At 68.4% G+C, this 224,953-nt stretch carries 202 protein-coding genes, 4 tRNA genes, 3 rRNA genes and 1 pseudogene (2 of these 210 only partly in view); 128 read left to right on the forward strand and 82 right to left on the reverse strand.

Going from position 1 to position 224,953, the window contains the following annotated elements; genetic code table 11:
• A protein-coding gene (locus GEMRO_RS30185) for an LTA synthase family protein (protein ID WP_051329167.1) crosses the window boundary here: on the reverse strand, positions 1-72 show its beginning. The gene continues 1,917 nt to the left of window position 1, outside the view; the window shows 72 of its 1,989 coding nt (coding positions 1-72); the start codon lies at positions 70-72; its stop codon lies off the left edge, out of view.
• 115 nt (positions 73-187) lie between these two features.
• Between GEMRO_RS30185 and GEMRO_RS0116985 the strand changes: the two genes are divergently transcribed.
• Together GEMRO_RS0116985 and GEMRO_RS30190 are read left to right on the forward strand one after the other, a co-directional pair.
• Positions 188-871, forward strand: a complete 684-nt coding sequence (locus GEMRO_RS0116985) for a response regulator (protein ID WP_027134967.1) — start codon at positions 188-190, stop codon at positions 869-871.
• Positions 868-2,214 carry a sensor histidine kinase gene (locus GEMRO_RS30190; RefSeq protein WP_051329168.1) on the forward strand — a complete coding sequence of 449 codons (1,347 nt, stop codon included), beginning with the start codon at positions 868-870 and terminating at the stop codon, positions 2,212-2,214. The genes GEMRO_RS0116985 and GEMRO_RS30190 overlap by 4 nt, the downstream gene beginning before the upstream one ends.
• A gap of 3 nt (positions 2,215-2,217) precedes the next feature.
• On the opposite strand, the gene GEMRO_RS0116995 is transcribed toward GEMRO_RS30190, so the two are convergent.
• From GEMRO_RS0116995 to GEMRO_RS0117005, 3 genes are read right to left on the reverse strand one after another with little or no spacing between them, the layout of a single operon-like run.
• Positions 2,218-3,180 (reverse strand): glutathione S-transferase family protein, encoded by a 963-nt coding sequence (locus GEMRO_RS0116995; protein ID WP_027134968.1) that lies wholly within the window; start codon positions 3,178-3,180, stop codon positions 2,218-2,220.
• Between the two features lie 18 nt (positions 3,181-3,198).
• Positions 3,199-3,531, reverse strand: coding sequence for a chaperone modulator CbpM (locus GEMRO_RS0117000; RefSeq protein WP_027134969.1), 333 nt, complete (start codon positions 3,529-3,531; stop codon positions 3,199-3,201).
• A complete protein-coding gene (locus GEMRO_RS0117005; RefSeq protein ID WP_035485493.1) occupies positions 3,528-4,430 on the reverse strand; it encodes a DnaJ C-terminal domain-containing protein in 903 nt (300 codons plus the stop codon). The genes GEMRO_RS0117000 and GEMRO_RS0117005 overlap by 4 nt, the downstream gene beginning before the upstream one ends.
• Before the next feature lie 293 nt (positions 4,431-4,723).
• Here GEMRO_RS0117005 and glgX point away from each other — a divergent pair, with 293 nt between their 5' ends.
• The 3 genes from glgX to treY are packed head-to-tail and all read left to right on the forward strand — an operon-like array spanning position 4,724 to position 11,425.
• Complete coding sequence (glgX, locus tag GEMRO_RS0117010) at positions 4,724-6,850, forward strand: glycogen debranching protein GlgX (RefSeq protein WP_027134971.1); 2,127 nt, start codon at positions 4,724-4,726, stop codon at positions 6,848-6,850.
• Between the two features lies 1 nt (position 6,851).
• Positions 6,852-8,660: a malto-oligosyltrehalose trehalohydrolase gene (gene treZ / locus GEMRO_RS30195; RefSeq protein ID WP_240476708.1), complete on the forward strand. Its 1,809-nt coding sequence runs from the start codon at positions 6,852-6,854 to the stop codon at positions 8,658-8,660.
• Positions 8,657-11,425 carry a malto-oligosyltrehalose synthase gene (gene treY, locus GEMRO_RS0117020; RefSeq protein ID WP_027134972.1) on the forward strand — a complete coding sequence of 923 codons (2,769 nt, stop codon included), beginning with the start codon at positions 8,657-8,659 and terminating at the stop codon, positions 11,423-11,425. The genes treZ and treY overlap by 4 nt, the downstream gene beginning before the upstream one ends.
• Positions 11,426-11,467: 42 nt before the next feature.
• Here the strand turns inward: treY and GEMRO_RS0117025 are convergent, their stop codons facing one another.
• Positions 11,468-12,592, reverse strand: a complete 1,125-nt coding sequence (locus GEMRO_RS0117025) for a LacI family DNA-binding transcriptional regulator (RefSeq protein ID WP_051329169.1) — start codon at positions 12,590-12,592, stop codon at positions 11,468-11,470.
• A 91-nt stretch (positions 12,593-12,683) separates the two neighbouring features.
• On the opposite strand from GEMRO_RS0117025, the gene GEMRO_RS0117030 reads away from it, so the two are divergent.
• The 14 genes from GEMRO_RS0117030 (at position 12,684) to GEMRO_RS0117100 (ending at position 30,192) form a co-directional block, all read left to right on the forward strand.
• Positions 12,684-13,916: an ABC transporter substrate-binding protein gene (locus GEMRO_RS0117030; protein ID WP_027134974.1), complete on the forward strand. Its 1,233-nt coding sequence runs from the start codon at positions 12,684-12,686 to the stop codon at positions 13,914-13,916.
• 21 nt (positions 13,917-13,937) lie between these two features.
• Positions 13,938-14,861, forward strand: coding sequence for a carbohydrate ABC transporter permease (locus tag GEMRO_RS0117035; RefSeq protein ID WP_084507075.1), 924 nt, complete (start codon positions 13,938-13,940; stop codon positions 14,859-14,861).
• A complete protein-coding gene (locus GEMRO_RS0117040; RefSeq protein ID WP_027134976.1) occupies positions 14,858-15,742 on the forward strand; it encodes a carbohydrate ABC transporter permease in 885 nt (294 codons plus the stop codon). The genes GEMRO_RS0117035 and GEMRO_RS0117040 overlap by 4 nt, the downstream gene beginning before the upstream one ends.
• 5 nt (positions 15,743-15,747) lie before the next feature.
• Complete coding sequence (locus GEMRO_RS0117045; RefSeq protein ID WP_035485496.1) at positions 15,748-16,827, forward strand: ABC transporter ATP-binding protein; 1,080 nt, start codon at positions 15,748-15,750, stop codon at positions 16,825-16,827.
• 26 nt (positions 16,828-16,853) lie between these two features.
• Positions 16,854-17,600, forward strand: a complete 747-nt coding sequence (locus GEMRO_RS0117050) for a sugar phosphate isomerase/epimerase family protein (protein ID WP_035485499.1) — start codon at positions 16,854-16,856, stop codon at positions 17,598-17,600.
• Positions 17,601-17,609: 9 nt separating this feature from the next.
• Positions 17,610-18,743 (forward strand): Gfo/Idh/MocA family protein, encoded by a 1,134-nt coding sequence (locus tag GEMRO_RS0117055; RefSeq protein ID WP_027134978.1) that lies wholly within the window; start codon positions 17,610-17,612, stop codon positions 18,741-18,743.
• A gap of 169 nt (positions 18,744-18,912) precedes the next feature.
• Positions 18,913-19,701: a porin family protein gene (locus tag GEMRO_RS30200; protein WP_051329170.1), complete on the forward strand. Its 789-nt coding sequence runs from the start codon at positions 18,913-18,915 to the stop codon at positions 19,699-19,701.
• Positions 19,702-20,044: 343 nt separating this feature from the next.
• Entirely contained in the window at positions 20,045-22,117 is a 2,073-nt protein-coding gene (locus tag GEMRO_RS34720; RefSeq protein ID WP_027134979.1) for a hypothetical protein, read from the forward strand.
• Positions 22,118-22,352: 235 nt separating this feature from the next.
• On the forward strand, positions 22,353-22,430 hold the full coding sequence (locus GEMRO_RS36000) for a potassium-transporting ATPase subunit F (RefSeq protein ID WP_407645434.1): 78 nt from the start codon (positions 22,353-22,355) through the stop codon (positions 22,428-22,430).
• Between the two features lie 26 nt (positions 22,431-22,456).
• Positions 22,457-24,166 (forward strand): potassium-transporting ATPase subunit KdpA, encoded by a 1,710-nt coding sequence (gene kdpA, locus GEMRO_RS0117080; protein ID WP_027134980.1) that lies wholly within the window; start codon positions 22,457-22,459, stop codon positions 24,164-24,166.
• Between the two features lie 23 nt (positions 24,167-24,189).
• Positions 24,190-26,232, forward strand: a complete 2,043-nt coding sequence (kdpB, locus tag GEMRO_RS0117085; RefSeq protein WP_027134981.1) for a potassium-transporting ATPase subunit KdpB — start codon at positions 24,190-24,192, stop codon at positions 26,230-26,232.
• A gap of 14 nt (positions 26,233-26,246) precedes the next feature.
• Positions 26,247-26,852, forward strand: a complete 606-nt coding sequence (kdpC, locus tag GEMRO_RS30205; protein WP_035485500.1) for a potassium-transporting ATPase subunit KdpC — start codon at positions 26,247-26,249, stop codon at positions 26,850-26,852.
• Between the two features lie 11 nt (positions 26,853-26,863).
• Positions 26,864-29,512 carry a sensor histidine kinase gene (locus GEMRO_RS0117095; protein ID WP_035485503.1) on the forward strand — a complete coding sequence of 883 codons (2,649 nt, stop codon included), beginning with the start codon at positions 26,864-26,866 and terminating at the stop codon, positions 29,510-29,512.
• Positions 29,509-30,192: a response regulator gene (locus tag GEMRO_RS0117100; RefSeq protein WP_027134983.1), complete on the forward strand. Its 684-nt coding sequence runs from the start codon at positions 29,509-29,511 to the stop codon at positions 30,190-30,192. The genes GEMRO_RS0117095 and GEMRO_RS0117100 overlap by 4 nt, the downstream gene beginning before the upstream one ends.
• A 298-nt stretch (positions 30,193-30,490) precedes the next feature.
• On the opposite strand, the gene GEMRO_RS0117105 is transcribed toward GEMRO_RS0117100, so the two are convergent.
• The 6 genes from GEMRO_RS0117105 to hemC form a co-directional block, all read right to left on the reverse strand.
• Positions 30,491-30,859, reverse strand: coding sequence for a hypothetical protein (locus tag GEMRO_RS0117105; protein ID WP_157505619.1), 369 nt, complete (start codon positions 30,857-30,859; stop codon positions 30,491-30,493).
• Between the two features lie 532 nt (positions 30,860-31,391).
• A tRNA-Thr gene (locus GEMRO_RS0117110) sits at positions 31,392-31,467 on the reverse strand.
• Between the two features lie 63 nt (positions 31,468-31,530).
• A complete protein-coding gene (locus tag GEMRO_RS0117115) occupies positions 31,531-32,898 on the reverse strand; it encodes a heme biosynthesis protein HemY (protein WP_027134985.1) in 1,368 nt (455 codons plus the stop codon).
• Positions 32,899-32,958: 60 nt separating this feature from the next.
• The gene (locus GEMRO_RS0117120; RefSeq protein ID WP_027134986.1) at positions 32,959-34,371 is read right to left on the reverse strand and encodes a COG4223 family protein; all 1,413 of its coding nucleotides are present in this window, start codon (positions 34,369-34,371) and stop codon (positions 32,959-32,961) included.
• Positions 34,372-34,468: 97 nt separating this feature from the next.
• Positions 34,469-35,167, reverse strand: coding sequence for a uroporphyrinogen-III synthase (locus tag GEMRO_RS30210; RefSeq protein WP_051329171.1), 699 nt, complete (start codon positions 35,165-35,167; stop codon positions 34,469-34,471).
• A gap of 9 nt (positions 35,168-35,176) precedes the next feature.
• A complete protein-coding gene (gene hemC / locus GEMRO_RS0117130) occupies positions 35,177-36,082 on the reverse strand; it encodes a hydroxymethylbilane synthase (protein ID WP_240476709.1) in 906 nt (301 codons plus the stop codon).
• Positions 36,083-36,138: 56 nt separating this feature from the next.
• Here hemC and tsaD point away from each other — a divergent pair, with 56 nt between their 5' ends.
• Positions 36,139-37,212, forward strand: coding sequence for a tRNA (adenosine(37)-N6)-threonylcarbamoyltransferase complex transferase subunit TsaD (gene tsaD, locus GEMRO_RS0117135; RefSeq protein ID WP_035485506.1), 1,074 nt, complete (start codon positions 36,139-36,141; stop codon positions 37,210-37,212).
• 19 nt (positions 37,213-37,231) lie between these two features.
• On the opposite strand, the gene GEMRO_RS0117140 is transcribed toward tsaD, so the two are convergent.
• Positions 37,232-38,209, reverse strand: a complete 978-nt coding sequence (locus GEMRO_RS0117140) for a GlxA family transcriptional regulator (protein ID WP_035485508.1) — start codon at positions 38,207-38,209, stop codon at positions 37,232-37,234.
• A 258-nt stretch (positions 38,210-38,467) separates the two neighbouring features.
• Here GEMRO_RS0117140 and GEMRO_RS0117145 point away from each other — a divergent pair, with 258 nt between their 5' ends.
• From GEMRO_RS0117145 to GEMRO_RS0117170, 6 genes are all read left to right on the forward strand, one after another.
• Positions 38,468-39,718 (forward strand): sarcosine oxidase subunit beta family protein, encoded by a 1,251-nt coding sequence (locus tag GEMRO_RS0117145; RefSeq protein ID WP_027134990.1) that lies wholly within the window; start codon positions 38,468-38,470, stop codon positions 39,716-39,718.
• Positions 39,719-39,779: 61 nt separating this feature from the next.
• On the forward strand, positions 39,780-40,061 hold the full coding sequence (locus GEMRO_RS0117150; RefSeq protein ID WP_027134991.1) for a sarcosine oxidase subunit delta: 282 nt from the start codon (positions 39,780-39,782) through the stop codon (positions 40,059-40,061).
• Positions 40,058-43,063 carry a sarcosine oxidase subunit alpha gene (locus GEMRO_RS0117155; protein ID WP_027134992.1) on the forward strand — a complete coding sequence of 1,002 codons (3,006 nt, stop codon included), beginning with the start codon at positions 40,058-40,060 and terminating at the stop codon, positions 43,061-43,063. Before GEMRO_RS0117150 ends, GEMRO_RS0117155 begins: the two co-directional genes overlap by 4 nt.
• Entirely contained in the window at positions 43,056-43,649 is a 594-nt protein-coding gene (locus tag GEMRO_RS30215; protein WP_051329172.1) for a sarcosine oxidase subunit gamma, read from the forward strand. Before GEMRO_RS0117155 ends, GEMRO_RS30215 begins: the two co-directional genes overlap by 8 nt.
• A gap of 29 nt (positions 43,650-43,678) precedes the next feature.
• On the forward strand, positions 43,679-46,129 hold the full coding sequence (locus GEMRO_RS0117165; RefSeq protein WP_027134993.1) for a GcvT family protein: 2,451 nt from the start codon (positions 43,679-43,681) through the stop codon (positions 46,127-46,129).
• A gap of 129 nt (positions 46,130-46,258) precedes the next feature.
• Complete coding sequence (locus GEMRO_RS0117170; RefSeq protein WP_027134994.1) at positions 46,259-46,762, forward strand: hypothetical protein; 504 nt, start codon at positions 46,259-46,261, stop codon at positions 46,760-46,762.
• Between the two features lie 15 nt (positions 46,763-46,777).
• Here GEMRO_RS0117170 and GEMRO_RS0117175 read toward each other — a convergent pair whose 3' ends face one another.
• Entirely contained in the window at positions 46,778-47,461 is a 684-nt protein-coding gene (locus GEMRO_RS0117175) for a lipid-binding SYLF domain-containing protein (RefSeq protein WP_027134995.1), read from the reverse strand.
• Positions 47,462-47,632: 171 nt separating this feature from the next.
• Between GEMRO_RS0117175 and GEMRO_RS30220 the strand changes: the two genes are divergently transcribed.
• Together GEMRO_RS30220 and GEMRO_RS0117185 are read left to right on the forward strand one after the other, a co-directional pair.
• A complete protein-coding gene (locus tag GEMRO_RS30220; protein WP_051329174.1) occupies positions 47,633-50,596 on the forward strand; it encodes a phosphoenolpyruvate carboxylase in 2,964 nt (987 codons plus the stop codon).
• Between the two features lie 28 nt (positions 50,597-50,624).
• Positions 50,625-51,221, forward strand: a complete 597-nt coding sequence (locus tag GEMRO_RS0117185) for a class I SAM-dependent methyltransferase (protein WP_027134996.1) — start codon at positions 50,625-50,627, stop codon at positions 51,219-51,221.
• Between the two features lie 52 nt (positions 51,222-51,273).
• On the opposite strand, the gene GEMRO_RS0117190 is transcribed toward GEMRO_RS0117185, so the two are convergent.
• From GEMRO_RS0117190 to GEMRO_RS0117205, 4 genes are all read right to left on the reverse strand, one after another.
• Positions 51,274-51,696 (reverse strand): hypothetical protein, encoded by a 423-nt coding sequence (locus GEMRO_RS0117190; RefSeq protein ID WP_027134997.1) that lies wholly within the window; start codon positions 51,694-51,696, stop codon positions 51,274-51,276.
• Positions 51,697-51,712: 16 nt separating this feature from the next.
• Positions 51,713-52,369: a fructose-6-phosphate aldolase gene (gene fsa / locus GEMRO_RS0117195; RefSeq protein ID WP_027134998.1), complete on the reverse strand. Its 657-nt coding sequence runs from the start codon at positions 52,367-52,369 to the stop codon at positions 51,713-51,715.
• A gap of 137 nt (positions 52,370-52,506) precedes the next feature.
• Positions 52,507-52,836 carry a heat shock protein HspQ gene (gene hspQ, locus GEMRO_RS0117200; RefSeq protein WP_027134999.1) on the reverse strand — a complete coding sequence of 110 codons (330 nt, stop codon included), beginning with the start codon at positions 52,834-52,836 and terminating at the stop codon, positions 52,507-52,509.
• Between the two features lie 146 nt (positions 52,837-52,982).
• Positions 52,983-53,855, reverse strand: coding sequence for an NAD(P)-dependent oxidoreductase (locus GEMRO_RS0117205; protein ID WP_035487437.1), 873 nt, complete (start codon positions 53,853-53,855; stop codon positions 52,983-52,985).
• Positions 53,856-54,025: 170 nt separating this feature from the next.
• Here GEMRO_RS0117205 and pepN point away from each other — a divergent pair, with 170 nt between their 5' ends.
• Positions 54,026-56,659, forward strand: a complete 2,634-nt coding sequence (pepN, locus tag GEMRO_RS0117210) for an aminopeptidase N (protein WP_027135001.1) — start codon at positions 54,026-54,028, stop codon at positions 56,657-56,659.
• A gap of 21 nt (positions 56,660-56,680) precedes the next feature.
• On the opposite strand, the gene GEMRO_RS0117215 is transcribed toward pepN, so the two are convergent.
• On the reverse strand, positions 56,681-57,298 hold the full coding sequence (locus GEMRO_RS0117215) for a trimeric intracellular cation channel family protein (RefSeq protein WP_027135002.1): 618 nt from the start codon (positions 57,296-57,298) through the stop codon (positions 56,681-56,683).
• A 171-nt stretch (positions 57,299-57,469) separates the two neighbouring features.
• Between GEMRO_RS0117215 and GEMRO_RS0117220 the strand changes: the two genes are divergently transcribed.
• Positions 57,470-58,528, forward strand: a complete 1,059-nt coding sequence (locus GEMRO_RS0117220) for an Ldh family oxidoreductase (protein WP_027135003.1) — start codon at positions 57,470-57,472, stop codon at positions 58,526-58,528.
• A gap of 14 nt (positions 58,529-58,542) precedes the next feature.
• Here the strand turns inward: GEMRO_RS0117220 and GEMRO_RS0117225 are convergent, their stop codons facing one another.
• Both GEMRO_RS0117225 and GEMRO_RS0117230 read right to left on the reverse strand, forming a co-directional pair.
• Positions 58,543-59,163 carry a LysE family translocator gene (locus tag GEMRO_RS0117225; RefSeq protein ID WP_027135004.1) on the reverse strand — a complete coding sequence of 207 codons (621 nt, stop codon included), beginning with the start codon at positions 59,161-59,163 and terminating at the stop codon, positions 58,543-58,545.
• 8 nt (positions 59,164-59,171) lie between these two features.
• Positions 59,172-60,437 carry a glycerate kinase type-2 family protein gene (locus GEMRO_RS0117230; RefSeq protein WP_027135005.1) on the reverse strand — a complete coding sequence of 422 codons (1,266 nt, stop codon included), beginning with the start codon at positions 60,435-60,437 and terminating at the stop codon, positions 59,172-59,174.
• Positions 60,438-60,622: 185 nt separating this feature from the next.
• Between GEMRO_RS0117230 and puuE the strand changes: the two genes are divergently transcribed.
• The 5 genes from puuE (at position 60,623) to GEMRO_RS0117255 (ending at position 65,104) form a co-directional block, all read left to right on the forward strand.
• Entirely contained in the window at positions 60,623-61,510 is an 888-nt protein-coding gene (puuE, locus tag GEMRO_RS0117235; RefSeq protein ID WP_322100068.1) for an allantoinase PuuE, read from the forward strand.
• On the forward strand, positions 61,507-62,751 hold the full coding sequence (locus tag GEMRO_RS0117240) for an allantoate amidohydrolase (RefSeq protein WP_027135007.1): 1,245 nt from the start codon (positions 61,507-61,509) through the stop codon (positions 62,749-62,751). Before puuE ends, GEMRO_RS0117240 begins: the two co-directional genes overlap by 4 nt.
• Entirely contained in the window at positions 62,748-63,977 is a 1,230-nt protein-coding gene (locus tag GEMRO_RS0117245; RefSeq protein WP_027135008.1) for a M20/M25/M40 family metallo-hydrolase, read from the forward strand. The genes GEMRO_RS0117240 and GEMRO_RS0117245 overlap by 4 nt, the downstream gene beginning before the upstream one ends.
• A 133-nt stretch (positions 63,978-64,110) precedes the next feature.
• Entirely contained in the window at positions 64,111-64,440 is a 330-nt protein-coding gene (locus GEMRO_RS0117250; RefSeq protein ID WP_027135009.1) for a hypothetical protein, read from the forward strand.
• 37 nt (positions 64,441-64,477) lie between these two features.
• Positions 64,478-65,104 carry a hypothetical protein gene (locus tag GEMRO_RS0117255; protein WP_027135010.1) on the forward strand — a complete coding sequence of 209 codons (627 nt, stop codon included), beginning with the start codon at positions 64,478-64,480 and terminating at the stop codon, positions 65,102-65,104.
• Here the strand turns inward: GEMRO_RS0117255 and GEMRO_RS0117260 are convergent.
• Complete coding sequence (locus GEMRO_RS0117260) at positions 65,076-66,200, reverse strand: glycosyltransferase (RefSeq protein ID WP_157505620.1); 1,125 nt, start codon at positions 66,198-66,200, stop codon at positions 65,076-65,078. The two genes, GEMRO_RS0117255 and GEMRO_RS0117260, sit on opposite strands and share 29 nt — an antisense overlap.
• Positions 66,201-66,326: 126 nt before the next feature.
• On the opposite strand from GEMRO_RS0117260, the gene GEMRO_RS35690 reads away from it, so the two are divergent.
• On the forward strand, positions 66,327-68,528 hold the full coding sequence (locus GEMRO_RS35690) for a glycosyltransferase (RefSeq protein ID WP_051329175.1): 2,202 nt from the start codon (positions 66,327-66,329) through the stop codon (positions 68,526-68,528).
• 2 nt (positions 68,529-68,530) lie between these two features.
• Here GEMRO_RS35690 and GEMRO_RS0117270 read toward each other — a convergent pair whose 3' ends face one another.
• The 3 genes from GEMRO_RS0117270 to GEMRO_RS0117280 form a co-directional block, all read right to left on the reverse strand.
• On the reverse strand, positions 68,531-69,025 hold the full coding sequence (locus tag GEMRO_RS0117270) for a hypothetical protein (RefSeq protein ID WP_027135012.1): 495 nt from the start codon (positions 69,023-69,025) through the stop codon (positions 68,531-68,533).
• On the reverse strand, positions 69,022-69,306 hold the full coding sequence (locus GEMRO_RS0117275; protein WP_027135013.1) for a hypothetical protein: 285 nt from the start codon (positions 69,304-69,306) through the stop codon (positions 69,022-69,024). Before GEMRO_RS0117275 ends, GEMRO_RS0117270 begins: the two co-directional genes overlap by 4 nt.
• A gap of 67 nt (positions 69,307-69,373) precedes the next feature.
• Positions 69,374-70,186, reverse strand: coding sequence for a TerB family tellurite resistance protein (locus GEMRO_RS0117280; RefSeq protein WP_027135014.1), 813 nt, complete (start codon positions 70,184-70,186; stop codon positions 69,374-69,376).
• Positions 70,187-70,293: 107 nt separating this feature from the next.
• Between GEMRO_RS0117280 and GEMRO_RS0117285 the strand changes: the two genes are divergently transcribed.
• The 7 genes from GEMRO_RS0117285 (at position 70,294) to GEMRO_RS0117315 (ending at position 81,560) form a co-directional block, all read left to right on the forward strand.
• Complete coding sequence (locus tag GEMRO_RS0117285; protein WP_035485513.1) at positions 70,294-73,920, forward strand: hydantoinase B/oxoprolinase family protein; 3,627 nt, start codon at positions 70,294-70,296, stop codon at positions 73,918-73,920.
• Complete coding sequence (recQ, locus tag GEMRO_RS0117290; RefSeq protein WP_027135016.1) at positions 73,917-75,722, forward strand: DNA helicase RecQ; 1,806 nt, start codon at positions 73,917-73,919, stop codon at positions 75,720-75,722. The genes GEMRO_RS0117285 and recQ overlap by 4 nt, the downstream gene beginning before the upstream one ends.
• A 63-nt stretch (positions 75,723-75,785) precedes the next feature.
• On the forward strand, positions 75,786-75,944 hold the full coding sequence (locus tag GEMRO_RS34310; RefSeq protein ID WP_157505621.1) for a hypothetical protein: 159 nt from the start codon (positions 75,786-75,788) through the stop codon (positions 75,942-75,944).
• A 163-nt stretch (positions 75,945-76,107) separates the two neighbouring features.
• The gene (locus GEMRO_RS0117300; protein WP_084507082.1) at positions 76,108-76,899 is read left to right on the forward strand and encodes an NAD(P)-binding domain-containing protein; all 792 of its coding nucleotides are present in this window, start codon (positions 76,108-76,110) and stop codon (positions 76,897-76,899) included.
• A gap of 66 nt (positions 76,900-76,965) precedes the next feature.
• Positions 76,966-78,459: an amidase gene (locus GEMRO_RS0117305; RefSeq protein WP_027135018.1), complete on the forward strand. Its 1,494-nt coding sequence runs from the start codon at positions 76,966-76,968 to the stop codon at positions 78,457-78,459.
• Positions 78,460-78,482: 23 nt separating this feature from the next.
• Positions 78,483-79,997: a malonate--CoA ligase gene (locus GEMRO_RS0117310; RefSeq protein ID WP_027135019.1), complete on the forward strand. Its 1,515-nt coding sequence runs from the start codon at positions 78,483-78,485 to the stop codon at positions 79,995-79,997.
• 426 nt (positions 79,998-80,423) lie between these two features.
• A complete protein-coding gene (locus GEMRO_RS0117315) occupies positions 80,424-81,560 on the forward strand; it encodes a glycoside hydrolase family 5 protein (RefSeq protein WP_027135020.1) in 1,137 nt (378 codons plus the stop codon).
• A gap of 24 nt (positions 81,561-81,584) precedes the next feature.
• On the opposite strand, the gene GEMRO_RS0117320 is transcribed toward GEMRO_RS0117315, so the two are convergent.
• Both GEMRO_RS0117320 and GEMRO_RS33625 read right to left on the reverse strand, forming a co-directional pair.
• A complete protein-coding gene (locus GEMRO_RS0117320; protein ID WP_027135021.1) occupies positions 81,585-82,577 on the reverse strand; it encodes a hypothetical protein in 993 nt (330 codons plus the stop codon).
• A 367-nt stretch (positions 82,578-82,944) separates the two neighbouring features.
• Entirely contained in the window at positions 82,945-85,536 is a 2,592-nt protein-coding gene (locus GEMRO_RS33625) for a DEAD/DEAH box helicase (protein ID WP_084507819.1), read from the reverse strand.
• A 156-nt stretch (positions 85,537-85,692) separates the two neighbouring features.
• On the opposite strand from GEMRO_RS33625, the gene GEMRO_RS32795 reads away from it, so the two are divergent.
• Entirely contained in the window at positions 85,693-86,193 is a 501-nt protein-coding gene (locus GEMRO_RS32795) for a cyclic nucleotide-binding domain-containing protein (RefSeq protein WP_051329176.1), read from the forward strand.
• Between the two features lie 41 nt (positions 86,194-86,234).
• Here GEMRO_RS32795 and GEMRO_RS0117340 read toward each other — a convergent pair whose 3' ends face one another.
• Entirely contained in the window at positions 86,235-87,782 is a 1,548-nt protein-coding gene (locus GEMRO_RS0117340; protein WP_035485515.1) for a phospholipase D family protein, read from the reverse strand.
• A 43-nt stretch (positions 87,783-87,825) separates the two neighbouring features.
• Entirely contained in the window at positions 87,826-88,662 is an 837-nt protein-coding gene (locus tag GEMRO_RS0117345; RefSeq protein ID WP_027135023.1) for an endonuclease/exonuclease/phosphatase family protein, read from the reverse strand.
• Between the two features lie 667 nt (positions 88,663-89,329).
• Here GEMRO_RS0117345 and GEMRO_RS32800 point away from each other — a divergent pair.
• The 6 genes from GEMRO_RS32800 (at position 89,330) to GEMRO_RS0117375 (ending at position 93,433) form a co-directional block, all read left to right on the forward strand.
• Complete coding sequence (locus tag GEMRO_RS32800; protein ID WP_157505622.1) at positions 89,330-89,881, forward strand: hypothetical protein; 552 nt, start codon at positions 89,330-89,332, stop codon at positions 89,879-89,881.
• Between the two features lie 108 nt (positions 89,882-89,989).
• Positions 89,990-90,418 carry a hypothetical protein gene (locus GEMRO_RS34945; protein WP_051329178.1) on the forward strand — a complete coding sequence of 143 codons (429 nt, stop codon included), beginning with the start codon at positions 89,990-89,992 and terminating at the stop codon, positions 90,416-90,418.
• A gap of 48 nt (positions 90,419-90,466) precedes the next feature.
• Positions 90,467-90,793 (forward strand): hypothetical protein, encoded by a 327-nt coding sequence (locus tag GEMRO_RS0117360; protein ID WP_157505623.1) that lies wholly within the window; start codon positions 90,467-90,469, stop codon positions 90,791-90,793.
• A 132-nt stretch (positions 90,794-90,925) separates the two neighbouring features.
• Positions 90,926-91,987 (forward strand): calcium-binding protein, encoded by a 1,062-nt coding sequence (locus GEMRO_RS0117365; RefSeq protein ID WP_027135025.1) that lies wholly within the window; start codon positions 90,926-90,928, stop codon positions 91,985-91,987.
• Between the two features lie 394 nt (positions 91,988-92,381).
• Complete coding sequence (locus GEMRO_RS30250; RefSeq protein WP_084507090.1) at positions 92,382-92,831, forward strand: DUF4112 domain-containing protein; 450 nt, start codon at positions 92,382-92,384, stop codon at positions 92,829-92,831.
• Positions 92,832-93,115: 284 nt separating this feature from the next.
• Entirely contained in the window at positions 93,116-93,433 is a 318-nt protein-coding gene (locus tag GEMRO_RS0117375) for a hypothetical protein (protein ID WP_157505624.1), read from the forward strand.
• A gap of 148 nt (positions 93,434-93,581) precedes the next feature.
• On the opposite strand, the gene GEMRO_RS0117380 is transcribed toward GEMRO_RS0117375, so the two are convergent.
• Positions 93,582-93,974, reverse strand: coding sequence for a GFA family protein (locus GEMRO_RS0117380; RefSeq protein WP_027135027.1), 393 nt, complete (start codon positions 93,972-93,974; stop codon positions 93,582-93,584).
• Between the two features lie 191 nt (positions 93,975-94,165).
• Between GEMRO_RS0117380 and GEMRO_RS0117385 the strand changes: the two genes are divergently transcribed.
• Entirely contained in the window at positions 94,166-94,987 is an 822-nt protein-coding gene (locus GEMRO_RS0117385) for a chromate resistance protein ChrB domain-containing protein (protein ID WP_027135028.1), read from the forward strand.
• Complete coding sequence (chrA, locus tag GEMRO_RS0117390; RefSeq protein ID WP_027135029.1) at positions 94,984-96,405, forward strand: chromate efflux transporter; 1,422 nt, start codon at positions 94,984-94,986, stop codon at positions 96,403-96,405. The genes GEMRO_RS0117385 and chrA overlap by 4 nt, the downstream gene beginning before the upstream one ends.
• Positions 96,406-96,434: 29 nt before the next feature.
• On the opposite strand, the gene GEMRO_RS0117395 is transcribed toward chrA, so the two are convergent.
• Complete coding sequence (locus GEMRO_RS0117395; protein ID WP_240476710.1) at positions 96,435-97,859, reverse strand: Nramp family divalent metal transporter; 1,425 nt, start codon at positions 97,857-97,859, stop codon at positions 96,435-96,437.
• Positions 97,860-98,096: 237 nt separating this feature from the next.
• Here GEMRO_RS0117395 and GEMRO_RS0117400 point away from each other — a divergent pair, with 237 nt between their 5' ends.
• Positions 98,097-98,765 carry a class I SAM-dependent methyltransferase gene (locus tag GEMRO_RS0117400; RefSeq protein WP_051329180.1) on the forward strand — a complete coding sequence of 223 codons (669 nt, stop codon included), beginning with the start codon at positions 98,097-98,099 and terminating at the stop codon, positions 98,763-98,765.
• A 14-nt stretch (positions 98,766-98,779) separates the two neighbouring features.
• Here the strand turns inward: GEMRO_RS0117400 and GEMRO_RS0117405 are convergent, their stop codons facing one another.
• The 9 genes from GEMRO_RS0117405 to GEMRO_RS30260 form a co-directional block, all read right to left on the reverse strand.
• A complete protein-coding gene (locus tag GEMRO_RS0117405) occupies positions 98,780-99,664 on the reverse strand; it encodes an NAD(P)-dependent oxidoreductase (protein WP_027135032.1) in 885 nt (294 codons plus the stop codon).
• A gap of 20 nt (positions 99,665-99,684) precedes the next feature.
• Entirely contained in the window at positions 99,685-100,077 is a 393-nt protein-coding gene (locus GEMRO_RS0117410) for a carboxymuconolactone decarboxylase family protein (RefSeq protein ID WP_027135033.1), read from the reverse strand.
• 102 nt (positions 100,078-100,179) lie between these two features.
• Positions 100,180-101,163, reverse strand: a complete 984-nt coding sequence (locus tag GEMRO_RS32805; protein WP_051329181.1) for a calcium-binding protein — start codon at positions 101,161-101,163, stop codon at positions 100,180-100,182.
• A 15-nt stretch (positions 101,164-101,178) separates the two neighbouring features.
• On the reverse strand, positions 101,179-102,861 hold the full coding sequence (locus tag GEMRO_RS0117420; protein WP_027135034.1) for a hypothetical protein: 1,683 nt from the start codon (positions 102,859-102,861) through the stop codon (positions 101,179-101,181).
• Between the two features lie 31 nt (positions 102,862-102,892).
• Positions 102,893-103,135, reverse strand: a complete 243-nt coding sequence (locus GEMRO_RS34320; protein ID WP_157505625.1) for a hypothetical protein — start codon at positions 103,133-103,135, stop codon at positions 102,893-102,895.
• Positions 103,136-103,561: 426 nt separating this feature from the next.
• Complete coding sequence (locus GEMRO_RS0117430) at positions 103,562-104,488, reverse strand: AEC family transporter (RefSeq protein WP_027135035.1); 927 nt, start codon at positions 104,486-104,488, stop codon at positions 103,562-103,564.
• Positions 104,489-104,534: 46 nt separating this feature from the next.
• On the reverse strand, positions 104,535-104,966 hold the full coding sequence (locus tag GEMRO_RS0117435) for a (deoxy)nucleoside triphosphate pyrophosphohydrolase (protein WP_035485518.1): 432 nt from the start codon (positions 104,964-104,966) through the stop codon (positions 104,535-104,537).
• 26 nt (positions 104,967-104,992) lie between these two features.
• A complete protein-coding gene (argJ, locus tag GEMRO_RS0117440; RefSeq protein ID WP_027135037.1) occupies positions 104,993-106,213 on the reverse strand; it encodes a bifunctional glutamate N-acetyltransferase/amino-acid acetyltransferase ArgJ in 1,221 nt (406 codons plus the stop codon).
• Between the two features lie 28 nt (positions 106,214-106,241).
• Positions 106,242-107,180 carry a peptidylprolyl isomerase gene (locus GEMRO_RS30260; RefSeq protein WP_035485521.1) on the reverse strand — a complete coding sequence of 313 codons (939 nt, stop codon included), beginning with the start codon at positions 107,178-107,180 and terminating at the stop codon, positions 106,242-106,244.
• A gap of 206 nt (positions 107,181-107,386) precedes the next feature.
• Here GEMRO_RS30260 and secA point away from each other — a divergent pair, with 206 nt between their 5' ends.
• From secA to msrA, 4 genes are all read left to right on the forward strand, one after another.
• A complete protein-coding gene (gene secA / locus GEMRO_RS0117450) occupies positions 107,387-110,104 on the forward strand; it encodes a preprotein translocase subunit SecA (protein WP_027135038.1) in 2,718 nt (905 codons plus the stop codon).
• A gap of 80 nt (positions 110,105-110,184) precedes the next feature.
• Positions 110,185-111,120 (forward strand): AEC family transporter, encoded by a 936-nt coding sequence (locus GEMRO_RS0117455; protein WP_169728407.1) that lies wholly within the window; start codon positions 110,185-110,187, stop codon positions 111,118-111,120.
• Positions 111,121-111,261: 141 nt separating this feature from the next.
• Positions 111,262-111,462: a hypothetical protein gene (locus GEMRO_RS34325; RefSeq protein WP_205625014.1), complete on the forward strand. Its 201-nt coding sequence runs from the start codon at positions 111,262-111,264 to the stop codon at positions 111,460-111,462.
• Between the two features lie 57 nt (positions 111,463-111,519).
• Positions 111,520-112,179 (forward strand): peptide-methionine (S)-S-oxide reductase MsrA, encoded by a 660-nt coding sequence (msrA, locus tag GEMRO_RS0117465; RefSeq protein ID WP_027135040.1) that lies wholly within the window; start codon positions 111,520-111,522, stop codon positions 112,177-112,179.
• Between the two features lie 15 nt (positions 112,180-112,194).
• Here msrA and GEMRO_RS35350 read toward each other — a convergent pair whose 3' ends face one another.
• Positions 112,195-112,623, reverse strand: coding sequence for a hypothetical protein (locus GEMRO_RS35350; protein ID WP_027135041.1), 429 nt, complete (start codon positions 112,621-112,623; stop codon positions 112,195-112,197).
• Between the two features lie 322 nt (positions 112,624-112,945).
• Here GEMRO_RS35350 and GEMRO_RS30265 point away from each other — a divergent pair, with 322 nt between their 5' ends.
• From GEMRO_RS30265 to GEMRO_RS32810, 3 genes are all read left to right on the forward strand, one after another.
• The gene (locus tag GEMRO_RS30265) at positions 112,946-113,368 is read left to right on the forward strand and encodes a YsnF/AvaK domain-containing protein (protein WP_051329182.1); all 423 of its coding nucleotides are present in this window, start codon (positions 112,946-112,948) and stop codon (positions 113,366-113,368) included.
• Positions 113,365-114,186: a YsnF/AvaK domain-containing protein gene (locus GEMRO_RS0117480; protein WP_035485524.1), complete on the forward strand. Its 822-nt coding sequence runs from the start codon at positions 113,365-113,367 to the stop codon at positions 114,184-114,186. The genes GEMRO_RS30265 and GEMRO_RS0117480 overlap by 4 nt, the downstream gene beginning before the upstream one ends.
• 102 nt (positions 114,187-114,288) lie before the next feature.
• Entirely contained in the window at positions 114,289-114,999 is a 711-nt protein-coding gene (locus GEMRO_RS32810; RefSeq protein ID WP_157505628.1) for a hypothetical protein, read from the forward strand.
• A gap of 7 nt (positions 115,000-115,006) precedes the next feature.
• On the opposite strand, the gene GEMRO_RS0117490 is transcribed toward GEMRO_RS32810, so the two are convergent.
• The 3 genes from GEMRO_RS0117490 to GEMRO_RS34330 are packed head-to-tail and all read right to left on the reverse strand — an operon-like array spanning position 115,007 to position 116,702.
• Positions 115,007-115,675: a DsbA family oxidoreductase gene (locus tag GEMRO_RS0117490; protein WP_027135043.1), complete on the reverse strand. Its 669-nt coding sequence runs from the start codon at positions 115,673-115,675 to the stop codon at positions 115,007-115,009.
• Between the two features lie 24 nt (positions 115,676-115,699).
• Positions 115,700-116,311, reverse strand: a complete 612-nt coding sequence (gene mobA / locus GEMRO_RS0117495; protein ID WP_027135044.1) for a molybdenum cofactor guanylyltransferase MobA — start codon at positions 116,309-116,311, stop codon at positions 115,700-115,702.
• The gene (locus tag GEMRO_RS34330; protein WP_027135045.1) at positions 116,298-116,702 is read right to left on the reverse strand and encodes a VOC family protein; all 405 of its coding nucleotides are present in this window, start codon (positions 116,700-116,702) and stop codon (positions 116,298-116,300) included. The genes mobA and GEMRO_RS34330 overlap by 14 nt, the downstream gene beginning before the upstream one ends.
• Positions 116,703-116,783: 81 nt before the next feature.
• Between GEMRO_RS34330 and hpt the strand changes: the two genes are divergently transcribed.
• The gene (gene hpt, locus GEMRO_RS34335) at positions 116,784-117,332 is read left to right on the forward strand and encodes a hypoxanthine phosphoribosyltransferase (protein ID WP_027135046.1); all 549 of its coding nucleotides are present in this window, start codon (positions 116,784-116,786) and stop codon (positions 117,330-117,332) included.
• 9 nt (positions 117,333-117,341) lie between these two features.
• On the opposite strand, the gene GEMRO_RS0117510 is transcribed toward hpt, so the two are convergent.
• The 3 genes from GEMRO_RS0117510 to GEMRO_RS0117525 form a co-directional block, all read right to left on the reverse strand.
• Positions 117,342-118,511, reverse strand: a complete 1,170-nt coding sequence (locus tag GEMRO_RS0117510; RefSeq protein ID WP_027135047.1) for a hypothetical protein — start codon at positions 118,509-118,511, stop codon at positions 117,342-117,344.
• Positions 118,512-118,709: 198 nt separating this feature from the next.
• The gene (locus GEMRO_RS0117515) at positions 118,710-119,246 is read right to left on the reverse strand and encodes a TrmH family RNA methyltransferase (protein WP_205625015.1); all 537 of its coding nucleotides are present in this window, start codon (positions 119,244-119,246) and stop codon (positions 118,710-118,712) included.
• A 311-nt stretch (positions 119,247-119,557) separates the two neighbouring features.
• The gene (locus GEMRO_RS0117525) at positions 119,558-120,277 is read right to left on the reverse strand and encodes a MauE/DoxX family redox-associated membrane protein (protein WP_084507092.1); all 720 of its coding nucleotides are present in this window, start codon (positions 120,275-120,277) and stop codon (positions 119,558-119,560) included.
• 286 nt (positions 120,278-120,563) lie between these two features.
• On the opposite strand from GEMRO_RS0117525, the gene GEMRO_RS0117530 reads away from it, so the two are divergent.
• From GEMRO_RS0117530 to GEMRO_RS0117545, 4 genes are all read left to right on the forward strand, one after another.
• A complete protein-coding gene (locus GEMRO_RS0117530) occupies positions 120,564-121,934 on the forward strand; it encodes an NAD(P)/FAD-dependent oxidoreductase (RefSeq protein WP_051329185.1) in 1,371 nt (456 codons plus the stop codon).
• A 127-nt stretch (positions 121,935-122,061) separates the two neighbouring features.
• Entirely contained in the window at positions 122,062-122,457 is a 396-nt protein-coding gene (locus GEMRO_RS32815; protein WP_051329186.1) for a HepT-like ribonuclease domain-containing protein, read from the forward strand.
• The gene (locus GEMRO_RS0117540; protein WP_027135051.1) at positions 122,457-122,765 is read left to right on the forward strand and encodes a nucleotidyltransferase family protein; all 309 of its coding nucleotides are present in this window, start codon (positions 122,457-122,459) and stop codon (positions 122,763-122,765) included. The genes GEMRO_RS32815 and GEMRO_RS0117540 overlap by 1 nt, the downstream gene beginning before the upstream one ends.
• A 37-nt stretch (positions 122,766-122,802) precedes the next feature.
• Positions 122,803-123,429 carry a DUF5666 domain-containing protein gene (locus GEMRO_RS0117545; protein WP_051329187.1) on the forward strand — a complete coding sequence of 209 codons (627 nt, stop codon included), beginning with the start codon at positions 122,803-122,805 and terminating at the stop codon, positions 123,427-123,429.
• Positions 123,430-123,449: 20 nt separating this feature from the next.
• Here the strand turns inward: GEMRO_RS0117545 and GEMRO_RS0117550 are convergent, their stop codons facing one another.
• The 6 genes from GEMRO_RS0117550 to GEMRO_RS35700 all read right to left on the reverse strand — a co-directional run bounded on the left by GEMRO_RS0117550 (position 123,450) and on the right by GEMRO_RS35700 (position 128,440).
• The gene (locus GEMRO_RS0117550; protein WP_027135053.1) at positions 123,450-124,496 is read right to left on the reverse strand and encodes an ABC transporter permease; all 1,047 of its coding nucleotides are present in this window, start codon (positions 124,494-124,496) and stop codon (positions 123,450-123,452) included.
• Positions 124,497-124,517: 21 nt separating this feature from the next.
• Positions 124,518-126,041 (reverse strand): sugar ABC transporter ATP-binding protein, encoded by a 1,524-nt coding sequence (locus GEMRO_RS0117555; RefSeq protein ID WP_205625016.1) that lies wholly within the window; start codon positions 126,039-126,041, stop codon positions 124,518-124,520.
• Positions 126,042-126,151: 110 nt separating this feature from the next.
• Complete coding sequence (locus GEMRO_RS0117560; RefSeq protein ID WP_035485528.1) at positions 126,152-127,108, reverse strand: substrate-binding domain-containing protein; 957 nt, start codon at positions 127,106-127,108, stop codon at positions 126,152-126,154.
• Positions 127,109-127,197: 89 nt separating this feature from the next.
• Positions 127,198-127,842, reverse strand: coding sequence for a nitrile hydratase subunit alpha (locus GEMRO_RS0117565; RefSeq protein WP_027135056.1), 645 nt, complete (start codon positions 127,840-127,842; stop codon positions 127,198-127,200).
• Positions 127,839-128,132 (reverse strand): SH3-like domain-containing protein, encoded by a 294-nt coding sequence (locus GEMRO_RS35695; RefSeq protein ID WP_035485530.1) that lies wholly within the window; start codon positions 128,130-128,132, stop codon positions 127,839-127,841. Before GEMRO_RS35695 ends, GEMRO_RS0117565 begins: the two co-directional genes overlap by 4 nt.
• A complete protein-coding gene (locus tag GEMRO_RS35700; RefSeq protein WP_027135058.1) occupies positions 128,123-128,440 on the reverse strand; it encodes an SH3-like domain-containing protein in 318 nt (105 codons plus the stop codon). Before GEMRO_RS35700 ends, GEMRO_RS35695 begins: the two co-directional genes overlap by 10 nt.
• Before the next feature lie 411 nt (positions 128,441-128,851).
• Between GEMRO_RS35700 and GEMRO_RS32820 the strand changes: the two genes are divergently transcribed.
• On the forward strand, positions 128,852-131,404 hold the full coding sequence (locus GEMRO_RS32820) for an ATP-binding protein (protein ID WP_051329189.1): 2,553 nt from the start codon (positions 128,852-128,854) through the stop codon (positions 131,402-131,404).
• 62 nt (positions 131,405-131,466) lie between these two features.
• Complete coding sequence (locus GEMRO_RS30285; RefSeq protein WP_051329190.1) at positions 131,467-132,237, forward strand: adenylate/guanylate cyclase domain-containing protein; 771 nt, start codon at positions 131,467-131,469, stop codon at positions 132,235-132,237.
• A gap of 10 nt (positions 132,238-132,247) precedes the next feature.
• Here the strand turns inward: GEMRO_RS30285 and GEMRO_RS0117590 are convergent, their stop codons facing one another.
• The 3 genes from GEMRO_RS0117590 to GEMRO_RS0117600 all read right to left on the reverse strand — a co-directional run bounded on the left by GEMRO_RS0117590 (position 132,248) and on the right by GEMRO_RS0117600 (position 135,590).
• Positions 132,248-132,637, reverse strand: a complete 390-nt coding sequence (locus tag GEMRO_RS0117590; RefSeq protein ID WP_205625017.1) for a DUF1850 domain-containing protein — start codon at positions 132,635-132,637, stop codon at positions 132,248-132,250.
• On the reverse strand, positions 132,595-134,571 hold the full coding sequence (locus GEMRO_RS0117595; RefSeq protein ID WP_084507821.1) for a TRAP transporter permease: 1,977 nt from the start codon (positions 134,569-134,571) through the stop codon (positions 132,595-132,597). The genes GEMRO_RS0117590 and GEMRO_RS0117595 overlap by 43 nt, the downstream gene beginning before the upstream one ends.
• A gap of 68 nt (positions 134,572-134,639) precedes the next feature.
• Positions 134,640-135,590 carry a TAXI family TRAP transporter solute-binding subunit gene (locus GEMRO_RS0117600; RefSeq protein WP_027135061.1) on the reverse strand — a complete coding sequence of 317 codons (951 nt, stop codon included), beginning with the start codon at positions 135,588-135,590 and terminating at the stop codon, positions 134,640-134,642.
• A gap of 109 nt (positions 135,591-135,699) precedes the next feature.
• On the opposite strand from GEMRO_RS0117600, the gene GEMRO_RS0117605 reads away from it, so the two are divergent.
• Both GEMRO_RS0117605 and GEMRO_RS0117610 read left to right on the forward strand, forming a co-directional pair.
• Entirely contained in the window at positions 135,700-136,161 is a 462-nt protein-coding gene (locus tag GEMRO_RS0117605) for a hypothetical protein (protein WP_027135062.1), read from the forward strand.
• Positions 136,154-136,903: an SDR family oxidoreductase gene (locus GEMRO_RS0117610; RefSeq protein WP_027135063.1), complete on the forward strand. Its 750-nt coding sequence runs from the start codon at positions 136,154-136,156 to the stop codon at positions 136,901-136,903. The genes GEMRO_RS0117605 and GEMRO_RS0117610 overlap by 8 nt, the downstream gene beginning before the upstream one ends.
• Positions 136,904-136,994: 91 nt before the next feature.
• Here the strand turns inward: GEMRO_RS0117610 and GEMRO_RS0117615 are convergent, their stop codons facing one another.
• Complete coding sequence (locus GEMRO_RS0117615) at positions 136,995-137,648, reverse strand: DUF6134 family protein (RefSeq protein ID WP_027135064.1); 654 nt, start codon at positions 137,646-137,648, stop codon at positions 136,995-136,997.
• Positions 137,649-137,842: 194 nt separating this feature from the next.
• Here GEMRO_RS0117615 and GEMRO_RS0117620 point away from each other — a divergent pair, with 194 nt between their 5' ends.
• Positions 137,843-138,904, forward strand: a complete 1,062-nt coding sequence (locus GEMRO_RS0117620; protein ID WP_035485536.1) for a Gfo/Idh/MocA family protein — start codon at positions 137,843-137,845, stop codon at positions 138,902-138,904.
• On the opposite strand, the gene GEMRO_RS30290 is transcribed toward GEMRO_RS0117620, so the two are convergent.
• Positions 138,901-139,314, reverse strand: a complete 414-nt coding sequence (locus GEMRO_RS30290) for a hypothetical protein (protein WP_035485537.1) — start codon at positions 139,312-139,314, stop codon at positions 138,901-138,903. The genes GEMRO_RS0117620 and GEMRO_RS30290 overlap by 4 nt on opposite strands.
• A gap of 147 nt (positions 139,315-139,461) precedes the next feature.
• On the opposite strand from GEMRO_RS30290, the gene GEMRO_RS0117630 reads away from it, so the two are divergent.
• A complete protein-coding gene (locus tag GEMRO_RS0117630) occupies positions 139,462-141,462 on the forward strand; it encodes a PhoX family protein (RefSeq protein ID WP_027135066.1) in 2,001 nt (666 codons plus the stop codon).
• Positions 141,463-141,551: 89 nt separating this feature from the next.
• On the opposite strand, the gene GEMRO_RS0117635 is transcribed toward GEMRO_RS0117630, so the two are convergent.
• Positions 141,552-143,177, reverse strand: a complete 1,626-nt coding sequence (locus tag GEMRO_RS0117635; protein ID WP_027135067.1) for a dipeptide ABC transporter ATP-binding protein — start codon at positions 143,175-143,177, stop codon at positions 141,552-141,554.
• A gap of 197 nt (positions 143,178-143,374) precedes the next feature.
• On the opposite strand from GEMRO_RS0117635, the gene GEMRO_RS0117640 reads away from it, so the two are divergent.
• From GEMRO_RS0117640 to GEMRO_RS0117650, 3 genes are read left to right on the forward strand one after another with little or no spacing between them, the layout of a single operon-like run.
• A complete protein-coding gene (locus tag GEMRO_RS0117640) occupies positions 143,375-144,304 on the forward strand; it encodes a 2-hydroxyacid dehydrogenase (protein WP_027135068.1) in 930 nt (309 codons plus the stop codon).
• Positions 144,305-144,323: 19 nt separating this feature from the next.
• Positions 144,324-144,980, forward strand: coding sequence for a ParA family partition ATPase (gene parA / locus GEMRO_RS0117645; protein ID WP_027135069.1), 657 nt, complete (start codon positions 144,324-144,326; stop codon positions 144,978-144,980).
• A 24-nt stretch (positions 144,981-145,004) separates the two neighbouring features.
• Positions 145,005-146,372: a glutamate--cysteine ligase gene (locus GEMRO_RS0117650; RefSeq protein WP_027135070.1), complete on the forward strand. Its 1,368-nt coding sequence runs from the start codon at positions 145,005-145,007 to the stop codon at positions 146,370-146,372.
• A 132-nt stretch (positions 146,373-146,504) separates the two neighbouring features.
• On the opposite strand, the gene rpmF is transcribed toward GEMRO_RS0117650, so the two are convergent.
• A complete protein-coding gene (rpmF, locus tag GEMRO_RS0117655) occupies positions 146,505-146,699 on the reverse strand; it encodes a 50S ribosomal protein L32 (protein ID WP_027135071.1) in 195 nt (64 codons plus the stop codon).
• 198 nt (positions 146,700-146,897) lie between these two features.
• Here rpmF and GEMRO_RS0117660 point away from each other — a divergent pair, with 198 nt between their 5' ends.
• From GEMRO_RS0117660 to GEMRO_RS0117685, 6 genes are all read left to right on the forward strand, one after another.
• Entirely contained in the window at positions 146,898-148,040 is a 1,143-nt protein-coding gene (locus GEMRO_RS0117660) for a DegT/DnrJ/EryC1/StrS family aminotransferase (RefSeq protein ID WP_035485540.1), read from the forward strand.
• Between the two features lie 454 nt (positions 148,041-148,494).
• Positions 148,495-149,979, forward strand: a 16S ribosomal RNA gene (locus GEMRO_RS0117665).
• Between the two features lie 152 nt (positions 149,980-150,131).
• A tRNA-Ile gene (locus tag GEMRO_RS0117670) sits at positions 150,132-150,208 on the forward strand.
• Between the two features lie 463 nt (positions 150,209-150,671).
• Positions 150,672-153,435, forward strand: a 23S ribosomal RNA gene (locus GEMRO_RS0117675).
• Positions 153,436-153,622: 187 nt separating this feature from the next.
• Positions 153,623-153,737: ribosomal RNA gene (gene rrf / locus GEMRO_RS0117680) — 5S ribosomal RNA — on the forward strand.
• Together the 16S, 23S and 5S rRNA genes with 2 tRNA genes alongside form the textbook arrangement of a ribosomal RNA operon.
• Before the next feature lie 46 nt (positions 153,738-153,783).
• Positions 153,784-153,860: transfer RNA gene (locus tag GEMRO_RS0117685), tRNA-Met, on the forward strand.
• 178 nt (positions 153,861-154,038) lie between these two features.
• On the opposite strand, the pseudogene GEMRO_RS35360 reads toward GEMRO_RS0117685, so the two are convergent.
• Positions 154,039-154,179, reverse strand: a pseudogene (locus GEMRO_RS35360) (transposase domain-containing protein); the annotation flags it as partial.
• Between GEMRO_RS35360 and GEMRO_RS36005 the strand changes: the two are divergent.
• The 5 genes from GEMRO_RS36005 to GEMRO_RS0117705 all read left to right on the forward strand — a co-directional run bounded on the left by GEMRO_RS36005 (position 154,180) and on the right by GEMRO_RS0117705 (position 159,066).
• Positions 154,180-154,614 (forward strand): PRC-barrel domain-containing protein, encoded by a 435-nt coding sequence (locus tag GEMRO_RS36005; protein ID WP_407645435.1) that lies wholly within the window; start codon positions 154,180-154,182, stop codon positions 154,612-154,614. It abuts the pseudogene before it with no gap.
• Positions 154,598-156,973, forward strand: a complete 2,376-nt coding sequence (locus GEMRO_RS0117690; RefSeq protein WP_205625018.1) for a phosphoketolase family protein — start codon at positions 154,598-154,600, stop codon at positions 156,971-156,973. Before GEMRO_RS36005 ends, GEMRO_RS0117690 begins: the two co-directional genes overlap by 17 nt.
• 37 nt (positions 156,974-157,010) lie before the next feature.
• Positions 157,011-157,613 (forward strand): exopolysaccharide biosynthesis protein, encoded by a 603-nt coding sequence (locus GEMRO_RS0117695; protein ID WP_027135074.1) that lies wholly within the window; start codon positions 157,011-157,013, stop codon positions 157,611-157,613.
• A gap of 82 nt (positions 157,614-157,695) precedes the next feature.
• On the forward strand, positions 157,696-157,947 hold the full coding sequence (locus GEMRO_RS0117700; RefSeq protein ID WP_027135075.1) for a hypothetical protein: 252 nt from the start codon (positions 157,696-157,698) through the stop codon (positions 157,945-157,947).
• Between the two features lie 120 nt (positions 157,948-158,067).
• Entirely contained in the window at positions 158,068-159,066 is a 999-nt protein-coding gene (locus tag GEMRO_RS0117705) for a purine-nucleoside phosphorylase (protein ID WP_407645436.1), read from the forward strand.
• Positions 159,067-159,105: 39 nt separating this feature from the next.
• Here GEMRO_RS0117705 and GEMRO_RS0117710 read toward each other — a convergent pair whose 3' ends face one another.
• Positions 159,106-159,711 carry a pyridoxamine 5'-phosphate oxidase family protein gene (locus GEMRO_RS0117710; RefSeq protein WP_027135077.1) on the reverse strand — a complete coding sequence of 202 codons (606 nt, stop codon included), beginning with the start codon at positions 159,709-159,711 and terminating at the stop codon, positions 159,106-159,108.
• 106 nt (positions 159,712-159,817) lie between these two features.
• On the opposite strand from GEMRO_RS0117710, the gene GEMRO_RS0117715 reads away from it, so the two are divergent.
• Positions 159,818-160,723 (forward strand): LysR family transcriptional regulator, encoded by a 906-nt coding sequence (locus GEMRO_RS0117715; protein ID WP_027135078.1) that lies wholly within the window; start codon positions 159,818-159,820, stop codon positions 160,721-160,723.
• 52 nt (positions 160,724-160,775) lie between these two features.
• A complete protein-coding gene (locus tag GEMRO_RS0117720) occupies positions 160,776-161,465 on the forward strand; it encodes a haloacid dehalogenase type II (RefSeq protein ID WP_027135079.1) in 690 nt (229 codons plus the stop codon).
• Here the strand turns inward: GEMRO_RS0117720 and GEMRO_RS30295 are convergent.
• The 4 genes from GEMRO_RS30295 to ybaK form a co-directional block, all read right to left on the reverse strand.
• Positions 161,456-162,088 (reverse strand): cysteine hydrolase family protein, encoded by a 633-nt coding sequence (locus tag GEMRO_RS30295; protein ID WP_035487465.1) that lies wholly within the window; start codon positions 162,086-162,088, stop codon positions 161,456-161,458. The two genes, GEMRO_RS0117720 and GEMRO_RS30295, sit on opposite strands and share 10 nt — an antisense overlap.
• A 29-nt stretch (positions 162,089-162,117) precedes the next feature.
• A complete protein-coding gene (locus tag GEMRO_RS0117730) occupies positions 162,118-164,172 on the reverse strand; it encodes an NAD(+) synthase (protein ID WP_027135080.1) in 2,055 nt (684 codons plus the stop codon).
• Between the two features lie 68 nt (positions 164,173-164,240).
• Positions 164,241-164,711, reverse strand: a complete 471-nt coding sequence (locus GEMRO_RS0117735) for an opioid growth factor receptor-related protein (protein WP_027135081.1) — start codon at positions 164,709-164,711, stop codon at positions 164,241-164,243.
• 61 nt (positions 164,712-164,772) lie between these two features.
• Positions 164,773-165,246, reverse strand: a complete 474-nt coding sequence (gene ybaK / locus GEMRO_RS0117740; protein WP_027135082.1) for a Cys-tRNA(Pro) deacylase — start codon at positions 165,244-165,246, stop codon at positions 164,773-164,775.
• Positions 165,247-165,395: 149 nt separating this feature from the next.
• On the opposite strand from ybaK, the gene GEMRO_RS0117745 reads away from it, so the two are divergent.
• Positions 165,396-166,619 (forward strand): putative DNA modification/repair radical SAM protein, encoded by a 1,224-nt coding sequence (locus GEMRO_RS0117745; protein WP_027135083.1) that lies wholly within the window; start codon positions 165,396-165,398, stop codon positions 166,617-166,619.
• Positions 166,619-168,064 (forward strand): UdgX family uracil-DNA binding protein, encoded by a 1,446-nt coding sequence (locus GEMRO_RS0117750; protein ID WP_027135084.1) that lies wholly within the window; start codon positions 166,619-166,621, stop codon positions 168,062-168,064. Before GEMRO_RS0117745 ends, GEMRO_RS0117750 begins: the two co-directional genes overlap by 1 nt.
• A 179-nt stretch (positions 168,065-168,243) precedes the next feature.
• Here the strand turns inward: GEMRO_RS0117750 and GEMRO_RS0117755 are convergent, their stop codons facing one another.
• Positions 168,244-168,558, reverse strand: coding sequence for a DUF2853 family protein (locus tag GEMRO_RS0117755; protein ID WP_027135085.1), 315 nt, complete (start codon positions 168,556-168,558; stop codon positions 168,244-168,246).
• A 185-nt stretch (positions 168,559-168,743) separates the two neighbouring features.
• On the opposite strand from GEMRO_RS0117755, the gene GEMRO_RS0117760 reads away from it, so the two are divergent.
• From GEMRO_RS0117760 to GEMRO_RS0117815, 12 genes are all read left to right on the forward strand, one after another.
• Entirely contained in the window at positions 168,744-169,061 is a 318-nt protein-coding gene (locus GEMRO_RS0117760; protein WP_027135086.1) for a hypothetical protein, read from the forward strand.
• A 39-nt stretch (positions 169,062-169,100) separates the two neighbouring features.
• Positions 169,101-169,604 carry a YciE/YciF ferroxidase family protein gene (locus tag GEMRO_RS0117765; protein ID WP_027135087.1) on the forward strand — a complete coding sequence of 168 codons (504 nt, stop codon included), beginning with the start codon at positions 169,101-169,103 and terminating at the stop codon, positions 169,602-169,604.
• Positions 169,605-169,849: 245 nt separating this feature from the next.
• The gene (gene ada / locus GEMRO_RS0117770) at positions 169,850-170,929 is read left to right on the forward strand and encodes a bifunctional DNA-binding transcriptional regulator/O6-methylguanine-DNA methyltransferase Ada (RefSeq protein ID WP_084507823.1); all 1,080 of its coding nucleotides are present in this window, start codon (positions 169,850-169,852) and stop codon (positions 170,927-170,929) included.
• Entirely contained in the window at positions 170,926-171,615 is a 690-nt protein-coding gene (locus tag GEMRO_RS0117775; RefSeq protein ID WP_205625019.1) for a 2OG-Fe(II) oxygenase, read from the forward strand. The genes ada and GEMRO_RS0117775 overlap by 4 nt, the downstream gene beginning before the upstream one ends.
• 100 nt (positions 171,616-171,715) lie before the next feature.
• Positions 171,716-172,174, forward strand: coding sequence for a carboxymuconolactone decarboxylase family protein (locus GEMRO_RS0117780; protein ID WP_027135089.1), 459 nt, complete (start codon positions 171,716-171,718; stop codon positions 172,172-172,174).
• Between the two features lie 160 nt (positions 172,175-172,334).
• Positions 172,335-173,582, forward strand: a complete 1,248-nt coding sequence (locus GEMRO_RS0117785; protein ID WP_027135090.1) for an aminopeptidase — start codon at positions 172,335-172,337, stop codon at positions 173,580-173,582.
• A gap of 2 nt (positions 173,583-173,584) precedes the next feature.
• The gene (locus GEMRO_RS0117790) at positions 173,585-174,484 is read left to right on the forward strand and encodes an NAD-dependent epimerase/dehydratase family protein (protein WP_027135091.1); all 900 of its coding nucleotides are present in this window, start codon (positions 173,585-173,587) and stop codon (positions 174,482-174,484) included.
• A 90-nt stretch (positions 174,485-174,574) separates the two neighbouring features.
• Positions 174,575-175,900 carry an ABC transporter substrate-binding protein gene (locus GEMRO_RS0117795; RefSeq protein ID WP_027135092.1) on the forward strand — a complete coding sequence of 442 codons (1,326 nt, stop codon included), beginning with the start codon at positions 174,575-174,577 and terminating at the stop codon, positions 175,898-175,900.
• A 67-nt stretch (positions 175,901-175,967) separates the two neighbouring features.
• On the forward strand, positions 175,968-176,936 hold the full coding sequence (locus tag GEMRO_RS0117800; protein WP_084507104.1) for a 2-hydroxyacid dehydrogenase: 969 nt from the start codon (positions 175,968-175,970) through the stop codon (positions 176,934-176,936).
• Positions 176,937-176,946: 10 nt separating this feature from the next.
• Entirely contained in the window at positions 176,947-177,681 is a 735-nt protein-coding gene (locus GEMRO_RS32825) for a GntR family transcriptional regulator (RefSeq protein WP_051329192.1), read from the forward strand.
• A gap of 28 nt (positions 177,682-177,709) precedes the next feature.
• Positions 177,710-178,903, forward strand: a complete 1,194-nt coding sequence (locus GEMRO_RS30305) for an enolase C-terminal domain-like protein (RefSeq protein ID WP_051329193.1) — start codon at positions 177,710-177,712, stop codon at positions 178,901-178,903.
• Positions 178,896-179,726, forward strand: coding sequence for an HpcH/HpaI aldolase family protein (locus GEMRO_RS0117815; protein ID WP_169728408.1), 831 nt, complete (start codon positions 178,896-178,898; stop codon positions 179,724-179,726). Before GEMRO_RS30305 ends, GEMRO_RS0117815 begins: the two co-directional genes overlap by 8 nt.
• Before the next feature lie 38 nt (positions 179,727-179,764).
• On the opposite strand, the gene GEMRO_RS0117820 is transcribed toward GEMRO_RS0117815, so the two are convergent.
• Both GEMRO_RS0117820 and GEMRO_RS30310 read right to left on the reverse strand, forming a co-directional pair.
• Positions 179,765-180,271: a flavin reductase family protein gene (locus GEMRO_RS0117820; RefSeq protein WP_027135095.1), complete on the reverse strand. Its 507-nt coding sequence runs from the start codon at positions 180,269-180,271 to the stop codon at positions 179,765-179,767.
• A gap of 88 nt (positions 180,272-180,359) precedes the next feature.
• Positions 180,360-180,818, reverse strand: a complete 459-nt coding sequence (locus tag GEMRO_RS30310) for a DUF4864 domain-containing protein (protein WP_205625020.1) — start codon at positions 180,816-180,818, stop codon at positions 180,360-180,362.
• A 198-nt stretch (positions 180,819-181,016) separates the two neighbouring features.
• On the opposite strand from GEMRO_RS30310, the gene GEMRO_RS0117830 reads away from it, so the two are divergent.
• A complete protein-coding gene (locus GEMRO_RS0117830; protein ID WP_027135096.1) occupies positions 181,017-181,679 on the forward strand; it encodes a protein-L-isoaspartate(D-aspartate) O-methyltransferase in 663 nt (220 codons plus the stop codon).
• A 49-nt stretch (positions 181,680-181,728) separates the two neighbouring features.
• Here the strand turns inward: GEMRO_RS0117830 and GEMRO_RS0117835 are convergent, their stop codons facing one another.
• The 5 genes from GEMRO_RS0117835 to GEMRO_RS0117855 all read right to left on the reverse strand — a co-directional run bounded on the left by GEMRO_RS0117835 (position 181,729) and on the right by GEMRO_RS0117855 (position 187,589).
• Positions 181,729-182,580, reverse strand: coding sequence for an FAS1-like dehydratase domain-containing protein (locus GEMRO_RS0117835; protein ID WP_027135097.1), 852 nt, complete (start codon positions 182,578-182,580; stop codon positions 181,729-181,731).
• Positions 182,581-182,591: 11 nt separating this feature from the next.
• On the reverse strand, positions 182,592-183,746 hold the full coding sequence (locus GEMRO_RS0117840) for an acyl-CoA dehydrogenase family protein (protein WP_027135098.1): 1,155 nt from the start codon (positions 183,744-183,746) through the stop codon (positions 182,592-182,594).
• A 107-nt stretch (positions 183,747-183,853) separates the two neighbouring features.
• Positions 183,854-185,383 (reverse strand): fumarate hydratase, encoded by a 1,530-nt coding sequence (locus GEMRO_RS0117845; protein WP_027135099.1) that lies wholly within the window; start codon positions 185,381-185,383, stop codon positions 183,854-183,856.
• Positions 185,380-186,762: an MmgE/PrpD family protein gene (locus GEMRO_RS30315; RefSeq protein WP_051329194.1), complete on the reverse strand. Its 1,383-nt coding sequence runs from the start codon at positions 186,760-186,762 to the stop codon at positions 185,380-185,382. Before GEMRO_RS30315 ends, GEMRO_RS0117845 begins: the two co-directional genes overlap by 4 nt.
• A 14-nt stretch (positions 186,763-186,776) precedes the next feature.
• Positions 186,777-187,589, reverse strand: coding sequence for an HpcH/HpaI aldolase/citrate lyase family protein (locus GEMRO_RS0117855; RefSeq protein WP_027135100.1), 813 nt, complete (start codon positions 187,587-187,589; stop codon positions 186,777-186,779).
• A 253-nt stretch (positions 187,590-187,842) separates the two neighbouring features.
• Between GEMRO_RS0117855 and GEMRO_RS0117860 the strand changes: the two genes are divergently transcribed.
• From GEMRO_RS0117860 to GEMRO_RS0117905, 10 genes are all read left to right on the forward strand, one after another.
• Positions 187,843-188,979, forward strand: coding sequence for a CaiB/BaiF CoA transferase family protein (locus GEMRO_RS0117860; RefSeq protein WP_027135101.1), 1,137 nt, complete (start codon positions 187,843-187,845; stop codon positions 188,977-188,979).
• Positions 188,979-189,659, forward strand: coding sequence for a class I SAM-dependent methyltransferase (locus GEMRO_RS0117865; RefSeq protein ID WP_035485549.1), 681 nt, complete (start codon positions 188,979-188,981; stop codon positions 189,657-189,659). Before GEMRO_RS0117860 ends, GEMRO_RS0117865 begins: the two co-directional genes overlap by 1 nt.
• 82 nt (positions 189,660-189,741) lie before the next feature.
• The gene (locus GEMRO_RS30320) at positions 189,742-190,719 is read left to right on the forward strand and encodes a LysR family transcriptional regulator (RefSeq protein WP_051329195.1); all 978 of its coding nucleotides are present in this window, start codon (positions 189,742-189,744) and stop codon (positions 190,717-190,719) included.
• 130 nt (positions 190,720-190,849) lie between these two features.
• On the forward strand, positions 190,850-192,148 hold the full coding sequence (locus GEMRO_RS0117875) for an ABC transporter substrate-binding protein (protein ID WP_027135103.1): 1,299 nt from the start codon (positions 190,850-190,852) through the stop codon (positions 192,146-192,148).
• A 67-nt stretch (positions 192,149-192,215) separates the two neighbouring features.
• Positions 192,216-193,121, forward strand: a complete 906-nt coding sequence (locus tag GEMRO_RS0117880) for a branched-chain amino acid ABC transporter permease (RefSeq protein WP_027135104.1) — start codon at positions 192,216-192,218, stop codon at positions 193,119-193,121.
• A 2-nt stretch (positions 193,122-193,123) separates the two neighbouring features.
• The gene (locus GEMRO_RS30325) at positions 193,124-194,104 is read left to right on the forward strand and encodes a branched-chain amino acid ABC transporter permease (protein WP_035485551.1); all 981 of its coding nucleotides are present in this window, start codon (positions 193,124-193,126) and stop codon (positions 194,102-194,104) included.
• 11 nt (positions 194,105-194,115) lie between these two features.
• Entirely contained in the window at positions 194,116-194,847 is a 732-nt protein-coding gene (locus GEMRO_RS0117890) for an ABC transporter ATP-binding protein (RefSeq protein ID WP_084507107.1), read from the forward strand.
• A 1-nt stretch (position 194,848) separates the two neighbouring features.
• Positions 194,849-195,526, forward strand: coding sequence for an ABC transporter ATP-binding protein (locus tag GEMRO_RS0117895; RefSeq protein WP_027135106.1), 678 nt, complete (start codon positions 194,849-194,851; stop codon positions 195,524-195,526).
• Complete coding sequence (locus tag GEMRO_RS0117900) at positions 195,523-197,001, forward strand: aldehyde dehydrogenase family protein (RefSeq protein WP_027135107.1); 1,479 nt, start codon at positions 195,523-195,525, stop codon at positions 196,999-197,001. The genes GEMRO_RS0117895 and GEMRO_RS0117900 overlap by 4 nt, the downstream gene beginning before the upstream one ends.
• Before the next feature lie 14 nt (positions 197,002-197,015).
• Complete coding sequence (locus tag GEMRO_RS0117905; RefSeq protein ID WP_027135108.1) at positions 197,016-197,777, forward strand: glucose 1-dehydrogenase; 762 nt, start codon at positions 197,016-197,018, stop codon at positions 197,775-197,777.
• 75 nt (positions 197,778-197,852) lie between these two features.
• On the opposite strand, the gene GEMRO_RS0117910 is transcribed toward GEMRO_RS0117905, so the two are convergent.
• On the reverse strand, positions 197,853-198,851 hold the full coding sequence (locus tag GEMRO_RS0117910; protein WP_027135109.1) for an MBL fold metallo-hydrolase: 999 nt from the start codon (positions 198,849-198,851) through the stop codon (positions 197,853-197,855).
• Positions 198,852-199,119: 268 nt separating this feature from the next.
• Between GEMRO_RS0117910 and GEMRO_RS0117915 the strand changes: the two genes are divergently transcribed.
• A complete protein-coding gene (locus GEMRO_RS0117915) occupies positions 199,120-200,247 on the forward strand; it encodes a zinc-dependent alcohol dehydrogenase family protein (protein ID WP_027135110.1) in 1,128 nt (375 codons plus the stop codon).
• A 38-nt stretch (positions 200,248-200,285) separates the two neighbouring features.
• Here GEMRO_RS0117915 and GEMRO_RS0117920 read toward each other — a convergent pair whose 3' ends face one another.
• Both GEMRO_RS0117920 and GEMRO_RS0117925 read right to left on the reverse strand, forming a co-directional pair.
• Positions 200,286-201,041 carry an SDR family NAD(P)-dependent oxidoreductase gene (locus tag GEMRO_RS0117920; protein WP_027135111.1) on the reverse strand — a complete coding sequence of 252 codons (756 nt, stop codon included), beginning with the start codon at positions 201,039-201,041 and terminating at the stop codon, positions 200,286-200,288.
• Positions 201,042-201,305: 264 nt separating this feature from the next.
• A tRNA-Arg gene (locus tag GEMRO_RS0117925) sits at positions 201,306-201,382 on the reverse strand.
• Between GEMRO_RS0117925 and GEMRO_RS30330 the strand changes: the two genes are divergently transcribed.
• Entirely contained in the window at positions 201,355-202,155 is an 801-nt protein-coding gene (locus GEMRO_RS30330) for a thermonuclease family protein (RefSeq protein WP_157505631.1), read from the forward strand. The genes GEMRO_RS0117925 and GEMRO_RS30330 overlap by 28 nt on opposite strands.
• Positions 202,152-203,684, forward strand: a complete 1,533-nt coding sequence (locus tag GEMRO_RS30335) for a M48 family metalloprotease (protein WP_051329196.1) — start codon at positions 202,152-202,154, stop codon at positions 203,682-203,684. Before GEMRO_RS30330 ends, GEMRO_RS30335 begins: the two co-directional genes overlap by 4 nt.
• Here GEMRO_RS30335 and GEMRO_RS0117940 read toward each other — a convergent pair.
• From GEMRO_RS0117940 to GEMRO_RS0117950, 3 genes are read right to left on the reverse strand one after another with little or no spacing between them, the layout of a single operon-like run.
• Entirely contained in the window at positions 203,640-205,040 is a 1,401-nt protein-coding gene (locus GEMRO_RS0117940; protein WP_027135113.1) for a SpoVR family protein, read from the reverse strand. The two genes, GEMRO_RS30335 and GEMRO_RS0117940, sit on opposite strands and share 45 nt — an antisense overlap.
• A gap of 13 nt (positions 205,041-205,053) precedes the next feature.
• A complete protein-coding gene (locus tag GEMRO_RS0117945) occupies positions 205,054-206,262 on the reverse strand; it encodes a YeaH/YhbH family protein (protein WP_051329197.1) in 1,209 nt (402 codons plus the stop codon).
• 49 nt (positions 206,263-206,311) lie between these two features.
• Positions 206,312-208,240 (reverse strand): serine protein kinase, encoded by a 1,929-nt coding sequence (locus GEMRO_RS0117950; protein ID WP_027135115.1) that lies wholly within the window; start codon positions 208,238-208,240, stop codon positions 206,312-206,314.
• Positions 208,241-208,648: 408 nt separating this feature from the next.
• Between GEMRO_RS0117950 and GEMRO_RS30340 the strand changes: the two genes are divergently transcribed.
• The 6 genes from GEMRO_RS30340 (at position 208,649) to GEMRO_RS0117980 (ending at position 214,678) form a co-directional block, all read left to right on the forward strand.
• Positions 208,649-209,452, forward strand: coding sequence for an HpcH/HpaI aldolase family protein (locus GEMRO_RS30340; protein WP_035485553.1), 804 nt, complete (start codon positions 208,649-208,651; stop codon positions 209,450-209,452).
• 37 nt (positions 209,453-209,489) lie between these two features.
• Positions 209,490-210,800, forward strand: a complete 1,311-nt coding sequence (locus GEMRO_RS30345) for a branched-chain amino acid ABC transporter permease (protein ID WP_051329198.1) — start codon at positions 209,490-209,492, stop codon at positions 210,798-210,800.
• Positions 210,801-210,883: 83 nt separating this feature from the next.
• Positions 210,884-211,864, forward strand: coding sequence for a Bug family tripartite tricarboxylate transporter substrate binding protein (locus tag GEMRO_RS0117965; protein WP_027135116.1), 981 nt, complete (start codon positions 210,884-210,886; stop codon positions 211,862-211,864).
• A gap of 15 nt (positions 211,865-211,879) precedes the next feature.
• Entirely contained in the window at positions 211,880-212,350 is a 471-nt protein-coding gene (locus GEMRO_RS0117970) for a tripartite tricarboxylate transporter TctB family protein (protein WP_027135117.1), read from the forward strand.
• Positions 212,351-212,353: 3 nt separating this feature from the next.
• On the forward strand, positions 212,354-213,865 hold the full coding sequence (locus GEMRO_RS0117975) for a tripartite tricarboxylate transporter permease (RefSeq protein ID WP_027135118.1): 1,512 nt from the start codon (positions 212,354-212,356) through the stop codon (positions 213,863-213,865).
• A gap of 45 nt (positions 213,866-213,910) precedes the next feature.
• The gene (locus GEMRO_RS0117980) at positions 213,911-214,678 is read left to right on the forward strand and encodes an SDR family NAD(P)-dependent oxidoreductase (protein WP_027135119.1); all 768 of its coding nucleotides are present in this window, start codon (positions 213,911-213,913) and stop codon (positions 214,676-214,678) included.
• Between the two features lie 39 nt (positions 214,679-214,717).
• Here the strand turns inward: GEMRO_RS0117980 and lysM are convergent, their stop codons facing one another.
• A complete protein-coding gene (gene lysM, locus GEMRO_RS0117985; protein WP_027135120.1) occupies positions 214,718-215,161 on the reverse strand; it encodes a peptidoglycan-binding protein LysM in 444 nt (147 codons plus the stop codon).
• Between the two features lie 94 nt (positions 215,162-215,255).
• Here lysM and GEMRO_RS0117990 point away from each other — a divergent pair, with 94 nt between their 5' ends.
• From GEMRO_RS0117990 to GEMRO_RS0118015, 5 genes are all read left to right on the forward strand, one after another.
• Positions 215,256-216,254 (forward strand): 4-hydroxyproline epimerase, encoded by a 999-nt coding sequence (locus GEMRO_RS0117990; RefSeq protein ID WP_027135121.1) that lies wholly within the window; start codon positions 215,256-215,258, stop codon positions 216,252-216,254.
• A gap of 1,007 nt (positions 216,255-217,261) precedes the next feature.
• Entirely contained in the window at positions 217,262-217,957 is a 696-nt protein-coding gene (locus GEMRO_RS0118000) for a hypothetical protein (RefSeq protein ID WP_027135122.1), read from the forward strand.
• A 33-nt stretch (positions 217,958-217,990) separates the two neighbouring features.
• Complete coding sequence (locus GEMRO_RS0118005) at positions 217,991-218,806, forward strand: class I SAM-dependent methyltransferase (RefSeq protein ID WP_027135123.1); 816 nt, start codon at positions 217,991-217,993, stop codon at positions 218,804-218,806.
• A complete protein-coding gene (locus GEMRO_RS0118010; RefSeq protein WP_027135124.1) occupies positions 218,806-219,390 on the forward strand; it encodes a carboxymuconolactone decarboxylase family protein in 585 nt (194 codons plus the stop codon). The genes GEMRO_RS0118005 and GEMRO_RS0118010 overlap by 1 nt, the downstream gene beginning before the upstream one ends.
• A gap of 77 nt (positions 219,391-219,467) precedes the next feature.
• Positions 219,468-220,727, forward strand: a complete 1,260-nt coding sequence (locus tag GEMRO_RS0118015; protein WP_027135125.1) for an MgtC/SapB family protein — start codon at positions 219,468-219,470, stop codon at positions 220,725-220,727.
• An 8-nt stretch (positions 220,728-220,735) separates the two neighbouring features.
• Here the strand turns inward: GEMRO_RS0118015 and GEMRO_RS30350 are convergent, their stop codons facing one another.
• Together GEMRO_RS30350 and denD are read right to left on the reverse strand one after the other, a co-directional pair.
• Positions 220,736-221,581, reverse strand: a complete 846-nt coding sequence (locus GEMRO_RS30350) for a DUF429 domain-containing protein (protein WP_035485557.1) — start codon at positions 221,579-221,581, stop codon at positions 220,736-220,738.
• A 111-nt stretch (positions 221,582-221,692) separates the two neighbouring features.
• Entirely contained in the window at positions 221,693-222,670 is a 978-nt protein-coding gene (gene denD / locus GEMRO_RS0118025; RefSeq protein WP_205625021.1) for a D-erythronate dehydrogenase, read from the reverse strand.
• A gap of 143 nt (positions 222,671-222,813) precedes the next feature.
• On the opposite strand from denD, the gene GEMRO_RS0118030 reads away from it, so the two are divergent.
• Together GEMRO_RS0118030 and GEMRO_RS0118035 are read left to right on the forward strand one after the other, a co-directional pair.
• Positions 222,814-224,142: an ABC transporter substrate-binding protein gene (locus tag GEMRO_RS0118030; protein ID WP_027135127.1), complete on the forward strand. Its 1,329-nt coding sequence runs from the start codon at positions 222,814-222,816 to the stop codon at positions 224,140-224,142.
• A gap of 91 nt (positions 224,143-224,233) precedes the next feature.
• Positions 224,234-224,953 carry the 5' portion of a carbohydrate ABC transporter permease gene (locus GEMRO_RS0118035; protein ID WP_027135128.1) on the forward strand. It continues 231 nt past the right edge of the window, so only the first 720 of its 951 coding nucleotides appear in the window; the start codon lies at positions 224,234-224,236; its stop codon lies off the right edge, out of view.

The following is a 224,953-nucleotide window of genomic DNA, read 5'->3' on the forward strand; positions in this document are numbered from 1 at the left end:
CCGTGCTTCCTGGGCCAGGGCGCGCGGAAGACGGCCGGAACGTCCCGGCCGGTCGAAGAAGGTGCCCATCATCGGGAGGTCACATCCTTTTGGTGCGTCTGGTGCCCCCGCTCATCGACGCGCCGGCTGACCACAACCTGACATCGTGGCATGAGGAACATCCTGATCGGAAGCCTGGCGCCCCCGCATGCGAATCCTGCTCGTCGAAGACCATCCGGCCCTGCGCGAGGTGATGGCCGAGCATCTGGCCACGCGCGGCTTCGTGGTGGACGCGTTCGGCAGGGGCGAGGATGCGCTGGCCGCGGTGGCGGTGGCGGAATACGACGCTGCGGTTCTCGACCTGGGCCTGCCGGACATGGACGGCATGGACCTCCTGGCCGAGATCCGCCGGCGCACCGGCCACGCCCTGCCGGCCCTGCTGGCGACCGCCCGGGATGCGCTGCCGGACCGGATCCGCGGCCTGGACGCCGGTGCCGACGACTATCTGGTCAAGCCCTTCGACCTCCTGGAGCTGGAGGCGCGGCTGCGCGCAGTCCTGCGCCGGCCAGGCAGCCGCAGCCACGAGGTGCTCGGCTGCGGACGGCTGGAGCTGGACACCAGCCATCGCGAGGCAAGGGCAGGCGGGCAGCCGCTCGACCTGCAGCGGCGCGAGCTGGCCCTCCTGGAACAGCTCCTGCGCGCGAACGGCCGGGTGGTGGTGCGCGATGTCCTGGAGGAGCGGATCTATGGCCTGGATGACGCGGTGACCCCCAACGCCCTGGAAGCCCTGGTCTCGCGCCTGCGCCGCAAGCTCGACCTGGCCGGCGCCGGTGCGCGGATCGAGACCCGCCGGGGCATCGGCTACCGGCTGGTGGCGGACGAGCCGGCATGAGGCACTTCAGCCTGCGCCTCCGGCTGGCGCTGGTGATGCTGTTCGCGTTCTTTCTGGGCCTGGGCGGCTCCTCCCTGTTCTACTGGGCGGAGATCCACGAGCTGCAGGACGATCTGCTGGGCAGCGCGCTGCACCGGCAGGCCGGGATCACCACCGAGGCGATACAGGGCGACGCCGTGGCGGTGGACCGGCTGCCGCCTGACTGGGCCACCGCCTATCGCGAGCCGGACTCGCTCCTCCACTTTGTCCTCTACGCCGCCGACGGCAGCGTCCTCGACCACTCCCCCAACCTGCCGGCCGGGCTGCCGAGCCCGCTCGGGGTGCCGTTCGGGCAGGTGCGCCGGGTCGATGTCGGCCAGGAAAAGGCTGGTCTGGTCGTGGTGGCCGCCGGCGACGGGCGGATCCTGCAGGTGGCCAGGGCGGACATCTCCTCGCCGGGCCTGGTCGAGGAACTGACCGAGGAAGCGGTGGAGTTCCTGTTCTACACCATGCTCCCGTTCGCGCTGATGTCGATGACGGCCATCTGGCTGGTGGCCGGCTGGAGCCTGCGCCCGGTGCTGCGCGCCTCCCGGGCGGCCGCCCTGGTGAGCCCGGAGGCGCCGGATGCCCGCATCCCCACCAGGGGCCTGCCCAGCGAGGTGCTGCCCCTGGTGGATGCCGCCAACGGCGCCCTGCAGCGGCTGACCACCGCCTATGGCGCGGTCCGGCGCCTGACCGCCGACGCCGCCCACGAGCTGCGCACGCCGCTGGCGGCGCTGACCCTGCGCCTGCAGCGGGTGCAGGCCGGCGGCGCGGCGGACTGGCCGGCGATCGAGCGGGAACTCGGCCACCTGCGCCGCCTGGTGCAGCAGATGCTGGCCCTGGCGCGCCGGGAAAGCCCGGGCCAGGCAGTGGCGGAGGGTTGGGCGCCGCTCAACCTGTCCCGGATCGCCCGGGAAGTCGCGGCGTCGCTCCTGCCGCTGGCCGAGGCCGAGGGGCGGACGATCGAGGTGGACGCGCCGGTGCCGGCGCCGGTGGACGGGGTGGCGGACGAACTGCGCGACATGCTGCGCAATCTGGTCGAGAACGCGCTCGGCCACGGCGCCGGCAGGATCGTCGTGGCCGTGGCGCTGGCGCGGGACGGACGGGTGGATCTCGTGGTGAGCGACGAGGGCAGGGGCATCCCCCCGGAGCTGGGCGAGGCCGCCTTCGAGCGGTTCCGCAAGGGCGACGCGGCATCCGCCGGCGCGGGCCTGGGTCTGGCCATCGTGCGCCGGGTGGTCGAGCGGCATCGCGGATCGATCACCGTCGAGGACGGGCCGGGCTGCCGGATCAGGGTCAGCCTGGCCGCGGCCGCCGGCTGATCTTCACACCGGCTGGTCGAAGTCGATCTCAGGACCGACCGGGACGATCCCGCTTGGGTTGATGGTCCGGTGGCTCTCGTAATAGTGCCGCTTGGCGTGCATCATGTTGGTGGTGCCGCGGATCTCGTCCACCTGGTAGAGGCGGCGGGTGTAGGCCCACAGGTTCGGGTAGTCGGCCAGGCGGCGGATGTTGCACTTGAAGTGGCCGACATAGATCGAATCGAAGCGGAACAGGGTCGGGAACAGCCGCACATCCGCCTCGGTCAGCCGGTCGCCGCACAGGTACGGCCCGGACGAGAGCCGGTCCTCCAGCCAGTCCAGCGTCTCGAACAGGGCGAGCGCCGCTTTCTCGTAGGCCTCCTGGGAGGTGGCGAAGCCGGCCCGGTACACCCCGTTGTTCACGTTCGCATAGATCCGCTCGTTCAGCCGGTCGATCTCGGCCTCCAGCTCCGCCGGCAGGTAGTCGCCGGGCCGGGCTCCCACCGCGTCGAAGGCGCGGTTGAACATCCGGATGATCTCGGACGACTCGTTGCTGACGATCGTCCTTCTCTCCTTGTCCCAGAGCACCGGCACGGTCACGCGGCCGGTGAAGCGGGGTTCCGCGGCGGTGTAGATCTGGTGCAGGTAGCTTGCGTCCATCATCGGGTCCGGGACGACCCCCGGCCCCCGCTCGAAGGTCCAGCCGTTCTCCAGCATCCGCCAGTGGACCACCGACAGCCCGATCATCTCGTCCAGGCCCTTGAGCGCCCGCATGATCAGCGTCCGGTGCGCCCATGGGCAGGCATAGGAGACATAGAGATGGTAGCGGCCAGGCTCCGCAGGAAAGCCTCCCTGGCCGCTCGGGCCCGGCGATCCGTCAGAGGTCACCCAGTTGCGGAAGGACGCGTTCTCCCGCCGGAATTCCCCGCCCGTGCTCTTGGTGTCGTACCAGACGTCCTTCCAGACACCCTCAACCAGCTGTCCCACCCGCTGCTCCCGCTGCTTTCACCGCTCCAGGATGGCGCGGCACTTCTGGAAGATGCGCTGGCGCGCATCCGCCGGTTCCTCGGCGACCGCCCGCACCAGGGCCTTCAGTTCCCTTCGGGTGCCATACAGCTGGTCGATCAGCGACAGAACCACCGGCAGGGCCTCCTCGTCGATCCCCATCTCCTCCTGGAGCTCCTGGACCAGGCGGATCCTCGCCATGTCGATCTCGTCGAAGGTGGGACCTTCCAGGTCGGGCCAGGGCGTCACCCAGCCTCGCGCCACCCACAGACGGAGCTGCACGATCGAGACCTGGCGGATTTCCCGGATGACGTCGTCCTCCGTGCGCCTCATGTCGTCCTCCTGAGGTCGCTGCGCGGGTCATAGCCATGGCTCTGCCGCCATTTCTCCAGGAAGCTGGCGAGCTCGTCGTCGACCGGCTTCGGCATCACCACCCGCAGCACGATCCGCTGGTCGCCAGCCATGCCGCCGGCCGGCTTCACCCCCTTGCCCTTGAGGCGCAGCACGTCGCCGGTGCTGGAGCCCTTGGGCACGTTCATCTTCACCCGGCCGGAGATGGTGGGCACCTCGACCTGGCCGCCCAGCACCGCCTCGTCGATGGTGATCGGCAGGTCCAGGACGATGTCGGTGCCTTCCAGCCGGAAGAAGGGATGGGTCCCGACGCTGATCTCGACTAGCGCGTCGCCGGGCGGGCCGCCGCCGATCCCGGGCATGCCCTTGCCGGAGAGCCGCAGGACGTCGCCGTCCTTGATCCCGGCGGGAATGGTCACGTCCAGCGTCTGCCCGTCGGGCAGCGTGATCCGCTGCTTCCCGCCGTTGGCGGCATCCAGGAAGGCCACCGCCAGGCTGTAATGGGCGTCCCGGCCGCGGGCGCGGAAGTTCGCATTGCCCCGCTGCCGCCCGAACAGGTCCCCGAACACCCCCGACAGGTCCTCGAAGCCGGAAGCGGACCCGTAGCGGCCGCCCTGCTCGGCGTCGGCATAGTGCCGGTAGCTCCGCTGCTGCGGTCGCTCCGCTCCGGTCGCGTCGATCTCGCCCCGGTCGAAGCGGGCGCGCTTGTCCGGGTCGTTGAGCAGGTCATAGGCCGCCGAGACCTCCTTGAACCGATCCTCGGCGGCCTTGCTGCCCGGGTTCAGGTCGGGATGGAACTCCTTGGCGAGCTTGCGGTATGCTGCCCGGATGTCCGATGGCGCGGCGTCCTTGGCCACGCCGAGAACTTGGTAGGGATCCATCAGCTGCTGCCGTGCCTCCTGCCTGCTGGTCGACCGAACACACTGGTATGTCGAGTGGTCTTTCGTCCGCGAGAGTTCAAGAACCGACTGCGGCCAAGAGGCGTCGGACGATGCTCGGGATGCGCGGGAACCAAGGCGGGCGATGGTGGTTCAGATCGCGCACCTGCACCGGGGAAATGGCCTTCTGCATGTCGCCTCGGGCGGAACCGTCCCCGGCCGGCTGCACCGTAACGCTTGCGGACGAGCAGGTCCCGGACACAATTGATGTGCGATGACATGGTGGGAGATTGGCGTTGAGCAACGGCACCAGGATCAAGGAAGGTCTTCCATATCCCAAAGGTGCCACCTGGGATGGCAGGGGCGTCAACTTCGCGTTGTTCTCGGCCCATGCGACCAAGGTCGAGCTCTGCCTGTTTGATGCAGCCGGGAAGAAAGAGCTCCAGCGGATCGAGCTCCCCGAATACACCAACCAGATCTGGCATGGCTACCTGCCCGACGTCCGGCCCGGCGACATCTACGGCTACCGGGTGCACGGCCCCTACGAGCCGGAGGCCGGCCACCGGTTCAACCCGAACAAGCTGCTGCTGGATCCCTATGCCCGTGGCCATGTCGGCACGATCGAATGGAACCCGGCCTGCTTCGGCTATCAGATGGAGACCGGTGACGACCTGACCTTCGACGAGCGAGACAGCGCGCCGTTCGTGCCCAAGTGCGTGGTGGTCGATCCGAACTTCGACTGGAAGGGCGAGCCGGAGCGCCAATACATCCCCTGGGACCGCACGGTCATCTACGAGACCCACGTGAAGGGCTTCACCAAGCTCCACCCCGGGGTGCCCAAGAAGCTGCGCGGCACCTATGCCGGGTTCGGCGACCGCAAGGTGCTGGACTATATCCGGTCGCTCGGCGTCACCTCGGTCGAGTTTCTGCCGATCCACACCTTCCTCGACGACAGCTACCTGACCGACCAGGGGCTGCGGAACTACTGGGGCTACAGCAGCATCGGCTTCTTCGCGCCGGATCCGCGCTACGCCCACGAGCCGGAGCAGAGCCTGCGCGAGTTCAAGGAGATGGTGGCCCGCTGCCACGATGCCGGCCTCGAGGTGATCCTCGACGTGGTCTACAACCACACCGCCGAGGGCAACGAGAAGGGTCCGACCCTTTCGTTCAAGGGCATCGACAATGCCAGCTACTACCGGCTCCTGCCGGACGAGCCGCGCTACTACATCAACGACACCGGTACCGGGAACACGGTCAATCTCAGCCATCCGCGCGTCCTGCAGATGGTGACCGACAGCCTGCGCTACTGGGTGCAGGAACTCCATGTCGACGGCTTCCGCTTCGACCTCGGCACGATCCTGGCCCGCGAGCCGAACGGCTTCGACAACCAGAGCGGCTTCCTCAAGGCGTGCAGCCAGGATCCGCTGCTGGCGGAGGTCAAGCTGATCGCGGAACCGTGGGACTGTGGCCCCGGCGGCTACCAGGTCGGCGGCTTCCCGCCGGGCTGGGCGGAGTGGAACGACCAATACCGGGACACGGTGCGCGACTTCTGGCGCGGCGAGGCCGCGGCCACAGCCCTGGCGCCGCGCCTGTGCGCGTCCCGGGACATGTTCGACCATCAGGGCCGGCGCCCGTGGGCCAGCGTGAACTTCATCACCGCCCATGACGGTTTCACCCTGGCGGACATGGTGTCCTACAACGAGAAGCACAACGAGGCGAACGGCGAGAACAACCAGGACGGCCACTCGCACAACCGTTCCTGGAACTGCGGCGCCGAAGGCCCGACCGACGACCCGGACATCAACGCGCTGCGCGAACGGCAGATGCGCAACTTCCTGGCGACCCTTCTCCTGTCCCAGGGCACGCCCATGCTGATGGCCGGCGACGAGTTCGCGCGGACCCAGGGCGGCAACAACAACGCTTATTGCCAGGACAACGAAATCAGCTGGGTCGACTGGAACATCGCGGAGCGGGGCGAGAAGCTGATCGCCTTCGTCAAGAAGCTCACCAAGCTGCGCCGCGACTTCCCGATCCTGCGCCGCAACCGCTTCCTGACCGGGCATTACGACGAGGACCTGGACGTCAAGGACGTCACCTGGATCAACGCCAACGGCTCGGAGATGCAGGGCGAGGACTGGGACAACGGCAACACCAAGTGTTTCGGCATGATGGTGGACGGCCGCGCCCGGGCAACCGGCCTGCGCAAGCGCGGCGAGGACGTGTCGCTGCTGATCGTGTTCAACGGCTACCACGACCTGGTGGAGTTCACGCTGCCGCCCTGCGCGGGTGGCGACAAGTGGGAGCTGCTGGTGGACACCAATCTCGAGGAGGTTCCCGAGGCGCATGTGCTGGCCACCGGCGACGTCTATGGGGTGACCGGCCGATCGCTCCTGCTGTTCGCCTTCCAGACGGATCCAGCCTGAAATGGCCCAGACGCGTCCCAGCCTGAGCCGCGTCCACAACATGCCGCACGGGGCGGAGATCCTGGCCGATGGCCGGGTCCGCTTCCGGCTGTGGGGACCCGGCCACACCCGCATCGAGCTGGCCCTCGATGACCGGGATCCCATCGCCATGCAGTCCGGCCAGGACGGCTGGCACGAACTGGTCACGCACGATGCCCGTGCCGGGACGCGCTACCATTTCGTGCTGCCGGACGGGCTGCGGGTCCCCGATCCGGCCTCGCGCTACCAGCCGGACGACGTGCACGGCCCGAGCGAGGTGATCGATCCGGCCGCCCATGCCTGGACCGACGGGGCGTGGCAGGGTCGGCCCTGGCACGAGGCGGTCATCTACGAGCTGCATGTCGGCACCTTCACCGAGGCGGGAACGTTCCTGGCCGTGGTGGATCGGCTCGACGACCTGGTCGATCTGGGGGTGACCGCCATCCAGCTGATGCCGCTCTCGGATTTCCCGGGCAAGTACAACTGGGGCTATGACGGCGTCCTGCCCTACGCCCCGGACAGCAGCTACGGGCGGCCGGAGGACCTGAAGGTCCTGGTCCAGGAGGCCCACGCGCGCGGCCTGATGGTGCTGCTCGACGTGGTCTACAATCACTTCGGGCCCGAGGGGAACTATCTCGGCACGTATGCACCGGTGTACTTCACCGACCGGCACCACACCCCGTGGGGCGCGGCCGTCAACTATGACGGGCCGAGCAGCCAGCCGGTGCGGGACTTCGTTCTCCACAACGCGATGTACTGGCTCGACGAGTTCCACCTGGATGGCCTGCGCCTGGACGCGGTGCACGCCATCATCGACGACAGCCCGCAGCATCTGCTGGATGAGCTGCGTGGGATCGTCGGCAGTCTCTCCGCCTCGCGGCACGTCCACCTGATCCTGGAAAACGAGGAGAACGAGGCGCGCCGGCTGGGCGACGACGTCGCGCAGTGGAACGACGACCTCCACCATGTGCTGCACACGGCGGCGACCGGGGAAGGCGACGCCTACTACCAGGAATATCTGGGCGACACGGAGAAGCTCGGCCGCGCCCTGGCCGAGGGCTTCGCCTTCCAGGGCGACATGATGCGCTACCGGGGGCATGCCCGGGGCGAATCAAGCGCCCATCTGCCGCCGATCGCCTTCATCGGGTTCGTCCAGAACCACGACCAGATCGGCAACCGGGCCTTTGGCGAGCGGCTGCACATGCTGGCGCCGGACAAAGCGGTTCGTGCCGTCACCGCGGCCTGCCACCTGGCGCCGCAGGTGCCGATGCTGTTCATGGGCGAGGAGTGGGCGACATCCCGCCCTTTCACCTTCTTCTGCGACTTCTCCGACGAACTCGGGCAGGCGGTCCATGCCGGGCGGCTGAAGGAGTTCTCGCGGTTCCCGCAGTTCGCCGACCCGGAGGTGCGCTCGCGCATCATGCATCCGCAGGCCGAGGCGACGTTTCGTGCCGCAAAGCTCGCCTGGGACGAACGCGCCGGTTCGCCCCACCGCGACATGCTCGACTGGTACCGCCGCCTCCTGGCGGCTCGCCGCCGCTTGGTCGTGCCGCTCCTTCCGTCCATCCGCCGGGGCGGCAGCTTCACGGTGGTTGGCGACCTGGCCGTGGAGGTGTCCTGGACCGTGGAGGGCGGCGGAAGCCTGATCCTCGCCGGCAACTTCAAAGACAGCCCGCAGGCAGGCTTCACCGGCACCGACGCATCGCCCTTCTGGACGGAAGGGCAGGTCTCCGGAGGTGAACTCGGCCCCTGGGCGATCTGCTGGACCCATACGAAAGCCAAGTCTTCATGAACGTCGGCGCCACCTATCGCCTCCAGTTCCACCAGGGTTTCGGTTTCGACGACGCTGCGGCGATCGCGCCCTATCTTGCCAGGCTCGGCGTCAGCCATGTCTACGCTTCGCCCTACCTGATGGCCCGGCGCGGCAGCACCCACGGCTACGACATCATCGACCATAACCAGCTCAACCCGGAGCTTGGCGGCGACGAGGCGTTCGCCCGGATGTGCGCGGCGTTCGACCGGCACGGGCTGCGCCAGATCCTCGACTTCGTGCCGAACCACATGGGGGTGGGCGGCTCGCGCAACCCGTTCTGGCTGGACGTGCTCGCCTGGGGCGCGGATTCCGAGTACGCTGGCTGGTTCGACATCGACTGGAACCCGAACCAGGACTACCTGAAGGGCAAGCTGCTGGTCCCGTTCCTGGGCGACCAGTACGGCGCCGAGCTGGAGGCGGGCCGGCTCGTCCTGAAGTTCGACGAGGCGAGCGGCAGCTTCGCGGTCTGGGCCTACGACACCCATGCCCTGCCGATCTGCCCGCTGCACTATGCGCGGATCATTTCCGCCGCGCACCCGGACCTCGAGCAGCTGGGCGACGCATTCACCTTTGCCACCGAATGGCGCCCGCAAATCGCGCGGCGTGCCGCCAGGCTGCAGGCCGAGCTGGCGGAACTGGTGCGCGACAATCTGGAGATCCGCGCCGCGATCCATGCCGCCGTCTCCCATCTGAACGGCCGCCCGGGCGAGCCGGAGAGCTGGGCGGAACTGGACGCGCTCATCCAGGACCAGCACTGGCGGGTCGCCCATTTCCGGGTGGCCGGGGACGACATCAACTACCGGCGCTTCTTCAACATCAACGAGCTGGCCGGGCTGCGCATCGAGCTGCCCGACCTGTTCGACCACGCCCACCGCCTGGTGTTCCGCCTGCTCCGCGACGGGGTGATCGACGGGCTGCGGATCGACCATGTCGACGGCCTGTTCGACCCCAAGCAGTACGTGGAGCGCCTGCGCCGCAAGGCCCTGGACGGCGCCTCGGAGCAGCGGCCCTTCTACCTCGTGGTCGAGAAGATCCTTTCCCACCACGAATCGCTGCGCGACGACTGGGCGATCGAGGGGACCACCGGCTACGAGTACCTGAACCTGCTCACCGGGGTGCTGGTCGATCCGGCGGCGGAGGAGGCGTTCACCCAGGTCTATGCCGAGTTCGCCGGGGCGAAGGAGCCGTTCCACGAGGTCGTCCGGAACTGCAAGATCCGGATCATGCAGACCGAGATGGCCAGCGAACTGACGGTGCTGGCCAGGGATGCGGCCAGGGTGGCCAGGCAGAACCGGCGCACCGCCGACTTCACCCAGAACATCCTGGAGCGGGCGCTGCGCGAGATCATCGCCTGCTTCCCGGTCTACCGGACCTACCTGACCCTGGAAGGCGACTTCGGCGAGGCCGACCAGCGCGACCTTTCCTGGGCGATGGCCCAGGCGCGCCGGCACCGTCCGGACCTGGACAAGAGCGTGTTCGACTTCTGCGAGGCGATGCTCTCCGGCAGCCTGGTCGCCGAGCCCAAGAGCGGCTTCAGCCGCTACGCCGTCCTGCGCTGCGCCATGAAGTTCCAGCAGCTCAGCGGCCCGGTCATGGCCAAGGGGCTGGAGGACACCGCCTTCTACCGCTTCAACCGCTTCGTGGCGCTGAACGAGGTGGGCGGGCATCCCGACCGGTTCGGCACCACGCTGGCGGCCTTCCACCGCGCCAACCAGGTCCGCGCCGAGAACTGGCCGCAAGCGATGCTGTCCAGCTCGACCCACGACACCAAGCGCGGCGAGGACACCCGGGCGCGTCTGGTGGCGCTCTCGGAACTGCCCGAGGAATGGCAGCGGCAGGTCCAGGCCTGGAGCCGGATCCTGCGCGCCCGGCGCGGCGACGTCGAGGGCCACGCGCCGCCGGATCGCAACGACGAGTACCTGTTCTACCAGCTCTTGCTGGGGGCATGGCCGGTCGAGCTCCTGTCGGGCCCGATCGACCAGGACGCCATCGACACGCTGCGCGAGCGCCTGAAGGGGGCGATGACCAAGTCGGTGCGCGAGGCGAAGCTGCACTCCTCCTGGACGGCGCCGGATGCCGCCTATGAGGAGGCGCTGCTGGGCTTCGTGGACGATGCTCTGGACACCGAACGCTCCGGCGCGTTCCTCGACCAGTTCCGCCCGTTCGCGGAGAAGGTCGCGGCTTTGGGCGCGGTCAACACGCTGGTGCAGACCGTCCTGAAGCTGACCTCCCCGGGCGTCCCCGACCTCTACCAGGGCACCGACCTCTGGGACCTGAGCCTGGTCGACCCGGACAACCGCCGGCCGGTGGACTACGGGCAGCGCCGCACGTTCCTGGAGGAAATTGCCCCGGCGCTGGATCGGGACCGCGCCGGCACGATGCGGGCACTGTTCGCCGACTGGAAGGACGCGCGTTTCAAGCTGGCGACGGTCCAGACCCTGCTGGACGACCGGCGCCGGCGTCCTGGCCTCTACGCGGAAGGCTCCTATGAGGGGCTGGCGGCCAAGGGCGCGGATGCCGAGCGGGTCTGCGCCTTCGTCCGCCGCCACGAGCAGGAGCTGCTGGTGGTGGTCGCCGCCCGCTTCCCCGGGCGGGGGACTTCGGTCGACGCGACGCTTCCGGAGATCGCCGGGCAGGGCCGGGTCCGCGACCTGCTGACCGGCCGGGAACTGTCGCTGGACAGCCTCCGCTTGGACGAGGTCCTGGCGGACCTTCCGGTGGCGGTGCTGGTCAACATCGACTGATCGGGCAGGGGGGCGGCCAGCGCCGGCCCCCGGCTTCCCGCCTCAGTTCCCGGGAGGCGCCGTGGTGCCGCCCGTCTGCAGTTCGGGCGCGAACCGGACCGCGTGCTCCTCCGGGGCAAGTTCGCGCCCCTGCATGAGCCGGAGCAGGAGTTCCGCGGCCTTGCGGCCGATTCCTTCGCGCGGCTGGCGGATGGTGGTGAGCGGCGGCTCGCAGAACTCGGCGAACGGGATGCCGTCGAACCCCATCAGGGACAGGTCGCCCGGGATCGACACGCCGCCCCGGCGGACCTCCTTCATGAACCCGATCGCCATCTCGTCGCTGGCGGCGAACACGGCGCTCGGCCGCTCGCCCTGCGCCAGGAACGTCGCTGCCGCCTGGATGCCGGAGCTGATCCGGAAGTCGCCGGGATAGCGGGTCACCGCGTCGGCCGGGATCCCGCTGCGCGCCAGGGCGGCCAGGAACCCGCGGCAGCGGACCTGTTCGATGGGGTGCCAGTCGGGCCCACCGAGATAGCCGAAGCGGCGATGGCCGAGCGCCAGCAGATGCTCGGCGGCCATCGTCACCGCCGCCTCCTCGTCGATCGTCACCACCGGCACGTTCTCGAAATCTGGTGTCGTCACCCCCACCATCGGCACCCCGGAATCCGCCAGCGAATGGCGGGTGGTCTTGGGCATCCGGCCGACCATCAGGAGGACGCCGTCGACCTGGCCGGCGGAGACCAGGTTCACGATCCGCTCCTCGCGCTCTACGCTCTCGTAGAGATTGCCGAGCAGGACGCCGTAGCCTTTGGACGACAGCGCCCGGTCGACGCCCAGCAGGAGCTCGTTGAAGAACGGGGTGACCATCGCCTCGGCGGGTTCGTCGTCGCTGGCCGGGGAGGAGAGCACCACCAGCACGTTCATCGACCGCGCCGCCCGCAGCGAGCGCGCCGCCACATTGGGCGTGTAGCCGGTGGCCCTGACCGCTTCAAGGATCCTGGCGCGGGTCTCCGGAAGGACCCGGTCCGGCCGCGCCAGGGCGCGGCTCACCGTCGAGGCCGACACGCCGACCAGGGCCGCGACGTCCTCGATCTTGGTGACCCGCGGGCGGCCATTGCGCCGCCCCGCGGCCGCCTCCGCCTGGACGCCCGCCGGTCTGCCCGATGCCGACTTGTCCTCGATACTCATGAAATCGTCTTGAGCCGAAAAAAAAGACTTGTCAAATGCAGATGCAAACGATTGCATACTGCCATCATCAAGAAACAGGGGAGGACCGTCCATGCGCGCTTATCGTCTGGCTTGTCTGGCAACCACGCTGGTGGTTGCCGTGCCGACCATGGCCCTGGCCGAGATGCGGGCCGAGGTCCTGCACTGGTGGACGTCGGGTGGCGAAAGCGCCGCCGTGGGCGTGTTCGCCAAGCAGTTCGAGCAGGCAGGAGGCACCTGGGTCGACAGCGCCATCGCCGGTGGCCAGGCGGCGCGCACCGCCGGCATCAACCGGATCGTCGGCGGCAATCCGCCGACCGCGATGCAGTTCAACACCGGCAAGCAGTTCGACGAGCTGGTGGCCAACGGGCTGCTCGCCAGCCTGGAGGAAGCCGCCACCGCCCAGAACTGGCGCGAGGTGCTGCCGCCGGCCCTGGTGACCGCCACCACCCGGGACGACAAGTTCTACGCCGTACCGGTGAACATCCACGGCATCAACTGGCTGTGGTACAACAAGAAGCTGTTCGACGAGGCCGGCATCCAGGAGCCGGCCACCTGGCCGGAGGTCGTCGCCGCCGGGCAGAAGCTGGCGGAGGCGGGGCTGGTGGGCCTGGCCCAGGGCGGCCAGCCCTGGCAGGAGCGGACCCTGTTCAACGCCGTGCTGGTCGGCCATGGCGGCACCGAGCTGTTCTACCGGATCTACCGGGAGGGCGACCAGGAGGCGGTCGAAAGCGACGGCTTCCGGGCGACCGCCGACCTGTTCCGGGAGCTCCAGCGCCTGACCGACGAAGGCAGTCCCGGCCGGAACTGGAACGACGCCACCGCCATGGTGCTGACCGGCAAGGCCGGGATGCAGGTCATGGGCGACTGGGCCAAGGGCGAGTTCGCCGCCGCCGGCCAGAAGCCCGGCGAGGATTTCGGCTGCACGATCATCGGCGAGGGCGGCTACCTGATGGGCGGCGACATGTTCGTGTTCCCCGCCGCCGGTCAGGAGGAAGCCACCCCCGCCCAGGTGGCGCTCGCCGAGGTGATGTTCGCGCCCGAGACCCAGGTCGCCTTCAACCAGATCAAGGGGTCGGTGCCGTCCCGGCTCGATGTCGACGTGTCGGGCATGGATGCCTGTGCCCAGAAGGGAGCGGCCGCGCTGAAGGATCCGGCGCGGCAGGTGCCCACCACGGAGATGCTGATCAGCCCCGACCTGTCGGGCGCCCTCGATGACGTCATCACCCAGTTCTGGAACAATCCCTCGATGACCACGGACGAGTTCGTCCAGCGGTTCGTCGGCGCCATGCAGGCTGCCGGCTGACCGCTGATCCGGAGCCGGCCCATGGCTGTTTCTACCCTTGCCACCGCGAGCCAGCCCGCCCGCCAGCACCGGCGCCGGCGGGGCCTGGCCGCGACGATCGCCCTGATCCCCCTCGCGGTGGTCGTGGTCGTGGTCTATCTCGGCTGCATGCTGTGGACGGTGCGGCTGTCCTTCAGCAGTTCCAAGCTCCTGCCGGTGCTCGACTGGGTCGGGGTGCAGCAGTACGACCGCCTGTTCGCCAACGAGCGGTTCACGGTCTCCGCGATCAACATCGGCATCTTCGGCGTCCTGTTCATCGGCGGCTGCCTCGTCCTGGGCTTTCTCCTGGCCGTGTTCATCGACCAGCGGATCCGCGCCGAGGGCGTCTTCCGCACGCTCTTCCTGTTCCCGCACGCCATGTCGTTTGTGGTGACCGGGCTGGCCTGGCAGTGGTTCCTGAACCCCACGCTCGGCCTGCAGAAGCTGGTGCGCGACGCGGGCTTCCCAAGCTTCACCTTCGACTGGCTCGTGAACCAGGAGATGGTGATCTACACCCTGGTGATCGCCGGGGTCTGGCAGGCGGCGGGCCTAGTCATGGCGATCCTCCTGGCCGGCCTGCGCGGGGTCGACGAGGATTTGTGGAAGGCCGCCCGTATCGACGGGATCCCGCCCTGGCGGGTCTATCTCTCGATCGTGCTGCCGCTGATCGGTCCGATGATCGTGACCGCGACGGTGCTGCTCGCCGTCCAGGTGGTGAAGCTCTACGACCTGGTGGTCGCCATGACCCGGGGCGGGCCCGGCATCGCCTCGGAAGTCCCCGCCAAGTTCGTGATGGACCATTTCTTCGAGCGCAACAATATCGGGCTGGCCACCGCCGCTGCGACCATGATGCTGGTCACCGTGGTCGCGGCCCTGGCGCCCTGGATCTATGCCCGGTACATCCGCGCCGCCGGGAGGCAGCCATGAGTTCCGTCGAGCCCTCCGGCCGCCGGCCGCGCCGCGTCGGCATCGCCAGGATCGGCGTCTACGCCTTTCTCCTGAGTGCGGCGGCGTTCTTCCTGCTGCCGCTCTGGATCATGGTGATGACCTCCCTGAAGCCGATGGAGGAAGTCTGGCAGGGCAACATCCTGGCCTGGCCGTCGAGCCCGACCGTCCAGCCCTGGATCCAGGCCTGGTCCGCGGCCTGCACCGGCCTGGAATGCGGCGGCATCAGCGTGGGCTTCTGGAACTCGGTGCGGATCCTGGTGCCGTCCCTGGTCCTCTCGGTCCTGGCCGGCGCGGTGAACGGCTACGCGCTGTCGTTCTGGAAGGTGAAGGGCGCCAACATCCTGTTCGGCATCCTCTTGGCCGGCGCCTTCATCCCCTACCAGGTGTTCCTCTACCCCCTGGTGCGGATGTTCTCCCAGGCCGGCATCTACAACTCGCTGGCCGGCATCGTGATCGTCCACGTGGTGTTCGGCATGCCGATCATGACGCTCCTGTTCCGCAACTACTACGCCTCCCTGCCGGTGGAGCTGTTCAACGCCGCGCGCATCGACGGCGGCGGCTTCTGGACGATCTTCACCCACGTGCTCCTGCCGATGTCGACGCCGATCCTGATCGTGGCGACCATCCTGCAGGTCACCGGCATCTGGAACGACTTCATCTTCGGCCTGACCTTTGCCGGCCGGGAGAACCTGCCCATGACCGTTCAGCTCAACAACATCGTCAACTCGACCCAGGGCGAGCGCGCCTACAATGTCGACATGGCGGCGACCATCCTGACCGCCCTGGTCCCGCTCGCCGTCTACTTCCTGTCCGGGCGCTGGTTCGTGCGCGGCATCGCCGCCGGCGCGGTGAAGGGTTAGCGATCATGGCCGATGTCTCGCTTCGCGGCATCTCGGTGGCCTTCCAGGCGATCAGCGTGTTCGACCAGCTCGACCTCGAGGTCGAGCGCGGCGAGTTCCTGGTCCTCCTGGGTCCGTCCGGCTGCGGCAAGTCCACCCTGCTCAACGCCATCGCCGGCCTGCTCGACGTCGCCACCGGCCAGATCTGGATCGGCGGGCGCAACGTCACCTGGGAGGAGCCCAAGGACCGGGGCATCGCCATGGTGTTCCAGTCCTACGCGCTCTATCCGCGCATGAGCGTGCGCAAGAACATGTCGTTCGGCCTGCGCATGGCGAAGACGCCCAAAGACGAGATCGAGCGCCGGGTCGCCAAGGCGGCCGGCATGCTGCAGATCGACCATCTGCTCGACCGCCGGCCGGACCAGCTGTCCGGCGGCCAGCGCCAGCGCGTCGCCATCGGCCGCGCCATGGTGCGCGACGCCGACGTGTTCCTGTTCGACGAGCCGCTGTCCAACCTCGACGCCCAGCTCCGCAACGAGCTGCGCGTGGAGATCAAGCGCCTCCACCAGCAGCTCGGCGCCACCATGATCTACGTCACCCACGACCAGATCGAGGCATTGACCCTGGCCGATCGGGTGGCCGTCATGAAGGACCTGAAGATCCAGCAGCTGGCGCCGCCGCACGAGATCTACCACCGGCCGGCCAACCGGTTCGTCGCCGGCTTCGTCGGCAGCCCGCGCATGAACTTCGTCGAGGGCTGGCTGGAGGCGACCGACCAGGGCGGCTGGCTGTTCAGCAACGGAACCCACCACCTGCCGCTGCCGGACTATCCGTTCGAGCGGCCGCCGAGCCAGCACCAGGAGGTCACCCTGGGCATCCGCCCCGAGCATCTGCAGCCGGCCGAGGCCGGGGTCTGGACCGGCTTCCTGGTCGAGATGACCGAGCCGATGGGCGCCGACATGCTGGTCTGGGTCCGCTCCGGCCCCGACCTGTTGTCGATCCGCACCGAGAGCGACCGGCGGATCGCCGTGGGCGAACGCCTGGCCCTGCACCTTCCGGTCGACCGGGTGTCGCTGTTCGCCCAAGACGACGGCCGCCGGCTCTGACGCGCTTCCAAGATCACAGGATCCCCATGACCATCGCACCCGGCCTGCAGCTCTATTCGCTGCGCGAGTTCCCGCCGCTCGACCTCCGCCTCCAGGAACTGGCCGATCTCGGCTATCGGAAGGTTGAGCCCTATGGCGCCCTGATGACGGATCCGGACGGCCTCGCCGCGTCGATCCGGCGGGTCGGCCTGGCGTCGCCCACCGCCCATGTCGGTCTCGACCGTCTGCGCTGCGGCATGGACGACGTGCTGCGGATCGCGGAGACCTTGGACCTAGAGGTCATCGTGGTGCCGTTCCTGCAGCCGGACGACCGGCCGGGCGACACGCCTGGCTGGATGCGCATCGGTGCGGAGATTGCCGGCTATGCCGTGAAGGCGAAGTCCGCCGGCCGGCAGCTCGCCTGGCACAACCACGACTTCGAGATGCTGCAGCTTCCCGATGGCAGCCGCCCGATGGAGCACCTGCTGGCCGCCTCCGACGATGTCCTGTGGGAGTGCGACGTCGCCTGGGTGGCGCGGGGTGGCGAGGACCCCACCGACTGGATCCGGCGCTATCCCGAGCGGATCGTCGCCGCCCACGTCAAGGACATCGATCCGAATGGCGGCAACGGCGAGGACGGCTGGGCCGATGTCGGCCACGGCATGCTCGACTGGGGCCTGATCGTGCCGGCGCTGAAGGCGGCGGGCACGCGCCACTGGATCGCGGAACACGACAAGCCCTCGGACGGTTTGCGCTTCGCCGCCCGTTCGATCGAGACCATGCGGAGCTGGTGAGGCGACAAGATGAGCAAGCTTGGCATCGGCATCGTCGGCTGCGGGGTGATCGCCGACATCTACTGCCGCAACGCCCCGCAATTCGCCGACATCGAGATCCGCGCCTGCGCCGACCTGCGGGCCGACGTCGCCATGGCGCTGGCCGACCGCTACGGGCTGCGCGCCGGCACACCCGGCGACCTGATGGGGGCGGACGACATCGACATCGTCCTGAACCTGACCGTACCCAATGCCCATGCCGCGGTCAGCTCCGCGGCCCTGGAGGCAGGCAAGCATGTCTACAGCGAGAAGCCTCTCGCGACCTCGCTGCAGGATGCCCGCGACCTGACGGACCTGGCCCAGCGGCAGGGACTTCAGCTGGCGGTGGCGCCCGACACGTTCCTGGGGCCGGGCGGGCAGCTGGCCCGGCGGCTGGTCGACGAGGGCGGGATCGGCAGAGTCACCGCCGGCACCGCCTTCGTCATGTCCCGCGGCATGGAGCACTGGCACCCGTCCCCGGAATTCTACTTCCGCCCGGGCGGCGGCCCGGTGTTCGACATGGGCCCCTACTACATCACCCAGCTCGTCCAGCTCCTGGGGCCGGTGGCCCGGGTCATGGCGCTCTCGGCGACCGGCCTGACGGAGCGTCTGGTCACCGCCGAGGGGCCGATGCAGGGCCGGACGATCCGGCCGGAGACGCCCACCACGGTGATGGCGCTGCTGGACTTCGCCGGCGGCGCGAAGGTGATGTACGGCTCCAGCTGGGACGTGGAGGCGCACGGCCACCGGCCGCTGGAACTGTACGGGACGCGGGCGTCGCTGCGGGTGCCCGATCCGAACTTCATGGGAGGCGTCGTCGAGATCGGCACCCGCGCCGAGGGCTGGCAGGAGATTCCCACCAGCAGCGCTCCGTTCGGCGCCGCCAACTATCCGCTCGACGCGCCGGTCCATGCCAACCATCGCGGCCTCGGCATCGCGGAGTTCGCGCAGGCGATCCGGCAGGGCCGGACGCCCCGCCTGGCGGGCGGCCTCGGCCTGCACGTCACCGCGGTCATGGAGGGCGTGCTGGTGGCCGGGGGGGACGGCCGGGTCGTGACGATCGAGGACAGCTGCCAGCGCCCGCCGGCCTTGAGCGAAGCGGAGGCGCTCAGTCTGCTGGCCTAGCAAGGGGCCGGGCACGTTCGGAGATTGAACGTGCCGCCCGTGGCTTTCCTTTGTACATCTTGGCCCAGCCGGCTCGATCTCGGGCCTGGGGAGGCCAGAGCGCCGGTCCGGGAATTCTTCCTGGCCCGGCTACTGCAGGGACCGCCATCGGTTGGAGGTTTGCAGCAACATGATCATCCGGGGCATGGGCTGGCGTGGCATCAAGGCATGGTCGTTAGCGGCGCTGCTGCTGGGTGCATCGGGAACTGCTCGGGCCCAGGACGAGGCGCTGACGTCCTCCGACGGCTGGCAATTCCAGCTTTCTCCCTATCTCTGGGCTGCCGGCCTTCAAGGGGATGTCGGCACGAGGTCCAACCTGCCGACGGTGAAGGTCGACGCCGACTTCGATGACATCATCTCCGACACCGATTTCGCGCTGATGCTTGCGGGCGACGCACGCCACGGCAGGTTCGGGGTGCTTGGCGATTTGGTCTACCTGTCCTTGTCGGACAGCAACGCCACCCCCGGCGGCCTGTTCGGCGGCGTGGAAGCCGACATGGACACGACGTTCTTGACCGTGGCCCCTTACTATCGGGCCATCGACGACAGATCTGTCGCGCTCGACGTCTTTGCCGGCGGCCGGCTCTGGTACGTCGACACCAAGATCAAGGCATTGGCCGGTCGCCTGCCCGAGCGAAGCGACGGCGAAAGCCAGACCTGGCTGGACCCGATCCTGGGCGTGCGAGGCCAGGCTGTGCTCGGACGGGGCTTCTCGATCACGGCCAGCGCGGATGCGGGCGGCTTTGGCGTCGGATCCGAGTTCACCTGGCAGCTGGTCGGGACCGTCGACTACGAAATACGGGACTGGATCGCGGTCCGGGCCGGATACCGGCACCTGGATGTCGACTACAAGGAGGATGGCTTCACCTGGGACGTCGCCCTGAGCGGACCGATCGTCGGAGTGACCTTCCGGTTCTGAACGCCGACGACAGCAGCGGTTGATCTTCTCGCAGCCGCAATAGGGACCCCGGGAGCCTGGCCATCGGCTGGGCGGTATCCGAGGAAGCGCCATGCTGCCCTGGCGGCCTGGAGGTTTCCTGATCCACCCAAGGATGTTCTGGACGAAGACAGGGCGGTGAACCGTGCCTTCCAGTCTCCGGCAGGTCGGCTCTCGCTCGCCTGCTTGCCGGCCGGACAGGGAAACTCATCCTCCGGTCGTACCCGAGGGCCAGCCACCTCTGGATGCCCATCATCTATTTATCTTCAGTTAACAACCAGACCCTACAAGCTGGAAGTGCCCCATCCGAGGTGAGATCATTTCGATGCTTATCTCCTCCAGCCTCTTCGCGCCTCAGCCTGCTCTCGTGAAGTCCACCGAGCCGACCCTTTCGGATGGAACGGAGAGCACTCGATTCGCCTCGGCCGGCTGGCGCAGCAACCATCTCCTGGTCGGGGCAGGGGGCCGCGAGACGGCACCGGTGGGCGGTGGACGAGCCGCCGGCAGCGGGAGCACCGGCATCTACATCCCGTTCATCCTTGTGATCCAGACCCAGGTCACGGTGCCGGCGCCCACCACGCCGCCGCCACCGCCCCCACCGGTATCGCCGCCGCCCCCGCCACCGCCGGTTTCACCGCCGCCGCCCGTATCGCCGCCCCCACCGCCCCCGCCGGCGCCGGATCCGGGCCCGCCCAAGCTTGTCGCGACCAATATCGACACCGCGTCCGGCACCGAGTTCATCGGCAACGGCGTGACCAACAAGAAGCAGCAGAACGTCAGCGTCACCGCGCTCGCCGACGGCAGCTTCCTGGCCGCCTGGGAGTCGGAGGATCAGGACGGCGACGGCTTCGGGGTCTATGCCCGCCGCTATGGTGCCGACGGCACCGCCCTTGACGGCGAGTTCCGGATCAACACCAGGACCACCAAGAACCAGCAGAACGTCAGCATCACTGCCCTGGCGAACGGTGGCTTCGTGGCCGCCTGGGAGTCGGAGAACCAGGACGCCAACCTGCTGGGCATCCCGATCACAGGATACGGTGTCTATGCCCAGCGCTTTGGCGCCGATGGGACCAAGGTCGGCGCCGAGTTCCGGGTCAACACGACCACGGCCAAGAACCAGCAGAATGTCAGCCTGACCGCGCTGGCGGACGGCGGCTTCGTGGCGGCCTGGCAGTCGGACGACCAGGACGGCGACGGCTACGGGATCTACGCCCAGCGCTACGGTGCCGACGGAGCAGCCGTCGGCGGCGAGTTCCGCGTCAACACGACGACGACCAAGAACCAGATGAATGTCAGCCTCACTGCCCTGGCGGATGGCGGCTTCGTCGCCGCCTGGCAGTCGGAGAACCAGGACGGCGACAATTACGGGATCTACGCCCAGCGCTACGGTGCCAACGGGTCGGCCGTCGGCGGCGAGTTCCGGGTCAACACGACTACGGCCAAGCACCAGCAGAATGTCAGCCTCACCGCCCTGGCGGATGGCGGCTTCGTCGCGGCCTGGCAGTCGGAGAGCCAGGACGGCGACGGCTACGGGATCTATGCCCAGCGCTACGGTGCCAACGGGTCGGCCGCCGGCGTCGAGTTCCGGATCAACACGACCACTTCCAAGAACCAGCAGAACGTCACCCTGACCGCCCTGGCGGATGGAGGCTTTGTGGCCGGATGGCAGTCGGAGAGCCAGGACGGCGACGGCTACGGGATCTATGCCCGCCAGTACCGGAGCGACGGGACTGCCGCGGGCGACGAGTTCCGGGTCAACGCCACCACCGTCAAGGACCAAGCCGCGCCATCGTTCGCGGCGTCCAAGGATGGCGGGCTGATGGCGCTCTGGCAGTCGCAGGCCCAGGACGGGAACGACTGGGGCGTGGTCGGCCGCCGCTTTGCGACGACGCATGTCTATGAGACGCCGCCTCCGCCACCGCCACCACCGCCGCCCCCACCGCTTCCGCCCCCGCCTCCACCTCCACCTCCGGTCTCGCCTCCTCCGCCTCCGGTCTCGCCGCCCCCTCCGCCTCCACCACCGGCCGGAGGCGAGGACGATCCGCCGACCACGGTGCAGATCCTGTCGGCAGCCCAGACCGTCTATCTGTTCCTCCCGAACGGTAATGTCGGCGGCAACCAGCTGGGCGGCGGGAATTTTCGGGGAACCGGCGGCTTGATCGGCCTGGCCATCAAGACCGATGCCGGGGAGGGAGCACCGGGTGAAGAGCCGGCCGAACCCGTGCCGGAGGAAGCGATCGACGAAAACGCCAAGGCTGCCGAGGCCGCCTCGTTCTATCGCGACATGACCCAGCGGCTGGCCTTCAACGACCTGCGCCGGCAGGCGCTGGCCGAGGCCGGCTTCCTGAGCGGCAGCAGCGCCAACCTTCGGAGCCTGCTGATCAACATGCTCTTCTGATCCACCGGGGTGGAGGTATCTCGGCCGAGATCGGCCGTGCTGGCCTTTACGCTCTCCTTATGTCGTCCCGCCGGCTTCCGCGTGGCCCCTTTACGCGCGCCGGACCTAGAAGGGCTCCTCCATCAAGGAGCCCGGACATGCTCGACATTCTCTACCTGGTCGCCGGTGGCGGCTTCTTTGCGCTGATGGTCGCCTATGCCCGCCTGGCAGCACGGGCCTGATCGCCATGCTGGACATGATCCTGGGCAGCGCCGCCGCGCTGGGCCTGGCGCTCTATCTCGTGGCGACGCTGCTGTCGCCCGAGAAGTTCTGACGCCGCGACCTCCAAGGTAGATCGCCATGACCATCGATGGCTGGCTGCAGATCCTGCTGCTGTTCGCCGCCGTGCTGCTGTGCGCCGCGCCGATCGGCGCCTTCATGGCACGGGTCTATGCCGGCGAACGCAGTTTCCTTTCGCCCGTCCTGCACCCGGTGGAGCGGCTGCTCTACCGCGCAGCCAGGGTCGATCCCGCCGCCGAGCAGGGCTGGCTCGGCTACACGCTCGGCATGCTCGCCTTCAATGCGGCGGGCTTCCTGCTCCTCTACGGGATGCTGCGCCTGCAGGGCGTCCTGCCGCTGAACCCGCAGGACTTCGTGGGCCTTTCCCCGGACCTCGCCTTCAACACCGCGGTCAGCTTCGTGACCAACACCAACTGGCAGGCCTATGGCGGCGAGACCACCATGAGCCAGTTCAGCCAGATGGCCGGGCTCACCGTGCAGAACTTCCTGTCCGCCGCCACCGGCCTCGCCCTCGCGGTGGCGCTGGTGCGCGGCTTCGCCCGCTCCGGTGCCGGCACGGTCGGCAACATCTTCGTCGATCTGACCCGCTCGGTTCTCTATGTGCTCCTGCCGCTGGCGGCGGTGACCGCGGTGCTGCTGGTGGCGCTGGGCGTCCCGCAGACCCTGGAGGGCTCGGCCGCCGCGACGACCCTGGAGGGCGGCCAGCAGACCCTGGCCCTGGGGCCGGTGGCGTCGCAGATAGCGATCAAGCAGCTCGGCACCAATGGCGGCGGGTTCTTCAACGCCAACGCCGCCCACCCGTTCGAGAACCCCACCGCGCTCGCGAACTTCCTGCAGACCTGGCAGATGCTGGTGGTCTCGACCGCCCTCCTGTTCGCCTTCGGCCGGCTGGTCGGCGACCGCCGCCAGGCTCGCGCCCTGCTGGCGGTGACGGGCCTGCTCCTGCTCGCCGCCACCGCGATCATCTACGCCGCGGAAGCAAGCGGCACCCCGGTCCTGGCCTCGCTCGGCCTTGATCCCGCCGGCGGCAACATGGAGGGCAAGGAAGTCCGCTTCGGCCTGGCGCTCTCGGCGCTCTGGGCCGCCGTCACCACCGGCTTGAGCTGCGGTGCGGTCAACGCGATGCACGGCTCGTTCACCCCGATCGGCGGCATGATCCCGCTGCTGCTGATGCAGCTGGGCGAGATCCTGCCGGGCGGCGTCGGCTCCGGCCTGTACGGCCTGCTGCTGATGGCGATCATCGCGGTGTTTGTGGCGGGCCTGATGGTCGGGCGCACGCCGGAATATCTCGGCAAGAAGATCGAGGTGAGGGAGGTGAAGATGGCCGTGCTGGCCGTCCTGGTCCTGCCGGCCACCATCCTCGGCTTCTCCGCGGTGGCCGCGGTGCTGCCGGCGGCCCTGGCCGGCCTCGGCAATGGCGGGCCGCACGGCCTGTCCGAGATCCTCTACGCCTATTCCTCGGCGGCCGGGAACAACGGCTCGGCCTTCGCCTCGCTCTCCGCCAACACTTCCTGGTGGAACGCGACCCTCGGCCTGTCGATGCTGCTCGGCCGCTTCGCCTACATCGTGCCGATGATGGCGATCGCCGGCTCGCTGGCCGCCAAGACCCGCGCAACAGCCTCGGCCGGCACCTTCCCGACCCATGGTCCCCTGTTCGTCGGTCTTCTGGCCGGCGTGATCCTGATCCTGGGCGGCCTGCAGTTCTTCCCGGCCCTGGCGCTCGGCCCGATAGCGGAGCAGGTCCAGATGCTGGCCGGCAAGACCTTCTGACCGCCGCTTTCGGAGCAACCGACATGACTGCCAAGACGGCAAGGCCGGTCCTGCTGGAGCAGGCCGCGCTCGATGCGCTGCGCAAGCTCGATCCGCGCGAGCTGGTGAAGAACCCGGTCATCTTCGTGACCGAGATGATGGCGATCCTGGTGACCGTGCTGACCCTGCGCGACCTGCTGGAGGGCCAGGCCTCCGGCTTCGGCGTGCAGATCATGCTGTGGCTGTGGGTCACCGTCCTGTTCGCGACCTTCGCCGAGGCCCTCGCCGAAGGTCGCGGCCGTGCCCAGGCCGATTCCCTGCGCCGGGCGCGCACCGACACCGTGGCGAGGCGGCTGGCCGATCCGCACCAGCGCCAGCGGGTCGAAACGGTCCCGGCGGTGGACCTCGCGGTCGGCGACCACGTGCTGGTCGAGGCCGGCGACCTGATCCCGGGCGACGGCGAGGTCGTGGAAGGCATCGCGTCCGTCAACGAGGCGGCGATTACCGGCGAATCTGCCCCGGTGATCCGCGAATCCGGCGGCGACCGCTCGGCGGTCACCGGCGGAACCACGGTGCTTTCCGACTGGCTGGTGGTGCGGATCACCACCGCCCCGGGCTCGTCCTTCCTCGACCGGATGATCGCCCTGGTGGAGGGAGCCAGGCGGCAGAAGACCCCGAACGAGCTTGCGCTGACCGTGCTCCTGTCCGGGATGACCCTGATCTTCATGGTGGTGGTCGTCAGCCTGTTCGGCCTGGGCCGTTATGCCGGGGCCGAGCTGTCGGTGCCGGTGCTGGTGGCGCTGCTGGTGACGCTGATCCCGACCACGATCGGCGGCCTGCTCTCCGCGATCGGCATCGCCGGGATGGACCGGCTGATCCGGCACAACGTCCTGGCGATGTCCGGGCGCGCGGTGGAGGCGGCCGGCGACGTCGACACGCTGCTGCTCGACAAGACCGGCACGATCACGTTTGGCAACCGGATGGCCACCGAGGTGATCGCGGTGCCGGGCGTGGCCGAGCGCGAGGCCGCCCGGGCCGCCATGCTGGCGAGCCTTTCCGACGAGACCGCCGAGGGCCGCTCGATCCTGGCCCTGGTGCAGGACCGCTACGGCCTGACCCTGCCCAAGGAGCCGCCCGCCGGAGCGAGCTTCGTGGCCTTCTCGGCGACCACCCGGCTGTCCGGCGTCGATCTGGGTGGGCAGCGCCTGCGCAAGGGCGCCATCGACGCGGTCCGCCGCTTCGCCGCCGGCCAGGATGGGCGCCCCGTGGCGGAGCCGGCGGAGTTCACGGCGGCGGTCGAGCGGATCTCGCGCGCGGGGGGCACGCCGCTGGCCTTGTGCGACGGCAGCCGGCTGCTTGGCGTCATCCACCTCAAGGACGTGGTCAAGCCGGACATCAAGGAGCGCTTCGCCGAGCTGCGGCGCATGGGCATCCGCACGGTGATGGTGACCGGCGACAACCCGGTCACCGCCGCGGCGATCGCCTCGGAAGCCGGAGTCGACGACTTCATCGCCGAGGCGACCCCGCAGGACAAGCTGGCCTATATCCGCGCCGAGCAGCGGCAGGGCCGCCTGGTCGCGATGTGCGGCGACGGCACCAACGACGCGCCGGCACTCGCCCAGTCCGACGTCGGCGTCGCGATGCAGTCCGGCACCCAGGCGGCGCGCGAGGCCGCCAACATGGTGGACCTGGACAGCGACCCGACCAAGCTCATCGAGATCGTGGGCATCGGCAAGCAGCTCCTGATGACCAGGGGCGCGCTCACCACCTTCTCGATCGCCAACGACGTCGCCAAATATTTCGCGATCATCCCGGCCCTGTTCGTCGCCTCGATCCCGGAGCTTGGTGCCCTGAACGTGATGGGCCTCTCCAGCCCGCAGAGCGCCATCCTGTCGGCGGTGATCTTCAACGCGCTGATCATCGTGGCGCTGATCCCGCTGGCGCTGCGCGGGGTCCCCTATCGGCCGGCCCCGGCCGAGACGGTGCTGCTGCGCAATCTCGGCATCTACGGCCTGGGCGGCATCGTGGCGCCGTTCCTGGCGATCAAGCTGATCGATCTCGCGATCAGCGCCGTCGGCCTCGCCTGAAAGGAGATCGTGCGATGATGGATCATGTTCGTCCGGCGCTCGTGCTGCTGCTGGCCTTCACGGCGCTGACCGGGGTGGCCTACCCGCTCGTGATCACCGGGATCGCGCAGGGCCTGTTCCCCGCGGAGGCCAACGGCAGCCTGGTCGTGAAGGACGGCCGGGTCGTCGGCTCCGGCCTGATCGGCCAGGCCTTCACCGATCCCGGCTATTTCCACGGCCGCCCCTCCGCCGCCGGGACCGGCTACGACGCGGCCGCCTCCTCGGGCAGCAACTTGGCTCCCACCAGCGCCCGGCTGGCCGAACGCCTGCAGGCCGATGTCCAGGCGCTGCGTGGGGACGGCGTGGCTGCTACCATTCCGGCCGACCTGGTGACGAGTTCCGCCAGCGGCCTCGATCCGCACCTCTCGCCGGCTGCGGCCCTGCTCCAGGCCCCCCGCGTCGCGAGCGCCCGGGGTGTGGCGACAACGGCGGTCGAGGCGCTGGTGCGCGGGCAGGTGGAACAACGCGAGGTCGGGATCCTCGGCGAGGAGCGGGTCAACGTGCTGATGCTCAACCTGGCGCTCGATCAGACATACCCAAGGCGTCCCGCGGCCCCGGATGCCGGGCTCGGCACGTCCTGACGCCCGCCACCATGCAGCAGCGCGCCCATCCCGAGGCCCTGCTCAGCCAGGCGGCTGAGGAGGGGCGCGGCCGCCTGCGGGTGTTCATGGGCGCCGCTCCGGGCGTGGGGAAGACCTATGCCATGCTGCAGGCGGCGCGGGCAGCCAGGGCCGAGGGCGCCGACGTGGTGGTGGGCGTGGTCGAGACCCATGGGCGTCCGGAGACGCAGCAACTCTTGGACGGGATCGAGGTCCTGCCCCGCCGGCCGATCTTCCACCGCGGCCGGCTGGTGCCGGAGTTCGACCTGGAGGCGGCCCTGGCGCGCCGTCCGGGCCTCCTGCTGGTCGACGAGTACGCCCACTCCAACGTGCCGGGCAGCCGGCATCCCAAGCGCTGGCAGGACGTCGAGGAACTGCTCGACGCTGGCATCGACGTCTGGACCACCCTGAACGTCCAGCATGTCGAGAGCCTGAACGACGTGGTGCAGCGGATCACCTCGGTGCGGGTGCGCGAAACCGTGCCCGATGCCGCCTTCCAGCATGCCCACGAGATCGTGCTGGTCGACCTGCCGCCGGCCGAACTGCTCAAGCGGCTGGCCGACGGCAAGGTCTATGTCCAGGACACCGCGACCCGCGCGGTGCAGAGCTTCTTCAAGCCCAGCAACCTGCTGGCCCTGCGCGAGTTGGCACTGCGACGGGTGGCGGCCAGGGTCGACAGCGACCTGGTCGAGCGGATGCAGGGCGGCGCCATCGAGGGGCCCTGGGCGGCGGGCGAGCGAATCATGGTCTGCGTCGGGCCGGACGGCTCGGCGTTGCGGGTGGTGCGCGAGGCGAAGCGGCTGGCGGACCTCCTGGGCGGCCCCTGGTTCGCGGTGACGGTGGAGCGGCCGGGGCGCTCGCTCGACGCCAAGAGCCGCGCCAGGATCGCCGAGGCGCTGCGCCTGGCCGAGAGCCTGGGCGGCGAGATCCGGCAGATGGTGGCCGCCGATCTGGCCGGCGAACTGCTGCGCTTCGCCCGCTTCCAGAACATCACCCAGATCGTGATCGGCCAGGCGCGCCCCGGCCGGATCCGGTCCCTGTTCCAGCGCACCCTGGCCGACGCGCTGGTCCGCAGCGGCAGCGGCATCGCCGTCCACGTGCTGACCTCCACCAGCGCCCCGGGCGAATCTGCCCGCTGGATGCTGCCGCCGCCCGGCACCTGGCGCGGCTATCTGGTCGGGGCGCTGGGCGTGGCCGCGGTGGTGCTGGTCGGCCTGTGGGTCGAGCAGCTCGTGCCGCTGCCCAACATCTCCATGCTGTTCCTGATGGCGGTGCTGGTCCCGGCGATCCGCTTCGGGGTCTGGCCGGCGGTGTTCGCCTCGTTCCTCTCGTTCTTCGCCTACAACTTCTTCTTCATCAGCCCGGTGCGCACCTTCTCGGTGGCGCGGCCGCATGAGCTGCTGGCGCTGGGGATCTTCCTGCTCATTGCCGTGCTGACCTCGGCCCTGGCCGGCCGCGCCCGCGAGCAGGCCGACGCCGCGATCCTGCGGATGCGCGCCACCCGCCGCCTGTTCGAGTTCACCCGCAAGCTCTCGGCCCTGGCCGAGGAGCGGGCGGTGGCCGAGGCGGCGGCGGCGGAGATCAGCACCATGCTCGACCGGGCGGTGGTGATCCTGCGCGCCGGCCCGGACGGGCTGGCGCCGGTTGCAGCGGCCCCGGCCGAAGACCGGCTGGACACCGCTTCGCTCACCGCGGCGCGCTGGGCCTTCGACCATGACGAGCCCGCCGGCGCCGACACCGGCACCCTGCCGAACGCGCCCTGGCTGTTCCTGCCGCTGCGCCAGCATCAGCGGCGGCTGGGGGTGATCGGGATTGAGGTGGAGCCCCGCCACGGGCCGCTGGACAGCGAGCTGCGCGGGCTGCTCGACACGCTGGCCGGGCAGACCGCGATCGCCCTGGAGCGCGCGGGCCTGGCCCGGGAGACTACCGATGCCCGGATGGCCGCGGAAACCGAGCGGGTGCGCAACCTCCTGCTGGCCTCGATCTCCCACGACTTCCGCACGCCTTTGTCCTCGGTGCTGGGCGCTGCCAGCAGCCTGCTCGACTATGGCCAGGCGATGAGCGAGGCCGAGCGGCAGGACCTTTTGGCCCAGGTGCGCGAGGAGGCCGAGCATCTGGACGGCATGGTCCGCAACCTCCTGTCGATGACCCGGCTGGAGGCCGGAAGCCTCGACCTGCGCCGCGACTGGGTGGATCTGGAGGAAGTGCTCAATCGCGCGGTGGCGGTCGCCCGCCGGCGCGGCGCCACCCAGCGGTTCCGGCTGGAGATCGAGGCGGGCCTGCCGCTGGTGTTCGCCGACCAGAGCCTGCTCCACCAGGCGATCGGCAACGTGGTCGGCAATGCCGTCCGCCATGCCGGGCCGGACGCGAACGTGCTGGTCGCCGCCGGCCGGTCCGGTCCGGCCGTGCAGGTCACGGTGAGCGACGACGGTCCCGGCGTCGATCCGGCCCTCCTGCCGCAGGTATTCGACAAGTTCGTCCGCGCCGGCCGGGATGGCGGGGAGGAAGGCTTCGGGCTGGGCCTCGCCATCACCCGCGGCATCCTGGAGGCGCATGGCGGCAGCGTCGAGGCGCGACCCGCGCTAGAAGGCGGCCGCGGCCTGCGCATGGTGATGACGCTGCCGATCGGAGGACCGGATTGACCAGGCAGCGGGTGCTGGTGGTGGACGACGAGGCGGCGATCCACCGCTTCCTGGGACCTGCCCTGGCCGCCAACGGCTACGAGGTGCTGCGTGCCGACACGGGCGAGGCGGGATTGCAGGCGATCCGCACCAGGGCGCCGGACATCGTGGTCCTGGATCTCGGCCTGCCGGACATGGACGGCAAGGACCTGCTGCGGCGCCTGCGCAGCTGGTCGCAGCTGCCGGTGGTGGTGCTCTCCGCCCGGGACCGGGAGGTGGAGAAGATCGAGGCGCTGGACCTTGGCGCCGACGACTTCGTCAACAAGCCGTTCGGCGCTGGCGAGCTGATGGCCAGGCTGCGCGCCGCGCTGCGCCACCGGATGCAGGCGGAAGGCGACGTGCCGGTGCTGCGGGTCGACGACCTCGAGATCGACCTGCCGCGCCACCGCGTCGTCCGCGCCGGACAGGAGGTGAAGCTCACCCCCAAGGAGTTCGACCTGCTGGCTTTCCTCGCCCGCCATGCCGGCAAGGTGGTGACCCATCGCCAGCTGCTGGCGAAGGTCTGGGGCCCGGCCCACGAGTACGATACGCAATATCTCAGGGTCTATATCGGCCAGCTCCGCCACAAGCTGGAGCGGGACCCGGCGGCGCCGGCCCTGATCCTGACCGAGCCCGGCATCGGCTACCGCCTGGGCGTGTAGCCGCTGAAGGACCGGCGGCAGCGAGTGCTGGGGCCGCCGGATTCGCGCTGGTCCGAACCGACCCCTGCGCGCGCCGAAGCCGAGTTCACCCGCCTGCGGGCCGAAATGGGGAGGCCGAGGCCGAGCGCCAGTTCGTCAAGCATGACCGGCTGAATGTGGCCGTTGGGCGGCGGATCTACCAGGCCGCCAAGGGAGGTGCCGTGGTGAAGCCGGTGCAGGCCAAGACGCTCGCCCGCCGGTTTAAGGGGTGAGCAACCCGGCTCATGAAACAGACCGCCAAGACGGGAGCCGCATTCTGCTAATCGCGGGCTCGCGGCGAAATGCTTTGGCAGTGGCGCAAGCCGGTCGCCCGCCAACCGGCCGGCATCGTACGCCATATCTGCCATGCCCGGTCGATCTGGTGGTGCCAGCGCGGTGCCAGGAACGCCGGCGCATACTCGCTGAGCCGCTGGCAGACCCAGTGATCGCCCCAGCCTGCAACGGGCCGGCCCAGCCAGTGCATGGGGTGGTTGCTCACCATGTCCTCGTTCCACAGCCCGAGGTCGATCCAGACCACGCCGCCTTCGCCGTCATCATAGGCGGGGCCAGCCCATCGCTGGGCTGAGCCGTTCATGTAGAGCGGCCCCTTCTTGGACGCTTCAACGATTTCCTGCACCAAATCGCGCACCGCACCCTCCCGACCATGCGAGTGTTGTGCATCGGTGGGCCCGTTCATGAAAGGTCGCTGCACCATTGGAGCGGACGGGAGGCAGGGTAAGCCAAAGTCGGGTTCCCACCCATGCTCGTCCGTCCACTTGCAGATCCAGATTTCGGCTGAGACAGGGACAGGCTCGGCCACCGTGGACAGAAGCCGTCCAGGTAGCGCAGCCCCCGCCCTCATGACCCGCCAATGTCCCGTTCCAGTTACCGCACCGCTGGTCCTCTTCGTCTCTCCTGGGCAACGAGCATGTCACAGCAAGCAGCGCGGGTGGGATGCGGCGCGAAGAATCTTCCAGAGGGCGAGGGGACGGTCACAGCGCAAACCTCCTCGTTCAGGCAACGGCATCCCGCTTGCTGGTCGCCTCCCGGCTGGAGGACATTCTGTCCAATCCGCTAAGTCGGCGGGCACTAAGTTCGGCGCGGGAGACAGTGGGGGAGCGCGCCGACTGGCCACCGCCAGACGGGCGGCCTATTGGGCCAGGAAGATCAGAGGATTGGGCTGGTGCCGCCTGGGTGACTCGAACACCCGACCTACGCATTACGAATGCGCCGCTCTACCAACTGAGCTAAGGCGGCCCGCTTGAGCGGTTGGTAGACGGCGCCGGGATGGGCGTCAACATCCGTTGCGTGACAGCAGGGTCACGCAGGCGTGTGGACCCGGTCGGTCTCGCTCAGCACCAGCATGGCGCCCGGCGGCTCCGACAGGCCGGCCAGGGCCGAGACCTTGGGCGGGGTGGTCCAGCGCAGCGTGTCGAACTGGCCGCCCGGGCCGAACGGCTGCCACTGCGCCAGCACCGCCCCGGTTTCCTCGCAGACCCAGGCCGGGTCCGGCGGCGCGTCCACCGCGCGGGTGAGCCATTCCTGGACCCGCTCGCCCGACAGGCCGGCGGCGCGCTCGACCTCGGCCATCAGGCGGAACACCCGGGCAGTCGGCTCCAGCTGCAGGGCGCGCTCCAGGAGCTCGCGGGCCCGGTCCCAGTCATGGGCATTCATCGCCAGCTCGGCCAGCGACAGATGCGCTTCCACATGGTTCGGCTGCAGGTCGAGCAGGCGCTGGCAGCGCGACAGCTTCTCGGCCGGCGTCTCGGTCGGCACCAGCGCCGCATAGGCCTGCGCCACCAGCGGATGCGGGCTCGCGCCCCAGGCGCGCTCCAGGATCTTGCGGGCCTCGCTGGTCTTGCCCAGGCGGCGCGCCACCTCGGAGGTGACCAGCGCCGCCGGGGCGAAGCCCGGCTGCAGGTCGGTGGCCTTGCGTCCCTCGCGGATGCCCTCGCGCAGCCGGTCGCGCTCCACCGCGTCCACCGTCAGCATGTGCAGCAGCACGGCGCGCCGGCGGGTGATCAGGGCCGGCTCCAGCATCCGCAGGCGCTGCATGTCCTCCAGCATGGTGATGGCGTCGCGCCAGCGGCTGGTCCGGGTGAACAGGTCGAACGAGGTCTGGATCACCCAGGGGGCGGCGGCGTGCTTGCGCCGGGCGAGGCCCAGATAGTCCAGGGCCTCGTCATAGTTCTGCCGGCGCATCGCGCTGGTGAGCAGGCCGCGGATCGCCAGGAGCTCCGTGGTCGGATCGTCCAGCATCTCCTTGTACTGCGCCTCGGCGACGTCCTCGCGCCCCTCGAGCAGGGCGGTCTGCGCGGTCAGCACCCGCACCGCCGGATTGCTCGGGATCAGCTTCATGGCCTGGCGGGCATGGCCGCGCAGCCCGGCGGGATCGCCGGCCGCGGCCGCCACCAGGCCCATCGACAATTCCTGCCAGCCCTTGAGCTCGCGCGAGCGGCGCCGCCAGCCCCGGTAGCGGCGCGGCGCCTGGGTGATCCAGCGATAGATCTCGAACAGGATTGCCAGGACGACTGCGACCGCGGCGATGCCCAGCACGAGCATGCCGAGGCGCATCTCGATCACGGCATTGCCGATGTCGATCGACACGCTGCCGGGATGATCGGCAAGCCATGCCGCCCCGGAAGCGATCAGAAGGGCAGCGACCAGGAAAAGGAGCAGGCGGACCATGGGACGCGGTTCTTCTTAGGATCGTCGGACGGGAGGCGTGGAGCGCAGGACCGGCATGGCTCAGCTCGGCCGGACCAGAAGCTCTCCCAGGTGCTGGCGCAGCAGCTGTGCGGCAGCCTCGGCGTCGGCCCGGGCCTTTGCGCTGGCGATCCATGTGGCGACCGCTTCCTCGTCGGCATCCGGACGCGCCGAGACCGCGGCGATGGCGCCGGCCAGGTCGCCCTCCGCCAGCCTCTGCTCCGCATCGGCACTGGCCGCCTCGGGCTCCTCGGTGCTTGCGGTGCTGGCGGTGCTGCCGTTCTGCCGCTTCACGGTCACCAGGCCCAGGATGTTCGCCCGGGTCTGCTCGACCCAGTCGTCGGAGCTGGCGGTCACGCCGACCCGGTCCAGCTGGTCGAGTTCCGTCGCCAGCTCCTCCCGGGTGGGCACGCCCCTGGGCGCGACGTCGCGCAGCATCTCCGCGGCGCGCTGGATGGTCTCGTCCTGCTTGCCCGAAGTCTCCAGCACCGCCTGCGCGGTCGGGAACGGGCTGCCGTCCTCCAGGGCCCGGTTCAGCTCGGTCAGCGCCACCGCGGTCGCCACGCCCCGCGCGTCCTGCTCCAGCCGCTGGGTGACCCGCTGCTCGACCGAGGCGACCCGGTCCTGGACGGCGCCCAGCGCCTGGCTGGTCTCATCGCTGCTGGAGGCGATCCTGCTCTGGACCTCGCCCAGCTCGTTGGACTGCTTGGCCAGGGTCGACTGGAGCGCAGCCAGCATGGTCTCGGCCTGCGCCAGCGCGGCGAACTTGGAGCTGATCGCCGCGTCGTTGGCGGACGCCCGGTCGGCGAGCTGCTGGGCGCGCTCGTTGAAGCGCCGCTCCGCCTCGGCCTGGGCTGCGGTCAGGGTGTCGACCCGGTTGACGGTAGCCTCGTTGGTGCTGGTCACGTCGTCGACCCGGCTGGCCAGCTGCTGGCCGAACGAGCGCAGGTCCTCGACGTTCTTGCTCGCCGCCTCGATCTTCGCTTCGAGCGGACCCAGGTCCGGCTGCTCTGGGATCGGGCGCTGCTCGAGTTCCTGGATGCGCTGGCCGAGCTGCTCCTGGGTGCTCTTCACGTCGGACAGGCCGCCGGTCTGCTGCTCCGCCGTCTGCGCGGCCTGGTCGACCTTGCCGCTCAGGTCGGACAGGTTCGCCTGCACCTGGTTGAGCTGGTCGGACAGGTCGGAGGTGGTGCCCGTCAGGCTCGCCAGGCTTTCCGCCCGCTGCTCGACCGCGGCGATCCGCTGCTCCAGCTCCGGCGGCGGCGCCATCGCCGCCGTCGCGGCGTCGATCCGCCCCTGCACGTAGTCCGGCAGGAACAGGATGCCGCCCACCAGGACCAGGGCACCGCCGATCACCCCGCCGATCAGCGCCGCGGTGAGCCGCCGATAGCTCGGCGGGTTCGACCCCGAACCAGGCTTCGTCTCCTCGGCGGTGCTGTCGATCACGTCGGCCATGTCTCTTCCCGGAGCGTCGGTATTGCGGTGAAGGTAAACTGATGAGGTCAAGTTACCAGGGCTCGGCCTGGGCGCCGCTCTAGCCAGGATGGGGCTATCATCCGGGCGCGGGGGCATCAAGCAGGTCGAGCAGGGCCCGTTCGTCCGGCCGCGTGGCGATCCGGACACAAGCGAAGCGGCCGGGATCGAGCGCCTCGGCCACGTTTCGCGACAGGCAAAGCGCCTGGATGCCCCGCAGGTCGTGGCCCTGCGTCAGGGCGGCGAACACGCCTGCGGTGCGCGGGGAGAACAGCAGGACGGCGTCCAGCCGCCCGGCCTGGACCGCGGCCGCGGTCGCCGGCTTCAGTTGGGCGGCGGCGCGCGCCCGGTACACCGACAGCCGGCGGTAGGTGAAGACATGCGCCTCCAGGACCGCGCGCAGTTCCGGGCGGATGTCGGTTCCCGCCAGATGAAGGACGGCGCCGTCCGCCGGGCTGAGCCGGTCCCGCACCGTCGCCGCCAGCCCGACAGCATCGCCCGGCCCGGCCACCACCGTGCCGGCCCCGGCCGCTTTCACCCGCTGAGCCGTGGCCTCGCCCACGCAGAAGACCGGAACCAAAGGGCCGAGGCTTGCCAGCGCCGGCACGGCATGGCGGCTGGTCACCAGTACCGCCTGCACGTCGGACAGGTCCGGCCGCGCAAAGGCGAGCGGCTCGATCTCGAGCATCGGATCGACCAGCACCTCGTGGCCCTGGGCGGCGAGGGCGTCGGCGAGCCGGCGGGAATCCTCGCCCGGCCGGGTCAGCAGCACCCGCATCGCGTGGGCTCAGCGCAGGGCGGCGAGGGCATGGCCGACCCGCTCGCCCAGCTCGGCGGGGTCGTCGCCTTCCGCCGCGTGGCGGTGCACCGAGCGGCCGTCGGGCGACGCCACCAGCCCGTCCAGGCGCAGGCGCCCGTCGGGCATGCGCTGGGCCAGCCCGGCGATCGGCGTGCGGCAGGAGCCGTCCAGCACCCGCAGCATCGCCCGCTCGCAGGCGACGCAGGCATGGGTCTGCGGATCGTCGAGCCTGGCCAGGAAGTCCGCCACCCGCTGGTCGCCCAGCCGCGCCTCGATCCCGATGGCGCCCTGGGCGACGGCGGGCAGCATTGCCGACGGATCCAGCGGCACGGCCGGCACGTCCTCCATGCCGAGCCGGTCCAGCCCCGCCTTCGCCAGGAAGGTGGCCGCGACATCGCCCCGTGCAAGCTTGGCCAGACGGGTCTGCACGTTGCCGCGGAACGGCACGACCTCCAGGTCCGGCCGCAGCGCCAGGAGCTGGGCCTGTCGGCGCAGCGACGCGGTTCCCACCACGGCCTGGCGCGGGATCGCCTCCATGTCGGCGAACGGCCCGATCAGCAGGTCGCGGACGTCGGCGCGGGGCAGCATCGCCAGGATGTCCAGCCCGTCCGGCAGGACGGTCGGCATGTCCTTCATGGAGTGGACGGCGAGGTCGATCTCCTTGGCATAGAGCGCCTCCTCGATCTCCTTGGTGAACAGGCCCTTGCCGCCGATCTCGGCGAGCGGCCGGTCCAGCACCCGGTCGCCGGTGGTCTTGATCACCCGGATGGTGATCGCGTCCTCGATCGCCAGGTCCGGCCAGGCCTCGAACAGGGCGGCCCGGACGATCTCGGCCTGGGCCAGGGCCAGGGGCGAACCACGCGTACCTATGATGAGCCGGATCGGGCTGGTCATGATCTCTTCGACAACGTAGGGCCAAGCGCCGATACGCGTGGCTGGAGTGCATCCGCTTGGCAAGGGTCGTTCTCGGAATTGAGACATCGTGCGACGAGACTGGCGTGGCGCTGGTCGACGAGGATCGGCGGGTCCTGGCGGAGACCGTGCGCACCCAGCTGGACGAGCACGCGCTTTATGGCGGGGTGGTGCCCGAGATCGCCGCCCGCGCCCATGTCGAGAGCCTGGATCGGCTGGTCGCCCGGGTCATGGCGGAGGCCGGGCTCGGCTTTGCCGACCTGTCGGCGGTGGCCGCCACGGCCGGGCCCGGCCTGATCGGCGGCCTGCTGGTCGGGCTGACCACCGCCAAGGCGATCTGCCTGGTCCACGGCCTGCCGTTGATCGCCGTCAACCATCTGGAGGCGCATGCGCTGACCGCGCGCCTCACCGACGACGTCGCCTTTCCTTATCTTCTGCTGCTGGTGTCCGGCGGGCACTGCCAGCTGGTCGAGGTGAACGGCGTGGGCAGCTTCCGGCGCCTGGGCTCCACCGTCGACGACGCGCTGGGCGAAGCGTTCGACAAGGTCGCCAAGATGCTGGGGCTGGGCTTCCCGGGCGGCCCCGCGGTCGAGCGCGCCGCGGCATCGGGCGATCCGGCGCGCTTCGACTTCCCGCGGCCGATGCTCGGCCGTCCGGGCTGCTCCTTTTCCTTCAGCGGCCTGAAGACCGCCGTGCGCCAGGCCATCCTCTCGATGACCCCGGAGGAGGCGCGGGCGGCGGTGCCGGACATCTGCGCGAGCTTCCAGGCCGCGGTGGCCGCCAGCGTCGCCGACCGGACCGTGCGCGGCCTGCGCCTGTTCCAGGAACGTCATCCGGGCGTGCCGGCGTCCCTGGTGGTCGCCGGCGGCGTTGCCGCCAACGCGGCGCTGCGCGAGGCCCTGCGCCAGCTCACCGCAAAGCGCGGCGTCCGGCTGGTCGTGCCGCCGCCCAGGCTCTGCACCGACAACGGCACCATGATCGCCTGGGCCGGGATGGAACGCCTGGTCCTGGGCCAGGCCGATCCCCTGGACACCCCGGCCCGCGCCCGCTGGCCGCTCGACCCGGCGGCGGAGCCGGCCCTGGGCGGCGGCGGCAAGGGGCCGAAGGCCTGAGCGGCAGGTCCGGCCCCGGTCAGGCCGCCGCCAACCGCTCCTGCCTGGGGGTCTTGCCGTACATCTGCCGGTAGCAGGTCGAGAAATGCGAGGCCGACACGAACCCGCACGCGCAGGCGACGTTCATGATCGGCAGGTCGGTCTGGTAGAGCAGGTGGCGGGCCCGCTCCAGGCGCAGCTCCAGATAATATTGCGCTGGCGTCCGCCCCAGATGCTTCTTGAACAGCCGCTCCAGCTGCCGGCGCGACATGCCGACATATTTGGCGAGCTGGTCCTGGCCGAGCGGCTCCTCGACATTGGCCTCCATCAGCTCGATCGCCAGGATCAGCTTGGGATGGTGGACGCCCAGCCGCACCCGGATCGGCATGCGCTGGCGGTCCTCGGCGCTGCGCACCCGGTCCAGGATGCACTGCTCGGACACCCTGGCCGCCAACTCGTCGCCATGGGCGCTGCTGATCTTCTGCAGCATCAGGTCCAGCGCGGCGGTGCCGCCGGCGCAGGTGAACCGGTTGCGGTCGATCTCGAACAGGTCGGCGGTGACGTTCACGTCCGGAAAAGCTTCGACGAAGCCCGGGATATTTTCCCAGTGGATCGTGCAGCGGTAGCCGTCCAGCAGGCCGGCCCGCCCCAGGATGTGGGCGCCGGCGCAGATCGAGCCGATCTGGGCGCCGCGCCGGTCGGCCCAGCGCAGCCAGGCCAGCACCTCCTTGTCCAGGTAGCGCTCCGAATGCAGGCCGCCGCACACCACGATCGTCGGCGGGCGGCTGGTCGAGATCTCGAACCTTCCCATCGGCAGGCCGGCGGACACGTCGATGCCGAGCGAGGAGGTCACCGGCTCGCCGTCCTTGCTCAGGATCACCCAGCGGTAGAGCTCCTTGCCGGCCATCCTGTTGGCGATGCGCAGGGGCTCCAGGGCCGCCGAGAAGGCGATCATCGTGAAGCTTGGCACCAGCAGGAAGGCCACGATTTCCGGCTGCGGCTGGTTCTGCTCGGTCATGCTGGCTCTTCGTCCGACAGACGGTCCCTACATGACATGACGCTGGCAGTTTCGTGATTGCGACACAAGTGAATCGCGAGATGGAAACGTCGCGGAAACTTGCCGGAGGCGCCGATGCGACGTCGCGTCGCAGGTGCGGGGACGTCGCTGCGGGACAAGTGGGGGGCAGTTGCGCCGCTAGACGGACCAGGGCGGGCAACGCTACTCCTCACCCCCGATCGGCCAGCTTCTTGGCCGGGCCACCAGCACGACCAGAGCATGACCCGCTTCTCGATCTTCTCGCTCGCGAAGAACGCCATGACCGGCCATTCCAAGTGGCCGGAATACTGGCGCAGCCCCGAGCCGAAGCCGGCCTACGACGTCGTGATCATCGGCGGCGGCGGCCATGGCCTCGCCACCGCCTACTATCTCGCCAAGGTCCACAAGATCACCAACGTCGCGGTGATCGAGCGGGGCTGGCTGGGCGGCGGCAACACCGGCCGCAACACCACGATCTGCCGCTCCAACTATCTCTACGACGAGAGCGCCGCCCTCTACGACCACGCCATGAAGCTGTGGGAAGGGCTGTCCACCGAGCTGAACTACAACGTGATGTTCAGCCAGCGCGGCGTGATGATGCTGGCGCACAACATCCACGACATGCAGGTCACCCGCCGCACGATCCACGCTAACCGGCTGAACGGGGTCGACAACGAGCTGCTGACGCCTGAGCAGGCCAAGGAATTCTGCCCGCCGCTCAACATCTCCAAGGACATCCGCTACCCGGTCATGGGCGCAGCGCTGCAGCGTCGCGGCGGCACCGCCCGGCATGACGCGGTGGCCTGGGGCTATGCCCGCGGCGCCGATTCCATGGGCGTCGACATCATCCAGAACTGCGAGGTGACCGGGATCCGGGTCGAGCAGGGCAGGGCGGTCGGCGTCGAGACCAGCCGCGGCTTCATCAAGGCCGGCAGGATCGGCTGCGTCGCCGCCGGCCACTCCTCGGTGGTGGCGTCCATGGCCGGGATCCAGCTGCCGCTGGAAAGCTTTCCGCTCCAGGCGCTGGTGTCCGAGCCGGTCAAGCCGGCCTTTCCCTGCGTGGTGATGAGCAACACGATCCACGCCTATATCAGCCAGTCGGACAAGGGCGAGCTGGTGATCGGTGCGGGCACCGACCAGTTCATCTCCTATTCCCAGCGCGGCGGGATGCAGATCATCGAGCACACCCTGGAAGCGATCCTGGAGCTGTTCCCGATGTTCTCGCGGATGCGGATGCTGCGCTCCTGGGGCGGCATCGTCGACGTCACCCCCGACCGCTCGCCGATCATCGGCAAGACGCCGGTAGAGAACTTCTTCATCAATTGCGGCTGGGGTACTGGCGGCTTCAAGGCCACGCCCGGCTCGGGCCACGTCTTCGCCCACACGCTGGCGACCGGCGAGCCGCACCCGATCAACGCGCCGTTCGGGCTGGAGCGGTTCGTCAACGGCCGCCTGATCGACGAGGCGGCGGCGGCGGCGGTGGCGCATTGATGGCGCATCGCCTCCGGGCTTCCTCGTTCCGGCCTTCCCGTCCTTTCACAGGCTCCCGCCCATGCTCCTGATTTCCTGTCCCTATTGCGGGCCCCGTGCGGAGACCGAGTTCCGCAACGGCGGCGAAGCCGGCATCGTGCGGCCGACCCGCAGCGCGGAGATGTCCGACGGCGAGTGGGCGAACTACGTGTTTACACGAACGAACCCGAAGGGCCGCTTCCACGAGCGCTGGTGCCATGTCCAGGGCTGCGGCCGCTGGTTCACCGCCGTGCGCGACACGGTGAGCGACGACTTTGAGGGCTTCCACAAGGTGGGCGAGCCGGTGCCGGAGAACGGCCGATGAGCCAGAAGGCCCGCATCGCGCAGGGCGGCCGGATCGATCGCAGCCGGACGATCCGCTTCACCTTCGACGGCAAGAGCTACGCCGGCCATCCGGGCGACACCCTGGCCTCGGCGCTGCTCGCCAACGACGTCCACCTGGTCGGCCGCTCGTTCAAGTACCACCGCCCGCGCGGCTTCCTGTCCGCCGGCGCGGAGGAGCCGAACGCGCTGGTCCAGATCGAGATGGGCAACGGCCGCTCCGACCCGAACTTCAAGGCCACCCAGGTCGAGCTGTTCGACGGCCTGGTCGCCCTGAGCCAGAACCGCAAGGGCTCGCTGCGCTACGACCGCACCGCGGTCAACGACCGGCTCGCCGCGTTCCTGCCGGCCGGCTTCTACTACAAGACCTTCAAGTGGCCCGCCTCGTTCTGGACCAAGGTCTACGAGCCGCGCATCCGCGAGGCCGCCGGCCTGGGCAAGGCGCCGACCGAGCCCGACCCGGACCATTACCTGCACCGCCATGTCTGGACCGACGTGCTGGTGGTGGGCGGCGGCCCCGCCGGGATCGCCGCGGCGCTGGCCGCCGCGCGCACCGGTGCCAGGGTCATCCTGTGCGACGAGCAGCCCGAGCTGGGCGGCTCGCTCCTGTCGGAGAGCGGCCGGGGCGTCACCGTCGACGAGGTCGCGCCGCAGGAATGGCTGGCGCGCGCGCGGGCCGAGCTGTCCCAGCATCCCGAGCTGACCGTGCTCACCCGCACGACCTGCTTTGGCTACTACGACCACAATTATCTGGGCCTCCTGGAGAAGGTCACCGACCATCTGAAGGATGCGCCGGCGGAGCTGCCGCGCCAGCGCCTGTGGCGGGTGCGCGCGAAGCAGGTGGTGATCGCGGCTGGCGCCATCGAGCGGCCCCTGGTGTTCCCGGACAACGACCGGCCCGGCATCATGCTGGCCTCGGCGGCGCGCACCTACCTGAACCGCTACGGCGTCCTGGTCGGCCGCGAGGTGGTGGTCTGCACCAGCGACGACAGCGCCTACGACGCGGCGCTCGACCTGCACGCGGCCGGCGCCAAGGTCACGGTGGTCGACCAGCGCCAGACGCCTATCGGCGAGCGGGTCGTCCAGGCGCAGACCGCGGGGATCACCATCCTGCGCGGTCGGGGCCCCGTCGGCAGCCATGGCCGCTTCCGGGTCTCGCAGGTCCATGTCCAGGCCCTGGACGAGGCGGGCCGGCCGATCCTGGGCCAGGTCCAGCCGCTGAACTGCGATGCGCTTCTGATGTGCGGCGGCTGGAACCCCACCGTGCACCTGTTCAGCCAGAGCCGCGGCAAGGTCCGCTACGACGACGGGCTGGCCTCGTTCGTGCCGGGCCGGGGCCATCAGCCCGAGCGGTCGGCCGGCGCCTGTGGCGGCTCGTTCGGCCTGGGAGCCGCGCTGGCCGAGGGGCTGGTTGCCGGCACCGAGGCGGCCCGGGCGGCCGGCTTCGAGGCCTTCGACACGCCGCCGCCGGCCGTCGCCGAACCGGTTGCCGGCCCGCACCAGCCGGTCTGGCTGCTGCAGGGCGACCGTCCGGGCGCGCGCGCCTGGGTCGACTTTCAGAACGACGTGACCGCCAAGGACCTGAAGCTCGCCAACCGCGAGGGCTTCCGCTCGATCGAGCACGTCAAGCGCTACACCACCAACGGCATGGCCACCGACCAGGGCAAGACCAGCAACGTCACCGGCCTGGCGATCGTCGCCGAGAATCTGGCGGTGCCGATCCCCTCCGTCGGCACCACGACCTTCCGCCCGCCCTACACCCCCACGACGTTCGGGGCTTTCGCCGGCATCAACAAGGGCGACCTGTTCGACCCGATCCGCCGCACGCCCATGCATGGCTGGGCCGAGCGCAAGGGCGCGGTGTTCGAGGACGTGGGCCTGTGGAAGCGGGCCTGGTACTTCCCGAAGAACGGCGAGGACATGCACGCCGCGGTCGACCGCGAGTGCAAGGCGGTGCGGGATGGCGTCGGCATCTTCGACGCGACCACGCTCGGCAAGATCGACATCCAGGGCGCGGACGCCGCGGAGTTCCTCAACCGCATCTACACCAACGCCTGGTCGAAGCTCGGCCTCGGCAAGTGCCGCTACGGGCTGATGCTGCGCGAGGACGGCATGGTGTTCGATGACGGCGTGACCAGCCGGATCGGCGAGCACCACTACCACATGACCACCACCACCGGCGGCGCGCCCACCGTGCTGGCCTGGATGGAGAGCTGGCTGCAGACCGAGTGGCCGGAACTCAAGGTCTACCTGACCTCGGTGACGGAGCAGTGGGCAGTGATCGCGCTGCAGGGGCCGAAGGCGCGCGAGGTCCTGCAGTCGGTGGTCACCCGCGGCGACGTCTCTCGGGACGCCTTCCCGCATCTGTCGGTGATCGAGGCCGAGATCGCCGGGGTGCCCGGCCGGATCTTCCGGATCAGCTTCACCGGCGAACTCGGCTACGAGGTGAACGTGCCGGCCTCCTATGGCGAGATCGTCATGGACGCCCTGTTCCGGGCTGGGCAGCCGCACGGCATCACCCCCTACGGCACCGAGGCCATGCACGTGCTGCGCGCGGAGAAGGGCTACATCATCGTCGGCCAGGAAACCGATGGCACGGTCACCCCGGCCGATCTCGGCATGGGCTGGGCGGTCAGCAAGCAGAAGGACTTCCTGGGCAAGCGCTCGCTGTCGCGCCCCGACATGCTCCGCCCGGACCGCAAGCAGCTGGTGGGCCTCCTGCCGGTGGACCCGAAGATCGTGCTCGACGAGGGCGCCCAGCTCCTGGAAACTGCCAAGGTCGAGATCCCGGCCAAAATGATCGGCCATGTGACGTCCAGCTACCATTCGGCCAATCTCGGCCGGAGCTTCGCCCTGGCCCTCCTGGCCGGAGGCCAGGCGCGCCATGGCCAGCGCCTGTGGGCCAGCCACGGGCAGGGCACCGTCGAGGTCGAGGTGACCGCGCCTTTGTTCATCGATCCGGAAGGGACCCGGCTCAATGGTTGAGCGGATCGCGGGCACCACGCATCTGAACCTCAAGGCCCGCCCTTCCACCAAGGGGGCGCAGCTGCGGATGCTGGAGCGGCCGTTCAAGGCCAAGGTCGGCCTGCGCGGCGGTTCCGACGTGGCGCGCGCCGTGGAACCGGTGCTGGGCTTCGCCCTGCCGCAGGGCGTGGGCCAGACCGGCTCCGGCTCCGGGGCCCATGCCTTCTGGATCGGCCCGGACGACTGGATCATCGTCTACGAGCCCGGCCGCGAGGCCCAGATCGCCCAGGCGCTGCGCGAGGCCTGCCAGGGCCTGCATCACGCGGTGATCGACATCACCGAGCGGATGACCACGATCTGCCTGGAGGGCCAGCCGCTCCGCCAGGTGCTCGCCGCCGGCTGCCCGCTGGACCTGCACCCCAGGGTGTTCAAGCCCGGCATGGTCCTGCAGAGCCATCTCGGCAAGGCCAACGTCATCCTGCACTATGTCGCCGGCAACGCGGACCGTCCGTTCGTGGACCTTTATACGAACCGTTCGTTCGCCGACTATGTGTGGAAGTATCTGGAAACCGCCGCGCGCGAGTTCGGCTACGAGATCGTGGCCTGACCGGTCGGGGTAGAGGGAGCGAAGAACGGATGAAGACCCAGGCGAGGCTCGTCATCGTCGGCGCCGGCATCGTCGGCTCCGCCACCGCCTACCATCTGGCGGAGATGGGCTACACCGATGTCTTGGTCGTCGATCAGGGCGACCTGCCGCATACCGGCGGTTCGACCAGCCATGCGCCGGGCGGGGTGTTCCAGACCAATCCCTCGCGGATGATGTCGACGCTCGCCAAGTACACGGTCAAGCTCCTCAACAGTCTCGAGCTGGACGGGCAGCCCTGCTTCCTGAAGGTCGGCGGCCTGGAAGTCTCCACCAGCGCCGAGCGCGACACCTACATCAAGTGGCGCCACGGCATCGCCCGCTCCTGGGGGATCCCCGCCGAGATCGTCAGCCCGGAAAAGTGCCGCGAGCTGTCGCCGCTCATGGACACGAGCCAGGTCCGCCTGGGCTTTTGGACGCCCACCGACGGCATCGCCAAGCCGGTCCGGGCGACCGAGGCGATGATGCGCTATGCCAAGAGCCGCGGCATCGCGTTCGAGCCGCGGGTCGAGGTGCTGGACGTCCTGACCGAGAACGGCCGCGTGATCGGCCTGGAGACCAGTAAGGGCCGGATCACCTGCGAGCAGGTGCTGGTCTGCGCCGGGATCTGGGGGCCGCGCCTGGGGCGGATGGCCGGCGTGCCGATCCCGCTGATGCCCTGCGAGCACCAGTACGCCTGGACCCACGACCTGCCGGAACTGGCGGACGCGACCGAGGAGGCGACCCACGTCCTGCTGCGCCACCAGGACAAGTCGATGTACTACCGGCAGCACCAGAACCATTACGGCATCGGCAACTACCGTCACACCCCGCGCCTGGTCGAGGCGGACGACATCCGCAAGTTCGGCGAGACCCAGGTCATGCCGTCGATGAACCCGTTCACGCCCGAGGACTTCGCCGAGGCCGAGCAGGCAACCCGCGACCTGCTTCCGGCGGTGATGAAGGCCGGCGTGCGCGATGCCTTCAACGGCATGTTCAGCTTCACCCCCGATGGCGGCCCGGTCCTGGGCGAGAGCCTGGCGGTGAAGGGCTTCTGGGTGGCCGAGGCGGTCTGGATCACCCATGGCGGCGGCGTCGGCAAGGTGATGGCCGAGTGGATCGCCGCCGGCGAGCCGGAATGGGACGTCCACGAGGGCGACATCAACCGGTTCGCCCGCCACCAGCAGACGCCGAAGTTCGTGCGCCGGCGCGGCTGGCAGCAGTACAAGGAAGTCTACGACGTCGTGCACCCGATGCAGCAGATGGAGGAGCCCCGCGGCCTGCGCCGCTCGCCCTTCTTCGGCCAGCAGAAGGACGCGGAGGCCGTGTTCTTCGACGCGGCGGGCTTCGAGCGCCCGCAATGGTACGAGAGCAATGTGAGGCTGCTGGCCGGCCGCAACGCGCCCAGCCGCGACGAGTGGGGCAGCCGCTACTGGTCGCCGATCCAGGGGGCTGAGCACGAGCAGGTGCGCAAGGCCGCTGGCCTGTTCGACCTGACCGCCTTCACCAAGATCAGGGTGACCGGCAGCGGTGCGCGCGCCTTCCTGCAGCGCCTGGCCGCCAACGACGTCGACAAGCCGGTCGGCAAGATCGTCTACACCGCCATGCTGAACGGCCATGGCGGCATCATGTGCGACCTGACCATCGCCCGCATGGCGCCGGAGGAGTTCTTGGTGCTGACCGGCGGCGGGGTCGGCATGCACGACCTGGGCTGGATCCGGGCGAACGCGCCGGTTGATGGCTCGGTGACGATCGAGGATGTCACCTCGCAATACTGCGCGGTGGGGCTTTGGGGGCCCAAGGCGCGCGAGATCCTGCAGTCGCTCACCGACGACGACGTGTCCCATGCCGGCCTGCCCTATTACGGCTGGAAGGACGTGCTGGTCGGCTATGTCCCGGCCATGGCCCTGCGCCTGTCCTATGTCGGCGAGCTCGGCTTCGAGATCTACACCCGCACCGAGTTCGGCGGGCAGCTCTGGGAGCTGCTGATGAAGGCCGGCGAGCCGCATGGCCTGATCCCGGCCGGGGCGGGCGCCATGGACTCCCTGCGCATCGAGAAGGGCTACCGCCTCTGGGGCGCGGATATCGAGCAGGAAACCAACCCGCTGGAGGCGGGGCTTGCCTGGGCGGTCCGCTTCAAGAAGGGCGACTTCATCGGCCGGGCGAAGCTGCTCGACCTGAAAATGCAGCCGATGGCGCGCAAGCTGTGCTGCATGACCATCGACGACCCGGAGGCGACCCTGCTGGGCAAGGAGCCGATCTACGCCGATGGCCAGGTGGTCGGCTACGTCACCTCCGGCAATTACGGCTACTCGGTCGGCAAGTGGATCGCCTACGGGTACTTGCCGAGCGGCAAGACGGAGCCTGGCACGTCACTGCAGATCGACTATCTCGGCCGCCGCTTCGCCGCCGTGGTGGCGAGTGAGCCGCTGTTCGATCCGGAAGGCGCCCGCCTGAAGGCGTGAAGAAGCGGTGATCCCGCTGGCGCGGACTGGCGATGGCCGGCCCGCGCCGGTGCACGGGCGCTCTGGCCAGGCGCTCTTGCTCTTAACTGAGGGTTGACGCCGCCGGCCGCCCCTCTATCGGTGCCGCGCATGATGGAAACGACGGATCGACCGGGCCAGGCGACGGACGACGCGGTGCAGGCGGCGTTTCGTGCCGGCGTGCGGGGTGCCCCGGTCGGCCTGGCGGCGTACGGGCTGGCGGAGGACCATGCGCCCTTTGCGAGCGGGCCGAGCGAGGCCCTGATGGCGGAGACCCGGCGCCTGCCCGGGCTCACTGACGCCGAGGGCGCCTATGGGACCGGCCGGGTGCTGCGTCGTCTGGCGCTGCTGCTCGACCGGGTCGGCGCGCCGCCCTCGATCGCCCGGCAGTTCCGCGACAACCTCGCCGGCGCGGTGGTCACCCACCGCATGCGCCGGCAGCGGCAGGGGTGGAGCGAGGACGACACGGTCCAGATGGTGCTGGAAATGTGGGACCGGGTGTTCGGCGAGGCGGACGCCACCAGGACGCGCTTGGCTGAGATGCTGACCGCCGACGACATGCGCCCGGGCGCGCCCAAGAAGCGGTCGCTGTTCAGCCTGGCCTGGAGGCGCTGAGCGACCGGTATCGGTTCAGAACTGGTTCAGCGCCTGCTTGAGCGGATCGCTGGTCATGTTGACGACCGAGCCCTGCATGATCTCCTGGACCGTGACGTCCCGGCCGTACAGCGCCTTGTTCCAGGACGGCATCGGCGTGATCACCGTCCCGTCGACCGCCAGGCCGCCGAACAGTCCCTTGGTCTTGGCGAACAGGTAGATGTCCTCGCCGAAGTTCGGCGTGGTGCCGGCGCCGACCCCGGCCCCGGCGGTGCCGATCGCCGCGCTGGCATCCGCGCCCATCTTGAACGAGGTGGATGCCAGCAGCTTGTCGAGGGCTTCCTTGTTCATGATCGTGTAGATCGCGCTGGAGGACTGGCCGCCGATCTGCAGTCCGACGCTGCCGCCATAGAGGTCGTAGACCGCCGGCTCCGACCAGGCGCCCGTGGCGACGTCGCGGGTCAGCAGCACGCCGCGCCCGTACGATCCGCCCACGATGAAGCCGAGCTTGAACTGGGACGGCACGATCAGCACGCCATAGGCGTTCTGCACGTAGAGGCTGACCGTGGGCATGATCTGCTCGTCGGCCTGCAGCTCCAGCAGGGTGACCCGTGCCTGCTCCAGCAGCACCTCGGCATCATCTTCGGCGGCATGTGCCGGCGACCATGCGGCCAGCGCAGCCAGGGCCAGGACCGATGCCAAGAACCCTCTGCGACGCATGCCGTGCTCCAACGAAGAAATCGGTTTTGGCTCCGGGGTTTGGGTAGGCCATCGACGAGGGGGTGGCAAGCGGCCAGGAAATCGCGCCGCGCATCGATGCACGGAACGTGTTGCATCGCACAAATTCCGCGTCACACTATGTTCCATTCACGCAGCGGGGAACGGGTGAGCATGCTCGACATCGACGGCGACAGGAAACTCAGTGCGGCTCTGGAACAGGAGCCGGACGCGCTGGACAAGCCTGCCGCCGCGTTGCGCACTGCCCATGACAGCCTGGCCGGCCACCGTACCCGGGTCGACACCGATCCCTTCACCAGCCCGATCCGGCTGATGGCGCTCGACCTCAAGCGGGCCATGGACCGCGGCGAGATCGACATGCCGACCCTGGACGCAATGATCGGCCGGCTGTCGAGCGAGGCGTTCGTCGGCCGCGCCGAGCGCCTGTCCGCCTATCTGGGCGAGGTCGGGCTGGAGGCCAACAGCGCCACGGTCGAGCGGCTGATCCGCGACATGGCGGAAGGTCCCGCTGGCGTGCTGCCCGCCGCCGAATTCGGCACCAAGGTGGGCAGGGTGCTCTATGGCTTCGTGTTCACCGCCCATCCGACCTTCAGCCTGTCCAACAAGCTCCAGCAGGCGATCGTCGGCCTGGCCCTGACCCGGGACGAGGCGGAGCGCCGCGCGATCATGGCCGAGGTCGAGCGGCTGCCGCATGCGCCGGAGCCCCAGCTGGACCTGGCTGAGGAGTTCCGCCAGTCGGTGGCGGCGATCGCCCAGGTCCGCGCCGCCCTGATGCGGGTCTACGCGATCGTCCTGAAGGTGGCGGAGGAGCTCTATCCGGACCAGTGGCGCGGCATCACGCCGAAGCTGGCCTCGGTGGCGAGCTGGGTCGGCTACGACATGGACGGCCGCTCCGACATTCCCTGGACCGCCACGCTCGCCCACCGGCTGATGATCCAGGAAAAGCAGCTCGCCGCCTGGCACGAGGAGATCCGCACGATCGCCCAGTCGGTCGACGGCGACGACACCCTGGCGGCCTCCCTGGAGCTGGTCGAGGCGCGCATCGTGCTGAGCGCCGAGGCATCGCGCTCGCTGATCGACCTCCTGCAGGCGGCCAGGCCCGACCAGGACGAGTGGTGGGAGCGGCTGGCGCGGGTCAGCCGCCGCTCACTGGGCAAGGGGGCTGGGCGGATCACCGGCGGCAAGGAGCTGGCGTCGCTGGTCCAGCGGGTCCTGGACCGGGTCGAGGACGGCGAGCTCGCCCGACGCCTCTGGCTGCTCCATGCCGACATGGCGGCGCACGGGCTGGGCCTCGCCCGCACCCACATGCGGATCAACGCGATCCAGCTCCACAACGCGATCCGCAAGACGATCGGGATGGAGCACGCCCCGGACGATCCATCCTACCGCCAGTCCTATGTCGAGGCGGCCGCCAAGCTGATCGAGGAGGTGAAGCCGGTCTCGGTCCATCTCGGAACGATCAACGGCGAGAAGGCGACGGCCAAGCGCATCTTCATGCTGGTCGAGCAGATGCTGGAGCTGGTCGACCGCGACGAGCCGATCCGCTTCCTGATTGCCGAGTGCGAGACCTCCTTCACCCTCCTGGCCGCGCTCTACTTCGCCAAGCTGTTCGGGGTCGAGGACCGCATCGACATCTCGCCGCTGTTCGAGACCCGCACCGCCCTGGTCCGCGGCGTCGAGATCGTGGCGGGCGCGCTCGAGGTGCCGGTCTACCGCGACTACATCAAGAAGCGTGGCCGCCTGTGCGTGCAGACCGGTTTCTCCGATGCCGGCCGCTTCCTCGGCCAGACCGCCGCCTGCTACCTGATCGAGAAGATCCGCCTGTCGCTGGCGCCGCTTCTGGAAAAGCACGGACTGACCGGCGTCGAGCTGGTGATCTTCGACACCCATGGCGAGAGCATCGGCCGGGGCGCCCATCCGGGCAGCTTCCGCGACCGCTTCGCCTATTACGACACGGCGGAGAGCCGCCGCCGGTTCCGGGATGCCGGCCTCGTGGTCCGCGAGGAGACCAGCTACCAGGGCAGCGACGGCTACCAGTACTTCCTGACCGAGACCACCGCCTTCGCGGTCGTCACCCGGGTCCTGGAGCACTGCCTGGCGCCGATCGACGACACGCCGGACCCGTTCTATGCCGAGCGGGTCTATGTCGGCGAGTTCTTCACCTCGATCGAGCAGTTCAACGAGGAGGTGATCCAGAACCGCGACTATGCGGCGCTGCTGGGTGCCTGGGGCACCAACATGCTCTGGCAGACCGGCTCGCGCCCGGCCAAGCGCCAGTATGACGGCGCCACCGGCCGGATGAGCCTGGACCATCCCTCGCAGCTGCGCGCGATCCCGCACAACGCGATCCTGCAGCAGCTGGGCATGCTGGCGAACACGATCGGCGGGGTCGGCCGGGCGATCGACAAGGATCCGGAGACCTTCCACCGCCTCTATGCCGAGAGCCCGCGCTTCCGCCGGATGCTTGGCATGGTCGAGCACGCCTTCAAATGGACCGACCTGGAGGTCGTGAAGGCCTATATCGACCTGTACGACCCGGGGACATGGCTGGCCCGCGCCCAGTCCCATGACGACGACGCCCGGATCGAGGAACTGCGCGAGGTCGCCGGGGTGTTCGAGCGGATGCGCCTGCACGAGCGGCTGGTGCGCATCCACCGGGTGTTCCTGCGCGACTACATGGACCTGGCCCGGGCCCTGAAGGAGCACCGCCGCCGCACCCGCGACGCCGGGGCCACCCCGATCGTCGTGGACCGCGAGGCGCGCGACAACATCCACCTGCTGCACGCCCTGCGCCTGGCGCTGATGCAGAAGCTGGACGTGCTGGCCATCCACGTCCCGGACTTCTCCGACCGGCACAGCACCAGCCGTTCCGGCATCGTCGCCAGGCTCACCCAGCTCGACGTGGAGCCGGCGATCGACATCCTGCGCGAGGTGTTCCCGATGACCGAGCCGCAGATGCGGGCTCATGACTTCGGCGTCGAAGCGACCTATCGCAGCGAGGAAAGCCAGAGCTATGGCCAGGAACACGCGCTGATCTTCGAGCCGATCCTGCGCCTGTACGGCCAGATCCGCCGGATCGGCAGCGCGGTCGTGCATCATCTGAGCGCGGTCGGCTGACGGCCGCGCATCCTTAGGGCAGGGGGCGATGAACGGCCTGTACCCGGCGACCTCGATGCCCGACCGGGACTGGTGGGCGGCGCTTTGGCCGGATCCAGCCGGCACGCTCCGGTCCCTGGGGGTCCGCCCGGGCATGACGGCGGTCGACCTTTGCTGCGGCGATGGCTACTTCACCGCGGCCCTGGCCGGGCTCCTCGACGGCCGGGTCTACGCTTTGGATCTCGATCCCGCCATGATCGCCAGGGCCAGGGCCGAACTCGCCGCGCAGGACCGCGCGGTGCTGGGCTGGCTCAACGCCGACGCCGGCGAGGTCGCCAGCCTGCTGCCGGACCCGGTGGACTTCGTCCTGCTCGCCAACACCTTCCATGGCGTGCCGGACCAGCCGGCCCTGTTGCGGGCGATCGCGCGCGTGGTGAAGCCCGCCGGCCTGCTCGCCGTCGTGAACTGGCGCCCGCTTCCGCGCGAGGCGACCCCGGTCCTGGGACAGCCGCGCGGGCCCCGGACGGAGATGAGGATGTCGCCGGAAGCGGTCGAGGCCCTGGCGGGGCCAGCCGGGTTCCGGCCGCAGGCCCGAATGGACCTCAGGCCCTACCATTACGGCGTGGTGCTGGAGCGTCAGGCGTGACGCAGCTCTGGAAGGAACGGCTGGCTGGCGCCGGGGCGGCAGGCGGGCCTTGTCAGGAGTTCGGCTGGTCCGGCGGCACCGCCACCACCACGTCGCCGAACAGGCATTGCTTGGCGACCACGCAATAGGCGTATTCCACCCGGAGCGCCTGGGCGCCGCCGGGCTCCACCAGCAGGACCGGGGGCGCCTGAAAATATTCCTGCGCGCTGTCCCGCAGGGTCACCGGCGCGCCGAGCGGCAGGCCAAGCCGGTCGACCGGCACCACGGTGACGCCGGGATCGGCCACCAGCTTGGCGCCCGCCGCCGGCACCAGCCGCACCGAGACCTGTCCGCCGGCGGAGCGTGCCGCGTCGACGGACACGATCTCCCCGGACGGTTTCAGCCCGAGCCCGCGCAGGAGCGCATCGGCGTCCTCGCCGGCCCTTGCTGCCAGGGGCAGGCAGAGGATCGAGGCCAGGGCGAGGACGCGCCGCATCGGGGGATACCCCTTCTCAGAGGATCGACTGGCCGGTCTTTTTCCAGTCCGCGACGAAGGCCGCCAGGCCCTTGTCGGTCAGCGGGTGGTTCAGCAGGCTCTTGATCACGTTGGCCGGCATGGTCGCCACATGGGCGCCGAGCTTGGCCGCCGTGACGATGTGCGCCGGCCCGCGCACCGAGGCAACCAGCACCTCGGTCTGGAAGTACGGATAGTTGTCGTAGATCTGCACGATGTCGGCGATCAGCTGCATCCCGTCGGTGCCGATGTCGTCCAGGCGGCCGACGAACGGCGAGACGAAGGTGGCGCCCGCCTTGGCGGCCAGCAGAGCCTGGGCCGGCGAGAAGCACAGGGTGACGTTGGTCTGAATGCCCTGCTGGGTGAGCTGCTTGCAGACGAACAGGCCATCCTTGGTCAGCGGGAGCTTGACGCAGACGTTGGGCGCGATCTTGGAGAGCTTGAGGCCCTCCTTCAGCATCGTCTCGGCGTCGGTGGCGGTGACTTCCGCGCTGACCGGCCCGTCGACCACCTCGCAGATCTCCGCGATCAGGTCGAGGAACTGCTTGCCGGATTTCGCGACCAGTGATGGATTGGTGGTGACGCCGTCAAGCAGGCCGGTCTCGGCCAGCTCCTTGATTTCGTTGATCTCGGCCGTATCGACGAAGAACTTCATGAATCCCGCTCCGTAAGACGGCATGGCAGCCGTGACCCTATTCTAGTCCGGATCCCCAAGGCTGCGAACCCCGGCAAGCGGGCCCATGGCAAAGGCCGGGCGGGCGCATCCACCCGGCGGCTAGGTCTTGATCCAGGTTAGTGCGTGACCCGGTCCCGGTGCAGATAAAGTCCGTCGCGGAGTTCGCCGAACATCTGCTCCACCTGGGGATGCTCGATCGGCTCGTCCGTTGCATCGGGAAGGAGATTCTGCTCCGACACGTAGGCGATGTAATAGCTGTCCGAGTTCTCGGCGAAGAGGTGGTAGAAGGGCTGGTCCTTGCGCGGGCGAAGTTCTTCGGGGATGGCCTGGTACCATTCCTCGGTATTCGCGAACTCTGGGTCGACGTCGAAGATGACGCCCCGGAAGGGGAAGATCTTGTGCTTCACCACTTGGCCAATGCGGTACTTGGCAAGTCGGTCAGGCATGGGGGTTTCCTTGTGCTCGTCGCAATGCCGCGCGGCAGGAGTGGATCCCAACTCCTCGCAGATGTCAGGTGGCAGGCAATTTAGGGATCGCGAAGACATTCTACCAGAGGTACCTGCTTCACGATCCCCGCTGCTGCAGCTCCGACTCAGTCCGGATCGCGGAGATTGACGATCAGGGACGAGGTGTCGAACCGCTGCCCGCCCTTCATCTGGACCATGCGGTAGAACTGGTCGACCATCGCGGTGACGGGCAGGGGCGCGCCGTTGCGCTTCGCCTCCTCCAGGCAGATGCCGAGGTCCTTGCGCATCCAGTCGACCGCGAAGCCGAAGTCGAACTTGTTCTCGGTCATGGTCTTCCAGCGGTTCTCCATCTGCCAGGACTGCGCGGCGCCCTTGCTGATCGTCGCCAGCACCTTGTCGGTGTCCAGCCCCGCCTTCTGCGCGAAGTTGACCGCTTCGCCCAGGGCCTGGACTAGGCCCGCGATGCAGATCTGGTTCACCATCTTGGTGAGCTGGCCGGCGCCGGCCGGGCCCATATGGGTGACGGTCCGGCCATAGGCCTTCATGCCGGCTTCCGCCTTCGCGAAGACCTCGGCCTCGCCGCCGACCATGATGGTCAGGACGCCGTTCACGGCACCCGCCTGGCCGCCGGACACGGGCGCGTCCAGGAAGTTCTTCTTGGCGTCGCGGCAGGCCGCATCCAGCTCGCGCGCCAGGTCGGCTGAGGCGGTGGTGTGGTCCACCAGGATCGCACCGTCGGCGAGCCCAACCAGGGCGCCATCGTCGCCATACACGACCGAGCGCACGTCGTCGTCATTGCCCAGGCACATGAAGACGACTTCGGCGCCGGCAGCCGCTTCCCGGGCGGTCCCGGCTGCCTTGCCGCCATGCTCCTTGGCCCAGGCCTCCGCCTTGGCGCCGGTGCGGTTCCACACGGTGACGTCATGGCCGTTCTTGGCGAGGTGCCCGGCCATCGGGCCACCCATGACGCCCAGACCGAGAAATGCATAGGTGGCCATGTTCATCTTCTCCCATTCGGACATGCCTCGACCGGACCGATCTTCCGCTCCTCTTCGAAGCACGGCCCGCGTGGCGCGATCCATGCCACGATCCGCGCGCGTGCGCACCCGGTTGCGGCATCGAGGCGGGGTTGCCATCTTCCGGACTTCCGAGCAGCGAAGAGTGACCCATGGCCGACGGCAGCACGCGTAGCATCATCCGGCGCGAGGATTATCGGGAGCCGGACTGGTGGACGCGCCAGATTGAGCTCGACGTCGACCTGAAGCCCCTGGAGACCACGGTCGTCTCGCGCCTGACCCTGGAAAGGAACGTGAAGTCGCCCGCGGGTGCCGACCTCCTGCTCGACGGCGAGGCGATGACCTTCGTGTCGGCCAGCCTGGACGGCGTGCCGCTGGATCCCCAGCAGGTCGAGCGCACCGCCACCGGGATCGCGGTGAAGGGCATGCGCGACGGCGGCGTCCTCGAGATCACCCAGCGCTGCGACCCCAGGAACAACACCGCGCTCTCGGGCCTCTATCTCAGCAACGGCATCTTCTGCACCCAGTGCGAGGCGGAGGGATTCCGGCGGATCGCCTTTTCCCAGGACCGTCCGGACGTCATGAGCACCTATCGGGTGCGGATCACCGGCGACCGCAAGTCCTGTCCGGTGATGCTCTCGAACGGCAATCCGGTGGAGCAGGGCGACCTGCCGGACGGCCGCCACTACGCGGTCTGGGAGGATCCGTTCCCCAAGCCCTCCTATCTGTTCGCCCTGGTCGCCGGGGATCTCGGCCTGCTGCAGGACAGCTTCACCACGCGCTCCGGGCGGGTGGTCGACCTGCGCATCTATTCCGAGCACGCGGTGATCGATCAGTGCCGCCACGCCATGGAATCGCTGAAGAAGTCGATGAAGTGGGACGAGGAGGCGTATGGGCTGGAGTACGATCTCGACCTGTTCATGATCGTCGCCGTCTCGCACTTCAACATGGGGGCGATGGAGAACAAGGGGCTCAACATCTTCAACACCTCGGCGACGCTCGCCCGCGCCGACACCGCCACCGATGCCGACTTCATGCAGGTCGAGCGGATCGTGGCGCATGAATATTTCCACAACTGGACCGGCAACCGGGTGACCTGCCGCGACTGGTTCCAGCTCACGCTGAAGGAAGGCCTGACCGTCTTCCGCGACCAGCAGTTCACCGCCGACATGCATTCCGCGGCGGTGAAGCGGATCGGCGACGTCCAGCTGCTCCGGGAAGGACAGTTTCCCGAGGATGCCGGGCCGATGTCGCATCCGATCCGCCCGGATTCCTACGTGGAGATCAATAATTTCTACACGCGCACGGTCTACGAGAAGGGGGCGGAGGTCATCCGGATGATCCACACCCTGATCGGGCCGAAGGCGTATCGCGCCGGCATCGATCTGTACTTTGAGCGCCATGATGGGCAGGCGGTGACCTGCGAGGACTTCGTGCGTGCCATGGAGGACGCGTCCGGCCGCGACCTCGGCCAGTTCCGCCGCTGGTACAGCCAGGCCGGCACCCCGGAACTGTCGGTGGAGCGCAGTTTCGACCCGCGCAGCGGCAGCTATGCCCTGGAGATCACCCAAGGCACTCCGCCCACCGCCGGGCAGCCCGACAAGCTGCCCCTGCACGTGCCGCTGCGCCTGGGCCTCCTGTCCCGGGACGGTCGCCCGCTGCCCCTGATGCTGGAGGGTGAGAACGAGCCGCAGGGCACCGAGCGGGTCCTGGAGCTGACCGGCGAGCGCCAGCGCTTCGTGTTCAAGGGGCTGAATTCCGAGCCGGTCCCCTCGCTCTTGCGCAACTTCTCAGCGCCGGTCCGCCTGAAGCTGGACTATGCCGACGACGAGCTGGCCCTGCTGCTCGGCCAGGACGAGGACGCCTTCAACCGCTGGGAGGCCGGCCAGCAGCTGGCGATGCGCCTGATCCTGCGCGGGGTCGATGCCGGTGGTCATGCGGAGGCGTCGGACGCGCTGCTCGCCGCCTTCCGCAAGGTCCTGGCCGATGCGCCCGCCGACCCGGCCTTCGCCGCCCGCGCGGTGCAGCTGCCGTCCTTCACCTATGTGGGCCAGCAGCGCCCGGTGATCGACGTCGAGGGCATCACCGGCGCCCTGCGCTCCCTGCAGCGCGGCCTGAGCACCGCCCTTCGGGAGGACTGGGCCGCGACCTACGAGCACTTCCACGACATCGGCCCGTTCGCCGCCGACAACGGGGCCGCCGGCCGCCGCGCCATCAAGAACCAGGCGCTGTTCTGGTCCGTCCAGGCGCCCGACGCCGCGGCGATCGCCCGCGCCCAGCGTCAGTTCGAACGCGCCGACAACATGACCGACAGCTTCGCTGCCCTGCGTGCCCTGGTGGAGAGCCGCGACCCGTCCGCGGCAAGCGCGCTCGGCACGTTCTACGCCCGCTGGCAGAACGAGCCGCTGGTGGTCAACAAGTGGTTCGCCCTGCAGGCGTCCGCCGACGACGAGGGTGTGCTCGCCACCGTGGAGCGCCTCCTGCACCACCCGGCCTTCACGCTCGGCAACCCGAACCGGGTTTATTCGCTGGTCGGCGTGTTCGCCAACAACCCGGCCGGCTTCCACCGGGCCGACGGGGCGGGCTACCGCTTCGTGATGGACCGGATCCTGGAGGTCGATCCCAAGAACCCGCAGGTGGCCTCGCGCCTGATGCGGCCGCTCGGCCGCTTCAAGCCCTATGACGAGCGGCGCCGCGCCCTGATGCGCGCCGAGTTGGAACGGGCCCTGGCGCGGCCGGACCTGTCCCGCGACTGCTACGAGGTCGCCAGCAAGAGCCTGGAGTGATCCGGGCCGGGGCGGGACGGCTCAGTGCAGGTCCCGCTCGTAGATGAATTTCGGCATGTTCCATTTGCGCCAGATCGCCAGGATCCGGAGGGTCATCCCGAAGGTCATGGCGATCGCCATCACCAGGTCGTGGGCCAGCCCGAGATGCAGGCCGCCCAGATAAAGGGCGCCGGTCAGCACCGAGACGCTGGCGTAGAGCTCGGCGCGGAACAGCAGCGGCACGTCGTTGCACAGCACGTCCCGCAGCACCCCGCCGACGCAGCCGGTGATCATCCCGGCCACGATCGCGATCGGGACCGGCACGCCCATGCGCAGCCCGACATCGCAGCCGATAATGGTGAAGGCGACCAGGCCCACCGCGTCCAGCACCAGGAACGCCCAGCGCAGGTGGTGCATCACCCGGGCGATCAGGATGGTCAGCAGGGCGGCACCGGCGGTGAACGCCAGGTATTCCGGATGCTTCACCCAGGCGAGCGGGTAGTTGCCGAGCAGGACGTCGCGGGCGGAGCCGCCGCCCAGTGCCGTGACGCAGCCCAGCAGCGCCACGCCCACCCAGTCCATGCTGCGCCGTCCCGCCGCCAGGGCGGCCGTCATCGCCTCGGCGACGATCCCGACCAGGTAGAGCGTGTGCAGAAGCATCGGGTCCCTCCGGCGTGCTGGCGCCCCTGGCCCTGCTATCGGCCGAGGCCCTGGCTGTACATCCAAAGGGGCGAATTGCACGAACGAACCCGAGCCACGTCCTCCAGGCTGGATCACGAATGGCGCAGCCCCTAGGTTTCGCGCGCACATGAGAGGGAGAGGACGAGGGTGATGGCGGATCGGTACGAGGTCGGGGCGCTGGTGGCGTTTGCTACGCAGCTGTTCGAGAAGGTCGGGTTCTCCCGGGAAAAGGCCGAGGTGACCGCGCGCCTCCTGGTGGACGCCGACCTGATGGGGCACACCACCCATGGGCTGGGGCTGGCCGGTCCTTATCTGGCGGAGGCGCAGAAGGGCTCGATGAACGTCTCAGGCGAGCCCGAGGAGATCGCCCGCAAGGCCTCGGCCCTGACCCTGGACGGCAAGCGCCTGCCCGGCCTCTGGCTGACCGCCAAGGCGGTGGACGAGGCGATCGCCATGGCGAAGAACACCGGCATCGGCGCTGTCTCGATCCGGCGCTCGCACCACATCGCCTGCCTCGCCACCTTCCTGCCCAAGGCCACCGAGCAGGGCCTGTTCATCCACCTGGCCTGCTCCGATCCGAACGTGGCGTCGGTGGCGCCGTATGGCGGAACCCGGGCGGTCTTCACGCCCGATCCCTACGCCATCGGCATCCCCACTTCGGGCGACCCGATCCTGATCGACACCTCGGCCTCGATCACCACCAACGGCATGTCGAACCGCTATCTTGCGGAGGGACGCAGCTTCGATCATCCCTGGCTGCTGACCGCGGAAGGCGAGCCCACCGGCGACCCGAAGGTGTTCAACACCAACCCGCCCGGCACGATCCTGCCCACGGGCGGCCTCGACCATGGCCACAAGGGCTATGGCCTGGCCCTGATGATCGAGGCGCTGACTCAGGGCCTGTCCGCCTTCGGCCGGGCCGATCCGGGCGAGGGCTGGGGAGCGTCCACCTGGGTGCAGGTCGTCGATCCCGAGGCGTTTGCGGGCCTGGGCGGCTTCAAGCGCCAGATCGACCATATCGTCGAGGCCTGCCGCTCCAACCCGCCGCGCCCCGGCGTGGAGAGCGTCCGGCTGCCCGGTCAGGCGGCCATGTCCAAGAAGCGCCAGGCACTGGAGCAGGGCGCCGTCCTGCACCCGTCGATCATGCCGGCCCTGCTGCCCTGGGCGGACCGGCTGGGCGTCGAGGCGCCGGCTCCCCGCCTGGGCTGAGCCGGAGAAGCGGATCAGGCGGCGCGCTTCCACGCCGCCGCCGCGATGCCCGCCCCGATCAGCACCGAGCCGCCGGTCCGGTTCACCCAGCGCTGGACCGCCGGCCGGCGGATCGTGGTCTTCAGCGACGAGGCGAGCAGCGCGTAGCCCCCGGCATTGGCGGCCGCCAGGCCGACAAAGGTCGCGATCAGGATCAGGGCCTGCGGCAGGTAGGCGCCGCGCGGGTCGATGAACTGCGGCACGAAGGCCACGAAGAACACGATGCCCTTCGGGTTCAGGGCCGTCACCAGCCAGGCATGGCCGAACATGACCCGGGCAGCCACCACCTGCTCAGTCAGTTCCGGCGCCCCCACCGGCGCGCGCCACAGCTTCACGCCCAGATAGACCAGATAGGCGGCGCCCACCCATTTCAGCAGGGTGAACAGGGTGGCGGAAGCCGCCAGCACCGCGCCCAGGCCCAGGAGCGACAGGCTCATCGCGGTCAGGTCGCCCAGCGCCACCCCCGCCACCACGGCAGCGGCCGAACGGTGACCCTGGCTTAAGGCATAGGACATCACCAGGGAGATCGTCGGGCCTGGAATGATCAGGAGGGTGGTGGCGGCGGCCGCGAACGCCAGCCAGGTCGAGATCTCCATGGACTACCTCACAAGATCAGCACCGCCCGCACGTCGTTGACGTTGGTGAGCGTGGGCCCGGTCACCACCTGGTCGCCGAGCCTGGCGAAGAAGGGATGGGCGTCATTCTCCTCCAGCATCGCCCGCGGATCCAGGCCAAGCTTTTGGGCGCGCTCCAGGGTATCCGGGGCCACGATCGCGCCCGCGACCTCCTCCGCCCCGTCGATCCCGTCCGTGTCCCCGGCGATCGCATGGATGCCGGGCTCCCCCTGCAGCGCCACCGCCAGCCCCAGCAGGAACTCGACGTTGCGGCCGCCACGGCCGCCGCCGCGCACGGTGACGGTGGTCTCGCCCCCCGACAGCAGCACGCAGGGTGCCGGGGCCGGATGGCCGTGCCGGCGCACGGAACGGGCGATCCCGGCCATCACGGTCGCCACTTGGCGCGATTCGCCCTCCAGGGCGTCGCCCAGCAGGACGGGATGGATGCCGTGCGACCGGACGAATGCGGCGGCGCGTTCCAGCGATCGCTGCGGTGCTGCGATCAGCCGGTTCTCGACCCGATCGAACAGGGGATCGCCGGGCTTGGGCGTCTCGTCCCGGCCGGCTTCCAGATGACGCCGCACCGCGTCGGGCAGTTCCAGCCGGTAGCGCCGGACCAAAGCCAGCGCGTCGGCATAGCTGGTGGGGTCGGGCACGGTCGGCCCGGAAGCGATCACCGCCGGATCGTCGCCGGGCACGTCCGAGATCATCAGCGAGACGACCTTGGCCGGAGCCGCGGCCTGGGCCAGCCGGCCGCCCTTGAACCCGGACAGATGCTTGCGCACGCAGTTCATCTCGTCGATCGAGGCGCCCGAGCGCAGCAGCGCCTTGTTCACCGCGATCTTGTCGGCCAGCGTCAGCCCCGGTGCTGGCAGGGCGCATAAGGCGGAGCCACCGCCCGACACCAGGCAGATCACCAGGTCGTCGGGCCCGAGGCCCGCCACCGCCTGCATCAGCCGCCGCGCACCCGCCTCCGAGCGCTCGTCCGGCACCGGATGGGAGGAGGAGAGGACCTCGATGCGCTCGGTCGGCGCCTCGTGGCCGTCCCTGGTCACCACCACGCCCTCGATCGGGCCCGGCCAGTTGCGCTCGACCGCCTGCGCCATCACCGCGGCCGCCTTGCCCAGGCCCACCACTACGGTGCGGCCCTTGGGCGGCTCCGGCAGGAAGGGCGGCACCGCGAACAGGGGATCGGCTGCGCAGACCGCCTGGTCGAACAGGGCGCGCAGAAAGGCCTTGGGCTCCAGATCGGTCACGACGTCTGCACTCCGGGCTTCACCTGTTGCTCCCCTGGCTGCGCTGGCGCCGAAGATTGGCCCGGGCGGCGCCGGACGGCAACGCCGCTCCTCGCCCCCTGTGACGGTCGCGTGGTTTTGGCTAAGAGAGCAGCGCTGCGGCGATGCTTGTGGGGGAGCCGGCCTTGAACCTCTATCCGCGCGACATGGTGGGCTATGGCCGCTCGGTGCCGTTCGCCGACTGGCCGGGCGGGGCCCATGTCGCCGTCCAGTTCGTGGTGAACTACGAGGAGGGCGGCGAGAACTGCGTCCTCCACGGCGACGCCGCTTCCGAGGCCTTCCTGTCCGAGATCGTCGGCGCCCAGCCCATCCAGGGCGCGCGGCACATGAACATGGAATCGATCTACGAGTACGGCTCGCGGGCCGGCTTCTGGCGCCTGTTCCGGATGTTCACCGAGCGGGAGCTGCCGGTCACCGTCTATGGGGTTGCCATGGCGCTCTCCCGCCACCCGGAGGCGGTGGCGGCGATGAAGGAAGCCGAGTGGGAGATCGCCACGCACGGCTATCGCTGGATCGATTATCAGAACATCCCGATCGAGATCGAGCGGGAGCATCTGCGCCTCGCGATCGACGTCCATGCCGCGGCGACCGGCAGCCGTCCGCGCGGCTGGTATCTCGGCCGCTGCGGGCCGAACACGCTGGGGCTGGTCTGCGCCGAGGGCGGCTTCGACTATTTCTCGGATTCCTATGCCGACGATCTGCCCTACTATGTGCGGGTCGGCCATCACGACCAGCTGGTGATCCCCTACACGCTGGACGCCAACGACATGCGGTTCGCGACGAACCAGGGCTTCAACTCCGGCGATCAGTTCTTCACCTACCTGAAGGACAGCTTCGACGTGCTCTACGAGGAAGGCCGCCGGGGTTCGCCCAAGATGATGTCGGTGGGCCTGCATTGCCGTCTGGTCGGCCGTCCCGGCCGGGCCGCGGCGCTGGCGCGCTTCCTCGACTATGTCCAGGGACATGACCGGGTCTGGGTCCCGCGGCGGATCGACATCGCCGAGCACTGGCTCGACCGGCACCCCCCCGCATGAGCACCGCTGCTCTCGGACAGGTCCTGATGGCCAGGCTGGACCAGCTCGGCCGGATCTCGGCCGACGACGGCCGGCTCAACCGGCAGCCGTTCACCCCGGCGCATCGGGCGGCGATCGATCTGGTTCGGACCTGGATGCACGAGGCGGGCATGACGACCCGCGTCGATCCGATCGGCAACCTGATCGGCCGCTATGAAGGTGCCGATCCGTCGGCGCCGGTCATGATGCTGGGCTCCCATATCGACACGGTCGTGGATGCCGGCCGCTATGACGGGCCGCTCGGCATCCTGGTCGGCGTGGCCGCGGTCGGGGCCCTGAACGAGGCCGGCGAGCGCCTGCCGTTCCCGGTCGAGGTGGCGGCGTTCTGCGACGAGGAAGGCGTCCGGTTCTCCACGACCTTCCTGGGGTCGAAGGCGATCTGCGGCACCCTGGATCCGGCCGTGCTGGAGATCCGCGACCGGGACGGGATCTCGATCGCCCAGGCCCTGGTCGCATTCGGCGGCGACCCTACCCGGCTGGCCGAGGCGGCCTATGCCCCGGGCTCGATCCGCGCCTTCCTGGAAGTGCATATCGAGCAGGGTCCGGTGCTGGAAGCGGAAGACCGTGCCGTCGGCATCGTGACCGCCATCCAGGGCCAGTCGCGGCTGGCGGTGGTCCTGGACGGCATGGCCGGCCATGCCGGGACGGTGCCCATGGCCCATCGCCGCGACGCGCTGGCGGGCGCGGCCGAGGTGATCCTGTTCGTCGAGCGCCGCTGCGCTGCCACCCCGGACCTGGTCGGTACGGTCGGACGGATCGACGCGCAGCCCGGTGCGGTCAACGTGATCCCCGGCCGGGCCTTGCTGACCCTGGACATCCGGGCGCCCAATGACGGCCTGCGCAGCAGTGCCGTGGAGGAGATCGTCCAGGCGATCCGGCGGATCGCCGCTGCGCGCGGCCTCGGCTGCACGATCGGCCGCGAGCACGACCAGCCGGCTGCGACCTGCGCCCCCAGGCTGCAGCGCTGGCTGGCCCAGGCGCTGCGCGCCGAGGGCCTGCCGGTGAAGTACCTGTCCAGCGGGGCCGGCCACGACACCATGGCCATGGCCGGGTTCTGCCCGGCGGGCATGCTGTTCGTGCGCTGCAAGGGCGGCATCAGCCACAATCCGCTGGAAAGCATCACCATCGACGACGCCGGTACCGCCGCGCGGGTCGTCCTGCGCGTCCTGCGCGACCTAGCCGATCCGAAAGCAAGAACATGAGCCAGATCGCCGACCTCATCGACGGCTTCCTGCAGGAGCGTCAGGCCGATGCCGAGCGCTTCCTGGCCGAACTGGTCAAGGTCCCCTCCGACAACCCCAAGGGGGATTGCGCTCCCCACGCGGCACGCGTGCGCGAACTGCTCGAGGAACTGGGGTTCCAGGTCGAGGCCGACGTGGTGCCGGCCTCGACGGTCCAGGCGAACGGGATGATCTCGGTCACTAACCTGATCGTCCGGCGGCGCTTTGGGGAGGGGCCGACCATCGCGCTGAACACCCATGGCGACGTCGTCCCGCCTGGCGAGGGCTGGAGCCGCGATCCCTATGGCGCCGAGATCGTGGACGGGGTGATGTACGGGCGCGGTGTCGCCGTGTCCAAGTCCGACTTCGCGACCTACAGCTTCGCGCTCCTGGCGCTGGAACAGGTTGCCGACCGTCTGTCGGGAACGGTCGAGCTGCACTTCACCTTCGACGAGGAAGCGGGCGGCGGCATCGGACCTAAGCGGTTGCTGGAGACCGGCCTCAGCCGGCCGGACCTGGCGATCGGCGCCGGGTTCGCCTATTCGGTGGTCACCGCCCATAATGGCTGCCTGCATCTCGAGGTCGAGCTTCTCGGCCGCTCGGCCCATGCCGCCCGGCCCGACACCGGCTTCGATGCCATGGAGGCGGCGAACTGGGTCCTGACCGCGCTGTATGCATCGCGCAAGAACCTGCAGACCCGCCGCTCCAAGGTGAAGGGCATCACCAGCCCGACGCTGGTGGTCGGACTGATCTCAGGCGGGATCAACACCAACGTGGTCCCCGACCGGGTCCAGCTGCGCCTGGATCGCCGGATGATCCCCGAGGAGCGTCCGGAGGACGTGGAAGCCGAGCTGCGCAAGCTGATCGAGAGTGCCGCCCAGAAGTTCCCCGGGGTCAGCGTCCGGATCCGGCGGATCCTGCTGGCACGGCCGCTCACCGAGCTTCCGGGTGCTGCACGGCTGGTGGAGCGGCTGACCACCCATGCCAGCGCCGTCCTGGGCGTGCCTGTCGGCGCGCAGGGCATCCCGCTCTACACGGACGGACGTCACTATACCGAGGCAGGTGTGCCCTGCGTCCTGTACGGTGCCGGGCCGCGGGACCTGCTGGAAGCGAACGCGCACCGGGCGGACGAGAAGTTGGTGCTGGCCGACCTGCATGCGGCGACCCGGGTAATTGCCAGAAGTCTGGCGGATCTTCTGGAGGCGTGAGTGCTCCTGGAGTATGTCTCGGATAGATCTGGTCGCCTCGTTGCCCAGCCTGTAGCTTGACGCTCGGACAGGCTGTGCGAAGACTGTCGCTTATCCAATCCAGGCTCAGCCACTTCGGCGGAATGCATCGCTCGTGAAGCGCCTATGGCTCTACTATTCGGCGGTCCGCGCCTTGCTGATCGGCGTGATCGCCACCGGCAGTGCCGGGCAGGCGCATGCGCAGGAGGCGAGCATTGAACTGTCCCCTGAGGACACGTTCTGGCTTGATGTGAAGGCTGCGGACACGCTGGAGGGATACCAGAACTATCTGCAGGCCTATCCGGTCGGCCGGTTTGCCAGCGAAGCGTTTCGGCGGCTGGTGGAACAGAGTAGGCTTGGCCGGCTGCCGTCGGGAGATGCTCCGCCCGAGCCGGCGGCAGGTCCCGGACTGGCCGGCATGTTGGCTACCGCGGACCTTTACTGAAGCCGTGATGCCTGGAACTGCAAGGGGGAGGGCATCGGTGGGCAAACGCAAGCTCTGGTCGCTGGCGGCACTGGCGGCACTGGTCTGTCTGCCGGTCGTGGCGCAGGAGCGTAAGGCACTGACCTACGTCGAGCCGGCAGGGCGCCCGTCCCAGCCGATCGACCTGACGGTGGCGCTGCCGGCCGACAAGGTGCGCGACCGGGTGAGGATGAATCTCGAGCGGGCCGGCCTGCAACTCGTCGCCACCGACCGGAACGACGTGGTGGCGGCCACCTATGCGGGCCGGGCCATGCCCTGGATCGATTGCGGCTGGATCTTCAGCTTCGAGCAGGGGCAGCGTGCCTCCCCCAAGCGGGTGGGCGGTGCGGCGGAAAAGGCCACCATCGTCGTGCGGCGCGGCGACCAGAGCCTCCAGATGGAACGGCGCGTCGTGCTGGATGCCCTGCTGGGCGTGACCGTGGAAGCCGAGGGCAACCGGGCCCGGGTGACCGGCAAGGTAACCTATGTGGTCACCCGCATGATCAGCGCCCCCAACGGCGAGAGCGAGATCTCGATGATCGACTTCCGTTCCGGCGAGACGGGCTCCTTCGACAAGGGCACCACTTGCCTCCCGACCGGACAGTTGGAGCGCCTGATCATCCAGGGGCTTCCACGGGCACGCTGAGGGACGGCGTGCGCCGGTTGGCCCGGCCATGACCGGTGGCATCGACCAGGGCAGCGCCCATTTGCCTGCCAATCCAGGCCCAGTCGTAGAGCTCGCCGGTGGCCTGCGCCTGCCCGGCCATTTCGTTCCGCACGCTCTCGTCGAGAGCGACCAGCCGCTCCATGGCCTTGCGCAGGCCGCCCGGTCGGTCGCAGGGATAGAGCAGCGCTTCACGCCCATCGGCGACGATCTCGGTGATTGCCGGAAGGTCCGGGGCAATGACGGGTCGGCCGAGCGACAGCGCCAGCATCAGGCTGCCCGACGTCAGGATCGCCCGGTAGGGCAGGGCGATGAAGTCGGCTGCGGCGACCAGGGACCCGAGATCGGCTTCCGGGAGGAAGCGGGCTGCCGACCAGATCCGCGACCGCACGTCCGGCGGCATCTGACCGATCTGCTCGTCGAGCGCGACGATCTGCTTTCCGGCGATCGCCAGTCGCAGGTTCGCCGGCGCCGCCGCGAACGCCTCCAGCAGGTCGTGGCCGCCCTTGTAGGCTTCGAGGCGGCCGAACAGGAGGACGACGATCTCCTGGTCGGACCACCCCCTCGCCGCGCGGATCTTCGCCCGGTCGATGCCGCGCGGATCGTGGAGCGGCCGGTAGTTCCCGTGAGGAAGCACGATAAGCTTCTGGAACGGGACTCTCAGTTCGCTGCGCACGGCCCGTGCCGCGGCCAGGGAATGGACATGGATCCGGTCGGCGAGGTCGGCCAGGGTCCGGCGCAGGGCCCGGTCGAGATCCGGATGAGTGCCGGCATGCGAGCTGCGGTTGTGCACCGTCCAGACCAGGCTTCCGCCGCGCGCGACGAAATCGCCGAGCTTGGCCAGGAACATGCGGACCGTCTGGCGGGCGGCGTCAGCGTCGGCGGCATGACGGTGGAGCACGTCCTCCCAGTGCAGGTGGAAGATCACCCGCTGCGTGGTCGAGGCGTGGTCGAGCAGCCGCAGCGCATCGTCGATGGTTCCCGGACGTGGATGCAGGTCCGCCAGGCGCCCGTAGAGAAGATGCTGATAGGGATTGGAGGCGGTATAGTCTGGGAAAAAGATCAGGTCATAAGTCATGGCAATGTCCGGCAATCGTCGTCGACATTAGGCCGTGCCTTCATGATCGGGAATGGCCTGCGCTCGACAAGCCCGCCGGAACCCGAGTAATGCGTCCCCGGCTATCGTCCCTCGGGATCCGACCACGTGGCTGACCTCGATCTTGTGCTGGTTGCCGATCCACGCATGCCCGGGGCCGAGGCGCGGGCGCTGGCGATGCTGGTGGACCGGCTGGCGGGGCGGGGCTGGAGCATCGGGTTGCTGCCCGTACGCTCGCCGTTGCCGCTGGCCTCCCGGCTGTTCGCCCGTCCCCTGCTGACCAGGATCGAGGCCGGCCAGCTGATCCTGGTCGACAGCGATCGCGAGGTCGGGACGAGGCTGTTGCTGGCATGGCATGTGGGGCCTTTGTGCGGCCCGCTGGATCGGCCGCCCAGGCTCCGAGCCGGCCACGCCATCCTCCGCTTCGAGCAGGTGCCTTGGCGGGATGGCGAGGTGGACCAGGCCTGCCTTGCCCGGATCCGCCGGCATTTCGGGGAACTGGCCGGCGGCGCCACGGTCGAGGAGGTCGCCGCCGATCCGGGAACCGCCGCCCTGCTCGGGCTGCCGGGCGAGTCATGGTTGCCGCCGGTCGTCGTGGGCGAGCCGTCCTGGCGTGGCAGCGGGTCCGGCCCGACCTTGATCGGGCGCCATGGCGGGGTGGGCAACGCTGCGTGGCCCATGAACCCGCTGGGCTTCACCCGGGCCTATCCGGCCCGTGCCGGCCTGCAGGTCGACCTGCTCGGGGCACCCTTGAGCGTTCTTCGCCGCCGGATCATCGCGCCCACGCTCTGGCTGCGCCTGCTGCCCCAGGACCACGAGCCGCTTGCCGCCTTCCTGGCCCGGCTGGACGTCTGGCATCTGTCGACCTGGCCGGGGCGGCCGCAGCCGGTCTCGGCGGAACTGGTCGAGGCGGCCGCCGCCGGCCTGCCCCTGTCGTTGCCGCGTGAGGTGGGGGGGTGGCCCGAGGACGCGGCATTCTTCCATCCAGGGGAGTTCCGGGAACTGCCGGCGGAGCCGGCGGTTCGAACCCGGCGCGCGATCGACTTCCTGCGCGCAGGGGCCGATCCGGCCGGGCTCGCCGACCGGCTGGCAGCACGGCGGACGGCGCCGGTCCGACCTGTTTCGCCGCCGGATGCGGTGCCGGGATCGCCTGCCGTGCCGCGGAGCACCCGGACCGTCCTGATGGTGTCGCCCAATGGGGTCGGCATGGGTCATCTGACCCGGCTTCTCGCCGTGGCCCGCCGGCTGCCCGCGAAGGTCGAGCCGATCTTCCTCACCATGTCGCAGGCGGTGGGCGTGATCGGCGACTACGGCTTCCATGGCGAGTACGTCCCCTACCACAGCTATTACGGCGGCGACGCCGACGACTGGAACCGGGGGCTCCTGGCCCGCCTGCGGGCCATGGTCGGCTTCTATGATCCAAGGGTGATCCTGTTCGACGGCAACATGCCTTACGCGGCCCTGGCCGATCTGCGCGGCCTGTGCCCGGAGCGGCGATTCGTCTGGCTTCGGCGCGGCCTGTGGCGGCCGGATGCGGGCAAGGTCGCCCTGGAGCGCAGCTCCATCTTCGACATGATCATCGAGCCCGGGGAGTTCGCGGCGGAGGCCGACCGCGGCCTCACCCGCACCCGGGGCGGCGGGGCGATCCGGGTGCCGCCGGTGACGCTGCTGGACCAGGACGAGATCCTGGACCGGGCGGCGGCCCGGGCGGAACTCGACCTCCCGCCGGACGTGCTGGCCGTGGCGGTCATGCTCGGGTCGCAGAACAATTTCGATTACGGGCCGATCCGGCGGACCATCGCCTCCCGGCTGGGCGGGCGGCCGCATGTCGTGATGGTCGAGGCGGAGTGGCTGATCAGCGAGAACAGGAACACGACCGCGCTGGAGGGTGCCCGCAGGCTGTCCGGCTATCCGCTCGCGCGGCTGTTCCGGGCGTTCGATTTTGCGATCAGTGCCGCGGGCTACAACTCCTTCCATGAGCTGCTCGCGATCGGCGTCCCGACGATCTTCGTGCCGAACGAGAACCCTTCCATGGACGAGCAGGAGGCCAGGGCGGCCTGGGCGGAGCGTTCCGGCCTGGGCGTGATGGTGCGGGCCCATCAGCTGGATCGGCTCTCCTGGGCGCTGGATGCGCTGCAGGACCCGGGGGTGGGCCCGCGCATGGCGGCCAATGCGGCGAAGCTGCCGGCCACCGATGGAGGGAGCGCCATCGCGCGGCTGATCGGCGAGCAGCTGGTGGCCCGGGACGTGGTGCCCCGTCCGCGTAACCACGCCCATCTGGCGCCGCACGCGGCCCCGCTTCTGGCCTGAGTTCAGAACTTCTCGCGGCTGCCCGCCTGGATCGCCTCGAGGAAGGCCGGGTCTGCCGCCCGGCCGAAGGCGATGGTCGTCACCGGCTTCCATTTCTGGCCGATCAGCCGGTACTGCGTCAGGGCATAGCCATGCCAGTCGCGGCGGTCATCCCGTTTCGCGCACACCGCCGGGTCGATCACCTGCTCGAACAGCGCCTTGGCCTGGCGGAACTGGGCGAAGTCCTGGCTGTCGGTGATGAACAGCGGCCGGGTCCTGGTCTGCCGGCATTCCGCCGTCACTGTTGCGATCACGTTGCCCAGCGCCTCGCCCTCCAGGCCCAGCACGGTCACCAGCACCGTGCTTGTTCCGGCCTGCTTGCCCGCAGGAAGCTTCGGCGGCACCGCGCTGTCCGGGGCCGGCGGAAGCTTGGCCGGTGCGGGCGCGGCCGGTGCCGCGGCGGGAACGTCCTCGGTCCGGCCTGGCCTGAGCAGGCCGAGCCAGCGGTCGACCTTCATGACGTCCGCAGGATGTCGTTGATCTGGCGCCCGGTGCGGCGGGCCAGGTCGGTGGCGTCGGAGGCGCACAGGTCCGAGGCCACCACCCGCCGTGTTCCGTCGTCCAGGTCGACCACCACCCGAAAGCGCGTCTCCTCCTGACCGATCAGCCCGCAGATCTCCTCGATGGTCACCGAGCGGACCAGGAGCGCCCGGACGGCCTCGCCATTGGGAAGAACCGCCAGCATGCCGGAAGCTGCCGGCTGGACGGGCGAGGCGAGAGGAGGAAATTCCGCCGACATCTCTGTCCGTGATCCTGCGAGAATGGCCATCGCACCCAATTCCAGTAGCACCTCGACCACCGCCCACTCAACGCATCCCGCGCTCGCTGGCAATCCGATCGTACGCTGCGTTGATGGCGGCTAGACGCTGGTTGGCCTTCTCGACGAACTCCTGCGGCAGGCCCTGCGCGACCAGGCGGTCGGGATGGTGCTCGCGCACCAGCGCCCGCCAGGTGCGCTTCACCTCCTCGTCGGTCGCCGCCCGTTCCAGCCCCAGCACCGTGTAGTGGTCGATGGTGGCGCCCGGTGGGGGAGCCCGGCGATGGGCGTCCCAGGAGAACATGTAGCGTGCCCGGATCGCCTCGAACTGGAACGGGCCGAAGCCGAAGATCGAGGCAACCTCACGCAGGAACCTGAGCTCGTTCTCATCGATGGCGCCGTCGGCGACCGCCACCTCGAACAGCCCGCACAGGAGTTCCTCCAGCACCGCCCGCTCGGTGCCGAACACGGCGGCCACCTGGCGCGCGAACGGCTCGAACCCGTCCGGGCTCTGCTTGGCCTCGTTGTAGACGGCGGCCACGTCGCCCACATCGGCATCGGAGATGTCGAAGATCCGCCGGAACGCGATGATCTCGTTCCGGTTTACCTGCCCGTCCACCTTGGCGAGCTTGGCGGCCAGGGTGACGATGGCGGTGGCGAAGGCGACCCGCCTGGTCTCCAGGATCAGGTCGAGATCGATGAACTCGGCGTCGCCGGCCATGGCCCGCTGCCGCCGGCGCTCCTTGATCTCGGCCAGCCACTGGTCGAGCGCGTGGCCGGCGATGCCGCCCAGGAGCGCCCCGATCCATTGCCCGACCAGGAAGCCAATGACGACGCCGATCACCTTGCCCCAGATAGCCATCGCATCCCGTGTGATCGTCGCCCAAGTTCGGTGTCCAGATAGGCAACGTGTCCCCGTTCGTCTATCCAGCCCGGGGTATCAGCACCGCATGGGACCGGAGACAGGCATTGGGTGAGCGTCGCTGGCAGTTCTGGATCGATCGGGGCGGCACGTTCACGGACGTGGTCGGGCGCGACCCGGCGGGGCGCCTGCATATCCACAAGGTGCTGAGCGAGAATCCCGAGCGCTACAAGGACGCGGCCCTCCAGGGGATCCGGGACCTCTTGGAGGTGGCGGGCGACCAGCCGCTGCCGTCCGAGCAGATCGACGCGATCAAGATGGGCACCACGGTGGCCACCAACGCGCTGCTCGAGCGCAAGGGCGTTCCGGTCGTCCTGGCGGTGACCCGGGGTCTGGGCGACGTGCTCCGGATCGGCTACCAGGCCCGGCCCGACATCTTCGCGCGGCACATCGTGCTGCCGGAGCAGCTCTACTGCCGCGTCGTGGAGATCGAGGAGCGGCTGCGTACAGACGGCACGGTCGAGCAGGAACTCGACGAAGGCCATGCGCGGGCGGGGCTGCAGGCTGCCTATGATGCCGGCCTGCGCGCGATCGCGATCGTGCTGATGCACGCCTACCGCTTCCCCGACCATGAGCAGGCGCTGGCGCGGATCGCCGCCGAGATCGGCTTCACCCAGATCTCGGTGAGCCACGAGGTCAGCCCGCTGATGAAGATCGTCGGTCGTGGCGACACGACGGTGGTCGACGCCTACCTCTCCCCGATCCTGGGCGACTACGTGCAGCGGGTGGCGTCGCAGACCGGCGATACCCGACTGATGTTCATGCAGTCCAACGGTGGGCTGGTCGACGCCCATCGCTTCCAGGGCAAGGACGCCATCCTCTCGGGCCCGGCCGGCGGCATCGTCGGCGCGGTGGTGACCGGCAGGCTGGCCGGGTTCGGCAAGCTCCTGGGCTTCGACATGGGCGGCACGTCGACCGACGTCACCCACTATGCCGGTCAGTACGAACGGGTGTTCGACACCGAGGTGGCGGGGGTGCGGATCCGCGCGCCGATGATGCACATCCACACCGTGGCGGCAGGCGGCGGCTCGATCGTGGTGTTCGACGGCGCGAAGTTCCGGGTCGGCCCGGAAAGCGCCGGCGCGAATCCCGGCCCGGCCTGCTACCGGCGTGGTGGTCCGCTGACGGTGACCGATGCCAACCTGATGGTCGGCAAGATCCATCCCGAGTTCTTCCCGAACGTGTTCGGGCCGAACGGCGACCAGTCCCTGGACAGCGACACGGTCCGCCAGAAGTTCGCGGCCCTGGTCGACGAGGTGCGCGAGGCGACCGGGGTCGAGCGCACCGCGGAGGAACTGGCCCATGGCGCGCTGGCGATCGCCGACGACAACATGGCCAACGCGATCAAGAAGATCTCGATCCAGCGCGGCTACGATATCGGCGGCTACACGCTGAACTGCTTCGGCGGCGCCGGCGCGCAGCATGCCTGCCGGGTGGCGGACCTCCTGGGCGTGTCCTCGGTGCTGATCCACCCGTTCGCCTCGGTGCTCTCGGCCTATGGGATCGGGCTGGCCGATGTTCGGGTCATCAAGCAGCGCTCGATCGAGCAGGAGCTGGATGACGCCGTGGTGACCCTGCTGGAGGGGGCGCGGGACGAGCTGGCGGCCGAGGCGCTGGCGGAGCTGGCGGCCCAGGACGTCGATACCGCGACCGCCACGGTCGAGAGCCGGGTGCACCTGCGCTATGCCGGGACCGATGCCGCGCTGGACGTGGCGCTGGCTGGCCGTGCCGCCATGGTCGCGGCCTTCGAGCAGGAGCACCGAGCCCGCTACGGCTTCGTGGTCGAGGGCCGCGGGCTGGTGGTCGAGCAGGTGGTGGTCGAAGGCATCGGCCACATGGAGCAGATCGACGAGCCGGAGCAGGAACTGGTCGCGCGGCGTCCGGACGAGCCGCTGGAGCCGGTCCGTACCGTCCGCCTGTTCACGACCGAAGCGCCCCACGCGCCCGCCCAGGGCTTCGATGCGGCGCTCTACGACCGGGGGGCCATGCGGGTAGGGGACAAGGTCGCCGGGCCGGCCCTGGTGGTCACGCCCACCACGACCGTGGTGGTCGAGCCGGGCTGGGAGCTGGTTATCACCGCCCGGGAACACCTGGTGCTGCACCGGGTGGTGAAGCTGGCGCGCCAGGCCGCGGTCGGCACCGATTCCGACCCGATCATGCTGGAGATCTTCAACAACCTTTTCATGACCATCGCCGAGCAGATGGGCTTCACCCTGCAGAACACTGCCTATTCGGTGAACGTGAAGGAGCGGCTCGACTTCTCCTGCGCCCTGTTCGATGCCAGGGGCGGGCTGATTGCCAATGCACCGCACATGCCGGTGCATCTAGGCTCGATGGGCGAATCGGTGCAGACCATCCTCCGTCTGCGCCGGGACGAGATGGGGCCGGGCGACGTCTACGCCCTGAACAACCCCTATAACGGCGGCACGCACCTGCCGGACGTGACGGTGGTGATGCCGATCTTCGATTCCGCCGGCGAGCTCCTGTTCTTCACCGCGGCGCGCGCCCATCACGCCGATGTGGGCGGGATCACCCCGGGCTCGATGCCACCGGACAGCACCCATATCGACCAGGAGGGGGTCCTGTTCGACAATGTCCAGATCGTGGCGAAAGGGCGGTTCCTGGACGAAACGGTGCGCTCGGTGTTCGCCAGCGGGCCATATCCGGTGCGCAACATGACCCAGTCGGTCGCCGACCTGCTGGCGCAGGTGGCGTCCTGCCAGCGCGGCGCCAACGAGCTGCAGGCGATGGTGGAGCAGTTCGGCCTGGAGGTGGTGCGCGCCTATATGGGCCACGTGCAGGACAATGCCGAGGAGAGCGTGCGCCGCGTGCTGGACGTGCTGACCGATGGCGAGTTCCGCTACGAGCACGACAACGGCACGGCGGTCATGGTGCGGATCACCATCGACAAGCAGGCCCGTACCGCCCATGTCGACTTCACCGGGACCAGCCCGCAGCAGCCGAACAATTTCAATGCGCCGGCAGCGGTGACCCGTGCGGCGGTCCTCTACGTGTTCCGGACGCTGGTCGAAGAGAACATCCCGATGAACGAGGGATGCCTGAAGCCGATCCGGATCACGATCCCAGAAGGCACGATCGTCAACGCCCGCTATCCCGCCGCTGTCTGCGCCGGCAATGTCGAGACCAGCCAGTGGGTCACCGACACCCTTTACGGCGCGCTGGGGGTGATGGCGGCAGCCCAGGGGACGATGAACAACTTCACCTATGGGAACGCCAAGTACCAGTACTACGAGACCATCTGCGGCGGCTCGGGTGCGGGTCCGGGCTTCGACGGCACCGCCGCGGTCCACACCCATATGACCAACTCGCGGCTGACTGATCCCGAAGTGCTGGAGCACCGCTACCCGGTCCTCCTGGAAAGCCATCGGATCAACCGGGGCTCGGGCGGCAAGGGCAGGTGGAAGGGTGGCGACGGCACCATCCGGCGCACCCGCTTCCTGGAGCCGATGACGGCCGCCATCCTCTCCAACCACCGGCGCATCCCGCCGTTCGGCGCGGATGGCGGCGAACCCGGTTCCGTGGGCGACCAGTGGATCGAGCATCCGGACAGCCGGGTCGAGAAGCTCAAGGCGGCCGACAAGCGCGAGATCGAGGCGGGCGACATCTTCGTGATCCAGACGCCTGCCGGAGGCGGGTTCGGAAAGGCTTCGTGATCTCCAAGGCCGACCCGCTCCGGGTCCTGCACGAAGTCTTCGGCTACGATCGCTTCCGCGGCGCGCAGGAAGCGATCGTCCGCCACGTCGTCGAGGGCGGCGATGCGCTGGTCCTGATGCCGACCGGTGGCGGCAAGTCGCTCTGCTACCAGGTGCCGGCCCTGTGCCTGGACGGGCTGACCCTGGTGGTGTCGCCGCTGGTAGCGCTGATGCGCGATCAGGTCGAGGCGCTGCGCCAGCTTGGCGTCGAGGCGGCGGCGCTGCATTCGGGCGTGCCCCTGGCCGAGCGGCGGCTCCTGGAGCGGCGGCTCGACCAGGGCGATCTGCGCCTGCTCTATGTGGCGCCGGAGCGCTTCCAGGCGGACGGCTTTCTCGACCGGCTGGAGCGCTGGCGGCCGGTCCTGTTCGCCATCGACGAGGCGCACTGCGTCAGCCAGTGGGGGCATGACTTCCGGCCGGACTATCTGGCGCTTTCGGTGCTGCACCAGCGGTTTCCGGAGGTGCCCCGGATCGCGCTGACCGCCACCGCCGACCGGCGGACCGAGCGGGAGATCGTGCAGCGGCTGGATCTGGGGCAGGGACGGGTGTTCCGCGCCAGCTTCGACCGGCCGAACATCCATCTGAGCGTGACGATCAAGGACAACCCCAAGCGTCAGCTGCTCGAGATGATCCGCACCCGGCACCAGGGGCAGAGCGGAATCGTCTACTGCCAGTCCCGCGCCAAGGTCGATGACCTGGCGGCCTGGCTGTCCGCCCAGGGCGTGGCCGCGACCGCCTATCATGCCGGTCTGGACGCGGACGAGCGCTCGCGTCGGCAGGACCGCTTCCTTGCCGAGGACGGCCTCGTCATGGTGGCCACCATCGCGTTCGGCATGGGCATCGACAAGCCCGATGTCCGCTTCGTGGCCCATGTCGACCTGCCCAAGAGCTTCGAGGCCTATTACCAGGAGATCGGCCGGGCCGGACGCGACGGCGATCCCGCCCATGCCTGGATGGCCTATGGCATGGACGACGTGGCCCGGACCTTCGCGCAGATCCGCAACGGCGAGGGCGACGACGACAAGAAGCGCAGCGACCGGCACAAGCTGGCCAGCCTGCTGGGCTATGCGGAGACGGCGCGATGCCGCCGCCAGGTGCTGCTGTCCTATTTCGGCGAGGAACTGGCGCAGCCTTGCGGGAACTGCGACGTCTGCATGGTTCCCGTGGAGGACTACGACGGGACCGAGCATGCCCAGATGGCGCTTTCCACGATCTTTCGCACCGGGCAGAGGTTCGGCGCCGGCCACGTGATCGACGTGCTGGTCGGCAACCGGACCGAGCGCGTCGCCCAACTCCATCACGACGAACTGTCGGTGTTCGGGGTCGGCCGGGCGCTCACCGCTGCCCGCTGGCGGTCGATCCTGCGTCAGCTGGCGGCGCTGCAGCTGGTCGTGGTCGACGTCGATGGTCATGGCGGCCTGCAGCTGTCCGAGACGGTGCGGCCGGTTCTCAAGGGCGAGCGGCGCATCGCCCTGCGGGTCGACCCGACCCGCGCCAAGGCGCGGAGCGACCGGCCACGGGACGACCATCCCTTGTCGGGTGGCGAGCAGGAGACGTTCGCGGCGCTGCGCCGCTGGCGGATGAGCGAGGCGCGGGCGCAGGGCGTGCCGCCCTACGTGATCTTCCATGACGCGACCCTAGCGGCGATCGCACGCACCCGGCCGCGCAGCCTTCGCCAGCTCGCGGAGATTCCGGGGGTCGGTGCGACCAAGCTGGAGCGATATGGCGACGGTGTCCTCGCCGCTCTTGAGGAAAGCGCCTGACCGCTGGTCAATCCTGCCCATCGATGCCATTTTGATGGGTATCGGTGAAGGAGGAGTACGATCATGCGTCTCGTCGTTCTGATGCTCGCCACGCTCGCCATCTCTGCGGCCGCGCTGCCCGCCATGGCGGCCTGCCCCTACAAGGAACAGGTGGCGCAGTCCGATCCGCATGCCGGGCAGGATGCGAAGACCAAGCTGCCGGTCCAGCAGAGCCGCGGCTGAAACCTGGGCATGATTTAGGTCGGCCCCCCGGTGGCTGCAGGCACCGGGCCGGGCCGATCATCCCCATGACTTGATCGTTCCTATTGTCGCAGCGGCGGCGCTGCGCCTTTCGTCTCGCTTTCGTCTTGCCTAGCTCGACGGAACGCGACGAAGGGGAATACCGGTGAGGCTGGCAGTTGGACTGGTGGGCAATGCCCACGGCGTTGGTGCCGGACTGGTCAAGGCGGAACTCGATGTCGTTTCCCGGTCCGACCTTCCGGGCGAGCCCGCGGCACCGGCCGGGACGCGTGCCGTCACGGGCGAGCGGGCCTTCTTCGAAGCGCTGGAGTTCCCGCGCTGCATCGTCCTCGATCTGGCACCCGGTCCGCTCGTCGACGAGGTGATCGAGGCGATCTATCCCTGGCTGGAGCCGGGGGACGTCGTGCTGGACTTCACCGGCAGCTACTGGGTCGACACGCTGCGCCGCTTCCGGCGGATGCGTCACCGCTCCATCTACCATGTCGACGTGGCGAGCGTCGGGCGCCGCAAGGAAGAGCACCTGCTGGTGGCGGGTGATCCGGAAGGCGTCGACATCGCGATGCCGATCCTGGGCAGCCTGACCCCGCCCGAGCGGCTGATCCGCAGCGGCCATGCCGGGACGGCCCATTTTGGCCGGGCGCTGGGCGATGCCGTGGCTGCCGCGGTGACCCAGGTTCGGGGCGAACTCCGCCAGATGCTGGAAGCGCTGCCGCTCGAGCAGGATGTCGCGGCCATCCTAAACGCCCTGGTGCCGGAGCGCGCGCCGCCGGACGGACGGGCGCCCTGGGTGCTGGACGATGCGGTCCGGCTGGAGGCCGCGACGCCGCTTCTGGCGCAGGCGATCATGCTGGAGCGGGCCGAGCAGCTGGAGCAGCATGTCCTACCGCTGACCTTGCCGCGGGTGGGTCCCTATCAGGATCCCGAAGAGATCCTCTGATTTTCCGGTTGCCTGGACGGCTCCCGAGGTGACACTCGTCGGGAAAAGGCCATCGAGGGGGGCGCCATGAGCAGGCTGTCGGACGAACTTGCGTACCAGGGCGTGACGGAGATCGCCCGCCGGATCCGTCAACGCGAACTGTCGCCCGTCGAGGTGGTCGACGCGTTCCTGGAACGGATCGAGCGGCGCAACCCCTCGATCAACGCCCTGACCTTCGTGGATCCGGAAGGAGCCCGGAAGGAGGCGAAGGCGGCCGAGCAGACCCTGATGTCCGGCGGCGAGATCGGGCCGCTGTTCGGGGTCCCGGGCGTGCTCAAGGACCTGTTCGACTTCAAGCCGGGCTGGCCGGCGACCGTGGGCGGCATCCGGGCGCTGGAGAAGTTCCGCCCGGACATGACCTGCATGTTCGCTGACCGGGTGCAGAAGGCCGGCGCCATCCTGCTGGGCAAGGGCAACAGCCCGACGCTGGGCTTCCGGGGGACCTGCGACAACTACCTGTTCGGCCCTTCCCGCAATCCCTTCGATCCCAGCCGCAACACCGGCGGCTCGTCGGGCGGCAGTGCCGGGGCGGTGGCCGATGGCCTGGTGCCGTTCGCGGAAGGAACCGATGGCGGCGGCTCGATCCGGATCCCAGCCGCCTGGTGCGGCATCTACGGGTTGAAGCAGTCCTGGGGCCGCGTGCCGGTGGTGACCCGCCCGAACGCGTTCGCCGGCACCGACCCGTTCATCTTCGAGGGGCCGCTCACCCGCAGCGTCGAGGATGCCGCGCTCTTGCTGACCGTCCTGAACGGGCCGGACGACCGCGACCCGTTCAGCCTGCCGGAGAAGCTCGACTTCACCGGGGCGCCCGCGCGCTCGATCAAGGGGATGCGGATCGCCTGGAGCGCCGACCTCGACGTCTTCCCGGTCGACCCGGCGGTGGCGGACGTGGTGGCCAGGGCAGTGCGGGTGTTCGAGGAGGCGGGGGCGATCGTCGAGCCGGTCAAGCTCGGCATCCGGCGCGGCCATTACGAGCTGGCGGAACTGTGGTGCCGGCTGATCGCGCCGCTCAACGTCGGCGCCATGGAGATGTTCAAGGCGAACGGCCTGGACCTGATGCGCGACCATGCGGGCGACTTCCCGCCGCAGCTGCTGGACTGGATCCGCAAGGGCTACGATCTCACCGGGCTGGACATCGCCCGCGACCAGGCGATGCGCACCGAGATCTTCGACGCAATGCACGGGGTGATGGAGACCTACGACTTCCTGGTCAGCCCGACGCTCGCCTGCACCGCCGTGCCCAATGCCGAGGACGGCGACACCAAGGGGCCGGCGGAGATCAACGGCGAGAAGGTCGAGCGGCTGATCGGCTGGTGCATGACCTATTTCTGCAACTTCACCGGCCATCCGGCCGCCTCGGTGCCGGCGGGGCTGACGGCGGAGGGCTTGCCGGTGGGCATGCAGATCATGGGCCGGCGCCATGCCGACGCGGACGTCCTGGCCGCGAGCGCCGCGTTCGAGCGGCTGCAGCCCTGGAAGGACAGCTACCGTATCCCGGCAGGGCGAACGATCCCGGCCTGAAGCGCCGGGCGGAGGACAGCGCGTTGACCAACCATCTGTTCGGCCAGTTCCGGGCCGCCATGGCGGGCACCGAACGGGTGCTGCTGCAGACCGCCGACGGACCGGCGCTCACCTGGGGCGGCATGCTGGAGGTGAGCGGCCGGATCGCCAACCTGCTGGTGGCCGAAGGGATCCAGCCGGGCGACCGGGTGGCCGCGCAGGTGGAGAAGTCGATCGAGGGGCTGCTGCTCTACCTGGCCTGCGTGCGGGCGGGTGCTGTGTTCCTGCCGCTCAACCCCGCCTACACCGATGTGGAGCTGGACTACTTCATCAAGGACTCCGAGCCGCGGCTGGTGGTGGTCGACCCGTCGCGGGTGGCGGGGGTGGTGGGGATCGCCTACGGGGTCGAGGCGACGCTGCTGACGCTCGGCGCCGATGGGCAGGGCAGCCTGATGGCAGGGGCGGCCGAGCAGGACCCGGCGTTCGAGGACGTGGCGTGCGGGCCGGACGACCTGGCGGCGATCCTCTACACCTCCGGCACCACCGGCCGCTCCAAGGGCGCCATGCTCAGCCACGAGAACCTGGCGTCGAACGCCCGCGTCCTGGTGGATGTCTGGCGCTTCACCGACCAGGACGTGCTGATCCACGCCCTGCCGATCTTCCACACCCATGGCCTGTTCGTCGCCACCAACACCGTGCTCAGCGCCGGCGCCTCGATGATCTTCCTGCCGCGCTTCGAGCCGAAGCTGGTGCTGGCGATGATGGAGCGGGCCAGCGTGCTGATGGGGGTGCCGACCTTCTATGTGCGGCTCCTGAACGAGGCCGGGCTCATCCAGGAGACCGTGCGGCACATGCGGCTGTTCGTGTCCGGCTCGGCGCCGCTCCTGGCGGAGACCCACCGGGCCTTCCAGGAGCGTACCGGCCACGCCATCCTGGAACGCTACGGGATGACCGAGACCAATATGAACACGTCCAACCCCTATGACGGCCCGAGGCTGGCCGGGACGGTGGGCCTGCCGCTGCCGGGGACGGAGCTTCGGGTGGTCGACCCGGAAAGCGGCCAGGAACTGCCGGCCGGCTCGATCGGGATGATCGAGGTGCGCGGGCCGAACGTGTTCCAGGGCTACTGGCGGATGCCGGAGAAGACCCAGGCCGAGTTCCGCGACGACGGGTTCTTCGTGACCGGCGACCTCGGCCTGTTCGATGAACAGGGCTATGTCCAGATCGTCGGGCGGGGCAAGGACCTGGTGATCACCGGCGGCTACAACGTCTATCCCAAGGAGGTCGAGGAGGAACTCGACCGGCTGGACGGCGTGGTGGAGAGCGCGGTAATCGGGGTGCCGCATCCCGACATGGGCGAGGGGGTGGTGGCGGTGCTGGCGGTCCGGCCGGACCACCGCCTGAACGAGCCGGAGGTCCAGGCGGCCCTGGCCGCGCGGCTGGCCCGCTACAAGCTGCCCAGGCGGGTCCTGTTCGTGGACGAGCTGCCGCGCAACGCCATGAGCAAGGTCCAGAAGAACATCCTGCGCGAGCGCTACGCCGCGACCTTCGCGACCTGACCGCAGCCCGCCCGGCGGCAGCATCGAGGCCGGAGCCGGGCACTTCTTCCCCATGACGGGCGACCAGTTCCCGGCTCCGCGATGTTCGGAGCCGGGCGCGCCCGGCTGCGCCCCGCCCACCGGCCGGCGCCAGCCTTGCAAGCTCGCCTTGAAGATGATCGGCGGCCATGCCGGACACTGTCCGATGGTGGTCTGCTATAACTCCCGATCTGGCAACTCGTTCCATTCGTTTGGGAAATTCCGGAACGAGATGATTATTGGCCACTGCGACAACAGTGACCAATGACTCTTCCGGAGACACAGGGAATCAATATTGCGTGATTTCCGATCACAAAAATGAATAGAACGGCAGCAATACTTTTTTTCCTATCACCAACCCCAAACCGCCTGAATTCCAAGGCCGTATATCGATCGGGCAGAGCCAGAATGTCGCGAGTTCAAGGACTACTGTTCGCAATCCTGCTGTCGATCGTGGTCGGCTGTTCCGGCACCCCGACGGTTGCCGCGACGTCCAATCCGATACCGCCAGGCTACCTCAAGACCTACGGCAACAAGATCAGGGACATGCAGAACCACAACATCCGGATCCTGGGTGTGAACTGGTTCGGTTTCGAAACGGAGACCATGACGCCGCACGGGCTGTGGGCGCGCAACTACAAGTCGATGATCAGCCAGATCGCCTCGATGGGCTTCAACACCATCCGGCTGCCGTTCTCCCTGGCCATGCTGTCCGGAACCGTCGCCGATGTCGGCGGCGTGCACATGACGCTGAACCAGGAGTTCCAGAACAAGACGCCCTTGCAGATCATGGACGCGGTGATCGCCTATGCCGGCCAGGAAGGCCTGCGGGTGCTGCTCGACATGCACAGCATCGAGCCCGACGAAAACCAAGGCAAATGGTACAGCGCCACCCGCACCGAGGCGGACTGGATCAACGGCTGGAAGTTCCTGGCGGCGCGCTACGCCAACAACCCGACCGTGATCGGCGCCGATCTGTTCAACGAGCCGTCCGGGGCCTGGGGCACGGGTGCTGCCGACGACTGGGCGCGGGCCGCGACCGCGGCCGGCAACGCGATCCACACGGTCAACAACAAGTGGCTGATCGTGGTGGAAGGCGTGCGCTACTGGAACAACACCTGGTACTGGTGGGGTGGCGGCCTGCAGGCGGTGGCGACCATGCCGATCGTGCTGAACACGCCCAACAAGGTGGTGTACTCGCCGCACGACTACCCGCCGTCGCTGCACGAGCAGCCCTGGTACCAGGACCCGAACTACCCGAACAACCTGCCGGCGGTGTGGGAATCGCACTGGGGCTTCATCGAGACCCAGAACATCGCGCCGATCCTGCTGGGCGAATTCGGCTCCGGCCTCGCCACCACCCGTGACAACCAGTGGGCCGACACGCTGGCCGCCTACATCAAGTCCGAGAAGCTGGACTGGGCCTACTTCGCCTTCAACGCCAACGGCCAGCCGACCATGGGCGTGCTCAACCCGGACTGGACCACGCTGAACCCCAGCCGGCAGACCTACCTGCTGAACCTGATCAGCAACACCAAGATCTAGCACGACGCTGCACCGGGCAGGGCCTCAGGCCCGCCCGGATCGCCGCGACCTTTCTTCCTGGCCGACGCCCCGGGTCCCGCCCGGGGCGTCGTTTGCCGGCCAGGATCCATCCTCCGGCCAGTCACTCCCTCCGCCGTTCAGGAGATGGGCCTCGACCAGGGCGCGCATCGGGCTTGGCCAGCGCCCGGCGATCCCGACGCGCAGCCGCTCCAGTTCCGCCGGCCCGGCCTGATCCGGCGAGGCCATCCCGGGCGGCGGGAGCAGGGCCCGGGTTCGTTCGTGCAAAACCGGGCCGGCGATCATCGCCTGCCCGTCCCCGCCATCCGGCCCGGGCTCGGGTTCGTTCGTGCGGATCGCCACCTGGTCCGGTTCGCCCGTTTGATCCGGTACCGGCTCGCCCGCGCCCCCGGGCATCGGCTCGGGTTCGTTCGTGCAATCCGTGCCGGAGGGGCGGGCCAGCTTGTCCGGGAGGCCGTCCGGGTCCGCGGGCGGGCGCGGGATCGCCTCGCTCGGCACGTAGAGGGCATCATCCGGGGCGTCGGCCTTGCCGGCGCGCAGCTGGACCAGCTGGCGATGGGCGCGGCCATAGGCGTTCTGCGCCTGGGTCAGGTAGCGGATCGCGGTGGCGAGCGTGCCGCGCTTCTTGTCCTGATCGAGACGCAGGGTGCGCATCATCAGGTCGTCGTCGCCGACCACGCTGCCCCGCGGCAGGACGCACCAGAACTCCCGCTCCATCCGCTCGGCCCGCTCCACCCGCCACAAGGCGTTGACCATGCGTGCGCAGATCGCCGCCTCCAGCACCGAGGCCGGCCGGAACTCGTCATGGATCGCGTCGCGCAGCATCTCGAAATGATCCTGGTCCTCGTCCTCGATCAAACAGTTGCCGGCCGAGCGCAGGCCGTACAGCCGGGCGTTGATCGCGGCGCGGGCCTTGCCGGCCTCGCTGGTCGGGCCGTGGCTGCGGCGGCCGTTGGCGCGGGAGGCTTCCTGCTGGGCGGGGGAGGGGTTGCGGGGCATTGTTTCGTCCGCGGTAAGGTAATGATCCTTCGATAGGAATATAGACACAAAACCGCCGACGCAACAAAAACGCAGAGCCCCAATGATCTGGCTGCGAACGCCAACCCAAACGCAGGAGGATGCTTGGGCCGTAGCAGCGGCGTCAAAAAGATTGACGCTATCAAAAGCCACAGTTTCCCACATGCAGCCGAACCCAACGGGGATCTGCCGTTAGAGTCCAGGAGTCTTCACCTGCTTGAGTCGATGAGGCAAAGGGATCTAAAAGGCGCCTACATTATCAGAAGCTGCCTCTCAAATAAAATTGGATCGTAGTGATCGAATAGATCCCGCGACAAACCCAGTTTGCAGAGAAGACCCCGCAAGGCATTCATGCACTACTCAAATGAGTTGAAGCGATCCGGCAACTCAGATTTGCGAATAGGGAGGGCGCATCTGCTCCGCAAGCAACTAGCGCAGCTGCCGCCTGAGCTCGCCAATCGAGGTCTCCTGGCTCGACAAACTTTCTCCGTAGCTCTCGTACAGTCTGCAGCACGGCTTCAGCCCAAACCCGAAATTCATCAAGATCCCAGTACGAGACCCGACTAAGGGAAGGTAAAGCGCCTACAAGCGCGGTCTTGGCAGGAGTGACCAGCACAGAGATGATACTGGCGGACTTAGCTTCAGGTAAATTAGAACGAATCCAGTCAGGATGGGATGCCGCTTGGCGAGCTTTTGTAGCATCAACCTGGGCGCCAACAGGCTTCGCATCAGCGTGATCCTCGAAAACTATGCAAATATTCTCGACTATCCACCAAGGATCAGGTGAGGCATCAGATTCGCGCTTCCCCACAGAAAATCCTAAATGCCTTCCTAATAAAACTTGAGCCTGCTCAAAGTCATTTGATGAATTTATGCCAGTTCGGATAGCATTTTCTCGCTCAGTAAAAGATCTGTTTGTAATTGTACCAAGTCTCACAAGGTTACTCTCAAGTTGCTCAATTTGGAGCATTGTTATTGAATTCTGCATCTCCTCCCTCGACTCGACTGCATCCGTGCCATGAGATAGCTTAACCATCCAAGGAATGCCTTTGGCGGCCTCCTTAGCACTTCTAAACTGCGCTCTAGCTGGCTGCTCGAGGTTTGTATGGCCCTCTCTAACAGCAATTTCCGCCGCGCTACCGGCTAAGTAATGCCAAAGCGCCCGGTAACCGCGGAGTAAGGGATCGTTCAATTTTCCTAGAACTTCGCGAGCGTGGTCAAGTGCCTGGACATGGTCGCCTTGCCACATTCGTTGTTGATATTTCACCTCGTACGCTACTGCACTATCAAGTTGATCCATTGCCGGAAAGCTAATTTGTGTTGCTACGGCTCGGGCATCAATAATCTGCTGGTTAGCTTGTTCCCAATCAACGCCATGTTCTATAAAAATCCGGAAGTTCTCAACAATATCTGAGTTATCGACTTGTGTTGACTGATTGATGCCGAACTCAAGCTCAGCCTGTAGCTCGGGATGAAAATAGGATCTACGCTTCGGATTAGTTAGATAGTCAGGAAGTTCCTCGCCCGTTACGACAACAGCAGAGTAATCATTTAGACCCCGGGTACAGCGGCCTACAGCTTGCAGTACCCTTGTCTGAACACGCTCGTTGAAGAGCAATTGAGCACCCATGCGATTCATAAGAAAGCGTTCTTGCAAATTTGTAGCGCGAGGCAGGCCCTCAACAAATAATAGACGGCAATCGTCTCCGGGAAAATCTATACCATCATATCGATTTGCAACTACAGCGACAGCCTTTGGTAGTGAAGTAAAGGGGGTTTTTGTAGCCTCAATATCATTAGCTCCCATAGTTGGAAAACCGAGTGAGCTATTAACATCCGCGCGTACAGCATCTGCAGTAGCGTTACTGGGAGAGAGAACAAGACTACGACCTGCTGCATTCATCAACGAATGTCGGAGTCGGAGTATGGCATCATCCTTCAATGATCTTTCAGGAAATATAAAGAAACGCCTCCCAATTCCTTGTTTGTCCCAGCCGTCAGGAATGGGAAGCCGCTTGATTTTAGTGCGGCCAGTCAATCGTTCCAGGTCGCCTCCCGCTCCAAGCGTTGCCGACATATATACACGCTGCGTTGCGTTCTCGAATGGAGCGTGACTCCATGTCGGAGGGATCAAAGGTCGCAGTAATACTTGAGAAGATCCTACATAAATATGGCATGAAGTAAGATGATCAGATATCATCCGCCACGAATATTTTTGTTCATTGCCGTTAATATTAGCATTTATAACTGATCGGAGTTCTTCTTGGATCGTCAGAAGTTGGTTGGTTGGCAATTTGTCGACCCAGAATTTGTCATCAACGTTGTCCCAGTGTCCAGTTAGGCGAGTATATGATACATCGTCGAGAACAGATTTTAGGACTGAACTTACTGCTGCGAACAGGTTCGCATCGTCAGTATTGAATCGATCTATTGTGACAGTCCAGTGACTAGCAATATACTGTTCTGATGCATGGGCGTCGTCAATTATGATGACATCGGGATTTCTAAAAAACGGATTAGAGTTAAACAAGCCGTTGAAAGTAGTAACAGCGATACGCTCCGCATTTGAATATGCTCCCTTTGCCTCCTGGGACAGTTCTCGTACTGGACCTGCCATATTCTCTACAGCAATTCCGTATTTCTTTGTGGCCTCTTCAACTACCTGATTGACCAACTGACGGGTCGGGCAAAGATAGACTACTTTTTCATTGTACTTTCTTCTACGCCACTCCGCGAGCAATAAGCCAACTAGGGTCTTCCCGCTGCCAGTTGGAAGTTGGAGCGCAACATCAGGTTCGTTTTGTGCGTCAGCATGATATGCACGCAGCATTTGCCCTTGATGATCAAACAAGCTCGGGTGCGTTCGACGAGGAAGATCGCGAAATAATTTGTCTGGACTATCTGGAACTGAGCTGGAAATGGGTGGTGCTTTGAATGCCATCTGTCCGGTTCCTCTATCTACTATAGAATTGCTATATTCTGGCTGCGTTGAGTTTTAGTGGCGCAAGAGTGGGAGTTCAACCATTTGCCATTTGTTCTTGGTGTTTTTCTCCGATATGGGCTTCGCTAACGACATTAATGTGGGAGGTAAATAACCTTGGCACTACTCCTAGACATCGCATCCCTGCGGGAGCAGATCGAGGCGCTTCCCATCGAGACGTTCGCTCCTGGTACGACCATTCTCTCCGCCGGGACCAGCACCGGCAAGCTGTTCATCCTGGCTTCCGGACATGCAAGGGTCGAGAAGGACGGGGTGCCGATCGGGGAGCTGACTGAGCCTGGCGCGGTGGTCGGGGAGATCTCGGCGCTGCTCGGGCAGACGCATACCGCCGACGTGCGCGCGGTGGAGGAATGCAGCTTCCGGGTGGCGGAGGCGGAAGCATTCCTGCGTGGCGATCCGGTGGCGGCGCTGTTCGTGGCGACGATCATGGCCAGGCGGCTGGCCAGCGCCAACGACGCGCTGGTGGAGGTGCGCCGGGAGATCGCGGCGGGCAAGCCCAAGGGGGTGATCGGGCGGGCGCTCGACAGGCTGGCGGACAGCCTGCGGATGGATACCGACCCGGAGCTGGCGAAGTACATGTATGGGGGGTGGATCTAGGGCGAAGGTCACCGGCCGTCCGGGACGGCCGGGGCTGGGCGTCAAAGCTGCGACTGGACCGGCAGGATGCTGATCAGGCGGGCCAGCAGGCGGCGGGACAGGCTGGCCTCGGGCTCGGCGCGCAGGGTTTGCGGCAGCGCGGCGGCGCGGTCCTGCCAGACGAGGACGCCGGAATCGGCCTGGACCTGGTAGCTCTTTTCCGGCGAGGTCTCGTCGGCGAAGTTGGCGCGGACCTGGGCCACCAGCTCGGGCTCGGTGAACAGGACGCCCATCTCGCAGTTCAGCGAGCGGGAGCGCGGGTCGAAGTTCATCGAGCCGATGAAGCCGGTATGCTCGTCGACCGTGAACGCCTTGGTGTGCAGGCTGGCGCGGCTGGAGCCGAACAGGGAGATGTTCGGTCGGTGCTGGTAGGGCTTGAGCTCGTAGAGGCGCACCCCGGCGGCGGCCAGCGGATAGCGGCAGCGCATGTAGGCGCCGTGCACCGCGGCGACGTCGGTGGCGGCCAGGGAATTGGTCAGCACGCCGATGTCGACGCCGCCCTTGGCCATGCGCGCCAGCTCGCGCATGAACGCCTCGCCGGGAATGAAGTAGGGCGAGATGATCTCCAGGCAGCGGCGCGCGGCCAGGATCTCCGGGCGGATCGCGTGCATCAGCCAGTTCTGCTGACCGGAGCCGGCGGCCTTTTCCGGCGGGTCCCAGAGGATGCGGGCATGCTCCGTCCAGCGCAGCTGCCGGGCGCCGTCCATGAGGTCGCCCAGTGCCAGGGCGGCGCGCTCCTGGTAGGGCCGGCAGCGCTGGTCGGCGCTGGTCCGGGCCAGGCGGGAGCGGGCATAGTCCAGGCCGACCTTGCGCGGGTAGGCGAAGGCGGTGAGCGGGATGGAGACGTCGCTGTTCCAGAACGCGTCGAACACATGCTCGGCCTGGGCCACGGCGTCGCCGACCATGACGACGTCGAGGTCGCGGAAATTGGCCTCCTCGTCGGCGTCGAAATAGGCGTCGCCGATGTTGCGGCCGCCGACCACGGCCAGCCGCCCGTCGACGATCCACGCCTTGTTGTGCATCCGCCTGGTGATCCGGAACGCGCGCAGGATCATCTCGATGCCGCGGCGGACCTGGTCGGAGCGGTTGCGCGCCGGGTTGAACAGGCGGACGGAGATGTTGGGGTGGTGGTCCAGGGCGCGATAGGTCTTGTCGCGGCCGCGGGTGTTGATGTCGTCGATCAGCAGGCGCACGCGCACGCCCCGATCGGCGGCGTCCAGCAGCTCCTGGGACAGAAGCCGTCCGGTCAGGCCGTGCTCCCAGAAATAATACTGCAGGTCGAGGCTGCGCCCGGCCATGCGGGCGGAGCGGGCGCGCACCGCGAAGGCGTCCAGGTTGTCCTCAACCAGCAGGAGGCCGCTCTGGCCCGGATGGTCGGCCAGCAGCGGCGCCAGCAGCCGGTCGAGCGGGGTGGCGTCGTCCTGGACCGGCAGGGCAGTGGTGGGGGTGCCGCGGGCCCGGCGGGCGAACCGGCCATAGGACCACACCGCCAGGAACGAGGCGGCGACGAAGCAGGCCACCACGATGAGGAGGACGAGGAGCGGCTGCATGCGTCGGGCTCAGGATGGTCGGCCTAGCACCTCCGGGTGCGGGTCAGGCGGCGATTGCGGCGTCGTCGGCGGGCAGGTGCGGGGCGCTCGCCTCCAGGTCGATGCGCGCCTTGACCGGCAGGTGGTCCGAGGCCATCCGGGCCAGCCTCGTGTCGTGCACCTCGATGCTGGAGATCAGCCGGGCGGGGTTGGCCAGGATCCGGTCCAGGGCGAAGATCGGGAAGCGCGAGGGAAAGCTCGGCAGGGCCGGGGCCAGCGGGCCGAAGGACGGGTCCAGGCGCAACAGCGACGAGCGCTGGCCCAGCCGCCACTCGTTCAGGTCGCCCATGAGCAGGGTCGGCCGCTCGGCGCGGCTCTCCATGGCCGCCAGGATCGCCTCGGCCTGGCGGGCGCGCGAGCGGCGCAGCAGGCCCAGATGGGCGGCGATGATCCGCAGGGGCCCGGCGGCCAGGTCCAGGTCGACCACCAGGGCGCCGCGCGGCTCCACGCCCGGCAGGCTGATCTGGTGGACGTCGCGCACGGTGCCCTGGCGGACCAGCAGGACGTTGCCGTGCCAGCCATGGCCCTTGGCGCTGCCGCGCACCGGCACGGGCAGGAGGCCGCAGCTGCGCTCCAGCTGGGCCAGGTCCAGCAGGCCGGAGCGTTCGCCGAAGCGCTGGTCGGCTTCCTGCAGGGCGATCACGTCGGCATGGATCTCGCCGATCACCGCGGCGGTGCGCCCGGGATCGAAGCGGTTGTCCATGCCCACGCATTTGTGGACGTTGTAGGAGGCGATCAGGGTGCCGGTTCCGGCGGCATGCTCGGCGCGGTAGGTGATCCGCTCCTGCTGCAGGATCGACAGGATGTGCGAGGGAAGCCGGCCGGCATGGCGCTCTCTCATTCTCTTCAGCACAGCGTTCGTCACCCTCGTCCGGGAGAAGTGTTCGGTCGCGTCCGGGCCGCGCAGCGTCCCTGCCTTCCTCTTCGCTACATAGGGGCGGCCGCGCGGATTGTCATGGGATGCCGCCGGAGGTGCGGGGCCAGGACGGATATTGCGCAGGATCAGGGGTGTGAATGTGGCGCCTCGCATACCCGGGTAGAGACAGCCCGCCCGGTTGGCGCTGGCGGCTTGCTTAAGAATCCGTGAATCTCCCGCTCACGGAAACCCGGAGGCACCCGCCTTGAGATCGACGTACCATGACTGAGGTCCTGCGCGCACGGAAGCTGCCGCGACCAGCGGCGCCGCCCTAGGATCCGACGGCGCCGGCGACCCGGCGCCTTTCCGCTCATCTTCCGATCCCCGGCCATCCGACGCACGCGCTTGCCAAAGCGCGCGAGGCGGAGCCGCGTCCTGTGGTGGGCCGGGCAGGCCAGATCCTGCACATGCCGGTTTCTTCTTCACAAGAAGAAGAAAGAGTCGGCGCTTGGCCAACTGAATACTGAAAAATACTTGCAAATTACTTAAAAATTTTTCTTGCGTCTTGGTAACAAATTGGCAATCTAACGGTCATCTCCTCGGCGGCGCCGGAATTTCCCGGGTCTCGCCCCGACCGAGAAGGGAGTGTGTGATGAAGTCCTTGAAAGTGATGTTCTGCTCGGCCGCAGTTCTCGGCCTGCTGGCGACCGCCGCCATGGCTTCCGGCGGCAGCGGCAACGGCAATGGCAACGGCAACGGGAATATCGGCAACTACAACGGCAGCTATAACGGCAGCTACAACCGCGGTTCCGACAACGGCAACGACAACGGCAACTACAACCGTGGCTCCAACAACGGCACCTACAACGGCAACCACAACAAGGGTTCCGTGAACGGTAACGGCAACGGCAACGGCAATGTCGGCTACCACAACGGCAAGTCGAACGGCAACGGGAACTACGGCTACCAGAACGGCAACGGCAACGGCAACGAGAACCACGGCTCGTTCAACGGCAAGATGAACGGCAACTACAATGCCGGCTCCAAGAACGGCAACCTGAACGGCAACGGCAACTGGGGCCGCTACAACGGGATCATGAACGGCAACCGGAACTGGGGCAGCGACAACGGCAACCAGAACGGCAACGCCAACAAGGGCAACTCCAACGGGAACTTCAACGGCCAGGGCAACCGCGGCCGCTGAGCCTGGCCGACCGGCGCGCCGGCGATCCGGCCGGCGCCCGGCCTGCTCCTGGGCAGTGTCCCCCGAGGCTCCCGCCCCGGGGGACACCCAGCCAGCAACCGAAAGGACATGAACGTGCGCTACCTGCTACTCGCCGGCGCCCTTGCCGCCCTGGCGACCGCCGGCCCCGCAGCCGAGGCCGCCCCGGCCAAGACGAGCTCCAGCTCGTTCTCCTCCTTCGCGGGCGGGATGTTCGCCAACGGCAATGTCGGCCGCAACAACACCGGCTACGGCAATGTCGGCAACAACAATTCCGGGAACGGCAACATCGGCAACAAGAACGGCGGCCACGGCAACGTCGGCAACCTGAATGGCGTCGGCAATACCGGAAAGAACAACGGCAACGGCAATATCGGGATCGGCAACGGGAGCTACAACTCCGGCGATCGCAACGGCAATGGCAATATCGGCAACTTTAACGGCATCCATAACGGCGGCAGCCGCAACGGCAACGGCAATATCGGTCATTTCAACGGCAACCATAACGGCCGGAACTGACCGGCCGCGGATACCGCCAGGCCAGGTATCCGCAGGGGAGAAGGATCGATGCGACGCCCGTCCGTCCGATGCGCCATCGCCATGGCGGCCTTCTGCGCCCTCGGGGTGCAAGGCTGGCCGGCGGTGACCGGCATGGCGCCGCTTCCGTCCAGCGCCGACGCCAGGGACGCCTTCCCGGCGGCCGACGCGTGGCGCTGGCTGGAACGGCTGCCGGACGGATCGAGCGGGGGCGAGGGGACCGCCTGGCAGGGCGGCCGGGGCAACAACAACGGCAACGGCAATGCCGGAAACAACAATGGCAACCGCAATGACGGCAACAATCAGGGCAATGCCGGCAGCGGCAACGGCCACGGGAACGGCTGGCGGGCGCGGTGAACTCCGACTCCGGCCGGAGATCGGCGCCAGCTGATCAGCCCGATGGCCGCCGAACATCTCGGCGAGGATCGAGCATCCTCACGATGATCTGCTGTCGGTTCACATCATGATTTTCGAACAGAGGATGATACGATGGCAGTCATCATTGGTGGCATCGGCAACAGCGCCGACAAGGATGATTTCATCTTTGCCGACCACGAGCACAACTATATTTTCGGCGACGCGTTCTCGACCGGCAACCCGGACGGGGTCCGCGAGGTCGGCGGCTTCCTGAACCGGCAGGGCGGCCATGACGTGATCATGGGCGGGGCCGCGCAGGACAACGTGCTGGGCGACGCCTGGGTGATCACCGCCCAGGGGCGCGGCGGCAGCGACTGGATCCATGGCGCGCGCGGCGACGACAACCTGTTCGGCGACAGCTTCAAGCTGATCGGCTGCGGCGCTGGCGGCGGCGACCTGCTGTTCGGCGGCTGGGGCCACGACAACCTGTTCGGCGACAGCTTCGAGATGTCCCACCGGACCCAGGGCGGCTCCGACAATCTCTATGGCGACCTCGGCGCGGACAACCTGTTCGGCGAGGCGTTCGAGATGTGGGACAATGCCTGGGGCACCGCCGACCATCTCTATGGCGGCCAGGGCGACGACCGGCTGTTCGGCGAAGCCTTCTCCATGAAGCACATGACCCGCGGCGGCCGCGACCATCTCAACGGCGGCGACGGCCACGACAACCTGTTCGGCGACGCCTACGAGATGTCCGGCCGCGCCTGGGGGCAGAACGACAAGCTCGAGGGCGGGGCCGGCTTCGACAACCTGTTCGGCGACGCCTTCGAGGCGGGCCTTTCCGAGGCGGCGCTCGACGTGCGCGGCGGCGACGACGTGCTGATCGGGGGCTCCGGCAACGACGCGATGTGGGGCGACTTCGCCAACGTCGCCGGCAAGGTGACCGGCGGCCGCGACGTGTTCGTGTTCGGGCCGGACAGCGGCTCCGACCTGATCGGCGACTTCGAGTGCGGCAAGGACAAGATCGACATCCGCAGCTACGGCTTCAGCGACTTTGCTGACCTCACCCTGATCGACAACGGCTCCTCGGCCGTGACGGTGGTGCTGGATGGCACCGGGCGGAACCAGATCCTGGTCCAGACCCTTTCCCAGGAAGCGCTGGAACTGACCGCGCGCGACTTCCTGGTCGCCTGAACGGGCGCCCGCCGACCGAAAGGCGGGGCCCGGCAGCAGTCCCGGCACGCCCCCCGGACCAGGCCCGGTCCGGGGGGCGTCCTGCTGCTTGCCCGCAAGGGCCCGGGCCAGCGGACCGGCGGCGCCCCAGGGAAGGCAGGGTCATTCCGTCAGGATAGTCCGGAAGCGTGTATGTAGAAATTCATGAAAACCGGGGTGATGGACCGGAAGAACGGGTGATGCCGAAGCATCGCAAGAGAAATCGGATGGTGGTCTTCTTGAAACGTGTGGCAGGAGAGACCACCTCGTCATTCATCGGGGTCCGGGCCCCTCTGGCGGTTCCTGTCGGGACTGCGATGTCGGACTCTTCCACATGAAGAGCTTCTAACGGAAGCTCCGAACCTGGGAGTTCTTGATGCACACCGCATCCATGGACATGAACACGGCGCGCCACGGCCATCGATCCGCTGCCGGCGACCGCCAGCGCTCGATCGGCGACGCCCGCAAGCGCCTGGACCGCCTGGCGACGGTGCTGGACAGCGCGTTCCGCGTGCCGGGCACGCAGATCCGGTTCGGCGCGGATTCGGCCCTGAACCTGATCCCCGGCGCCGGCACGATCGTCGCCCAGGGCATGTCCGCCTACCTGATCTGGGAAGCCCGCCGGCTCGGTGTGCCGAACAGGCTGATGGCGCGGATGATCGGCAACCTCGTGGTCGACAGCGCCATCAGCGCGGTGCCGGTGATCGGCTGGGTGGGCGACGTGTTCTTCAAGGCCAACCTGAAGAACGTGGCGCTGCTGCGCGAGCATCTCGACCGGGAGGACCAGGTCCTCGATTTGCGCGCCGACCGTGCCTCGGCTGGCTGAGCCTCCAAGACGACAAGTCCGTCGCCCAGGACACTGTCGCCCCGATCCCGTCGCCATGGCCGGCAGGACCCGGCCGGGGCGTCCAGCCTTTGTCGACGAACCCGGCGAGGCGTCCATCGGACCGCCGACGGTGCCGGGGAATGTCCCGCCCGGCGGGCAGGCAGGGCGCTCGACCGCGCTTCAGCCTTTGGCGCCCGGGTACAGGTCCGAACCGGCGGACTCCGATCCACCATCGACGTTTCATGGCGGCCGGGTACCGGGCCTGGCGCCGGTTTCCGTGCACGATGAAGGGCGGTCTCCAGGAAGGCCGGCATCCGGAGCGGGGTTTCCGGTACACGATCGAGGATGAGCTCGCGACGTCGCCCCGGGTGTTCAAGGGCAGCGAGCTGATCGGCAACTACGCCTTCCTCACCGGCGACGAGCGCTACGGCTATGTCAACGACCTGATCTTCAGCGACGACGGGACGACCGGCTATCGCGCCTGTCCCCATCATGGCTGGCCGCCCAACCAGATCGGCTACCACCTGCCTTGCTCGCGCGACGAGATCACCGTCATCGATACGTTCGACTACGACCAGATGAGGGGGGCGGGCTCACCCTAGGGCTCCGGCAATGCCGCCAGCGCAAACGACAGCACGACCACGGGCGACATGGAGGACCTGTCGTCTTCATGAGCGTGGTGGACCGCCCCACCCGTACCGGCAGGCCCACGGGTGGGTCGCCGTCCATCCGCCGGAAGCAGGGGGCCTGCTACCCCTCGAAGCGGCTGGCGGACTCCCGGTCATGCTCGTAGTGCCTGGCGAGCGGAAACGGCGGCAGCCAGGATTCGCGCCGGACGATCCAGCTCTCATAGGTCGGCATCAACTGGTCCGGTGCGTCCAGGGCCCCCAGGGCCACCTCGGTCTCGTCACCGGTGCGCGCGAACACGGACGAGCCGCAGCGGGGACAGAAATGCCGGCCGGCATAGTCCCGGGTCTCGCCTTCAATGGCTACCGCCTCCTGCGGAAAGATCGCGGTGGCCTGGAACAGGGCGCCATGATGCTTGCGGCAGTCCAGGCAGTGACACAGGCCGACCCGCCATGGGCGGCCCGTGGCCACGATACGGACATCGCCGCACAGGCAACCGCCGGTGAACCGCTCCATGCAGCATCTCCTCGTCGGATCAAGCGGGCGCTCCCGAGGCAGGCCTTGCGGCCTGAGCGAGCCCTCCGGGCCGGCTGCATCTTGATCGGATCCCTGCCTGTCGCCTAGCATCCCGTTCATGGGGAATGCGATCTCCCCACGAGGCGACAGCCGAAGAATCGCGTCCCGCACCGACCACGGAAGGACGCGCCATGTCGTCGACCACCACCATCGCCATCGCCAAGCTGCAGCGCCTGATCGGCACCCCGAAATGCCCGGTGCTGGTCGATGTGCGCACCGAGGAGGATTTCGCGGCCGACCCGAGGCTGATCCCGGGTTCGGCCCGGCGGCCGCATGCCGGCGTGGAGGCGTGGAGCGGCGCCCTGAGCGGGCGTCAGGCGGTGGTCATCTGCCAGCAGGGTCGCAAGCTGAGCCAGGGGGTCGCCGCCTGGCTGCGCCACCTGGGGATCCCCGCCGATGTGCTGGAAGGCGGCTTCGCCGCCTGGGCGCAGGCGGGGCTGCCCGCGGTGCCGGCCGCCCGGCTGCCCGCGCCGGACGCCCGGGGGCGCAGCGTCTGGGTCACCCGCGCGCGCCCGAAGATCGACCGGATCGCCTGTCCCTGGCTGATCCGCCGCTTCATCGATCCTGGTGCCGTGTTCCTGTTCGTCGCGCCTGCCGAGGTGGAGGCCGTGGCCGAGCGGTTCGGGGCTGCGCCGTTCGACACGGAAGGGGTGTTCTGGAGCCATCGCGGCGAGCTTTGCACCTTCGACGTCATGCTGGACGAGTTCGCGCTCGGCACCGAGCCCCTGCGCCGGCTGGCGCGGATCGTGCGGGGCGCCGACACCGCCCGGCTGGACCTGGCCCCGGAAGCGGCCGGCCTGCTGGCGGCCTCGCTCGGCCTGTCGCGGATGCATGCCGACGACCTGGAGCAGCTCGACGCCGGGCTCGGCCTGTACGACGCCTTCTACCGCTGGTGCCGGGACGCTACCGACGAGACCCACAACTGGCCGGGTCGGAAGGGAGCGGCCCCATGAGCGCCGCCCTGGAGGGCGCAGCCGCCGCCGAACGGGCCGCCCAGGCGGACCTCGCCATTCCGGAGGAGGCGCCGCCGTCGCTGGCGGACGCGTTCCGGGTCTGGCTCCGGATCGGGCTGCTTTCCTTTGGCGGGCCGGCCGGGCAGATCGCGCTCCTGCACCGCGAGGTGGTGGACCAGCGGCGCTGGATCGGGGAGCGGCGCTTCCTGCAGGTCCTGAACTTCTGCACGCTCCTGCCGGGCCCGGAGGCGCAGCAGCTCGCCACCTATCTGGGATGGCTGATGCATGGCGTGCGCGGCGGGCTGCTGGCCGGCATTCTGTTCGTGCTGCCGGGGGCCATCGTCATGCTGGCGCTATCGGCGGCCTATGTGCTGCTGGGCGACGTGCCGCTGGTGTCCGCGCTGTTCTTCGGCCTGAAATGCGCGGTCCTGGTGATCGTGGTCGAAGCCCTGCTGCGGGTGGGGCGCCGGGCGCTCCATGGGCGCGCGGCATGGGCGCTGGCAATCGCTGCCTTTGTCGCCCTGTTCGTCCTGAACCTGCCCTTTCCCCTGGTGGTGCTGACCGCGGGCCTCATCGGATTTCTGGCGCCCGGCGCCTTCGATGGGAACGGCCATGGCGAGGCCAGCGGCGACCAGCCGGCCTTGATCGACCGGATGCTGGTCGCCGATCCGGGCCGCCCGGCGCGGCTGGCCGCGCGTGCGCGGCTTGCCGGCGGCGTCGGGCTGGGGCTGTGGCTCCTGCCGGTGGGCCTGCTGCTAGGCACAGGCGCCGGCACCTATGCCGACATCGCCTGGTTCTTTTCCAAGATGGCGGTGGTCACGGTAGGCGGGGCCTATGCCGTCCTGGCCTATGTCTCCCAGGACGCGGTGGCGGCCTATGGCTGGCTGTCGGCCGAGGAAATGCTGGCCGGCCTGGGCCTGGCCGAGACCACACCGGGGCCGCTGATCCTGGTGCTGCAGTTCGTGGGCTTTCTGGCCGGGTTCCGTGCGGCCGCGCCGCCCACCGGGCTTTTAGGCGGCGTCGCCGCCTCGGGCCTGGTGCTGTGGGTCACCTTCGCGCCCTGCTTCGTGTTCGTGTTCCTGGGCGCGCCGGCGATCGAGCGGCTGCAGAACAATCGGGCGCTCGCCGGGGCGCTGGCGGCGATCACCGCTGCGGTGGTGGGCGTGATCGCCAACCTGGCCGCCTGGTTCGGCCTGCGCGTGCTGTTCGGCGAGCTGCAGCCGGTCGGGTTCGCGGGTCTGAGCGTCGAGCTGCCGGTGCCGGCCTCCCTGGACCTTGCCGCCTGCTCGCTGGCGGCGCTGGCGGCACTGGCCCTGTTCCGCCTCCGCCTGGGGGTGGTCAGGACCCTGGCGCTGGCGGCCCTCGCCAGCCTGCTGCTCGGCCTGGTGCTTGGAGAACTTTCCCTGCCAGCGCCCTGACCGCCCGTGCGGGCGGCCAGGGAACGGGGTCAGTCGAACAGGCCGAACACCTTCAGCGCGGTGTAGAGGCCCAGCAGGATGATCGCCAGGCTGCTGATCACCAGGGCGGCGTTGAACAGGCCGCCGCCATGGATGCGCGGGTCGGTCTCAGTCTGGCGCAGGTACCAGACGGCCACGACGGTGCCGAGCAGGAACACCCCGGTCATCACCCCGCCGATCTGGACCATCAGCACCGGCGACTGGATGAACAGGTAGGCGCAGCCCCACACGATCGGCAGCGCCACGGTGAAGATCCGGATCCAGCGGGTGCGGGACCGGGTGTCCTGCCAGTCGACCAGGCCCACCACCGACAAAAAGTTCACGTACATGCGCGACCAGCTGGGCACGGCGGCCCACAGGGTCGAGCCCAGCACCGCGAACGAGCCCAGCAGGAACAGGATCGCGGCCCATTCGCCCAGCGTGTCGGTGTACATCCGCGACAGGGTGGTGATCATCTCGTTGCCGACCGGCACCAGACCCTGCGGGCGCAGCACGGCGGCGCCCATGATGAAGAAGGCCAGCGTGCCGAAGGTGTAGATCGCCCAGGACACGAACGCGTCCTTGTACATCACGGCGATCCAGCCCTTGGCGCGGCGCGCCCAGGCCTCGCTGCCGTCGTTCGGGCCGACATTGCGGGCATAGCCCTTCTCAATACACCAGTAGGTGTAGAAGGTCAGCTCGTCGGCGCCGACGCCGGTGATGCCGAACATGGCGATGGCGGCGCCGATCGTTCCGGCCGGGATGGCGAAGGCCAGGCCGCCCATCAGCTCGTCCATGCCGTAGGCATAGGGAGTGAACGGCAGGCCCAGCGCGATCACGATGGTGACCACGCTGAAGATCACCACCAGGAACACGGCACCCCGCTCGATCAGGCTGTAGCGGTTGGAATAGAGCAGGGCGATGCTGGAGGCGGCGGTGACCACGGTCCAGAAGGTCAGCGAGGTGGTGCCGAGCGGGTCGCCGCCGACCGGCAGGAGGATGCTGAGCGAGGCCGCGGCACCGCCCAGCACGCCGCCGATCTGCAGCACCTTGGAGAGCGCCATCAGCACCCAGAGCACGTTGATCCAGCCGACCGGGCCGAGCTTGGGCGGGACCTTGTTGTAGCCGGTCAGCGCCGGCTGGCCGGTGGAGATCGTCCAGCGGGCCAGTTCCACCTGGACCGCGACCTTCACCAGCGTGCTGAAGATCACCATCCACAACAGCGCGAACCCGGCATGGGCGCCGAGCGTGGTGGTGGCGATCAGCTCGCCGGAGCCGACGATCGAGGCGCTGAGGATCAGGCCCGGGCCCAGATGCTTCAGGCTGTGCTTCCAGCCGACCGGCGGTTCCTGGATGCCCTCGGGGGTGAGATGGTAGGGGTCGTCGTCATGGGCGCGGTAGGCGGTGGCCGCCACCGCGTCAGCTTTGCTTGCCAAGTGCAGCTTCCCTGAAGGAGCGAGGATCGGCGGGCGGCAAGGGAGTTGTCGACGATCCCGGGTCGGCGCCGCCGGTGGAACGGCTTGAACCAAACCTGTCAACTTCCTGCCATCACTAAAGAATGTCCGGCCGATGACGAGAGGGTCATCCGGACCGGCAGGGCCTTCTGCTTGCTGGGCGCCGGGCGGTATGCAGGGGGATTGCCTGGGTCACCGGAGGCCGGGGAAAGGAGCTGGATGACGATGGGCGGCGGCGAGATGGTCAAGGCCTGCCCGGTCTGCCGCGCCGGGGCGGCGCTGCCGTTCTTGAGCGTCGGCGGGCGGGACTATCGGCGCTGCGCGCAGTGCGAGGCGCGCTTCCTCGATCCGGCGCAGCTTCCGGCCCCGGACGAGGAGCGGGCCGAGTACCTGCGCCACCAGAACGATCCGGACGACCCGCATTACCGGCGCTTCCTGGCCAGGCTGGCGGAGCCGCTCCTGGCGGCGCTGGGACCGGAGCTGGAGGGGCTGGATTTCGGCTGCGGGCCGGGACCGGCGCTGGCGGCGATGCTGCGCGAGGCGGGCCACCGGGTGGCGCTGTACGACCCGTTCTTCCACCCGGACACGGGCGCGCTTTCCCGGCGCTACGACTTCGTCGCCTGCGCCGAGGTGGTGGAGCATTTCCACGATCCGGCCGGCATGTTCGACCGGCTGGACGGCCTGCTCCGCCCGGGCGGGGTGCTGGGGGTGATGACCTGCTTCCAGACCGACGACGCCCGCTTCGCCGACTGGCACTACCGGCGCGACCCCACCCACGTCGTGTTCTACCGGGCCCGGACCTTCGCGGTGCTGGCGGCGCAGCGAAGCTGGAGCTGCGCCATTCCCCGCAAGGACGTGGCGCTGCTGCGCAAGCCCGGCACGGGCTGAGCGGCCGGCAGGGCTCAGCCGATGCTCTCGCCCGCGTCCTTGGCGGCAAGGGCGCCGATCGCCGACCAGTCCAGGTTCTCGCCGCCCTGGGCCAGCAGGGCCAGGAAGCGGTCGCGCAACAGGCTGGCCAGCGGCAGCGGCACCTGCAGTTCCTCCGCGGCGGCCAGCACCAGGCGGATGTCCTTCTGGCCGAGCGGGGCAGCGAAGCCGGCCGGCTCGAACTGCCGCTCGGCGATCAGCCGGCCATAGGTGCGATACACCGGCGCGCCGAACAGGGTGTTGGTCAGCACGTCCAGATAGGCGGCGCGGTCGACCCCGGCCTTGCCGACCAGGGCCATGGCCTCGCCCAGCGATTCGATCACGGCGGCGATCAGGAAATTGCCGCTGAGCTTCACCAGGTTGGCGGCATCCGGGGCCTCGCCCACCACGAAGGTCTGCCGGCCAATCGCCTCGAACAGCGGCGTCATTGCCTGCACGGCGTCGGGATCGCCGGCCGCCACCACCGACAGCTCGCCGGCGGCCGCCACCTCGGGCCGGCCGAACACCGGGGCGGCGACGAAGCGCTGGCCGGCCGCTGCATGGTCGGCGGCCAGCCGGCGGGACAGGGCCACGCTGATGGTGCTGCAGGAGACATGGGTCGCGCCCGGCGCAAGGCTGGCCAGCACGCCGTTCTCGCCATAGGCCGCGGCCTCGACCGCCTCGTCATTGGACAGCATGCTCACCACCGCCTGGCCCCGGCAGGCCCCGGCGATGTCGGCGGCGGCGACAGCGCCGGCCTCCACCAGCGGCGCCGCCTTTGCGGGCGTGCGGTTGAACACGCTCACCTCGTGGCCGGCGCGGACCAGGTTGGCGGCCATGCCCGCGCCCATCCGGCCAAGGCCGATGAATCCCAGCTTCATCCTTGCTCGTCCTTCGGTTTTCAGCGGAACTGCTCGTCGACCGGGACCCGGTACGCGGCCACCAGGCGGTTGGTCTCGTTGGCCATGCCGATCACCGCGGCGAGCTCGGCGAACATCTCCGGGGTCATCCCGGCCTTGGCGGCGGCGGCCGAGTGGGAGGCGATGCAGTACTCGCAGTCGTTGGTGACGCTCACCGCGACATAGATCAGTTCCTTGACCAGCGGCGAGAGCGCGCCGTCGGCCATGATCTCCTTGATGCTCGCCCAGGTGCGGCGGAGCGTCTTCGGGTCGTTGGCGAGGTACTTCCAGAAATTGTTGACGTCCTGGACGTTGCGGCTGGCCTTGATGTCGTCGAACACCGCGCGGACTTCCGGGCTGGCGTCGGCATACTCGATGGGGGCGGGGCGGGGCATGGCGCGGCTCCTGGTGGCGGCCCGGCACGGGCCGGGGCGTGCCCCCTGGTTTACGGAGATCCGGGCGCGCCGGCCACCGGTCGGCACGCCCCTGGGCGCGGGTCAGGCCGCGAAGTCGGCGGGCTTGAGCTCGGTCACGCCGTCGAGCTGCAGGACGATGGGCGTGGCGACATGGAAACCCGGGCGGCCGACCGAGGCCAGGCTGGTCAGCGCCACGCCCAGGTCGATCGTGAGCGTCTGATCGGCCAGGGCCACGCCGGCGTCGCCGGCGCCGACCACGCCGTCGGCGTTGCTGTCCAGGGCGGCAAAGCCCACGGTCTCCAGGCCGCCATCGTCGATGATGGCGAATCGCAGAGGACCGATCAGGTCGCTGCCGGTGGTGAAGTCGGTGATCCGGGTCTGCCCGCCGCCGGCGAACTCCTGGTTTCCGCTGCTATAGTCCATGGTGAGGGCATCCGCGCCCGCCCCGAAGGTGACGGTCGCGTCCAGGCCGGCCAGACCCAGCAGGCTCACCCGGTCGTCGCCGCTGCCGGTGTCGATGCTGTCCTTGGCATAGGCGGTCACGACGTCGTCGCCATCCTCGCCCGCCACGACATTGGTGCCGCCGCCGGCGTCCAGGAAGTCGTCGCCCAGGCCGCCATGCAGCAGGTCGTCGCCCAGGCCGCCGCGCAGGTCGTCCCATCCGTCCCCGCCCCAGAGCTGGTCGTTGCCCTCGCCGCCATCCAGGAAATCGTCGCCGTCGTTGCCGAACAGCTGGTCGTCGCCCGGTCCGCCGGACAGCCGGTCCTGGCCGATCCGCCCGCGCAGGACGTCCTGGCCATCCCCGCCATGCAGGGTGTCGTCGCCTTCATTGCCAAACAGCAGGTCGTCGCCGATGCCGCCGTCCAGGATGTCGTTGCCGGCAGCGCCGAACAGGCGGTCGTCGCCCTCCTGGCCGTGCAGCATGTCATGGCCGGCCTCGCCATAGAGGGCGTCGTCGTTCATGCCCCCCGCCAGACGGTCGTTGCCGTCCCGGCCATACATCGTGTCCTTCGAGCTCGTGCCGACCAGGTCGTCGTTCCCTGGCGTGCCAGTGATCGTGGGCATGGTTCGTCTCCTGTGTCAGACGGGAGGATCCAGGCAGACCGGCAGCATGTGATCGTTGAACTCCGTCCAGCTGGTCCCGGAATAGAGCTTGCCGGCGGCATTGTAGAAGCGGCCGGAATTGTTGGCGTTGTCTTCGCTGAAGGTCGGCACCGCGCGCGGGCTGCACGGCCAGACCTGCGGGATCGGGATCTCCGGCCGCTGCGCGGCGCCGCCCGGCATGAAGGCGCGGCCCTGGCTGGTGTCGACGGTGCCGTCCGACTTGGTGCGGTGCAGGTTGAGGTAGCGGTGCGGGTTCTTCTGCAGCTGCATGGCGAAGGCGGCGCCGCTCTCGGCGACCAGCTCGATGACGTAGCGGTAGGACGAGGACAGGGTCAGCCTGGGCGAGATCGCGAGCCGGCCGTAGCGGATGATGGGGATCGCCTGCTCGAACTGGGTCAGGGTCGGCGAGGTCCGGCTCGACAGGTTGGAGGGGGTGATGGTCAGGGTGGTCCCGGCCACCACGTTCTGGCCGAACGCCACGAAGGTATCGACCGGGAACGCCTTGAACGGGCCGCTGTCGCTGCCCCGGCCGAGCCGGAACACGTCGCTGCCCGAGGCGTAGGGAGGCGGCCAGACCTGGGTATAGGGCGTGACGGTGCGGCCGGACGTGCTGGACACCCGCAGGATCCGCACGCCCAGGCGCCGGTTCAGCGCGTAGCCGGCCAGGCTGGTCCAGCGCCAGGCATGGACGGAGATCACGTCGACGGTCTCGCCGGAAAAGCTCGAGGGCGGGGTCAGGACCTGGCGCAGGCGGCGGGTGCCGAACAGGAGCAGGGCAGGGCCCCGGTCCGCCGCGGCGGGCGGCGAGGTGGGCGCCGTCCCATTCGGGTTGGTGGGGTTCTCGTCGAACAGGCCGTTGCTCGGGCTGCCGCTGGTGTAGCGGCCGCGATAATACCAGGGCTGCCCGTACCAGGTGCCGTCGCTGTAGCCCAGCATGTAGAACGGAACCATGCCCCGGGCACCGCCGGAACTCGCATCGCTGCTCGGCTGCTGGGTGTCGGGAAGATATTGCCGGACGGCCAGGAGCCGATCCATCGGCGCGTTGGACGCGCTCAGGCCCGGATGGGCGGCCGCGGCCGAGAAGGCGTTGTTGTCGAAGGAGAAGTTCCGGGTCGGATCCGCCGCTATGTTGACGAATTCCGCCAGGATCCACTCGCCTTCGGAGACCCGCCACGGGCCGCCGTCGGCGGTGACGTCGATGTAGACGAACGCGGTGCCGCAATACATCGAGACGCCGTTGAGCGGCTGCACCCGGTTCATCCAGGCCTGGACATGCAGGCCGCCCTGCAGCTCCGGGCTGTCGGGCACGCCGGAGGGCGAGGAGGCCGGGTCCAGGATATCGAAGCCGTTGACCTGGCGGCCGGGCTGGTAGCCCTGGGCTCCGGGCGTCACCACGCCGGCGGCGAGCTGCGCGCCCTTGGGCGCCCCCCAGTCGGTGCAGCGGAAGAACCGGACCAGATAGGTGCCGAAATTGCCGCCGCTATGCCCGTCGGTGGGATCGGAATGCTGGCGGGCACCCTGGGTCTGCCACAGGAAGCGCTCCACCGTGCCGCTCTTGGGCGCCTGGAAGGAGAAGTAGTGTCCCGCCTGCCAGCGGATGTTGGCCTGGGTCGAGGCGTAGATCGGGCAGCCGATCAGCCGGTACTCGGGAAGCGTCATGGCGCGGTCACCCCCTTGCCGCCCGGCCGGATCACTGCCGGCGCCCCCGGCCCTTCGACCAGGGCGGCCGCTTCTTGGTCCAGGTCGGCGGCAGCGGGGGGAGATCGCCGTCGTAGGCGGGCACTTCGTAGCGCGGGATGAAGTCGGAAGCCGCGTCGGCCCGGATCGCCGGCGCCAGCACGACGGCGGCGGCGGCGCCCACCCCGACCTGCAGCGCCGTGCGCCTCGTGACGGTCGGCGCTGCGTGCGGGGAAGGTTCGAGAGAGGTAGCCATCGATGGTTCCCCAATATGAACGAATCGATGCTCATGTGCTCTTCAGCACACAGATCGTCATCGTGAATAATGGTGACGGGATGTGATGAAGATATTGATGTGCTTCATGCGGCTTGTTGGTCAAGACGAATAATGTGGCGCGATTTATACTTCTATGTTGGAATCTATATTCCGATAAATCACAAGTATGTACGTAGGCGCCTCAAAGAACGCATGATAATGCCGTCATAGTCGTTCCGCATTCCCGGCCGGGGTCTTGCGCGCGGTGGCCGCGCCGATCCCTTCCCCGATCCATGCAACCAGAAGACGTGGATCATCCTGTCGGGCTGCAACTGATGGTGCGGCCGGATGCCGGCAGGTTGCCCGCTGCGGATGCCGCGAAACCATGCGGAAGATGACGGGTCCGGCAGTGCAACTTCTAGTTTGTCAGAACTGCAGGATGACCAGCAGGCCGGTCAGGGTGGCGATGCCCAGCAGGTGGCTGGCGAACACAACCAGGGCGACCGGTCGCTCCAGCACGTTGTAGCGCTGCGCCAGGACGAACACGCTGGCGGCGGTGGGCAGGGCCGCGGTGATCAGGGTCGGCTCCACCAGGCGCGGCGGCAGCGGGATGAACTGCAGGATCACGAACACCAGGAGAGGGAGGACCAGCAGCTTCGCACCGATCATCCCGGCCGCCATGCCGTAGTCGCGGCGCAGGCCGAGTCCGCCGGTGAGCGTGGCGCCCAGGGCGAACAAGGCGCCCGGGCCGGCGGCGGGGCCCAGGATCGAGAGAAAGCCCACCAGGGTCGCGGGCAGCTCCAGGTCCAGGGCCGCCACGACGAAGCCGGCCAAGACCGCCAGGATCAGCGGGTTGCTGGCTAGGCCCCGGGCGACCCCCAGGATCCCGGTCCGGCGGTCGCCGCCGCCGGATTCGATCAGGATCACGGTCAGGGTCTGCATCACGATCGAATCGAGGGCGGTCGCGATCACCGCGGGCAGGGCCTGGTCCGTGCCATAGGCCGCCAGCAGGAGCGGCACGCCCATGTAGCCGACATTGCCCCAGGAGGCGCCGATCGCCACGATGGCGCTCTCCGCCCGGGTGCGGCGCAGGCCCCAACGCATGGCGAGGAACACGGCGGCGTAGAGGAACAGGGTCCCGCCCTCGTAGACCAGGTAGAAGGACGGGTCGGACAGGCGCTCGAACGGGCTCTCCGAGACCTTCCAGAACAGGAGCGCCGGCAGCGCGAACCAGAACACGAACGCGTTCAGGCCGCGCACGCCGCTTTCGTCCAGGATCTTCAGGTGGCGGGCGAGGTAGCCGCACAGCAGCACCGCGAAGAACGGGATGGCGACCCCGGCGATCATCTCCATGGCGAAGGCTCCGTCGCCGGCGGTGGGTGATCAGGGGCGGGCTGGGTCAAAGAAGGTCGCAGAGCGGGGCGATCAGCGGCAGGTCGGCCTCGGGCATCGCCAGCTCGCGCAGGCGCTGCGGGCGGACCCAGCGCAAAGCCTGGGCCTCCTTGCCGACCGGGTCTCCCTGCCAGCGCCGGCAGACGAACAGCGGCATCAGCAGGTGGAAGCGCTCATAGGCATGCGAGGCGAAGGTGAGGGGGGCCAGGCAGCTCGCATGGGTGGAGATGCCGAGCTCCTCCTCCAGCTCGCGGATCAGCGCCGCCTCGGGCGTCTCGCCCGGGTGCAGCTTGCCGCCCGGGAACTCCCACAGGCCCGCCATCGGCTTGCCCTCCGGCCGCTGGGCGACCAGGACGCGTCCATCGGGATCGACCAGGGCGCAGGCGACCACCAGGACGATCGGGCGCTCGGAGGGGGGAGAAGTCGGGTTCTGGGTCAACGGCCGCACAAACGAAAGGGAAACGGTCAGGAACGGTAGCTGCCGTTGATGTCGATGTAGCCGTGGGTCAGGTCACAGGTCCAGACGCTGGCATGGCCGGGCCCTGCGCCGACGGTGACGTCGATCCGCACGTCGCGGCCCTGCAGGTGCGCGGTGACCGGCGCCTCGTCCAGATCGGCCACGGCACCGCCATCCTTGGCGACCGCGATGCCGCCGAACGCGATGGTGAGGGCCCCGACATCGACCGGCTGGCCGGCCTTGCCGACCGCCATGGCGACCCGGCCCCAGTTGGCGTCCTCGCCGGCGACCGCGGTCTTCACCAGGGGCGAGTTGGCGATCGACATGGCGATGGCGCGGGCGGCGCGGTCGTCGGCAGCACCGGCGACGCTGACGGTGATCAGCTTCTGGGCGCCCTCGCCGTCCTTGGCCACCTGGATCGCGAGATCGGTGCAAAGCTCGGTCAGGGCTTCGGCGAACGGGCCGGCCGGCTCGGCGACCGCCGGGTTGCCGGCCTTGCCGGTGGCGAAGCAGAGCAGGGTGTCGGAGGTGGAGGTGTCGCTGTCCACCGTCACGCAGTTGAACGAGCGGTCGGCGGCGGCTGCCAGCATCGCCTGCAGCGCCTTGGCGTCGACTGCGGCGTCGGTGAACAGAAAGGCCAGCATGGTCGCCATGTTCGGCGCGATCATGCCTGAGCCCTTGGCGATGCCGGCGATGGTCACGGTGCGGCCGTCCAGGGTCAGGGTGCGGACGGCGGCCTTGGGGAACGTGTCGGTGGTGACGATGGTATGCGCGGCGGCGGCCATCCCGGCGGGATCCAGCCGGCCGGCCAGCTCCGGCAGGTGCCGGGCGATCAGCTCCACGTTCAGGCGCTGGCCGATCACCCCGGTCGAGGCGACATAGACGTCCTCGGCGGCGCAGCCGATCGCCTCTGCCGCCGCTTGAGCCTCGCGGCGCACGGCGGCGTCGCCCTCCGCACCACGGAAGACGTTGGCGTTGCCGGCGTTGACCACCAGGGCGCGGGCGCTGCCGCGGGGCAGGACCTGGCGGCACCAGGTGACCGGGTGGCCGCAGACCGCGTTCTGGGTGAACACGCCCGCGACCGTGGTGCCGGGGTCGAACACCGCCAGCAGCAGGTCCGGGCGGTTCTTGTAGCGCATCCCGGTCTCGGCGGTGGCGAAGCGGACGCCGGCCAGCTCGGGAAGATCGGGCAGGCGTTCGGGCGCCAGCGGCGAGACGGGATGGCTCATCGATCTCTTCTCGATGTCGGGAGGAAGACTACTCGGCGGGGGCGGCGTCGCCGTCGGCCGGAGCCGCGTCGCCGTCGGCCGCATCGGTGGCCGGCGCCGGGGTCGAGCCGTCCGGATTGAACTTCTCGATGGTCACGCCGTCCCGGGCATCGGCCACGGTCTGCTCGATCGCCTCGCGCGCGTTCTCCTGGAAGATCTGCTCGCGCATCTCGTCCATGGTCGGCTCGCGGGTGCGCTTATCCTCGACCTTGATCACGTGGTAGCCGAACTGCGACTTGATCGGCTCCTGCGAGTAGCTGCCGGGCTCCATGGTGAAGGCGGCGGCGCTGAACTCCGGGACCATCTTGTCGCGGGTGAACCAGCCGAGATCGCCGCCCTGCTGGGCGCTGCCCGGATCCTTGGAGGCTTCCTTGGCGATCTCGTCGAAGGATTCGCCTTTCTCCAGGCGATCGATGATCGCTTCGGCGGCCTCGGGCGTCTCGACCAGGATGTGGGCGGCCTTGACCTCCTCCAGGGCGAAGCCTTCCTGCACCTTGGCCTCGTCATAGGCCTCCTGCAGCGCTTCCGGCGTGGTCGCCTCGTCGACCGCGCGGCGCAGCAGCTCGTCGCGCAGGATGCCCTGCTGGGCCTCCTCGACCCGGGCCTGCACCGCCGGCTCCTCGGCGACGCCGTCCTCGGTGGCCTTGGCCGCCAGCAGGCGGGTGTCGATCACCCGGTTGAGCAGCGGCTCGAAGACCATCTCGAGCGGCATGTTGCGGTACTGCTCGGGCAGGCTTTCCTGGAAGCGGACCACGTCGGACCGGTGGATCTCCGCGCCGTCGACCGTCGCGACAACGGGATCGCCTTCCGGCGTGGCGGCCTGGTTCTCGACAGGGGCCGTTTCGGCCGGGGCTGGCACCGTTTCCTGGGCCTGGACCAGGGAGGTCGTGGCCAGAAGGATGGAGACGCCGAATACCGCTAGACGCACCGATGGTGCTCCTCTCTTGTCTGATCGCCGCCAGGGTCCGCTCGTTGCCGATGGACCCCGGGGCTTGGCGCGAAGGACAGGTGCCATCACTGGCGTACTTGCACAAGCGCGGTCGCGTTGACACCTTTGGTGGGAGGGCGTAGCTCACCGACCCTGGTCGGGCGAGCCTGTGCCCGGTCCACTCTTTGGCGGGATTTCCCAGCGGCATGTTCGGCGCCATCGCAAGGCGGCTCTTCGGGTCGCACAACGACCGCATGGTCAAGAGCCTCAAGAAAAACGTCGACGCTATCAATGCGCTGGAACCGCAGATGGTGGCGCTGTCCGACGATCAACTGAAGGCCAGGACGGCCGAATTCAAGGGGCGGCTGGCCCAGGGCGAGACCCTCGACGACCTGCTGATCGAGGCGTTCGCCACCGTGCGGGAGGCGGCCAAGCGCACGCTCGGGCAGCGGCATTACGACGTGCAGCTGATCGGCGGCATGGTGCTGCACCAGGGCCGGATCGCCGAGATGCGCACCGGCGAGGGCAAGACCCTGGTCTCCACCCTGGCGGCCTATCTGAACGCCTTGACCGGCGAGGGCGTCCACGTCGTCACCGTCAACGACTACCTGGCAAGGCGCGATGCGAACTGGATGGGCCAGGTCCACCGCTTCCTCGGGCTGACCGTGGGCGTGGTGGTGCCGCAGACGCCGGAACAGGCCAGGCGCGAGGCCTATGCCTGCGACATCACCTACGCCACCAACAACGAGCTCGGCTTCGACTACCTGCGCGATAACATGAAGCACAGCTTCGAATCGCTGGTGCAGCGCGGGCACGGCTTCGCGATCGTCGACGAGGTGGATTCGATCCTGGTGGATGAGGCGCGCACGCCGCTGATCATCAGCGGCCCGTCCGACGACAGTTCCGAGTTGTACCGCGCGGTCGACGCGCTGATGCCGCAGCTGGTCGAGGGCGACTGGGAGAAGGACGAGAAGCAGCGCTCGGTCTCGCTGACCGAGCAGGGCCAGGAGCACATCCAGCAGCTGTTCGACCAGGCCGGCCTGCTCAAGGCGCCCGACCTGTACGACATCGAGAACGTCTCGCTGGTGCACCACACCAACCAGGCGCTGCGGGCCCATCACCTGTTCACCCGCGACAACGAATATGTCGTCAAGGACGGCAAGATCGTGATCGTCGACGAGTTCACCGGCCGGATGATGGAAGGGCGGCGCTACTCCGAGGGCCTGCACCAGGCGATCGAGGCGAAGGAGAAGGTCGCGATCCAGCCGGAGAACCAGACCCTCGCCTCGATCACCTTCCAGAACTATTTCCGCCTCTACTCCAAGCTGTCGGGCATGACCGGCACGGCCGCCACCGAGGCCTCCGAGTTCGCCGAGATCTACAAGCTCGAGGTCGTGGAGATCCCGACCCACCGCAAGATGATCCGCAAGGACGAGGACGACGAGGTCTACCGTTCGGCGCGGGAGAAGTACGAGGCGATCGTCCAGGAGATCGAGGCTTCCTACGCGAAGAAGCAGCCGATCCTGGTCGGCACGGTCTCGATCGAGAAGTCGGAGATGCTGTCCGACGAGTTGAAGAAGAAGGGCGTCCCGCACCAGGTGCTGAACGCCCGCTACCACGAGCAGGAAGCCAACATCGTCGCCCAGGCCGGGCGGCTGGGCGCCGTCACCATCGCCACCAACATGGCCGGCCGCGGCACCGACATCCAGCTGGGCGGCAATGCCGACATGCGGATCCTCCACGAGCTGGGAGCCGATCCGGACCCGGCGGCGGTGGCGAAGATCCGCCAGGAGGTCGAGAGCGAGCAGGTCCAGGTCAAGGAGGTCGGCGGCCTCTACGTGCTTGGCACCGAGCGCCACGAGAGCCGGCGGATCGACAACCAGCTGCGCGGCCGCTCCGGCCGCCAGGGCGACCCCGGCCGCTCCAAGTTCTACCTGTCGCTGGACGACGACCTGATGCGGATCTTCGGGTCCGAGCGGATCGACGGCATGCTGCAGAAGCTGGGGCTCCAGGAGGGCGAGGCGATCGTCCATCCCTGGATCAACAAGGCCCTGGAGAAGGCGCAGCAGAAGGTCGAGGCGCGCAACTTCGAGATCCGCAAGCAGCTCCTCAAGTTCGACGATGTCATGAATGACCAGCGCAAGGTCATCTATGAGCAGCGCCTGGAGCTGATGCAGTCCGAGGACGTCGCCGACACCATCGCCGACATGCGCGAGCAGACCGTCCAGGAGATCGTGCGCAAGCACATCCCGGAGAAGGCCTACCCGGAGCAGTGGGACACCGAGGGGCTGCAGGCCGACGTCCAGCGCTACCTGGCCCTCGACCTGCCGGTGCAGGACTGGGCCAAGGAAGAGGGCATCGCCGACGAGGAGATCATCAAGCGCCTGAACGAGGCGGCCGACGCGCACTATGCGGCCAAGGTCGAGCAGTACGGGCCGGAGATGATGCGCCAGGCCGAGAAGAGCCTGCTGCTGCAGGTCCTGGACCATGTCTGGAAGGAGCACCTGCTTCATCTGGATCATCTGCGCCAGGGCATCTACCTGCGCGGCTACGGCCAGAAGGATCCCCTGAACGAGTACAAGCGGGAAGCCTTCAACCTGTTCGACGGGCTGCTCTCCGAGCTGCGCCAGATGGTGACGCAGGTGATGATGCAGCTCCAGGTGCGCATGCCGGAGCCGGTCCAGGGCTTCGGCCCGGAGGAGCCGCCGCGTCCGGGGCCGCGCATGGCCGGCGGTGCCGGCGGCGCGGCGCTGGCGGCGACCCCGGCCATGGCGATGGCCATGGCGGCGGACGGGCAGGGCGCCCAGGCGGCCAGCCCGGTCGATCCGGCCGATCCCTCGACCTGGGGACGGGTCGGGCGCAATGCGCCTTGCCCGTGCGGTTCCGGCAAGAAGTACAAGGCCTGCCACGGCGTGCTGGTCTGATCCTCCCGCGGGGCTGACGGCCTGCCGCCCGGCTTGAGCCGGCCGGCAGGGTCCGCCCGGCCGACGCCTGGGCGGTGGACGTGTCGCAGATCCTTTTCGATCATCTCGTGCCGGTCTATGCGCTCGTGCTGCTCGGGCGCGTGCTGGCCGGCTTCCGGGTGGTGGTGGACCAGCAGGTCCAGGGCATCTCCCGCTTCGTGTTCGACGTGGCGATCCCGGTCATGCTCGCCCGGGAGATGCTGACCGTCGACCTGCCCGCCCAGATCGAGTGGCGGCTGATCTTCGTTTATTTCGGCTGCGCCTTCGTGATCTTCGGGCTGGCCGCCTTCTCGGCCCGGCGCCTGTTCGATGCCCGCGAGGCCAAGCCCGCGATCTTCGGGATCACCTCGTCGTTCGGCAACGTCCTGGTGCTGTCGGTGCCGATCACGCTCGGCATCTACGGCGAGGCCGCGGCGGTGCCGCTGTTCCTGCTGATCGCCTTCCACAGCGCCACGCTGTTCACCCTGACCACCGTGGTCGCCGAGCTCGGCATCGGCGCCAGCGGCGAACTGCGCAAGCTGCCCAAGGTGGTGGTCATGAACCTGATCACCAACCCGATCCTGGTCGGTTTGGCGGTGGGGGTGCTGCTGCGCTACTCGCCGATCCCGATCCCCGCCGCGGTGGACCGCACCGCGGTCCTGCTGGGCCAGTCGGCCATGCCGATGGCGCTGTTCGCGCTCGGCGCCAATCTCGCGCGGTTCAAGCTGGGCTCGCTCTGGCGCGAAGCCTTTGTCTTGTGCCTGTTCAAGAACGTGGCGTTTCCGCTCCTGGTGTTCGTGGTGACGACCTGGGTCGTGCCGCTGGATCCAATCGGGCGCGCGGTCGCCATCGTGACGTCGGCGATGCCGGCGGGGATCAACGCTTATCTTTTCTCGGTGCGCTACAACAGCGCCGTCGGCGAGACCAGCGCCACGATTGTTGCTTCCACCATTGTGACTTTTCCGATCCTGGCGTGGCTCCTGCCTTTGCTACGGTAACATGACCCATTTGCAATGAGGCGACCTCTTCTCGACCACAGCGGTGTTGCCGTACGATGAGAACTAGGCAATGCATCTGGAGGCCTCGGCAAGAAGCCCTCAGGTGAAACGCTGCCAAGCGTCGACGTGAGGGGAAGCGCGATGACGCATCGTCAAGCAGCACGGCCGTGCGTGGAAGCCGAAGCCCCGCGCATGGCCTACGGCACTATCTACACCCCCTGGGATGCCCGGGCGGAAAGGGTCGAGCGGCGCGCCGCCTTCTGGACTGATGGCCCGAGCCAGCGCCGTCGACCAGGGCTGCTGGGACGGCTGGAATACATGACCGTCTTCGGCAGCGCTTGAACCATCTTTTCCGGTGGCCATTTCCTGTCGGCATCGCGCTGCCTGGAAGGAAACCGGATGTTCCGCCTCTCCTCGCTCTGGAAGAAGTCCGCGAGCAGGGCAGACTGGGTGCCGGGTCGCCCGCATCCGATCACCGAACCCGGCCGGCACGCGGTATCGGATCGGCCGCTGGCGGTGCCCTGGCCCGACGGGTTCCGGAGCTTGCTGGTGGGGATGGGCTGCTTCTGGGGTGCCGAGCGCCTGTTCTGGCAGATCCCGGGCGTCTGGGTCACCGCGGCCGGCTTTGCCGGGGGCTCCACGCCGAACCCGACCTATTACGAGGTCTGCAGCGAGGGCACCGGCCATGCCGAGGTCGTGCTGGTGGTCTACGATCCGTCGGTCGTGACGCTGCGGCGCCTCCTGAAGACCTTCTTCGAGGAGCACGACCCGACCCAGGGCATGCGCCAGGGCAACGACGTTGGGACCCAGTACCGCTCCTGCCTCTTCCTGGCCGAGCAAGAGGACCGAAGGATCGCCGAGGAGGTGCGCGCCGCCTACCAGGCCAGGCTCGCCGGGCGCGGCCTTGGCCCGGTCACCACGACCATCGGCGGCGAAGTGCCGTTCTTCCATGCCGAGGACGAGCACCAGCAATACCTGGCCAAGAAGCCCTGGGGCTATTGCGGCCTGGCAGGCACCGGCGTCGCCTGCCCGGTGGGCACCGGCGAAGCCTCCGCCTGAGGCGTCCGGGGCCGCTCAGACCAGGGGGTTCGGCCCGGTGAACAGGTCGCCCAGGGCCAGCCGGGCGCGATGGCGCTGCCGACGGCGCAGGATGTTGGCCGGCCGGTCGTGGCGCAGGTGGCAGCGCTGGCACAAGGCCTTGAGGTTGGCGCCCACCGAGTTGCCGGGGTCCTGGTCCAGATGGGCGGTGCCCAGCCAGATCCGCCGCTGCCGCTGGCTGGACCAGGCGACGATGTCCGGCCAGTCCACCGGCTCGCCCCGGTCGTCCCGCCACTGTCCGGACAACTCGTCGAACCAGCGGCCGTCCGCCAGCTGGCAGATCAGCCGGCCGTGCGGGCGGCCGCAGGTCTCGCAGCGGCCCTTGGCCCGGCCGAAGCGGATCTGCCGGCTGATGATCGGCCAGTCGATCGGGTAGAAATAGCGGCGCTCGGGGCGGATCGGCACGGGCGGTGTCTCCAGGTCGGATCCGGCCTAGACGATTTTCCAGGCGGCCGGAACGGGTTCCCTTGCCGGGACAGGCGGCGGCCGTGCCGGCCCTGCTGCCCGCCCCACCGGCGCAAGAGCGTGTCCGTGCGCCAGGATCCTCAAGAGGAAGTTGCTGCTGCGGCCGTGGCAGCGAGAGCAACAAGATCCACGCCCCCATAAATCAACTGTTTCTGAAGCTGTATAATATCTGTTATCTAATACATGCGAATATTCGTCGAAATATTTTTCCTTCTCGCTTCAATGTGATGGAACGAGCGGCATCCGATGAAGTTGATGCTGCATGTCCAAGACGACGACCACTCCCCAAGAGCTCAAAGTCGAGCTGTTCGAAGAACATGCCCAGGTCACCAAGCGCATGGTGGAACTTGGGCGTGTTCTTGTCGAAACGACCGTCGAGACGCGGCAGCAGGTCGTCGAGGCCCTGCTGCGACACGATGAAGTCGGCGTGCAGCGCGTGCTGATCGATCAGCCTGTCGAGACCATGCCCCAGATCCGCGAAGAGGACGGGGTGCTGATCGTCCCGGTCGTGGAAGAGCGGCTCGTCGTCCACACCCAGCTCGTTCTCAAAGAAGAGCTTCGGATCACCAAGACAACAGGCGAGCAGCTCGTTCGCCAGACGGTACCGCTCCGTTCCGAGCACGCGACCGTCACCCGGCTGGAGGCATCCTCTCCGGCCGATCCCTCTGAAAGCGAAGCATCATGAACACGATCACTGCTCTCTATGACACACGCGGAGCGGCCGAGGCCGCGCAGGACGGGCTGATCAGCATCGGGGTGCAGGCCCGCGACATCTCGGTTCGCGGCGCGGACTCCACGGCTGCCGGTGCCGGTCCGGAGGTCGAGGACAAGGGCTTCTGGGCCAGCCTGGGCGACCTCTTCATGCCCGACGAGGACCGCTCCACCTATTCCGAGGGCCTACGGCGTGGCGGCTATCTTCTGACCGCCACTGTCCAGGAGGATCTGGGGGCGGAAGTCGAGGAGGTCCTCGAGAGGTCGGATCCCGTCGACCTGGACGAGCGCAGCGAGAGCTGGCGCCAGGAAGGCTGGACCGGCAGCACCGGCCCAGCCTCTGCCGCTCCTGTTGGCAGCGCCGCCGCCGGCTTCGGCACCGGCGCCAGCACCTCCGGCGACCATCATGACGACCAGACCATCCAGGTGGTCGACGAGGAGGTCCGGGTCGGCAAGCGCCAGGTCGGCGGCGGCAATGTCCGGGTCCGCACCTATGTCACCGAGCGTCCGGTCGAGGCGCAGGTCGACCTTCATTCCGAGCGCGTGACCATCGAGCGCCGGCCGGTCGACCGGGAGGTGGCGCCGGGCGTGGCGGCCTTCCAGGAACGCACGATCGAGGCGGTCGAGCGGGGCGAGGAAGCGGTGGTCGAGAAGGTCGCCCGGGTGAAGGAGGAAATCGGCCTGCACAAGCAGACCGATACCCGCACCGAAACCGTGCGCGATACCGTCCGGGAAACCGAGATCGAGATCGAGGACGACCGGGCACCCTCCGGCGCCCGTCCTGGCCACTGAGGGTTGAGGGGAGGCCGCGTCTGCGCGGCCGACCTCCTTCCGGATGCTCGTCTTCGCCCATAGGGTGGCGTCTCCTGGCTACCCCGATGGACGGAGACCGACATGCAGGCGACATGGGCAAGGGCGGCGATGCTGGCCGGCACGATCGGCGCCGGCATCCTGTCGGCGCCCCTGGCGCTGGCCGAAGGCCGGATGAGGGAGATCGGCAACCTTCGCGACCGGAGGTTCTGCGAGATCCGGGTGGCGATCGCGGTGCCAGCCGCGGAGCGCCTGTACAGCACGGTCGGGCTGGGCGACTGTTCCCCGGCGGCGGCCGAAGCGATCAGGCCCGAGCAGGCGGCGTCCCGCTTAGGCGGCGAAGCCGCCACGGTCGACGGACCTCGCCACTACCTGATTGACTGGCTGCAGTCGCGGGGGCTGGACCAGCCTGCGGTTGACGTGCAGGGTGTCCCGATGCGGCCGGTGGCGGAGCGTGCGGGCGCCGGACCGGCCGAGGCGGCCGCCTATGTCCCGCACCGGATTCCGGTTCCCGGCACCTACATCTATGCCGCCGGCGAGACCGTCTACGAGCTGATGGGCGATTCCCGCGTCTACGTGATGGCGAGCTACAGCCAGGCGGTCGATCCCGACCTGTCGGCCGAGGACCTGGCCGGGCTCGGGGAGCGGCTGAAGCTGCCGGAGGGGTGGAGGTTCCGGGTCCGCACGCTCGACCAGGACCTGAGCCTGGTCAGCGGCGACAAGGGGGCCAGCGTCGTGGTCGACGAACTGGGCAACCGGTATCGCCGCTTCGAGCTCAGCTTCCAGCCGACCTGAGCGGCGGTCAGGCCGCGGCCGCGACCTGACGCAGGGCCCGCTCGAACAGTTCCGGCGGCTGGCCGCCCTGGATCAGGTGGCGGTCGTTCAGGATCACCGAGGGGACCCCGCTGATGCCGAGCCCGGTGTAGAACTGCTCCTGGGCGCGCACGTCCTGGGCATAGGCGTCGCTGTCCAGGATCTCGCGCGCGCGCTCAACGGATAGGCCGGCCGCTCCGGCGATCTCGACCAGGGTCGCCTTGTCGCTGACGTTGCGGCCCTCGGTGAAATAGGCGCGCAGCAAAGCGTGCTTGAGGGTCAGGTCCTTGCCCTCGATTTCCGCCCAGTGCAGCAGGCGATGGGCGTCGAAGCTGTTGTAGGTGCGCTCGCGGCCTTCCAGGCGGAACTCGAAGCCGACCGCGGCTCCCCGCTCGCGCAGCACCTCGCTGTTGGCGGCGACCTGTTCCGGGGTGATCCCGTATTTCTGGGTCAGGTGCTCGACGATCTCCTGGCCCTCGGGCGGCATGGCCGGGTTCAGCTCGAACGGCTGGAAATGCAGGTCGACGCGGACCGTCCCGTCCAGCCGGGCGATCGCCTCCTCCAGGGAGCGCAGCCCGACGGCGCACCACGGGCACACGATGTCGGACACGAAATCGATCTTCACGACAGGCGTCTCGGCGGGCGTTTCGGCGGACATGGCGCTGCTCCAGGGTTGCAGGTGTCAGGTGGGGTCGAGGCGGCCGACGGCAAGCGCGAGGTCGTCCGGCGTGTTCACGTTGAAGAACGGATCCAGCGGCGCTGCCGGCCAGACGACAAGGCGCCGCCCGGCAAGCCGGGCGAACGCGCCCACCCGCCGCTTGCCGGCCAGCAGCTGCTCCTCAAGCATCGGCGCCAGCGCCACCGACCAGACCGCGATCACCGGATGCTCCCGGTCGCCCGAGGCGGCACAGGCGACCGGATGGTCGGGGGAGATGGCGGCGGCGAGCTGGCCGGCGAGGTCTGGCGGGAAGAACGGGGTGTCGGCCGGCAGGCTCAGCACGTGGCCGGCGCCCCGTTCCGCTGCCCAGCGCATCCCGGCCAGCACGCCCGCCAGCGGGCCCGGAAAGCCCGGCAGCGGATCGGCGCGCACCGGCAGGCCGAAGGCCGCGAAGCGGGCCGGATCACCGTTCGCGTTCAGGAGCAGGTCGTCCACCTGCGGCCGGATCGCCTGGATCACGTGCGCCAGCAGCGGCCGGCCGGCCAGGGGCACCAGGCACTTGTCGCCGCCGCCCATCCGGCGGGCCAGGCCGCCGGCCAGGAGGACGGCGGGCAGGCGGGGCTCAGGGGGCGAGATGGCAGACCGCTTCCAGATGGTAGCCGTCCGGGTCGATCACGTAGGCGGCGTAATAGTTGGGATGATACTGGTGGCGGATCCCGGGCGGGCCGTTGTCCTTGCCGCCATGGGCCAGGGCCGCCCGGTACCAGGCGTCGACCGAAGGGCGGTTCTGGGCGGCGAACGCCACGTGCATCCCGTCGATCGGGACGGGAGCCGGATCGTCCGGATTGGTGGAGGCGCCGATCCAGAAGGCCGGCTCGTGGCTGTTGCCGCCATAGCCCAGCCCCTTGAAGTCGGGCGCGTCGTCGATGGTCATCACGAGGCGATAGCCCAGCTCCGGCAGGCTGGCATCATACATCGCGCGGGAGCGGGCCAGGTCCGCCACGCGGATGGAGAGGTGGTCGATCATCGTCTGCCCCAGGCTGTTCGGCGACTGACGTCCCTTTCGCAATCGGGTACCACGTCGGGGCCCGGCCTGTGGAGAGCAAGCTTGTCCGAGATCCCCGCCCACCGAGTCCTGCCCCTGTTCCAGGCCGACGCCATCGCCGCGCGGGTCGACGAGATGGCGGCGGACCTCGCCCGCGCGGTGCCCAAGGACGTGACCGTGGTGGCGCTGCTGAAAGGCGCGTTCGTGTTCACCGCCGACCTGGTCCGGGCGCTCGACCGGCACGGGCTGACCCCGGAGGTGGAGTTCCTCCAGGTCAGCTCCTATGGCCTGGGCACCGCCAGCTCCGGCAAGGTCAAGGTGATCGGGGCGATGCCGGACAGCGTCGGCGGCCGCGACGTGCTGCTGGTCGACGACATCCAGGACACCGCCCGCACCCTGGCCTGGACCCGCGACCTGCTGGTGTCGCACGGGGCCAACTCGGTGCGCACCTGCGCGCTGCTGGACAAGCCGTCGCGCCGCCAGGTGCCGTTCGAGGCCGACCATATCGGCTTCACCATCGAGGACTGGTTCGTGGTCGGCTACGGGATCGACTGGGCCGAGCGCTACCGGCACCTGTCCTGGATCGGCCGGGTCGAGTTCGACCAGGCCTAGCCCGGCCGGTTACTTCAGGAAGATCTCGAAGTCGCGCACGGCGATGGCGAAGTCGCGGTCGGCGAGCACCGGGCTGGTCTGCTGCATCGACACGAACATGCCCTCGATCCGGCCGCTGGGATCGTTGCGCGGCATCAGGGGGTAGTTGACGCCCTCGAAGGTGAACGTGTTCGCCATGCCGAAATTGGTGACGCGCTCGCCGGTGCGCTCGTCGAAGACCCAGATCCGCATCAAGGCGCCGGAGCGCTGGCCAGGGCTGGGGTCGAAGCGGTCGTTCAGCACCAGCTCGTGCTCGATCCGGTACCAGACCCCGCGGCGCAGGCCGTTGGTCACCGGGTCCTGGGCATGCATCTCGGTCATGATCCGCGAGCGGGTGCAGGTGACGTCCAGCATGTCGTCCTTGAAATGGCCGAGCAGCTTGGCCGAGGCGCTGGCGATCGAGCCGTTGCGCCCGCCAACCACCACCCGGGTGGAGAAGGCGTTGCCCTTGTTGACGGTCCGGCGGTTGCCCTCGCACAGATGGTCGTTGGGCGGGTAGGCGCCGTCGGGCGCGCTGGCCAGGCCCGGGATCTTGGTCTCGAATCCCAGGTCGAAGTCGAAATTGCTGGAGTACATCGCCCGGTAGCTCAGGCAGGCGCGCTCGCCCACGCCCAGGCTCGCCAGCGAGTTGGGGTCCTGCGAATCCTTGTCGAAGATCATCCAGCCGGTGTGGTGGCCCAGGCTCATGGGCGGGGTGGGGCCGCCCGGGATGCCCAGGCAGATCGCGCTGACCGAGCCGTCCACGACGCATTCAGACAGGTTCTTCTTGTTGATGACCGTGCTGTTGCCCCAGCTGGATTCCGCGCCCGGGTTCCAGTTGCCGCGGATCCTGCGGCCATAGCCGCTGGTGGTGCCGGTCCCGAAGATGTGGCGCCACTGCTTCCTGAACTCGTCCTTCAGGCGGGGCTGGCCGTCCGGCCCGACGTCATAGTTCAGGGAGACCATGTTGCCGGAGGTGTGGCGCTTGCCGGGCGGCAGGCGCGCCAGGACCTGGGCCACCGAGGGATGGCGGGTGCGCCAGAACAGGTCGTTGATGTCGTACAGCCCGCCACAGCGCCGCAACGGCGCCGCCTCGGCGAACTCGGCCAGCAGGAGCAGGGGAAGGGCGATCAGGGGAAACAGCCAGCGGCGAATCTTCATCTTCCAGCATCGGTCCAGGCTACGGGCAAGGGCCGTCCGTAGTCGGGAAGGAAAAGCAGAAGATCAAGGCTGAATATTGTCTCAGTGGATTGCCTGGATATTTCCGGACGCTATCGATTCAAATCTGCATTACACCAGAAAATTTGTAGAAAATCCCAAGGCATTCTCAAGATCATCTGGAAGTTTGACCGGAAACAATCAGTCGCGATCGATCCGCCAGCGATAGAGGACTGCGGCGACCGAGGTCGCCAGGTTGAGGCTGGAGACGCCCGGGCGCATCGGCAGGCAGAAGGTCCGCTCGGCGCGGCGGCGCCAGCGCTCGTCCAGCCCGCGCCGCTCCGAGCCGAACAGGAGGATGGCGTCGCCGGGCACCGAGCCCGGCTTCAAGGGCGCCCCGTCCGGGTCCAGCGCCACCAGCGGCCGGTCGGTCATGTGCGGCAGGTCGTCGATCCGCATCACCGGCAGGGCATAGTGCAGGCCGGCCGAGCCGCGCAGGCTGGAGCGGTGCCAGGGATTGTGCGGCCCGGTGGTCAGCACCGCCGCAGCGTCCGCGGCGGCGGCGGCGCGCACCACCGCCCCGACATTGCCGTGATGGGTCGGCCGGTCGAGCAGCACGATCGGGCTCCTGGATGGCGCCAGCACGTCGGCCAGCGCATGGGTGCGCGGCTCCGCCAGCGAGATCACCCCGGTCGGCACCGCCCCGCCGGCCAGGGCGGCGAAGCGCGCGGTCGGCACCTCGACCAGCAGCCGCGCCAGGTCCGGCAGCAGGTCCGGGCAGAGTTGCTCCGCCAGCGCCAGGACCCGCTTGGCATCGGGCGCCAGGACCTCGTGGACCCGCCCGCCAAAGCGCAGGGCATGCTTGAGGGCGTGCAGCCCCTCCAGGATGATGTCGTCGGATCGCTCGCTCAGCGTGTTGCCCTCCCCGGCCGCTGGTGCGGGCTATAGCGTGCCGCCGGCGCACCGGTCGACGCTTCAACCGATAATGTCATGGTGAGAGATTGTCGATAAACTTAAGGTTGAAATAACGCTGGTCTGCGCCAGGAGGCCTAGCGCCCGGCCAGGATGCCGAACGTCATCCACAGCGCCATGGCGATCATCATCAGGTTCTCGGTCAGCGACACGAACCCGAGCGGGACCTTGCTCGACCCGCCGACGCAGGCGCATTTCAGCTCCCGCCGGTCGATGTAGACGGCCTTGAACACCGAAACGGCGCCGATCGTGCCGATGAACAGGGCGGTCGGGATGGACAGCCAGTTCAGGGCGTGCGCGATCATCAGCACCCCGGCCAGTCCCTCGGCAAAAGGGTAGATGTAGGAATAGGGCACCCATCGCCTGGCCAACAGGTCGTAATTCAGGAACATGGTGGCGAAGCTCTCGACATCCTGCAGCTTGAGCAGCGCCAGCACGGTCATGCTGAAGGCGATGAACCATTCCGCCGCCCGCAGGGTGAAGAGAGTGCCAAAGGCGGCATGGCTGGCGGCCAGGGCCATCAGCAGGGTGGTGACGAACAGCATCACGACCGGCCGGTAAGTCGTCTGGTCGGGGCTGGCCACCGGCTTGCCGAAATAGCGGCGAAGGTCATCATAGCCGCCGATCCGCTGCCCATCGATGAAGGCCTGCGGCGTCGTCTTGACGCCATGCTCGGCCTTGAAGGCGTCGGTCGAGGCGCGCGAGGTCAGCCACTTGTCGTCGACCGAGAAGCCCTGGCGGCGAAGCAGGTCCTTGGCCTTCAGCCCGAACGGGCAGACATGCTGCTCCATCACCATGCGGTAGAGCGTGGCCCGGCGAGTCTGCCTCGGATCACTAGCCACGAAGACGGCTCCCCTGGTGGATCGCCCGTTCCTGTCCAGCCATGCCGGGCTTGGCCCGCGCGCCCTGGCAGATGGGTCCCTGGAGGGCCTGGATGGCGGAAAAGGACGTCACCAAGCAAACAGCCGGGTCTCCATCCGAGTTCCGCCCGGAGGAAATGGGCGCTTCGAAAGGGTTTGGTTTGCGTGCCGCCGAGGCGCGCCTATCGTCGCGCCGACGGTGAACCGGCAAGGTGGCGGAGCGATGGCGGCGCGGATCGGCAGCAGGATCTATGACGAAGCGATCTATGCGACCGACCGGCCGGTGCCGAGCCTGTGGGAGGCCACCGCCGGCCCGGCGCCCGCGGACGACGGTGCCCTGGAAGGAGAGGCCAGCACCGAGGTCGCGGTGATCGGCGGCGGCATCGCCGGCCTGTCGCTGGTCTGGCACCTGACCCGGCGCCACGGGATCGAGGCGGTGGCGCTGGACGCCGGCAAGATCGGCTGGGGTGCGTCCGGCCGCAATGGCGGCTTCGTCAGCATGGGCTACACCAAGCGCTCGCTGGAGGAACTGTCCCGCTCCTATGGCGGCGACGACGCCCGCACCGTGTTCGAGGCGCAAAAGGCTGCCTGCGCCTATGTCCTGGACCTGGTGCAGGCCGAGGACCTCCAGGTCGACCTGGCCGGGCGGGGCGAATACATCGTCGCGCACAAGCCCGACCGCATGAAGGGACTTGAGGCCAAGAGCGCCGCCATGAAGGCGATGTTCGGCGAGGACTGGCCGGTCCTGAGCCGCGCCGAGCTGGAGAGGGCGGGCTATGCCAGCCCGGAGGCGCATGGCGGCATCTACGTGCCGCACGGCACCGGGCTGCACCCGCTGAAATACACCTATGGGCTCCTGAGCCTGGCGCGCCGCCATGGCGGCCGGGTGCATCCGAACTCGACGGTGGTCCGCTGGGAGCGGGACGGCGGCGGCCATCTGCTGCACACCGCGAGCGGCGGGCGGCTGCGGGCGAAGACCGTGGTGGTCGCCAGCAACGGCTTCACCACCGAGGGCCTGGACCAGCGCTTCGACGGCGTCACCCTGCCGGCCCTGTCCACCATCCTGGTGACCCGGCCGCTCAGCCTGGAGGAGCGCCAGGCGCAGGGCTTCACCACCGACGTGCCGGTCGCGGACAGCCGCAACCTCCTGTTCTACATCCGCCTGCTCAAGGACGGGCGGCTGCTGTTCGGCGGGCGGGGCGGCACCAACTCCACCGAGGCCGCCGGCCAGCGCTACGCCGACTACATGCGCCGGCGCCTGGGCGAGGTGTTCCCGGCCTGGAAGCAGGTCGAGATCAGCCATCGCTGGCGGGGATTCGTCTGCCTGACCGCCGACCTGGTCGGCCGGGTCGGGCTGTTCCCGGAGGACCGTTCCACCGGCTACCTGTTCGGCTGCCACGGCAGCGGCGTGGCGATGTCGGGCTATGCCGCGAAGTTCCTGGCGGCGCAGATCGCCGACGCCAGGTTCAACGAGCCGTTCCCGAACTGCTTCCGCCAGCCGCCCAAGCGCTTCCCGATGCCGTCCTTGAGGGTCCCGGCCCTGCAGGCCGCCTATGCCTGGTACCGCCTCAAGGACGAGGTGCTGCCGGCCTGAGCCTGCCGCCGCCGGAGCCGGAAAACGGCGCGAGGGTGGAGCAGGACGGGGCGGATCGGTTAGGATCACCGGAGGACGAGCCGAACGGAGGCGCCGTGTATCTTCGCGCCAGCATGGAGACAGCAACATGACCGCGCCCCGCGACATCGCCATCTGGCTCCACGACCTGCAGGACGCCACCCAGGAAGCCCTGCATTTCATCCAGGGCGTGCCGCTGGAGAGCTATCTGGGCGACCGTATGCGCTGCCTGGCGGTGGAGCGGCTGCTGATGCTGATCGGCGATGTCGGCATCCGCCTGGAGCGGGAGGACCCCGCCGACGCCACGGCCCTGCGTGACCTGCCGAAGATCGTGGCGCTGCGCAACCGGATCGCCAACGGCTACTGGCTGACCGACCATCATTTGGTGCACGGGCTGGGCGAGGAGGTGCTGCCGCGCCTCCTGCAGGACCTGGAGCGGCTGGTGGCGGAGGCCGACCGGCGCCGGCAGGAGGATCATGGCGGGATGGACTGGGACCAGGAGTGATGCACCCCTCGATCGCCCAGCGGCTGCCGGAGATCGTCGCGCTTTGCCGCCGCTGTGGCGTCAAGCGGCTGGAACTGTTCGGCTCCGGCGCCCGCGGCGATTTCGATCCGGCGCGCAGCGACGCCGACTTCCTGCTGGAATGGGACCCCGACGCGCCGGGCGGCCTGCCGGACCGCTGGTGGGAGCTGGACCAGGGGCTGCGCGACCTGCTGGGCCGCCAGGTCGACCTGGTGGCGCTGGGCTCGATCCGCAACAAGAGGCTCCTGGACACGATCCGGCGCCGTCCCCGGGAGGTCCTGGTGGCCTGAGCGGCGGCCTTCCTTCGCCATCTCGAGGAGACGGACGATGACGTTCAAGGCGATGACGTTCAAGGCGATGACGCTGGGCCTGGCAGCCCTGGTGCTGGCGTCGAGCGCGCTTCCGGCGCTGGCGCAGGCCGAGACCACCCGGATCCGGGGGACGCTGGAGGAGGTCGACGCGGACAAGATCACCGTCGCCAAGCGTGACGGCGGGGTCGAGCCGGTGGGGCTGAGCAGCGACACCCGCTTCCTGGAGGTCCGTCCGGTCGGGATCGAGGCGATCCAGGAGGGCAGCTATATCGGGGTCGCCGGGCTGCCGCAGGCAGACGGGAAGATCCGGGCGCTGGGGGTGATGCTGTTCCCCGAAACGGCGCGCGGGACCAACGAGGGCCATTTCCCCTGGGACCTGCAGCCCGAGAGCACCATGACCAACGCCACGGTGGCGACGGTCGAGGAGGCCGGCGACGGCCGCGAGGTCGTGGTGAGCTACAAGGGCGGCTCCCAGACCATCGACATCACCGATGCCGGCACCATCGCCTCGTTCGCCCCGGCCGACGCGTCGATCCTGTCGGTGGGGGCGAAGGTCACGGTGGTGGTGCGGCAAGCCGCGGACGGCCTGCCGGGCGCCGTGGCGGTGCTGGTCGGCAAGGACGGGTTCACCCCGCCCAACTGACCGCCCGCCGCGCCAAAAACTCAGGCCCGTCGCCGGCGCGACTTGGCGAAGGTGTCGAACGCCACCGCCAGCACGATGATCAGGCCGATGATGATCTGCTGGACGTAGGGGCTGACATTGTTGAGCACCAGGCCGTTCTGCAGCACGCCGATCAGGATGGTGCCGATCACCGTGCCGAAGATCGTGCCGACCCCGCCGAACAGGCTGGTGCCGCCGATCACCACCGAGGCGATCACGATCAGCTCGTAGCCCTGGCCGGCCACCGCCTCCGCCGAGTTCAGGCGGGCGGACAGGATGAAGCCGGATAACCCCGCCATGAAGCCCATGATCACGTAGACCGACATGGTGATGCCGCGCACGTTCAGGCCGGACAGGCGCGCCGCCTCGGGATTGCCGCCCACCCCATAGACGTGCCGGCCGTAGCGCGTGTAGCGCAGGATGACGTGGGCGAGGACGGCGAACGCCAGGAACACCATCACCGGCACGGGGATCCGGCCGATCAGGGGCAGGGTGAACAGATAGCCCTGGCCCCACCAGGTGTAGCCGGCGTCGAACCCGGAGATCGGGCCGCCGCCGGCCATCAGCAGCGCCGCCCCGCGAAAGGCCGACATGCCGCCCAGCGTCACCACGAAGGGCGGCACCTTCAGCCTGGTGGTGGCGAAGCCCTGCAGCGCGCCGGCCGCGGTGCCGAACAGAACCGCCACCAGCATGGCGAGCGGCCAGCCATAGCCGATATCGGCGCCCTCGGTGGCGACCGTGAAGCGGTTCTCCAGCCCGCCCTTGGCGACCGCGGCGGCGGCCAGCCCGGCAAAGGCGACCAATGCTCCCACCGACAGGTCGATGCCGGCGGTCAGGATCACGAAGGTCATGCCCAGTGCCAGCAGCCCGTAGATCGAGACCTGGCGCATCACGTTGACCAGGTTGAGGGGCAGGAGGAAGCGCGGCTCCAGCCAGGCGAAGATGCCCATCAGGACCAGAAGGAAGATCAGGGGCGCATAGGCTGCCAGGAGGCCGAACAGATCGATGCCGTTGCCCCTGGTGTCGCCGCTGCTCGTCGCCGTCGCCATGTGATTGTTCGCTCCAGGCTCTCAAGCGGCCGTCTGGGTGTGCGTGAAGAGATGCATCAGCCGTTCCTCGGTGGCGTCGTCGCGCATGATCTCGCCGGTGATCCGGCCTTCGCGCATGGTGACGATCCGGTCGGCCAGCCGCATCAGCTCGGGAAGCTCGGACGAGATCACGATCACGGCGATGCCCGCCTCGGCCAGCTCAAACAGGAGGTGATGGACCTCGTTCTTGGCGGCGATGTCGATGCCGCGGGTGGGCTCGTCGACGATCAGGACCTTGGGGTTGAGCGCCAGCCAGCGCGCCAGCACCACCTTCTGCTGGTTGCCTCCGGACAGGTTGACCACCGGCTGCTCGTGGCTGGCCATGCGGATCGAGAGCTTCCGCCGGTAGGTCTCGACCAGCTCGTGCTCCAGCCGGCTGGATACGAAGCCCAGCCGGCTGGTCATCCCGTCCAGCGCGGTGACCGACAGGTTCGGGCGGATCGCCAGCGACAGGAACAGGGCCTGCTGCTTGCGGTCCTCCGGGACCAGGCCGATCCCCTGGCGGATCGCGTCGCGGGGCGAGGCGATCGCCACCTCCTGGCCCTCGATCAGGATCCGGCCGGCATCGATCGGGTCGGCGCCGAAGATGGCGCGGGCGAGCTCGGTGCGACCGGCGCCGATCAGCCCGCCAATGCCCAGGATCTCGCCGGCATGGGCGGTGAGCGACACGTCGCGGACCCGCACCGCGTGGGGATCGTTGGTGTCGCCCATCCGGGTGAGGTCCTGGACCTCCAGGATGGTGGCGCCGCGATGGGCGACGCGGCCGCCGCGGCCATGCAGGGCGACCTCGCGGCCGACCATCATCCGGACCACGTCGTCGACCCGGACATCCTTCACCTCTGCCGAGCCGACCAGCTTGCCGTCGCGCAGCACGGTCAGGCGGTCGCAGACCTGCATGACCTCGTCCAGGCGGTGGGTGACGAACACCACCGCGATGCCGGAAGCCTTCAGGTCGGCGATGATCCGGAACAGGCGCTCCACCTCGGTTTCCGACAAGGCGGAGGTCGGCTCGTCCATGATGACGAGCTTGGCCTCCATCGACAGCGCCTTGGCGATCTCGACCATCTGCTGCTCGGCGACCGAGAGGTCCCTGACCAGGCGGCGCGGGTCCATGTCCAGGCCGACCCGCGCGGTGACGGCGCGCGCCTGCTCGTGCAGGGTCTTCCAGTCGACAAAGGGGCCGCGGGTGGGCTCGCGGCCGACATAGACGTTCTCGGCGATCGAGAGGTTCGGCAGGAGGTTGAACTCCTGGTAGATCGTCACGATCCCCAGCGCCTGGGCCTCGGCCGGCCGGGTGATGGTGACCGGCCGCCCGTCGATCGCGATGCTGCCCTCGTCGGGCAGGTGCGCGCCGGACAGGATCTTCAAAAGCGTCGACTTGCCGGCGCCGTTCTCGCCCAGCAGGGCATGGGCCTCGCCGGCGCGGACGTCGAGGCCCACCTCGGTGAGGGCCTGGACGCCGGGAAAGCGCTTGCTGATGCCCTGGACATGGAGAAGCGGGTTCACGATCGGGCATCCCTTGTCAGGACAGGTTGGGCGCCGGCGGACAAAGCAGGAAATGAATCAGACATGGCCGGCAGGGCGGCCGGCCATGTCCTCGGGCGGAACCGTCCGGCTTACTGGACTTCGCCCAGCCGCTCCGCCTTGTCGAGATTGTCCTTGGTCAGGACGATCGGGGTGAGCAGCACCAGCGATTCCTCGGGCTCGGTGCCGTTCTGGATGTAGTCGACCAGGATCTGCACGGCCTTGCGGCTCTGGCCGCCCGGGAACTGCTCGACCGTGCCGGCCAGCCCGCCGTCGCGGATCGAGGCCAGCGCCTCGGGCAGGGCGTCGAAGCCGACGATCCGGATCTGGTCGTCCATGCCGCGCGCCCGGACCGCCTCCAGCGCGCCCAGCGCCATGTCGTCGTTGGCGGCGATGATCACGTCCGGCGGGGTGCTCATCCCGGCCAGGAGCGATTCGGTCACCGACAGGCCCTGGTCGCGGGCGAAGTTGGCGGTCTGCTCGGCCACCACCTCGTACTTGTCCTGGTGCTGGTCGATGACGTTGTGCAGGCCCTTGTTGCGGTCGATCGCCGGCGAGGCGCCGGGCTGGCCCTGCAGGTTGATGATCTTTGCGCCATCCGGGTAGTTGTCCAGCAGCCACTGGCCCTGGGCCTCGCCGCCCTTGACGTTGTCGGCGCCGACATGGGCCAGGATGCCTTCCACGCCATCGACGCGGCGGTCGACGGTGACCACCGGCACGCTGTTCTCCACCGCGGTGGAAAGCGCCGGCGCCATGGCGTTGACGTCGGAGGGGCTGATCACGATGCCCTGGACGCCCTGGACGATCGCGGCCTCGACATCGGCGGTCTGCTTGGGCGCGCTGTTCTGGCCGTCGCTGTCGATGGTCTGGACGCCCAGCTTGCCGGCCTCGTCCTTAATTTCCTTGAGCATGTGCACGAAGAACGGGAATGAGAGCGACGGCACCGAGGCCAGGATGGTCGCATCCTGGGCCCGGGCGGTGACGCCTGCCATCGACACGCCCGCAAGAAGGACCGCAGCCGCCAGTGCGCTGCGCCGAACCAGCTTCATGATCTCGACCTCCCTCGTCCCCGCGGCTCCACAGGCCGCGTTGACCAAGAGACTAACCGCCCGAGCCCCTGGATGAAAAGTCGGATTTTTCAGGGCAGCCGGGGGCGGTCCGTGCCGATCAGGCAGTCGCGCGAGACGAGGGCCGCCAGGCGCTCCTCGCTCCATGCCCCGGTGCCTTCCGGCCGGTCCGGGAGCACCAGGTAGCGAAGCTCGGCGGTGCTGTCGTGCACCTCGATCCGGGTGTTCTCCGGCAGCTCGACCCCGAACTCCTTCAGCACCGCGCGCGGCTCGCGCACCATCCGCGCCCGGTAGGCCTTGGACTTGTACCAGTCGGGCGAGCCGCCCAGCAGGAAGCGGGGGTAGCAGGAGCACAGGGTGCAGACGATGACGTTGTGCAGGCCCGGCTGGTTCGCCACCGTGCGGATCGGGATGCCGCCGGCGTCGATGCTGAGCTCGGCGGCGGCGACGTTGACGTCGGCCAGGAGGCGCTCGCGGAACGACGGGTCGACCCAGGCACGCGCGACCAGGCGGGCGCCGGCGGCGGGGCTGGCCGCGTCGATCTTCTCCAGGGTGCGGTGGATGTCGGCGGTGGTGCACAGGCCCTTGGCGACGATCAGCTCCGCCAGCGCCTCGGTCAATGCCATGTGCCAGGTCAGCGGCGCGTCCTCGACGTCCGGCTGCCGGGGATGCGGATGATGGTGATCGTGATCATGGTCGTGGTGGGGATGGGTCATCGCAGGGGCTCCAGCCAGTGCTCGTACAGATCCAGGACGACGGTGTCGGCGGGGTCGCCGGCATAGTCCGGCCAAAGCGCCGTCTGCTGGAAGCGGACCCGCCAGACCGGCTGGTCGGGGCCGCGTCGACCATAGGCCATCAGCTCGGCGTCGGGCATGCGGCCGGCCAGGGTGGTCACCACCCCCTCCTTGCCGCGCACGAAGGCGGGGGTGCGGTGGTGGCCGGGCGGATCCATGGCAAGCACCCGGACCCGGTCGCCCTGGCGCAGCCCTCCCGGGTTCACGGACATGGCGCGCTCTCCCGGTGGCGGGCGCGGGCCGCCTCCATCGCCTGGCCGAGCTCGGTGGGCGTCACCAGGCCCTTTTCCAGCGCCAGGTTGGCGGCGGCCTGGATCCAGCGCTCGTAATAGGTCAGCTCCTCATAGGCGCCCGGGCCCAGCTCCTCGATGGTCCGCCGCATCTCGTCGAGCGTGAACAGGTTGGCGCCGATCATGAGGCGCATGATGGCGTCGACCTTCTTCTCCCACGGGGCGTAGTCGTGGGGTGCTCGGTCCACCGGCCCCTCCGGCAATCCGCCGACATCGTGAACGCGCTGCATGCCTGGCCTCCTTGTCCATGGACGGTCTGCGCCGGAGGGAAGGGTGGCGCTGCTGCAGCGGCTGCGCAACGGCAGAAGGCGAGGGAAGGCCCGAGATGGCGCTCCGGCGCCTGTCGTGGGCGGCTGGCGCCAGCGAGCGGCGAAGCGATCATTTTCTCGCAAGAATCCGGATGCGATGCAATATCGATCAGTCATATTCATGCAATCCTCCGGGAATCCCATGTTCCTTATGGATTGTGCCCAGGCAGCCTCAAGCGGGGCGGGCTTCCGGCTCGCCAGGGCAGCCCGTGCCAGCTAATCCCACCGGGTCGGACGAGTGCTCGGGCCATCTGCCCGGCACGACGCGGCGCACCGGCCGGACACCGGGGCAGCACGCTCTCTGCTACCACGACGCAAGGGATCGACGAGGGCATGACGGATTTCCCAGCGGTCGCCACGACCGGATCGATCCGCGCGCGCTTCGCGGCCATGCGTTCATGGATGGTCGGCCTGCTGGCCGGGCTGCTCACCCTGGCGATCGTCGGCGCCGGAGGGCTGTGGCTCGTCGCCCGCGACCGAGCCGAGGTCCTGCAAAGCACCCGCACCGAGCTCGGCGCCATTTCCCTGGCCGGCGCCGGGTTCGTCGAGCGGGCGCTGGGCACGCTCGACATCGTCGTCTCGATGGGCCTGGAGGAATATGCCGATGGCCAGATGAGCCTGGGAGAGCTGAGCGCCTGGCTCAGGCGCCAGAGCGGTCATGCCGACCAGCTCGATTCGATCGGCGTCCACGTGATCATCGACGCCAGCGGAAAGGTGCTCCATGCAAGCGATCCGTCCCTGGTCGGGATGGATTTGTCCGACCGGCGCTATTTCGACGCCCACCTGAGCGACAAGCCGCCCAGGATGTTCATCGACGAGCCGCTGATCTCGCGCGGCCAGCCTCCCCGCCGGATCGTGCCGATCAGCTGGGCGATCCGGAACCAGCAGAACGAGCTGGTCGGCGTGGTCGCGATCGTCGCGAGCTGGCAGCTCTATGCCGATGTCTTCGCCGAACTGCGCACCCGCCCCGACCAGATCGTCGGCCTGATCGGCAGCAATGACCGCGTCTACGCGCTGGACGCCGTGCATTGGACGGACACCCGGGTCGACCCGCCCCGCCCGGCCTTCCTGGACGTCATGGAGGCCGGGGCGGGCGGCCGCTCCGCCCGACAGATCGTCGGGGACGACGTGGTCGTCTGGGCCGACGTGCCGGACCTGGCGCTCCGTGTGGTGACCGCGACCCCGCTCGCGACCGCGCTGCGCAGCTGGTGGTGGCGCTGCTACATCGTCGCGGGCGTCGTGCTGGCGGTGAGCCTCAGCGCCGGGATCCTGATCCGGCTGCTGCACCGCAACGTCCAGGCGCTGTGGGCCGCCGCGGCCGACGCGCGCGCCGCCCAGGCCAGGGCCGAGGCCGGCGACCGCGCCAAGGCCCAGTTCCTGGCGGCGATGAGCCACGAAATCCGCACCCCGATGACCGGTGTCCTGGGCATGGCGGACCTGCTGGCCTCCGAGGACCTCCAGCCGCGCCACAAGGCCTATGTCAACTCGATCCGGACGTCGGGCCGGCACCTGCTCAGCGTGATCAACGACGTGCTCGACTTTTCCAGGGGCGGCGCCGGGGGACTGGTGGTCGAGAACATCCCGTTCTCGATGGAGCAGATGCTGGAGCAGACCCAGTCAATCATGGCGCCCCAGGCGCGCGAGCGCGGCCTCACCCTCCGGTTCCCGGAAGAACCCGGCGAGGCCGACCTGCTGCAGGGCGATCCAACCCGGCTGCGCCAGATCCTGGTGAACCTGATCGGCAACGGGCTGAAATTCACCAGCGAGGGCGGCGTGACGGTGCGCCACCAAGGCTCGCTCGACGAGGATGGCCGCTTCTGGTGCCGCTTCGAGGTCCAGGATTCCGGGATCGGCATCCCGCCGGACCGTCAGCGCGAACTGTTCCAGGCGTTCACTCAGGCCGACCTTTCCACCACCCGCAAATATGGCGGAAGCGGCCTGGGGCTGGCGATCTGCCGCCAGCTGGTCGAGGCGATGGGCGGACGGATCGGGGTGGAGAGCGCCGCCGGCCAGGGCAGCACCTTCTGGTTCGAGGTGCCGCTGGAGAAGGCGACGGCGCCGCTCGCCCCCACCGCCCAGGCGGCCCATGTCCGCTCGCGCCCGCTGCGGATCCTGGTGGCCGAGGATGTCGAGATCAATCGCGACCTGCTGAGGGCCACGCTCGGGCGGGAGGGCCACGAGATCGTCACGGTGGAGAACGGCGAGGAGGCGGTCGCCCGGGCGGCCGAGCAGCCGTTCGACGTGGTGCTGATGGACGTGCAGATGCCGGTGATGGACGGGATCGAGGCCACCCGGCGCATCCGCGCCCTGCCGCCGCCCAGCGGCCAAGTCCCGATCCTGGCGCTCACCGCCAACGTGATGGACACCGAGCGCCAGCGCTGCCTGCAAGCGGGGATGAACCAGGTGCTGACCAAGCCGGTGGTCTGGCCCGACCTGTTCCATGCCCTGTCCGCGTTCGGTGCGGCCGCGCCGGCGGAGGTCGCGACGCCCGAGCCGCCGGAGGCTGCCGGCTCGGCGCCCTTGGCGCCGCCCAGCGCTGCCGGCCTGCTCGACCAGGCCCGCATCGCCGGGCTGGGCAAGATGGCGGGGCCGGCCAAGCTCGCCCAGTTCCTCGGATCCGCCATGAAGTCGGCCGAGGACCTCCTGCTCGAGCTGGAAGGCGTGCGCGAGCAGCCAGCCGAGGTCGCCCGGGTCGCCCATCGGATGGCGGGGACGGCGCCCAGCTTCGGGCTGGAGCGGATCGGCACGATCGCCCGCGAGGTCGAGCTGCTGGCCCTGGCGGGCGAGGAGTTCGGACCGATGATCACCGGCCTGCGCGACGCGGTGACCGCGACCCGCGCCGAACTGGAGGCGTCGGGTCTCCTGGCGCCGAGCTTGACGGGCTAGCGGCATCGGGTCAGCCAGTGACGTCGTCAGCCAGGCCGGGCGCCAGGAGCAGGGGATCCCCGATGCCGTCCCAGATCGAACGTAAGCTCACCACCATCCTGTGCGCCGACGTGGCCGGCTACAGTGGCCTGATGGAGCGGGACGAGATCGGCACGCTCGACGCGCTGCGCCGGCACCGCGGCGTGTTCAAGGGCCTGATCGAGCGCCATCGCGGCCGGGTGGTGAACACCTGGGGAGACGGGCTGATCGCCGAGTTCCCGAGCGTGGTGGAGGCGGTGCGCACCGCCATCGAGGCGCAGAAGGAGCTGAGGCTCGTCAATGGCAAGGTGCCGGACCATGCCCGCCTGGAATTCCGGGTCGGCATCAACCTGGGCGACGTGATTGTCGAGGGCGACGACCTCTATGGCGAGGGCGTGAACGTCGCTGCCCGTCTGCAGGCGCTGGCGGAGCCGGGCGGGATCGTGATCTCGGGGACGGTCCACGACCAGGTGCGCGGCAAGCTGAGCGTCGGCTTCGACTATGCCGGCGAGCAGACGCTGAAGAACATCACGGATGCGGTCCCAGCCTACCGGGTTACCGACGGCCGGGTCACCGGCTCGGCCACCAGGCCCCCGGTCCGGCCGGGCCAGCCGGAACGGGAGGATCCGCCGGCGCGGACGGCGCTGGGCCGGCTCCGGGCGCACCGGATCTGGCCGAGCCTGCGCACCTACCTGCTGGTGGTGGGCTTTTTGTTCCTGCTCAACCTGTTCTCCGGGCTTGGCAACATCTGGTTCCAGTGGCCGGCGCTGATCATGGGATTCGTGCTGGCGCTGCGCTGGTCGCGCCTGTCCTGAAAGAACGCCGTCAGCGCCCGGCGCACGGAGCCAGCCGGGCAGGCTCGCCGTCGGCGGGCTTGCCAGTGATCTCGGTGATGCTGGCGCAGGATCCCGCCCGGCAGATCTGCCAGTCGGCGGTGGCACCGCTGCGCGCCAGGACCAGCTCCGGCAGGGGCGGCAGGTCCGGCCGCCAGCGCCAGCCATCAGCCGTGCGGACCGCGTCATCCGGCGGGTCCATGCCGGCGCCGCTGCCCTGGATGGAGGCTTCCAGCGGCACCAGGCCCGCCGGAGTCGCCTGCCAGCGCTCGGTCCACAGCGTCTTCTGGACGCTGTGGGACCAGCGCAGCTCGGCCTGGGTCACGCCCAGGTCGACAATCAGGCTGCCGAGCGCGAGGCAGATCGTGAGCGGGTCCGCCACCAGTGCCATCCGATGAAGAGGGCGCTCAGGCCCAGGCCCAGCTCGTCGGTGATCGGCAGCGCCACCACCAGGAGCGTGGCCGCGACCGCAGCGACGATCCGCTCCGGCCAGTTCAGCGGCCCGAGCAGCCAGCCGACGGTGACGCCGCCCCAGAGCCCGATCGCGATCAGGGCCTTGAACGCGACGTAGACGGTGGCGGCGTAGCTGTCGCCCTGCAGCATCAGCGCCGGGGAGTACACGGCCATGAACGGCACCACGTAGCCGGCGATCGCGATGCGGGTGGCGGTGAAGCCGATCCGCATGTGCGGCGCGCCGGCGATCGGCGAGGCCGCCAGGGCCGCCAGGGCCACCGGCGGGGTGAGGTCGGCCATGATCCCGAAATAGAACACGAACATGTGGCTGACCAGCAGCGGCACGCCGAGTTCCGCCAGGGCCGGCCCGGCGATCGAGGAGGTGATGATGTAGTTCGGGATGGTCGGGATGCCGGTGCCCAGCACCAGGCAGGCCAGCATGGTGAGCAGGAGGGAGAGCAGCAGCGAGTTCTGCCCGATGTCGACGATCCAGCCGGCGAAGTTGGAGGCGAGGCCGGTCAGGGTCAGCGTGCCGACGATGGTGCCGACCAGGGCGCAGGCGATCCCGACCGGCAGGGCATGGCGGGCGCCGTCGGCCAGCGCGTCGCGGCAGATCACCAGGGTGGCGCGCCCCCCGGCGAACAGCAGGCAGCCCAGCACCAGCAGCAGGATGAGCAGGGCGATCACCGCGATGCCGTAGCGGCCGAAGCTGGCGGCGCCCACGCCCAAGGCCACCCAGAACAGGATGCGCAGCGCCGAGACCGGGATGCTGCCCGCCAGCGGGCGGCCCAGCACCACCAGGGCGGTCAGCGCCAGGCTGACGGTGCCGGCGAACATCGGCGTGTAGCCGGAGAACAGGAGCCAGACCAGGACCGCCAGCGGCAGGATCAGGTACCAGTCGCGGCGCAGGGCGCCGAGCGCGCTCGGGCACTCCTCCTTGGGCAGCCCGACCAGCCCGTGCCGCCCGGCCTCCAGATGGACGACCCAGAACACGGTGGCGAAATAGAGCAGGGCCGGGATCGCGGCGGCGACCGCGATGTCGACGTAGGGAACGTCGATGGTCTCGGCCATGATGAAGGCCACCGCGCCCATCACCGGCGGCATGATCTGCCCGCCCATGGAGGAGGTCGCCTCCACCGCCCCGGCGAAGGCCGGCTTGTAGCCGAACCGCTTCATCAGCGGGATGGTGAACTGGCCGGTGGTCACCACGTTGGCGACGCCGCTGCCGTTGATGGTGCCCATCAGGCCGGACGAGATCACCGAGACTTTGCCGGGTCCGCCCTGGGTGTGCCCGACCGTGCCGAGCGCCAGGTCGTTGAACAGGCGGATCATCCCGGCCCGCTCCAGAAAGGCGCCGAACAGGATGAACAGGAAGATGAACGAGGAGCTGACATAGATGGCGGTGCCGTAGATGCCCTCGGTGCCGAGGAACATCTGGTCGACCACCTGGGCGAAGTCGTAGGGCCGGTGGTCCAGGGGATAGGGCGCGTACTCGCCGAAGAAGGCATAGAGCAGGAACAGGCCGCAGATGATCGGCAGGGCCAGGCCCAGGAGGCGGCGCGAGGCCTCGAACACCAGCACCGTCACGATCACCCCGACCACCAGGTCCGCGGTGCTGGGGTCGCCGGCGCGCAGGATCAGGTCCTCGTAGAAGATCCAGTGATAGAGGCCCAGCAGGAAGCCGGCTCCGCCCAGGAGCCAGCCGGACAGGCGGGCGGTGCGGCTGCCGCTGCGCTCGGCCAGCAACGTGAAGCAGAGCAGGAGCAGGAAGCCGACATGGACGCTGCGCACGACCATGGAGGGAAGGGGCGAGAGGGCCGCGGTCCAGAGCTGGAAGGTGGAGAAGGCGAGGGCGATCGCCATGATCGCCCTCCCGAAATGCCCCCTGCCGAACGCCAGTGCGCCGGGATCGTCGCCCGCCGCCAGGCCGTTCACGGCTTGATGCCCTTCTCGTCGTAGAACTTCTGCGCGCCCGGATGGAGCGGCACCGGCATGCCGTTCAGCGCGTCCTCGAGCTTGATCGCCTTGGCGGCGGCATGGGCCGCGGCCAGCTCGTCCAGGTGGCCGAACAGCTGGGCGGTCATCTGGTAGGCCAGCTCGTCCGACACGTCGGCATGCGAGACCAGGTAGTTCGGCACCGCCGCGGTGGCGACGTCGGCGTCCTGGCCGTCATAGGTCGCGGCCGGGATGGTGACCGCGTAGAACGGCTGGCCGATCTTCTCCACCAGCGCCGCCTCGATCGGCACCACCGTGATCGGTACCGAGGTGGCGAGGTCGCGGATCGAGGCGACGCCCAGGCCGGCGGACTGCAGGGTCGCGTCGAGCTGGCGGTTCTTCATCAGCTCCACCGATTCGGCGAACGGCAGGTACTCGACCTTCTCCAGGTCGTCATAGGACATCCCGGCGGCCGCCAGCACGGCGCGGGCGTTCAGCTCGGTGCCGGACTTGGGCGCGCCCACCGACAGGCGCTTGCCCTTCAGGTCGGCGATCGAGCTGATCCCGCTCTCCTTGGAGGCGACGACCTGAATGTAGTTGGAATAGATCGCGGCGATGCCGCGCAGCTGGTCGAGCTTCTGCTTGAAGCCGGCCTCCTCGCGGCCGTTCCAGGCGTCGATCAGGCTGTCGCCCAGGGTGAAGGCGATCTCGCCCTTGCCCTGCTGGAGCAGGTTCAGGTTCTCCACCGAGGCCTTGGTGGACTGGGCGGACGTGCGGGCACCTTCGATGTTGTCGCCGTAGGTCTTTGCGAGCGCCACGCCCAGCGGGTAGTAGACCCCGGAGGTCCCGCCGGTGAGCACGGTGACATAGTCGGCGGCCCGGGCGCCCCGGGCGAGCAGGACGGATCCGGCTGCCGCGGTGCCGAGCAGAATGCGCCTTGAAATCATGGGCTTTAGCTCCCGATCCTGGTGACAGGTCGTGTCTGTTCGCCGGTGATGCTTGACCGAACTGGCCCGGCACGTCCATCCGTCGGTGCGAAGATCGGGGGAATCGGGCTTGGAGCCGAAGGAAGCGATGCACACGCTGCCGACCGCGTTGGGCCGTACGGTCTACGCGGAGATCGACGAGGAGGCCGGGCCGGACCCGCTGGGCCAGGCGGCGCGGTGGCTGGCCAGGCTGGAGCCGTGGTTCGGGGGATGCCGCTCGGTGGGTGTCGTCGCCCGGGCCGTCGACGGGACCACGGTCACCGTGGTCTCGGCCGGCCACGAGGCCGACCGGTCGGTGGTCGTGCACCTGGCCTCGCCCCGTCCGGCCGGGGTGGGCCCGCGCTGGAAGATCGAGGGCTCGGCGGCGACGCTGGAAGCCGAAAGCGGCGCGGTTCGCCTGACTGCTCCGGGCGGGGCGCTCGATGCCGCCGGCCTGACGCTGCCGGAAGCGGATGCCGGCCGGGCGATGAAGTTGAACGATGCGCTGGCACGTGCGCTGGCGAGCAAGGAAGTGGAGACGGTCAATGGCTGACAAAGTGCTGCTGGTCACCGGGGGCGGACGCGGGATCGGGGCGGCGATCAGCCGGCTTGCCGCGAAGGATGGCTGGGATGTCGCGATCAACTACGCCGCGCGGCCGGAGCCGGCCGAGGAGGTCGCCGCCGCGGTGCGCGCCGCCGGCCGCAAGGCGGTCACCATCAAGGGCGACGTGTCCGACCATGCCACGGTGGTGCGGATGTTCGACGAGGCGGAACAGGCCCTGAGCAAGCTGACCGGCGTGGTGGTCAATGCCGGCATCATCAACAAGTCGGCGCCGCTGGCGGAGATCCCGGTCGAGGACATCCAGCGGGTGATCGAGGTGGACCTGATGGGCGCCATCTGGACCGCGCGCGAGGCGGTGCGCCGGATGGGCCGCTCCTATGGCGGCCAGGGCGGGGTGATCGTCAACATCTCCTCGATGGCGGCGATCTTCTGCGGCGCCGGCGGCTTTGCGCCCTACGGCATCGCCAAGCTCGGCGTCGACGCCATCACCGAAGGGCTGGGCAAGGACGTGGCCGGCGACGGGATCCGGGTGTGCGGCCTGCGGCCGGGCCTGATCGACACCGACATCCAGAACGACACCGGCATCGAGAACCGGCTGGAGCGGTTCGGCCCGACCGTGCCGATGGGCCGGACCGGCACCGCCGACGAGGTCGCCGAGGCGGCGGTCTGGCTCCTGTCCGAGAAGGCCAGCTACGTCACCGCCACCAGCTTCAACGTGTCCGGCGGCCGCTGAGCGGCCGGCGTCCTTCGGGCGGCCGGGCGGGCCGGCGCATCCTCCGGGATGCCGCCGGTCCGGCCAGGCGGCGGGCGACCGGCGCGCGCGCTCAGCCGAGCGGGTAGTACTCGAACTTCTCGCCCCGGGTCGTGAAGCTGGTGCGCAGGAACCGGCCGTCCTTGTTGTACCAGATCTGGCCGGAGCGGCCGAGCGAGCCGGTCATCTCGTAGCGGATGCCCGGCACCTCGCGCCCGTCGCCCAGATCGACCATCTCCTCGACCCCGCCGGTGGTGGTGGTGTCGATCAGGTCGGTGGTCTGGGTGTCCAGCAGGATGCTCTGGTGGACGATGTTCTGGTTCCAGAACGAGATGTCGGTCATCGTGCCGAGCGGCACCCTCACCCGGCCCTTGGGGCCCTGCACGACCAGCTGGTCGCCATCCGCCTCCATGGTCACGTCGGAGATGTCGCCGCTGTCGACGATCCGCGACTTGCACCGGATCAGGTTGTCGCCCTGCCAGACATCCACCGCGTCCTGCTTGAACGATCCCACGGTGATGAACGCCAGCTTGACCCGGATGTCGATCGCGTTGGTCACCGTGACCCGGTCGCCATCGGGCTTGAAGCTGATGGCATGCCGGCCGACGTCGGTGCCCTTGCGCACCACCTTGAAGGTGATGTCCTCGAAGACTTCGCTGGCCAAGCCGCTGCGCAGCGCGATCAGCGATCCGGCGGCGGCGAGGATGAAGGTTCGGCGTTGCAACATCGACAAGTCTCCGTGGCATCCTTGGGGGACGCCTTAGGATCGGCTGGGAAAGCCCTGGCCGGGCACGCGTCCGCTGGCGCCGCCGTTTCCGACCCGGTATGGCAGCATTTAGCAAGCCGGCCGGCAGGATGACAGGGTCGGACGGACCGGCAGGCCGCCGCCGAAGCGGACCGGTGCAGGGCGGGGGGAGCGATATGGCGCAGGCAGGCGCGGACCGGAAGCTGCGGGTGGTCATGGTCGGGTGCGGCTTCTTCGCCCGCAACCACCTGATGGCATGGCACCATCTCGAGGGCGCCGAACTGGTGGGGGTATGCGACCTGGACAAGTCGCGCGCCGCCGCCTTCGCCGGCCTGATCGCCCAGGCCGGCAACACGCCCCCTGCCGTGTTCGACGATCTCGCCGGGATGCTGGACGCGCTCCGCCCCGACCTGGTCGACGTGGTGACCACCATGGAGAGCCACGAGGCGCTGGTCGGGATCTGCGCGCGCAAGGGGGTCGCGACCATCTGCCAGAAGCCGTTCGCGCCGGACCTGGCCGCGGTCCGCCGCATCGTGGCGCTGGCGGAGCAGGCCGGCATTCCCCTGATGATCCACGAGAACTTCCGCTTCCAGGGACCGATGGTCCAGCTGCGGCAGGCTCTGGACCAGGGGGTGATCGGCACCCCGGTCGCCGCCCGGCTGTCCTGGCGCTGCGGCTTCGACGTGTTCAAGGGTCAGCCCTACCTGGCCAAGGTCGAGCGGCTGGTGCTGCTCGACCTGGTGATCCACCTGTTCGACCTGGCCCGCTTCCTGTTCGGCGACGTGGACCGGATCCTGGCGCGGACCCAGAAGGTCCGGCCGGGCATCGCCGGCGAGGATGGCGCCGTCTGCCTGCTCGAGCATGGCGGAGGGGTGGTCTCGGAGGTGCTGGGCTCCTATCACACCCGGATCGATCCCGATCCGTTTCCCGAGACCCTGATCCGGGTGGACGGCACGAAGGGCCACCTGGAGGTCCGCCAGGGCTACCAGCTGGTGATCCACGGCCCGGACGGCGTCACCCACCGCTCGATCGCGCCGGTGGCCCCCGACTGGGGCGATCCGGTCTGGGCGATGGTCCAGGAAAGCGTCCTGAACACCCAGGCGCATTTCCTCGAGGCAATCCGCACCGGGCAGGAAGCCGCGACCTCGGCGCAGGACAACGAGAAGACCTTCGCGCTGGTGGAGGCGGCCTACCGCTCCTCGGCGGAAGGCCGCTGGGTCGACCTGGCCACCGTCTAGGCGCCTTCCTCCGGCGCGGCTTGCGCCGGGTCGGCCCCCGCCGGATCGTCCGGGCGGAGGCTGCGCCAGTCGGCGCCGGCCGCGACGACGCAGGCCTGGCCGTCGGGCGCCAGGCTCACCATGGTCCAGCTGTCCCGTTCGGCCGAGGCGAACAGCTGGAGCAGATGGCCGTTGGACTGCAGGCCGGCCGAGACCGGCTCCTCCGCATAGGTCTGGCCGAGCTCCGCGCGGATCCGGCGATAGTCGGTGCACGGCAGTTCCGGCAGCGCCGCCGCCGGCGGGGGAGGGGATGACGCCGGGACGGCCGGCGTCCCGCCCGGCAGGACTGAGAGCAGGCCGAGAACGAGCCACTGGAACATGCAAGCCTCCAGGACGCGCAGGCGCGACGGCCCGCCAACGGAAGCGAGCATGCACCCATCCGGTTAAGACGAGGTTAAGGCCGGCGGAGGTCGCGCGGGGCGGGGAAGGGCCCCTGGTCACGGAACGGTAATGGTAGGCGGCTACCCAGCCCTGGAGCGGTTCCAAAGAGCCGGGCACCCATCCAACGCGAGACGATCATGGCCGACAGCACCGACGGCGCACGCAAGTTCCGTACTTCGCTCCTGGAAGACGCGACCGGGGATGGCCACAACCCTACCGCGAACCCGACCATGGGCGAGATCATCGCGCGCCGGTTCGCCCGGCGGGCGATGCTGAAGGGGTCGCTGGCGGTCTCGGCGATCGCCGCCACGGTCGGGCCGGCGGCGCTGCTGGCGGCCGAGGAGGCCAAGGCCGCCGGCACCTCCGCGTTCGTCTTCCCCGAGGTCGAGGCCGGCGTCGATGCCGAACACCACGTGGCCGAGGGCTATGACGCGCAGGTGCTGCTGCGCTGGGGCGACCCGCTGTTCGCCGACGCGCCCGAGTTCGACCCGGCCAACCAGTCGGCCGAGGCGCAGCGCCGGCAGTTCGGCTACAACAACGACTATGTCGGCTTCATCCCGATGCCGGACGCCGAGGATCCGAGCGCGCACGGGCTGCTGGTGGTCAATCACGAGTACACCAACGAGCACCTGATGTTCCCGGGCATCGTCACGATCTCCGGCGGCGAGATCGAGGTGGCGCCCGCCGACCAGAAGCGGGTCGACATCGAGATGGCCGCCCATGGCGGCACCATCGCCGAGATCCGCAAGGTCGACGGCAAGTGGCAGCTGGTCCGCGACGGCCAGTACAACCGCCGGATCACCGCCGACACGCCGATGCTGATCAGCGGCCCGGCCGCCGGCCACGACCGGATGAAGACCAGCGCCGACCCGGAAGGGCGCAACGTGCTGGGCACCCTCAACAACTGCGCCGGCGGGGTGACCCCCTGGGGCACCTACGTGATGGCCGAGGAGAACTTCCACGGCTATTTCGGCGGCGAGCTGCCGGCGGGCCATCCGGAGGCGGCGAACTACGAGCGCATGGGCGTGCCCGAGGGCACCTATGAGTGGTTCAAGTTCTACGACCGCTTCGACGTGTCCAAGGAGCCGAACGAGCCGAACCGGTTCGGCTGGGTGATCGAGGTCGATCCGTTCGACCCGGCCTCCACCCCCAAGAAGCGCACCGCGCTCGGCCGGGTGAAGCATGAGGGCGCCGAATCGATCGTCGCCAAGGGCGGTCAGGTGGTGTTCTACCTCGGCGACGACGAGCGGTTCGATTATATCTACAAGTTCGTCACCAGCGGGACGTACGACCCGGCCGACCGGGCCGCCAACATGGACCTGCTCGACGAGGGCACGCTGTACGTGGCGCGGTTCGATGCCGACGGCAGCATGAACTGGATGCCGCTGGTCCATGGAGAGGGTCCGCTCACGGCCGAGAACGGCTTCGCCAGCCAGGCGGACGTGCTGATCGAGACCCGGCGCGCCGCCGACCTCCTGGGCGCCACCAAGATGGACCGGCCGGAGGACGTCCAGCCGGACGGGCGCACCGGCAAGGTCTATGCGATGCTCACCAACAACACCAAGCGGACTGACGAGCAGGTCGACGCCGCCAACCCGCGCGCCGACAACGCGTTCGGCCACATCATCGAGATCGCCGAAGCCGATGGCGACTTCGCCGCGACGACGGGGAGCTGGGAAGTCCTCCTGAAGTGCGGCGATCCCTCCGTGGCCGAGGTCGGCGCCTCCTTCTCGACCGCCACCACGGAGAACGGCTGGTTCGGGATGCCCGACAACTGCGCGGTCGACTCGGCCGGGCGGCTGTGGGTCACCACCGACGGCAACTCCCCGGACAAGACCGGCCGGACCGACGGCGTCTGGGCGGTCGACACCGAGGGCGACGCCCGGGCGACCTCCAAGCTGTTCTACCGCGTCCCGGTGGGCGCGGAGATGTGCGGCCCGCATTTCACCCCGGACGACCAGACCATGTTCGTGGCGGTCCAGCACCCGGCGGACGGCGGCGACGACTGGGAGGAGTTCGGCCGCCCGTCCTACTACGAAGACCTGTCGACCCGCTGGCCGGACTTCGACCCGGCCATGCCGGTCCGCCCGTCGGTGGTGGTGATCACCAAGCAGGGCGGCGGCAAGATCGCGGTCTGAGCGAGCTGGCCGGGCTGCCGTCCCGACAGGGGACGGCGGCCCGGCCCGGATGAGCCGGGCGGCCACGGCCCGGCCGCCCGGCTCCTTGGTCAGGCGGCGACCGGGACCTGGGGCACCGAGGCGAGCAGCTCGGCCGTGTAGGGATGGTGCGGCGGGGTGAACACCTTCGAGACCGGGCCGTAGTCGACCACCTTGCCCTGGTAGATCACCGCCACGTCGTCGGCGAAGCTGCGCACCAGCGCCAGGTCGTGGCTGATGAACACGAGCGTCAGTTCCCGGTCCCGCTGGATGTCGCGCAGCAACTCCACCACGCTGGCCTGGACCGAGACGTCCAGGGACGCGGTCGGCTCGTCGGCGATGACGATGTCCGGCTCGCTGGCGATGGCCCGCGCGATCGCGATGCGCTGCTTCTGGCCGCCCGAGAGCTGGTAGGGATAGCGGCTGGCGAAGTCGGGCGTCAGCCGGACCGCCGCCAGCAGGCGGTTGACCTCGGCCTTGATGTCGCCCTTGGCCTTGCGCAGCAGCTTGAGCGGCCGGCCGATCGCGTAGCCCACCGTATGGCTGGGATTGAGGGTGGCGTCCGGGTTCTGGAACACCATCTGCAGGCGCGCCAGCACGTCCTTGGGCCTGGCGGTGACGCTGGCGGTGCTCAGCACGTAGCCGTCGGCCAGGGCGACGGTGCCGTCGGGCGTGGTCTCGATGCCCAGCATGATCTTGGCGAAGGTCGACTTGCCGGAGCCGCTCTCGCCGACGATCGCCAGGGTGCGGCCGCGGCTGGCGGCGAAGCTGATCTCGGACAGGGCCTGCACCTTGGTGCCGCCCCCCGATGCCAAGGAGAGGCCGCCGCCCTGGATGTAGGTCTTGGACAGGTCGTGCACGTCCACCGCCGGCGGACCCTCGGGCGCTTCCCGCTCCACGATCGGGTCGCTGAGCTTGGGAATGCTGCCGACCAGGCGCCGCGTGTACTCGTGGCCGGGTGCGGTGAACACCTGGCGGCAGGGGCCCTTCTCGACCAGCTTGCCGCGCAGCATGACGCCCACCTGGTCGCACACGGTGGCGACGGTGCCGAGGTCGTGGCTGATGAACAGCATCGCCAGGCCCAGATTGCGGCGGAGCTCGCCCAGGAGCTCCAGGATGCCGGCCTGGACCCGCACGTCCAGCGCGGTGGTCGGCTCGTCCAGGATCAGCAGCGAGGGGTTGCCCATCAGCGCCATCGCGATCACCACGCGCTGCTGCTGCCCGCCCGAGATCTGGTGCGGATAGCGCCGGCCGATCGTTTCCGGCTCGGGCAGGCGCACGGTGCGGAACGCGTCGATCGCCTTGGCCCGGGCGGCGCGCTCGTCCATGTCCAGGTGGAGCTGCGCCACCTCCATGAGCTGGCGCTCGATCGGGATCACCGGGTTCAGGCTGCTCATCGGCTCCTGGTAGACCATCGCCATCTTGCCGCCGCGCAGCGCCCGGATCTCGCGGTCGGACATGGCGTAGAGATCGTTGCCCTCGAACAGGATCCGCCCCTGCGCGATCCGGCCGTTGCCCGGCAGGTAGCGCATCGCCGCGAACGCCACCGTGGACTTGCCCGAGCCGCTCTCGCCGACCAGCCCGACGCTCTGGCCTGCGTCGATCGACAGGCTGAGATCCTCCACCGCCAGGCTCTCGCCGTTGCGGGTGCGGTACGCGATCGAGACATTCTCGAGCTTCAGGACCGGCTGGGTCATGTCGTTCGGTTTCCTTCTGTTCGTGAAGCCGAGCTTAAGCCTGCTGTTGATGGATGTGAAAGTCGCAGCTTCGATCGGGCAAATCCGAGGGGGCGGGCGGTGCCGCCCCTTGCGTGGAACCGGTTTCCAGCGTCAAGAACAGCCGCGGATGGTCGGCAGTCCCGCCCGGCCGGGAAACGGAAGCACGGAGACCGGCATTGGCGTTGTTGTTCGCGAGCACCGCGGATGATCCGGAACTCTGGCGGAGGGAACTCGGCCGCCGGCTGCCCGGGCTGGAGATCAGGGTCCATCCCGAGATCGGCGATCCGGCGGACATCGACCTGGCGCTGGTCTGGCTGCCGCCGCCGGGCCTGCTCGCATCCCTGCCGAACCTGAAGGCGATCCTGTCGCTGGGTGCCGGCGTCGACGCGATGCTGGACGACCCGACCCTGCCGGCCGACCTGCCGCTCTGCCGCCTGGTCGACCCCTCGCTCACCGCCACGATGAGCGAGTACGTGCTGCTGCACGTGCTGAAGTACCACCGGATGCAGGACCTGTTCGCCCGCGACCAGCGCGAGCGCCGCTGGCAGCTGCGCCTGCCGGCGCCGGCCTCCAGCACCCGGGTCGGCATCCTAGGGCTGGGGGTTCTCGGCACCGATGCCGCCCGGGTCCTGGCCGGCCACGGCTTCAGCCTGCGCGGCTGGTCGCGCAGCCAGAAGCAGCTGGACGGGGTCGCCTGCTTTGCCGGGCCGGCGCAGCTGCCGGCGTTCCTGGCGCAGACCGACATCCTGGTCTGCCTGCTGCCGCTCACCGCCGAGACAACGGGCATCCTCGACCGGGACCTGTTCGCCCGGCTGCCCAAGGGCGCCCGGCTGGTCCATGTCGGCCGTGGCGCCCAGCTGGTCGAGGAGGATCTCCTGGACGCGCTGGACCGGGGCCAGCTCGGCGGGGCCACGGTCGACGTGTTCGTGCAGGAGCCGCTGCCGCCGGAGCATCCCTTCTGGGCGCATCCGGCGATCGACATCACCCCCCATGCCGCCAGCTACAGCGATCCCGCGGTCGGCGCGGACGTTATTGCCGAAAACATCCGGCGCTTTTTCGATGGCCGGCCGTTGCAGCACGTGGTGGATCGTGCACGCGGCTACTGATGCCGCCGGAGAAGGGCAGATGACGTCCAGGATCGTGACGATCGCGCAGAGCAAGGGCGGGGCGGGCAAGACCACGCTCGCGGTCCAGCTCGCCACGGCGATGCTCGCCGCCGGCGAGGAGGTCTGCGTCATCGACGTCGACCCCCAGGGCAGCCTCAGCCGCTGGTTCGAGGAACGGCAGCGCCGGCGCGACCCGGCCGACCGGCTGGCCCTGGTCAAGACCGGCGGCTGGCGGCTGGGCGTGGAGCTCGGCCGGGTGGTGCGCGACTTCTCCACCGTGGTGGTCGATACCCCGCCCCATGCCGGCACCGAACTGAAGGCCACGATCCGCGAGGCGTCGCTGGTCCTGGTACCCTGCCAGCCCAGCCCGTTGGACGTGTGGGCCAGCCGGCCGACCCTGGAGATCGCCGCCAAGGAAGGGCGGCCGATCCGCTTTTTGATGAACCGGGTGCCGCCGCGCGGCCGCTCGATCGAGGAGGCGCAGGGGGCCTTGGCGCAGCTGGGCGCCGTGCCACTTGAGGCGGTACTCGGCAACCGCCAGAGCTATGTCGCCGCCATGGCGCGGGGCCTGGGCGTGCTCGAGCATGAACCGCGCGGCACGGCGGCCCAGGAGGTCGCCCAGCTGTGCCGGGAAGTCACCAGCATCACACGATCGGGCGGCGCCCGAACGGCTTGAACGATCGACGGAAGGAAACCTCGCATGTCGGCACCACCTAGCGGCAAGGGTGAGCCCGTCGATCGCAAGCAGCAGCTGGTCGACTGGATCGCCTCGGGCGAGAAGCCGGCCGAAGCCTGGCGGATCGGCACCGAGCACGAGAAGTTCGTGTTCCGGCGCGCCGACCTGTCGCCGGTGCCGTTCGACGGCCCGGACGGGATCGCCGCGGTCCTGGAGGGGCTGGCCGGCCGGTTCGGCTGGGAGCGCCTGGTCGAGGACGGCAAGGTGGTCGCCCTGACCCGCAACGGCTGCAACATCACCCTGGAGCCTGGCGGGCAGCTCGAGCTGTCCGGGGCGCCGCTGCGCACCATCCACGAGACCTGCGCCGAGGTGGCCGGGCATCTGGAGGAGTGCCGCTCGGTGGCCGAGCCGCTCGGGCTGGGCATGCTGGGGGTGGGCTTCCAGCCGCTCTGGCCGCGCGCGGCGATCCCCTGGATGCCCAAGGGCCGCTACGCGATCATGCGCCGCTACATGCAGCGCCAGGGCACGCTCGGCCTGGACATGATGCTGCGCACCTGCACCGTCCAGGTGAACCTGGACTATGCCGACGAAGCCGACATGGTGAAGAAGCTGCGGGTGTCGCTGGCCCTGCAGCCGCTGGCCACCGCCCTGTTCGCCAACTCGCCCTTCTCCGAGGGCACGCCCAACGGCTTCAAGAGCTACCGGGCCCATGTCTGGACCGACACCGACGCGGACCGCACCGGCATCCCGGCCTTCGTGTTCGAGGACGGGATGAGCTACGAGCGCTGGGTCGACTATGCGCTCGATACGCCCATGTACTTCGTCTACCGGGACGGCGCCTATCTGGACGTGGCGGGCCGCTCGTTCCGCGACTTCCTGAAGGGCGAGCTGCCGGAACTGCCGGGCGAGAAGCCGACCTTGAGCGACTGGTCGGACCATGTCACCACGCTGTTCCCCGAGGTGCGGCTGAAGAAGTACCTGGAGATGCGCGGCGCCGATTGCGGGGCGTCCGACCAGCTCTGCGGCCTGCCGGCGCTGTGGGTCGGGCTGCTCTACGACCAGACCTCGCTGGATGCCGCCTGGGACCTGGTGCGCGACTGGAGCGTCGCGGAGATGGAGGAATTGCGCGGCGCGGTGCCGAAGCTGGGCCTGCAGGCGCCGTTCCGGGACGGCACCGTCCAGGACCTGGCGCGGCGGGTGCTGGCCATCGCCGAGCATGGCCTGAAGGCGCGCGGCCGGCTGGACTGGATCGGCACCAGCGAGGAGAGCTATCTTTCGGACCTGCACGAGACCGCGGCCAGCGGCGTCACCCCGGCCGACCGCAAGCTGCGGCTCTATCACGGCCGCTGGAACGGCTCGGTCCGGCCGATGTTCGGCGAATACGCCTTCTGAAACCGCAAGGGGCCGGGCATCCTGATCGATGCCCGGCCCCTTCTGGATCTCACGAAGCTCCGCCCATGACGAACAAGGGCGGCCCGCCCGGGACCGCCCTTGTTCGAATCAGGCTCTCGTCGCGAACGAGGCTCAGCCCTCGGCGTTGCTGCCCTTGGGCGTGATCACCTGGCGGCCGCGATACATGCCGGTCTTCAGGTCGACATGATGCGGACGACGATATTCGCCGGTGACCTTGTCCTCGATGATGGTCGGCACGGACAAGGCGTCATGCGCCCGGCGCATGTCGCGGCGCGACTTGGAAACTTTCTTTTTCGGAACGGCCATACTCGTCACCCTAGCACGACGGCGCCTTCGTCAGGCGCGCAAAACTGCGACCGGGACGGCGGCCGACCCGGGGAAGGCCGCTTGATAGGAGCGGGCCTGGGGGAAAGTCAAGGGAAACGGCCCGGCGCCTTTCCGGCCGGTGGGTCCGAGCCTATGATCCCGGTTGTCCGTTCCGTCAACGCCGCGAGTGTTCCGCCCATGGCTGTTTCCCCGATCCCGTTTGTCGACCTGGCCGCGCAGCGCCGGCGCCTGGAGGGGCGCATCGAGGCGGCGGTGCAGCGGGTGGTGGCAGGCGGCGCCTACATCATGGGGCCGGAGGTGGCGGAGCTGGAGCGCCGGATGGGCGAGCACAGCGGGGTGAAGCACGTGGTGAGCTGCGCCAACGGCACCCAGGCTTTGGAACTGGTGCTGCGCGCCTGGGGGATCGGGCCGGGCGACGCCGTGTTCGTGCCGGCCTTCACCTTCGCCGCCACCGGCGAGGCGCCGGCCTGGCTGGGCGCCACCCCGGTCTTCTGCGACGTCGAGGAGCAGACCTTCAACCTGGACCCGGCCAGCCTGGAGGTCGCGATCGGCCATGCGGAGCGGCAGGGGCTGCGGCCGCGGGCGGTGATCCCGGTCGACCTGTTCGGGGTGCCGGCCGACTACCAGGCTATCCATGCCATCGCCCGGCGCCATGGCCTGTTGGTGCTGCAGGACGCGGCGCAAAGCTATGGTGCCATGCGCGATGGCCGGCGCGCCGGGGGGCATGCCCTGGCCGGCGCCACCAGCTTCTACCCGGCCAAGCCGCTGGGATGCTACGGCGATGGCGGGGCGATGCTCACCGACGACGACGAGCTGGCGGCAAAGCTGCGCTCCCTGCGCTTCCACGGCATGGGCGGCGGCGGCCAGTACGACAATGTCCAGGTCGGCACCACCGGCCGGCTCGACACCATCCAGGCTGCCATCCTGCTGGAGAAGCTGGCGATCCTGGACGAGGAGCAGGCGGCCCGGCAGCGTGTGGCCGACCGCTACGAGCAGGGCCTCTCCAATCTGGCGGCGACGCCGCGCGTCCCGGAAGGGGTGGCCTCGGCCTGGGCGCAGTACACGCTGCGCATCTCCGACCGGGACGCGGTCAAGGCGGAACTGGCGGAGGCCGGCATCCCGACCATGGTCTATTATCCCAAGGCGCTGGCGGACCAGGCGGCCTTCGCGGGCGCGCTGACCAGCCCCGGCGGGCTGGAGGTCAGCCGCCGTCTGACCGGCGAGGTACTGTCCCTGCCGATCCATCCCTATCTGGACGAGGCGGCGCAGGACCGGGTGGTGGACGCGGTGCGCACCGCGCTGCTGAAGCGCGCCGGCTGAGGCCGCATCTGGCTGTCACGTATCTGCGTCGGGTTGGTCTTGGATTTTTCGCAAAAGGTTGTTGACGGTTTCACTGGTTGGTCCTAGAACCCGGCTCACGAAGCGCGGCGGGGTGCTGGGCGGCGGGGATGGCCTGCTGCCTGGTGGTTTAGCCGGGTTTTGGTGAAGATTTCGGCCTGGTCTGTTGGGATTGGGTGGCGGCCTGGAAGGGCTGCCCGATGGTCGTCTGGTTGAGGCTGGGCGGTGGTCGGCGGGTTGTTGTTTGACATCGTTGGTTGGTGGAGCGCTTTTTAGAAAAAGCGTTTTGGAGGGATGTGCGGGCGGCGTCCTCTGGTCTGGCTGACTTTGGTTGGCTGGCTGGGTGGGGATGATCGTCTGGTACATCTTGGTGTTCATTGGAAACTTCTTCGGAGGTTCTGATGGGTACCTTGCGTATGCCTAGATGGTCAGCGATCAAGCTGAGAGTTTGATCCTGGCTCAGAACGAACGCTGGCGGCGCGCCTAACACATGCAAGTCGGACGCACTCGCAAGAGTGAGTGGCGGACGGGTGAGTAACACGTGGGAACCTGCCCTGGGGTCTGGGATAGCTGCGGGAAACTGCAGGTAACACCGGATACGCACGGGAGTGGAAAGTTCACGCCCTGGGATGGGCCCGCGTCGGATTAGGTAGTTGGTGGGGTAACGGCCTACCAAGCCTGCGATCCGTAACCGGTCTGAGAGGATGATCGGTCACACTGGGACTGAGACACGGCCCAGACTCCTACGGGAGGCAGCAGTGGGGAATCTTGGACAATGGGGGCAACCCTGATCCAGCGACGCCGCGTGGGTGATGAAGGCCTTCGGGTCGTAAAGCCCTTTTGCCGGGGAAGATGATGACGGTACCCGGAGAAGAAGCACCGGCTAACTCTGTGCCAGCAGCCGCGGTAAGACAGAGGGTGCTAGCGTTGTTCGGAATTACTGGGCGTAAAGGGCGCGTAGGCGGCTCGTTTAGTCGGGTGTGAAATCCCGGGGCTCAACCCCGGAACTGCATTCGATACTGGCGGGCTTGAGACCGAGAGAGGTGGGNGGAATACCCAGTGTAGAGGTGAAATTCGTAGATATTGGGTGGAACACCGGTGGCGAAGGCGGCTCACTGGCTCGGATCTGACGCTGAGGCGCGAAAGCGTGGGGAGCAAACAGGATTAGATACCCTGGTAGTCCACGCCCTAAACGATGTGTGCTAGATGTCGGGGGACTTGTCTCTCGGTGTCGGAGTTAACGTTTTAAGCACACCGCCTGGGGAGTACGGCCGCAAGGTTAAAACTCAAAGGAATTGACGGGGGCCCGCACAAGCGGTGGAGCATGTGGTTTAATTCGACGCAACGCGCAGAACCTTACCAACTCTTGACATGGCCGTTAAAGCTGCTGAGAGGCAGTGTCCCGCAAGGGGGCGGTTACAGGTGCTGCATGGCTGTCGTCAGCTCGTGTCGTGAGATGTTGGGTTAAGTCCCGCAACGAGCGCAACCCTTGTCCGTAGTTGCCATCAGGTTGGGCTGGGCACTCTACGGGGACTGCCGGTGACAAGCCGGAGGAAGGTGGGGATGACGTCAAGTCCTCATGGCCCTTACGAGTTGGGCTACACACGTGCTACAATGGTGGTGACAGAGGGCAGCCAGGTCGCGAGGCCGAGCAAATCCCTAAAAGCCATCTCAGTTCGGATTGCACTCTGCAACTCGAGTGCATGAAGGTGGAATCGCTAGTAATCGCGGATCAGCACGCCGCGGTGAATACGTTCCCGGGCCTTGTACACACCGCCCGTCACACCATGGGAGTTGGTTCGACCTTAAGCCGGTGAGCTAACCTCGCAAGAGGGGGCAGCCGACCACGGTCGGGTCAGCGACTGGGGTGAAGTCGTAACAAGGTAGCCGTAGGGGAACCTGCGGCTGGATCACCTCCTTTCTGGACCCTCGATGTCGGGCATCTCACGGACTGCCCGGGGTCGCTGAGGTCGATACAGCCGGCGCAAGTCGGCAAAGCAAAGTCCCATGCGGAAGTTCGCTTCTGCGGGGCGCCGTCCGCACATCCCTCCAGATGAAGACAATCCTGAGTTCGGGCCCGTAGCTCAGTCGGTTAGAGCGCACCCCTGATAAGGGTGAGGTCGGCCGTTCGAATCGGCCCGGGCCCACCATTCCCCGCCAGGCGACTGGCGGTGGATGGACAGGATGTCTTCATGCGCGACGGATGAAGTGCTCCATGACCGGATCATGGCCCCTTGGGGCCTGGTCCTGATGGTCGTTCCCGGGCGTTGGCCCGGCGGACGTTCTGTTTATCATCGTATGGTGTTGTGTTTGATGACTGTGTGACCGCTCGGACGGTCGGTGCAGGTGGAATAGCCTGTTCCGGTGGTTCGAGTTTGGGACGCACGGGATGCTCAATCAAACTCCCGATCGCAAGCGATCGGGGGGTGTGGAAGAACTTGCCGGTCGTCTCTCACGACCGGTGGGGCTCTGCCGCAGCGAAGGGCACGTGATCTTGTCAGGCTCGAGGATCTGAAGCTGTTGGTTGGATCCGGTGCAAACCGGGCTCAAGCAGGCCGAAGGCCGATAGCCCAGCAAGAAGACAACACGGGTCGGTCGCTGTTGTGGGGTGGAGAAGAGGTAATCAAGGGCATCTGGTGGATGCCTTGGCGTCGAGAGGCGATGAAGGACGTGGCACGCTGCGATAAGTCTGGGGAAGGTGCGAGCAACCGTTGATCCCAGAATCTCCGAATGGGGAAACCCACCGCACGTGTGCGGTATCCGTCACTGAATCCATAGGTGGCGGAAGCGAACCCGGGGAACTGAAACATCTAAGTACCCGGAGGAAAGGACATCAACCGAGACTCCGTTAGTAGTGGCGAGCGAACGCGGATCAGGCCAGTGGCCTGTTGGAACGAACCGGAAGCGCATGGAATGGCGCGCCATAGCGGGTGACAGCCCCGTACGGGTAGAGCTTCCAACAGGTCCTCGAGTAGGGCGGGGCACGTGAAACCCTGTCCGAACATGGGGGGACCACCCTCCAAGCCTAAGTACTCCTCGACGACCGATAGTGAACCAGTACCGTGAGGGAAAGGTGAAAAGCACCCCGACAAGGGGGGTGAAACAGAACCTGAAACCGGATGCCTACAAGCAGTCGGAGCCTGACCATGTTCTTCGGGACATGGGGTGGGTGACGGCGTACCTTTTGTATAATGGGTCAGCGAGTTATCGTCGCCAGCAAGCTTAAGCCGATAGGCGAAGGCGCAGCGAAAGCGAGTCTGAACAGGGCGCTTTAGTTGGCGGCGGTAGACCCGAAACCGGGGTGATCTAGCCATGGGCAGGTTGAAGACAGGGTGACACCTGTTGGAGGACCGAACTCACGTCTGTTGAAAAAGACGGAGATGACCTGTGGTTAGGGGTGAAAGGCCAATCAAACCCGGAGATAGCTGGTTCTCCGCGAAAGCTATTGAGGTAGCGCGTCACGTGATTGCCTTCGGGGGTAGAGCACTGGATGGGCTAGGGGGGAGCAATCCTTACCAAACCTAACCAAACTCCGAATACCGAAGTGTCCAGCGTGGCAGACAGGCGGCGGGTGCTAAGGTCCGTCGCCAAGAGGGAAACAGCCCAGATCGCCGGCTAAGGTCCCCAAGTCGTGGCTAAGTGGAAAAGGATGTGGGAAGGCCACAACAACCAGGAGGTTGGCTTAGAAGCAGCCATCCTTTAAAGAAAGCGTAACAGCTCACTGGTCTAATAGCCGTCCTGCGCCGAAAATGTAACGGGGCTCAAGCCACGCACCGAAGCCGCGGGCTCGTACTTGTACGAGCGGTAGCGGAGCGTTCCCTAGGCCTGTGAAGGTCGATCGTGAGGTCGGCTGGAGGTATGGGAAGTGCGAATGCTGACATGAGTAGCGACAAGGAGTGTGAGAGACACTCCCGCCGAAAGTCCAAGGGTTCCTGCGCAAGGCTAATCCGCGCAGGGTGAGCCGGCCCCTAAGGCGAGGCCGAAAGGCGTAGTCGATGGGAACGGGGTGAACATTCCCCGGCCTGTGGGTAGTGACGGCGGCCGTAAGTTGTACCTCCTTAACGGATTGGAGGTGCCGCGAAGGACGTCCAGGAAACAGCTCCCACGTATAGACCGTACCCGAAACCGACACAGGTGGACTGGTTGAGCATACCGAGGCGTTTGAGAGAACGGTATCGAAGGAACTCGGCAAATTGCCCTCGTAACTTCGGGAGAAGAGGGCCCCGTTGGCAGGCAACTGTTGGCGGGGGGCACAAGCCAGGGGGTGGCGACTGTTTACTAAAAACACAGGGCTCTGCGAACTCGAAAGAGGACGTATAGGGTCTGACGCCTGCCCGGTGCCGGAAGGTTAAGAGGAGGGGTGAGAGCTCCGAATCGAAGCCCCGGTAAACGGCGGCCGTAACTATAACGGTCCTAAGGTAGCGAAATTCCTTGTCGGGTAAGTTCCGACCTGCACGAATGGCGTAACGACTTCCCCACTGTCTCCGATACCGGCTCAGCGAAATTGAATTCCCCGTGAAGATGCGGGGTACCCGCGGTCAGACGGAAAGACCCCGTGCACCTTTACTGCAGCTTTGCGCTGGCATTAGGCGAAACATGTGTAGGATAGGTGGGAGCCTTTGAAGTTCCGGCGCCAGCCGGGATGGAGGCGTCCTTGAAATACCACCCTTGGTTCGCTTGATGTCTAACCCAGGTCCGTGATCCGGATCGGGGACACCGCATGGTGGGCAGTTTGACTGGGGCGGTCGCCTCCCAAAGTGTAACGGAGGCGCGCGAAGGTAGGCTCAGGCTGGTCGGAAACCAGCCGTTGCGTGCAAGGGCACAAGCCTGCTTGACTGCGAGAGCGACGGCTCGAGCAGAGACGAAAGTCGGCCCTAGTGATCCGGTGGTCCCGCGTGGAAGGGCCATCGCTCAACGGATAAAAGGTACGCCGGGGATAACAGGCTAATCACTCCCAAGAGTCCCCATCGACGGAGTGGTTTGGCACCTCGATGTCGGCTCATCACATCCTGGGGCTGAAGCAGGTCCCAAGGGTTCGGCTGTTCGCCGATTAAAGTGGTACGTGAGCTGGGTTTAGAACGTCGTGAGACAGTTCGGTCCCTATCTGCCGTGGGTGTTGGAGACGTGAAAGGATCCGTCCTTAGTACGAGAGGACCGGGATGGACAGACCTCTGGTGGGCCGGTCGTGGCGCCAGCCGCGCAGCCGGGTAGCTAAGTCTGGACGGGATAACCGCTGAAAGCATCTAAGCGGGAAACCCACCTTGAAACAACGTCTCCCTATCAGGGCCGTGGCAGACCACCACGTCGATAGGTCGGAAGTGGAAGTGCAGCAATGCATGCAGCTTACCGATACTAATCGCCCGATCGGCCTCATCTCCCCCCACACCAGCGATCGACCCGTGCAAGACACCGGACGATCCAGCATCCCAAAACGTCCCAATCACACAGTCACCGTACTTGCCGCAAGAAAAGCTTCCCTGGCTCAAGTAGGCCGAACGGCCGATAGACAGGGAAGCCGGCGCGCCAACGGCGCGCCACCAGGCAAGATCGCGACGTCACGCCGACCCGGTGGTCACAGCGAGGGTGCCACACCCGATCCCATCCCGAACTCGGCCGTGAAACCCCTCAGCGCCCATGATACTGTGTCTTAAGGCACGGGAAAGTCGGTCGCCGCCGGGTCAGCGTGACGCCGCCAACAACACAACACCAGCGAGACTTCCCTCGACGCGGGGTGGAGCAGCCCGGTAGCTCGTCAGGCTCATAACCTGAAGGTCAGAGGTTCAAATCCTCTCCCCGCATCCAAATCCACAAACCACATATCACCAGCGCTGACAGATGCCCCCAGCCAGCACAGGCTCCGGGGGCCGCATTGCGTTGCACAGAAACCAACACACCACTCACCCCGGCAAACGTCGCAACGCACCCATCCAGTGATGGCCGCCGTCGGACGGACCGGTGGGCTGGATCCGGCCGCCTGAACGGCCTTGGCTGATGGCGTCCAGTTCCACGGCATCAGCTTGTCGAACCCGTGGGCGGGGTGGGCAGCGAGACGATCGAGGACATCCGCCAACCAGGCCTGCGGATCGACGCCGTTGAGCCTGGCGGTGCTGATCAGGCTGTGATGACCGCGGCACACTCGCCAACCAATGGCGATGAAATCGGCGGTGCCGAAGACATCGTCGTCAGCTGCCAGGAAGGTATCGGGGCGATCGTGATCGGCGTTCGCGGGTTCCTGGGGATCGGCGACCGCCCGGTGGCCATCCCCTTCGATCAGGTTATCCTGGATCAGGCCGCGCGCCGGCTGGCGGGCGATCCCTATCGGTTTCGGGGCGTCGCCAGCGTGTCGAGGCGATCGAGGGAGACCGTTGCGCGGAATGGAACCCGAGGGCGTGACACATCCTCTCCAAGGAGTTCGATCCACGTCGTCCGGGGCTGGGCGGCCGGGCCCTGGCTCATGCGGACGGGGCAGTTACCTGGAGATCACCATGACTCATGCGCCGGAGCATCAAGCTGCGTCGAACCCATCCACAGGCGGCCCCATGTCCGACAGCCATGATCTGCACCTGCTCGATGCCTACTGGCGTGCGGCCAACTATCTCTCGGTCGGGCAGATCTACCTGCTGGACAACCCGCTCCTGCGCGAGCCCCTGGCAGCGGAGCACGTCAAGCCCAGGCTGCTTGGCCATTGGGGAACCACGCCTGGGCTGAACTTCATCTATGCCCATCTGAACCGGCTGATCCGCAGCCGCGACCTCGACATGCTCTATATCTGCGGGCCCGGCCATGGCGGTCCGGGCATGGTGGCGAACACCTACCTGGAAGGCAGCTACAGCGAGATCTACCCGGACATCACGCGGGACGCGGAGGGAATGCGAAAGCTGTTCCGGCAGTTCTCCTTTCCGGGCGGGATCCCCAGCCATGCCGCACCGGAAACGCCGGGCTCGATCCATGAAGGCGGCGAGCTTGGATATGCCCTGGCGCATGCCTGCGGTGCCGCCCTGGACAACCCGGACCTGACGGTCGCCTGCGTGATCGGGGACGGCGAGGCGGAAACCGGAGCGTTGGCAGCGTCATGGCATTCCAACAAGTTCCTGCACCCGGTCCATGACGGCACGGTGCTGCCGATCCTGCATCTGAACGGCTACAAGATCGCCAATCCCACCGTGTTGTCGCGGCTGGACGACGAGGAACTCCGGCATCTGTTCATGGGCTATGGCTACCAGCCCTTCTTCGTCGAGGGCGAGGACCCGATGACGATGCATCGGGCCATGGCCGACACGTTGGACAGGGTGGCCGACCGGATTGCCGCGATCCGGGCCGAGGCGCGAGGGCAGGAGCGGCCCGCACGCCCGCGCTGGCCGATGATCGTGCTGCGAAGCCCGAAGGGCTGGACGGGGCCCAAGGAGGTCGAGGGCAAGAAGGTCGAAGGGTTCTGGCGCGCCCATCAGGTACCGCTCTCGAAGGTGCGCGAGGACGAGGGCCATCTGCGCCTTCTGGAAGAGTGGATGAAGAGCTACCGGCCGGACGAACTGTTCGACCCGGAGGGCAGGCTGCGTCCGGAACTGGCGGCGCTGGCGCCACGAGGCAGCAAGCGGATGGGGACCATCCCCCATGCCAATGGCGGCCTGTTGCGCCACGAACTGCGCCAGCCGGCGCTTGAGGATCATGCGCTGGACGTGGCCAGCCCCGGGGAGCCTACGGGCGAAGCCACTCGGGTGCTGGGGGCATATCTGCGCGACGTGATCCGGCTGAACGAGGATCGTCGCAACTTCCGGCTGATGGGGCCGGACGAGACCAGCTCGAACCGCCTGGACGCGGTGTTCGAGGCCACCGAGCGGCAATGGATGGAACCGATCCTGCCCGAGGACGTCCACCTGGCGCCGCAGGGGCGGGTGATGGAGATCCTGAGCGAACATCTCTGCCAGGGCTGGCTGGAGGGCTACCTGCTCACCGGCCGGCACGGGATGTTCTCCTGCTACGAGGCGTTCATCCACATCGTCGATTCGATGTTCAACCAGCATGCCAAGTGGCTGAAGGTTTCCCGCGAGTTGGACTGGCGACGGCCGATCTCGTCGCTGAACTATCTGCTGACATCCCATGTCTGGCGGCAGGACCATAACGGGTTCAGCCATCAGGATCCGGGGTTCGTGGACCTCGTGGCCAACAAGAAGGCCGACGTCGTGCGGATCTATTTCCCGCCCGATGCCAACTCGCTGCTGGTGGTGGCCGACCATTGCCTGGGCACCTACGACCGGATCAACGTGATCGTCGCCGGCAAGCAGCCGGCGCCGCAATGGCTGTCGCTCGAGGAGGCGCGCAGGCACTGCAAGGCCGGGGCGGGGATCTGGCACTGGGCCAGCAACGATCAGGATGGCGCCTCACCGGATGTGGTGATGGCCTGTGCCGGCGACGTGCCGACGATCGAGACGATCGCCGCGGTCGACCTGCTGCGCCGGCACCTGCCCGAGCTGCGGATCCGGGTGGTCAACGTGGTGGATCTCATGACCCTCCAGTCCGACGACATGCATCCCCACGGCTTTCCCGACCGGGCCTTCGACGCGCTGTTCACACCCGACAGGCCGGTAATCTTCGCCTATCATGGCTATCCCTACCTGATCCACCGGCTCACCTATCGCCGCGCGAACCACGCCAACATCCATGTCCATGGCTATCAGGAGGAGGGCACCACGACGACGCCGTTCGACATGGTGGTCCTGAACAAGCTGGACCGCTTCCATCTGGCGATCGCGGCGATCGACCGGATCCCGCACCTGCGCGAGCGCGCCGCGCATGTCCGGCAGGCGCTGCGTGACCGCCTGATCGAGCACCACGACTATATCCGCCGCCACGGGGAGGACATGCCGGAGATCAAGGAATGGCGGTGGTCCAGCCACCATGAATCCGCTCCTTCCTGAGGCGCCCGGAATGGTTCCGGCAGGCTCGGCCACCGCCATGCTCCCCGTCGATCCTCCGGCGGAGGAACTGCGCAGCCTGGGGGCGGTGCTGGAGCGGCTGGAGCGCGCTGCGCGACGGCAGGACGAGGTCTCGGTCGCGGACCTGCAGGCCGCGATCGGCAAGCGGTCGTTTGGCCCCCTCCTGCTCGTGCCGGGCTTGGTGGTGCTGTCGCCACTTTCGGGGATCCCGACCCTGCCGACCTTTGCCGCCGGCATCCTGCTGCTGATCGCGGTGCAGATCCTGGGAGGGCGCACGTCGATCTGGCTGCCTGGCCGCCTGGCGAGGCGCACCCTCCCGCGCCACGGCCTCCTGAAGGCGCTGGCCATCCTGGAACCGGGCGCGCGGGTGGCGGACAGGTTCGTCAAGCCGCGCCTGCGGATCCTCACCGGCTTCTGGGGCATCAAGGCAGTGGCGCTGGTCTGCCTGCTGATCGCCGTCACCATGCCGCCCCTGGAGATCCTGCCGTTCATCAATTCCGGGGCAGGGCTGGTGATCGTGATCTTCGCGCTGGGGATCACCGCCCATGACGGGATCCTGGTGCTCGCGGGCCTCGTGATCACGCTGGCGGTGCTGGTCGCCGGCGGGACGATCCTGGGGTGATCGGACACCGCCCGTGGTGAAGGCACCGGGGCCGGCCTGGGCGGTTGCTTCTCCGCCAAGCAACCACAGGGGAGAGCATCCCATGTCGTCCGCGCACCCGGTCACCAGCCACGACGAGATCCGCCAATGGGCCGACCAGCATGGCGGACGCCCTGCCATGGTCGATACAGAAGGCGAGGGGGGCATCCTGCGCCTGGATTTCCAGGAGAAGGACGAGAACCTCAAGGAGATCTCCTGGGAGGAGTTCTTCAAGATCTTCGAGGAACGCAAGCTCGCCCTGCTCTTGCCCGAAGGCCAGAAGAGCCGGTTCAACAAGTTCGTTTCGCGCTCCTGAGGCCGGCCAAGCACCATCCTCGCGCTGGAATGGCCAGACCTTCGGACCTAGGCTCGCGGACGCCCCGGGGCTCCGTTGGCCGGGGCTGCAGGAGGGAAACGCGTGATGGTTCGTATCTTGATGGCGACGGCCGCCATCGCTTCGATGGCGCCGGTCGCAGTCTCGGCGGCCGAGCCGAAGCTGGCGCCCAAGGCCCTGGTCATCACGATGTTCGGCGCGGAGGCGCAGCCCTGGCTGGATGGAGCCGGCTTCACCCAGGAAGTGAAGGTTCCCGGCCTGTTTGCCGAGTACCCGGTTGTCGCCTGCAACGAGGCGGGCTTATGCCAGATGACCACCGGGATGGGCTTCGCCAATGCGGCGAGCTCCGTCTCGGCGGTGGTCTATAGCGAACGGTTCGACCTCACCGAAACCTATGTCCTGGTTGCCGGGATCGCCGGGGTAGATCCCGGCCAGGGCACGCTCGGTTCGGCCCATTGGGCGCGGTTCGCCGTCGATGGCGGGCTGCGCCACGAAATCGACCCTCGGCAGATCCCGGAAGGATGGGCATCGGGGGTCGTTGCCCTTGGCGCGGCCGGTCCGGGAGAGGCGGCGAAGTGGCAGGCGGGAACCGAGGTCTACCGCCTCGACGAGAAGCTGCTGCAAAAGGCCCTGGCGCTGAGCCAGGACACCGAGCTTCTGGACAGCGATGAGGCGGCAGCCTACCGCCAGGCCTATCAGGGCGCCGGCTCGAAGCCGCCGGCGGTGAGCATCTGCGACACGCTCTCCAGCGATACCTACTGGCACGGCAGCAGGATTGCCGAGGCGATGGACGTCTTCGTCAATGTCGCGACCAAGGGCGAGGGCGACTACTGCACGACGCAGATGGAGGACAACGCGACCCTGACGGCGCTCAAGCGCGGCTCCGATGCAGGGCTGCTGGACTTTGGCCGCGTGGCCGTCCTGCGCACCGCCTCCAATTTCGACCGGGAAGCGCCGGATCAGACCGCCAGCGCATCGCTCGGCGCCACCTCCGGCGGCTTCCCGCTGGCCACCGCCAATGCCTATCGGGTCGGCAGCAAGCTCACCGATGCTATCCTGGCGGACTGGGAGAACTGGAAGGACGGCGTGCCGCAGGACTGAGGGGGCGGCCTGCCCGGGATTTGATTTCGGTACAGCAGCTCAGCCCGGCTGGAGGCGGCGCAGTTCCGCTTCCAGCGCTGCAATCCTTGCATCCCGCCTCGCCAGAACCGCTTCGACATCGGCTGCCTCGAAGCGCTGCGGGATATGCTGAGGGCAGTTGCGGTCCCAGGCTTCGACCTCGAACAGCACGACCTGCTCCGGTCTGGCAGGATAGTCTTCGGGCAGGAGGCGCCTGATCAGGTCGGCATCATCCTCCACCACCCGGGCGTTGCCCCAGATCTTGACCCGGCGGCGATGGGTATAGTCGATCAGGAACAGGTAGGCCTTCGGGTTCTCCTCGAGGTTGCCCTGGGTGATGTACTGGCGGTTGCCGACCAGGTCGGTGAAGGCCAGGGTGCGCTCGTCCAGCACCCGCAGGAAGCCGGGCGGACCGCCGCGGTGCTGGATGTAGGGCTGCCCTGCGGCATTCGCCGTGGCCAGAAACACGCTGCGCTGGGCCTGGATGAACCCGGCAAGCTCCGGGGTGATCCGGGTGGCCCAGGAGCCGCCCGCCTCCATGCGGGCATAGGAGGTGCGCGAGCCCTTGCGGGCCTGGATCGCCTTGACGGTGGGGGTGAAGGCAATGTCGCTGGATGGAGAGTTCATTGGCCGGCTCCCTCAGGCTTGGGCATGAAGAGAAGCTAGGGGCTTCCACTCCAAGGAGGCAGGGGGCAGGATCGGGAGCCATCCTCCCATCTGGTGAGAGGTTGAAGTGGATCGGCTGGCGGCCATGGCGATCCTGCTGGCGGTCGAGGAAGCCGGCAGCCTGTCCGCGGGCGCTCGCCGCCTGGGCATGCCGCTTGCCACGGTGAGCCGGCGGATCGCCGAATTGGAGGGCCATCTTGGTGTCCGGTTGTTCCTGCGCTCCAGCCGGCGGATCGTCCTCACCGAGCCGGGGCGGGCCTACGTGCTTGCCTGCCGGCGGATCCTGGAGGACGTGGCCGAGGCGGAGCGGGCGGCTTCCGGCGAGTATGTCGCTCCCAAGGGCGAACTGGTCATCACCGCGCCGGCGGTGTTCGGTCGCCTGCACGTGCTGCCGGTGGTGACAGCGTTCCTGCGTTCTTTCCCCGACGTCGACATCCGCCTCGTGCTGGCCGATCAGCTGGTCGACCTGGTTCAGGATCCGATCGATCTGGCGGTGCGGATCGCCGCCCTGCCGGACAGCAGCCTGGTGGCGGTCCGGCTCGGCGCCATACGGCGGATCGTCTGCGCCAGTCCCCTCTACCTGCGCGATCGGGGCCGGCCGGGAAGGCCCCAGGAGCTGGCAGCGCATGACTGCATCACCTTCGAGGGCCTGGGGACCAGCCATGCCTGGAGCTTCCCGGGCCTGCCGCCGGTGCCGCTGCGGGTCCGGCTCGCGGTCAATTCGGCCGAGGCGGCCATCGAGGCGGCGCAGGCGGGCCTGGGCCTGACCCGTGTCCTCGCCTACCAGGCCCGGCAGGCTGTCCAGGCGGGAGACCTGGAGGTGCTGCTGGAGCAGTTCGAGCCCGAGGCGGTACCGGTGCAGCTGGTTCATCGGGGCGGGAGGGTCCTGCCGCTCAAGCTGCGGGCCTTTCTGGACTTCGCCACGCCGCGTCTCCGGGCCGGCCTGGGTGCGGCTCGGGGAGGAACGGGTTGAGCAAGGTGCCGCCCTGGCCGATCATCCCAACAGATGGAAGAAGAGAGCGGACATGAGCAGGCACAGGATCGAGGCGATCGTGTTCGACGCCTATGGGACCCTGTTCGACGTCTACTCGATCGGAGCGCTGGCCGAGGAGATCTTCCCGGGCAAGGGGGATGCCCTGGCCCAGATGTGGCGGGACAAGCAGATCGAGTACACCCGCCTGCGCAGCATGTGCGACCGCTACGCCGACTTCTGGACGGTCACCGGCGATGCGCTGGCCTATGCCTGCGAGCGGCTGGACCTGCCGACCGACGAAGTGGCCCAGGCCCGGCTGATGCGCCAGTACCGGCAGCTGACGGCGTTCCCGGACGTGCCCGCGGCGCTGGAGCGCCTGAAGCGACACGGGCTGCCGCTGGCGATCCTCTCCAACGGCACCGAGGACATGCTCGCCAGCGCCATGGCGGCGGCAGGCGTGGATGGCCTGTTCGACCATGTGCTGAGCGTCGACCGGGTCCAAAGGTTCAAGACCGCGCCCGAGGCCTATCAAATGGGACCGGACGCATTCGGCTGCCCGGTCGGGCGGATCCTGTTCGTCTCGTCGAACGGCTGGGATGTCTGCGGCGCCACCTGGTTCGGCTACACCACCTTCTGGATGAACCGCGCAGGGCTTCCCGAGGAGCGCCTGGGAGTCCGCCCGGTCATGGCCGGGCGGAGCATGGACGAACTGGTGCGCTTCGTGGAGACGAATCAGGCGTGAGCGTCGGCCGGGACCAGCCAGTTCGCCAGAAGGACATCGGTGGTGACCGGCTCGACCTGCACGCCGTAGCGGCGGTGGTAGACATGCAGAGACGCGTCGTGCGTCTCGTCCGTCGACGAGCACAAGGCGTCGCGCAGGAGCACCACGCGGTAGCCGCGGTCGATGGCTCCCAGAACCGTGCCGAGCACGCAGACATCGGTCTCGCCGCCGCTGATCGCCAGCGTGTCGATCCCGCGGCGCTGCAGGCGCTGGTGCAGGTCGGTCTCCTCCCAGGGAGAGTAGACATGCTTGTCGATCACCTCGGCCGGCGGAACGAACCGGGCGAGGCTCGGCATCAGCTCCACCATGTCCCAGCCGATCTGCTCGATCGTCATCGACGCCCAGCGCTCGTAGTAGCGCCGCCAGGTTCCCTGGCCCTCGCCCGGCCGCTCCGCCGGAATGAAGCGGGTGAAGATGGTCCGGCTGGGATGCGCCGCCACGACCTGCTCGACCTTGGGCAGCACCCGTCCCATCCAGGGGGTTTCCCAGTCCGTCCCTTCGCCGAACAGTCGCTGCATGTCGACACAGAGATGGGCGCAGGTCTCAGTGAGTGGCCCGTAGCGGAGTTCGTCGTTCTTCGGCATCGGCAATCGGCCCCTTAAAATGCGGGAGCCTAAACGTCCTTTCCGTCCGGAACGTTCCGCGCCAGTTCGTCGAGCCACGCCGTGGCGTTGCCGTCCGAGGGAGCCCGCCAGTCGCCCCGGGGCGACAGCGAGCCGCCCGCCGCGACCTTGGGTCCGTTCGGCATCGCCGAGCGCTTGAACTGGCTGAAGCCGAAGAAGCGGCGAAGGAATACCTCCAGCCAGCGGCGGATGTGGGGAAGGTCGTAGGCCCGCCGCCGGTCCTCCGGGAAGCCCGGCGGCCACGCGCCGCGATCCGCCTTCTCCCATGCCATCAGCGAGAGGAACGCGATCTTGGAAGGACGGAAGCCGTAGCGCAGCGTGTAGAACAGATTGAAGTCCTGCAACTCGTACGGGCCGACCTTGGCCTCAGTGCTCTGCGGCTTCTCGCCGGCCTCGACCGGCACGAGTTCCGGCGAGATCTCGGTGGAGAGGATCGAATCGAGCGTGTCCGGGACGTCGCCGCCGAACTGCCTGGACGAGATCACCCAGCGGATCAGGTGCTGGATCAAGGTCTTCGGCACGCCGGCATTGACGTTGTAGTGGGCCATCTGGTCGCCGACACCATAAGTGCACCAGCCCAGTCCCAGCTCCGACAGGTCGCCGGTGCCGATCACGATGCCATCGTGATGGTTGGCGAGGCGGAACAGGTAGTCGGTGCGCAGGCCCGCCTGCACGTTCTCGAAGGTGACGTCGTAGACCGGCTCGCCCCGTCCGAACGGGTGCCCCATGTCCTTCAGCATCTGGGTGGCGGCGGGACGGATGTCGAGCTCCTGCCAGCTCACCTCCAGGGCGCTCATCAGCCGGATGGCGTTGGTCTTGGTCTGGTCGGAGGTGGCGAAGCCCGGCATGGTGTAGGCCAGGATGTTGGCGCGCGGCAGGCCCAGCTGGTCCATGGCGCGGGCGGCGACGATCAGCGCGTGGGTGGAATCCAGACCGCCGGAAACGCCGATCACCGCCTTCTGGATCCCAGTGGCGCGCAGGCGCTGGCTCAGGCCCGCGACCTGGATGTTGTAGGCCTCGTAGCAGTCCTGGGCGAGCCTGGCCGGGTCGGACGGCACGAACGGGAACCGCTCGACCGCGCGCTCCAGCCCGACATCCTCCAGGGGCGGCGCCAGCTCGAACGACACGATCCGGTAGCGGTCGGTGGTCTCCTGGAAGCGCCGCCGGTTGTCGTCGAAGGTGCCCTGGCGGGCCCGTTCCTGGCGCAGGAGGTCCAGGTCGATGTCGGCCAGGGCGATCTGGTCACCGGCCGGAAAGCGATCGCTCTCGGCCAGCACCCGGCCGTTCTCGAAGATCGAGGTCTGGCCGTCCCAGGCGAGATCGGTGGTGGATTCCCCGGCCCCGGAGGCCGAGTAGATGTAGGCGGCAAGGCAGCGCGCCGACTGGGACTGGGCCAGCAGCTTGCGGGTCTCGGCCTTGGCGATGGTGATGTTCGACGCGGAGAGGTTGGCGAGCACGGTGGCGCCGGCCAGTGCCGCGTCGCTGCTGGGCGGGATCGGAACCCAGAGATCCTCGCAGACCTCAGCATGGAGGATCAGGTCCGGCACGTCCTCGGCGGCGAACAGCAGGTCCGTGCCGAACGGGGCGATCTGCCGGCCGATCTGGATGGAGTCGCCGTCGGTGCCCTGGCCGGAGGCGAAGTGGCGGTGCTCGTAGAACTCGCGGTAATTGGGCAGGTGGACCTTGGGCACCACGCCCAGCAGGCGGCCGCGATGGATCGCCAGGGCGGCGTTGTAGAGGCGGTTGCCATGACGGACCGGGGCGCCCACTAGCAGCACCGGCAGAAGCTCGCGCGAGCCCTCGACCAGCTCATCGACCGCCGTCTCCACCGCATCGAGCAGGGAATCCTGCAAGAGCAGGTCCTCGATCGCATACCCGGACAAGCCGAGCTCCGGAAACACCGCCAGAGCAGCGGACTGGCCGTGGCAGCGCCTGGCGACCTCCAGGATCGTCCGCGCATTGCCGGCCGGGTCGGCGATGCTGGTGGTGGTGGTGCAGGCCGCGATCCGGACGAGGCCGTGGCGGTAGATGGAGCGGAAGGTCATGCGGTCCCCGAACCCGTTGCTTCAAGGGAGATAGCGCGGTCCCGCGCAGGTTTCACGCCACCCGCGCATCACTTTCCGACCGCTGCGTCCCAGTAGCGTCGGTTGTGCGGGTCGATCCGCGCATTGGCGGCAGCGACCATGGCGGTGATCGCCTCATAAAAGTTCCGCGCCGCATCCGGGCCCACCAGGATGCGCTGGCTCTGAAGAATCCGGCTGATCCGCAGGTGGTTGTGGTCGCTGGAAGCAAGCCAGGCCCGGCTGTGCCGGAAGAAGTTGAGCATCCGGCCGGTCGCCCGCTCCAGGCTGGCGGCAGCGCGCGGGTCGGCCCGAATCGCCTCGATCTCGGCGCTGGTCAGCACGGGCGCCTGCGGCTGGGACATGCTGCGGGTGGGGAGGGGAAACAGCCACTGGATGTAGTCGTGGGTCGTTTCCAGCGCCCCGTCGTCCATCGCCAGCACATCGTCCAGATGCCGCCCCGCATCGTCCCTTCCGACGCCGGCGAGGAAGGCGTGCAGCCGGCCGGCGATCTCGGTTTCCATGATTCTCTCCTGCCCGGCATACCTTGGCAGGGGAAAGACGGCGACCAGGGTGCCGGGTTCCTCAGGCGGTCAAGCGCACCACCCTGGCATCCAGCGCAGCACGGGCGTCCTCGGGCGCCAGGCAGAGCTGCAGTCCGCGCTGCCCGCCATTGAGGAAGATGCTCTGCAGCCTCATCGCATCCTCCTCGATCGCCGCCGGGACACGCTTCTTCTGGCCGAACGGACTGATGCCGCCGACATGGTAGCCGGTCAGGCGCTCGGCATCCGCCGGACGCATCATCTGCGCGGCCTTGCCGGCAAAGGCCTGGGCCAGCCGCTTCATGCTGACCTCCCGGTCGGAGGGAACCAGGACGCAGACCGGCTTGCCGTCGACCAGGGCCATCAAGGTTTTGAGAACGTGTCCGGGTGGAACGCCCAGCGCTTCGGCCGCTTGAACACCTATCCGGTTGGCGTCGCCGTCATAGGCATAGACCACGGCCTCAAAGGCGATGCCGGCCTTCTGCAGGGCCTGGGTGGCGCGGGTGGTCTTGGACATGGCAGTTAATCTGACCGGAAGCGGGCTGCGTATATGGATGGTAAAGCGCACCCGCACCGCTCGCCAAGGTCGGCAGGCTTGACGGCGTGCGGCGATTGCTGAGAACGGAACGGGAACATTGGCGCCCTGGCGCCAGCGAGGTTGATCGAATGGATGTCCGCCGCAAACTGGAGATCCTGGCCGATGCCGCGAAGTACGACGCCTCCTGTGCGTCGAGCGGGACGGACAAGCGCCACTCCGGCAACGGCAAGGGGATCGGCTCCACCGAAGGCATGGGGATCTGCCACTCCTATGCCCCGGACGGGCGCTGCATTTCCCTGCTCAAGATCCTGATGACCAACGCCTGCATGTTTGACTGCCTGTACTGCGTGAACCGGGCTTCCTCGAACGTGCAGCGCGCCCGCTTCACCGTGGACGAGGTGGTCAAGCTCACCCTCGACTTCTACCGGCGGAACTACATCGAGGGCCTGTTTCTTTCCTCCGGCATCATCCGGAGCCCGGACTACACCATGGAGCAACTGGTCCTGGTGGCGAAGAAGCTGCGGCTCGACCACGGCTTCAAGGGCTATATCCACCTGAAGACCATCCCGGATGCCGACCAGGAACTGACCACCGAAGCCGGCCTCTACGCCGACCGCCTGTCCATCAACATCGAGCTGCCGACCGACAGCAGCCTCAAGGCGCTGGCGCCGGAAAAGGATGTGCGGGCGATCCGCCGGACCATGGGCGGGCTGCGGGTGCGGCTGGAGGAAGCGAAGGCTGAGCGCAACAACGACAAGGCGCCCCGCTTCGCGCCGGCCGGGCAGAGCACCCAGATGATCATCGGCGCCGATGCGGCGTCCGACCGGACCATCCTGGACACCTCCGCCAACCTGTACGGCTCCTACCAGCTCAAGCGGGTCTATTACTCGGCCTTCAGCCCGATCCCCGATGCCAGCCGCAGCCTGCCGCTCGCCGCCCCGCCGCTCCTGCGCGAGCACCGGCTCTACCAGGCTGACTGGCTGCTGCGCTTCTACGGCTTTTCGGTCGAGGAGATCGCCGGTGGCTCCGGCATGCTGCCGCTCGACATCGACCCCAAGCTCGCGTGGGCGCTGCAGCATCGCGAGTGGTTCCCGCTGGACGTCAACCGCGCCAGCAAGGAGCAATTGCTGCGGGTCCCGGGCCTGGGTGCGAAGGCGGTCAATCGGATCCTGATCGCACGGCGCCACCGCTCGGTGCGCAGCGACGACCTGATCCGCCTGCGGGTGTCGCCGGCCAAGGTGCTGCCGTTCGTGGTGCTGCCCGACCATCGCCCGGCCACCAGACTGCTGGACGGCGACCGGCTCCTGGCGCGGCTGCGACCGGCAGCGCAGCAGCTCTCCCTGGGCTTGTGATGCATCGGGTGAAGCTGGCGTCGCCGGTCGACTTCGAGGGCTGGCGCGACGCCGCCCGCCGTCTGGCTCTGGCCGGCGTGCTTCCCGAGGACGTCGCCTGGGCTGTCGACGGGCAGGACGATGATCTGTTCGCCGGGGAGCCGGTTCCCCCAATATCCGCGGAGGCCGGCTTTTCGGTACCGCGCCGCTTCATCGAGCTCGCGCGGACCGCGATCTGCCACGGCGATCCGGAGCGGTTCGCCCTGCTCTACGCGCTGCTGCGCGGCGTGCTGGACGATCGCGGCCTGATCGAGGTGGCGGTGGACCCGCTGGTGGCCAGGGTGGAGCGGATGGCCAAGGCAGTGCGCCGCGACATCCACAAGATGCACGCCTTCGTCCGCTTCCGTTCGGTGCAGCTTGGGGAGGAGGAGCATTTCATCGCCTGGTTCGAGCCGGAGCACCACATCGTCGAGGCGGGGGCGCCGTTCTTCCAGCGCCGGTTCGCCTCCATGCGCTGGTCGATCCTCACCCCGGAGCGCTGCGTTCATTGGGATGGCAGCACGCTGACCTTCACGGATGGCGTGCCGAAGAGTGCCGCGCCCAGCGAGGACGCGCTGGAGGAGCTCTGGCGCAGCTACTATGCGTCCATTTTCAATCCGGCCCGGCTCAAGGTCGGCGCCATGCAGTCGGAGATGCCGCGCAAGTACTGGAAGAACCTGCCGGAGGCGGAACTGATCCGCCCGCTGATCGAGGGCGCGGAACGGCGCATGCGGGAGATGGTTGCTGCCGTACCGACGCTGCCCAACCCGCAGCCACAGCAAGCAGGAGCGACCGTCATGGCGACCGGCCAACCCGGCACCCCCCTGGAGGAACTGAGGCAGGAAGCCGCCGGCTGCCGGGCCTGCCCGCTCTGGGCTCCTGCGACCCAGACCGTGTTCGGCGAAGGGCCGGAGGACGCCACGGTCCTGTTCGTCGGCGAGCAGCCCGGCGACAGCGAGGATCTGAAGGGCCGCCCATTCGTGGGGCCGGCTGGACAGTTGTTCGACCGGGCGCTGGGCGAGGCCGGTATCGACCGGCGCAAGGTCTACGTCACCAATGCGGTCAAGCATTTCAAGTTCGAGCCGCGCGGCAAGCGGCGCATCCACCAGAAGCCCAACGCTGCCGAGGTTAAGGCCTGCCGGCCCTGGCTGAGCCAGGAACTGGCCACCGTCCGCCCCAAGCTGGTGGTGGCGCTGGGGGCGACCGCCGTGCAGAGCCTGGTGGGGCGCGTCACCTCGCTGACCTCCGTGCGCGGCCGGATGCTCAAGACCGATGGGGATGCCGACATGATGGCGACGGTGCATCCATCCTTCCTCCTGAGGGTGCCCGACGAGGCGGTCCGGGCGCAGGAATATGCCCGGTTTGTGGACGACCTGCGCCAGATCGGCGAGATCGAGCCAGGCGTCCGGGTCGGCCAGGCCGCATGACGTGCAGCCGATCCTGGGCCGGGATCAGCATGGGTTCAGGCTCCGAAGATCCGGATCGACCGGCGCGGTGTGGGGCGGGGATGTCGGCTGGTGGAGTCGAGCGGGTGGGCTGGACCCAAGTGGAGCCCCGCTCGTCGATGGGCTGACCATCTTGCCCAATACATGGGCGGCGCTTGGGATCAGGCGAACTCGTCCAGTCGCCCGTAGTGCTCGGCCAGAAGGTAGTAGAAGGTCAGGCGGGACTTCAGGCGGTCGCCCTTCATTTTCTGGCAGACCGACATGATCACATCGTCGAGATCGTCGCCATCGAGGCCGAGCTTCTTTTTCAGGAAGTTTTCCCGGATCCGGTCGCGTTCCGCGGGATCGGAACAGGCGACATAGCGCGTATCCATGTTGTGCAGGACCAGACGATAAGTCTTCGCCAATCCATTCACAGCGGCTTCATGGACAGGGGTCTTCGCATATTTCGCTACGTTGGCGTGTTCATCGGACATGGATGCTCCTCGGCTTGGTGATCCGGAAATTCCGGAGTTGCGACAAGCCGCCGGAGGATCCCGGACTCGCACCAGAATGACAAGAATTAATACATAAAAATTCGGTATATTTGATCCCATGGGCTCGCCTGGAACCCGGATCAGCCCCGGCCGGTTTCTCGGCCGGTTGCAACTGGAGGCGCAGGATGCCGAAGGGCGACAAGTCCAAGTACACGGACAAGCAGAAGCGCAAGGCTGAGCATATCGCGGAAGGCTACGAGGACCGCGGCGTCGGTCCGGACGAAGCCGAGCGGCGTGCCTGGGCCACCGTCAACAAGGATGATGGCGGCGGCAACAAGGCCGGCTCCGGCCGCGGCACCCACACCGGTCATCCGGCCGCGCACGAGGGTGGCAAGAAGGGCGGCGAGGCATCGGCCTCACGCTCGGCCGCCGACCGCTCTGCCTCTGCCAAGAAGGCGGCAGCCACGCGCAAACGCAACGCGGAACATCATGTCTACCACTGAGGCAGCCTGCCCGGGTGGAACAAGTCACGGAGACGTCTCATGGGTCTGTTCACCAGCGACATCAAGACGATGAACGATCTGTTCGTCCATCAGCTCCAGGACATCTATTATGCGGAGCAGCAGATCCTCAAAGCGCTGCCCAAGATGATCGACAAGGCGACCGACAGCCAGCTGAAGACCGGCTTTGAGAGCCATCTGCGCGAGACCGAGGGGCACGTGCAGCGGCTGGAGCAGGTCTTCAAGATGCACGGCGCCGAAGCCAAGGGTGCCACCTGTCCCGCGATCGACGGGATCATCAAGGAGGCCAACGAGGTCGCGGGCGAGGTCGCCGACAAGAACGTGCTGGATGCCGCCCTCCTGGCCTCCGCGCAGGCGGTCGAGCATTACGAGATGACGCGCTACGGCACGCTGATCGCCTGGGCCAAGGAACTCGGCCGGCCCGACTGCGCCAGCGTCCTTGAGCAGAACCTGCAGGAAGAGAAGGCGGCAGACGCCAAGCTCACCAGCATTGCGGAATCCCGGGTCAACCGCATGGCGGCCTGACCTGTTCTAACCCTAATTCCTTGATCTCGACCTGCCCTGCCGGGCCTCCCGGCGGGGCAGGTTGCGTTGTGGGCCTGGGGCCGATGAAAGACTTGATTGCGGAGCAACCGACGGAGTGCGGGGCAGTCGGCAGGAGAGCAGATTGGTGGTCGAGCGGAGGGTGAACCGGCGCTCAGGCTTTGACAGGAGTTCGCGAGATGACCATCGCTGTCCGTCCCCGGAACGAGGCTCCGATCGGCTTCGACATGACCGACACCGCAACCCCCATGACCGACAAGAGGTTCGCTACCGAGGCGCAGCGCTGGTCGGCGGTGCAGGCGCGGGATCCGGCGGCCGACGACCGGTTCGTCTACGCGGTCCGGACCACAGGCGTCTATTGCCGCCCCTCCTGCGCGGCGCGCCTAGCCCGGCACGAGAATGTCAGCTTCCACGCGACACCGGCAGATGCCGAGGCAGCCGGGTTCCGGCCCTGCCGGCGCTGCCGGCCGGACGAGGAGCCTCGGGCCAAGCGGCAGGCGGCCCTGGTGGCGCAGGCTTGCCGGACGATCGAGGCTGCCGAGGAAATGCCGGACCTGGACGAACTCGCCCGCGCAGCCGGAGTGAGCCGGTTTCATTTCCACCGGATGTTCAAGTCGATCGTCGGTCTCACGCCGCGGGCCTATGCGGCGGCGCATCGGGCCGAGCGGGTCCGGTCAGGGCTTGCGCAGGCCGGCACCGTCACCGAGGCCATCTATGATGCCGGCTTCAATTCCAACGGCCGGTTCTATGCGGATGCCGGCAAGATCCTGGGGATGCGGCCGTCCGACTATCGGTCGAGTGGCCGGGGGCGGCAAATCCGGTTCGCGGTGGCGCAATGCAGCCTGGGAGCCATCCTGGTGGCGGCCAGCGACACCGGCATCTGCGCGATCTCCCTGGGCGACGATCCCGACCATCTGGTGCGGGAGCTTCAGGATCGGTTTTCCCGGGCGGAGCTGACCGGCGGCGACGCCGAATTCGAGGCCTGGGTGGCGCAGGTCATCCGCTTCGTGGAGATGCCCAGGCTCGGCCTGGACCTGCCGCTCGACGTGCAGGGCACCGCCTTCCAGCAGCGGGTCTGGCAGGCCCTGCGCGAGATCCCGCCGGGATCGACCGCGAGCTATGCCGAGATCGCCGCGCGGATCGGTGCGCCGCAGGCGGTCCGGGCGGTAGCGGGTGCCTGCGCCGCCAACACGCTGGCGGTGGCCGTGCCCTGCCATCGGGTGGTGCGGGCCGATGGGGCGCTGTCCGGCTATCGCTGGGGCGTGGCGCGCAAGCGCAGCCTGCTCGATCGGGAGACCGCGGCGTGATCGGACTTGCCGACGAGCGGATCGGGGCGGAGCTGGACAGCTTCGGCTGTGCGGTGATCGAGGGCCTGCTTTCCGAGAAACATTGCCGGGCCCTGGCGGGCCGCTACGGCGAGGACGAGCTCTTCCGAAGCCGCGTGGTCATGGCGCGCCACGGTTTCGGGCGTGGCGAGTACCGCTATTTCACCTATCCGCTGCCGGAGCCGGTCGCCACCCTGCGCTCGGCGCTCTACCCGTCCCTAGCCGCGATTGCCAACCGCTGGAATGCCGCGCTGGGGATCGCGACGGCCTTTCCCGACGATCTGCCTGCCTTCCTGGAACGCTGCCACGCAGCCGGTCAGAGCCAGGCCACGCCGCTGCTGCTCCGGTACGGGGAGGGCGACTACAATTGCCTGCACCAGGATCTCTATGGCCCGCATGTGTTTCCGTTGCAGGTCGCCTGCCTCCTCTCCCAGCCGGGAAGGGACTTCACCGGCGGCGAGTTCGTGCTGACCGAGCAGCGGCCCCGGATGCAGTCGCGGGCGGAGGTGGTTCCGCTTCGTCAGGGCGACGCGGTGGTCTTCCCGGTCCACCACCGGCCAGTCGCGGGCAGCCGCGGGACCTACCGGGTCTCCATGCGCCATGGCGTCAGCCGGGTGCGTTCCGGGCGCCGTCATACGCTTGGGATCATCTTTCATGACGCGGCGTGACCAGCGGTGGCAGCCAATCCGGGAAAATTTCCTGGATGATGTCACAGGCGCCGCGGCTGCGTCGTCTTGAGGTCGTCGCAACGATCATCGAGAGAGCGTCATGTCATCGAGGATGAACCCGTACTCCGTCGCGCCCAAGGCCATGCAGGCCATGATCGACCTGGCAGAGCGCCTGAGGGAGGACGCGCTGGAGCCCAGCTTGATGGAACTCGTCAAGATCCGGGTCTCGCAGATCAACGGCTGCGCCTTCTGCCTGCACATGCACACCAGCGATGCCCGCAAGCAGGGCGAGGCCGAAGAGCGCATCCACCTGCTGCCGGCCTGGCGGGAGTCCGGGATGTTCACGCCGCGCGAGCGGGCTGCCCTGGCCTGGACCGAAGCGCTGACCCTGATCACGCAGGGCCATGCGCCGGATGAGGTCTATGCCGAAGTCGCGGCCCATTTCGAGCCTGTGGAGATCGTCCGCCTGACGCTGGAGATCACCACGATCAACGCCTGGAACCGAATCGCGATCGGGTTCCGTTCGGTCCATCCCCATGAGCGTGCCCTGGCCAGATAGGCCAGGATACTCTGGCCGGTCGGATCCGGCGCCTTCGTGCAGGGTGGATGCCCTCGCTCCGGAAGTGCCGGCCACCGACCGGACCCTGGCGGAAGGGGCGGGCAGTCGATATGGCTTCGGTCCATGTCCGGCCAGCGATGGAGCCTGTTCGATGTCCGAGATGTCCCGACCCGATCCCGCCACCGTCGATCCCGAGAAGCTGGACCGCCTGGGCGAGGTGGCGGTCCGGATCGGCCTGCAGCTGCGGCGGGGCCAGGACCTGGTGATGACAGCACCGATGGCCGCACTGCCGCTGGTGCGCCGGATCACCGAGCACGCCTACAAGGCCGGTGCAGGTCTGGTCACCACCTTCTTCGCCGACGAGGAGTTGGCGCTGGCGCGCTACCGCTTCGGCGCGGACGAGAGCTTCGAGCGGGCCCCTGCCTGGCTGTACGAGGGTATGGGTAAGGCGTTCGAGGGTGGGGCCGCCCGGCTGGCCATCGCCGGCGACAACCCGCTGCTGCTGTCGGACCAGGACCCGGCGAAGATCGCCCGCGCCAATCGCGCCAACTCCATGGCCTACAAGCCGGCGCTGGAGCGGATCGTGAACTTCGACATCAACTGGACGATCGTGTCCTACCCGAACCCCTCCTGGGCGCGGGTGGTGTTTCCCGATGATCCGGAGGACGTTGCGGTGGCCAAGCTGGCCGACGCGATCTTCGCGGCGTCGCGGGTCGACCAGGCCGATCCGGTGGGTGCCTGGCGGGAGCATAATGCGCGGCTGCACGCCCGCACGGCCTGGCTCAACGAGCACCGGTTCCAGGCGCTGCGCTTCACCGGTCCCGGCACCGACCTGACCGTGGGCCTGGCGGACGGTCACCTCTGGCAGGGCGGGGCATCGACCGCAAAGAACGGGATCGAGTGCAATCCCAACATTCCGACCGAGGAAGTGTTCACCACGCCGCATGCCCTGCGGGTGGATGGCCATGTCCGCAGCACCAAGCCGCTCTCGCACCAGGGCAGCCTGATCAGGGACATCGAGGTGCGCTTCGAGGCCGGCCGGGCGGTCGAGGTGAGGGCCGCCCAGGGCGAGGAGGTCCTGTCCAAGGTCATGGACACCGACGAGGGCGCGCGTCGCCTGGGCGAGGTGGCGCTGGTGCCGAACTCCTCTCCCATCTCGCAAAGCGGCCTGCTGTTCTACAACACGCTGTTCGACGAGAATGCCGCCAGCCACATCGCGCTCGGCCAGTGCTACTCGAAATGCTTCCAGGGCGGCGCCGAGATGACCCCGGATCAGGTGCAAGCGCAGGGCGGCAACAAGAGCCTGATCCACATCGACTGGATGATCGGCTCCGGCCAGATCGACATCGACGGCATCGGCCAGGACGGCGGCACCGTTCCGGTGATGCGCCAGGGTGAATGGGCCTGAGCATGGAGATCTTCGTCACCGGCGCTTCCGGCTATATCGGCGGTTCCGTGGCCACGCGGCTGCAGGCGGCCGGACACCGCATCGCCGGCCTGGTCCGCAGCGAGGACAAGGGGGCGGCGCTGCGCGCCCGCGGCATGGAGCCGGTGATCGGCACGCTCGACGATGCCCGGCTGCTGTCGGAGATGGCCCGGCGCGCCGATGCGGTGGTCAACGCGGCGAACTCCGACCACCGCGGTGCGGTCGAGGTGCTGATCCGGGCGCTCGCGGGGACTGGCAAGCCGTTGCTGCATACCAGCGGCTCGAGCATCGCGGGCAACGATGCCCGCGGCGAGCCCAGCGAGCGCATCTATCACACGCTGGAGGAGATCGTGCCGGAGCCGGAGAAGGCGGCGCGGGTACGGATCGACCAGCGGGTGCGCGAGGCGGCGGGCGTCGGGGTACGCTCCGTGGTCATCTGCAACACCCTGATCTACGGCCATGGCACCGGTCTGCACCGGGACAGCGTGCAGATCCCGGCGCTCGCCGGGCAGGCGCGCAAGAGCGGGGTGGCCCGCTATGTCGGGCGCGGCCTGAACGTCTGGTCGAACGTGCATGTCGACGACGTGGCGGAACTCTACCTGCTCGCCCTGGAGAAGGCTCCGCCCGGCTCGTTCTATTTCTCCGAGAACGGGGAGGCGTCGTTCCGGGATCTGGTGGAGGCCATCGCCGTGGCGCTCAAGCTGGGGCCAGCGCAATCCTGGGACGTCGACGAGGCGATCGCCGAATGGGGCTTCGAGAAGGCCGTGTTCGCGCTTGCCTCGAACAGCCGGGTCCGCGAGCGAGGTGCGCGCGAGCAGCTGGGATGGGCGCCTCGGCATGAGTCGGTGCTGGACTGGGTGAGAGAGGAACTCGCGTCCGGATGACGCGTGCCGCCCGGGGTGGCCGGCCCTGTGCTCCCATGCTAGTATGGCAGTCATGGCGGCAACAGATCGCCACCATCAGGGAGTATAGGCATGGGTGGTTCGACAAGACGCACGGTCATCGGCGCGGGCATGGGGCTGCTGGCCGGCACGGCCTTCGCACGCTACGGCTTCGCGGCAATTCCGACGACCGACGTGCCGGAACCCGACTGGCAGGTGGAGAGCGGTGCTGTCCTGCGCGTGCTCCGGCCGGCCAAGTTCGTCCCCGGCGACGAGACCCTGTGGCTGGAGAACACCAAGAAGTTCAGCGAGAAGTACGGCGTCGAGGTCCGGGTGGACAGCGAGAGCTGGGAGGACCTGCGTCCCAAGACCGCCGTCGCCGCCAATGTGGGCGCCGGCCCGGACGTGGTGCTGGCCTGGCAGGAGGATCCGCAGCTCTTCGCCGACAAGCTCGTGCCGCTGGACGACCTCACCGACTATCTCGGCAAGAAGTATGGCGGCTGGTTCCCCGTGACCGAGGTCTATGGGAAGAAGGACGGCACCTGGATCGCCATGCCGGTCGGCGGCAGCGGCTCGACCATGGTGTACCGCAAGTCCTGGGCCAAGGAGGCCGGCTTCGACGAATTCCCCAAGGACTTCCCGGGCTTCCTCAAGATCTGCCAGGGCCTGTCCGAGATCGGCCATCCGCCCGGCTTCGCGTTCGGCGCTATCGGCGACGGCGGTTGGACCGACACGATGCTGTGGGGGTATGACAGCTCGGTGGTCGACGAGAACGACAAGGTCGTCATCGACAACCCGAGAACGATCGAATCGCTGAACTATGTGAAGGAACTGTACAAGACCTTCATTCCCGGCACGCTCTCCTGGCTGGATCCGTCCAACAACAAGGCGTTCCTGGCCGGCGAGATCGGGCTGACCGCGAACGGGATCTCCATCTATTACGCCGCCAAGGCCTCGGACGACCCGGCGGTGCAGGCGATCGCGGACGATATCGGCCATGCCGACTTCCCGATCGGCCCGGTCGGCAAGCCGACCCAGGGAGCGCTCTGCATCAACGCGGTCATCTTCAAGCACTCCAAGTACCCGAATGCCGCCAAGCAGTATCTCCGCTTCATGATGGAAGAGGAGCAGTACGTGCCCTGGCAGATCGCCAGCAACGGGTACTGGTGTCATCCACTGGCCGCCTATGATGCCAACGAGATCTGGACCAGCGATCCCAAGCACACGCCGTACCGCGACGTGATGCGCAACGCCTTGCCGCAGAGCTACAAGGGGACGCCGGGCGAGGCGGCCTCAGCGGTGCGCGCGGAAGGCGTGGTCCTGCAGATGTATTCCAGCGTGGTTGCCGGCGATGTGACCGCGGAGGAGGCTGCCGCGGAGGCGCAGCGCCGGGCCCAGCGCTTCTACGACCGGGTCTGATCAAGGAGGCCCGATGCCCGGGCGAGGTCGTTCGTCCTTGTAATCGAGTGAAGATGGTGGAGTGGAAATGAGCGACGTCGTGCCGGGCGCGGGTGCCCGTGTCGAGATTGCGGCCGTGGGCGCCCAGCGGCCGCAGGTGATGGAAGCGCTGGAGCGGGAGTTCGTGGTCCACCGCGTCTACGAGGCGGCGGACCCGCTGGCGATGCTGCGCGAGATCGGCCCGCGCATCCGTGGCGTGGCCAGCCACGGCATGGCCGGGCTGCCGCGCGCGCAGATCGACCTGATGCCCAACCTGGAAATCTGCGCCATCAACGGCGTGGGTCTGGAGACGACCGACCTCGCGACCTGCCGCGAGCGCAACATCACCGTGTGCACCGCACCGGTCCTGTTCGACGACGTGGCGGACCTCGCCGTGGCGCTCTCTTTGGCGGCCTGCCGCAAGATCGCCGCCGGCGACCGCTTTGTCCGTGAAGGCGCCTGGCAGGGCGGTGCGCGCATGCCGCTCGGCCGCAAGCTGACGGGCATGCGGGTCGGCATTCTGGGCCTTGGCCGGATCGGCCGCGAGGTGGCGCACCGGCTGGCCGCCTTCAAGACCACGATCGGGTACTTCGATCCGGTCCGCCAGGACTCGCCCTATAAGGCGTATGACAGCGCGGTGGATCTCGCCAGCAACTCCGACCTGCTGGTGCTGTGTGCGGCCGGTGGGCCGAAGGGCAGCGGCGCGCCGCTGGTGCCCAAGGAGGTGATCGAGGCGCTGGGTCCGCGCGGCATCTTCGTCAACATCGCGCGCGGATGGCTGGTGGACGAGCCGGCGCTGGTGGACGCGCTGGTGCATGGCCGGCTGGGGGCCGCAGGCCTGGACGTGTTCCATGACGAGCCGGCGGTGCCGGAAGCGCTGCTGCGCCTGGAGAACGTCGTGCTGACCCCGCATGTCGCGAGCAGCACCGAAGAAACCATGGGGGCCATGGGGGATTGCGTGGTCGGCAACCTGGTCGACTGGTTCGCCGGCAAGGGGGCAAGAACCCCGGTCGGCTGAGGACAGCTAGGTGGAGCGGGAAGCCGCCCTGACTGGACGGCAGCGTGGCGCCAGCGGCGAGTCCGGCGGTTGCAAGCCTCTCCGGATCGCCCGGCCACGCTCGCTCGCGACGCTGGTCACCGACCAGATCCGCGACCTGATCGTGGATGGCCGGCTGCCGCCGGGCGGGCAGCTTTCGGAGAGCATGCTCGCCGAGAAGCTCGGCACCAGCCGCACCCCGGTTCGCGAGGCGTTCGGCAAGCTGGAGGCGGAGGGGCTGGTGGAGGTGCGGCCGCAGCGCGGCACCTTCGTGGTCGCCTTCGATCCGGGAGAGGTGCGGCAGACCTGCGAGCTGCGCGGCATCCTGGAGGTCGGCGCCCTGCAGATCGGCTGCGAGCGCGACCGGACAGGCCTGTGCGCGGCGCTGCGTGCCAATGTCGATGCGGCGGCAGCGGCGGTGGGTCCGCCGGTCGAAAACTATCATCCCTTCGACACGGCCTTCCATGACCTGATCGTCCGCTCCGGCGGCAACGACCAGCTCAACGAGGCGTATGCACGGGTAGCGGGCCGGGTCCGCCGCCTGCGCTTCCACTTCATCCGCACGCTCGAGAAGATCCAGGGTTCCCAGCGCGACCATCTGGCGATCGTCGAGCATCTGGAGGCCGGCCGCGACGAGGCGGCTCTGGCGACGCTGCGCCACCACGTGCACCTGGCGCATCGCGGCTTCCTCGAAGCGCTGGAGCAGCCGGGTCCGGCGACCGGCTGAATCGAGATCAGGCAAGGACGAGGCGACCATGAAGATCACGCGGCTGAAAGTCCGCACGGTCACCGGCACGATGCCGGTCGACGGCAAGTTCTGGGAGGAGCGGCTGCTCCGCCCGATCGACGTCTACGAGGAGCACCGCAAGGATCCCTGGCCGCAGGGCGGCGAGCAGATCGGCAACGACAAGTTCAGGATGACCCAGCACTTCGTCGAGGTGCACACCGACGAAGGCGTGGTCGGCACCGCCGGGCCGATCTGGCCGGACGCCGCCTGGCTGGCGGTGACCCAGCTCCAGCCGATGGTGGTCGGCCGCGACCCGCTGGCGATCGAGCTCCTGTTCGACCAGATGCACCGCCTCCTGGTCCACGGGCGCCAGGGTGCTGCCATGATCGCGGTCTCCGCCGTCGAGTGCGCGCTCTGGGACCTCAAGGGCAAGGCCATGGGCCACCCGATCTGGCGGATCCTGGGCGGCCCGACCCGCGAGGAGGTGCCGGCCTATTGCTCCATGCTGGGCTATGCGGTCCTGGACCTGGGCCTGGTCCGCGAGCGGGCGATCGAGTTCAAGGAGAAGGGCTTCCGGGCCCAGAAATGGTTCTTCCGCCACGGGCCGATGAGCGGCCACGAGGGCATGAAGGCCAATGTCGCCCTGGTCCGCACCCTGCGCGAGACGCTGGGCGAGGACTACGACATCATGCTCGACTGCTGGCAGAGCATGAACTTCGACTACGCGGTCGACCTGTGCTCCCGGATCGAGGAGTACCGGCCGCGCTGGATCGAGGAATGCTTCATGCCCGACCGGATCGACAGCCACGTCAAGCTGAAGGCCAAGACGAAGATCCCGCTCTCCGGCGCCGAGCACGAATATACCCGCTGGGGCTTCAAGCGGTTCATCGAGAAGGACGCGCTCGATATCATCCAGCCGGACATCTACTGGTGCGGCGGCCTGTCCGAGACGCTCAAGATCGCGGCCTATGCCACGGTCCACGACCTGATCACCATTCCCCACGGTCACTCGACCCCGATCGGCATCCACTTCTCGGTGACCCAGTCGCCGATCCATACGCCGTACCAGGAGTATCTGTGGAAGTGGAACCTGGTGAACATGTACTTCCTGAAGGACCCGCTCTGGCCGGTCGACGGGATGATCAGGCTGCCCCATGCCGTGGGGGCCAACATGGAGCTCGATCCGGACAAGATCGAGCATGAGGAGGAAATGCGTGGCTGAATCGTCTGGACTGGAGCCTGGTGCCGGCGGCGCGCCGGAGGGAATGCTGGCCAGGGCCCTGGCGTTGAAGGAGAAGCTGCGGAGCGGCGGCACGGTGGTCGGCGCCTGGCTGACCATCGCCGATCCCGCCGTCACCGAGATCATGGGCAAGGTCGGCTTCGACTACCTGATGGTCGACAGCGAGCATTCGCCGTTCGACCTTCAGGTCCTGCAGACCATGCTGATGGCGCTGAACGGCAGCCCGACCGTGCCGATGATCCGGGTCGCCTGGAACGACCATGTCCGGATCAAGCAGCTGCTCGACATGGGCTGGGAGGGTATCCTGGCGCCGATGGTCAGGACGGTCGAGGACTGCCAGGATCTGGTGGCAGCCTGCAAGTACCCGCCGGAGGGCCGCCGCGGCTTCGGGCCCAAGCGCGCCTCCAACTACTACCGCGACATCGACGCCTACGTGGCCAAGGCCAACGACGCGATCTTCGTGATGCCGCAGATCGAGCATGTCGAGACCGTCGACGTGCTCGACGAGTTCCTGGCGGTGCCGGGGATCGACGCGGTGGCGATCGGGCCGAACGACCTGTCTGGCACGGCCGGCCTCCTGCGCAACCTGAGCCATCCGACGGTGAAGACGGCGCACGAGACGATCGTGACGAAGACCAAGGCGAAGGGCCTGCCGGTCTGCCTGGGCGTCAACACGCCGGCGTCGCAGAACAAGGAATGGGTCGAGAAGGGCGTGCGCTTCCTGATGGTGACCTCGGACATCGAGCTGCTGGCAGGCGGCGGCTCGGCTGCCCTGCGCGCCACCCGGGAAGCAATCGGCGGCTGACCGGAAGGACCTCCCGCGCCGGATCCGGCGCGGGAGGTTCAGCCTGCCTTTGGCTGGAACGGGGCCGGAACGGCCAGCGCGCCGCCAACCCAGAGGAGCGGGCTGCCAGTGTCGTGGGTGGTGACCTTCAGGACCCGTCCGACCAGGATCCCGTGACTGGCGCCGTCATGGACGGTCTCCAGCTCGCATTCGAACGACGCCGGCGCGTCCTCCAGCAGCGGTACGCCATGGGCGCCCTCGACCCATGGACCGACAGCGAAGCGCGGTTCTCCCGATTCGGCGAACAGGCCGCCGAACCGGCCGGCAAGCTCGGCATGGGCCGGGCCCAGCAGGTTCACGCCAAACCGGCGGTGGCGGAGGATCGGGTGGAACGAGTCCGAATCCCGGTTGATGCACACCAGGAGGGTAGGCGGATCGGCGGAAACCGACGTCACCGCGGTGGCGGTGAGGCCAAAGCGTTCCGGAACCGAACCTGTCGTGACAATCGTCACCCCTGCCGCCAGGCGACGCATGCCATCGATGTAGGACGTCCGGTCCGCGCTCACCCGTTTCTCCCCCTTATGGATCGGTCCCCGCCGGTGTCGGGGGTTTTTGCCGGATCGGCAAGACGTGGCTCGACGCGGACGCTCGTCGTCACGCGGTGAGTTCGCCGGAACGGGCCAGCATGCAGCCGTCGATCCGCCAGCTTCCGTCCGGCTGGCGCTCCATCGGGTAGAGCGCGATCACCGGGATGCCGTCCGGACCGACCAGCAGGACACGCTGGGTAGGGCGGCCGTTCATCTCGACGATGTCGCGGAACTCCGCCTCACGCGCACGATAGACCTGCGGATAGGCTTCGCGGACCATGGACATGAAGCGTTGCGGGCTGCCGAACAGGCCCTGGATGCCAGGGGAGGCCAGCCCGAAGGCGGCTTCTCCGTCGTCCGCCAGGAACGCGTCGAGCTGCCGACGGATCACCTGCTGGACGGACTGAAGATCGGCCTCGGACACCGAGCCGGCGCTCACCTGAACGGCAGGCAAGACTGGCTCGGCCGGTGCGGCCATGGCCATGGGCACGGTACCCAGGATCAACGAGGCCAGCAGGACACGCATCGGGCGCTCTCCTCTCCGGATCGTTGCTGTCCAGGCCACCGGATCCGGTACGAAGCGGCCCTCAATGTTGCCTACGCTCCGGATCAACGTCCGGATCGACTGCAGGCTCCTGGTCGCGGAGGTTTGCCGTGGCCATCTCCTTGGCTGGAGATCATCCCGGCAAGACGGGCGGTTGCCCCATGGAGGAGGTGCCGGATCATGTCGACTTCGGCCCGGGCGCGCGAACAGATGGTGGCCCAGCAACTGGTGCGGCGCGGGATCAGCGACGGGCAGGTGCTCCGCGCCATGCGCAACGTGCCGCGGGAGGCCTTTGTCGCCGAGCGCCTGCAGGAATCGGCCTACGACGACGCGCCGCTCCCGATCGAAGAAGGCCAGACCATCTCCCAGCCCTATGTGGTGGCCCTGATGATCCAGGCAGCGGCCCTTCGACCGGGAGACCGCGTCCTGGAGATCGGGACCGGCTCCGGCTATGCGGCGGCGGTGATGGCCGAGATCGCCCAGCAGGTGCACAGCGTGGAGCGCCATCCGCGTCTGGCCCAGATCGCCCGGCAGCGGCTGGAACTGCTTCGCTATCCCAACGTCGAGGTGCACGAGGGCGACGGCACGCTCGGCTGGCCGGATGCCGCTCCCTACGATGCCATTCTCGCCGCCGCTGGCGGTCCGTCGGTGCCGGACCCGCTGCGGGCCCAGCTTGCGGAGGGGGGACGGCTGGTCATGCCGGTGGGCGACGAGGCCGGTCAGCGGCTTTTGCTGGTCATCCGGAAGCCCGACGGGTCGTTCGACGAGAAGGATCTGGGAAGCGTGGCGTTCGTGCCGATGATCGGCCGCCACGGCTGGAGCGAACCGGCAGCCGGTGGATGAGGCGGCTGGCTGGCGCTGTCGGCTTCCGCGAGGAGCCGGCGTGGCCTGTTCAGTCCGGATCGGTGCCGGCGATCATGGTGCGCCGCCCGCTCTGATCGGCGACCCACAGATCAAGGCGGCCGGCATTATCGCGCCCGTTGATAGTGAAGGAGCCGCCGTCGAACAGGGGATAGATGCCTCGGAAGCGGAACGTCTCTGGTGGCGTGCCGCCCCGCATTCCAGCGGCGAGGTCCAGGAGCAGGGTTGCCTGAAGCGGCCCGTGCACGACCAGGCCCGGATAGCCTTCCTCCTCCTGGCAGTAGCGCCGATCGTAGTGGATGCGGTGGCCGTTGAAGGTGAGGGCCGAGTAGCGGAACAGGAGGGTAGGCGTCGCCTGGATCGCGCGGCTGACGCTTGGTTGCGGTGGCCTCTCGGCGGCAGGCTGCGCCGGAGCGGGCGCCTGCGCCTCCCGGTAGACGATGTCCTGCCGCTCGGCAATCGCAACGCCCCGGCCGGTGGCGAACTCATGCCGCACGGTCACGAAGCAGAGCCTGCCGGTGCGGCCTTCCTTCAGTTCGACCGCCTCGATCCGGGAAACCCGCTCGACCTTGTCACCGACGCAGAGCCGGTCATGCAGGTGAAGCGCGCCACCAGCCCACATCCGGCGCGGCAGGGGGACGGGCGGCAGGAAGCCGCCGCGGGCCGGATGTCCGTCCGGGCCCAGTCCCGACATCGCCACCGCCGGCGGCGCCAGGCACCAGTGGATCGCGAGGGGAGCCGGCTCTCCCGGGACTGGCTGCCCCGGCTCCTGGTCCAGGGTCGCCCGCAGGGCCTTCACCATCTGCGGCGAGATCCAGTCTTCCGCCTGTTCGGTCCGGCCGATCCAAGCCTGGAGCTTTTGGATGTCCACGCTGTCGCTCATCGGATCGGCCCTCAATAGGAGCGCGGCATGCCCAGGACATGCTCGGACAGGTAGCTGAGGATCAGGTTGGTCGAGATCGGGGCGACCTGGTAGAGGCGGGCCTCGCGGAACTTGCGCTCCACATCATACTCCTCGGCAAAGCCGAAGCCGCCATGGGTCTGCACGCAGGCCTCCGCCGCCGCCCAGGACGCCTCGGCCGCCAGCATCTTGGCCATGTTCGCTTCGGCGCCGCAGTCCTTGCCCTGCTCGAACAAAGAGGCCGCCTGCTGCACCATCAGTTCGGCGGCGCGCATCTGGGCATAGGCGCGCGCGATCGGGAACTGGATCCCCTGGTTCTGGCCGATCGGCCGGCCGAACACGGTCCGCTCGTTCGCATAGGCGGTGGACTTTGCGGTGAACCATTTGGCATCGCCGATGCATTCCGCGGCGATCAGGATCCGCTCGGCGTTCATGCCGGACAGGATGTAGCGGAAGCCCTTGCCCTCCTCGCCGATCAGGTTTTCCGCCGGGATCCGGACGTCGTCGAAGAACACCTCGGTGGTGGAGTGGTTCATCATGGCGCGGATCGGGCGGATGGTCAGCCCCGCCTTCTTCGCCTCGCGCATGTCCAGGATGAACACCGACAGGCCATCGGTGCGCTTGGCGACCTGCTCCTTGGGCGTGGTGCGCGCCAAGAGCAGCATCAGGTCGGAATGTTCCGCCCGCGAGGTCCAGATCTTCTGGCCGTTGACGACGTAGCTGTCGCCGTCCCGGCGGGCGAAGGTCTTGATCGAGGTCGTGTCGGTGCCGCTCGACGGCTCCGTCACCCCGAACGCCTGCAGGCGCAGTTCGCCCGCCGCAATACCCGGCAGATATTTCCGCTTCTGCGCCTCGCTGCCGTGCCGCAGCACCGCGCCCATGACGTACATCTGGGCATGGCAGGCGGCACCGTTGCAGCCGGCGCGCTGGACCTCCTCCAGGATCGCCGCCGCGGCGGACAGCGGCAGGCCGGAGCCGCCAAACTCCTCGGGGATCAGTGCGGCGAGGTAGCCGGCCTGGGTGAGCGCCTGCACGAACTCGGCCGGATAGGCGCCTTCCCGATCCAGCTTGCGCCAGTACTCTCCCGGAAACTCGGCGCAGAGCTTGGCGACCTCGTCGCGAATGTCCGAATAGTCTTCCTGCGCCACGCCGCTTCCCCGCCGTCCGAGCCTCTCCTGCCGCAACTTGGGGAGAACGAGGCTATAGCGACAAATAGAAATTCATTGGCCGTGCCATGCCGGCAGGTGATGGCCCCTCAGCTTCGCAGCGGGATTCCGTCGGCGACGATCTCCGGCGCCCGCCACCGCCGCGGGCCCTCGAGATGGATCGAGGCGCCGGTGCTGTCGACTGCCACGGTCACCGGCATGTCCTCGACCACGAATTCGTGGATTGCCTCCATGCCCAGGTCCTCGAACGCCAGGACGCGGGCGGAACGGATCGCCTTGGACACGAGGTAGGCCGCGCCGCCCACCGCGATGAGATAGGCAGCGCCATGACGGCGGATCGCGTCGATGGCGGCGGGGCCGCGCTCGGCCTTGCCGATCATCACCAGGAGACCGGTCCGCTCCAGGAGCGTGGCGGTGAACGGGTCCATGCGGGTGGAGGTGGTGGGACCGGCCGGCCCCACCACTTCGTCGCGCACCGCGTCGACCGGCCCGACATAGTAGATCGCCCGGTCCTTGAACTCGACCGGAAGCGGCTCGCCCCGCTGGATCATGTCGACCAGGCGGCGATGCGCGGCGTCGCGTCCGGTGAGCATCCGCCCGGACAGGAGCAGGGTCTCCCCGGCCTTCCAGCCCGCGACCTCGGCGGCATCCAGATGGTCGAGATCGACCCGCCGTGCGGTGGCGGCCAGACCGTCTATGGCGATGTCCGGCCATAGTTCCAGGTCGGGCGTGGTGAAGGCGGCAGGCCCGCTGCCATCCAGCACGAAGCCGACATGACGGTCGGCAGCGCATTGCGGGATCAGGCCGACCGGCTTGGACGCGGCATGGCAGGGGTAGGTGGCGATCTTGACGTCGAGGATGGTGGTCAGGCCGCCCAGGCCCTGGGCGCCGATGCCCAGGGCGTTGACCTTGTGGTAGATCTCGAGCCGCATCTCTTCCAAAGGCGAGGCGGGCCCCCGCGCCAGGAGCTCGGTCATGTCTATCGGGGCCAGCAGCGACTCCTTGGCGAGCAGCATCGCCTTTTCCGCGTTGCCGCCGACGCCGATGCCGAGCAGGCCCGGCGGGCACCAGCCGGCACCCAGCGTCTCCACCGTCTCCACCACCCAGTCGACCACCGAGGCGGAGGGGCCGAGATTGGCGAAGCGGGCCTTGTTCTCCGAGCCGCCGCCCTTGGCGGCCAGCTTCACCTCGATCCGGTCGCCCGGCACCATCTCGACATGGGTGATGGCGGGGGTGTTGTCGCGGGTGTTGCGCCGGTCGAACAGCGGGTCGCGGATCATCGAGGCGCGCAGCGGATTTTCCGGATCAGTATAGGCCAGGCGCACCGCCGCATCGACCAGTTCGGCCAGGGGCCGCGAACTCACCAGACGCGCCTCCATCCCGATTTTCACGAACGCCACCACCGAGCCGGTATCCTGGCACATCGGGCGCCGGCCGAACGCCGCCATCTTCGAGTTGGCCAGGATCTGCGCCATCGCATCGCGCGCCGCCGGGCTCTGCTCCCGTCGGTAGCTTTCCGCCAGATGGCGGATGAAGTCCGGCGGATGGTAGGTCGAGATATATTGCAGGGCGTCGGCGACGCTGCGGACGAAGTCCTCCTCGCGGATCGATCGGCTCAAGGGCGCGTTCCCGTCCTGGTCGGGCGCAGGATAGCCCCGATCGCGGGCTCGGTCTCCACCGTGTTCAGCCTGGCGAACAGCGTGGCCGCGCCGTCTCCCAGGACCGGGGCGGCCAGGGTCAGGAACTTGGCCTCGACCTGCGCCGCGTCGGGAAAGGTCGCGGGCTCGCCGGACGGATCGGGGATTACCCGCTCGATCACGCCCTGGCTGGTCTCGACCCGGATAATCCCGCCGAACGGATGGCGCAGTCCTTCCAGGCGCTCGTCCCGCACGACCTCGATCCGGTCGGCGATCCGCTCGATCGCAGGATCGCCCAGGCGGGCATAGTCGTCCCAGCCAAAGCTGCCCTGCGCCAGGGCGACCGCCGCGGTGAACGGCATCGAGAACTGACCGTCGACCACGCTTTTCGGCCGGCGCTTCTCTTCCATGGGTGCCGCGGTCAGCACGATGCCGTTCTGGTGGAGGCCGATCGTGACGGAGCGGATGTCCTCCGCCTCCAGCCCCATTTCCCGCTTCAGGGCGATCAGCCCGTCCAGCGGCGCGTGGGTGTAGCGGCAACTGGGATAGGGCTTCACCCCGATCCGGGTGGTCTCGTAGGCCGTGCCAAGGTCCAGGACGGCACGGGCGGGATCAGCCTTGTCCGAGTAGCCCTTGAGAAAGCCGTGCCGACCCTCGATGGCCTGCACGGCACCGCAAAAGCCGTTGCGTGCGAGCGTGGCGGCGATGACGCCGTTCATGGCGGCGGCGCCCACCTGGTAACGCTTGTTCCATGCGCCGTTGACCAGGAACTGCAGGGACCCGGCCGCCTGGCTGGCGGCGACGCCGAAGGCCGATGCCATCGCGTCGGCATCCAGGCCGTACAGCCGGCCGGCCGCAGCCGCCGCGCCGAACGTTCCGGCCGTGGCGGTGGGGTGGAAGCCACGGGCATAGTGCGCGGTCGGATCGAGCGCATTGCCCAGGCGGCAGCAGACCTCGTAGCCGGCGACGATGGCGGCCAGCACGTCCTTTCCGGACGCATTCACCCGTTCCCCGACGGCGAAGGCAGCCGGTACCACCGGGGCGCTCGGGTGCAGCGAGCTGTCGGCGTGGGTGTCGTCGAAATCCAGGGAATGGCCGAGCGCGCCATTCAGGAGGGCAGCCACCGGAGGCGCAAAAGGCCGCCGGTTGCCGAGCACCGTGCAGGCGCCTTCGCCGTCCAGCCCCAGATCGGCCACGGTGCGGTAGAGGGAGGGGGTCGAATCCGCCTCGACGCCGGCCCGGAGCATGCTGCCGACCAGGTCGATCGTCAGGTGCCTGGCGCGCGCGCGGACAGCCTCGGGAATGTCCTCATGGGAGATCCCGGCCGCATAGGTCGCGAGGAGGCGGGTTTCATCGGCCATGATGATGCTCTTCTTCAGTGCGGGCGGGATGCGCTGCGCGCGATGATCTGGCGGGCGCGGGCAATGACGGGGGCGTCCACCATGGCCCCGTCCAGGGCGATCGCGGCGCCGTCGCCAGCCGCGTCCAGAACCCGCCTGGCCCAGTTCACGTCGGCTTCCGACGGCGCGAAGCCCTGCCGTGCGGGGATGATCTGGCGAGGGTGGATCAGGAGCTTGCCGGCAAAGCCCAGGGAAGCGGCATGGGCGGCGTCGTCCAGGATCTCGTCGGGCCGGTCGATCGCGGTGGTCACGCCGTCGATCGGGCCTGGCAGTCCCGCCAGGCGCGACGCCAGAACCAGTTCCAGGCGCGCCAGCAGCAGGGCTTCCCGGCTGTGCGCGCAGCCAAGGTCGGCAGCGAAGTCGATCGATCCGAACGCGAGCCGGCCGGCGGACCGAGCCAGCAGGCGGGCCTGGGCCAGCCCCGACGCCGATTCGACCAGGGCGACGACGCGCGCCCGGTCGCCCAGGATCGCTGCGAGGCGCTTCAGGTCTTCGGGATGCTCGGCCTTGGGCAGGACCACGCCCGCCACCGGCAGGATCGCCAGCGCCGCCAGATCGTCGGCGTGCCAGGGCGTGCCGGAGGCATTGATGCGCAGGAAGATCGGGAGCGGGTGGGCGGGAAGCTGCGCCAGGGCCTGGACCAGCCCGATGCGCGCCGATGCCTTGGCCTGTGAGGCCACGGCATCTTCCAGGTCGATGAACACGCAATCGGCTCCGGAAGCCGCCGCCTTGGAGATGCGCTCGGGCCGGTCGGCCGGAACGAACAGCGGGAAGTCAAAGGCGGTCATGCCGGATGGCTACCTGGAGGAGGCGGGAGCGGGCCAGTCAATCCTGCCCGAACCCGCGCCGGCCGGCGAGAGGGCCGGACGATAGGATTTTGTTGGGGTGGGCATCATGGAAGATGATGCGCCTCCATAACGGTGCGCTATGGCCGGTCGACCGGAGAATTATTGGAACCTGCTTCCCCATCCGATCTAATGGGCGTGACGAAGAATACCGCAGGACCGCGGCTTCCCGGACAACATGCCCCGCCAGGACACGATGAAACCTGTGCTCGACGGAATTCTGGTCGTCAGCCTCGAACAGGCGGTGGCCGCGCCCTATGCCTCCAGCCGCCTGGCCGATGCCGGGGCGCGGGTCATCAAGATCGAGCGGCCGGAAGGCGACTTCGCCCGCAACTACGACCATCTGGTGATGGGCGAGAGCGCCTATTTCGTGTGGCTGAACCGCGGCAAGGAGTCGGTCTGCCTGGACCTCAAGCAGGAGGCGGACCGGGCGGTGCTGGCCGCCGCGATCGCGAAGGCGGACATCTTCATCCAGAACCTGGCGCCGGGCGCGGTCGAGCGCCTGGGCTTCGGGATGGACCAGCTCCGCCGGGACTATCCGCGCCTGATCACCTGCTCGATCTCCGGCTATGGCGATGAGGGGCCCTATCGCGACCTGAAGGCCTATGACCTCCTGGTCCAGGCCGAGAGCGGCCTGTCGGCGATCACCGGCAACGAGCAGGGCTCGGCGCGGGTCGGCGTGTCGGTCTGCGACATTGCGGCCGGGATGACCGCGTTCCAGAGCGTGATGACCGCGCTCTACGCCCGCACCTGGACCGGCGAGGGCCAGCACATCGCGGTCTCGCTCTATCACGCGCTCTCCGACTGGATGAACGTTCCCTACCTCCAATATGCCTATGGCGGGCGGGAGCCGCCGCGCTGCGGCCTGAACCACCCGACCATCGCCCCCTACGGCGCCTACCCGTGCCGGGACGGCAAGGCGGTGCTGTTCTCGATCCAGAACGAGCGGGAATGGCCGCTGTTCTGCCGGGACGTGCTGGAGCGGGCGGAGGTGGCGGTGGATCCGCGCTTCGCCAGCAACAACCAGCGGGTCGCCAACCGGCCGGCCCTGGACGAGATCATCCTGGCGGTGTTCGCCTCGATGGACCGGGATGAGGCGGTGGCGCGCCTGGAGAAGGCGCGGGTGGCCTATGGCCGGGTGAGCACGCTAGAGGATGTCTCAAACCATCCGCAGAACCGCTACATCACGGTCGACAGCCCGGCAGGACCGGTCCGGATGCTGGCGCCGGGCGCGACCTTCGACGGCGAGATCCCGGCGTTTCGCAAGGTCCCGGCCCTGGGCGAGCATACCGAGCAGATCATCGCGGAGTTCACCGGCGCCGGACCCGCGTGATGGAGCCGGCCGACACCCTTGCCCTTCTGCTGGAGCGGCTTGCCCAGGTGGGCGCGCAATCCGCGCTCGACATCGGCTGCGGCACCGGCGGGCTGGCGAGGGTGCTGGCGGAGCGAGGCCTTCAGGTCACGGGCGTCGACCCTTCTGCACCGGCGATCGAGCGGGCGCGCCGGGAAGTGCCGCAAGCCCGTTTCGAGGTTGCCGGGGGCGAGCATCTGCCGTTCGCCGACGCGGAGTTCGACGCGGCGGTCTTCCTCAACAGCCTTCATCATGTGCCAGAGCCAGCGATGACGGCGGCCCTGTCGGAAGCGCTGCGGGTGGTCGGCGGGGGCATGGTCGTGGTGATCGAGCCCCTGGCGCAGGGACCGTTCTTCGAGGTGATGCGGCCGGTCGAGGACGAGACGGAGATCCGGGCCGCGGCGCTGGCCGCGATCGGGCAGGCGCGGGATGCCGGCTGGCTGGTTGTCCAGGAATCGATCGACTACCGGCGCGACCAGTCCTTCCGGGACGTCCAGGCCTTCTGCGACTACCTGATCCGGGTCGATCCATCGCGCCGCGAGCAGGCCCAACTGGTCCAGGGCAGGGTGGCTGAACTGTTCGGCCGACACGCCGTCGCCGGACCGGATGGCTTCCGGCTGTCCCAGCCCCTGCGCCTGCAATGCCTGCGCCGGCCGGACTGAGCCGGCGCGAGGCGACGTTGCGCCCATAACGAGTGCTTGCCTAGAGTGCCCGGCCGATAACGAAAAGTTCGGGAGGGCCTCCTTGGATCTGCGGCAGCTTCGCTATTTCATCGCCATCGTCGAGCAGGGCTCCTTCTCCAAGGCGGCGCTGACCCTGCATGTCGCCCAGCCGGCGCTCAGCCTGCATGTCCGCAACATGGAGGCCGACCTCGGGACGCCGCTCCTGTTCCGCAGTCCCCAGGGTGTGGTGCCGACCGAAGCGGGCGAGATCCTGCTGCGCAAGGCACGACTGATCGTCGAGCAGTTCGAGGCGGTCCGCCAGGAGATCGAGGGGCACGAGGCGGAGCCGTCCGGTGAGGTGCGCCTGGGCGTGCCGGGGACGATCAGCCAGATCCTGGCGGTGCCGATGATCACCGAGGTGCGCCGCCTCTATCCCAAGATCAAGCTGCGGATCGCCGAGGCGATGAGCGGCTTCGTCCTGGAATGGCTGCGCGAGAACCGGATCGACCTGGGAATCCTCTACCTCCCGGTCGAGGATCGCGGGCTGACCTCGCGCAGCGTCCTGTCGGAGGAACTCACCCTGTTCGCGCCGGCCGCGAGGATCGGAGTCTGCACCGACCAGCCGGGCGAGGGGCCGGTGGCCTATGCCGACGTCGCCCACCTGCCGCTGATCCTGCCGAGCCCCGGCCACGGTCTGCGCCAGCTCCTGGAGGACAAGGCGACGGCGCGCGGCCTCCTGCTCAACTCGGTGATCGACGTGGACTCCTACGGCAACATCAAGGAACTGGTGGAAGCCGGGCTCGGCTACTCGATCCTGCCCACCCAGGCGATCGCCAAGGAGGTGCAGGCCGGCCGCCTGCGGACCTGGCGGGTCGAGAACCCGCTGCTGCGGCGCACGGTCCATCTGGTCCATCCAGCCGACCGGCCAATGCCCAATGCGGTGGCGGCGATCGAGCAGGTCTGCCGCACGACGCTGGCCCGGCTGGTGGAGAGCGGCCGATGGGACGGCGGGCAGCTGGAGGGCTCGCACTATAGCGGAGATCGGCGAACGAAGCCGTGACCCATACCCCGGTGTTATGCCTGTAAGCGGAAAATTCTCTTTGCGCTGCCAAGCGACCAAGCCGCAAGTAACCAGGCGATAAAGCCAATTCGATCCCCCATGCAGGGGAGAGAGCCAGGGAGGTAGATAGATGCTGCGCGTAGTCGGTTCGGCGGCGGTCGCCGCTTGCCTCACGATCGGAGCGCCGCTCGCGGCGGCCGAGAAGCCGTCCGAGCTGCGTATCGGCATCACAAGCTACAGTTCGGGACCCGCCTCGGTGTTCGGCGTTCCTGCCACCGACGCGGCCAACATGCTGGCCGAGCAGATCAACAAGGACGGCGGCATCCAGGGCGTGCCGGTGTCCTTGAGCTTCATGGACGAGGGCGCCGGGCTGGAGGCGCTCATGACCGAGTATCGCCGCCTGGCGCAGGACGTCGACGTCGACGTGATGTTCGCCTCGATCTCGTCCGGGGTGTGCAACAAGATCGCACCGCTCGCCGAAGACCTCGAAGTGATGAACTTCATGTGGGACTGCGGAACCCAGCGGATCTTCGAGGACGACGAGTACCGCTACGTCTTCCGCACCCAGGCCAACGCCACGCCCGAGGTCCTGGCGCCGCTGCTCTATCTCCTGGATACGAAGCCGGACTTCAAGACCATCGCGGTGGTGAACCAGGACTATGCCTGGGGCCGCGACAGCTGGCAGATCTTTTCGGAGGCGCTGAAGGTCCTGAAGCCGGACGTGGAGGTCGTGGCGGAACTGTTCCCGGCCTTCGGTGCGCCCGACTATTCGGCCGAGGTCTCCAGGCTGCAGGCGCTCAAGCCCGACGTGATCCTGTCGACCTCCTGGGGCGGCGACCTGGACACCTTCGTGCGCCAGGCCAACCAGCGCGGCCTGTTCGAGACCTCGCAGTTCGTGCTGCCGCTCGCCGAATCCTCGCTGCAGCGCCTGGGCAGCGACCTGCCCGACGGGGTGATCGTCGGCGGCCGCGGCGACCACTACTTCCTGCATCCGGAATACAAGGACGACCCGAAGCTGACCGCCTTCAACGAGGCGTTCAAGGAGAAGACCGGCTCCTACCCGATCTACTCCGTCTACCACATGGCCCAGGCCTTTGCGGCCCTGGAAGCTGCCTACGACAAGGCTGCCGCTGCCAATGGCGGGGAGTGGCCGGACCGCGACCAGGTCATCGACGCGATGACCGGTCTGGAGTTCCAGGGCTTCGGCCGCCCGCTGACCATCCGCGAGGACGGGCAGGGGATCGAGGCGCAGCTGGTCGGCGTCACCAAGACCGTGCCCGACTATCCGTTCCCGATCATCGACGACATGGCCGTCTATGCCGGCGAGGACCTGATGCCGCCGGTCGGCCAGGAATCGATCGAGTGGATCGGGACCCTGACGCCCGAGTTCACCAAGGTCGAGGCGAAGCGCTACCAGCACGGCTCCTGAGCCTTTCTCCAGGGCGGCCGGGGCATCTCATGTTCCGGCCGCGTTTCTTTTGTGACGAGCGGTGCCCATGTCCCTCGATATCGCCATCCTCGCGACCATGGACGGCATTTCCTATGCGTCCCTGATCTTCCTGGTCGCGGTCGGCCTCACCCTGATCTTCGGGGTGCTGGGCGTGCTCAACATCGCCCATGGCAGCTTCTATGCCCTGGGCGCCTACGGGGCCGCCTCGATCGGCAGCTGGCTGGTGGCCCAGGGCTTCAGCCCGTGGCTGACCTTCCCGGCCCTGGTGCTGGCGGCGATCCTGGTGGGGCTGCTGGTCGGCGGGACAATGGAATCGATCCTGCTGCGCCATATCTACACCAAGGACCCGGTGCTGCAGCTCCTCGTCACCTTCGCGGTGTTCATGATGCTGGAGAACATCCAGCGGATGATCTGGGGCGTGCAGCCGCTCTACATGGCCGAGCCGCTCCAGCTCCTGGGCAACGTGAGCGTGGTGGGGATCACCTACACCGCCTACCAGACGATCTTCCTGCCGATCCTGGCGATCGTGGTGCTGGTCGGCCTGCGCTACTTCCTGCGCCACACCCGCAACGGCGCCGAGATCCTGGCGGTGACCGAGGACCGCGAGGCCGCGACCGCGATCGGGATCAACGCCAAGAGGGTCTATTTCATGACCTTCGTGATCGGCGCGACGCTGGCGGCGGCGGGCGGCGCGCTCGCCACCCCGACCACCTCGCTGATCCCGGGCATGGGGGCGAACATGATCGTCCTGTCTTTCGCGGTGGCGGCCACGGCCGGGCTCGGCCAGATCGAGGGGGCGGCGATCTCCGCGCTGCTGATCGGCCTCAGCCGTTCCTTCGCCATCTACCTGGCGCCCGAGTTCGAGGTGCTGATGCCCTATCTCATCATGGTGCTCGTCCTGCTCGTTCGCCCGAACGGCCTGTTCGGCGTCGCCGCGGTGCGGAAGATCTGACCATGACCAAGCGCATCGCGCTGGCAGCGCTTCTCCTGCTGCTCCTGGCCGTCCCGGCGTTCGCCGGTTCGTCCATGACCTTCCTGACGATCGTCTACGCCAAGGCCCTTGCGGTCCTGGGCATCCTGCTGCTCCTGCAGGCCGGCCAGGTCTCGTTCGGCCACGGCATGTTCTTCGCCGCCGGCGCCTACACCGCCGCTTTTCTGGGCGATGCCTGGCGGGGTGCGGACATGGTGGTCCTGCTGGTCGCCGCGGCCCTGGTGTCGATCCTGGCCGGCCTGATCGTCGGGCTGTTCGTCACCCGCTACCGGGGCATCTTCTTCGGGATGCTCAACCTGGCCTTCTCCATGGTCCTGTTCGCGGTTCTGGAGAAGTTCTTCCACCTGACCGGCGGCTCGGACGGGATGCGCATCCGCCGCCCGACCCTCCTGGGCTTCAGCTTCGACCGCGGCTCCTTCGACCTCGTGATCTACTACACTGTCCTCGTGCTGGCGGTGCTGATGGCGGCGATGGTCTGGCAGTTCCTGCGCAGCCCGCTCGGCCAGGCGCTGAAGGCGATGAAGGCCAACGAGACCCGCCTGGAATATATCGGCATCTCGGCCAAGCACGTCATGCTGGTGAGCTACGTGTTCTCGGCCCTGCTCTGCGGGCTGGGCGGCGTCGCCATGGGCCTGGTCCAGGGCATCGCCACCCCGGACTACACGTTCTGGACCCGCTCCAGCGAGTTCGTGTTCATCGCGGTCCTGGGCGGGGCCGGCCATGTGCTGGGCGCCTTCGCCGGCTCGTTCGTCTACGAGGCGGTGAGGGTCTATGCCGCCGCGTTCCTGGCCGACAGCTGGCAGCTGATCCTGGGCGCGGTGCTGATCGTGGTGATCCTGTGGGCGCCGGGCGGGCTGATCGACCTGCACCGGCGATTGCCCTGGGCGCGCCGGCGCGAGGCGGCCGCCCGGGACGAGGCGCGGGCCGTGGAGAACGTGACGTGAGCCGTGCGCCGATGCTCCAGGCCAAGGGGCTGCAGATCCGGTTCGGCGGCGTGGTGGCGGCCGACGGGATCGAGCTGGACGTGTTCGAGGGCGAGAACCTCGCCATCATCGGGCCGAACGGTGCCGGCAAGACCACCTTTCTCAACATCTGCACGGGCTACCTGCGCCCGCAGGGTGGTACCGTCTGGTTCGAGGGCAAGGAGATCACCGCCCAGCCGCCGCGCACCATCACCCGCCTGGGCATTGCCCGGGCCTTCCAGATCCCGCAGCTGTTCACCGAGCACACCGTCCTGGAGAACATGCTGCTGGCGGCCGCCGTGCGCGAGCGGCGCTGGAACCCGTTCCGCACCATGCGGCACCTGCCCGAGCGCGACGAGATGGTGGCGCTGCTGGAACTGGTGGGCTGCGGCGACGTGAAGGAGCGGCGCGCCTCGGAACTGCCGGAAGGCCAGCGCAAGCTGGTCGACATCGCGGTGGCGCTGGCCCTGCGCCCGCGCCTGCTGCTGATGGACGAGCCCACCTCGGGCGTGGCGTCGGCCGACAAGTTCGAGGTGATGGAGATCCTGGTGGGTGCGCTCGCCAAGGCGAAGGTGAGCTCGGTGTTCGTCGAGCACGACATGGAAATGGTGAGCCGCTACGCGCACCGGGTCGCGGTCTGGAGTGCCGGCAAGATCCAGATGGCCGGACCGCCCGACCTGGTGCTGGCCGATCCCGAGGTGGTCCGCACGGTGATCGGAGGCTGACATGCTGTCGTTCGAACGCGTCGACGTCTCGATCGAGCGCATCCCGATTCTGCGCCAGATCTCGTTCCAGCTGGACGAGGGCGAGAGCGTCGCCTTGGTCGGCCGCAACGGCGCCGGCAAGACCACCACGCTGCGCACGATCATGGGCTTCACCGACTGCACCGGGCGGATGACCTTCCAGGGTCAGGACCTGGGCAGGGTGGCGCCGCATCTGCGCCCCGGCCTTGGCATCGGCTATGCGCCGGAGGACCGCCGGCTGTTCTCGCGCTTCACGGTGGAAGAGAACGTGCTGCTGCCGGCACGGGTGGCCCAGCTCGACCAGGCGGAGACCGGGCGGCGCCTGGCCCGGGTCTACGAGGTGCTGCCGGAGCTGAAGGAGCTGGCCGGGCGGCCGGCGGGCTCGGTGTCCGGCGGGCAGGGCAAGATGGTGGCGCTGGGCCGGGCCTTGATGCTGGGGACGCGGCTGGTGCTGCTGGACGAGCCGTTCCAGGGCTTGGCCCCCGTTTTGGCCCATCGCTACGCCGACGCGCTGCGCCGGCTGCGCGACCTGGCGCCGGAACTGACCCTGGTGATCACCGAATCCAACCCGCATCTGCTCAAGAATTTTGCGGAACGCACGATCGTGGTCGAGCGCGGTGCCATCGCATCCGACGACCGAACGGAGAAACTTGTCGCATGAGCGCTTCGACCTATCCGGAAGCCGCCACGGTGCAGGCCGCCGAGGGCGTCTTCATCGACAATCGCTGGGAGCCCGCCACCGGTCGCGGCACGGTGGATGTCGTGGCGCCTGCCGAAGGCCGGGTGTTCGCCAGGATCGCCGCCGGCGGAAAGCCGGACGTCGACCGCGCCGTGAAGGCAGCGCGCCATGCCGTCGAGGAAGGCCATTGGGGCCGCCTGTCCGCCCTGGAGCGTGGCCGGCTCCTGATGAAGCTGGGCCAGGCGATCGCCGACCATGCCGAGGAGCTTGCCCTGCTCGAGGCGCGCGACACCGGCAAGCCGATGAAGCAGGCCCGTGCCGACATGGTCGCGGCGGCCCGCTACTTCGAGTTCTACGGCTCCGCCGCCGACAAGGTGCATGGCGAAACCATCCCGTTCCTGCCGGGCTACCTCGTGGCGACCGAGCGCGAGCGCTTCGGCGTCACCGGGCACATCATTCCCTGGAACTACCCGGCGCAGATGTTCGGGCGCACCCTTGGGCCCGCTCTGGCGATGGGCAACGCCACGGTGCTGAAGCCGGCCGAGGACGCCTGCCTGACCTCCCTGCGTATTGCGGAGCTGGCGGCGGGCGTGGGCATGCCCGAGGGCGCCATCAACATCGTGCCGGGCCTGGGCGGCGAAGCCGGCGCGGCGCTGGCCGAGCATCCGGGGATCGACTTCATCGCGTTCACCGGCAGCCCCGAGGTCGGCGTGTTCATCCAGACCGCTGCTGCCCGCAACCATATCGGCTGCGTCCTGGAACTGGGCGGCAAGAGCCCGCAGATCGTGTTCGGCGACGCCGACCTCGACGTCGCGGTGCCGGTCCTGGTCAACGCCATCGTCCAGAATGCCGGGCAGACCTGCTCGGCGGGCTCCAGGCTGCTGATCGAGCAGAGCGCCTATGACCTGGTGATGGAGCGGGTGATCGAGCGGTTCGCTCGCCTGCGCGCCGGCACGCCGGAGATGGACCTGGACCTGGGCCCGGTCATCAACGCCAAGCAGAAGAAGCGGGTCGAAGGCTTCTTCAGCCGTGCCGAGGCCGATGGCGTTCCGCTGCTGGCCATGGGCCAGGTCGCCGAGGGAGCGCCCGCGGACGGATTCTTCGTGGCGCCGCGCATCTACGGGCCGGTGCCGCGCGGCAACCGGCTGGCTGTGGACGAGGTGTTCGGGCCGGTCCTCTCGGCGATCCCGTTCGAGGACGAGGCCGACGCGGTGCGCCTCGCCAACGACACCGACTACGGCCTGGTCGCCGGCGTCTGGTCCGGCAACGGGGCGCGGGCGACCCGGGTCGCGCGCAAGGTCCAGGCCGGCCAGGTGTTCGTGAACGCCTATGGCGCCGGCGGCGGCATCGAGCTGCCGTTCGGCGGGATGAAGAAGTCCGGTCATGGCCGCGAGAAGGGTTTCGAGGCGCTCTACGAGTTCGCCGCGCTGAAGACGATCGTGATCAAGCACGACTGAGAAGGAACAAGGACATGGGCGCACAGCACCGGCTGGCCGGGAAGTTCGCGATCGTCACCGGAGCGGGCGGCGGGTTTGGCGAGGCGATCGCCAAGCTGTTCGCTGCCGAGGGCGCCAGGGTGGCCGTGCTCGACATCCGCAAGGATGCGGCCGAGCGGGTGGCCGGCGAGATCGGGGAGAGCGCCGCGGCGTTCGCCGCGGATGTCGGCGTGAAGGCCGAGGTGGACGCGGCGGTCGAGGCGGCAGTGGCGCAGTTCGGCAAGCCGGACATCGTGGTCAACAATGCCGGCTGGACCCACAAGAACCAGCCGGCCCTGGACGTCGACGAGGAGACCTTCGACCGGGTGTTCCGGATCAACGTGAAGTCGATCTACCTGATGACCCACGCGACCGTGCCGCTCATGCGGCAGAACGGCGGCGGGGTGATCGTCAACATCGGCTCGGTCGCCGGCATCCGCCCGCGTCCGGGCCTGAGCTGGTACAACAGCACCAAGGGTGCGGTGAACATCATGTCCCAGTCGCTGGCGGTCGAGCTGGCGCCGGACAACATCCGGGTGAACGCGCTCTGCCCGGTGATGGGCGAAACCGGCCTGCTGGAATCCTTCATGGGCGTGCCGGACACGCCGGAGAACAGGGCGCGTTTCGTGGCGACGATCCCGCTCGGCCGGATGTCCCGTCCGGACGACATCGCGCGGGCAGCGCTCTACCTGGCCTCGCCGGATTCCGAGTTCGTCACCGGCGTGCTCCTGCCGGTGGACGGCGGCCGGACGATCTGACGTTCCAGAGCCTGGCTGAAAGCAGAACGGCCGCGCGAGAAGCGCGGCCGTTCGCCTGTTCGGAGCCTGACCGGATCAGCTGAGATCCATGGCCATGGGCACGTAGTCGAAGCCCTTCTGCGCCTTGCGGATATGGCCGATGCCCGGGAACGGGAAGTGGTAGCCCAGCATCACCAGCTGCTCCGAGGTCGCCATCTCGAACAGCTTCACCCGGGTGGCGGCCGCCTGCTTGGGATCGGTGTCGAAGGCGAACTCCCATTGCGGGTTCTCGAACAGGAGCGCGTAGTGGTGGACCACGTCGCCCACGTTCAGGAAGGACTGGCCGTTCGAGGTGATCACGTAGGAGACATGGCCGACCGTGTGGCCGGGCGTGAAGATCGCCTGGATGCCCGGGAGCACTTCCTTGCCGTCCTCCACGAACACCATGCGGTCCTGGTTGGGCAGGAGGTTGCGCCGGGCACCTTCCACGAAGGTCGGCAGGAAGCCTTCCGCCGAGAGCTTGCCCTCGTCGGTCCAGAAGTCGAAGTCCGCCTGGGACATGTAGATCTGGGCGTTGGGGAAGTTGCGCGAACCGTCGTCCGCCATGATGCCCCAGCAATGGTCCAGGTGGGCGTGAGTCAGGATCACCGCGTCGATGGTGGCCGGATCGATGCCCGAAGCCTTGATGCTGGCCATCAGCCGGCCGGATTCTGGGCCGAACAGCTTGGCGCTGCCCATGCCGCTGTCGAACAGGACCAGCTTCTCGCCGGTGTTCACGATCAGCGCGTTCTGCTCCAGCATCATCGGCGCCACCGGCAGGAATTCCCTGTCCATGATCGCCTGGATTTCCTCGACCGGCGCATCCGGGAACTGGTCGGTCGCCTTGCCGAGGTCGAGCCTGCCGTCGGAGACGATGGTTCCCTCGAAGTCGCCGATCTTGAACCGGTACCAGCCCGGCTGCTTGGTGCCGAGCATCGGCGCCTTGGCCTCGGCCCGGCCGGAACCGAACAGTCCGATACCGCCGGACGCCAGCGTCAGGCCGGCAGTGCCTGCCAGAAATCCACGTCGGCCGATCGGCGCCTTGATGATCGCCATGGTCTTCTCCTTTGTCGCGGCCGCGTCTTGCTGCGCGGCCGGCTCCCTGCCTCGTTGTTTCAAGGCCCAGACGAACTACTCGGAAGCATCGGGCCGGCATTGGGAGGTGACAAAGAGAAGTTTGCGCTGTTCGCCATAACGGCACGCTATGGCGAAGGGCCAAGCTCGCCATAGCGGCGTCTTATGCCGTGGGGAACATTTCGTTCATTGACGGCTGCTTCACGGAGGCGGTCTCTGCCCTGCAACCGAACCCGACGGAGGAACGTCGTTGAAGATTCGCGCGGCTGTCCTGCACGAAGCCCCCAAGAGCGCCCCGTTCGCGACGACCAGGCCGCTGGCGATCGAGGAGGTCGAGCTGGCCCCGCCCGGTCCGGGCGAGGTGCTGGTGCGGGTCGGCGCTGCCGGCCTGTGCCATTCCGACCTCTCGGTCATCAATGGCGACCGGCCGCGCCCGACCCCGATGGTGCTGGGCCACGAGGCGGCGGGCGTCGTCGAAGAGACCGGCCCCGGCGTCGCCGACCTGGTGCCGGGCGACCATGTGGTCATGGTGTTCGTGCCGTCCTGCGGCCATTGCGTCTGCTGCAGCGAGGGACGGCCGGCCCTGTGCGAGCCGGGCAACGCCACGAACGGCCAGGGGACCCTGTTGTCCGGCGAGCGCCGCCTGTCCTTCCAGGGCGGGCCGGTGCACCACCATGTCGGCGTTTCCGCGTTCGCCGACTACACCGTGGTGTCGCGCCACTCGCTGGTGAAGATCGACCGGGACATCCCGCTGGAGATCGCCGCCCTGTTCGGCTGCGCGGTGCTGACCGGTGTCGGGGCCGCGGTCAACACCGCCCAGGTGCGTGCCGGCGAGACGGTCGCGGTGGTGGGGCTGGGCGGGGTCGGCCTGAGCGCGCTCCTGGGCGCGTTGTCCTCGGGTGCTGCCCGGGTGATTGCGCTCGACCTCGCCGACGACAAGCTGGCGATGGCCAGGGAGCTGGGCGCCACCGACACGTTCAACGCTGGCGACCCGGACGCGATCGCCGCGATCCGTGCCGTCACCGGCGGCGGCGTCGACCATGCCCTGGAGATGGCCGGGTCGGCCAAGGCGCTGGAACTGGCCTTCGAGATCACCAGGCGCGGCGGCACCACCACCACCGCCGGCCTCGCCAACCCCGCCGCCCGCTTCGCCTTCTCCCCGACCCGGCTGGTCGGCGAGGAGCGCACCCTGCGCGGCAGCTATGTCGGCAGCTGCATCCCCACCCGGGACATCCCCCGCTTCGTGGCGCTCTACCGCGCCGGCCGCCTGCCGGTCGACCGGCTGCTGACCAGCCGCGGCACGCTGGACGACATCAACGCAGGCTTCGACGCGCTGGCGGAAGGCCGCACGGTCCGCCACGTCATCAGCCCGCACTGAGGAGCCTGGGCCTTGCGTGAAGCATGGGAGGCCCGGGCTCAGACCATCACGTCGCCGCCATTGGGCGAGAGGGTCTGGCCCACGTAATAGGAACCGGCCGAGGAGGCGAGCATCAGGGCGGTGGGCGCGATCTCGTCCACCTGGCCGAACCGGCCGATCGGCAGCTGCGCCTGCTTCATCTCGCGCCAGGCGGGGGAAAGGCCGCGCAGCAGGTCGGTCTCCACCGGGCCCGGCGCGATCGCGTTGACGGTGACGCCGTGCGGGGCGCCTTCGTAGGACAGGGCCCGGGTGAAGCCGACGATCCCGGCCTTGGCGGCGCAGTAATGGACCAGGCCCGGGGCGCCCTTGTAGGCGAGCTGCGAGGCGATGTTGATCACCCGGCCGTAGCCGCGCTGGACCATGTCCGGAAAGAAGGCGTGGGTGACCAGGAAGGTGCCGCGCAGATGCACGCCGATCATCCGGTCCCAGTCGGCGACCGACAGGTCGGCGAAAGCCTTGTCGCCGCCGATCCCGGCGCAGTTGACCAGGATGTCGACCTGGCCGAGTTCCTGCCTGGCCCAGGCTGCCATGGCGGCGACCGATGCCTCGTCGGCGACGTCGCATTCGGTGGCGGGGCAGGCCAAGCCGTCCGGCGCCAGCCGGCCGCGCAGCTCCTCCGCCCCCGCCGCATCGCCATGGTGGCAGACGGCCACCCGGGCGCCATGGCGCGCGAACAGCTCCGCGATGGCGCCGCCGATGCCGCGGCTGCCGCCGGTCACCAGGGCGGCGCGCCCTTCCAGGGAAAAGCTGGTCATGATCCCGGGTCCTCGGTCGTTGTCCGATCGGCGATACGCCCTGCCGGTCCTGCCGGATAGCCAGCACGGCGCCACGAGCGGAGCAGCATCACACATCTCGCGTTATGCGATATTTGCCTCTGCCTATTATCGCGCTCGACGTGTATTGCTGGTTCCGGGCGACGGGACACCACAGGCGGATCCGACCATGTGCAATGCCAGCACGGACGATCGGGCGGAGGCGGGACCACCGCGGGCCAACGCGGACCGGGCTGGAAGAGGGGCTGGTGCGTCCGGCGGGATTCGAACCCACGACCCCAGGATTAGGAATCCTGTGCTCTATCCTACTGAGCTACGGACGCGACCTGCCTCCCTCTACCACCGACCGGCGGCGACGGCCAGCCGTCGCGCGGTGCTGATGCTGGCGGGAGCGCTGCTGGGCGGCATGGGAACCCGGGCGGCGGCAGACGAGGCGGTTCGGGTGGAGCGGCTGGCGCGCGCCGACGCCTGGGTGCTGGCGGACGGGCGGACGATCCGGCTGGCCTCGGTGGTGGTGCCCGACCTGCCCGTGGAACTGCCGGCGAGGGCCCTGGCGCTGGTGGCGCCGCTGGCCGAGGGGCGGCGGCTCCGGCTGGCGGGCGGGGAGCGTGCGGACCGCTATGGCCGGATGCTCGGCACCCTGGTGGACGCGGCCGGCCAAGACCCCCGGCTGCTCCTGCTGCGGGCCGGGCTCGCGGTGGTGCGCTGCGGCGACGAGCCGGAGGCGGCGGTGCGCGTCCTGCTGGCGGCCGAGCGGGACGGCCGCTCGTCGGGGCGCGGGATCTGGGGCGAACTGGACCGGGCGCAGGCGACGCCTGTGACGGTGGCGCGGCGGATCGGGCGGTTCGCGCTGGTCGAGGGGGTCGCGGTCGCCGTCAAGACCAGCTGGGATGCGAGCTACCTGGACTTCGGCCCGGACTGGCGGACCGATTTCGGGATCCGCATTCTCAAGGCCGACCTGCGGCGGTTCGTGGCGGCGGGCCTGGATCCCACGACGCTGACGGGACGGAAGCTGCAGGTTCGTGGCTGGCCGTTTCAGGCCACCGGCCCCATGTTGGAACTGCGTGATCCACTGGAGCTACAGCCCCTGCCATGAAGCGCATCCTCCTCTCGCTCCTGATCGGCTCGGCCCTGGTGGGCTGCAACCAGGTGCGCAACCCGGCCACCGGGGCCATGCAGTACACGACCCTTTCCCAGGCGGACGAGCAGCGGCTGGGCGCCCAGGAGCACCCCAAGGTGCTGGCGGAGTTCGGCGGCGACTATGACGGCGCGCGGGCGGCTGCCTATGTCCAGGACCTAGGCGAAAAGCTGGTGGCGGTGAGCGAGCTGCCCGGGCAGGACTTCACCTTCACCCTGCTGGACAGCCCAGTGGTCAACGCCTTCGCCCTGCCGGGCGGCTATGTCTACGTCACCCGCGGCCTGATGGCGCTGGCGGCGGACGAGGCGGAACTGGCCGGGGTGATCGCGCACGAGATCGGCCACGTGACCGGGCGCCATACCGCCCAGCGCGATACCCAGTCGACCTATGCCCAGGGAGCCAGCGCCATCGGCGTGCTGCTGGGCGGGCTGTTCCTGGGCGAGGCGGGCGCGCGGGCCGCGGCCCAGGTGGCGCAGACCGCGGCGCCGGCCTGGGTGATGGGCTATTCGCGCGACCAGGAGTTCGAGGCGGACCAGCTTGGCATCCGCTACCTGACCCGGGCCGGCTACGACCCCCGGGCGATGGCAAGCTTCCTCGGCCGGCTGCAGGCCCAGGCGGAACTGCAGGCGCGCCAGACCGGGCAGCCGGTGGACGCGGAGGAAAGCATCTACGCCAGCCACCCGCGCACCCTGGACCGGGTGGCGCGGGCAGCCGACGAGGCGGCGCGGCAGAGCGAGACCGCCAACCGGCGCGGCCGCGACGCCTACCTGGCCGCGGTGGACGGGCTGCTCTACGGCGACGACCCGGCCCAGGGGCTGGTGATCGGCCGCAGCTTCGTTCATCCGGTCCTGGGCTTCCGCTTCGAGGCACCCCCGGGCTTCCGCCTCACCAACACGCCGCAGCAGGTGATCGGCCAGGCGGAGAACGGCGCGCTGATGGTGTTCGACATGGGCGAGCGGCAGACCGCCGACATACCGAGCTACCTGCAGCAGCAATGGCCGGGGCAGGGCGCCACCCGGGCGGTCTGGCCCACCAGCATCGACGGCCAGGATGCCGCCACCGGCCTCGCCGTCGGCCTGGTCGGCCGGCAGACCCGGCAGGTGCTGGTCGGCGCGATCGACGGTGGCGACAACAAGGTCTGGCGCTTCCAGTTCGTGGCGCCGCAGATGGACCAGCGCACCGCGGCGGCCTACCAGGGATCGATCGAATCCTTCGACTTCCTGACGCCCGCCGAAGCCGCGCGCTACCCGGGCAAGATGATCGACCTGCACACGGTCCGGGAGGGCGAGCGGCTGGCGCAGCTCCTCCGGAGCGACGACCCGGACCTCCTGGCCGATGTCCGGCTGATCAACGGGCTGCCGCTGGACGGCGGCGAGCCCGAGCCCGGCCGGGTGATCAAGCTGATCGTCCCGGCCACCGGCACCCCGGTGGCCGGGGCCGCCTCAGTTGATCAGCTTGGCGTCGAACCCGTCGGGACCGGAACATAGCAGGGTCGGCTTGCCGCGCAGGCTGCAGCGCAGCCAGACCTTGCCGCCCCAAAGATGGCGCAGGTGGCCCAGGGTCTTCTCGGCATGGGTCACCTCCAGGTCGCGGCCCTCATGCTCGTGGACCAGATAGAGGCCGCGGGTCCCGCCATAGTCGGCGTCGTGGATCTTGATCACCGGCATCGAGGCGGTGCCGGTCTGCCGGAGCAGCTTGGCCTTGATGTCCTCCCAGCCCTCGTCGGCGATCTCGTCGACCACGTAGTGCTCGCCGCGCTGGGCGTAGGAGAACATGTCGACCGCCTGCATGGTCCTGGCGTCGAGGAAGCGGCGCAGGAACGAGGTGTCGCGGTCGCTCTCGCGGACCTCGAACATCTTGCGCCGGCCCTCTGGGGTGTCGGCGCCGCCGAACTTCTTCTCGATCTCGTGCCAGAGCACGAAGCCCAGATGGTAGGGATTGATCGAACGGGGATGCGGGCAGACCACCTGATTGTGGCGGACCAGGAACTCCAGGTGCAGTTCCTGGGGCAGGTCGAGGGCGTTCATGATCTTGTGGTGCCAGAAGCTGGCCCAGCCCTCGTTCATGATCTTGGTTTCGATCTGCGGGATGAAGTAGCGCGCCTCGTCGTCGACGATGGTGAGGATGTCGCGCTGCCAGTCCTCCAGGTCGCGCCGGTGGTCGCGGATGAACAGGAGCAGGTCCTCGTCCGGCTCGACCGGCACCCGCAACAGGTCCGGCTCCGGCGGCTCCGGCTTGCGCGAGAGCAGCGGGAACGGATCCTCGGGCGGCTCGGCCGCCTCCATCGCCCGGCGCAGCTGCGCCTCGTGCGACAGGCGCGGCACCGAGGGGTTCTTGGAGCGCGAGAACGACAGGGCGTGGCAGGAATCCAGCCAGTCCTCCACCGCGGTGGCGCTGATCGAGGGATCCTCCTGGTAGCGGCGGACCCGGTCGGCGCGGGCCTTGAAGGTCGAGATGGTGTCGGTGGCCCGGGTGCCGGTGGCGAAGTTGAAGTTCTTCTTGAAGAAGTCGTTGTGCCCGTACACGTGGGCGATGGTGAGGACCTGCAGGCAGAGCGAGTTGTCGCGCATCAGGTAGGCAAGGCAGGGGTCGGAGTTGATCACCATCTCGTAGGGCAGGCCGGACACGCCATGGTCGTACATGGTCTTGGTCTTCTCGAACGCCTTGCCGAACGACCAGTGCGGGTAGTGCGACGGCATGCCGTGATAGGCCATGTAGCCCAGCATGGCGTTCTGGTCGCACACCTCGAATTCCTGCGGATAGCAGTCCAGGCCGAATTCCCGGACCTTTTCCTGGATCCGGTCGTCCCAGCGGGCGAGTTCGTCGAGCGTCCAGTTGGTCATGGGTGCTCCTGGTTCAGCCGGCCTCGGCACGTTCCTTGGACAGGACCGAGCGGAAGGACGGGTAGACGTCCTCGCGCCGCTCGATCAGCACGCTGTGGAAGTTCTTCGCGTCCACCGCCCGGAAGCGCTCCAGCATCGAGCTCTCGTAGTAGTGCGAGCCCAGCGGCTTGATCTCGCCATAGCCGAACAGGTTGCAGACCTCGCACAGCTCGCGGGCCGCCCGGATCGTGGCGTCGTTGTCGCTGTCGAAATTGTCGCCGTCCGAGCAGTGGAAGGCGTAGATGTTCCACAGCTCCGGGTGGAAGCGGTCCTCGATGATCTCCAGGGCCTTCTTGTAGCCCGAGCTGATCATCGTCCCGCCGCTCTCGCCCTTGTGGAAGAAGTCCTCCTCGGTGACTTCCTTGGCCTCGGTATGGTGGCCGATGAACACCAGCTCGACGTTCTGGTAGCGGGTCAGCACGAACTGGTAGAGCAGGAAGAAGAACGAGCGCGCCAGGTACTTCTTCATCCGGTCCATCGAGCCGGACGTGTCCATGATGCACATGACGACCGCGTTGCTTTCCTCGCGGACATCGGTGATCACCCGCTTGTAGGTCAGGTCCTCGCGCCGGTAGGGGAAGCGGTCCTCGGGCTTCTCCGGCTCGCCCTGCAGGTTCTGGCGCAACTCGGCGGTGTCGGTGTCCGAGGCGATCATCCGGCGGATGCGGGCCTTGGCGGTGCGCTTGCGGTCGAGATGGACCCGCGGGCCCCGCTTGCGGTAGCCGCGCCGCTTGAAGGTCGAATCCGACATGACCTCGCGCAGGACCTTGCGCTCCATGTCGGGCAGCTCAAGGTCCTCGAACATGATCTCGATCAGCTCGTCGACGCTGATCTCGGTCTCGTAATAGTCGACGCCTGGCTCCGAGCCGGCGCGGCCCTGGCCCGGCTGCGGCTCGCCGTCGCCGGCCTGGCCGATGATCTGGCCGGGCTTGGTGTCGCCGTCGCCGGTGCCCACCCCGCCCTCGTTGTCGCCATAAACGAACTTGTACTCCTTGATGCCGCGGATCGGCACCTTGACGATCTTGTCGCCGTCACGGCCGATGATGCTTTCCTCGGCGATGATGTCGGCGATGTTCTCCCGCAGCGACCGCCGGAGCTTTTCGCGGTGCCGCTGCCGGTCGCCGGCGCTGCGGTCGGACCGCAGCGCCTCGCTTTCTTCGTAAGGACGAAAGACTGTCGTCAAGGAAGCTCCCCTGGCATGCCTGGATGAGGTTTCCCGCAGCTACGAGTCGTCAATCCTTCCACAGATGGTTCGCAGCATACTTTAAAATGGTGTCGATGCTCTCCTCACTATAGCCCTGCGCGATCAGATTCGTGACCATGCTGTCATATTTTTCCCGCTGCTCCTCGTCGCGGGTGCGCGCCTTGGTCACGATCCGGCTGATCTCGCGCACCGAGTTCATCAGCTTCTTCTCGATGGCTTCCTTGAGCGGCTCATAGGAGGTGTAGGCGACCTTCTCGCCGCGCCTGGTGGCCGACCACAGATAGGCGATCACCTCCTGGCGGAACCCGTCGGCGGCCGGACCGATCACCGCGATCTGCTCCTCGATGGACTTCAAAAAGCCCTCGTCCGGCTGCATCTCGTCGCGGGTCTGCTTGTCCTTGACCTTGGTCTTGGTGACATAGGCCTCGGCATGGTCCAGGTAGTTCTGGAACAGGGTCTCGGCCTGGTCCTTGAAGCTGTAGACGAACGCCTTGGTGATGTCCTTCTCGAGCAGGTCGAGATAGGCCTTGTGCAGGGTGTCCTGCAGGAACTCCAGGTACTGCTTCTTGGTGTTGTCGGGGAGCTCGGTCTCCTTGACCATGCCGATCAGCGCCTCGCGCACGTTGATCGGATGGATCACCCCGTCGTTCTTGGTGAGCGCGGTGTCGATCGCCTTCATGATGAAGCGCGTCGAGATCCCGAACATACCCTCGCGCTTGGCGTCGTCCGCCAGCTCGTGCGGGGTGACCTTCTTCGGCCGGCCCTTCTCCAGGACCTCCTCGCCATTATAGATCTTCAGCTTGGTCAGCGGGTCGCATTTCGAGGTCGGCTCCAGCCGCGACAGGATCGCGAACATGGAGGTGATCTCCAGCGTGTGCGGCGCGATCTTGGCGTTGAACTGCGACTTCTGCAGGAACTTCTCGTAGATCTTGGTCTCTTCCGAGAGGCGCAGGTTGTAGGGCACCTTGACCACCACCATCCGGTCGAGGATCGCCTCGTTGGTGTGGTCGGCCTTGAAGCGCTGCCACTCGGCCTCGTTGGAATGCGCCACGATCACCGTGTCGACATGGATGGTGCCGTGGCGGCCGGGCGCCGGCACGAACTTCTCCTGGGTCGCGGTGATCATGGTGTGGAGGTACTCGGGATCGTTCTTGAAGACCTCGATGAACTCCACCATGCCGCGGTTGCCGACGTTGAACGCGCCGTTCAGCTCCAGCACGCGCGGGTCGCCCTCGGAGTAGCGGTCGAGCTTGGAGATATCCTCCGAGCCGATCAGCACCGAGGTGTCCTGGTTGTTCGGGTCGACCGGCGGGACCACGCCGATGCCGCGCCTGGCGCGCTTGGAGAAGCGGACGGTGCGGATCGGCACGTCCTCGTACTTGCCTTCCCAGGTCTCCTTCAGCTTCCAGCGGCAGACCGGGCAGAGATCGCCCTCGATCCGCACGCCCAGCATCTCCTCGAACGCGCCGCGCAGATGGCGGGGGATCAGATGCAGGGGATCCTCGAAGGTCGGGCAGCCGTCGATGACATAGACCGGCGGCAGCTCTTCCAGCCCGCGCTGCAGCCGCGCCACCAGGGAGCTCTTGCCCGAGCCCACCGGCCCCAGCAAATAGAGCACCTGCCGGCTTTCCTCGCCGCCCATGGCGGCGGAGTGGAAGTAGCGCACGATCTTGTCGAGCGTGCGCTCCATGCCGAAGAACTCGTCCTCGAAGAACCCGTACACGTTGACCGGCTGGTCGCCGAACAGCCGCTTCACCCTGGGATCGGCCTCGGCATCGAGATGGCGCACGCCCTTGGCCATCATCATGTCGTAGAAGCGCCGGTGCGACTGGAAGGAAAGGGCCGGTTCCGCTTTCACCTTCTCGAGATATTCAAGGAACGTTCCCTGCCATTCTTCCTGCGCCCTCACTTTGCGGTCTTCAGCGATGATGGCAGCAAAGTCGACGGTAGTGCTCACGGTCTCCGCATCCTTTGGAAGGGGGCTACGTTCAACGCACGAACCTCGAACGGCAGTCTGTCCGTCCTATGAGAATACAGGCTCCTTGAATACGCCTTGAGGTTGAAGAGTCTATGCGAATTCTCGCCTGGCGCAAGCCGTGTACAAGTGTTGCTGCACATCGATGCAGCCGGTCCACACCGGGCGGTCGGAACCCGTTTCGGATCATGGACGGTAGCCCAGCCCAGGCGGCCCCGCCAAGAACCTAATCGTTCCCTGTCGAACTTACGTTAACGCCTGATCACGATTGTTTCAGGGAAGATGCAATCGGCCGCGGGCGCCGGGAAGATGTGGCCAAGAGGCCGCGACCGGCTTGCCATGCCGAGAGCGGCGACGCTATCCGACGGCGTGTCCGTCAGGGAGAATGGTATGCAGGCCGGCAATCGACTCAAGCGGCGGGTCGCCGCAGGCGAGCAGCTTTATGGTGCGTGGATCTCGACCGGTTCCACCGCCAACACCGAGCTGCTCGCCGCCGCCGGCTACGACTTCCTGGTCATCGACCAGGAGCATGGCGCCGCCTCGATCGAGACGGCCATCGAGATGATGCGGGCCTGCGCGGTGGGCGGCGCCGACGCGATCGTGCGGGTCCCGTGGAACGACCAGGTCTACCTGAAGCGGATCCTGGACGCCGGGGCGACCTCGGTGATGATCCCGATGGTGGAGAACGAGGACGAGGCGAAGGCCGCCGTCGCCGCCAGCCTGTACCCGCCCTATGGACGGCGCGGCTACGCCGCCCCGGCGCTGCGCTGCTCGGGCTATGGCAAGGACACCGGCTACCGCGCCAACTGGCACGAGAACCTGTTCCTGATCGCCCAGATCGAGAGCGCCGGCGCCGCCGAGCGCGCCGAGAGCATCGCCAGGGTCGACGGGGTCGACATGGTGCTGATCGGCGTCAACGACATGGCCGGCACCATCGGCAAGCTGGAGCAGCTCGACCAGCCCGAGGTCCGGGCATTGGTGGAACTGGCCGAGACCAACCTGAAGAAGGCCGGCAAGCCCTACGGCACCGTGCCCAGCGCTGCCCGCACCCCGGAGCAGCTGTTCGCCGAGGGCTATGCGCTGGTGGCAGGGGCGGGCGATGTGCCGCTCCTGGCGGCGGCCGCCCGCGCCGATCTCGCCCGGGTGCGCGGCGGGGCAGCCCTGCCGGACCGGCCGACCGGCCCCTACGGCTGAGCCTGCGGTGCCGCGGGCGAGGTTGCATCTCTTCGGGATGATCCTCGCCCTGGCCCTCCTGCTGCCCGCTGCGGCGCTGGGCGCCGAGCGCACCGATCCGGTGCGGGCCTGCCAGGATCTCCTGCCGGTGTTCGTGCAGAGCCCGGCTTCGATCACGGTCGGGACCGCCAGCGATGGTCCTGGCCGGCCCTTGGCGGTGCGGATCGGCTGGACCGGCGGCTCCACCGGCGATGGCTGGATCCGCTGCTGGTTCCTGCCGCCGGCGCGGACCGGCGGCGCTTTGCAGTTCACCCAGCTGGAAAGTTCCCGGTTCGGGACGCTCAGCCGCTACGACGTGCAGCAGGCCTTCAAGATGCTGCGCCTCAAGCGCCTGGAGGCGGCCACCGTCCGCACGCCCGTGGCGGCCACCCCGGCCAGCCGGGCCCTTTATCTGCTCCAGCAGGTCCTCAACGCCGTCACGCTCGCCTGCGTCTATGCCCTGGTCGCGGTGGCCTTCACCCTGACCGCCGCCGCGGCGCGCACCATCATGTTCGCGTTCGGCGAGCTGGCGGCGCTGGGGGGCTGGCTGTTCCTGATCCTGCATGTCGGCCTGCAGCTGCAGCTCGGGCTGCCGGCCGGCCTGGTAGTGGGGCTGGGCGTGCTGGTCTGCGGCGCCACCGCCGGCCTCTATGCCCTGCTCGCCCGGCGGCTGGTGTTCCGGAAGCTGGACGGCCGCCGGGGCAGCGGCGGCCTGATCGCCTCGATCGGGCTGGCCATCGCCGCGGCGGAGGCCCTGCGCCTGGCGGTCGGCAGCCGGCCGCGGCAGATGTCGGTGGTGGCCGACGCCCGGATCGTGCTGGTCCAGGGGCAGGGGTTCGACGTGTCGGTGACCGCCGGCCATCTCTGGGTGGCGCTCGGCACCTGCCTGATCGCGCTCTGGCTGGCCTGGCTGCTGCGCCGCACCGCCTATGGCCGCAGCCTGCGCGCGGTGGTGCAGGACCCGGGCGCCGCAGCCCTGCTCGGGGTCGACATCGACCGGGTGATCGGCCGCACCTTCATGCTGGGCGGGGCGCTGGGCGGCATCGGCGGGCTGGCGCTGGTCGCCGAGTACGGGGTCGCCGACCATGCCACCGGCCTGGCAGTGACCCTCAAGGCGCTGACCGCGGCGCTGCTGGGCGGGATCGGCTCGGTGCCGGGCGCCTTTCTCGGCGGGTTCGTCATCGCCATCGTGGAGACCGCCGCCGCCGGCTATGCCAGCGCCGCCTGGAAGGATGTCTGGGTGATGGCGGTGCTGGTCGGCCTCCTGGTGTTCCGCCCGGAAGGCCTGTTCGGACCTGGCCGCGATCGTCCGCCGGACGAGCGGATTTAATCATCATATTGCGATGACAGGCTGGTCCGGCTCGTCTAGCGTTCGGCCGCGAAAATGAGGCTTTTCCCTACAGGGAGGTGATGATGATCCGTCGTGGCGCGATGGCCGTTCTGGCCACCACCATGCTCACGTTCGGCGCAGTCGGCGCGGCCGAGGCAGCCTATCCCGAACGCCCGCTCACGCTGATCGTTCCGTGGGGTGCCGGCGGCGGCACCGATGCCACCGCCCGCATCGTGGCGGCCGAGCTCGAGAAGGAGCTGGGCGTTCCGGTCAACGTCGTGAACCGCACCGGCGGCAGCGGCGTGGTCGGCCACACCGCGATCGCCACGGCGCCCACCGATGGCTACACCATCGGCATCATCACCGTCGAAATCGGCATGATGCACTGGCAGGGCCTGACCGATCTGACCGGCGAGGACTACAACCCGCTGGCGCTGATGAACGAGGACCCGCCGGGCGTGAACGTGCCCGCCGATTCCAAGTACAACACGCTGGAGGAGCTGCTGGCCGACATCAAGGCGGCGCAGCCGGGCGAGTTCAAGGCCAGCGGCACCGGCCAGGGCGGCATCTGGCACGTGGCGCTGGGCGGCATGCTCCAGGCGGCGGGCCTGCCGGCCGACCAAGTCCAGTGGATCCCCAGCCAGGGCGCTGCCCCGGGCCTGCAGGACATGCTGTCCGGCGGCGTGCAGATGGTGCCGTGCTCGGTGCCGGAGGCCAAGGCGCTGATCGACGCCGGCCGGGTCAAGAGCCTCGCCATCATGGCCGACGAGCGCAATCCGGTGTTCCCGGACGTCCCGACGGTCAAGGAAGCGGTCGGCATCGACTTCAGCGTCGGCGCCTGGCGCGGCTTCGCCGGCCCGAAGGACATGGACCAGGAAGCGGTCGACAAGCTGGTGCCGCTGTTCAAGCAGATCTCGGACTCGGCCGCGTTCAAGGACTTCATGAACAATCGCGGCTTCGGCATGGTCTATGCGCCGCCGGAAGAGTTCACGACGTTCATGGCCGAGCGGGACGAGATGTTCGGCGAGATCATGACCAAGCTTGGCCTCGCCAAGTCCGAGTAAGGAACGCTCGCCTCCATGCGTGTTGCCGACTGGGTGTTCGGCCTGATCCTGCTGATCGGGGCCGGATTGATCTTTCAGCAGGCGGCGGGGTTCGCCGAGATGCCGGGCCAGGATTATGGCCCGGCCCTCGTGCCGTCGCTGGTCGCCACCGGGTTCGTCATCTGTGGGCTGACCCTTCTCCTCACCGGGATCCGGGCGCGGCAGGCCGCGTTCGGCCTGGACCCGACGGCGCGCGCACCGGGGCGGCTGTTCGACGCCGGCCTCACGGTGGGCGCCATCATCTTCACGATGGTCGCCTGGGACGCGCTGGGCTTCCTGATCGTGTCGTTCATCGTGCTGACCGGGCTCACCGCCCGCTACTGGGGCGGGCGGATCATCCCCTCCCTGGCGGTGGGCGTGCTGGGCTCGCTGGTGATCGACTGGATGTTCCGCAAGATGCTCCTGGTCCCGCTGCCGCTGGGACCGTTCACGACCTGGATCTGGTAGCACATGGACCCTCTGCTTCAGGGCCTCTGGCTGGTGCTGGATCCCTACAATCTCATGGTGATGACCCTGGCGGGTCTGTTCGGGATGTTCGTGGGCGCCATGCCGGGGCTGACCGCCACCATGGCGACCGCACTGCTGGTCCCGGTCACCTTCTTCATGGCGCCGGTGCCCGCGGTGGCGGTGATCGTGACCGCGACCGCCATGGCGATCTTCGCCGGTGACATCCCGGGCGCCTTGATCCGGATACCGGGCACCCCGGCCTCGGCCGCCTATGTCGCCGACAGCTACAAGCTGACCCAGAAGGGCAAGGCCGAGCTGGTGCTGGGCTCCTGCCTGGTGTTCTCGGCGATCGGCGGCATCTTCGGCAGCATCGTGCTGGCGCTGGCCGCACCGGCGCTGGCCGAGATCTCCTTGAAGTTCTCCTCGTTCGAGTTCTTCTGGATCGCGATCTTCGGCCTGACCTGCGCGATCTTCATCAGCACCGGCCACCCGATCAAGGGCGTGGTCTCGGTCCTGCTCGGCCTGTTCCTGGCCACGGTCGGCATCGATCCCACCGCCGGCCAGCCGCGCTTCAACATGGGCTCGGTGGAGCTGATGGGCGGGGTGAGCTTCATCCCGGTGATGATCGGCATGTTCGCGATCTCCGAACTGCTGCGCTGGGTGCTGGGCACCCGCAAGCTGGAGGAGCTCAAGACCAAGCGGATCGGCTCGGTGTTCAAGGGCCAGTGGGAGCTGGCCAAGCGCTACAAGGTCAACGTCGCGCGCAGCTCGGTGCTGGGCGTGATCATCGGCTTCCTGCCGGGCGCCGGCTCCGACATCGCCGCCTGGGTGACCTACGCGATCTCCAAGAAGTTCTCCAAGGAGCCGGAGAAGTTCGGGACCGGCCATATCGAGGGCGTCATCGACGCCGGTGCGGCCAACAATTCCGCGCTCAGCGGCGCCTGGGTCCCGGCCCTGGTGTTCGGCATTCCCGGCGATTCGATCACCGCGATCGTGATCGGGGTGCTCTACATGAAGGGCCTCAACCCCGGCCCGACCCTGATGCTGAACCAGCCGGAGATGCTCTACGCGATCTTCATCGTGTTCCTGCTGGCCAACCTGGTGATGCTCCCGCTCGGCTGGGGCGCGATCAAGCTGTTCCGCTACGTGCTGAACGTGCCGCGCGAAGTCCTGATGCCCTTGATCCTGATGGCCTGCATCGTCGGCAGCTTCGCCATCAACAACAGCCTGTTCGGCGTCGGCATCATGCTGGTCATGGGCATCGTCGCCTACTTCATGGAGGAGAACGGCTTCCCGATCGCCCCGGCGATCCTGGGCCTGGTGCTGGGCGAGCTGATCGAGAGCAACTTCATCACCTCGATGATGAAGGCCAACGGCGACTTCCTGGTGTTCTTCGAGCGGCCGATCTCGGCCTGCCTGGGGGTGCTGGTGATCCTGGCCTGGGGCTGGCTGATCTGGTCGGGGATCCGGGCGCGCCCGCCGCTGGTCAGCGACGAGGAAGGCTCCACGATCTGAACCGGCCCCTGGCCACGGGCGAGGCTGCACCAAGGGAACAATAGAATGAGCGGCTGGGCGATCTATCCGAGCCTGAAGGGCCGGTCGGTCTTCATCAGCGGGGGCGGCTCCGGCATCGGCGCCAGCATCACCGAGGCTTTCGCGCAGCAGGGCGCCAGGGTGGCGTTCTGCGACCTGAGCGAGGAGCCCAGCCGGGAGCTGGTCGCCCGGCTGGGGCAGGACGGCCATGGCGAGGTCCTGTTCCAGAAGGCGGATGTCCGCGACATCGAGCAGCTGCGCGCCACGATCGCCCGGGCGGCCGAGGTGAACGGCCCCATCACCGTCCTGGTCAACAACGCCGCCCGCGACGACCGGCACAGCTTCGAGACGGTCACCCCGGAATACTGGGACGAGCGCTACGCGGTGAACCTGCGCCACCAGTTCTTCGCCGCCCAGGCAGTCTACCCGATGATGAAGGACGCCGGCGGCGGCTCGATCATCAATTTCGGCTCGACCAGCTGGATGATGGGCCTGGGCGGGATGCCGGCCTACACCTCGGCCAAGTCGGCGGTGGCCGGGCTGACCCGGGGGCTTGCCCGCGACTTCGGGCCCGCCAACATCCGGGTCAACGGTATCGCGCCCGGCTGGATCATGACCGAGCGGCAAAAGTCGCTGTGGCTGACCCCGGAGGGCGAGGAGGAGCTGATGAAGCGCCAGTGCCTCAAGCGCCAGCTCCAGCCGGTCGAGATGGCGAGGCTCACCCTGTTCCTGGCTTCCGACGACAGTTCGGCGATGACCAACCAGACCTATGTCGCGGATGGCGGCTGGGTCTGACACCTGCCAGGGGCCGGCGGCGCCGGCCCCGTTCGCGGCTCAGGCGGCCTTGGGCGGGATGCGCAGGACCTGGCCCGGGTAGATCTTGTCCGGATCGGACAGCATCGGCTTGTTGGCCTCGAAGATGACCGGGTACTTGCCGGCCTCGCCGTACTGGGCCTTGGCGATCGCCGAGAGCGTGTCTCCCTTCTTGACGGTGTAGTAGCTGGAGGTGTCGGCGGCGGTCGCCGGCTGCAGCTTGTCCTCGACCTTGGCAACGCCCGCGACGTTGCCCATTGCCAGGATGATCTTCTCCTTTTGCTCCTGGGAGGCGGTCCCGCCGCTCACCGTCACCTTGTCGCCGTCCACCGCGACGTCGACGCCCGAGACGTCCAGTCCATGGCTCTGCGCTTCCTTCTTCAATTCGTCGGCGGATGGCGCCGCTTCGGCCGATCCGATGCCGAGCGAGCGCCCGGCCGCCTTGACGAAGTCGATGAGGCCCATGACCTGTCTCCAAGATTCGCGATGGATCAGCGCAACCGCCAACCGCGCCCGCGGTGCCCCCGAGGCCACGCGACCGCAGCACGAGGAGCCGAGATTGAACCGCACCTTCTTCTGCGTGGACGGCCATACCTGCGGCAACCCGGTGCGGCTGGTGGCCGGCGGCGGTCCGGACCTGAAGGGCGCCACCATGTCCGAGAAGCGCCAGGACTTCCTGGCGAACTGGGACTGGGTGCGCACCTCGCTGATGTTCGAGCCGCGCGGCCACGACGTGATGTCCGGCTCGATCCTCTATCCGCCGACCAGCCCGGACGGCGATGTCGGCATCCTGTTCATCGAGACCTCCGGCTGCCTGCCGATGTGCGGCCACGGCACCATCGGCACGGTCACCATGGCGATCGAGCAGGGCCATGTGGTGCCGAAAACGCCCGGCCGCCTGCTGCTGGACGTGCCGGCCGGCCGGGTGGTCGCCGAGTATGTCCAGGACGGCCGCTTCGTGGAGAAGGTCAAGCTCACCAACGTCGCCTCCTACCTCGCCATGAACGAGGTGCGGGTGGACTGCCCGGAGCTGGGCGAGCTGGTGGTCGACATCGCCTATGGCGGCAATTTCTACGCCATCGTCGAGCCGCAGAAGAACTTCCGCGACATGGCGGAGCTTTCCGCCGGGCAGATCCAGCGCCTGTCGCCGGAACTGCGCCGGCGGCTGCGCGACCTGGTGGAGCCGGTCCACCCGCTGGACCCGACCATCCGGGGGGTCAGCCACATCCAGTGGACCGGCGCGCCCACCCAGAAGGGGGCCCATGCCCGCAACGCGGTGTTCTACGGCGACAAGGCGATCGACCGCAGCCCGTGCGGCACCGGCACCTCGGCGCGGATGGCGCAGCTGGCCGCCAAGGGCCGGCTGAAGCCCGGCGACTCGTTCGTGCACGAGAGCATCATCGGCTCCCTGTTCGAGGGGCAGGTGGAAGCGGCCACCGAGCTTTCCGGGGTGGCGGCGATCGTGCCGTCGATCGCCGGCTGGGCGCGCACCACCGGGTACAACACGATCCTGGTCGACGACCGCGACCCGTTCTGGCGGGGCTTTTCGGTGGTGTGAGCCCGCCCGGGTTCGATTGTGTAACGAAGAGGTCGATCCGCCTCGGGCTGCCCGGGTTCGTTCGGCAAGGCAGGCGCTTGCGGCGCGCCTCGGGTTCGTTCGCGCAATATGGCCGATCCTCTCCCCATGGCTTGGGTTCGTTCGTGCAGGACATGCGCTGACCCCGCCTGGGCCGCTCGGGTTCATTGGGCGGGGCAGGCGCTTGCGGCGCGCCTCGGGTTCGTTCGTGCACATCGGCCGATCTTCTCTCCGGATGGCTCGGGTTCGTTCGTGCAGAACGTGCGCTGACCCCGCCTGGGCCGCTCGGGTTCGTTTGGCGGGGCGGGTGATCCCGGCGCGTCTCGGGTTCGTTCGTGCACATCGGCCGATCTTCTCTCCGGATGGCTCGGGTTCGTTCGTGCAGGACATGCGCTGACCCCGCCTGGGCCGCTCGGGTTCGTTGGGCGGGGCAGGCGCTTGCGGCGCGCCTCGGGTTCGTTCGTGCAAATCGGCCGATCTTCTCTCCATGGCTCGGGTTCGTTCGTGCAGAACGTGCGCTGACTCCGCTTGGGCCGCTCGGGTTCGTTTGATGGGGCAGGTGATCCGGACGCGCTTCGGGTTCGTTCGTGCGAATTTGCTGAACCTTCTGCGGATGGCTCGGGTTTGTGCGTGCCGGTTGGGGACAGCGGGCAGGGGGCATGGCGGGATCCGGGCGCCGGGAGGGCGGCTCGATCCTAGCAGAAAATAGGATCAAAGTCCGTTTGTTGTCCGGCGGGCGGGCGAAGGTGATGCGTATCACGTTGCGCGGGGACAGGACCTGCTAGTCGTGCTATCAGACCAGATCGATGGCGATGCAGATGCGCATGGAGATTGTCATGACGGCACTTCGCCTGTTCGTGCTGCTGACTTGCCTGATCCTTGCCGGCCCGGCGCTGGCGGAATGTCCGGAGGGACAGGTCGACTGCGGCGGGGGACTGTGCTGCTCGCCATGAGCCGGAGCCGCCCGCCCTGAGCAAAGGCAGCGCACCATGTCCTGGAAGATCATCACTCCCCTGGTCCTGGCCTTCGTGATCCTGTGCACGGCGCTGGTCGTGTCGCTCGCCACGGTCACCTTCGACGACGTGCCCCTGGCCCTGCGCATGGATGACGGCCGCACCGAACCGGACGCCCGGCCGGGCGAGTTCTACCGGATCGAGGCCGACGGCCGCTTCTACGGCCCCTTGTGCCACATCGCGAGCCAGCCGCCGCCGCCGCGCGAGCTGACCCTGGTGATGCAGAACACCATCGGCCGCAACGTGCCGGCCGCGGTGAGCCTGGCCAGCGTGGTCTACGCCACCGAGGTCGACGAGTATTCCGGCCGGGCGATCGACCAGCTGCCCTTCGAATTGCGCCTGGAGGGGATCAAGCGCTGGAAGGAGGGCATCCTGGAGATGACCCGGGTCAACCTTGCCCAGAACCCCGGCTGCGTGGAGCGGCTCGCCTTCGAGATCTCGCGCGGCTACTGCGTGGTGAAGATCCGCGAGGCCTGGAGCTATGCGGAGAACACCATCGCCTTCGACTTCGACCCGACCTGCATGAGCGTCTGCTCCGACGCCAGCTGCGCACAGCAGGAGCCGCAGCGCCCGCCGGAGCGGCCGATGCCGCCGATCATGTCGATGATCAAGGTGACGCTGGGGATCAACACCTGGCGGCTGGAGCAGCAGACGGCGCTGGCGCAGCCCTGAAGAGGGCCTCCCGGGCCGCAAGGGAGCCGGACGATGTCAGCCTCGGACAAGGTCTTTGCCGGGTCGATGCCGGCTGCCTACGACACCTGGCTGGTGCCGCTGATCTTCGAGGACTTCGCCGCCGACCTGGCCCGCCGGGTCGTGGACGGCGATCCGGTGCGGATCCTGGAGACCGCCGCCGGGAGTGGGGTCGTTCCCCGGGCGCTGGCGCCGCGTTTGCGCGCCGATGCCAGCTACACCATCACCGACCTGAACCAGCCGATGCTGGACTGGGCCGCCAGCCGGCAGCCGGTCGACCACCGCCTGGCCTGGCAGCAAGCCGACGCGCTGGACCTGCCTTTCGCCGACGGCAGCTTCGACGTGGTCTGCTGCCAGTTCGGCGTGATGTTCTATCCGGACCGGGTCGCCGGCTACCGGGAGGCCCGCCGCGTCCTGAAGCAGGGCGGCCGGTTCCTGTTCAACACCTGGGACCGGATCCAGGCCAACGACCTGCCCCGCGACATCACCGCGGTGCTGGCGGCGATGTTTCCCGAGGACCCGCCGCAATTCCTGGCGCGCACGCCGCATGGCTACCACGACACGGCGAAGATCGAGGCGGATGTGCGCGCAAGCGGGTTCGGCGACGTCGCGATCGAGACGCTTGCCCGGGAGTCCCGGGCGGCACGGGCGCGCGACCCGGCGCTGGCCTACTGCCAGGGCACGCCGCTGCGCGCCGAGATCGAGGCGCGGGCGCCCGGCCGGCTGGAGCAAGTCACCGACCAGGTCGCGGCCATCCTCGCCACGCTTCACGGCGAGGGGCCGGTCTCGGGCCGGATCCAGGCGCATGTGGTGGTGGCACGGAGGTCTTGATGTTCCTGCACACGATCGGCGAGGAGGAGGCGACCGGCCGGGTCGCGGAGATCTATGCGGCGCAGCGCCAGCAGCTGGGCTTCGTCATGGAGGCGATGAAAAGCTTCACCACCCGGCCGGATCTGCTGCCGGCCTACACGGATTTTTCCGACAAGGTCCGGGCCGGCTTCTCGCTGGGGCAAAGGGCCTGGCGGCTGATCACGCTGATCGCGGCTAGGCAGGTGCCCTCCAGCTACTGCTCGCATGTCTATAGAAAGCAGCTGGTCGCGGACCTGGGCTCACCGGCGGCGGTGCTGGCGGTGCAGCGCGACTTCCGCAGCGCCGGGCTGCCGGCGCGCGAGGTCGAGATGCTGGCCTATGCCGAGAAGGTCGCGACCGATGCGTCCAAGGTGACCCTGGCCGATATCGATCAGCTGCGCGCGGCGGGCTTCACCGACCAGGAGATCGGCGACATCGCGCTGTGCGCGGCGTTCCGCTGCTTTGTCGGCCGGTTCTTCGACGCGGTGGGTGCCGGGGTGGAGCCGGCCTTCCTGGCGGAGGACGAGTCGTTCCGCAGCGCGATGACGGTGGGCCGGGCGGTGTAGCCGGCGGCCGGGCGTCGACAGGAAGGCGGGGCCGGGCGAAAGTCCGCCGGCCGTCCCGGCGCCAGGAGCCCCGCCCCTTGCCGATCGACCACGACCTGTTCTCCCGCCTGAGCGTGGCGCTGGCCATCGGCCTGCTGGTCGGGCTGGAGCGCGGCTGGCAGGCGCGCGACCTGGACGAGGGAAGGCGGGCGGCCGGCTTTCGCACCTTCGCGATCACCGGCCTGCTGGGCGGGCTGTGCGCGGCGCTGGTGCCGCTGGCGGGCGGGCTGGTGCTGGCGGTGGGGCTTCTGGCCTTCACGATCGCGTTCACCGTCTTCTACCGGCTGGAAGCCGAAGCCGACCTGGACGTCAGCGCCACCGGGGTGGTCTCGGGCATGCTGACCTTCGTGCTCGGCGCCTATGCGGTGCTGGGCGACCTGCAGGTCGCGGTGGGCTCCGCGGTGGCGCTGGCAGCACTCCTGGCGCTGAAGCAGCCGCTGCATGACTGGCTGCGCCGGCTGCGCTGGGTGGAGATCCGGGCGGGCCTGGTGCTGCTGGCGATGACCTTCCTGCTGCTGCCGCTGCTCCCCGACCGGACCGTCGACCCCTGGGACGCGCTCAATCCGAGGGAAATCTGGCTGTTGGCGATCATCATCGCCGCCCTGTCGTTCGTGGGCTACGGCGCGGTGCGGATCATGGGCGAGCGCGCCGGGATCGCCCTGGTGGCGCTGGCCGGCGGGCTGGCTTCCTCCACCGCGACCACCCTGACGCTCTCACGCCTCGGCCGGGGCAACGCGGCCGGGACGCCGGTGCTGGCCGGCGGGATCCTGCTGGCCGGGGCGGTGATGGTCGGGCGGGTGGTGGCGGTGGCCTTTGCCCTGAACCCGGCCTTGCTGCCGCTGCTGGCCTGGCCGCTGGGCGTCGCGATCCTGGTCCTGCTGGCGGGCGCGGCCTTGTGGCTGATGCGCCGCCCGAAAGCGGGCGGGCAGGGGCCTCTCCTGCAGCTGCAGAACCCTTTGGAGCTGGCGGTGACCTTCAAGCTGGTGGCGATCATCGCCCTGGTGATGCTGCTCTCCAAGATCGTGGGCGACCGCTTCGGCGAGGCCGGGATCTACGTGCTGGCCGCCGTGTCCGGCCTGGCCGACGTGGACGCCCTGACCCTGACCATGGCGCGCCAGGGCGGCGGCACCACCCCGCTGCCGACGGCGGCCACCGCCATCCTGATCGTGGTGGCGGTCAATTCCCTGGTGAAGGGCGCCATGGCCGCCGGGTTCGGCACGCCGCGCCTGGGCCTGGCGGTGACCGGGACCAGCCTGGCCGCGATCGCCGCCGGCGGGCTGGCCTATCTGCTGGGCTGAGGCAGGGCTCAGGCTGGGCTGCCGTCCAAAGCCTGATGGAGGCCCGGATCCGAGATCCAGCCCTCGCGCCGGTCGGCCTGGGCGGGAATGCCGTAGTTCCGGTCCCGCTCCCGCCAGGCCCAGGCGGCCTGCACGGCACAGAGAAGCGCATCCAGCCGGTCGCCGCTTGGATCCTCGGCCAGGGCGGCCGGGGCCTCGACCCGCACGCCGCACCCATGCGCCAGGGACGGGGACAGGAGTTTCTCCAGCAGGCCGGCGCGGGCATCCTTCTGCTCCGCGGTCTGCTTGCGGCGATCATCGCTCTTGTACGACCGCTTCCCGATCAGGCGGCGGGCCAGCACGCCGGGATAGGCTTCCACGACCACCCGGGGGTCGCCGGTGGCGTGCAGGAGCGGGACATGGACGCCCGCCTGGATCAGGCGGACGGCGCCCTCGAAGAACATCAGGGCGACCGGGACGCCGTACAGCTTCTGCGGGCTGATCGAGCGGGCCGCCTGGTCGGCGGCGCGGCGATGCTCCTTGTCGCCGACGGGCCGAGGCGCCTTGTAGCGCTCCAAGGCGTCGCGAAAGCCGCTCCGCCCCAGGGAACGGGCATGGGCGACATAGTCCGGCCAGGGCCGGCGCCACTCGTCCGCCTCCACCGTGTCGAGGAAGCGGAGCGGCATGCCGAACGGAAAGTCGATGCCCGCGATCCACGGACCGGGGCTGGACAGGACAGCCTCGAAATCGGCGAACGACGGCAGGTCGAGAAAGGCTTCGAAGCGCAGGAGGCCGCCAGCCAGATGGCATGAGGCACAGGTGATGGGCTTTCGCTTCGACGGGCGGCTGGTGAAATCGACGCCGATGATCTTCATGCGTTCGTCGCCACCTTGCCCTGGCCGCCCCCCCCCGCGCCGCATGCTCCCTTGGGAGCCTGGCGCGGGGGGCGGTGGACAGCTGCTACCCCTGGAGCGGCGATCCCTGCCTCACTTCGCCCAGCTGCCGCCCAGCTCGTCGTCGATATGGGCCTGGATCATTTCCTCCAGGCTGGAATCGCGCTCGAAGCCCAGCTTCTCGGCGCGCGGCGTGGTGAAGGTGGTGGGCCAGCCGGACACGATCTTCTGCACGAACGGGTCAGCCTTCCACTCGACCCGGTCGACCACCTTCTTCGAGGTGACCCGCTCCAGCGCCGCCATCATCTCGGCCTGGCTGTAGGTCAGGCCGGGCAAGGTGAGGGAGCGGACCTGGCCGATCTCCTCGGACGGGATGGTGATGGCGTGGATCAGCGCGTCGACCACCCGGCGCGGCGACAGGCTGTACATCTTGGCCTCGGGCGCCACCGGGCAGACCACCTGCTCGCCGGCCAGCGGCTCGCGCACGATCGAGCTGGCGAAGCTGGACGCCGCGGCGTTGGGCCGGCCCGGGCGGACCACGATGGTGGGCAGGCGCAAGGAGCGGCCGTCGATCATGCCCTTGCGGCTGTAATCGGCGACGAACAGCTCGCAGGCGGCCTTCTGGGCGCCGTACGAGGTCTGCGGGGTGAGGATCTGGCTGTCGGGGATCGGATCGGGCAGCGGCCCGCCGAAGGCGGCCACCGAGGAGGTGAAGATCATCTTCGGCACGTTGCCGGCGCGGCGCGCGGCGTCCAGCACGTTGAGCGTGCCGGTCAGGTTGACTCGATACCCTAAGTCGAAGTCCTGCTCGCACTCGCCGCTCACCGCCGAGGCCAGGTGCCAGATCGCGTCCTGGCCCTTGCCGACCAGGATGCCGACCTGGGTGGGCGAGGACAAATCGCCGGTGACGATCTCCAGCCGCTCGTCGGCCGGCAGGCCCTGGGCGGCCACCACGTCGAAGCAGGTGATCTTGCTGATGGCGGTCCCGCCGACCTGCCCGTCCTTGAGAAGCCTTGCGATCAGCTTTCTGCCAATGAAACCTGCCCCACCGGTGACCAGAACGCGCATCATGCTCTCCCTGCCGCGCTTGCCTCGTGGCGACCTCCTAGCCCCTGTCACGTCCCGTGACCATGCCAGCCTTGACCGATCTTCCGGGGTTCCCCATGACAGGTCGGGGAACAAAGATGATTAATGCCGACTGGGAGGCAAGCAACATGCGGTGGATGACCCGTAGGTCGACGCTCGGGCTGATGGCCGGAGTGGCGGGCGGCGCGCTGATGAGCCGTGGCGCGTTTGCCGAGGTGCAGGTGGCGGACGTGCCGGCCCCCGACTACCAGATCGAGGAAGGCGCGGAACTGCGCATCCTGCGCCCGTCGAAGTTCGTCGCCGGCGACGAGGAACTGTTCCTCGCCAACGCGAAGAAGTTCACCGAGCAGACCGGCGTGCCGGTCCGGGTCGACCAGGAAAGCTGGCAGGACCTGCGCCCGAAGACCGCGGTGGCCGCCAATGTCGGCACCGGACCGGACATCGTGCTGGCCTGGAACGACGACCCGCACCAGTACCCGGAGAAGATCCTCGATCTGACCGAGCTCGCCGAGTACCTGGGCAAGAAGTACGGCGGCTGGACCCCGCTGGCCGAGACCATGGGCAAGGGACCGGACGGCAACTGGATCTGCATCCCCGTCGGCGGCTCCGGCGGCAAGATGGTGTATCGCCAGTCCTGGCTGAAGGAAGCCGGCTACGACGAGTTCCCCAAGGACACGGCGGGCTTCCTGGAACTGGCCAAGAAGATGAAGGAGATCGGCCATCCGGTCGGCTTCACGCTGGGCCAGGCCGAGGGCGACGGCAACACGTTCGCCCACTGGCTGCTCTGGTCGCACGGCGCCTCGCTGGTCGACGAGGAAGGCAACGTCACCATCGATTCGCCGGAGACCCGCCAGGCGCTGGAATACGGCAAGGAGCTGTACCCGACCTTCATCCCGGGCACGCTGTCCTGGCTGGACCCGTCCAACAACAAGGCGTTCCTGGCCGGCGAGGTGTCGGTGGTCGCCAACGGCATCTCGGTCTACTACGCCGCCAAGACCTCCGACGACCCGAACGTCCAGGCGATCGCCGAGGACATCCAGCACGCGCCGATGCCGATCGGCCCGGCCGGCAAGCCGACCGAGACCGCGCTGGTGGTCAACGCGATGATCTTCCAGCACACCAAGTATCCGAACGCCGCCAAGGAATATGTCCGGTTCATCATGGAGAAGGACCAGTACGAGCCCTGGCAGGCCGCCAGCATCGGCTACTGGGCGCACTCGCTGAACGCCTATGACGGCAACCCGATCTGGACCGACGACCCCAAGCACACCCCCTACCAGAAGGTGATGACCGAGGCGCTGCCCTATGGCTGGAAGGGGCCGCTGGGCTACGCCAGCGCCGGCGCGCTCGCCGACTACATCGTGGTGACCATGGTGTCCTCCGCGATGAGCGGCAGCGCCTCGATCGACGACGCGATCGCCGAGGCGGAAAAGCGCGCGAAGCGCTATTATCGCTGACCCCATCCGGGTTTCGACGCGGCGGCTCCTGGGCTGAAGGCCCAGGAGCCGCCGCTGCTCCCAGTTTGCGTTCCCCCACGGGAGGAAACTCATGGCCAGCACCGCCGCCGCCTGGTCCGGCCAACGGCCGGAACAGTCCTGGCTCTCGCGGAAGCTCGACGATCGCCGCGTGCTCGCCTTTCTCTTCATGATGCCGGTCACCATCCTGCTGGTGACCTTTCTGAGCTATCCCCTGGGCCTGGGCGTCTGGCTGGGCTTCACCGACACGCGGATCGGCCGGGACGGGATCTGGATCGGGCTGGAGAACTACGCCTACCTGTTCGACGATTCGGTGTTCTGGCTCTCGGTCTTCAACACCATCGTCTACACCACCCTGGCGACGGTGTTCAAATTCGGCTTAGGTCTGTGGCTGGCGCTGCTGCTCAACCATGCCCTGCCGTTCAAGAGCCTGATCCGCGCGATCGTGCTGCTGCCCTGGATCGTGCCGACCGTGCTCTCGGCGATCGCGTTCTGGTGGATCTACGACCCGCAGTTCTCGATCATCTCCTATGTCCTCACCAAGATGGGGATCATCGACACCAACATCGACTTTCTGGGCACCGCCTGGAACGCGCGCTTCTCGCTGATCGCGGCCAATGTCTGGCGCGGCATCCCGTTCGTGGCGATCTCGCTGCTGGCAGGCCTGCAGACCATCTCGCCCTCGCTCTACGAGGCGGCGATGATCGACGGCGCCACCGCCTGGGAGCGGTTCGTGCACGTCACCGTGCCGATGCTGATGCCGATCCTGGCGGTGGTGCTGACCTTCTCGGTG

The organism is Geminicoccus roseus DSM 18922, from assembly GCF_000427665.1.
GTDB classification, from domain to species: domain Bacteria; phylum Pseudomonadota; class Alphaproteobacteria; order Geminicoccales; family Geminicoccaceae; genus Geminicoccus; species Geminicoccus roseus.

Excerpts from the sequence above, each read along its gene's own strand:
- GEMRO_RS0117600 (WP_027135061.1), bottom strand. The coding sequence starts at position 135,590 with ATGATTTCAAGGCGCATTCTGCTCGGCACCGCGGCAGCCGGATCCGTC.
- GEMRO_RS0117795 (WP_027135092.1), top strand. The coding sequence starts at position 174,575 with ATGGGTGGTTCGACAAGACGCACGGTCATCGGCGCGGGCATGGGGCTG.
- GEMRO_RS30315 (WP_051329194.1), bottom strand. The coding sequence starts at position 186,762 with ATGGCCGATGAAACCCGCCTCCTCGCGACCTATGCGGCCGGGATCTCC.
- GEMRO_RS0117615 (WP_027135064.1), bottom strand. The coding sequence starts at position 137,648 with ATGTTGCAACGCCGAACCTTCATCCTCGCCGCCGCCGGATCGCTGATC.
- GEMRO_RS32810 (WP_157505628.1), top strand. The coding sequence starts at position 114,289 with ATGCAGGCGACATGGGCAAGGGCGGCGATGCTGGCCGGCACGATCGGC.
- GEMRO_RS0117695 (WP_027135074.1), top strand. The coding sequence starts at position 157,011 with ATGCTCCCCGTCGATCCTCCGGCGGAGGAACTGCGCAGCCTGGGGGCG.
- GEMRO_RS0117170 (WP_027134994.1), top strand. The coding sequence starts at position 46,259 with ATGATGGAAACGACGGATCGACCGGGCCAGGCGACGGACGACGCGGTG.
- GEMRO_RS0117175 (WP_027134995.1), bottom strand. The coding sequence starts at position 47,461 with ATGCGTCGCAGAGGGTTCTTGGCATCGGTCCTGGCCCTGGCTGCGCTG.
- GEMRO_RS0117405 (WP_027135032.1), bottom strand. The coding sequence starts at position 99,664 with ATGAAGCTGGGATTCATCGGCCTTGGCCGGATGGGCGCGGGCATGGCC.
- GEMRO_RS32805 (WP_051329181.1), bottom strand. The coding sequence starts at position 101,163 with ATGCCCACGATCACTGGCACGCCAGGGAACGACGACCTGGTCGGCACG.
- GEMRO_RS30210 (WP_051329171.1), bottom strand. The coding sequence starts at position 35,167 with ATGCGGGTGCTGCTGACCCGGCCGGGCGAGGATTCCCGCCGGCTCGCC.
- GEMRO_RS0117220 (WP_027135003.1), top strand. The coding sequence starts at position 57,470 with ATGGCGGATCGGTACGAGGTCGGGGCGCTGGTGGCGTTTGCTACGCAG.
- GEMRO_RS0117785 (WP_027135090.1), top strand. The coding sequence starts at position 172,335 with ATGTCCCGACCCGATCCCGCCACCGTCGATCCCGAGAAGCTGGACCGC.
- GEMRO_RS30305 (WP_051329193.1), top strand. The coding sequence starts at position 177,710 with ATGAAGATCACGCGGCTGAAAGTCCGCACGGTCACCGGCACGATGCCG.
- chrA (WP_027135029.1), top strand. The coding sequence starts at position 94,984 with ATGAGCGCCGCCCTGGAGGGCGCAGCCGCCGCCGAACGGGCCGCCCAG.
- GEMRO_RS0117490 (WP_027135043.1), bottom strand. The coding sequence starts at position 115,675 with ATGTCCGCCGAAACGCCCGCCGAGACGCCTGTCGTGAAGATCGATTTC.
- GEMRO_RS0117910 (WP_027135109.1), bottom strand. The coding sequence starts at position 198,851 with ATGGCGATCATCAAGGCGCCGATCGGCCGACGTGGATTTCTGGCAGGC.
- GEMRO_RS0117275 (WP_027135013.1), bottom strand. The coding sequence starts at position 69,306 with ATGTCGGCGGAATTTCCTCCTCTCGCCTCGCCCGTCCAGCCGGCAGCT.
- GEMRO_RS0117225 (WP_027135004.1), bottom strand. The coding sequence starts at position 59,163 with ATGGAGATCTCGACCTGGCTGGCGTTCGCGGCCGCCGCCACCACCCTC.
- GEMRO_RS0117780 (WP_027135089.1), top strand. The coding sequence starts at position 171,716 with ATGTCATCGAGGATGAACCCGTACTCCGTCGCGCCCAAGGCCATGCAG.
- GEMRO_RS30345 (WP_051329198.1), top strand. The coding sequence starts at position 209,490 with ATGATCCTCGCCCTGGCCCTCCTGCTGCCCGCTGCGGCGCTGGGCGCC.
- secA (WP_027135038.1), top strand. The coding sequence starts at position 107,387 with ATGTTCGGCGCCATCGCAAGGCGGCTCTTCGGGTCGCACAACGACCGC.
- GEMRO_RS0117855 (WP_027135100.1), bottom strand. The coding sequence starts at position 187,589 with ATGACCGCCTTTGACTTCCCGCTGTTCGTTCCGGCCGACCGGCCCGAG.
- GEMRO_RS0117045 (WP_035485496.1), top strand. The coding sequence starts at position 15,748 with ATGGCCGATGTCTCGCTTCGCGGCATCTCGGTGGCCTTCCAGGCGATC.
- GEMRO_RS0117510 (WP_027135047.1), bottom strand. The coding sequence starts at position 118,511 with ATGAAGATTCGCCGCTGGCTGTTTCCCCTGATCGCCCTTCCCCTGCTC.
- GEMRO_RS0117765 (WP_027135087.1), top strand. The coding sequence starts at position 169,101 with ATGGGTCTGTTCACCAGCGACATCAAGACGATGAACGATCTGTTCGTC.
- GEMRO_RS0117245 (WP_027135008.1), top strand. The coding sequence starts at position 62,748 with ATGAGCCAGATCGCCGACCTCATCGACGGCTTCCTGCAGGAGCGTCAG.
- GEMRO_RS0117965 (WP_027135116.1), top strand. The coding sequence starts at position 210,884 with ATGATCCGTCGTGGCGCGATGGCCGTTCTGGCCACCACCATGCTCACG.
- GEMRO_RS30250 (WP_084507090.1), top strand. The coding sequence starts at position 92,382 with ATGCACACCGCATCCATGGACATGAACACGGCGCGCCACGGCCATCGA.
- GEMRO_RS0117750 (WP_027135084.1), top strand. The coding sequence starts at position 166,619 with ATGCATCGGGTGAAGCTGGCGTCGCCGGTCGACTTCGAGGGCTGGCGC.
- GEMRO_RS0117385 (WP_027135028.1), top strand. The coding sequence starts at position 94,166 with ATGTCGTCGACCACCACCATCGCCATCGCCAAGCTGCAGCGCCTGATC.
- GEMRO_RS0117545 (WP_051329187.1), top strand. The coding sequence starts at position 122,803 with ATGACGTTCAAGGCGATGACGTTCAAGGCGATGACGCTGGGCCTGGCA.
- GEMRO_RS30290 (WP_035485537.1), bottom strand. The coding sequence starts at position 139,314 with ATGCTCGCTTCCGTTGGCGGGCCGTCGCGCCTGCGCGTCCTGGAGGCT.
- GEMRO_RS0117030 (WP_027134974.1), top strand. The coding sequence starts at position 12,684 with ATGCGCGCTTATCGTCTGGCTTGTCTGGCAACCACGCTGGTGGTTGCC.
- GEMRO_RS0117940 (WP_027135113.1), bottom strand. The coding sequence starts at position 205,040 with ATGACCAACTGGACGCTCGACGAACTCGCCCGCTGGGACGACCGGATC.
- GEMRO_RS0117005 (WP_035485493.1), bottom strand. The coding sequence starts at position 4,430 with ATGGATCCCTACCAAGTTCTCGGCGTGGCCAAGGACGCCGCGCCATCG.
- GEMRO_RS30340 (WP_035485553.1), top strand. The coding sequence starts at position 208,649 with ATGCAGGCCGGCAATCGACTCAAGCGGCGGGTCGCCGCAGGCGAGCAG.
- GEMRO_RS30285 (WP_051329190.1), top strand. The coding sequence starts at position 131,467 with ATGCCGTCCCAGATCGAACGTAAGCTCACCACCATCCTGTGCGCCGAC.
- GEMRO_RS0117835 (WP_027135097.1), bottom strand. The coding sequence starts at position 182,580 with ATGAGCGACAGCGTGGACATCCAAAAGCTCCAGGCTTGGATCGGCCGG.
- GEMRO_RS0117430 (WP_027135035.1), bottom strand. The coding sequence starts at position 104,488 with ATGGAGATGATCGCCGGGGTCGCCATCCCGTTCTTCGCGGTGCTGCTG.
- GEMRO_RS0117975 (WP_027135118.1), top strand. The coding sequence starts at position 212,354 with ATGGACCCTCTGCTTCAGGGCCTCTGGCTGGTGCTGGATCCCTACAAT.
- GEMRO_RS0117400 (WP_051329180.1), top strand. The coding sequence starts at position 98,097 with ATGACGATGGGCGGCGGCGAGATGGTCAAGGCCTGCCCGGTCTGCCGC.
- kdpB (WP_027134981.1), top strand. The coding sequence starts at position 24,190 with ATGACTGCCAAGACGGCAAGGCCGGTCCTGCTGGAGCAGGCCGCGCTC.
- GEMRO_RS0117345 (WP_027135023.1), bottom strand. The coding sequence starts at position 88,662 with ATGAGAGAGCGCCATGCCGGCCGGCTTCCCTCGCACATCCTGTCGATC.
- GEMRO_RS0117650 (WP_027135070.1), top strand. The coding sequence starts at position 145,005 with ATGTCGGCACCACCTAGCGGCAAGGGTGAGCCCGTCGATCGCAAGCAG.
- GEMRO_RS36000 (WP_407645434.1), top strand. The coding sequence starts at position 22,353 with ATGATCCTGGGCAGCGCCGCCGCGCTGGGCCTGGCGCTCTATCTCGTG.
- treZ (WP_240476708.1), top strand. The coding sequence starts at position 6,852 with ATGGCCCAGACGCGTCCCAGCCTGAGCCGCGTCCACAACATGCCGCAC.
- GEMRO_RS0117630 (WP_027135066.1), top strand. The coding sequence starts at position 139,462 with ATGGCCGACAGCACCGACGGCGCACGCAAGTTCCGTACTTCGCTCCTG.
- GEMRO_RS0117565 (WP_027135056.1), bottom strand. The coding sequence starts at position 127,842 with ATGACCCATCCCCACCACGACCATGATCACGATCACCATCATCCGCAT.
- GEMRO_RS0117860 (WP_027135101.1), top strand. The coding sequence starts at position 187,843 with ATGAAACCTGTGCTCGACGGAATTCTGGTCGTCAGCCTCGAACAGGCG.
- kdpA (WP_027134980.1), top strand. The coding sequence starts at position 22,457 with ATGACCATCGATGGCTGGCTGCAGATCCTGCTGCTGTTCGCCGCCGTG.
- GEMRO_RS0117710 (WP_027135077.1), bottom strand. The coding sequence starts at position 159,711 with ATGAACTCTCCATCCAGCGACATTGCCTTCACCCCCACCGTCAAGGCG.
- GEMRO_RS0117000 (WP_027134969.1), bottom strand. The coding sequence starts at position 3,531 with ATGAGGCGCACGGAGGACGACGTCATCCGGGAAATCCGCCAGGTCTCG.
- GEMRO_RS0117735 (WP_027135081.1), bottom strand. The coding sequence starts at position 164,711 with ATGGAAACCGAGATCGCCGGCCGGCTGCACGCCTTCCTCGCCGGCGTC.
- GEMRO_RS0117190 (WP_027134997.1), bottom strand. The coding sequence starts at position 51,696 with ATGCGGCGCGTCCTCGCCCTGGCCTCGATCCTCTGCCTGCCCCTGGCA.
- GEMRO_RS34310 (WP_157505621.1), top strand. The coding sequence starts at position 75,786 with ATGCGTCTCGTCGTTCTGATGCTCGCCACGCTCGCCATCTCTGCGGCC.
- GEMRO_RS32815 (WP_051329186.1), top strand. The coding sequence starts at position 122,062 with ATGACCGCGCCCCGCGACATCGCCATCTGGCTCCACGACCTGCAGGAC.
- GEMRO_RS30295 (WP_035487465.1), bottom strand. The coding sequence starts at position 162,088 with ATGCCGAAGAACGACGAACTCCGCTACGGGCCACTCACTGAGACCTGC.
- GEMRO_RS30350 (WP_035485557.1), bottom strand. The coding sequence starts at position 221,581 with ATGAAGATCATCGGCGTCGATTTCACCAGCCGCCCGTCGAAGCGAAAG.
- GEMRO_RS0117055 (WP_027134978.1), top strand. The coding sequence starts at position 17,610 with ATGAGCAAGCTTGGCATCGGCATCGTCGGCTGCGGGGTGATCGCCGAC.
- GEMRO_RS0117270 (WP_027135012.1), bottom strand. The coding sequence starts at position 69,025 with ATGAAGGTCGACCGCTGGCTCGGCCTGCTCAGGCCAGGCCGGACCGAG.
- GEMRO_RS0117260 (WP_157505620.1), bottom strand. The coding sequence starts at position 66,200 with ATGACTTATGACCTGATCTTTTTCCCAGACTATACCGCCTCCAATCCC.
- parA (WP_027135069.1), top strand. The coding sequence starts at position 144,324 with ATGACGTCCAGGATCGTGACGATCGCGCAGAGCAAGGGCGGGGCGGGC.
- GEMRO_RS0117115 (WP_027134985.1), bottom strand. The coding sequence starts at position 32,898 with ATGGTCCGCCTGCTCCTTTTCCTGGTCGCTGCCCTTCTGATCGCTTCC.
- GEMRO_RS0117280 (WP_027135014.1), bottom strand. The coding sequence starts at position 70,186 with ATGGCTATCTGGGGCAAGGTGATCGGCGTCGTCATTGGCTTCCTGGTC.
- GEMRO_RS0118030 (WP_027135127.1), top strand. The coding sequence starts at position 222,814 with ATGCGGTGGATGACCCGTAGGTCGACGCTCGGGCTGATGGCCGGAGTG.
- GEMRO_RS34325 (WP_205625014.1), top strand. The coding sequence starts at position 111,262 with ATGACGCATCGTCAAGCAGCACGGCCGTGCGTGGAAGCCGAAGCCCCG.
- GEMRO_RS0117240 (WP_027135007.1), top strand. The coding sequence starts at position 61,507 with ATGAGCACCGCTGCTCTCGGACAGGTCCTGATGGCCAGGCTGGACCAG.
- GEMRO_RS0117620 (WP_035485536.1), top strand. The coding sequence starts at position 137,843 with ATGGCGCAGGCAGGCGCGGACCGGAAGCTGCGGGTGGTCATGGTCGGG.
- GEMRO_RS0117830 (WP_027135096.1), top strand. The coding sequence starts at position 181,017 with ATGTCGACTTCGGCCCGGGCGCGCGAACAGATGGTGGCCCAGCAACTG.
- GEMRO_RS0117890 (WP_084507107.1), top strand. The coding sequence starts at position 194,116 with ATGCTCCAGGCCAAGGGGCTGCAGATCCGGTTCGGCGGCGTGGTGGCG.
- GEMRO_RS0117380 (WP_027135027.1), bottom strand. The coding sequence starts at position 93,974 with ATGGAGCGGTTCACCGGCGGTTGCCTGTGCGGCGATGTCCGTATCGTG.
- GEMRO_RS30310 (WP_205625020.1), bottom strand. The coding sequence starts at position 180,818 with ATGCGTGTCCTGCTGGCCTCGTTGATCCTGGGTACCGTGCCCATGGCC.
- GEMRO_RS35700 (WP_027135058.1), bottom strand. The coding sequence starts at position 128,440 with ATGCAGCGCGTTCACGATGTCGGCGGATTGCCGGAGGGGCCGGTGGAC.
- GEMRO_RS0117905 (WP_027135108.1), top strand. The coding sequence starts at position 197,016 with ATGGGCGCACAGCACCGGCTGGCCGGGAAGTTCGCGATCGTCACCGGA.
- GEMRO_RS0118000 (WP_027135122.1), top strand. The coding sequence starts at position 217,262 with ATGTCCTGGAAGATCATCACTCCCCTGGTCCTGGCCTTCGTGATCCTG.
- GEMRO_RS0117215 (WP_027135002.1), bottom strand. The coding sequence starts at position 57,298 with ATGCTTCTGCACACGCTCTACCTGGTCGGGATCGTCGCCGAGGCGATG.
- GEMRO_RS0117050 (WP_035485499.1), top strand. The coding sequence starts at position 16,854 with ATGACCATCGCACCCGGCCTGCAGCTCTATTCGCTGCGCGAGTTCCCG.
- pepN (WP_027135001.1), top strand. The coding sequence starts at position 54,026 with ATGGCCGACGGCAGCACGCGTAGCATCATCCGGCGCGAGGATTATCGG.
- GEMRO_RS0117525 (WP_084507092.1), bottom strand. The coding sequence starts at position 120,277 with ATGGTGATGGAGCAGCATGTCTGCCCGTTCGGGCTGAAGGCCAAGGAC.
- GEMRO_RS34945 (WP_051329178.1), top strand. The coding sequence starts at position 89,990 with ATGAACGTGCGCTACCTGCTACTCGCCGGCGCCCTTGCCGCCCTGGCG.
- GEMRO_RS0117480 (WP_035485524.1), top strand. The coding sequence starts at position 113,365 with ATGAACACGATCACTGCTCTCTATGACACACGCGGAGCGGCCGAGGCC.
- GEMRO_RS0117865 (WP_035485549.1), top strand. The coding sequence starts at position 188,979 with ATGGAGCCGGCCGACACCCTTGCCCTTCTGCTGGAGCGGCTTGCCCAG.
- GEMRO_RS0117205 (WP_035487437.1), bottom strand. The coding sequence starts at position 53,855 with ATGGCCACCTATGCATTTCTCGGTCTGGGCGTCATGGGTGGCCCGATG.
- GEMRO_RS0117120 (WP_027134986.1), bottom strand. The coding sequence starts at position 34,371 with ATGGCCGACGTGATCGACAGCACCGCCGAGGAGACGAAGCCTGGTTCG.
- GEMRO_RS0117760 (WP_027135086.1), top strand. The coding sequence starts at position 168,744 with ATGCCGAAGGGCGACAAGTCCAAGTACACGGACAAGCAGAAGCGCAAG.
- GEMRO_RS0118010 (WP_027135124.1), top strand. The coding sequence starts at position 218,806 with ATGTTCCTGCACACGATCGGCGAGGAGGAGGCGACCGGCCGGGTCGCG.
- GEMRO_RS32820 (WP_051329189.1), top strand. The coding sequence starts at position 128,852 with ATGACGGATTTCCCAGCGGTCGCCACGACCGGATCGATCCGCGCGCGC.
- GEMRO_RS0117635 (WP_027135067.1), bottom strand. The coding sequence starts at position 143,177 with ATGACCCAGCCGGTCCTGAAGCTCGAGAATGTCTCGATCGCGTACCGC.
- GEMRO_RS0117360 (WP_157505623.1), top strand. The coding sequence starts at position 90,467 with ATGCGACGCCCGTCCGTCCGATGCGCCATCGCCATGGCGGCCTTCTGC.
- GEMRO_RS0117895 (WP_027135106.1), top strand. The coding sequence starts at position 194,849 with ATGCTGTCGTTCGAACGCGTCGACGTCTCGATCGAGCGCATCCCGATT.
- GEMRO_RS0117540 (WP_027135051.1), top strand. The coding sequence starts at position 122,457 with ATGCACCCCTCGATCGCCCAGCGGCTGCCGGAGATCGTCGCGCTTTGC.
- GEMRO_RS0117595 (WP_084507821.1), bottom strand. The coding sequence starts at position 134,571 with ATGGCGATCGCCCTCGCCTTCTCCACCTTCCAGCTCTGGACCGCGGCC.
- GEMRO_RS0117410 (WP_027135033.1), bottom strand. The coding sequence starts at position 100,077 with ATGCCCCGCCCCGCCCCCATCGAGTATGCCGACGCCAGCCCGGAAGTC.
- GEMRO_RS0117790 (WP_027135091.1), top strand. The coding sequence starts at position 173,585 with ATGGAGATCTTCGTCACCGGCGCTTCCGGCTATATCGGCGGTTCCGTG.
- GEMRO_RS0117800 (WP_084507104.1), top strand. The coding sequence starts at position 175,968 with ATGAGCGACGTCGTGCCGGGCGCGGGTGCCCGTGTCGAGATTGCGGCC.
- GEMRO_RS0117365 (WP_027135025.1), top strand. The coding sequence starts at position 90,926 with ATGGCAGTCATCATTGGTGGCATCGGCAACAGCGCCGACAAGGATGAT.
- GEMRO_RS0117420 (WP_027135034.1), bottom strand. The coding sequence starts at position 102,861 with ATGACGCTTCCCGAGTACCGGCTGATCGGCTGCCCGATCTACGCCTCG.
- GEMRO_RS0117315 (WP_027135020.1), top strand. The coding sequence starts at position 80,424 with ATGTCGCGAGTTCAAGGACTACTGTTCGCAATCCTGCTGTCGATCGTG.
- lysM (WP_027135120.1), bottom strand. The coding sequence starts at position 215,161 with ATGGGCCTCATCGACTTCGTCAAGGCGGCCGGGCGCTCGCTCGGCATC.
- GEMRO_RS30325 (WP_035485551.1), top strand. The coding sequence starts at position 193,124 with ATGACCAAGCGCATCGCGCTGGCAGCGCTTCTCCTGCTGCTCCTGGCC.
- GEMRO_RS0118005 (WP_027135123.1), top strand. The coding sequence starts at position 217,991 with ATGTCAGCCTCGGACAAGGTCTTTGCCGGGTCGATGCCGGCTGCCTAC.
- GEMRO_RS30200 (WP_051329170.1), top strand. The coding sequence starts at position 18,913 with ATGATCATCCGGGGCATGGGCTGGCGTGGCATCAAGGCATGGTCGTTA.
- GEMRO_RS34720 (WP_027134979.1), top strand. The coding sequence starts at position 20,045 with ATGCTTATCTCCTCCAGCCTCTTCGCGCCTCAGCCTGCTCTCGTGAAG.
- ada (WP_084507823.1), top strand. The coding sequence starts at position 169,850 with ATGACCGACACCGCAACCCCCATGACCGACAAGAGGTTCGCTACCGAG.
- GEMRO_RS0117730 (WP_027135080.1), bottom strand. The coding sequence starts at position 164,172 with ATGACCTTCCGCTCCATCTACCGCCACGGCCTCGTCCGGATCGCGGCC.
- GEMRO_RS0117980 (WP_027135119.1), top strand. The coding sequence starts at position 213,911 with ATGAGCGGCTGGGCGATCTATCCGAGCCTGAAGGGCCGGTCGGTCTTC.
- GEMRO_RS30190 (WP_051329168.1), top strand. The coding sequence starts at position 868 with ATGAGGCACTTCAGCCTGCGCCTCCGGCTGGCGCTGGTGATGCTGTTC.
- GEMRO_RS35695 (WP_035485530.1), bottom strand. The coding sequence starts at position 128,132 with ATGTCCGTGAACCCGGGAGGGCTGCGCCAGGGCGACCGGGTCCGGGTG.
- rpmF (WP_027135071.1), bottom strand. The coding sequence starts at position 146,699 with ATGGCCGTTCCGAAAAAGAAAGTTTCCAAGTCGCGCCGCGACATGCGC.
- GEMRO_RS33625 (WP_084507819.1), bottom strand. The coding sequence starts at position 85,536 with ATGGCATTCAAAGCACCACCCATTTCCAGCTCAGTTCCAGATAGTCCA.
- hspQ (WP_027134999.1), bottom strand. The coding sequence starts at position 52,836 with ATGCCTGACCGACTTGCCAAGTACCGCATTGGCCAAGTGGTGAAGCAC.
- GEMRO_RS0117660 (WP_035485540.1), top strand. The coding sequence starts at position 146,898 with ATGGCTGTTTCCCCGATCCCGTTTGTCGACCTGGCCGCGCAGCGCCGG.
- GEMRO_RS30215 (WP_051329172.1), top strand. The coding sequence starts at position 43,056 with ATGGTTGAGCGGATCGCGGGCACCACGCATCTGAACCTCAAGGCCCGC.
- GEMRO_RS0116985 (WP_027134967.1), top strand. The coding sequence starts at position 188 with ATGCGAATCCTGCTCGTCGAAGACCATCCGGCCCTGCGCGAGGTGATG.
- GEMRO_RS0117165 (WP_027134993.1), top strand. The coding sequence starts at position 43,679 with ATGAAGACCCAGGCGAGGCTCGTCATCGTCGGCGCCGGCATCGTCGGC.
- argJ (WP_027135037.1), bottom strand. The coding sequence starts at position 106,213 with ATGAGCCATCCCGTCTCGCCGCTGGCGCCCGAACGCCTGCCCGATCTT.
- GEMRO_RS30335 (WP_051329196.1), top strand. The coding sequence starts at position 202,152 with ATGAAGCGCATCCTCCTCTCGCTCCTGATCGGCTCGGCCCTGGTGGGC.
- GEMRO_RS0117550 (WP_027135053.1), bottom strand. The coding sequence starts at position 124,496 with ATGGCGACGGCGACGAGCAGCGGCGACACCAGGGGCAACGGCATCGAT.
- GEMRO_RS32800 (WP_157505622.1), top strand. The coding sequence starts at position 89,330 with ATGAAGTCCTTGAAAGTGATGTTCTGCTCGGCCGCAGTTCTCGGCCTG.
- GEMRO_RS0117610 (WP_027135063.1), top strand. The coding sequence starts at position 136,154 with ATGGCTGACAAAGTGCTGCTGGTCACCGGGGGCGGACGCGGGATCGGG.
- fsa (WP_027134998.1), bottom strand. The coding sequence starts at position 52,369 with ATGAAGTTCTTCGTCGATACGGCCGAGATCAACGAAATCAAGGAGCTG.
- GEMRO_RS0117320 (WP_027135021.1), bottom strand. The coding sequence starts at position 82,577 with ATGCCCCGCAACCCCTCCCCCGCCCAGCAGGAAGCCTCCCGCGCCAAC.
- GEMRO_RS34330 (WP_027135045.1), bottom strand. The coding sequence starts at position 116,702 with ATGATCGACCACCTCTCCATCCGCGTGGCGGACCTGGCCCGCTCCCGC.
- GEMRO_RS34320 (WP_157505625.1), bottom strand. The coding sequence starts at position 103,135 with ATGGCTACCTCTCTCGAACCTTCCCCGCACGCAGCGCCGACCGTCACG.
- GEMRO_RS0117095 (WP_035485503.1), top strand. The coding sequence starts at position 26,864 with ATGCAGCAGCGCGCCCATCCCGAGGCCCTGCTCAGCCAGGCGGCTGAG.
- treY (WP_027134972.1), top strand. The coding sequence starts at position 8,657 with ATGAACGTCGGCGCCACCTATCGCCTCCAGTTCCACCAGGGTTTCGGT.
- GEMRO_RS0117150 (WP_027134991.1), top strand. The coding sequence starts at position 39,780 with ATGCTCCTGATTTCCTGTCCCTATTGCGGGCCCCGTGCGGAGACCGAG.
- kdpC (WP_035485500.1), top strand. The coding sequence starts at position 26,247 with ATGATGGATCATGTTCGTCCGGCGCTCGTGCTGCTGCTGGCCTTCACG.
- GEMRO_RS0117745 (WP_027135083.1), top strand. The coding sequence starts at position 165,396 with ATGGATGTCCGCCGCAAACTGGAGATCCTGGCCGATGCCGCGAAGTAC.
- GEMRO_RS0117025 (WP_051329169.1), bottom strand. The coding sequence starts at position 12,592 with ATGAGTATCGAGGACAAGTCGGCATCGGGCAGACCGGCGGGCGTCCAG.
- hemC (WP_240476709.1), bottom strand. The coding sequence starts at position 36,082 with ATGACCAGCCCGATCCGGCTCATCATAGGTACGCGTGGTTCGCCCCTG.
- GEMRO_RS0117560 (WP_035485528.1), bottom strand. The coding sequence starts at position 127,108 with ATGAAGCTGGTTCGGCGCAGCGCACTGGCGGCTGCGGTCCTTCTTGCG.
- GEMRO_RS0117755 (WP_027135085.1), bottom strand. The coding sequence starts at position 168,558 with ATGTCCGATGAACACGCCAACGTAGCGAAATATGCGAAGACCCCTGTC.
- GEMRO_RS0117720 (WP_027135079.1), top strand. The coding sequence starts at position 160,776 with ATGAGCAGGCACAGGATCGAGGCGATCGTGTTCGACGCCTATGGGACC.
- GEMRO_RS0117375 (WP_157505624.1), top strand. The coding sequence starts at position 93,116 with ATGAAGGGCGGTCTCCAGGAAGGCCGGCATCCGGAGCGGGGTTTCCGG.
- GEMRO_RS0117040 (WP_027134976.1), top strand. The coding sequence starts at position 14,858 with ATGAGTTCCGTCGAGCCCTCCGGCCGCCGGCCGCGCCGCGTCGGCATC.
- GEMRO_RS0117705 (WP_407645436.1), top strand. The coding sequence starts at position 158,068 with ATGGCGACGGCCGCCATCGCTTCGATGGCGCCGGTCGCAGTCTCGGCG.
- msrA (WP_027135040.1), top strand. The coding sequence starts at position 111,520 with ATGTTCCGCCTCTCCTCGCTCTGGAAGAAGTCCGCGAGCAGGGCAGAC.
- denD (WP_205625021.1), bottom strand. The coding sequence starts at position 222,670 with ATGATGCGCGTTCTGGTCACCGGTGGGGCAGGTTTCATTGGCAGAAAG.
- GEMRO_RS0117900 (WP_027135107.1), top strand. The coding sequence starts at position 195,523 with ATGAGCGCTTCGACCTATCCGGAAGCCGCCACGGTGCAGGCCGCCGAG.
- GEMRO_RS36005 (WP_407645435.1), top strand. The coding sequence starts at position 154,180 with ATGACCGCGGCACACTCGCCAACCAATGGCGATGAAATCGGCGGTGCC.
- puuE (WP_322100068.1), top strand. The coding sequence starts at position 60,623 with ATGGTGGGCTATGGCCGCTCGGTGCCGTTCGCCGACTGGCCGGGCGGG.
- GEMRO_RS0117875 (WP_027135103.1), top strand. The coding sequence starts at position 190,850 with ATGCTGCGCGTAGTCGGTTCGGCGGCGGTCGCCGCTTGCCTCACGATC.
- GEMRO_RS0117970 (WP_027135117.1), top strand. The coding sequence starts at position 211,880 with ATGCGTGTTGCCGACTGGGTGTTCGGCCTGATCCTGCTGATCGGGGCC.
- GEMRO_RS0117530 (WP_051329185.1), top strand. The coding sequence starts at position 120,564 with ATGGCGGCGCGGATCGGCAGCAGGATCTATGACGAAGCGATCTATGCG.
- GEMRO_RS0117140 (WP_035485508.1), bottom strand. The coding sequence starts at position 38,209 with ATGACCGAGCAGAACCAGCCGCAGCCGGAAATCGTGGCCTTCCTGCTG.
- GEMRO_RS0117155 (WP_027134992.1), top strand. The coding sequence starts at position 40,058 with ATGAGCCAGAAGGCCCGCATCGCGCAGGGCGGCCGGATCGATCGCAGC.
- GEMRO_RS0117185 (WP_027134996.1), top strand. The coding sequence starts at position 50,625 with ATGAACGGCCTGTACCCGGCGACCTCGATGCCCGACCGGGACTGGTGG.
- GEMRO_RS0117880 (WP_027135104.1), top strand. The coding sequence starts at position 192,216 with ATGTCCCTCGATATCGCCATCCTCGCGACCATGGACGGCATTTCCTAT.
- GEMRO_RS30220 (WP_051329174.1), top strand. The coding sequence starts at position 47,633 with ATGCTCGACATCGACGGCGACAGGAAACTCAGTGCGGCTCTGGAACAG.
- GEMRO_RS0117920 (WP_027135111.1), bottom strand. The coding sequence starts at position 201,041 with ATGACCAGCTTTTCCCTGGAAGGGCGCGCCGCCCTGGTGACCGGCGGC.
- GEMRO_RS0117340 (WP_035485515.1), bottom strand. The coding sequence starts at position 87,782 with ATGCAGCCGCTCCTCGTCCTCCTCATCGTGGTGGCCTGCTTCGTCGCC.
- GEMRO_RS0117700 (WP_027135075.1), top strand. The coding sequence starts at position 157,696 with ATGTCGTCCGCGCACCCGGTCACCAGCCACGACGAGATCCGCCAATGG.
- GEMRO_RS0117690 (WP_205625018.1), top strand. The coding sequence starts at position 154,598 with ATGTCCGACAGCCATGATCTGCACCTGCTCGATGCCTACTGGCGTGCG.
- GEMRO_RS0117035 (WP_084507075.1), top strand. The coding sequence starts at position 13,938 with ATGGCTGTTTCTACCCTTGCCACCGCGAGCCAGCCCGCCCGCCAGCAC.
- GEMRO_RS0117305 (WP_027135018.1), top strand. The coding sequence starts at position 76,966 with ATGAGCAGGCTGTCGGACGAACTTGCGTACCAGGGCGTGACGGAGATC.
- GEMRO_RS0117145 (WP_027134990.1), top strand. The coding sequence starts at position 38,468 with ATGACCCGCTTCTCGATCTTCTCGCTCGCGAAGAACGCCATGACCGGC.
- ybaK (WP_027135082.1), bottom strand. The coding sequence starts at position 165,246 with ATGTCCAAGACCACCCGCGCCACCCAGGCCCTGCAGAAGGCCGGCATC.
- GEMRO_RS30265 (WP_051329182.1), top strand. The coding sequence starts at position 112,946 with ATGTCCAAGACGACGACCACTCCCCAAGAGCTCAAAGTCGAGCTGTTC.